This window comes from Maridesulfovibrio ferrireducens, assembly GCF_900101105.1.
Classification (GTDB): domain Bacteria; phylum Desulfobacterota; class Desulfovibrionia; order Desulfovibrionales; family Desulfovibrionaceae; genus Maridesulfovibrio; species Maridesulfovibrio ferrireducens.
Genome location: NZ_FNGA01000003.1, coordinates 288,358 through 519,043, shown reverse-complemented (window position 1 = coordinate 519,043; position 230,686 = coordinate 288,358). Strand labels below are relative to the sequence as shown.

Sequence of the window (230,686 nt, the reverse complement as noted above, 5' to 3'; positions counted from 1 at the left end):
AAGTAATCGCGGCATGACTGGTGTCACCACCGACATCGGCCATAATACCTGCGGCAATACGCATTCCCGGCACCATGTCCGGGTCGGTACGAGCTGCGGCCAGAATATCACCTTTATTAATCTTATTAAGCTCAAGGGCTGAACGCAGATATTTAACAGTACCCTGACCGGCTCCGCGAGAAGCTCCGTTACCTTCGAGAAGAACTTCTGCTGAAACCAGAGCCTTGGGATCAACTTCAAGTCTGCGCATGAAGATTGTATCCGGATGCTGTTCAAAATCTTCATTCCAGCGAGTTTCAGGGCGAGCCTGCACAAACCATAAACGATCCGATGCGTCGAGACAGAATTCAGTATCCATAATCATACCACCATAGGCATGACTTATTGAGCGGACACCTTTGGCTACTTCTTCAGCCTGTGCAAGTGATAAAGCCCAGCGGAAAATTTCATTAGGCTGAACTTTTACAACTTTAGTACCGCCCTTCTCACTGTAGACAATTTTTTTGTCTTTGTTTCCCATATTACGAACAACGACTTCAGAACCGTCATCACGCTGGAAAACATAAAATTTATCAGGAGTAACCATTCCACCGACAACAGCTTCTCCGAGACCGTAACTTGCATCAATGGAAACAAGATCTTTTCGATCTGTTCCACGGCACCCTGTCGCAGTATCAGCACTGAACGCTGTTCCGGATATGACAGGATTAATCATACGCATAATGCAAACCGACAGGGATGTGTTTTCAATAGCCCATTCTTTCTTGGCTATTTCTGCGATAGAAGCATCTCCGGTATTTTCAGCAAGAGTAACTGCGTCAAGAATTGCTTCACGACGATAAGTCATACTGCGGAGGTTGTATGCGGAAGCACAATCCCAATGATAAGCTTCGGAGCAGTTATCTTCTCCGACTATATTTAAGTAAGTATCCTGAAGTCCGGCAAAAGCCTTTTTACGACTATCTTCCCCTGCCGCTGAAGATCTTACAGCCACAGGCTCATTCTCAAGCCCGGCATCTTTACAAATAGATAAATAAGCGAACTTGACGGCTTCATCTACTTCTTTAGGCAGCTCAACTGAAAGAATCGCACTTTGAACCAGAACAGACCTTTTACGCAATTGATCAATGCCTTCAGGAGAAGTGGCAAACCCTTCAACTACGTTATTAATGAAAGTTCTTAATTGAATTAAAGTTTCGGAATGTTTTTGAGCTTCCTCTTTAATTACAAAGGCAATCGAACGAACAAAATTCTGTATAAATTCGGAATCACTGTTAACGCTTTCGCTATTCCAATCAACAGCATTATATTGACTGTCTACAACAGCCCTTACAACACTTGCGTGAACCTTGGTTTCATCCAGTAATTGATGAAAAGCCAGAGAAGAAATTGCCCGGAACTGCGGAGATCTAATACCGTCAACCTGACTGATCAGAGCAGTATTATAGTTTTTACCGCCAACTAAAAGTTCCGCATCTTCTCCTATTTTTACAATATCAGAGCCTGCTAAAACCATCTTTTTTTCAAGTTGTTTTACAGCCTGACTTTTTTTAGGAGTTTCGGTCTCTACTTTCTTAGCAGTACCAGCTTCTTCCGTTTTACCAGCCATCATTTACTCCTTACACAACTAGATATAGGTTGTGCCCGCGAAATAGTTATCTAAAAAATTCCGCTTAATATAAGGTGTTTAATTTTAAGAATTATATTTTTAAATTGCAACTTTTTCATATATACACTCTATTTTAACCAAAAAACAGAGGTATAATAATAAAAACTAGATAGGCATTACACTTCCGGAATAAACCTCATGTTTAATTCCATCCTTCTCAATAATCAGACCACCATCAGGACAAAGTCCACATATGCGTCCTACTGAAACTTCTTTCGGACCATCCACAATTCTTACTTCTTCACCGAACCAAACCAGTTGATCAGCCAGTGTTTTGAGAAAATCTTCAGGATCCTGTGTTGAAACAATCGCATCAAACTGGTTTTTAAAATAATCTATCAGCTGAATCCAAGTTTCCAAAGGTCCGAGCTGCATATCGTCAGTATTAATTTTTGTAGCAGTAACAGCATGATCAGGACGAAGCTTGTCTCTTTGCGGAGCAGACGATGTATTTAAGCCTATGCCGACCATAATAACTGAGCCACGCTCTTCAATAAGAATTCCGCCGATTTTCTTGCCGTCTTTCAGAATATCATTGGGCCATTTAAGCTGCGTTTCAATTCCGATATCTTTAAGAGCACGACAAACAAGATAACCAACAACAAGAGGTAAAATTCTGGTCCATACAGGCCGGACTTCTCCCGGAGCGCCAGTAGGAAGGGACGGCCATTTAATAGTACCATAAATATTGCCGGGAGGGGATATCCATTCTCTTCTGACTTGGCCCCGTCCTGTATTCTGCTCAACAGCCAGAACACTTCCCCATTCTGGCAGATCTTCAAGAGCATTAAGACGCCAAGCGACATCGATACTTGAAATACAGGAACCACAAATAGCTATAGGTCTACCGGCTCTAGCCCCGGATAACCAAGTGGAATAAGTTCTATATTCAGCATCTTCACTATTCCATGGACTGAAGTGCTCGATATCTCTTGCCCAAAGAGGGTGAGCCTGAAAAAGCTGCTCAGGAGTTACTTTAGGAATAGGACTGTCTTTTTTTCCGCTGATAATGGTAATTCTTTTAATCATAGCTTGTTATCTCATGTACTAAGGTTTTTTGGCAAGAGTTGACACTGTTGTTTTTAACTTACTATAAGAAATGTTTCGCCATTTCAAAACTATTCCTTTTTACCTAATTTAACTTCTCTGATCATATCAAGCAATTCTTCTTCCACTTCATCAGCTTCGTTCTGATCAATAGCGTCTAAACCTTTTGATTCTTTAGTAATAGCGTTTGCAATCTTTGAAGAAATCGCTGCTAATATCCTGTCTCTGCCTTCTTCCGCGGCAATTGCCAATAATATACCCAGCTTATAATAACCAAGCCTGCTGAAAATTTGCTTTAAAGTTCCAATATCAACAAAAACGATATCATTAACATTTTCTAACTCTTCAATGGACTTACGTTTACGTTTGGTTTCCAGAAAATATTCATCTCCCTTCTTTTTAGCCCATTTGTATGTTGCGCCTTTGTGTAAGACACAAATATCTTCAGGAAAATCACCAACACCTATTTTTTTATAAATCAACTCTGGAAGAGAATCGAACAGCTCAGAAAAGTCATGAATATCAACGTACTCAGTGTAACAAATCTTCCCTCTGAACTTATTAACATCATTAGACAAACTTTCTGCCACTTCCAAAAAGTGTTCAGGATCATTGATAGCAAGATAAACTCTGCTTACCATTTTACTTTTTGTTATAAGATTAAAAGAACAAGCAGCAGTAATCATCCTTTCTATTTCTGATTCTGAAATATTTATTATACTGCTAAGTTCATAACAAAAATCTTTATAATTAACTCCAACCTCTTTATCTTGTTCCGGAGAATTCGTAAATATTCTAAATTTAAGATTAAGAAGACGGCACAGGGTCATCCAGATATTGCCACTTCTGTTTTCAATTATATTTTTATTAGCGGTAGCAAGTCTTGAGGCCAGTACCCGAGTGAGATGAAATACAGTTGGATGGCTCTTTTTAAGCAAGGTCATAATAAGGTTGGCAGTTAAAACCATCAAAGTACAACTTGTTTCAGCTTCCGCCCCGGCAACTCGAGGACTCCTTGATATTATGGCCATTTCGCCAAAAATTTCACCAGAACCAAGAGTTGCTAAAACATTATTAACACCATGAATTTGTTTAACAATATTAACAGTACCCTTGGTAATAATATAGGCAACATTTCCCATGTCGCCTTCACGGAAAATAACATCACCCTTAGAAAAGGTTATTGACTTAGGTTTTAAGGAACTCACTCTATAACCCTTTTAATTTTTTAATAATATCTATCACTTCATCTGAACATTCTAGGACATCTAAATCGCTTACATCACGAGCGGCAGGCGGTTCAGACTGAAGAATACCAGCTTGTTTTCTATTTATATTCAGCAAAATTTTCTTTTTATTTTGTTCGTCGGCAGCAGAATAAAGAACAGATATTTTATAATAATTAAAATCTTTCAACGCTATTTGTAACGTAGGATTATCAATAAAAACAAAATCATCAACATTATCAATTTCATTCAAGGATTTTTTAGGCCGTTTAAACTTTTTAAAAAAATCAGGTTCTTTATCCTTACTCCAGTTTATTGCTTTTGCTCTATTAAAAAACAATAAATTTTCAGGGAACTCTTCTTTCATAACTTTGTTATAAATAAATTCAGGTCGACTTCCTGTTCGCACTGCAAGATCGGAAAAAGTCATAAAATTCATCTTGTATTCAACATCAGCCCCAAGTTCTTTGACCTCTGAATACAATTTTCTTAAAGATAACATAAATTCATTAAAATCTGGTATCTTGATATATCTTTCAACAAAAGCACTTTTACCGCTTTTCTGCTTCGATTTAATGTCAATCAGTCTAAATTTAAAAATTGTATGAAGAAAAGAATCAATTTCTATTGTAGAAAACACAGCGAGACCTTTCACTGTTTCCGTAAAAGACTTTACTGAAAGACCCATCTCATAATTTTCTATTTCGCGCTTCTTATCTCGCGGAATATACGCATAATCCTTATAAGCAAGGTCTAATATTGTAGCCAATGAAAGAAACGGTCCACCTTCATCAACGGTAACAGCTTCATTATCTACACGTAAAACCCGCTCAGCAAGCAATTCAACTATTTTTTTAACAGTTACAGGAGAGGCATCAAGCAGCCTGTTCATGATATCCTCAGTCAAAGGAACTAATTCACAATAGCTTGCAGCCTCAACACTTACAGAACGTTTTTCGTTCGCAAGTAATGACATTTCTCCAAAAATATCACCACGATGAAGAGTCATTAATACTGTTTTTTTATTATCAATATTTTTAAAAACATTAACTGAACCGGATTTAATCATATAAGCAACTTTACTTTCCTGTCCTTCATGGAAAATAACCTTACCTTTATGATAATTCCGGATAGTAGGAGACGTCTTTGTCGTTATAGACGTTAAGGGAGATCTAGCCATATTTTAATAAATATCCTTATTAAAATTAAGTTATTTTATTAATATTTCGTTCTTTTACGAAACTAACTGCTTTTCTGACAAAAAGTGGAAACAAACCTAATATAATAAAAGAAATTATTAAACTCGGTTGAAGAATACCGGATACAGACGAAATTTGACCAAGCTCCTTTCCGGCGTTCACAAAAACCATTGTTCCGGGCAGCATTCCGATCTGGGAGACCCAATAAAAAGTCCGAAGTCTCATGGGAGTAAGTCCCATCACGAGATTAATTACAACAAAAGGAATAGCCGGAATAAGGCGCATTGTGAATAGATAGAATGCTCCTTCGTTTTTTATTCCGTTGTTGACTTTTTCCAGCTTATCTCCAAACCTACGCTGAACATAGTCCCGAAATAAATAGCGCGAAAAAAAACAGGCAATTGTCGCCCCGATAGAACTGGCAAAAGAGATGGTAACCACGCCAACGGTAAAACCGAAAAGAGCTCCTCCGGCAAGGCCAAGTACTGCGGCCCCCGGCAAATTAAGCCCTACAATGACAACGTAAATAACAAAAAAACTAAAGATTGATCCAAATGGATGCAACTCATAAAAAACTTGAAATTCCTGCCTTGAACTTTTCAAATAATCCAAGGTTAAGAACCTATCAAAATCAAGGGCAAAAAAGAGAAAAACTCCTGCCAACAACAATATGAATATTAATATTTTGTTTTTCATTCCCCATAAGATATCATCTCTATTGATTTTGGCAAGTTTTCTTAATCTTTTATTACATATAGAATAGAATTAACAACAATATGAAAAATAAGAAAAAAACATTATCCATTTTAATGGTCGGAGGTTCAATCCGAGACTTACTCCTAGGAAAAACACCGAATGATTTTGATTTCTTAGTTGCGTCCGGTTCTGTTGAGGACTTTAAAAAAGAATTCCCATATGCCAAGCCAGTCGGCAAATCCTATGAAATATTTTTCCAGAAAGGATTTGAATTCTCCTTTCCCAGAATAACAGGACAAACGGTCGAAGAAACAATAGATCTCGACCTGTCTGCAAGAGATTTCACCATAAACGGCTTCGCTCTGGATGAGGATGGAGAACTGTATGCACATCCTAACGGACTCGAAGATTTATATTCTAAAACCCTGCGGCCTGCATTCGCAGAAACATTTAAATCAGACCCGTTAAGAGTTTTTCGCGCCGCAACATTTCTTGCCAGATTTCCAGACTTTACAGCTCACCCGGACCTGATCACCAGCATGCGGGAAGCTTTTGAAAAAGGATGGCTGACAAACATAGCTCCTGACAGAATAGGAGTAGAATTAATTAAAGCCCTCAAAAGTGACAAACCGGGCAATTTTGTGAGAACTCTTCAGGCCGCGAATTGCTTTGAACCTTGGTTTACTGAATTCTCCGGTTCAGACGGAATCACAGCTGGACCTCCGAAATTTCATGACAAATCTGTACTAGGACATATCTCCGAAATTATGGACAAAGTAGCCGGAAATCCGATCACCTGCTGGATGGCCACGTGTCACGATCTCGGCAAAATTTTAACTCCAACAGAACTTTTGCCGGCTCACCACGGACACGATATAAAAGGAATCGCCCTTGCATCTAAACTCAGCAAGAGGCTGCTGCTTCCTAACAAGTATATAAAAGCCGGAGAGTTAGCGGCAGAACTACATATGAAAGCAGGAAACTATAAAGAGCTACGGCCGGCCACAAAAGTAGACCTGCTTATGAAACTCCACAAGAATGATTTGGTGAAAAACATGAGAGATCTTTGCCGCGCAGACAAAAATGAAGATACAATGGCAACCGCAATGACCGATCTGGCCAAGATATTAAAAGTCAGCCTACCGGAACAAGATAGAAACTTAGGCAAAGAGTCAGGAAAAAAGCTTAGAAGTTTGCGTGCTCAAAAAATTTCATCCAAGCTTACTACCTGATCATATTGAAATACTATTCAAATAGAAATTTATATTGAGTCGCAATTTTATCGGTTGTGTTCATTAATTTAGCCGCAGTAGTTTCAACGTTTAAAACATTCACTGTGCCGATACGCTTATCAAGATAAAATGGAACAACATCTTCACTTGCTGCAAAAGTCCAAATCACAGCATAAATCGACCCTATTTCAGGACGTTCGCTAAATTCACTACTTGAAACGACTTTAATTCTTACTGATTTTTGCTTTTTATCAGCCAGTCTGAACAACACTGATTTCCTAAAGTTTTCCTTTAACTTTAAAGCCAAAGTGCCACCAACTTCATCATTTCCAAAATGTTCTACAATTATAGCAAATCCATCTTTTTTATTAAGATTTTCAGCCTTATCACTCACAGGTACCGGCTTTGATTTAACATCAGGAACAGCCATTTCCGACTCTGCAAAAGCGGATAGGGACAAGCAAGATATCGCCAGAGCGAAAACAAATAGAGTAAATACTTTTTTCATCTGAAATCTCCTGAATTAAATGCTTTTCTGTAATTGCTCTAGCAAGACTTTCACTTGCGACTTATTCTTTGAATACATTTGTGAACAAAAGTCCTGAATAAAAGGAGGTGTGTGTTTACCGTCAGGCAAATCAGGAAACTCCGGTAAACCCAGTTCTTCAATCACAATAGGCTTAAAAGCCATTTGACTGTCTATGGCGGAACAATCCGGCCCCACACATCCGGTGATATTTTCTTTTACTACTGTTTCCGGATCAAGCGATTTTGTAAATTTCAGTACATCAGAAGGTGATATATTTTTATTAACTTTATCAATTTTACGATTAATATCCTCAGCAAAAAGATAAAAATCCATGCGGTTTAAGGATCTCATTTTACGACCGTGATTCGCTTCATTATCAGTAATTAATCCGTTCATATAAGCTTCTATACGACGGGCAAGCTGATGATAAGCAATGCTTACCCACTTAGTATATTCAGTTTTATTTGTCAGTGAAAATGAAGGAGTGTCGTCAAAAGAAGAACATTCTGTCTGCTCAGGAAAATTATAAAGCTCAGGATTAATTCCTGCTAAATCCCAAAATTCTTTGTACCCAACTTCACCAAGGCAAACCTTTTGAAGCAAAGCACATGATTCAAAGATCTCATCCACATTTTCAAAAAGCTGCTTTGACAAAGATTCAAAATACTCCATGGTATCATCGATATCTTTTCTTGCCCCGAAAAAGTTATCTGCCATGTCGTTTAAGACTTCATCTGCCAGAGCATTTGATAAATCTTTAAAAGCTGCCATTTTTTATCCTTGAACTCTTTTCGCAATAAAATTTAATCATCACAAATTAATTAATTAGAGCCTGAACCTGCATAATATATACATCGTTACCTGTTTAGTAAAAAAAAACAGAATAGTATTTATCAATTAAACTTGAGAGTGCCATATATTTGCATTATACGCTATTGGCATTAGTCTCATCTGAAAAATGTTTCAGAGCAAACACATTGATATTCTAGCAGATTTACTTTTTTAACCATCTTCGTTCTGCTTTAATGTCTTTTGCCTGAGATTATAAATTTAAATTAACTCTTGAAGTTATAACCGTAGCCGTGCTGGAGGGATTATGCTGCTCAATGAACATCTCAGCAAGACACTACTTAAAGAGGCCGCCAGAATTCCTGTTCCGACAGGTGTTAAAATAACCCTGAAAGATCTCCCCGCATTAGAACCCTACTTTCCTTTGCCTTGGATTCTAAAAGCACAGGTCCCGGTCGGGGGACGTGGAAAAGCTGGCGGAATTCAAAAAGTAGATTCGCGGGAAGAGTATGAAAAAACTGCTCGTCAAATTTTATCAATGGAGATCAAAGGAAATAAAGTTCCCTTTATCAGAGCAGAACCGGCAGTTGATATCCGTCAAGAATTTTATCTTTCACTCACCCTTTCAAGACAGCGCCGCAAAGTTATAATGACTGTAGGACGTGAAGGTGGTGTTGAAATTGAAACCATGGGGCCGGAAAACCTTCTGGTCCAAGAAATAAGCCTGCCCGGTGGATTGCAGCCGAATCAAATCAGAGCTGCATTTTTTCACATCGGACTGGCCAAAGAGCTTTTTGGTGATTTCAGCACCATAGTTACCAACTTATATAAAACAATGATTGATTACGGCTTACTACTTGCCGAAATCAATCCTCTGGCATTAACCGGATACGGCAAACTACTCGCTCTCGATGGTAAAATTGAAATGGACGATAATATCGTTGATATCAATCCGGCCTTCGAACGTTTTTACCAGCCTGAGCATTCAACCCGCGAAGAAAACATCGCCCGAGATGCGGGAATGAGCTTTGTTTCGCTGAAAGGATGGGTAGGATTAATTGCCAACGGTGCAGGCCTTGCTATGGCATCAATGGATGCTCTCAACTTCTCTAAGCTACCGGCAGCCAACTTTTTAGACCTTGGCGGAGCAGCGGATCAAAAACGTATTGAAACCGCTTTAGGGCTGCTGTTTAAGGATGAACAGGTTGAAGCAATTTTCATTAACCTGTTCGGAGGAATACTTTCCTGCGAATTAGTTGCCAAGGCACTGGTCGCCGCCCTTGGAGGAAAAGCACCGGAAAAACCTATAGTGGTCCGCATGTCCGGCAACAGCGCGGATAAAGGGCTTAAAATTCTTAAAGATCTCAACAGTGACAAACTGCATCGTGCCCATAATATGAATGAAGCTGTCGAAATATTGCGGACACTTAAACCCGCAAACGCTCCCGTAATAAAATTTGCAGAACCGATTTCAGCAATGCCGGAATCAACACCTGTAGATGTTGGATACAAATCTTCAAGTATTTTCGATATTGACAAAGACACTCCCATACTTGTGCAGGGAATCACCGGACAGGAAGGACGTCTGCACACACGGCTCATGCTCGAATACGGAAGCAACATTGTTGCCGGAGTAACTCCGTTTAAAGGCGGCCAGGAAGTTTTGGGTGTGCCGGTTTATAACAGCATAAAAGAAGCACAGCTCCATCACAAAATAGGTGCGAGCATCATTTTCGTGCCGCCAAAGCTTGCGACAGATGCAATCTTGGAAGCTGCGTCATGTGAAATTCCTTGGGTTGTGTGCATCACCGAAGGCATTGTTCAGAGTTCAATGCTGAATGTTCTTGAACAGATAAAAGGCGGCAAAACCCGTGTAGTCGGCCCCAATACTCCCGGACTGATCGTTCCCGGTCAGACAAAAATAGGAATATTACCGACAACACCATTCTCACCCGGGCCTGTCGCTGTCCTTTCTCGAAGCGGAACCCTTACCTATGAAGTTGCCGACCGCTTAAACCAAGTTGGAATCGGGCAATCACTTAGTGTCGGAATCGGCGGGGATTCTTATATCGGAACCACTTTCGCAGATATGTTCGAAATGCTGCGTAACCACGATGAAACCAAGGCTGTCATGGTTCTCGGTGAAATCGGCGGAACTGCTGAGCAGGATCTAGCTGACTATGTAATCAAAACAGGGTTTGACAAACCCGTACTTTCCTTTATTGCTGGGCAGACCGCACCTCCCGGGAAACGGCTCGGTCATGCAGGTGCAATTTTGCAGGAAGGTACCGGAGTTCAAGGCAAACTGGAAAAAATGCGTTCAGCAGGTTTCACGGTCTGCCCAAGCCTTGAATCAATTCCACAGCTCACAGCGGACGCTCTCGGAATAAAATTATAGTGAATCAAAACGTTTGTTTTTTTAATAGTAATAAAGCGTGGGGCGGCGGGGAAAAATGGAATCACCATTTTTCCCTGCTCCTGCGGGACAAAGGATATCGAGTTTTTGTTGTCACAAATCACAACTCAGAACTCAAAAAAAGATTAGAAAACGAACCAGGAATCACTCTTCACAGTGAATCCATCGGCAATCTTTCGTTTTTAAATCCAGCCATAATGCTACGCCTTAAATCTTTTTTTCAGCAAAACGACATAAAAACAGTTATCACCGCCCTACCGTCTGACGTTAAAAGCGGTGGTTTTGCAGCCAAATGCGCAGGTGTTTCCAAGGTTATTTATCGCCGTGGAATTGCAGTTCCGGTCAAAAACAGTTTCCTCAACAGACAGATATTCTCAAAAGTTGTTGACCGTTTAATCGTTAATTCGCTTGAAACCAAACGCACAGTTCTTATCAACAATAAGAACCTTATAAACGAATCAAAAATAAGATTAATCCATAACGGCTTCGATGTTGTAGAATTTGACAATCAGCCAAGTGAACAGATTTATACTCGGTTAGGTGATGAAGTAATCATTGGTAATGCAGCTAGACTGACAGCTCAAAAAGGACAAAAATTTCTGATTGAAGCGGCTGAAATTCTTAAAAAGAAAGGGCTTAATTTCCGAATCCTAATCGCCGGAAAAGGTGAAATGGAAGAAGAGCTTAAAGACTACTCTACAAAACACGGAGTATCTGATGTTGTTGACTTTATAGGCTTTGTTGAAGACATGAAATCGTTCTACGCATCTCAAGATATATTCTGCCTGCCATCATTATGGGAAGGATTCGGTTACGCACTTGTTGAAGCCATGACTCTTGAAAAACCAGTTGTCGGTTTTGAAATCAGCTCCAATCCGGAAGTAGTAAAGAACGGTAAAACCGGAATTCTTGTTCCATCTGAAGATTCATCACAGCTGGCATCTGCCCTTGAAAAACTAATTTTAGATGCTGGATTACGCAATAAAATGGGTAAAGCGGGTAGAGAAAGAGTGTTAAATAAATTCAACACTCCACTCGTTCTTGGAAAATTAATTGACCTGATTGAAGAATAAAGCTTCCAATAAGTTTGCTTAAAACTCTTTATCCAGCAGCAGATGAGAGAAATATCCTGTTACAAACGCTACATAATATGGAAGTAAAGTCGGAAACTGCTGACCATAAACATAATATGGTAACACCAGCATAGGCATGGGAACTAACAGCATCGCCCACCAAGTATGTGTCCACCCGCGATGAGCACTTACCCCCGGCAGTATGGCCAAAACCCCAAGATATGCCGCCCACCTAAATTCTTCAAAATAAATCAACGCAAGCGACAGAATCAGCATCCCCGAATAAAAAATCCGTTTCCCCTTTGAATCTGTATCAATATCAGGGAAAAGCGCGCCGAGAACACACAGCACTATCAAAATAGCAACCTGCTGCGGATCAATAATATACATTCCGATGTTAACCAACAGTAAAAGAACCAATAGTCCAGCGACAATCGCTCCGCTGATATGTACTCTATATCCGGGCATTTTAATTCCTAATAGTATGTTTACTTTTCAATAAATTTAAGCAGTTAGAATAACGTTTAATTTTTATATGGAAAACTTTTGATCTTGTCTATTCCTGCTCTTGTTGCATTTTACACTTTAATTATTAAACCATAAAAAAAGTGCCTCTCCCTAAGGAAAGACACTTTAATAAAAACAATATTAAATGATAAATTACATAGCGTTACTTGAATCAAGTTCTGCAATCTGTTTGTCAATTTCAATCTGAAGCTTTTTAGGCAACTTCATATCATCAACATTCAGGAACCCACGCACAATGGTTGAAGTCGCTTCGTCCTCATCCATCCCGCGTGCCATCAGATATTCAATCTCTTCCTGAGCAATCTTACCCACAGCAGCCTCATGAGAGAGCTCAACGCCTTCCACAGTCGCTTCCAGCTCTGGAACAGCATGAATTATCCCGCCACCGAGAAGCAGTCCCTGACACTCAAGATGACCGCGTGCCGGAGCATTATTCCCCTGAATATGACCGCGGGAAATAATTGTTCCACCTGTTGTGATGGTACGGGAAATAATTTCGCCTCTTGTATTTGGCGCATTCTGAATAATGCGGGTACCTGAATCAAGGTGAGAACCTTCAGGTGCAACCAAAACGGAGTTAAAACGAGCAACAGCACCTTCACCATTAAGGTAAATGGTCGGATAGGATTGCATATCTTTAACTTTTTTGAGCAGTACGTAATTATTAATAAAAACTCCGCCCTCTTCAACAACTCCTGCGGTTCTAGGACGAACTGTGACGTTTTCGCCCCAGTTATGAACCATGGTGAAGGTAAGCTTGCCGCCCTTCTTCACGTAAATTTCAGAGATACCGAAATGAGCGCCGGTAAATTTGCTATGTGCCGCAGCGCAACCGGTAAGAATCTGAATCTCTGAATCTTCTTCTACAACAATGATGTTATGAATATTCTGACCGGATTGCTCAGCCTTCAAGAACAAACAAGATTGTACAGGAGCTTTAATTTTTGCACCTTTTTTAGTGCGTATAAAATATCCACCGTGAAGATTATCAGCGGCTGACTTTGTAAATTCATCTTTATCTTGATCAATCAGCTTAAAATAATAATCTGGAAGACCATCATACTTTTCCAGAGCTTTTTTGATATCCATAACTTCAACGTCTTTATTGGTTGAATCGCAATGGACATTTGAGTGGTCAACTTGCAAAAAAGTTCCACTAGTTTCTTCAGAATCTACATCAACACCTGCCATGAGTAACTGTTCTTTATCTTCATTATTTAAAGTAGATAGATCAGCTACGGCATCGTGCTCAAGGCCATCAAATTTATATAAATTGAGATCGACTTTTTTCATAATGTTCCTCCGTGGAGTTTATGCTTCTACTTCAAGCACTTAACGCATTCTTGATAACCATATTTGCGGATATGTTCCAGAATGTCGCGAGGTCTGGCTTCACAGCAGAGGTGTCCGTTGTAAAGGACCTGTCCACGGTCAGCGTTAATATAGTCGAGAATATGACCAGTATGCGTGATAATAAGTCCGCAAGTTCTGGGGCTTCTTTCTTTCTGCTCTTTCATGCTCAGATCCACGCCCGGGCGAATTTCGCCGTCAAGGAGAGTACGGACCATCTTGCCGATAAGGTGCATGTTTTCAAGATCAACACCGGATTCAGGTTCATCAAAAAGAAGCATATCAGGGTTTTGAGCCATCAACTGGAGCAACTCGGACCGCTTTATCTCACCACCGGAAAATCCCGAGTTGATATCACGGTCAAGAAAGGTTTCCATATTTACTTTTTCAGCCAGCCTTTCAACATCAACTTTAGAACCGTTTCCACACATTTCAACTAAATGTCTGGTTTTAAGGCCGTGGATGGTGGGAGGACGCTGAAAAGACATGCCTACTCCGAGGCGGGCACGTTCATAAATGGGAGCGTATGTAATATCTTCGCCCTTGAAAACAATTTTACCTTTAGTCACTTCGTAATTACTGAACCCCATAAGAGTCATTAATAATGAAGTCTTTCCAGATCCGTTAGGTCCGAAAAGGATAAAGGTTTCCCCTTCTTTTATATGTAAGTTGAGGCCTGTGATGACCTCCTTGTCGCCAATCTTGACGTGCAAGTCTTCTATCTTAAGCATTGAGTTCCCTCACTTTACAAGCGAAATGTCAAAAGCATTATCATTTGAGTAAATTAAAAACGCTTTCAAGAGCTAATAAAATAAACTTTTCAAGTCCAGAATTAAAAAGGCTTTTCCCGCAATAACAATCAACTGGAAAACTTATATTAAAAAGATATATTTATCACACGACTTAGACATGAAATCTAATTAGAATAAAATCTTCAAATATTTTTCACAATGAACAAAAAATGGACACGAGAATAAAAAAGTCAAGTTTAGAAGTAATAAAAACTTATATTTTAAGCATAGATTGATTTACTTAACCTGAAATTATGACTAATTTAAACATTCAATTTTTCAGGAGAAACAATATGGCTGACAACAGAATGAAATCGTTCACAGATTTAAAATCTATGAAATTTAAAGACAATAATAAAGATAAAGAAGAAGATCTCAAGATGCCGAAGTCTGTTCGGAAGGTTCTTGAATCACTAAAGAAAAAACCTAAACCGGAAATAGTTCAAGAACAGGAAGAAGCTCCGGTTGAAGAGGAAATGGCTTTCTTAAACGCCATGTCCGGAGTGAAAAAGATGGATAGCTCTACTGTAAAAGTTGAGCGGATTAAACCGGTAATTCCCGTTCCACCTCCCAAAGAGGATGGAAATGAATATTTAAGCAGTCTGGTTTCAGGAAATATAGAATTTGAAATCGAATACTCAGAAGAATTCATGTACGGACATGTTTGCGGTATTGATTCAAAGATATTTCAAAAGCTGAAAGCCGGATCTTTCAACCATGAAGCTCAAATTGACCTTCATGGCATGAATTCCGAACAGGCTTTCGACAACCTTATGTTTTTCATTAGAGAATCATTTCTCGAAGGACACAGATGCTTACTTGCTGTTACCGGCAAAGGCAAAAACTCTCCCGGAGGTCAATCTGTTCTCAAACGAGAGATTCAGGAATGGCTTACCCGCGATCCTTTCCGCCGTGTTGTTTTGGCTTTTTGTTCAGCACAACCCAAAGATGGCGGAACCGGGGCGATCTATATTCTATTGCGCAGACAAAAAAAAGTTAAAGGAAAGGTAAAGTGGGACAAAGGAATCAATTGGGATGAATAATTTCATTGAATCCCGTCAAATCAGGATTGCTTTTGGAATCCCTTTTGACAGTCTGGACTTCCATGAACTTTTAGTTGCTGTAGGGGAACTTGCTGCGTCCGGTAATAAGCATTTTATTTTTGCAGCATCCACCCCGTGGCTTTTAGAATACGGTAGAAACCCTCTTAACAGACTTGATGAAACAGACATGTTTCTCGCGGCGGATTCTACCCTAACAAAAATGGCCGAAAAAATTGGGCGAACCATTAAAATGCCCATGGAATATTTTGAATTTCCAGAACAGGTGGCACTCATTTGTGCGCATTATGGGCTCAGTCTTCTTCATATTTCAACCACCGCTTTAAAAACCGATATTCTTGTTCGCGATGGCTATGTCCCTCTTTCATGGGACTTATTTACTAACTTTAAAATTTCCGACAGTCTTGATGAAAAGCATAAAGAATCAATTATTTCCAGCGCCATCAGTTTAAAGCCGGATATCATTTTAATCTCTGCTTCGCCTGATGATTTAAGAGAATTTATCCCTGAAATTTATAAAAAAATACCCAATTGTTTATTGATTTGCACTCCAAAAGATGAAAAAAACTCAAATTTTAAAGATAAGATTAGGAATATTGTTTCATCTTTCATTCTGGTCCAGCAAGAAGCTCTTTTACTAAAGCGCATTAATGAAGCCTGTTCAAGTTCAACTCCCAGTTCCATAAGTTACGATGACAAAAAGGAACAGGCTATAATCAAAATTTCAGGGGTCTTAAATTCCAGAATAGTTCCCGAACTTAGAAGAATGGGAAAAAAGATGCTTCACAAGAACAAAGACCTTGGGCTGGATTTATCCAAAACAACGGCTCTATCTATCAACGGACTGGAATCAATAGTTTATCTGAACCGGATATTTACATGCGCAGGTCAAAAATTATTCATTAAGGCTATCTCACCGGAAGCCTTGATGCTTTTTCATCAATCAGGAATAGCATCTTTTTTTGAGAATTTTCCCGGCATAACAGATGAGACGAGTATTGAGCCTTGACCACAATTAAAGCATATTAACAGGATCAAGATCGAGAGTAATTCGTATATTCTTTTTATCTGGATTCTTTCTCATCATTTCAGCATACAGGTCACGGGTTTTAACCCAGTCTTCCGACTTAATCAGACAATTAAAACGCCTGCGCCCTTTAAGCTGAGACAACGGTGCAGGAACCGGCCCCATAGCCATCAGGCCGATTTTAGTAGCCGCCTCTCTAGTCTGATTAAAAAATGGAGGACACAAATCCTCTCCATCCCAATTAAGCGGATGACTGATTCTGATCAATGCTAATTTCGTGAACGGCGGATATCTGAATTTTCGCCTCTTCTCAATTTCCCGCTCAAAAAAAGTATTATAATCAGCTGAAGTAACAGAACTCCAAATCGGATTTTCAGGATTTCTGGTTTGAATAATTACTTCACCGGGTTTATCACCTCTACCCGCCCTGCCAGAAACCTGAACCAACAACTGAAATGTCCGCTCAGCAGATCTATAGTCCGGTAGATTAAGACCAAGATCTCCCTCAGAAACAACAACAAGAGTGACCCCTGGAAAGTTATGTCCTTTCGACAGCATCTGCGTTCCAACCAGAACCTGAGCATCACCTCTGGCAAAGCTCTTGAGAATCTCCTCAAGCCGCTCCTTTCTGCGAGTACTATCCCTGTCCATTCGTAAAATTTTAGTTTCCGGCGGCAAAGCTTTTGCGACCTGTTCTTCAAGTCTTTCTGTTCCACCACCCAAAGGGAGTAGATGACTACCTCCGCACATAGGACAAGGAAGCGGAAAACGATGAACATTTCCGCAATAATGACAGATAAGTTTTTCTCTGCCCTTATGATATGTCATGCTGACATTACAATGAGGACATTTGATTGGTTCTTCACAATCTGTGCAATAAATCAGAGGCGAAAAACCACGACGATTAAGCATAATTACAGCTTGTTCGCCTCTTTCCACAACTTCCTTTAAACGAGTTTCCGTTTCTAAAGCGAATGGTTGTTCCGGATTCTTAATCGCGCTGGTGTCAACAACCCGCACTTCCGGCAGCACACTTTTCCCAACCCGGCTCTCCATAGAAATCATCTTAAATGCGCCCTGCCGGGCTGCATAAAAAGTCTTTAAGTCTGGAGTTGCTGAACCTAATATCAGTAAGCTTTTTGTTTTTTGGGCAAGGAAATATGCAACTTCTTTAGCTTGATACGGAAGACGCTCTTCTTGTTTATAGGATTCGTCATGCTCTTCATCCACGATAAACAAACCGGGATTCTGAACGGGCAAGAACAACGACGATCTTGTGCCTATTATTAAAACAGGATTCTGCGATCCAGAAACAGCACGAAAAATAGCCTCTTTGCGCACAGGGGTCTGATATCCGTGATACAAATATTTTTCTACATCTGGAAATAAAGGACAAATACTATTCCAAAGCGAATAGGCAAGTGCAATTTCGGGCACCAGAACTACAGCAGAACGCCCCTGTTCCAGACATTTACGAGCGGCAGTCATATACACAAGTGTTTTACCACTTCCGGTGATTCCATGCAGAAGCTTAACTTCAAGCTTGTCACTATCCAGTGCAGATTCAATCTCTTCAATAGCTGACTTCTGCTGTTCGGTAGGAATAAACGCCCAATCTGCAGAAGTAACCGTACATTTTTCAGCAGGATTACGTTCCTCTTCGGGAGGCGGTCCCACTTTCAAAAGCAAATCTGACTGAAGTTTATTGATAACTCCTGTCGTCCAATCGCCCATAACTATTTTTAAAAAACCTTTTTCACGAGGTCCATTTTCATAAATATATTCTAAAACCTGCAACTGTCGTGCGGCATTAGGACGGACAGGCCACGGAGGATCGGTAGTCAGACTTACATATTCTTCCTTTTCAAGAGACGACGGCAGACAAACTTTCATCCTTCCATCATTATAGATGTGAACAAGTTTCATTCTGGATTCGAATGGCATGCTCGCGAGATCTACACCCTTCAAACGTGTGGGAAAATCTCGGTCTGCTATTTTGAACGACAACTTAGCACTTCTAAATCGTTTAGGAACAACGTTTTCTAAAACTTTACCAAGTGGCTGCAATTGTCTGGAAGCAATATTTCTGTATAATAGAAAATGAGTTAAATTTAGAAGAGGCTTCTTTTCAAGAGGCCAAATTATTGATTTAAGTTCAATATTTTCAGGAGGAATAGGCTGTATTTCGATTAGAAAAGCAACTCTGATTGATTTTCCAAGCGGAACAAGCACACGCTGACCTTCATGAAGTTCAGGAAGATCCGCGGGCGCTGAATAAGTATAAATTGAATAAGGCGGACTGGCGAGGCAGGCCTGCCAGAGTATAGACATTTCTGTTCCGACTACGGTTTAAGGCTGAGACATTTTTTCAAAACATCAAAAACAAAACCACTTGGTTTACCACAACTCGCATCTTTTTTAATCGCGGCGACGGAAAAAACAGCCGGAGAAATTTTTCTTCGAACTCCACGCCATTCAATTTTAAAGTCAACGGTTTCTTCTCCAGCTATCAGTGAACCTGAGTGAGGAAGTATAAAACCGGCAAATTTTGTATATGTGCCGAAGGTAATTGCTTTTGAAGAACCAAGTACAATCTTCAAAGGAGCGAAATTTTCATTATTAAGAAAGACTTGTGGAGAAGAATCATCTCCCGGCTCTGCTCCGAAAACAAAAGAAGGAGAGTCATCGGTAAAACCATAACTTCTGGAAGAATTGGTCACGCCGAGACTTATCCACTCACTTGTCGGATCATCTGGAATCCATAGCTGTAAAAGTGAAACCGGAAGATTACCTTCAACAGGACACTGAGCTTCTGTCTTAAAATATTGACCGACAGACTTTGCGGTAATAGTTCCATTCCCGTCAGAATTACATTCGAAAGTCTGTTTCCAATGATTATCCCCGCGAAGGATCGTAAGCGTTGTTCCCGGCTCAGATGGGAAAGTAATAACAGCCTCGTAAGATGTTAACGCACCGTATTTTTTATACAATGCCTCATCTATAGCTGTGTCGGACGGAAAAAAAGCCCTTGCCGAACTGCACCAAAGCAGGCTTACGGCAAGGACCAATGTAAACATTAAAACTGATATTTTTTTTACGAACAAGACAAAAGCTCCCGCAAGCTCTTTACTAAATCATCACGCAAACTTTCGTCCTGAAGAGCAAAATAGATATTAGCAGTAAGATAATCGACCCAGTCGCCGGCGTCAAATCTTTGTCCCCGCAACTTCACGGCCAAAAGTTTATTATCCTGAGCAAGGCACTGCAAAGCATCGGTAAGCTGAATTTCTCCGCCTACACCCGGTTCAAGATTTTCAAGATGATCAAAAATCTCAGGCAGCAAGACATAACGCCCAACTATTGCCAATCGAGACGGAGCTTGACCGAGAGGAGGCTTTTCAACAAGACTGCGAACTCTGTACATCCCCGGAGCAAACTCTTCACCCTGAATAATACCATAACGATTGACTTTATTTTCAGGGACTTCGATAACCCCGACAACAGCCATATTTTCAGTTCTTGCGGCATCAATAAGCTGCTTAATGCCCGGTTCCATACCGAACATAAGGTCATCACCAACCATTACGGCAAACGGATCATTCTTGCAGACTTCTTTTGCGCAAAGAACGGCATGTCCAAGCCCAAGCTGTTTTTTCTGACGAACGGAAATGATATTAACCATTTCAGCAACTTTTCGACACTCAGCTAAAATCTCAGTTTTACCGGCCCGCTTAAGCACGTCTTCAAGGCTTAAGTTATAATCAAAATGATCTTCGATGATTTTTTTATTCTGGTTGGTAATAAATACAACATCAGTGAGTCCGCTGGTCATAGCTTCTTCAACAACATGCTGTATAACTGGCTTCCTGAAAATCGGGAGCATTTCCTTAGGAATATTTTTAGTGGCAGGCAATGATCTTGTGCCCCAACCAGCAACCGGAATAATAACTTTTTTGATGACCATTGATCGGACTCCTTGAATATATTCAGTGTAATATTTTTACACCAAACAAATAAATTAACGTAAATGCTTTTCTAAAACTTCTGCAAGTTCAGAAGTATAAAGTTCAACCTTAGAACTGTCTTCTGCTTCAACCATAACTCTGGCTACAGATTCCGTCCCTGAATAACGCAAGAGGACACGCCCTCTATCACCGAGTTCTTTTTCAACTTTTTTCAGAGCTTCTTGCACAGCAGGAACCTCTTCAAAAGGGACCTTACGATTAACATGCACATTTTTCAAAGCTTGAGGATACAATTTCAACAACCCGGAAAGTTCAGATAGCGGCCTGTTCTTTTCGCAGAGTATACGTAATAACTGAAGAGCCGCAAGTAAACCATCACCGGTGGTGCTGTATTCTCTAAAAATAAGATGACCTGACTGTTCGCCTCCGAGAATTGCTCCTTCACGCCGCATCGCTTCCATAACGTAACGATCCCCGACAGGAGTTCTAAGAAGAGTGCCGCCATGATCCTTCATGAAATTTTCAAGAGCCATATTGCTCATAACAGTCGCAACAAGCATGTTTTTAGCAAGTTTTCCGCGCTCCATAAGATCCGCAGCGCACATTGCCATCAACTGATCACCGTCAAGAACCTGCCCTTTTTCATCGACAACGATCAAACGATCACCGTCTCCATCAATGGCAAGTCCGATATCTGCATTCTCTTCAATAACCCTTTGCCCTACGACTTCGGGATATAATGAGCCACATTTATCATTAATATTAAGACCATTAGGCTTATCGCCAATGGTGACGACTTCAGCTCCAAGCTCTTCAAACATATTGCCAAGACTATAAGTAGCTCCATTGGCACAATCAAGAACAAGTTTAATACCTTTAAGTGTCATTTCCTGCGGAAAACTATACTTCAAGTAAACAATGTAGCGGCCTCTGGCGTCTTCAATCTTAAAAGCTCTGCCTACCTTTTCAGACTGAGGATAATCCCAGTTAGGATTATCAGAAAGCACCATTTCTGAAATTTGATCTTCAAGCTCATCAGGCAATTTAAAACCATTTTTATCAAACAGCTTAATTCCATTATCCATGAACGGATTATGGGAAGCAGATATGACAATTCCGAGATCCGCACGCATGTTACGTGTCAGAAAAGATATGGCTGGAGTAGGCATCGGCCCTACCTGAAAAACATCCATTCCCATGGCGCAAAGACCTGCTGTCAGAGCTGATTCAAAAACATACCCTGAAAGCCTTGTATCTTTACCTATAATAACTTTGTGACGCTGCTTACCATTTCTAAAAAAATGGCCGCACGCAAGCCCTAGTTTCAATGCAATATCAGGTGTCATCGGGAAAATATTAACCTGACCACGCAGGCCGTCAGTTCCGAATAAACGTTTACTCATCCAAGATCTCCCAAGAAAGACAAAATCATACGTTAATGATCAGTTGGTGTCTGTCTCGATATTGTTACAGTTATTTCTTCAGGATTTTTCTTACTTACTATGCACCCTGAAGGGACGCTTACATCATAAGGTACGATGTTTTTACCATTTGGAATTGTTCCATTAATATCTATAGAAGCGGTAATTTCATTTCTAAAACCGCTCTTTCTAAAGAACGGCTTCGGCCCTTGCACATACAGCCTGACAAAGTTCTGGCTGGCAGTGAATTCAACTTCTTCAGGCCCAAGTATATATAGTGGAACTTTGACCCACATTTTTGCACTTCTTACTTTAAAATCCAAAGCAACTGAAACCATTCCAGGGTTGGATTCAACTTCCTCAGGAAGGTTCAAAGGAATATCTCCCCTCCAATTCTGAGGAGAATCAGTATCAAGCATTATAGTCTGAGTGCGAACCTGAGCAACCTTTTTAAGAATAGATGCCGGTCCACGTAAAGTGACTTCTGACGGATCAGATGATTTTTCTGTCAGTGTATAATCACGATCCAGTTTTCCCTTCCATGTGGGAATTACCGAAACTTTCTTTTTCACATACATATCAACATCAAGATTGATAGTAGAAGGATTCATTTCTATGACTTCCAAAGCACTGCCGAGTCCCAGCTTATCAGCAACAATAGCAATTGGATTCGCGCCTAATACCAGCTGTCCGGTATCAAGGGAATAGGCCATTTTTTTAGTATCAAGATTACGAATTAACCCCTTTGGCCCCCTAACTCGCGCCGAGACTTTAGAAATCATACCACTGCGTATAATCATACCCTGTGGAGGATTGACAATTTCCAAAGGAAATTCAACCCAAGTTTCGACAAGGTCACGTCCTGTTACCAGATACCATGTCAAAATGGACATCATCAATGCCAATACGGCTATTTTCCAGCGCTCATTTACCATAATACTAACTCAAAGTATTTTTGAGTACACGTTTAAGTCTGACTATATCCAAACTTGTAGTAAGCTTGCCGCCTATTGCAACAGAGATAGAGCCTCTTTCCTCCGAAACCACGATTGCAACAACATCTGTTTCTTCACTGATCCCTAAAGCGGCTCTATGCCGTGTGCCTATTGAGCTCTGCTGAGTCGAAACCTGTGCAAGAGGCAAAATGCAAGAAGCTGCAACAATCCTGTTTGAGTTAATAACAACCGCCCCGTCATGCAACGGAGTGTCAGGCCAAAAAATATTTATAAGAAGCTGTTTAGTTATTTTTGAATCTACTTCGACGCCTTTTTCAATAATATCCCCAAGAGGAACATTCTTTTGAATAACGACAAGCGCGCCTATTTTACGTCGAGCCATAGAATCCATGGCTGAACAGATTTCATCAATGACTGCAATTTTAAAATCGTTTTTCCGCCAAAAACGTCCGGCCCCCATCTGAGCTAGGCCTTTACGGATATCACGTTGAAATAAAATAATAATAATAAGAAAAATTGAGCTAAGAAAATTGGTAAGAAGCCAGTTCAGGGTATAAAGACCGAAAACATCGGAAGTGTAATAAACGAGCAATATAAAAAATAAACCCCAGATTATTGCAGCAGCACGCGTTCCACGCACCAAAAGAATCACATAGAAATAGACCACCGCGACGAGGCCGATATCCAGCAATTCCTTCCATGAAATCTGAAATCCTAAAAATTCAAACATTAACTACCCTCGGTAATCGCCTTCACAACCTTCAAGGTCTGAAAAGTCAACGCAACATCATGAACCCGATGAATCGGCACTCCGCGAGCCGCTAGAATAGCCGTGGCTGCCTGTGTTGCATTTTGACGTTCGTGCGTTTCAAGCCCCAATAACTTGCCCCATAAGGACTTATTTGAAAGTCCCATGTAAACCGGAAAACCTAAATCCATCAACACATCAATATTCTTTAGTATCGCAAGATTATGCTCAAGAGTTTTACCAAAACCTATGCCTGGATCAATTACTATGTTTTTTTCGGGTAATCCAGCCTTTAAGAGTTTTTCAAGACTTTTTTTAAAAAAAGATAAAACATCTTCAATCACATCATCATATTGTGGAGATAATTGCATCTTTTCAGGAGAACCTTGACTATGCATTAACACATAACCGGGCTTCTTGTCCGCTACAATTTCAAGCAAAGCCGGATCTGAGCTAAAGGCTGAAACATCGTTTACAATTGAAGCTCCAGCTTCAATTGCTGCCAAAGCAACTTCATGCTTCACCGTATCAATTGAGACAACATGATCTTTGGCAAGTTCCTCAATCACAGGAACAACCCTGCGAAGTTCTGCTTCCACAGAAACAGGTTCTGCAAAAGGTCTGGTGCTTTCTCCGCCCACATCTAAAATATCAGCCCCCTGTGCAGCTAACATTCTTCCATTGGCAATAGCTTTCTGAGGATCGTAGTTTGTGCCTCCGTCATAAAAAGAATCAGGAGTAACATTCACGATTCCGGCAATAAAAAAAGGGGCAGGGCCTAAAACCCTGCCCCCTTTAATGGTCCATGTATAGGTCCGATTCATTTCACTCTTCCGACTACTCAGAGCCTTTTTTATCTTCAGAAGGTTTCGCTTCTTCAGATTTATTTTCGGATTCTTCGCTGTCAATTGATCCGTCAAAAGAAAAATCTTTCTTTTCTTCTTCAGAATCATTTTTTGAATCAGTTACAGTGTCATCTTCAACTTTTTCTTCAACGGTTTCTTCAACAGGAGTATATCCTGTTTTTGCTGTGGAGGCATACGCCTTTGCACCAGTTGAAGGCTTTACGGTAGAATTAACTTTTTCAAGCGGAGGTAATACGCCGCCGTCCATAAGAATATCAATTTCACTACCGGAGATAGTTTCACGCTCAAGCAATGCTTCAGCCAGCTTGTGAAGAAACTCTTTCTTCTCGCTCAGCAAAGTCCTAGCGGTCTCTTGAGCGGTATCAATAATTCTTCTGACTTCTGAATCTATAAGACGCGATGTGTCTTCACTGAAGTCTTTGCCGTGACCGAATTCCTTGCCTAAGAAAACCTGATCATTAGTCTCACCGAAGGTCATAGGTCCGAGCTTCTCACTCATACCCCATTGGCAAACCATACTGCGGGCCATCTTAGTTGCGCGCTCAATATCGTTGCTGGCACCGGTTGTCATCTGATCAAGAATCAACTCCTCTGCTACACGGCCGCCAAGCAGCATAACCAGAGTATCTTCAAGGTATTTTTTAGAATAGTTATGACGATCATCAACAGGAAGCTGCTGAGTTACCCCAAGCGCTCTTCCTCGAGGAATAATCGTAACTTTATGCACAGGATCAGTATTTTCAAGAAGTCTAGCTACAAGAGCATGTCCGGCTTCATGATAAGCAGTAGTTTCTTTTTCCTTGTCGTTAAGGATAAGACTACGGCGTTCTCTGCCCATAAGGACTTTGTCTTTAGCTTCTTCAAAATCAATCATATTAACGTAATCTTGATTATTTTTAGCAGCGTACAATGCAGCTTCATTCACAAGATTTTCAAGATCAGCACCGGAAAATCCGGGTGTTCCGCGAGCAATAACATCAAGATCAACTTCTTCTGCAAGAGGAGTCTTGCGAGTGTGGACCTTAAGAATATGAGCTCTACCCCTTACGTCAGGAGTCGGAACAACAACTTGTCTGTCGAAACGCCCGGGTCTAAGTAGTGCGGGGTCCAAAACGTCAGGTCTGTTGGTAGCGGCAATAAGAATAACGCCTTCGTTAGACTCAAAACCATCCATCTCAACGAGCAACTGGTTAAGAGTCTGCTCGCGTTCGTCATGTCCACCGCCGAGACCAGCTCCACGCTGACGTCCAACTGCATCGATTTCATCAATAAAAATCAAGCAAGGTGCATTCTTTTTACCCTGAGCAAAAAGATCACGAACACGGGATGCACCGACACCGACAAACATTTCAACAAAATCTGAACCGGAAATGGAAAAGAAAGGAACACCTGCTTCACCGGCAACTGCACGGGCAAGTAATGTTTTACCTGTTCCCGGAGAACCGACGAGAAGCACGCCTTTCGGAATACGTCCACCCAAACGGGTAAACTTTTTAGGTTCACTTAAAAATTGTACTATTTCAGAAAGTTCCTCTTTAGCTTCATCTACGCCGGCAACATCTTGAAATGTTACTTTAGCACTTTCTTCATTAAGCATGCGAGCTTTGGACCGCCCGAAAGACATGGCTCCGCCACGACCTCCGCCGCCGCCTCCACCCTGCATTTGACGCATGAAGAAAATCCACACACCGACCAATAACAACATAGGGAACCAAGAAATAAACAGGGTCATATACCAAGGAGCATCTTCTTCCGGCTCCGCGACCACTTCAATTTTATTTTTAATCAGACTCGGAACAAGACTTGGATCATTTGGGCTGTAGGTAACAAAGCGCTTGTCTCCGACCATTACTCCACTGATTTTATGTCCCTGAATCTTGACCTGTATGACTTCTCCCTGATCAACTTTCATAAGAAAATCAGTATAGGATACCTTGAGCTGGGGAGCTACAGGCTGGTTAAAAAGATTGAACAAAACAATCATCACCAACATGATGGTTACCCAGACCAAGAGATTCTTGGCAAAACTGTTCAAAATTCATCTCCTTCATATTTGTCCGGCTTATTGCCTGCAAGACGCAGACTGTCGGCATTCGGACTAAAATCAGTTCTTAGTTTAGTTTCAATCAGTATTAATAAGACTAATTCTAAAAAAGGCAAGGGGAATAGGAAAGATTATTAATGCTTGCCCTTACCTTATAAAATTGGTAGCTGATTTTCTTCACGAACGGAAGTGTTTCGTCACCGGTGTGGCGCCTGGACTTCAAATCCAGTGGACGGGCTAACCCTCGTCGGTAGGTTCGACTCCTATACACTTCCGCCATTCTAAAAAACAGACATTCCCTCTACCTTCACACCATCTCTTTTATAATACACTTGCAGTCAGTTTATAAACATGTATTTTATAAAAAATACTAATCAATATTTAGTTTTTCAACACACACAGGTAAGGAGCTTTTTATGGATTCCAAATGTATAAATGGAAACTCTTTATGCACTGGCGTTGGAATTATAGACGGCCAACATCATAACTTATTTAAATTGCTTAAAAAAGTCCGTGCACATGCGACCTTATTAGATACAGATGAAATAGACACCATCATAGATGAACTCTTTCTATACAGTCTATATCACTTTGAAACGGAAGAAAACCTGCTAAAAAAATACAACTTAGACAGCTTTCCCAAACACCTTGATCAGCATAGAGAATTTACTGAAAAAATTGAGCAATTTAAAATAGATTATATGCTTCAAAAAACTGAACTCAGCAACGAAATTATAGATTTTTTAGAGCAATGGATCATAAATCATATTGAAAAAACAGATCTTGCTGATTTCAAATCAGCCAAGAAAATTGATGCAGATAAGTTATAAAAAAGCTCCATTCAATTTGTATAGAGCTTTTTTATAACTATTCGTAAAAACAAAATAATTCTTTATTTGAGCCAGCTCTTTAATTCCGAAATCTGAGATTTGACAGATTCAGGTCCCGTTCCACCGGGTGAAACTCTACGCCTGACTGCAGCTTCATACGAAAGTACTTCAAAGACATCTTCCTCTATTTTCTCAGAAAAAGATTTCAATTCAGCAAGTGTCATATCTTCTAGACCCTTAGCTGCTTTTTCAGCATAAGCAACAGCCGCTCCGGTGATGTGATGCGCTTCACGGAAAGGAATGCCTTTACCTACAAGATAATCTGCAAGTTCAGTCGCATTTAAAAAGCCTTTTTTAAGCGCCTTTTCCATGTTTTCAGCGTTAAAGCCCATTGCTTCCATCATGTCTCCCATTATGGAAACAGATGCGTAAACTGTTTTATGTGCGTCAAAAAAAGGTTCTTTGTCTTCCTGCATGTCCCTATTATACGCAAGAGGAAGCCCTTTAACGGTGGTAAGCAGTGACATTAAATCACCGAAAACTCTTCCCGTTTTACCGCGCATAAGCTCGCAGACATCGGGATTCTTTTTTTGCGGCATTATGGATGAACCGGTCGAAAAAGCATCCGGCAATTTTATAAAACCGAAACATGGATTCGCCCAGATAATAAGCTCTTCACAGATTCTGCTAAGATGAGTCATAACAAGACTGCCGGTAAAAATAGCTTCTAATACAAAATCCCGATCAGAAACAGCATCCAGGCTGTTGCGGAACGTATCATCCATACCAAGCTTTTCTGCCGAAGAAGCCGGTTTTAAAGGATAGGTTGTCCCAGCAAGAGCAGCAGCTCCGAGCGGACATACATTCGCTCTTTTTATGCAGTCACATACGCGGCTGTGATCTCTTTTAAACATCCACGCATAAGCAAGCATATGATGAGCAAGACTTACAGGTTGAGCAGGCTGTAAATGGGTATATCCAGGAAGGAGAACTTCACGATTAGCTTCAGCTTTTTCGGTGAATACGAAAATCAGCTTTTCAAGTGCTGTTTTCCACTCTTCAAGGCTACGTACAACATACAGACGAAAATCAAGGGCAACCTGATCATTACGACTGCGGCCTGTATGAAGTTTTCCGCCGACGGCTCCGACTATTTCAGTCAGCCTGCTTTCAATATTCATATGGAGATCTTCCATCTCCTTTTTCCATTCGAACTTGCCTGATTCAATTTCTTTGAGGACGGTATCCAAGCCTTTGACTAAAGTCTGGGCTTCCTGAGCGGTCAATACGCCCTGCTCTGCGAGCATCAGCGCATGTGCTTTGGAACCTTCGATATCTTCGCGATAAAGAGTTTTATCAAAGCTGACAGACTGTGTGTAGTCTTCTACTGACGCAGCTGTTTTTTGAGCAAATCTACCGCCCCATAATTTTGCTTCAGCCATAAGTAATACCTCGCAATCTCAATGTTTGCTAAAAAATAAAATTTTATAAAGAAAAATCCTGCCATGGATCAAATATCAGTCCAAAGAATTGAAATGACTCGACACTGGCAGGATTTAAAAACTCAGGCAGAAAAAAATCCACCTGAGCAATATTATTTAACTATTTATCGCAGTTTTCGCCGTCTTTCAGCCAGTTGCTTCCAGATTCAGCAGTTTTACCCTTCAATCTTAAACCGATAAGCTTAATGAAGCCTTCAGCATCTTTCTGATCATATACATCATCTTCTTCAAATGTTGCGAGATCAGAACGATAGAGAGAATAAGGAGACTTACGTCCTTCCGGAATAACATTACCTTTGTAGAGTTTTACTCTGACTGTTCCGGTAATTTTTTCCTGTGTCTTATCAATCATAGCCTGAAGAGCTATACGTTCAGGAGCATACCAGTATCCATTGTATACCATTTCGGCATATTTAGGAATAAGGCTGTCACGAAGATGCATAACTTCGCGGTCCATACAAAGTCCTTCAAGATCACGATGAGCAATATGAATGATTGTTCCACCCGGAGTTTCATAAACACCGCGAGACTTCATTCCTACGAATCTGTTCTCAACCATATCGACTCTTCCGATACCATGCTTTCCACCGAGTTCATTGAGTTTTTCAACGAGAGCGGCAGGAGAATGACTGACACCATTAATAGCGACAGGATCCCCACGTTCGAAATCAATAGTGATGATTTCTGGTTCATCAGGAGTCTGTTCAATAGGAGTACAATATCTGTATGATTCAGGAGATGGAGCATTCCAAGGATCTTCAAGTTCGGAACCTTCAAAACTTACATGAAGAAGGTTAGCGTCCATTGACCAAGGTTTGCGGCGAGTAACAGGAATATCTATTCCGTTTTTCTCAGCAAACTTAATAAGGTCAGTACGAGATTTAAGATCCCATTCACGCCAAGGTGCAATTGTTTTAAGTCTGGGATTCATACCCATTGCACCAAGTTCAAAGCGAACCTGATCATTCCCTTTACCAGTAGCGCCATGTGAAACAGCCTGAGCGCCTTCGCTTTCAGCAATTTCAACCATTCTTTTAGCAATCAAAGGACGGGCAATGGCTGTACCTAAAAGGTAGCGTCCTTCATAAATTGCTCCGGCACGAAAGCAAGGGAAAATAAAATCACGCGCAAATTCTTCACGCAGATCTTCAACAAATGCTTTGGTGGCACCCGTTGAAAGCGCTTTCTCTTCGATTCCGTCAAGTTCTTCTCCCTGACCAAGATCCGCGGTGAGAGTTATAACTTCACAATCATATTCTTGCTTGATCCATTTCAATATAATTGAGGTATCAAGACCTCCGGAATAGGCCAAAACAACTTTTTCAACTTTACTCATTATTAATTCCTTCCAATTCTTATTCTATTGCATGAACGTTCGGAAGAACTTGAACAGGTCCGAGAATTTTCTCAACTGCTTCAAGGTCAACTTCAATTCCATTTACTGCCCATTCCAAAATAGCTTTCTGCATATGCAGTCTGTTTTCAGCCTGATCAAAAATAATAGATCTAGGACCATCAAGAACATCGGCTGTAACTTCCTCTTCCCTGTGTGCTGGCAGACAATGCATAACTTTACAATCAGGAGCTGCGTGAGCAAGGAGTTCTTCGTTAACCTGATAAGGAAGGAAAGCCTTCATACGCTCTTCCTGTTCCTCTTCCTGCCCCATGGAGGCAAAAACATCGGTGTTAACATAATTAGCACCCTCAACAGCTTCAATAGGATCATAGCTCATATTGATTTTCGCACCCATAGCAAGAGCGCGGGCAAGAACGTCAGAATTCGGCTCATACCCTTCAGGAAACGACAATGTGAGATAAATAGGGAAATATATTGCTGCATTAATCCATGAATGCGCCATATTGTTACCATCGCCAACCCATGCGACATGGACATTTTCAAGATCAGGAGTTCTTTCGTAAATAGTCAACATATCACTCAAAACCTGACAGGGATGATATCTGTCAGTAAGAGCATTAATAACCGGGACAGTTGAATATTCTGAAAGAGTACGAACCTTCTGCTGCTCAAAAGTTCTCACAACAAGCGCATCAGCATAACGGGATAATACGCGTGCGGTGTCTTCAAGAGGTTCACTTCTTCCGAGCTGAGATTCAGCGGGGGTCATAAAAATTGAATGACCGCCGAGCTGCTCAATCGCAACATCGAAGGATACTCTGGTTCTTGTAGAAGCTTTTTCAAAAATCAGAATAACAGTTTTACCTTCAAGGCTTTTGTTTCTGATTTTATTATCTTTAAGCTCTTTTGCCCTGAGTACGAGCTGGCCGAGTTCTGAACGTGGAACATCATTTATTTTAAGCAGATGTCTGATCATTTTTAAACTCCAAATAGTATGTGAATAAGCTCTAAAAACAATAACGGAAAATTATTGCTCATAAGAGCAGCTATTGTAAACCATAATTTATAGTGAAATTTAAGCGGATAGCATTAAATAGGCAAAAATAAACGAAAAACAGTATTAGCCGAATCAAAATTCAGTTCACTAATACAAACGGGCTGGCGCGCTATCAGTGCCAACCCACTATTCGCTGTCGGAAAATAGGGGCAACGGTCTCAACGGCAACATCTGTAAGCGAGTACATCTCCTGCCCGTGATCATATCCAGCCAAATGCAGCAAAGCATGAGCCAGAAGCCTGACAAGGTGATCTTCGGGGACTTGGCCGTAAAGCCTTGTCTCACGAGCTAATGTATCAACAGACAGAACAATTTCACCCAAATATTTATTTTTAGTAATATCTGGCGTTTCAGAAAAAGGAAAACTCAAAACATTGGTAGGCCCGACGCAACCTAAAAAATCATGATTGATCACGGCAATAGCCGAATCGTCAGTTATTTTTAAATCAAAGTCGAAACCGTCTATCTTTAAGGCGTTAAGCAGAAGTTCAGCCATATGTGTCACTTCTCTTTTGCTCAACGGAAAATTAGAATCAGGTCTACACTCATATGTTAATGATAGGGTCATATTTTGCCGCCACTGCATTCATAAGAATCATAGGCCCTTACTATTTTTGAAACAAGAGGATGCCTGACAACATCCGTGTCTTCAAATTTCACAAAACTGATCCCTTCAACATTTCTAAGAATATTTTTTGCAACAACCAGACCCGATGAAATATTTGTCGGCAGATCAACCTGAGTAATATCACCGGTAATTACTGCTTTGGAACCGAATCCAAGACGGGTAATAAACATTTTCATCTGTTCAGGAGTGGTATTCTGCGCTTCATCAAGAATAACGAATGCGTTACTCAACGTTCTACCGCGCATAAAGGCTAAGGGAGCTATTTCAATGATGTTTTCTTCAATCATGTCCTGAACTTTTGCATAATCCAGCATATCATAAAGAGCATCATAAAGCGGACGCATATAAGGATTGACCTTATCCACAAGATCACCGGGCAGAAAACCGAGCTTTTCTCCAGCTTCAACAGCCGGCCTAGTCAGAATAATTTTTTTAACTTCTTTCCGGGTATAGGCGTAAATAGCCATTGCAACAGCAAGATATGTCTTTCCTGTTCCGGCCGGACCAATGGAAAAAACCATATCATTTTCACGAATAGCAGAAAAATAAGCACGTTGAGTAAGTGTGCGAGGAGAAATTGTTTTTTTTGAAGAAACTGAAAACAGTTCGTCTCTGAAAATTTTTACAAGGTCCGCGGCGGGATTGCGGCATAAAATTTTATACGCAGCTTCCACGTCTTCCGGAAAAACTTTTTTTCCAGACTTAAGCACGGAATAAAGTTGACTGAAAGACTTCGCGACAGGATCAATAAGCTCATGACTATCCGCTATCAGATGTAACGAATTGCCCCTGCTATTAATCTGCACGCCCGAAAGCTTTGAAATTGCATCAAGATTTGAATTCTGAGCGCCAAAAAGCGTACTCGATAACCCAACATCATCGAATTCCAATTTTACCCGTATTTTTTCTTGTTCAGACATTTAGATACTACTCTTCTAAGATTTGTCAGGAAGAAATACGGCAGGTTTAAATAATATGCAACTGAATGCTTTAATAAGATTTAGTGCAGAATTATTATTCAGAGAGCAATTCATCTATCGCCGATATAATTGCTTTTGAATCAAACGGTTTGGTAAAGGTATACTTCACACCAAACATCTTAATCCAATCCAAAGAATCATAATTTGCTGAAGAACTTCCGCCTGAAACTGCAATAATCTTAACATCAGGGTTTTCTTTAATAAGTTCCCTTACAGTTTGCACACCTTCTTTTTCAGGCATAAAAATATCAGTTATAACAAGATCAATAGAGCTTTTATCGTAATTATTAACAGCTTTTACACCATCTTCTGCTTCCGAAACAACATGACCTTCTTTCTCCAGCATTGCACGAAGAATTTGACGAGATATGGGATCATCATCAACGACGAGAATCCGAGGCATAACCAAACTCCTTAACAATTATATTGTATGCTACTTAGATATCCTTTCAACAAGTAAATATCTAAGTAGCATACCGGAAAACAAAATCAAATTAATATTTTCGTTTGCCGCTACCGGCGAAAACTTCATATTCGAGCAGTCTGCATTCAATTTTAGCATTATAAAAAAGCAGTCTACGGGAAGTTCTAAGCCCTATACATTTGGCTAAATCTGAATTTCCGGTAAAAACGAACCCTTTATAGCCCTGACATTTATTTTTCAAAAAATCGCCGATGGCTGTATAAATCTTCTCAAGCAGAGTAGAAGTTCCCATTCTTTCGCCGTATTCAGGATTAAAAAAGATAATGCCCTTACCTTCCGGTATAACCGTATCCCGAAAATCACAAACTTCAAATTCTATGTGATGTTCAACCCCTGCTGCACGCGCATTTTTACGGGCAGCCTCGATAGCTTCAGGATCAAGATCAGTTGCAATAATTTTTCCATCAAATGAAGTAAGTTCTCTATCTTCAGCCTCCATACACAAATTATCCCAATACGCCTCATTGTAACCAGGCAGTCTCATGAAAGCATATGTATCGCGGATAAGGCCCGGAGCACCGGAAAGAGCAATAAGAGCAGCCTCAATTGCAAGAGTACCACTACCGCACATAGGTGAAATAAAGTTTCCGCGTCCGGTCCACCCTGTAGCTTTAACCAAAGTTGCAGCCAGTGTTTCCTGCAAAGGAGCTTTATGAGGAAGCTTTCTATATCCTCTTTTAGAAAGAGGCACACCGGAAGTATCAAGATAAATAGTACAGTCGTCGCCTCTCCAATGGAGAAAAACGATAATTCCTGTCATTTCAGGACCGGAAGAAGGTCTTCTGCCCAGTTTTTCGCGCACCTTGTCAACGATGGCGTCTTTAACTCTGACGTTGGCAAACCGTGTATCTGTAATAGTTTCAGTTATAACTGAGGAAGTAATCGTGAGATAATCGTCCGGAGAAATAATTCTTTCCCATTCCATTTCTTTAACTTCTTCGTACATCTGATCAGGAGTGGCAGCCTTAAATTTCTTAAGCTGGTACAACACTCTATGCCCGCAACGAGTCCACAGGTTGAGGCGCATACACTCATTAAGAGAAGCCTTGGTTTCAACCCCGGCATAAAATTCGTTTCTTACCTTAAAGCCCATCTTCGTAATTTCTTCCACAAGATAAGGCGAGAAACCTTTAGGACAAGTGACCATAACTACACTTTTGCGTTCAAAATCGAGCATTATATCCTCATTTGGCGTGAATTTAAAAATATACCATCAAATCTGTTTGTAACGGATATACAGAAAAGTTGAAATCCACAAATCATTTTATGAAACACAAAAAACCAGAACAGGGGATTTTTGTTAAGGAACGGTTGTGATACGATTCTGCACATGATATCAACAATAACTAGAATCTGATAATTCGCATTTATCTTAACCGCGGAGGTTCATCATGACCAAAGAGTTGTTTAAAAAAATAATTTTCAAGTTCTATCATTACTCTGGAATACGTTTTATATCAGAAATGATAAACCCTCCCAGCAATGCCGAAATGAATAAAAGCGAATACCGCAAACCTAGTAATTTTATTCCTTGGATTTTTAGTATTTACATAATCATTTTTGGCATTGCATCTAGTCGCTATGAAGGGGATATTAATTCTTATAAGATGCTAATTTCAACATTTCAATCGCATATGGGAGCCAATAATATAACTGATGTTTGTGCAGAATTAGCTCCTCTTCAAAAAGTAAAAGTTTCGGTAGAACCGGATTTTATTTATTTTTGGGAAACAATTTCATCTTTTTATAAAAATGAACCATATGAAATTGGCAAGCAAGTGCTTATTCAAACAGTCTCAACACATAACAAAAATTTACAAAATGCGACTCTATATATGGCAGACCTTAGAGAAGCTAATCTCTATGAAGCCGACCTCAGAGAAGCCAATCTCAGAGAAGCAGATTTACGTGGAGTCGACTTCTATAATGCCAAATTAGATAAGACCGACTTCAGTAAGGCCAAACTTTTAAACGCTAAATTTGGTGAGGCTAACCTCAGAAGTGCCAAATTCCAAAATGCTACACTTCATAACGCTATGTTCATTTCAGCCGACTTACAATCAACTTATTTCAATGGAGCTGACCTTTATAATGCCACATTTAAATGTGCAAAACACCTTAGAGCCGGACAGCTTAACACAGCTAAAACACTTTACAAAGTAACATTACCTGAAAAGTTGGAAGACCGCGAAACTCTCAACAGCACACTCTTCGAAAAACCTGACTGGCTCGAAGAAGCTTTGAAAGCAGATAAAGAGTAAACAAGATAAACAGCAAAACTAGAGATATCCACTATGCCAGTAGAAACCGGATCAGAAAATGTATTTGCAGATCTTAGCTTAGAACAACCGGAAGAATTAACCTACAAGTAGATAAAGAATGACTAAGCCATGATAAAACCGAAAACAAAAAAGCCAAAAAAAGATACGGAAGATATAGCTGACGCGCTCAAGCAATTCATGCAGCTTGCACAATATGAAGTACCGGAAGTAAATGAGGATAGCGATGAATTGTTGCCTTTCGACGAAGCCTTTCCTGAACCTACTCCTGCTCAACTTCTACGCGGAGCCAGAACCCGCGAAAATATGACTCAAGCGAAACTTGCTACAGCTGTCGGAATTCATAGAAACAGCATTTCTGAAATGGAAAGAGGCGTACGCAATATCAGCGTTGATATGGCTAAACGTTTAGGAAAAGTTCTCAACACTTCGTACAAACGCTTTATATAATAAGATAACGGAAACCCACAAAAAAAGCCCCGAAGACTGATGTACTAGACATCTATCTAAGGGGCTGTTTTTATTCTGGTTGGTGCGAAAGGAGAGACTCGAACTCTCACGGATTAACCGCTGGATCCTAAATCCAGTGCGTCTACCAATTCCGCCACTCTCGCAACCAGTTATGTCTATCGTTGTTCGCCGATTTCGACTTAATCTAAAAGATTAAATACGGAACCACCGCGACAGAAGATGCTTAATATAGGGACCATTAAAGATTGTCAACCAAAATTGCTAATTATATCGATAATTACTATATTTTTTATTATTACTTTTTCAAAACAGCAATCAAAAGCTTAAGTTTTGCTTCAAGATCCTGAAAATCCTTACCTAGAACTCGAACAATCGGTTCTATACCTATTTCACCCGGATCACAGACAACATCAACTTTTGTTGCATCATCATGATGCGCAAGAGCTTCACAGGTTCCCCACTCGAGAGAACTGCCGACTTCTATATTTAAGTCTTTCGGTTTATCCGCAAGATCAAACCATGCTTCAACAAATCCGCACTTGGCTACAGCTGCCATAATTTGGTCATTATACCTTATACCGACAGCGCAATTGATTTCAGGATTATATTTGCGGGCGCACAGTACAGCCTTCGCCATAAATGAAGATGCTCCGAAATCAGGATGGCCACCTATAATAATTTCACCCTTGCGAGTACAGGTAATGCGTCCGGTAAAAGCCGCCACATCATTTATTTCAGTAGCGTGCGGAAGGGCCGCGGCTACGTTCATTCTGCTCTCGGGAATTAAGTTACTGAGTCCGTCCATATGAGTCAGACGCAATCCGCATTCATGCAAATCAGAAAGAAGTCCTTCTTTCATGCCTGTAATCAACATAGGAGCAAGATGATTCGGAGGTCCGCCCCCCTCGCCGACTTCAAATCCAGCACGAAGCGCAAGGTTCAGATATTTTTGAGCATCAAGGATTGCGGTGACAAGATTTTTCCCTTTTGCCATCCCGGAAGCAATTGCAGCAGAAAGAGTACATCCTGTGCCATGCATATTTCTAGTCTTCACACGTTGCTGCATCATCGGAATAGGTTTCTCACCTTTGATTCCTAGCCAATCCGTTGAAGCAACAGAATCAAAATGACCGCCTTTGATCAAAACAGCCTTTGGTCCCATTTCAAGGAGAATATCAATTGCCTTGAAAATATCCTCGCGGGTCTTTATTTCCATATCTGCAAAAAGCTCTGCTTCCGGCACATTGGGAGTAAGTAGATCAGCTAATGGAAACAGCTCTTTCATTGCTTCCACAGCATCCTCTTTAAGAAGCCTTGCCCCGCTCGAAGCGACACAAACAGGATCGACTATAAGCGGAAAAGATTTATCAACAAGAGCCGCGGCAACAGATCTAATTATAGGCGCAGAAAACAGCATTCCAGTTTTCGCAGCTTTAATATTAATATCAGCACAAACCGTCTCAATCTGTAATGCTACAAATTCAGGTGAAACAGGTTCTATTCCAGACACTGTAACAGTATTCTGAGCGGTCAGAGCAGTGATAGCACTTGCGCCGTAACATCCCATTATTGACATGGTCTTAAGATCAGCTTGAATACCGGCACCACCGCCGGAATCTGATCCGGCTATGGTCAAAACACATGGAAGCGAATTCATTTTGCCTCCTTAGGCAGACTATATTGTTCACACAGCTTTTAACCATGCCCCTCGTTCGGGTCAACAAGTCTCGTCTAAAAAATTTGGGACTATCGTGGACCTTGCCAGCGCCACAGGTCCCCTATATGATTAGCGGATGACAAAAACACTTATCGCATCAAAAATAAAACAACCAACTTTTTTGCCCATGACGAGAGAAGAAATGGACTGGCTCGGCTGGGATAGACCAGATATCCTTCTCGTGTCCGGCGATAGCTATATAGATCACCCGAGTTTCGGAATCCCCTTGCTAGGCAGAGTACTGACCGCACACGGATATAAAGTAGCTCTTGTCTGCCAGCCTGACTGGAAAGATACAAAAGATATAGAGGCCCTCGGCCGCCCCCGCTTATATGCAGGAGTCTCTGCCGGAGCGCTGGACTCCATGCTTTCTCACTATACTTCTTTCCGCAAAAAAAGAAGCGATGATGCTTACACTCCCGGCGGCAAAGCCGGAGCACGTCCGAACCGTGCGTGCATCATTTATACTAACCTTATAAAAAAAGCCTTCAAAGGTTTACCTGTAGTCATGGGAGGAATTGAAGCTTCCCTGCGCCGAATTTCTCATTATGATTTCTGGACAGAAAAAATACGCAAAACAATCCTCATGGACAGCAAAGCTGACCTTTTGATTTACGGCATGGGCGAACGAGCCATGCTTGAAGCAGCGGACAGGCTTTCAGAAGCGGATGAACCTTCCGGCGCAACTCTTCGAGGAATAAACGGCACTGCCTTTATGGGCAAAATTGAAGACATCCCTGCTGACGCGGAAGTTATAGAACTCCCTTCACATCAGGATATTCTCGATGACCCGCAAATGCTCATGAAAGCCACTCTTTTACTTGAAGAGCAGGTTCACTATGGCAAAGCATGGGCTATTCAAAAAACCGACAGCAGGTATGTTGTAATAACACCACCTGCAATCTACCTTAATACCAATGAACTTGACTGGTTATACACACTGCCCTTTGCAAGGCTACCGCACCCATCCTATGATGAGAAAGGTCGAATCCCTGCGGCGGAAATGATTGAATTCAGCATAACCTCCCATCGCGGATGCGGCGGCGGGTGCTCGTTCTGCTCAATAGCCATGCACCAAGGAAGACACATCCGTTCCCGCAGTAAAAAATCAATCTTAAGTGAAGCCGCAGGAATGAATTCACATAGTCATTTCAGAGGATCTATCTCAGACATAGGCGGTCCAAGTGCCAATATGTGGAACGCGAAATGTTCCGTTGAAAGAGAAAAGTGCAAACGCAAAAGCTGCCTTGTTCCAAATATCTGTCCGAATTTTAAATATGACCAGAAAGCGAACCTTGATCTGTTGAAACAGACCAGAAATCTGGACGGAATAAAACATGTCCGGGTTGCCAGCGGTGTAAGATTTGATCTGGGCCTTAAAGACCGCACAAGTTTACGCGAAATTTTTAAAGAATTTGTCGGTGGACAATTAAAGGTTGCTCCTGAGCATATTTCACCTGAAGTTCTTAAACATATGCGTAAACCGGATCTGCCGGTATTTGAAAGCTTTCTCGAGCTATTCGAAGTTGAAACAAAAAACGCGGGAAAAAATCAATACGTCATTCCTTACCTGATGAGCGCATTTCCAGGATGTACTGATGCAGACATGCGTATGCTCGCAGACTGGCTGAAAGCAAAAGGCTGGTCCCCTAAACAGGTACAGTGCTTTATACCCACGCCCGGAACTGTTGCCACCGCAATGTATTACACAGGCACTACCCCGGACGGAGAACGGATCTTTGTTGCAAAGACGGATGCCCAGCGTTTGAAACAACATGGCATACTTATCCCTGACGCAACCCGTGACCCTAGAAGCATAAGATATAAAGACAAACAAACTAAACCTGAAAAAAACACCAAAAAAGACATTTCAAAAGACTTTAAAGGAAATAAAAAATTTAAAGGAAAAAGCAAAACTGAACCGTTTTCAAAAAAGAATAAAAAAAGGTAATCCTTAACCTTGGAAATAGTTAATAAATCATATAATTAAAAAGATATGGATTAAACAACAACTCTCAATGCGGGTATAACCAAATGAGCTCAGAATCTTTCGCAAATCTGTGCATCTTTCATATAATGGATGGACTGCGTGACGGACTTTCACACTTCTCCCAGATAAGCCGGACGGCTCTGCTATACGCAATAAATCCGGGAGACCCTTTACGCATTTATGATCCGCAAGGATTATTAAGGGACCACGAACCCAAATTGAAGGAAGTCTATCTGGATTCGGATGCCTGGAAAGCCGGAAGCAATCATGATGACAACACGCGACTCATTGAAGTTATCAAATCAAAAGATCTGGCTCTTGCAGGATTAATCACCTGCGGAGCCCGTTCCAGCAGTATCTTTTACCAGCGCTGGTTTACTGAGCAACATCCGAATATGTGCTCAACAGGCCCCACTGAAAGCTGGATGGAATATGCGGCCCTGATGTTGTCTCAAGATTTTGCGGCACAGAATATTTTGCGGCTCGACAGTTCAGGACACCTTTTGCGCGAGTATTCAACCCATGCTGTCAGAGATTACATTGTAGATCAGCGAAACCGAATCATGGGCTGGGACACACAATTAAGAGTTTACCCAATTCTAGATGCTATTCTCGGGATATCCAAAACAAAAGAGGAAGGAGCATGGGCTCGAGGCGACCTTATTTTCATAGAGCCTTCGGAACTTGATTCCTTAGAATATCTGGCCAAATTCCCAGAAAATGAAAGACCGGCTCTTAAAAACCACAAGCACGTCAGAAAGCTTCTGCAATCTGTTGAAAATTCCAGTAGGAAACTTGTCTCTGACGGAAAATGCGTTGTCGGAATATCATCCTGCTGGCCGACAAACACCTCTATTTCAGCGGACTTCAAAGGAGAATGGGGAATCCTGCAACGAGGGACCGAACCCGTATGCAGCTTTGCGGATGCGACTTTTTCATCCACTAATTACAGGCCAAACCTTGTCCAACTCGAAGAAAACCTTCTTGAAATTAAACTTGATGCCAATAACAGGCACGATCTGTTTCAACTGGCAAACAAAATGGTAGCCAGCGCGACCCATCAAAGCCACGGCTGTACTCTTGTTTTAGATTTTAACGACACACCTGTAAAAATTGCAGGCCAAACTCTTGAAGAACCGCTTGATTTGCGTGATCCTGAAATACGTGGATTAGCGAGATCTCTGACCAAACTGGATGGAGCTATCCATATCGGGAAAGATGTAAAAGTTTACGGTTTTGCTTGCCTGCTGGACGGAAAAGCTGTTTCCGGTGAAAACAGAGCAAGAGGGGCAAGGTTTAATTCAGCCTTGCGCTTCACGGCAAAACATCCCAATATAATCGTAATTGTTGTTTCTTCCGATAAGCCTGTTTCAATCATACAGCGAGGAGTTGAACTGACTGCCCGCTGCGACTGGACACAACACTTTGCATGCGTCAGCACTCCCCCAACTCTCGCAGAGTGGATTGAAGGACAAATATAAGGATAAATATTATGAATAAAATTTTATATTTATTTGCTATTTCAACTTTTTCACTGCTGCTTTGTGCTTCTTCTGCATCAGCAGAGAATTGTCCATTCAAAAGTTTTTCATTTGAAAAAAAGAAAGCTTCCTCTGATTGGTCGGCAAAAAAAACATATGTAGTATCCGGCAACAGAACTCTTGGCCTTTTCAACAATCGAAACAAGCGATATCCTTCTCAAACAGTTCTCACCATAAAGGATATTCCTAAAAATTCATCCATCACAGTTAAATTTGATATGCTTTATATCGGAAGCTGGGATTCAGAGGGAAAGCTGGCTGACCGCTTCACTATTACAGTTGGCGGAGGACCGGAAATAATGAACATCACCAAGTTCCCCTGTCTTCTTGAAGACGGAGATGACACGAAACCTGTTAACAATACCGGATTTGTAAAGGTTGGAGAAAGAGACAGGGCCTACTGGGTGACACCACTTTCATTTACAGTTGAGCCTTCAGTAATTACAAACAGTGAACTTAAACTTGAATTCAAAGGTTATTTGACTGGCCGCAAAACTGAGTTCTGGGCTTTGGATAATGTTGAAATTTTTATAAATTAGAACTTTATTAATCTAAATTTTTAATAAGCCTGCAAGCTGTCATAACATGACGACTTGCAGGCTTATTTTTTCCATATTCAAACTTTAAAGTTGTTCTAAAACTTTTGTAATCGGATGATCTTCGACTCTTTTAACCTCAAGCACGTCATAAAGCTTTTCAAGTTGCAATACTATTTGCTCGAGCTTGCTGTCATCTGCAACGGTCAACACCATCCGGCTTTCATCTCCGCTCCCGACCGGGCCACAGATAATTCCTTCAAGATTGAAATTTCTCCGGGAAAAAAGTCCGGTAATCTGACTCATCACCCCGGCATGATTTCTAACCAGTAAATCTATTCCATAATTGTGCATATCTCAGCCTCCTATCATTTCTCTGTTAGCGCATTCAGGCGGAACCATGGGAAGAACTTTGTTGTCTAAGTCTATGGGAATATTTATTACGCAAGGCCCGTCCTGCCCAAGTATTTTGCGTAAGAACAAAGACGGATTCTCCTCTTCTCCAAGATCAAAGGCCGGAACTCCGAACCCTTTTGCAATGGCCGTAAAATCCGGACTGCTCTCAAAGCTGGAGGCATAATATCTTTCCCCGAAGAAAAGCTCCTGCTGTTGCCGTACAAGTCCGAGCCTATTGTTATTCATGATCAGGACTTTAACATTAAGACGATGCTCAGCCAGTGTTGCAAGCTCCTGAATATTCATCAAAAAGGAACCGTCTCCACTAACACACACAACCCGTCTTTCGGGATTAGCAAACGCTGCGCCGATTGCAGTAGGTAAACCGAACCCCATTGTACCAAGTCCGCCGGAAGTTAACAGAGTGCGGGGTTTTCTAAAGGGATACCCTTTGGCCACCCACATCTGATGCTGTCCAACATCTGTTGTAATAATAGATTGATCAGAAAGAGATTCACTAACAACACGCAGCAGGTTCATTGGATGAAAGGTATCTTCTTTATCCGGCAAGATTTCAGGGTACAATAACCGCAATGAGGCAATATGTGCACTCCACCCTATTCTGATAGCAGGGTCCACACACTCAGCAAAAACATTAAGTGCATGTCCTACATCACCTACAATCGCGAGATTGGAAGATTTTATTTTATCAATTTCAGACCTGTCGATATCAACATGTAAAATGTCAGCATGTTTGCAGAACTCACAGGCTTTACCGACAGCTCTATCATCAAAGCGAACTCCAAGAGCTATGATAAGATCTGCTTCTTCCATTATCATGTTCGTTGCACGCTCTCCGTGCATACCGAGCATACCGAGATAATGCGGATCTCCGTGCGGATAAGCTCCAAGCCCCATCAAAGTAGTTACGACCGGAATTGAATTTTTATGAGCCAGCCGGATCAAGTCTTTTGAACCTTCAGCAGCAACAACTCCCCCTCCCGCATAAATTACGGGTTTCCGTGAATTGTTGATCATATTAACAGCCCGACTCAACAACTTATCATCACACAAAGCAATATTGCTCTTAGTCCCTATCTCGGGAAAATCTTTAAATTCTACAATCTCATTCTGAACATCCTTAGGAACATCGATTACGACAGGGCCGGGTCTGCCGGACTCAGCAAGACGGAAAGCTTCTGGAATAACATTAAGCAACTCTTTAGCGGACTGAACAAGGAAATTATGTTTGGTAATTGGAATTGTAAGCCCATAAGTATCAACTTCCTGAAAAGCATCAGTTCCGATTAATGAACTTGATACCTGTCCGGTTATTGCAACCATTGGAATTGAATCAAGACTGGCATCAGCTATTGCTGTGAGCAAATTTGTGACTCCCGGCCCGGATGTTGCCATACAAACGGCAGCTTTACCGGTTGTCCGGGCCATACCTTGCGACATAAACCCCGCGCCTTGTTCATGTCTGGCTAAAATATGTCTGATCGAGCTGTCTCTGAGCGCGTCATAAATAGGCAGATTGGAACCGCCGGGTATTCCGCATATGATATCAATACCTTGCCGCTCCAGAAGTCTGATAACTAATTGTGCTCCACTGATTTCCATTTCCTCACCCTCGCCTTGTCATAATGTCAAAAAAAAACCCCTGCTGGCTGAGCCGGCAGGGGTTAGAACAACATGTTGTGTAAACTGAATTTACAACCTTCCCTCCGGCTTATTTATGCCTGTCACCATCACCACAGAAATCACCACCATCACCACTAGGGTGAGGGCTGTAACGGCTGCAAGATTGTGATTTAGGGAGAACAAGTTCATTTCAGTTTTTTCTCAAATTTTCTCGGAAATTTATAAGTACTGCAAAACTCTTAAGCCAGCAGATTATCATAATCAAGTCTTTTTTTAAATAATTGTAAATTATGACTTTAACCTAAACAACCCCACCCACCCTGTTTTATAACCAAGTACATAAAAAGAAAATTTGAAAAGAGCTGCACAAAACAAATTGACCAAAAGCATAGGGAGATCATTTTTCTTAAGAAGCAGGTTACGATCATTTTTAACCTTGAACGGGCTTTTTCTGAACCTGATATCTTTCAGCTTCAACTCATATTCAGAACTGAAACCGACCTGCTCAGAACTACCGCTATAAAAATTCTTTATCCCTTGCGGATAATACGGTTTTTCATGATCCAGATCGAGCCAGAAATGAGGATGAAGCATGGGGGTTGCAATCAGTATCAACCCTCCCGGTTTTAAATACTTTAAATATCCATCTACAAACGAAATCAAATCTTCAAACTTAAAATGCTCAATTATATGAGACAAAACTAAAAAATCAAACTTAGTCTCTGAATATTCAGCATCAAAATCTTCTAAAGAAACAACATTTAACCCTCGTTTATTGCACTCTTCAACTTGATAAATATTTTTTTCAACTCCAAGAATATTCTTAAACCCTTGCGACTTCAAAAAATCAGTCTTTCCGCCACGACCGCACCCGACTTCAAGAATACTCATTTCACGATCCAGATCACACAGAATAGATTTCCACTGTGTCATTTCGTGACGAGACAAATCCTTTGCAGTTTTCCGAATGGATTTTCGCATCTCGGGACTAGCCGTTAGCATCACGCACTCCCGCAAGTTCAGCCAGATATCTCGCTGCGTTTGCAGCTCCGTTAAGAACCATATTGGAAGGCTCAACTTTTGTTTTCAAACACTTTTCAAGAGAATTGCGCAGAGCTTCAACGGTTACTTCATCCTCTGGAAAAACATTCACTATAGCCGAAGAGGACTTACTTAAAATCGCGGCATGCTCTTCCTGTTCTCCATCTTTCATTCCCCGAAGCAACACAACAGAAGGAACACCTGCTCCCATCACATCTGTAAGACTATTGTATCCTCCGTAAATAATGGCGGATCTTGAATTTGCGAGATCAGTAAGAAAGGACGGACCAAGCTGTTCCAGATAAACATTAGGATGACACTCAAAAGACTTTTTCACACCACACACACGCGGGTCGCGGTGATTCATATAAACTTTCCATATCCCTTCGGATATGTCGAAACCACCCAAAACTTCCGCAACCTTTTCAAGTAGTACAGAAGTCCCCTCACCTGACCATGGGATAGAAACAACTCCTGCCAGCTTCTTGTGAGTGCAAACGTCAGTTACAATATTTCGTAATTCCTTAAATCGTGAAACATAACCGGTTTCAAACGGAATTTTCTGAAAATGTTTCGAAAGCTTATCAAGCTCTGAACTACCTGTTACGGAAGAATCTCCGTACCATAAAATATCTGAATACCTTGAAGTAAAAGTATCCGCCGACAGTTCAGACCAAACCTTATCAACGTCGCCGACAACCGCACGGACACCAAGCACCCATTTGCTGTCGGTTGAACCTTCAACAGCGCGCAACAATTCTTTATGCTTTCCTTGTGGGGTATGGTCTGCCAGAATGACTTTTGGTTTATACACATCGACCAAATCACTGAGACTTTCAGCTCTGACGGTTCCCAAAACTTTATCATCAATATTTGAAGGCCCAAGGTCTCCACAGGATTTTCCGCATGAAATTTTTGTTTTATATGATGGAAGCTTAATCCAATCCAGTTCTCCTTCACCGATAAGCTCGGCAGTAGCGCCGCATCCGGTTACCAGCAAAACTGACAAATGCGGAAAAAGTCTACGGACAGCAAGCCCAATTGCAACACTTCGGCTTACATGTCCTAGTCCTCTTCCGTCATGAGCATAAATAAGTATATCTATTATTGATTTCATCATCACACCCTGTATTAATAAGTAAAAGACAGCTAACAGACCTTAATATATACAAAAAAAACAAACAATAAAAGAAAAGAAAAGGGATTGCATACAACAGGAAAACATACTAGAAAATATCAAACACTTGGTTAATCGATTTTAAGGATTTACAGAAGTACCCCTTTTCGTTAGATATTCCAACGGTCATGGTTATGCAACGGCAAATAAACTTAGTGGCTATAAGCCACGTACAATTGGTATAATAAATGAGTAAGACCTACAATATCTTGATGTACTCCCACGACACATATGGTCTTGGGCACATTCGTCGTACTATGGCTATTGCTTCGCAATTAAAATGCCATGGGGTCAATATCCTTATTATTACAGGATCACCCATCGTCGGAAGATTTGAATTTCCAGAACAAATCGATTTTGTTCGTATTCCGGGAATGATAAAACAATCAAACGACAATTATATACCTCACTCCATCAAAATCGACCCGATTCATGCCATGTCCATCCGGCAGTCAATCATCGATGCCACAGCAAAAAGTTTTCAACCTGACCTTTTCATCGTTGACAAAGCCCCTCGCGGCCTCAAGCACGAAATCATGCCAACTTTGGAGTGGATGAAACAATACGGCAAAACCCGCACCATCCTCGGCCTCAGAGATATCATGGATGACTCTGAAAGCACGACCAGAGACTGGAAGGAAAAAGGCATCTATGATGTTCTTGAAAATCTTTATTCCGAAATATGGGTTTACGGCCACAAAGAGTACTACAATCCTATTAAAGAGTACTCTATTCCTGAATCTATCAGTAAAAAGATGATTTTTACAGGTTATATCCCTAGAAAAACACATTCAAGATCCTGCCCTGAAGTACGCAAAAACGGCAAAAAACTTGTGGTTATCACCGCAGGCGGCGGCGGTGATGGATACCCAATGATGGACGCGTATTTAAAAGCCCTTGAAAAATACAATCCGCAAAATTTCCGCACAGTTATGGTAACCGGTCCCTTTATGCCCACCGAACAAAGGCGCGACCTTTCTGAACGTGCGAAAAAGCTTTCAGTTACCTTTTACCACTTTTACCGAAGAATGGAAAAGTTATTCAGCAATGCTGATCTTATTGTCAGCATGGGCGGCTACAATACTGTGTGTGAAATACTCTCACATAAACAGGTAGGACTGATTGTTCCCCGTGAAACTCCACGTCTGGAACAGACTATCCGGGCACAAGTTCTAAAAGAACAAAATCTTGCAGACTATATCCCCTGGCACAAGTTAGGACCGGATACTATGATGGATAAAATCAATCATCTGCTTAACGATTCCAATTCAATCAAAGAAACTGTTTCAAATTTTAAATTCACTGGCCTTGATGTTATGCATCAGCGTGTCAACCTATTCAAAGAGATATGCTAATGATAAATGAAAATCAGCCTGTCCTTGCTATGATACTCAAGGGATATCCCCGTATTTCAGAAACATTTATTTCCAACGAAATAAGACTTCTCGAAAAACGAGGCGTTAAAATTCACATTATCTCCATGCGTAAACCGCGGGAAGATTTTACACATAAATCAATTTCAGAGATTAAAGCTAAAGTCTCATACCTGCCTTCAACACTTGAAGGCTGTCTTGAAGAACTTTTCGGTTCAACTAACCATGACGCAGGTTTAAAAGATCCCCGTTATGGCTCAGACCAAGAATTTACACAGCGAATCGATAAGATATGGGAAAACTTCCGTGAAACAGGAAGTGAAGCATCCTTTAAACACATGCTTCAAGCTGAATATATTGTTGAAAAAATACTGCCCGGCTCAGATATTTTTCACATTCACGCACACTTTGCGCATTCCCCTACTTCAGTAGCAAGAAATGCAAGCAAGCTTTCAGGCCTTCCGTTCAGTTTTACAGCTCATGCTAAAGATATCTATACTCAGGCTCCTGAAAAAATAACCGCAAAAATTTCCGAAGCCAAATTTGCTGTCACCTGCACTGGTTACAACTGCAAATATCTTGAAGAAATAGCTCCCGAAGGTAAACCTATCCATAAGGTTTACCACGGCATAGATCTGCGCCTTTTCACTTCAGATAAAGAGTATTCAACATCTGCTCCATACGAAATTTTCACAGTTGCGCGGTTTACTCCTAAAAAGGGACTGCCAACAGTATTCAAAGCACTAAAAACCCTTGCAGATAGAGGGATAGATTTTGCCTATAAAATAGTAGGAGACGGAGATGACAGGGATTCGACCCTCGCTCTGATCGAAGAACTTGGATTATCTGACCGCTGTACATGGGTAGGAACCAAACCCCACGAAGAAGTGCTTGAGCTATACAGAACTGCTGATTTATTCGCACTGGGTTGCGAAATTGCCGAGAACGGAGACAGGGACGGAATCCCCAATGTTCTGGCTGAAAGCATGGCAATGTCTGTTCCAGTTGTTGCAACCACTGTATCCGGTATTCCGGAACTCGTTGAAAACGGAAAAACAGGTATACTTGTTGAACCGGGCGATTACTTAGCAATGGCCGATGCAATGGAAAAGATATTAACCGATCAAGACCTCAGACAAGTTATGATTCCTGCGGCTAAAAAGAAAGTTCACGATATTTTTGATAACCGCTACTGGATTAATATACTGGCTGACGTTTATGAATTATATGGGATAAAAGCCAGCGACTAGCATCTACCTTACAAGGACAAGTCTATATGCGAATCGCTTTTTTCGCCCCGCATAAACCTATCGATCATGAAACTCCTTCCGGAGATTTAATGATTGGTAAAAGTCTACATGACTATCTATGCGCACATGGACATGAAGTTGTAATCGCCAGTCGTATGAGACTGCGCAACGTCACTACCACCCCCTGTAAGTGGCCTTTATTGTACTTCGAATACAATAAGGCTTTAAAGCGGGTTAAAGACTTTGCTCCAGACCTATGGCTAACATACCATAGTTATTACAAATCTCCTGATTTATTAGGCCCGCTGATTACAAAAAAGCTGGGCATCCCCTATCTAATATATCAAGGTGTATTTTCCACAAAGCACAGGCGAAACGTCAAAACGTGGCTAGGCTTTATGGCTAATAAAAATGCGCTGCTTCATGCCGATCATGTTTTTGCCAACAAAGAAATCGACCACAAAAATCTTTCCCGTATAATTCTTCCAGAAAAATTAACCAGAACCCGTCCGGGCATAAATCCTGACGATTTTAAATTCTGCCCAAAAAGCAGGACTGAAATCCGTAAATCCCTAAAGATAAGGGATACCCCCGTGCTCATGAGTACCGCGATGCTACGCAGCGGAGTTAAAGAGCAGAGTTTAACCGACCTGATCAATGCTTTTGCAATAGTTCTTAAAACATTCCCCGAAACCAAATTGCTTATAGCAGGTGACGGAGAAGCCCGCGAACGACTGACCTCTCTTGCAAAGCAAAAAACCGGAGATCAGGTAATTTTTCTCGGCAAAATTAATCGAGACGAACTCTTTAAGTATTACAGCGCGGCAGATATTTTTGCATACCCCGGTATCCACGAGGCTCTGGGAATGGTTTATCTGGAAGCTCAAAGTGCCGGATTGCCGGTTGTAGCCTACTCAACAAGAGGCCCTAAAGAAGCTGTCGCCCATGGTGAAACCGGACTTTTATCGCCTGAGGGTGATCTTGATTGTCTAGCCGAAAATATTCTCTATCTATTTCAAAATAATTATATACGCCAAGCAATGAGAGAATTAGCCCCGAAACGAATTAAAGAAGTTTTTGATCAGAATTTAAATCTGCAACATGTAGAAAAAAAAATCAGTCTCTCAATTTCAAGGAGGAACCATTGAAACCAGTAAGAATCGCGTTAATCAGACATTCAGTTACAGTCTGGAATGAAGAAAACAGAATTCAAGGCCACATGGACTCCCCTCTGACTAAATACGGAAGAGAACTTGCCGAGGAATGGAAAAAACAGCTGTCTCCAGAATCTTTTGATGCAGTAATCACAAGTGATTTGGGACGAACAATTGAGACTGCTGAAATTATTACACGAGGCCTTGATATTCCATTTTTAAAAATTCCCGGACTGCGTGAGCAGGATTGGGGTGAATGGTCGGGGTTAACATACAGCGAACTTGATCAAAAATGGCCCGGACAACTTTCTGCCGAAGAAGCTAAAGGATGGAATTTTCGCCCTACCGGAGGAGAAAGCCGCGCTGAAACATCCGCAAGAGCTATAAAAGCCCTTGAAGAAGGTATTTCAAAGATAATCGAAATAATTGACAATGATGCACCCAAAGTGCTTGCTATTATCCACGAAGGGACCTTGAAATCAATCGCGTACAAACTCGCTGAACATGACTATATGCCGGGTACTTCGAAGCTGATTAAACGCCGCAGACTGCACTGGATCAAATGGGATGGAACTTTGTCTATAGATAGGCTGAACGACCTTTTATGAAAATAATTCATTACTGCCAACATGTCTTGGGCATGGGGCACTTCTTTCGAAGCCTTGAAATTTCGAGGGCTCTAAAAAATGAACAAGTAATTTTCGTTGCAGGCGGAACCCGCCCTGAACAGGAATTACCTGATCATGTTGAATATTTTCAACTTCCCGGACTTTGCATGAACGAAAACTTCGGCGGACTCATGCCCACCGACGAAGGACGTCTTTTAAACGAAGTTAAAGAAGAAAGAATTGAAAAAATTAAGGCTATCTTTGAACAGGAAAGACCAGATGTTTTTTTAATTGAACTCTTTCCCTTCGGACGAAAAGCATTCAGATTTGAACTTCTTCCCATTCTTGATTCAATTAAAGCCGGACTCTACGGAGATGTTAAGGTAATCTGCTCTCTCCGGGATATTCTTGTCGAAAAAGACGATGGCGGAAAACACGAAAAACGGTGCGTCGAAACCCTCAATAAATATTTCGACATGCTGCTTATTCACTCTGATCCACAGATAGCAAAGCTTGATGAAACCTTCCAATCACTGAATAACATTTCCATTCCATATTCTTACACAGGATTTGCCGCCCGCAAACCCCGTAAAAACGTACGCTCTAAAGTTAGAAAAAAACTTGGAATAGGCAGTGACGAAAATTTATTAGTAGCCAGTGCAGGCGGTGGAAAAGTCGGCAATTCCTTGCTGAAAGCTGTTTTTGACAGCTTTGCTGAACTTGGTCTTGAAAAAACAAAACTGCTAATACTGACCGGTCCCTTTTTAGATCAGAATAAATATGACGCTTTAAAAACTGATTCATTAAATTTCTCTAATATTACTGTAGAAAAATTCGCACCGGACTTCACAGACTTATTAACGGGAGCGGATGCCATGATTTCAATGGCTGGATACAACACATGTATGGATATACTTACTACAAATATCCCAAGCGCGGTGCTCCCGTTTGCACAGAACAGAGAACAACGCATGAGAGCGGAAAAACTAGCTGAACATACTTCTCTCAAGGTTCTGAATGATAATGACCTCAGCATATCCAGAATGAAAAATATAATTAACGAGCTTCTTACTTGCGAACGATCTTCATCAGATCACAACATTAATCTGGAAGGCGCAACTGAATCCGCGCGAGCAATAAGAATGGTTGGAACAAGATAATGTCATACCGCCCTATTTCTTCAATCTGGAAAAATGATATTTCCGAATTAATCGAATCATTTGAATCTTGGTGGATAAAACTGGAGCAGCTTATCCCGGAAAAAGGTTGCAATGTTTTCTTTAGAGCGGACGACATAGGTTATCCGGGAAAACAATTTTCAACCATGATTGATGTTTTCAAGAACAAGAAAGTACCGCTCGCGCTCGCTGTTGTACCTGCATGGGTTAATCAAGACAGAATCCAAAAGTTATTTGAAAAACTCGGGCCTGACATGTCGCTCTGGTGCATGCACCAACATGGCTACAGACATATGAATCAGGAGAAATCCGGTAAAAAATTTGAATTCGGGCCATCGCGTGACCACAATAAAATGACCGCGGAACTTACCAAAGGAAAACAAAAACTTAATAAACTCCTCGGCAGCAGTATGTGCCCTATATTTACCCCTCCGTGGAATCGCTGCTCGACTGAAACCATGACTTGTCTTATAGAATTAGGTTTCGTTGCAATTTCGAGATGTATCAATGTCTCCCCGTATCCTCCAAAAGGATTGCCCGATCTTCCAATTAATATCGACCTTCATACTATCAAAGAAAAAGATCCCAAGGCCGGCATTAAAACTCTGATGAATCAAATCGAACATGCAGTGCAGTCAGATTATGCAGGATTTATGCTGCATCACCAACGTATGAATAAAACATCCGTTAAATTTTTAGATTTTCTTTTGGCAAAAATAGCCGAAACGCCTTCGCTTCGAATTCAAGATATAAGAGATATACTGCCGAAATAATTTCTCCCTCTTTCTTTTTCTTTCTAAAATTATATTTAGCTGGCGGCCGTAACAGACTCAGTATTTTTTCATTTTTCAAAGTAAAAATTCATGAGTGACTACTTCTTAAAAATGCATTTTTGCTTTGCATTTCATGGAGTTTAAGGTACGAAATGATAATAGAAATTTTAAAAAATGGCCCTAACAAAAATTTAAACTGAATATAATAGAAATATTAAAATATAGTTTTTATGCTCTAAGCAGCAACAGCATATTTACACAGGTTCACCAGAGAGCAAAAAAAATGTCACAGCGAAAACGAATACCTTTCCAACATCCTGATTCACCGACAGATATTGCTGCTCAGGTAGTTCTTCCCTTTGATAAATCACTGGAAATCAGCCTTAAAAGTATAAAATCTAGATTTCTAAGAAATATGGTGACAGTAACAAGCCTTATACTTGCTGTTTCCTTTTTCGCATATGTTCTCATCGGCAGTGATATTTCAAACGGGATATACAACTCCGGTCAGCATGACCTGATTAAAATCCTTGATAAAACAGGCTATCAGCCCGGTGGAAGTGCAAAAGAGCGATGGATTGTAATTCTTTCACTTCTGGTCTGCACAGTTGGTATTATTAACGCTCAGCTCATGGCTGTAACCGAAAGATTCCGCGAAATCGGCACCATGAAATGCCTCGGAGCGCTCGATAGTTTCGTTCTGAGACTATTTGTCCTTGAAGCGTCAATGCAAGGAGTTGTGGGTTCATTGTTAGGAGCAATCTTCGGAGGTTTAATAGCCATCCTGCTGGCAATGACAAGTTTTGGGTGGGGTGCCATCACCTTTCTGCCAGTCGCAGAAGTAGGTATTTCAATTCTTTATTCCATAGGTGTAGGCTTTGGATTAAGCCTGATTGGAGTTCTCTACCCGGCTATGATTGCCGCACGCATGCGTCCCATTGAGGCTATGCGGGTTGAAGAATAAACAATTTTTGATTTGATTTTAGATAACTAATTAAGACAAAGGCGAGACAGAATGCCCGAATCACATACCATAGTCAGGGTTACCGGAGTTACTAAAAACTTCAAACTCGGAAACGTAAATGTGCAAGCCCTTAAGGGGGTTGATCTCGAAATTTACGCCGGAGAATACCTCTCTATTATGGGCCCGTCAGGATCAGGAAAATCGACTCTTTTCAACATGATCGGAGGTCTTGATAAGCCTACGGAAGGGAAAGTTTTTATTGATGAAGTCGACATTGCACAGCTGGATGCCTTCGAACTGGCATGGCTTCGTAACCGGAAAATAGGATATATCTTTCAGACTTTTAACCTGATTCAAGTAATGACCGCTTTAGAAAACATCACTTTACCGATGATTTTCGCAGGAGTTCATAACGACGCAGCTGTCGCCAAAGGTATCGAACTGCTCGATCTGGTAGGACTACACAAGCGATATAATCACAAACCGCAGGAACTTTCCGGCGGACAGCAGCAGCGTGTGGCAATAGCAAGATCCCTTGCCAATGACCCCGCTATTATCCTTGCAGATGAACCGACCGGCAACCTTGACCTTTCAACCGGCGAAGAAATTATCAAGCTGATGAGCGACCTAAGTAAAGACCGCGGAGTGACGATTATCACCGCAACGCATGACTATAAAATGCTTAATGCTTCTGACAGGGTCGTCTGGATTGAAGACGGTTTGATCAAGAAAATTGAAAACAGAGATCAGCTCAACATTGATGTTGGCTGTATCCGCATGGCTTGATTTTCGGAGACTTTAATTAATGTCCACCATTTGCTTTAAAAAAAATTCCTCACTTTGGTCAGCCGGAAAACTACTGGTTGCTATAGTTACGTTATTCACTCTTTCTGCGCTCGCACTCCCGCAGACCGCTTATAGTGCATATGAACCGCTGAAACAAACGATTTCCGACTTATCTTCTTTGGGTGACCGCTCTTTCGGTTCCGAAGGTGAAAAGAAAGCTGCGGATTATATTGAAGCAAAATTTAAAGAATTAGGTAATGTTAAGGTCGGCAAGCATCTCTTTCTTGCCCCTACCATGGTTAATTCAGAAGCTGAATTAACAGTCGGTAAAATCGGTAGAAAAATTCCGATACGTTCTGCTAAATTCAACGCAGTTTCTCCTCCTGCTACTCCTGAAAAAGGTCTTTCAGGACCGATCATCTATGTAGGTAAAGGAAAGCTTGTTGATTTCAACGGACTTCCCATCAAGAATGCCATCGTTCTTATGGACATCGATTCAGGTAAAAACTGGCTGAATGCTGCAAGTCTGGGGGCATCTGCTCTTATTTATATAGATTCAGGCCCTACGATGAAAGGGTTCTTCGAAGAAAAGCTTGAACTTTCTCCTCTTGATTTCCCGCGCTATTACATGACCGCTGCCGATGCTAAAAAAAATCTCGGAATAAGCACAGATGCTCCGCAAAAACTTATTGCGGATTATGCAACTGTAAAATCGTCAGCTAAATGGAAGCGCATCACCGCCGAAAACATCTATTGCATGATAGAAGGTACTGATCCAAAGCTTGCGGAAGAACTGGTCATTATCGAATCATTCTACGACAGTTCTTCCTATATTATGGGAAATTCTCCGGGCGCAGATGAAGCACTTTCAATCGCATCACTTTTTGAAATCGGAAAAAAATTAGCTGCCAATCCGCCAAAACGTTCCATACTTCTCCTTGCGACAACCGGTCACGGTCAGTCTCTGCATGGTATGCGTGAATTTATCAAAGCTATTTCCGGGAAAAGCATCAGCCTGAAAAGAATTAAAGCTAAGCTGAGCACCAAAAAGAATAATGCCGCTCAGATTTTGGAAGGGCTTGAAATGGATAATCCTCTTGCCACAGAGATGGCAGTCGAAAACCCTGAGCTTTTCGATCTGATGTATAATGCATTAAAAAATCAGATAAAAGACGAAGTTGATATTATCAGCAAAAGACTCATGCAGATGCGCATGCAGCACGACACAAAAAAAGAAGACATCGAAACGGTTGATCAGAAGCGTAAGCTGCTGCGTAGAATTTCATGGAAAACAGACTACTCAACTTTACCGGCTGGCGAAATGGCCGCCCTGCGTGATTTATTCCCAAAGGTAAAAGATAAAGTTTACGCAGTAAAACAGGATATAAAGCAGCAGCTTGATTCAATACGAAGCGCACGTAAGCTTCGTACTACAGTCAGATCAAAAGATCCTGTCTGTTTAATTTCTCTTCATCTTTCCAGTCGAGGTGAAGGTGTCGGCGCATTTGGCCGCGGATGGTTTTACGATCTCAGGCCTAGAGTCAATCTTTCCAGAACCTTCGCGCAAATTAATGATATTTTAAACGATGCCGCCCCTATTGTTGAAAAAAACATAGGTACCAGCGGATTGTTTACAGACACACTGCGCCCTAACCTTTCAAGACCATGGCAGACATGGCTGCTTGATAAGCCTCAATTTGGAAGTGAAGTTGCTACGATGGCGGGTCTGTTAAGCTTTACTTTCGCCACGGTTAACGATGGCCGACCTTACTGGGGAACACCTTTTGATACCATAGAAAATATCAACTGGGATGGAGTCGGTAAACAGGCTGAACTTGTTGAAGGGCTTATCAGAAGTGTTTCAGAATCTTCAGAAGTTTTGACCACCAAGTCACCCCGTAAAGGATTCGCTCTTGTTAACGGAAAAGCCCGTTTTGTTAGGCAGGGAGAGCTTTTTGCAGACCAGCCTGCGCCAGATACCATTTTTATGGCTTTTCAAGGCAACACAAGATTTTATTCTCTCGCCGACACTGAAGGTGATTTTAAATTCACAGGAGTCGCGTCAAGTAAACTGGTTCAATCAAAGCTAATTATCGAGGGATATAAATATAATCCGAACGGACGAATTGTATGGGCTATCGACAAGAAACAAACCGGAAAAAGTGCATATCGACTTAAAATGATTCGTCTGGATATGGAGACAAAGGTTGTCATGTTCGGTTGCAGACAAACAACCCTGTTTGATCTGCTGACACCTAGAACTTTCAAATACATGACAAAAGTTGAAGTACTCGACGGCGCCCGCGATGCAGACCCTATGCACTATTGGTACAGTCGCATCGACACTCGTTCTTCAACAATTGCCAGTGTTTTTCTTGAACCTAATGTTCCGTTAAAAATGACACTGTCCGATTCTGTGCTCAACAGAAAAATGATTCTGATTCATTCAACTCCTGCCGACTCTGCGGGAAATGGATACAACCTCAAAGAATGGCCCATTATTCCCGCAACCAACCATAGAGCTGCTATGGATATGTGGAATCTTCTTAAACCCAGAATCGAGAATCTGGAATCACATGGAATTATAAATCAAAGAATCAGAACTCTGGAAAAACAGGGAACCGAGGCTCTTTCAAAAGCCACAACTGCCTGGAAAGATCGCCGTTATGATGACTTCATGGAAAACTCACGCACAGCGTGGGCTTTAGCTTCAAGAGTCTATCTGGACGTTGACCAGACTCAAAAAGACGTTTTGGTCGGTGTCCTTTTCTATATAGCCCTGTTCATACCATTTGCTTATTGCATGGAGCGGGTACTCTTTTCCTTTGCCGACATCCATAAAAGGATTTTAGGATTTCTGGGAATTCTTATGGCTGTCATTGCTGTCATCTATATGGTCCATCCGGCGTTCCAGCTCACGTATAGTCCTATGGTGGTAATTCTGGCCTTTTTCATTTTGGGCTTATCTGTAATGGTCTCATTAATTATCTTTTTCAGATTTGAAAAAGAAATGATCATGCTCCAGCAACGAGCGCACAAAACAAGCACGTCCGAAATTAGTAAATGGAAAGCTTTTACAGCCGCATTCGTAATTGGTGTCAGCAACTTAAGACGCAGGAAAATCAGAACATTTCTGACCTGTCTCACTCTTACAATTCTGACCTTCACAATTATGAGTTTTACTGCTGTAAAATCTCTCCGAGAGCACACATATGTGCTTTTCAGTGATAACCAGCCTTATTCCGGCATCTTCATGAAGAATATCGGCTGGAAAGATTTACCTAGAGAAACTCTCGGAATTGTAGGTAATGACTTTGAAGAAAATGGCATCGTAGCGCCCAGAGGGTGGCTCGAGCTGGTTGATAAAACTATTTCAGCATCAACCCCAGTAAGCTTAGGTTCAAAACACGAAGAAGTTAAAGGATTGGTTGGACTCAGTTATATTGAACCGAAAGTAAGCGGAATCGACGAAATTCTAATTTCCGGTAAATGGCTTGAACCAAATCAGACCAGACAAATTATACTTTCCAAAAAAATGGCTGACAGACTCGGTGCTAAAGCCGGAGATGAGCTTGATGTATGGGGCAGCCAATTTATATTAGTCGGTATTTTTGACGGTAAAAAATTCACCGAACACACAGACCTCGACGGCGAACCGATGACTCCGGTTATTTTCCCTTCCGCAGCTGCGCAGGAATTAAGCGAAGTTGAAGCGGACGCAATTGAATCCGGTGAAGATATTGATACCTTCCAAGGACGCTATACTCACATTCCCGGCGAAGTTACTGCTATCATTCCTTATGAGACACTGATGGCAATGGGCGGAAGTTTAAAAGCTATCGCCATTACACCTGCTAAAGGTGTTTTCTCCAAAGAAACCATAAACAGTCTGGTTGACCGTTACGGCCTCCCTATTTTCAGCTGTGATACAACTGGAACTTATATATGTCAGGCTGCCGACACTATGAATTATTCAGGGGTTTCGAATATTTTAATCCCGCTAATAATCTCCGCTCTAATCGTACTTAATACTATGATTACGAGTGTCTACGAACGCAAAAAAGAAATAGCTGTATACACTTCAATCGGTATGGCTCCAACTCATGTATCATATCTATTTATTGCAGAAGCTGTTGCTTTTGCCGTAATCAGCGTGGTTGCCGGATATCTCATTGCCCAAACAGCCTCGGGTCTTTTTGCGGGCACTCCTCTATGGGCTGGTATGACCGCAAACTACTCTTCTATGGCCGGAGTTGCCGCAATGATCTTAGTTATTGCTGTAACTTTGATATCGGTTATCTACCCTTCAAGAGTTGCCGCAAACATCGCAATACCTGACGTTAACCGCTCATGGAAAATGCCTGAGTCCGAATCAGATTCCATTGAAGCAACACTTCCTTTCCTGCTCAAACACTCAGAGCAAAAAGATGCCGGTGGTTTTTTACTTGAGTATCTTGAATCTCATACTGAAGTTTCTCACGGACTGTTTTCAACCTCGGAAATTGAAGTAAACTTCAGCAACCGTGAACTTCCTGAGTCGCTGAAAGAAATTTCGGAAGACTTTCCCGACAGTATAGCTTGTTTTCAGTTTGATGTTCGTATTTGGCTTGCTCCCTTTGACTTTGGAGTAAAGCAAATGATCAGACTTGAATTCAGACCTGCTAAAGAATATCCGCAATTCCTTGAGGCTGCGCTCATTATCAATCGTGAATCAGGAGAAATCGGAGCATGGAAAAGGTTAAATAAAGACTTCATTAATGCCATCAGAAAGCAATTCCTCGTATGGCGCTCTCTTGACCCAGAAAGACAAAAAACTTTCCGCGAAAAGATTCCAGAGTTGATGGCCTACGGATTCACAGGGCTAGACTTAAAAAAGACTCTTGAAGATATCTAAATAATTTAGGAATTTATCAAATGCATGGAAACATAAGAATACGGGCTATTGCACTGGGAATTTTCTTTGGATTATTAATTTGTGCTTTTACGCCCTTCAATAATGCCTATTTGAATGCGACACCGCTGGCAGGAGGACATTTTCCGCTGGCTCCGTTCTTTATACTGGCATGGCTTACAGCAATTTCAGCATTACACCATAGAATATTCCGCTCTACTCCGCTTTTAACGGGTCTGGAATTGATGACTATGTGGATACTGACCGTTGTTGTTTCCGGCATAGCTTTTACCGGACTTGCAAGAACATTCTTCATCAACCTGACAGCTCCGTTCCACTTTGCGAGCATCGGTAACAGATGGAAAGAAATACTCCAGCCCCTGCTCCCCGAAGCATTGCATCCGACAGACCCGAAAGCCGTAGAAACTCTTTATAACGGCATTAAGGGTGGCTCGTTCATGAGCGACGGAGAACTTATCCGTGCTATCCCTTGGTCCGCATGGGTTACACCGCTTCTATGGTGGGCGGCTTTTATCCTTCTTTGCTATTTTATGATGCTCTGTCTGACCAATATTTTCAGCAGACAATGGGTTGAAAACGAGCGCATCAACTTTCCACTTCTACAATTACCAAGATTTATGGAAGAAGCGCTTGATCAAGGATTGTATGGATCATTTCTAACTAATAAATTTTTTCTATGTGGATTATTATTTTGTGTTGCTTTGCACACACTGAACGGCCTCCATTTTTATATCCCGGCCGTACCGGAAGTTCCGACTCTGGTTCTTGCCGGAAAATACTTTGCTAAAACCGGCTTATTTTCCGGATTCGGTAAACTGAAAATATATTTTTATCCGGCTTTCGTCGGCTTCGCATTCCTTGCCTCACGCCAGATTTCTTTCAGCTTCTGGTTCTTTTTCCTGACAGGCGGACTTTTCTACGGAGTGCTCAATGTAGCGGGACTGAATATTCCTGCTTCATCGCTAGGTGTAACTTTCGGACCAACACTGACCAGACCGGAAGAAACACAAATGATCGGAGCATATCTAGTCTTCTTTTTCTTTATCGTATGGCTTGCACGACAACATCTACAACAAGTTTTACGTGAAGCGTTTGGCGGTAAACAAACTAAAGGAGAATCCGAATGGATGTCCTTACGTTTTTCATTTTGGGGACTGATTATTTCCGGATGCCTGTTAGTAGCATGGTGCGTTAACTTTGGTGTTCCAATGCTTATGGCGCTTCTTGTCTTAACGGCTTTCTTCATCTTCACAGTGGTAGCTTCAAAAGCCATCTGTCAGGGTGGTATCGCATATTTCACTTTGACCGCCGCCCCCCTTGACGGTGTAACAGCTATGTTTGGAACCAAGTTTTTCGGGGCTGTAGGAATCGCAATTACAGCCATGTGCCAAAAGATTCTTTTTGTAGACCTCAGAGAATCATTAATGCCTTCACTTGTTCACGGGTCAAAAGTAAATGAATGGATCAAAAATAAAAAACTCTTTCTTTCAGGTATAATAATCGTCCTGCTTGCAGGTGTTGTGGTCTCTTTCGCTGCCATGCTTTTTGTCTGTTATAAATACGGAATTCGCGAACTTCATCTGGACTGGGCCACAAGAACCTCAATGACTGTTTATGATAACGTTGTCAGAGTTATTCAGGAACCAGCCGTTGCATCTGAGTGGGTAACAACCTTCTCTACAGTCGGTGCGGTTATTATGTTTACACTGGTTCTGGCCTACAACAGGCTTCCATGGTGGCCTCTCCATCCAATCGGATATCTCACAGCATACAGTTCAGCCATGAAAATACTCTGGTTCAGCTTTTTTCTGGGCTGGATGTTTAACCAGCTCACTCTTCGCTACGGCGGGGTCGGACTGTTTAAAAGAATTAGATACTTATTTTTCGGATTAATAATGGGTGATTTTTTAATGGGCGGAGCATGGGCTTTATATGGGTTATGGGCCGGACAAAGCTATCAGGTTCTTCCCGGCTAAAGAAATCTCCTAATTTTACGCAAATAACTGTACCGGAAACGAAATATGAATAACGATAAAGAATTACAAGAATATCGGGACCTACTCAAGCCACCGGATCATTTTGAAGAGGGGTTTGACTGGAAAACGGTTGTCGGCGCGGTTTTCATCGGCTTTCTGATGATGCCCGGCAGTATGTATCTGCAACTTGTCATCGGACAGGGAATAGGCCCTGCCGCGCGCTGGGTTACAATCATTCTTTTTGCCGAAATCGCCAAGCGCTCTTACACCGAGCTCAAACAGCAGGAAATTTTTCTGCTCTACTATATGGCGGGGGCGGCATTAGCCTCACCGTTCTCAGGGTTGCTGTGGCAGCAATACCTTGTGCAATCTGACGCCGCACGAATGCTGGGGTTAACAGAGTTCATTCCTGCGTGGGTAGCTCCGCAGCCCGGTTCTGAATCATTACTCGAAAGAACTTTTTTTCATCGAGACTGGATGATTCCGATATTGCTGCTGGTCGGCTCGCAAATAGTTCAACGAATTGACCACTTCGGACTTGGTTACGCCTTGTATCGAATTACATCAGATGTTGAAAAACTGCCTTTCCCTATGGCTCCGGTAGGAGCACTCGGAACAATGGCTCTCGCAGAATCGACTGAAGAAAAAGAAACCAGTTGGAAATGGCGAGTCTTCTCGATAGGAGGTGTGATCGGTCTTGCTTTCGGCTCGATTTATGTACTCCTGCCGGCTGTATCAGGACTAATTTTTACAGAACCGATAAGATTAATCCCTATTCCGTGGATCGAACTTACGCCGTACACAGAAAACATTCTGCCTGCGGTTGCAACCGGTATTCAGTTTGATCTAGGACTATTTTTCATCGGAATGGTTCTCCCCTTCTGGGCGGTAATCGGTGGATTGATAGGAATTATCGTTACATTTATTGCTAACCCGATTCTTTTTGAGCATGGAATTCTACATAGATGGCATCCCGGCATGGCAACTGTCGAAACTGTTTTTGCAAACAACTTTGACTTTTACATGAGTTTTTCCATCGGACTCGGGCTGGCTATCGCTTTCATCGGTATATGGTCGGTTGTACAGTCCTTCCGTGGGGAACATGCCAAAAACCGTTCATCATGGAGCAATTTATTTGAACCACCTGAAGGCAGAGGTGACATAAATTTCTGGTTTTCAATCGGAATTTATTTCTTTTCAACACTTGCCTATGTCGGCATGTGTTTATTTCTTGTTCCTAATTTTCCGTGGATATTTTTCCTGCTGTACGGTTTCATTTATACACCGATAATTTCATATATTTCGGCTCGAATGGAAGGTATCGCCGGGCAGTTTGTCAGCTTGCCACTGGTTCGAGAGGCAAGCTTCATAGCAGGAGCCAAATTCTTTGGTTATCAAGGCATTGAAATATGGTATGCTCCGATCCCTATTCATAATTACGGTGAAGCAACCGTTCATTTCCGTGAAATCGAGCTGACAGGAACATCTATCCGGGGAATCATCAAAGCAGAGCTTGTAGTCTTTCCTGTGGTTATGATTGCCAGTCTGCTGTTTTCACAGTTCATATGGCAATTAGCACCTATTCCTTCATCCAATTATCCTTATGCTCAAGAACTATGGCATCTGCAAGCGTTGAACAGTCTGCTCATGCAAACATCCACACTTGATGGAAACTCGCTGTTTTTCCAAGCTCTAAGCGGTCCTGTTATCTTTTCTGGTATAGGGCTTGGCTTAATCCTCTACACCGTATTAAACACTCTAGGACTTCCGGTTCTACTGGTTTATGGTGTTGTCAGAGGACTTGGTCAAAGCACACCTCATGCCTTCGTTCTGGAAGTCAGCGGAGCCCTTATAGGACGTTACTTCTTTCAAAAGAAATACGGAGCCATGTGGAGACAATATGCACCTGTTTTGCTTGCAGGATTCTCATGTGGAATGGGTCTGACTGGAATGTTTGCAATGGGATGCACTTTAATTTTAAAATCTCTGGGAAAAATGGCCTATTGACGAAATTTAAAACCTATGCTGTTTTGACACCCCTGTGTTATAAAGATTGATCGCCATAAAAGATTGCAAGACTTTAGTAGATTATCTGCTACTATCAGAGCCTGAAAGGATCAACATGTCCTTCAGCTCCATGATTATAATAAATACTATTTACATACGACCTAAGATTCTCAAAAGGAATATATAATGCCTAAGAAAAATATAGCGTGGGACGGTATCAGTTTTGAAATACCATCCAAATTTGAAGTCAGTGGTATTGATAAGAGTTTCATACAACTCGACAATGGAGAACACCCCTGCGTTGAAATCAGGTGGTACGACTCTGGAAAAACATATAAACAGCAAAACTATTTCAGACAGTTAGCTAAAAAAATAGAAGTATCTTCCGGGATTAAAATAGAATCATCAGTCTTGCCTTCATCGTGGAAAAAACCACTGGAAAGATTCCATTCCACAGCATTCTATTGGCAATCAGACCTTTCTACTGGACGTGGAGTAATGTTCTATTGCCCTAAATCAGCTCAGGTTATGCTGATTCAATTTATAGGCAAAGGCGGAGAACAGCTCGAAGACGCGGCAATTTCATTATTCAGCAGTATTAAATTTTATAACAACGAAGAATTCACTCCTTGGCGTATATACGACATGGAAGCAACCCTGCCAGTTGCTTACAAACTTGATTCGTTTGAGTTCAAACCTGGACGATTTAAAATTATTTTATGCAGTGAAAATGAATCCATTTCTCTTTACAGAATAAGCCCGGCAGACATTCTTTTAAAAGAACGTTCTCTCGGAGATTTTTCACAAGAATTTTTTAAAGATGACATTAATAGACTTGATCTCTCTATTGCGGAACTCCAGTTTGACTCAGGCGCAACCTGCATGTTCGGGCAAGACAAAAAGCCCTCTGCTGCTAAAATAACCATGTCAAAATTAAGTTCCAAACGTCGTCCATTCGGCCAAATCGAAGCAAGATACACAAAGACTGCTAACCGCATTCAAGCAGTACTTATCAGCTCGCGTACAGCTATCCCGGACAACAGAATGCAAAACATCTTTGAGAATTATTCAATTGTTCAATAGAAAAAAGAAAAAGATACTTCCAGAAATGACAAGAGGTGAAGCTCTTGCTTGTAAGCCTGTGAAAAATTTGGATATCGAAGAGACACGGACGGATCACAATAAAATAATACTGTCTTACCCTTTGCGCCTGAAACCTATTTTTTCCGATGTAGCAAAAAAATATGGTCTATGGAAAGAGGGACGTCCACCCATGAAAAGATTAGAACTGGATGATATGGGTACTATGGTATGGAACATGATTGACGGGAAAAACAGCGTAAGAAAAATATCTGCAGCTTTTGCTGAAAAGTATACAGTGCTACCACGCGAAGCAGAAGTTGCAACAGCATCTTTTCTAAAAGACTTAGGTAAACGAGGACTCATTGCGTTCAGCATGAAATAAATAATTCATAGCAATGACTTGAGACCGACTGACAAGATTTAACTATAAATCAGCTACACGTAAGTTTAATATACTCTTCAAAACTGACACCATTCCAAACTTTACTTACCCAATAAGCAGTAGCCCAAATCATCAATGCGGTACACTGCACATCTGACAATCTTTTCAGCTTAGCTTCAAGATTACCGCGACTAACACCGTGGGTAACATGAATATTGTCAATTTCACATGCTTCTTCGACACGCAGGAATAAATAAGCTCCCTTGCATTGATTGGGCAGAATTTTCACACCACTATACGCTTCTAAAACAGTCCTTAGCTCAGCAACGTTAAGTTCCCTTGCTGTATCCCGCATAGATTTAAAAAACATATCCACGGCCCATGGAAGAATAAATTCAGCACCGGCACTTTTCGTTTTGAAATAATTCTTAAGCCATTGTTCATGGTCATGTGTAATTCTAGCTGCAACTTGCGGCATTTCGACCTCCTGATACTTCTCCAGACCTTATAATAATTATCTAAATATATTCATTTCAAGCTAATATCAAGACTTTTTCTAGAAAAATAAAAAGAGCGAGCCGTTAACGAACAAAACTATCTCGTATCTGTTTAAAAAGACTGAACAAAAGAGCGTCAGGGACATTCTTGTTATTGATATCCATACTTACAATACGAACAACAGTATTGTTATTAGGAGTCACATTCTCTTCGGTCACCAGAACAATTGCTTTTTCATCGCCGGAAACATCTTCATTCGCAGCAATTACCAAAACCCAATTTGAATCTTTATTCTCCCATTTTAAATCCACACTACGATGTGAATTAACACTGTTTTCAAGAAGCTTTACAAAATCTTCCAAGGAAAAGTGTTTGCGCCCTTTCCCCGACACACCAAGGTATTCCCCTTCTGAATTCTGAATAACCAATGGACGCTCAAGATATGCAGCAGAAGGAAATGAAGATTCATCAGGCCCGGAAGAAACTCCGCCTTTCCTGAGTAATCTGAAAAGCTCCACTCTATCACGCTTTAGTTGGCCAATCTCCATGGCAAGATCCATTACGCGCTCATTAGTTTGTGCTTCCAGTTTACGCTTTTCGCTTTTGAGTATTGAGACCTCATCACGCAAATCTCTAATTTCTGACTGAAACAACATCTGATTTGAAAGAAGATCGGATACTTTTTCTATTACAGAAGCAAGCCCCTGAACAACCGTCTGAACATCACCATCAGACTTAATTCCGGCATCGTTGATCAACTGTTGTTCATTTTTTATACTATCAACTAACATTCCAAATTTTATTGATAATTCATTTTCAATCTGTTCAGTTGACCAATTCATACCATACATTTCGCGTATCCTCCTAAAAATTTCTAACACTTCAACAGAATACCTCTGCCTACGAGATCCACCACCAGAAGACGGTATGAACCTTGAATATTTATCTTTATAATAAACAATAGTAGACGGAGGAATTCCAAGCCTTCTCCCCACTTCCCTGAGACTCAAAGTTTGATCAAACATAACACTTGCACACCTGTTGTTTATTTACACTTTGAACAACCGATATAACACATACAAACATACGTCAACCCCATTTTAAACAATTAAACAATCAAATGATCAAACAAAATTTGTTCATAACTTACTATATAAACATAGACAAAGAACAAAAGATGATTACTATATTAATAGAAGGTATTGGATAAACATGAACGGAGGGTAAGAGAAAATAGAATCGGAACTAAAAAAAATATGCGAATTGAGTCGCAACAACAAAAAAGTAAGTGCGTGAACAGGGGGAGTATCCCCACCGCCGCATAGTGTGGCAATACGCACTTTTCTCTTGCCTAATCGCATTAGGAGAGTATATCAAAAAAAAGGGATTAGACACAATCTAACTGTTTATATCTGTTACTCTTATTAAACCCCAAAACGGGGCTATACACCAACTTCATTCTGATAACAAAAAAATACTCTTTATAATGTTAGAAAAAATCCAAACAAAAAATCTTCAGGAAGGAATGTACATCGTTTGTTCAGCAAACGGATACCCCGGTATTCCGCATGATCTTGCAAACAAATATATATTAACTAAAGATAGTATTTTAACCTTACTTCGTTGTGACATTCGAGAAGTGCTTATAGACTCTTCTAAAAGCACTGTCGCAGACTCTTTCCCGCAAACGTCCTACTCTGAAGAAATACTGTTCGCCCGCGAAACGTACACGAAAACTTTAAAACTCATTCAAAATATATTTGAAACAATTGAAAACGGCGGAGATCTTGATATTGAACAATACGGGAATAATATTAACCCGTTATTAGACTCACTTGAAAGAAACAGCAGTGCAACAGCAAGTCTGACTATTCTAGCTCGAACCAACAAATATATATTCACACACAGCCTGAACACTGCAATTTTAAGCGCAATCCTCGGAAGGTTCATGGGGCTTTCCCGCGAGTCAATCAAGGATCTTACTATCTCCGCGATGCTGATGAATGTCGGTACGATATGGATCCCCGGCGATATTTTAAATAAGAAAGGAAAGCTTACACAGCAAGAATTTTCGGAAATAAAAAAACACCCTGTAGTTGCTTGTAACTATTTAAAAAAACAAGAAAATATTTCAATAGACATAATACGAGCTGTTCTTTCTCATCATGAGCGAGATGACTGCTCCGGATATCCTGAAGGATTATCTGGAAATGAAATTCCACAATATTCCAGAATTATTTCAATTTGTGACTCCTATGATGCCATGACATCTGAGCGTCCCTATAGAGACGCCATGGACCCCAACATGGCAATAAAACATCTCTATTCTATGAAAAACACAGCTTTTCATCCACGTTATTTGGAAAGTTTCATCAAATGTATAGGAATTTATCCTGTAGGATGTTTTGTAAAACTGTCAGACGGGCGTTATGGGGTAGTAATGAATAACACTCCGCAAGCTCCCCTGTTACCTCAAATAAAAATTGTATTCGACAGCAGGTTCAGAGCAACTCACCCTGAGTATGTAGATCTCTCCCAAAGAACATCTGGAAGCAAAGGATCAAACTTAGAAATAGTTGAATGCATTCACCCGAAAAGTTTCAAACTCGAATTAAATCGTTTTCTCTGGTAGAAAATACTTATTTTTTTTCAAACATTATCTCTACACGGGCAACATAGTCTTTAAGCTGAATCAGCAACTGATCTATTTTTATAACATCCTCATCCAATGCAGCTCTTTCAATACTCCTGCCAAGCTCAGCAAGGATGATAAAACCATAGTTGAGCGCAGAGCCTTTCATATTATGCCCGAGCCTATTTATTGTTGCTAAATCGGACTTCTTAAAAGCTACTTCCAAGGCTGCTATCTCCAAATCAGTATTTATCATAAAATTACTCACGAGCTCTTTTAACTCACTATCAATAATTTCCGTAATCTTTTTTGACATACTTCCTCACCTCTTCTCTTAACTTTTAATTTCATGAAAGCATAAAATATATTATTTTTTCCAATCAAAGCATTAATCAATTTGCATATAATACAAAGAACAAAAAGCCTCAGACTACACAAAAAAGGGCATTGTCTCAAATGACAATGCCCTAAATAGACTGACTCTATAAAGATTTTTATTTACTAATCTTCAAGTTGCTGCAAACCGTCGAGCTTCCACATTGCAGAGTCGTTATTTTCTTTAACAAAATTCCAAACTTCACGAACCTGAGAAGGCTGAGATTGATTGGCTTCTTCTCTGAGAAGTACATCATAATAAACTGTTGCCAGAATATTAGAACCCTCTTCTTTAACTTCAAGAAGTCTGGCGTTAATAAGCATAATATCAGTTTTAGAAGGAGTAGGATCTTCAGCGGCCTGCTGCTTTATTTCATCTACAACAGTTTTATTCGCGAATTGCTCAATATCAGCAATATCACGTTTATCCCAAGATGCTTGAAGACGAGTATAAATAGCCTTAGCACCTTCAAGAAAATCTTCCGAATCAAAACCGGCCGGAACACCTATTTCAGGACTGACTTGCTCAGTATCTACAGAAGCGGCACTCGGCGCTGAAGCTGGTTTGGAAGAAAGGTGATCCCACGCATTCTGAGAATTTTGCTCTCTACGCGCGAAGAGATCGTTGTCATTTGTCTGCCTTGGAGGCGCTTGTTGCTGTTGGGATTTATTCTGACCAAAGAGAGAACTGGAACCGCCATTTCGCGATTTGAAAAACTTAAATCCGAGATAAATTAACAGTCCGATAATCAAAATATTAAAAAATCCACCGCCGCCGCCACCCATTCCACCACCAAGCATAGAACCTAGGAATGTTCCTGCCAACAGACCACCCATAAGTCCCATTCCAGGACGGGCAAAGCCACTCTGCTTATTAGTCCCTGCTGCTTTGCTTTGTGTAGAAGTTGCTGTGGTAGGCTTTTTAAACGACTTTGAAAAAGATGGCTTACTGCCGAAGGATCTACCACCACCGAATCTCCTTGCATCTGCATCACCGGCCATAATAGCAAGCAGACAAATCATTGTAAGCGGGAGAACCAAGTACCCGAGTAGTTTCATCTAAAACCTCATAGTATTTAAATTAAAAAATCTGCGGCAAAAGCCGCAGATTAAATACTAATACACAATTCATATCTGTCCAGCATAATCGTATCACTATTTAAAGAATCATACACCTAAGCCGATTTCAGACATAATACTATTTAGTTTTTCTAAAGTAATAGGCTTTACAAGGTAGTGCGTAGCTCCTCCCTTGTAATAAGCCTCGATAACCGTTTTCGGATCGGATAAAGCTGTTGTCATTATCACGCGAGATTCATCCTTAGGAAGTATTGAATGTTTGTTTTCAATTTCACGAATCTTTTTAAGCGCTTCTTGACCATCCATTTCCGGCATCATGATATCCATACAAATCAAGTCATATTTTTCGCCTTTGATTATGGACTCTTCAAACATCGTTACAGCCTCTATTCCGTTAATAGCGCTATCACACTGTCCATAACTCTCCATCATATGCGAAAGAAATTTTCTGCTTGCAAGCTCATCTTCTACTACCAGTATTCTTATCATGAAAACTCCATCGCTTAAATTTCAGTCACAACGATTCAACTTAATAACCTAATATTATAAAGTTGAGTCGTTGCCTGCAAAAATTGACTTCCATTATTTTTTTCCGATTTTAATCATCTTGCAGATAGTTAAAATCAAAGGTACTTACACAGCAAAACTTAATAGGAACCTAACATGATCAATACGATTCTATCCATACCTTTTTTTATAAACGGAAAGCTCGGCACCGGCCCTCATTGGGATCACTGGCCATTTGGCCCCGGATACGGAGATTTAAACGCATCACTGTTAAAACTGGCTTTTGTTGCCGTAATATTGGGAGCTATCATTCTCTTTTTAAGAGTACTATTCGGACCTAAAGGTTTTTTCAGAGATAAAGAACTTGATAGAGAAGCTGCAGAAATGCGTGAAAAAGCTCTCAAAGATCTGGAAGCTGATTTAGAATCAGGTGCTATATCAGAACTTGACTATAAATTTAAAAAGAAAAGACTATTACTCTAACCGAATTAGATATGATTACTTTCAAAAAGATATTTTCAAACTTCAGCCTCCCTTATATCGAAAATGCTGAAGAATGTGAATTGCCGGATTATCAGCTGAAATATGACCATTCTTTAAGAGTGCTCGATAATTGTCAGGGGATTTGTGATTCTTTAAATATTGATGAAAAATATGCTTCAACCTACAAAATTGCAGCACTTTTCCATGATACAGGACGCTTTCCGCAATATCTGAAATATAAAACATTCAGTGATGCCAAGTCTTGCAACCACGCAACTTTAGGAGTGAAATATATTCTTCGCAAAAAGTTGCTTGCAGATTTGCCAAAATCACAACTTCGTATCATACTTGGAGCAGTCGCCCTGCATAATAGGAATATACTTCCGTCGAATATATCCAAAGAACTCAAATTCACGACTGAAATAGTGCGGGATTCAGATAAAATAGATATTATGGGCGTTTTGCTTAAACATATGAAAGGGGTTGAGCCGTTAAGTTCAGTCCCTCTATTAGGATTAAAAGAAAAACCTGATGAGTTGACTGAATCTGTTTTATTATCTCTCGAAGCTTGTAAACAGGCCGCATATCGAGAAATGAATTGCTTAAACGATTTTCGCTTGTTGCTACTAAGCTGGTCGTATGACCTTAATTTCAAATGGACCAAAAAACAGATGATAGAACGAGGAATTGTGGAAAGGATCTTTTCACAACTTCCCAAAAACCAGCGGATTAAAAAGCTATACGTCCCGATAATGAAGCAACTAAACTCTTAATCACCTATACTTTTTATAACTCAGTACCTGTTCTTGCCTTTTGCACTTTAATACTTATTTTTATACAGAAACGTTTTTAATAAACTGTTAACCCACTAATAAATGGACACTTAAACATGAGCGAAACGATCCAAGATATCGTCATATTAGGAACTGGCCCCGCAGGCTTGCAAGCAGCAATTCATTCTGCCAGAAAAGGGCTTAAAGTTCTGGTTCTCGGCAAAAATGACAAAAGCAGCCTCTGGTGGGCACACATCGAAAATTTCTGCTGTACTCTTGAGATTTCAGGGGAACAGATTCTGAAAACAGGACAGATACAGGCTGAAAGTTTCGGAGCTGTCTTTTTTAATGAAGATGTTCTCAGCATAGTTCCACCTGACCTTATGTCTCCTGATGGAAACGTATTCACCATCAACACCGAGACAAAAGTTTTTAAAACAAAATCTATCATTATATGCACAGGAACTACACGCAACAAGCTCGGAGTTCCCGGAGAAAAAGAACTTTTCGGAAAAGGTGTCAGCTACTGCGTTGAATGCGACGGTAACTTTTTCAGAGGAGAAGAAGTTGCAGTTGTAGGCGGTGAAAGTGCAGCAGCAGGCGGAGCTCTCCACCTGACTCATCTCGCATCCAAAACACATCTGGTTGCAAAAAAATTCTCAATAGCACCTGAGCTTATGCAGCGCCTCAAAGACGCAGGCATCATAATCCATGAAGGTGTCGATGTTAAAGAAATCACTGGCGGAATCGGTGTAGACGGACTGGTGCTGGACGATGGCAGTAAACTTGATGTTACTGGCGTATTCATCGAGCTTGGAGCCAAAGGCGTTATGTCACTCGCAGCAGAACTCGGAACCTCGCTCGATGAATCCATGAAATTCATCGAAACAGACAAGCAACAGCGTACAAATGTTCCGGGCATTTTCGCAGCCGGTGATATTTGCGGACCTCCGCTTCAGATGGCAAAAGCTGTCGGTGAAGGATGTGTTGCAGGACTTGCCGCTGCAAAATTCGTAAATAGATCTAAATAATTTATTTGACACGGCATAATTAATCACTCTGCCGAATCATAGTTTATAAGAATAAACCCCATACTTAAAAAGTCGAATCAGACCTTTTGAGTATGGGGTTTTTAAATTTTAAAATCAGCGTAATGAATAAATATAATTGGGATATAAAATCGGAGTTCCTGTCTGCTCGCCCGCAATGTCGGAGGGAATAGCGCCAACCGTTGCAACTATATTAATTCCGGTCCTATGCAGTCCTTTACGGACTTCTTCATAGAAACCACTTGAATCATCTTGATGGTTCGGAGGTAACAAATAAAGACCGGACCAACCGGAATACCCCGCTCCTGCAAGATTTTCCAATATAGAAACTCTTAAATTTTCCGGCCTATGCGAAATTATAAAAACTGGAATTCCGCGTGACAATAAGGATTCAAAAACTTTTACTGAAGGTTTAATAACAGGTAAAATTCCAAGAATAACACTATAATCAAGAGCCTTACGGGCACAGCTATTATCAGCAAACCCCTGCTTTTTTCTAATATTGTAAGTTGATACCAAAACATCTTCCACCGACATAATTACAGCCGGATATTTCACACCGTCAGCGATGGCTTTCTTTACTACCTCTTCAATTTTGCGAGTCTTAGCCTCAACATCTCGATCATATTGACCACTCTCATGATATTCAAGAATACGAAGACGAGCATCAGGAATTGATATCATCAGATGAGAATTATTCACACGCTTTGCGGATGTTGATACGCAACCTGCTGCGCTGAAAAGAAATAAAACAAGTATAAAACGTACAAACAAAATTATTACCCCTGAAAATAAGCTGTAAATTAAATAAACCTATCAAAACCTTTCAGGTATTTATCATAAGAAACTTGCGAACGACAAGAGCTTCGATTCAGTGCTTATTTTTTGGATTTTGAAAAGACAAATGCTCCCACAACCGCCGTAAAAGGAGCAACAGTTACCAGACCAAAACTACCCACAAGTGTCTTTAAAACTTCTGCTGAGACATAAACAAAATTGAAAGTATTAATAAGCGGAACGCCCTGAGCCATAAAAGCCATCAAAAGAGTCACAAATCCACCAGAATAAGCGAGAAGTAACGTTGTAGTCATTGTACCTACAACCGCTCTTCCGACTCGCAGACCTGATGCTAAAACTTCTAATCGTGTAATTTCAGGATTGATCCTGACAACCTCGTCTAGGCTGACTGATACGTCCATAGCCAGATCCATAACAGCTCCCGAACAAGCAAGAAAAACAGCAGCCACATAGATCTTTGTCAAATCAAGATGACCGAATCCCGAGTATAACAAAGTTTCGGCAAATGGCATTACCGCACCGTGCAAATGCAAATCCCCTGTAAAATAGACAGCTAAAAGACAACTGGTAAATATTCCTAAAAATGATCCTATAAAAGCTACAATCCCTTTCTTATTAAGCCCTGCAACCATAAAAATTATTACGGCGCAGAGAGCTGTAACGAGTGCAAGTGTAATTAGTACAGGATCAACCCCCATAAGTAATCCCGGAATCAAAAGTTTCCATATAGCTAAAGCGGTAAACAGAAAAGAAAACAAAGCCTTGGCACCCGTCCAGCCGCCGAATACAATTAAAAGAAATGCAAATAATCCTACCAGAGCAAATTCAGTCCCTATCCGGTAATGATCTTGAGGATTTACATATATTACCTCACCCTCAGAATTCAAAGAAAGAACAGTCAGTGCATAGTCACCGACTTCAAAGATTTTATCTTTGTCCATCTGCCCCAGCATTTCGTTAGTCCCCTTCATCACCTGATCTTTAAATTTTCCTTCCAGAATTTTCAAAGTAACAGATTGAGGTCCGGTCTTAACCATTCCGAATTGCTGAATTTCAACATTATCAACCGCAATAACTTCTGCTTTGCAACGAACGGCATTGTCCGCAACGCGATCATCAAAATTAGTAGGAATGAAACAGAGAATAGCTGTAAGCAAAGCAAACACAACAACGAGAATAAACTCACGATTTTTTATTAATTTTGGCATCTTATGACCGGTTATTAAAAGTATTTTTATTACTGAGATATAAATCTAAGGGCGGAAACGATTCATAAATCGCCCCGCCCTGTAAGACATACAAACGATCAATAACCGCTAGTTAGATGCAATTTTTTTATTTTTATTTTTTGTATAAACACGAGGAGAAACGCCCATTACAGACATAATTTTAAAAGCAATATCAGTATTATCGTAATAGCCGTTAAAAGAAGAGGCTCCGACTCCCATAGCCGAGGTCGCAACAGGAACTCCGGTATGCTTGAAAGAAGTCCAGCCAAGCCCGGCATTGTTATTCAAAACATGGGTAATCGTGGTAGTTAATGGATCATACCCACCATACATATTGTATAGTTCAGGCGACTTACATTCATCGCCTTTCATGGTGCGAATGTAGGCATCTTTAAGCATTGCAACCTGATAATTCTTCACAACCATAGGGTCTTTTTTAGGATCACCTTCAAACTTCAGTCCGAAGAAATGAGTAATCGTAGGCTTAAAGTCATCAAAGTTCATATCGCCCTTATGCTCATCTTTCCACAGCTTAACGACTTCATCGGTAAACTTTTGAAATGAAACATCCTGCGGCTTAAGCGCACTATAGTAAGAACCGTATTTTGTTCCCGCAAATCCGAGAGTAAGCCCTCCGCATTCATGGTCACCAGTGACAACAATAAGAGTCTCGGATGGATGTTTTTTCGCAAATTCGACAGCTTCAGCAATTGAGTTATCAAAAGAAACAGTGTTGTGAATAAATGCGGCAGCATCATTAGCATGACATGCCCAGTCGATTTTTCCACCTTCAACCATGAGGAAAAAACCTTTAGGATTGTCCAGCATTTCAATAGCTTTCTTTGTAAAATCTGGAAGAGTGATATCCTGCGGACGCATATCCATTGAATAAGGAAGAGCCTTTGAATCCTGCAACCATTCATTCCATGAAATCACCTTTCCATCAGACGGCTTAAGAGACATGAACTCATCTTTATCAGTTACAACTTTATATCCGGCATTTTTAATCAACTCGAGAGCATTTCCTTTAAAATTCTTAGTATTCTTCTTTTTATTTGCAGGATCTTTCAACCCTCCGCCTCCAAAAAAATCAAAGTTACTTTCGGAAAGAGCTACATCAATATCGTAATATTGACCGCGAGTCGGCACATGTGCATAAAAAGCAGCTGGTGTCGCATGGTCGATTGAAACACTTGAGACAATTCCAACCTTCTTTCCATTATCGCGCGCCATTTCTGCAAGAGACTTAACATTTCGCTGCTGTGGGCCCATGCCAAGCATTCCGATATTCGTCTTCTGTCCACATGCAATAGAAGTTGCAGCGGCGGCTGAACCGGTAATAAATCTATCTGCTGCATATGTGGTAGTCATCCCCTGAGCTTGAAAGGAATTCATTACTAACTGTTCACCTGTAAAACTTTCCACTGCAATTCTTTGCGGCATTCCCATACCATCACCAATGAAAAGAAACACGTATTTAGCAGGTGTACCCTTATAAACCTGCACCTTTTTGGCTTTAGCATGTGCCGGTATAGCGGTAAAAAGTACAACGCAAACAATAAGCAGTATAAACTGTCTGACGTTACGATAAAAAGTCATCAGATCCTCCGATTTTAAAGAAATTAAATTTTAAAAATCAAATTCATCTTAATCTGAGACTTATTTACCAGTAAAAAAAGACTGTTGTGTCACGAATATGTATCAATATGGAAAACTAAAAAGACTATGACACTTTTTGCACACACTAAAGTTTAAACTGGACAAAAATATAGCATTTACCTATATATTTTAAAGTTAAAATTCCCTACAAAATGAGGAAAGAGTCGGTGCATAAAAAGTTTTTACCTATCTCAATCATTCTTATACTACTGCTAGGATTAGCAGTAGCCGGATACATGACCCCTCCTGAAAAACAAAAAGTGCCGGTGCGTATTTTGTTTAAAAATAGTGGAGGAAAAGTAATCTTCACACATATCAAACACCACAGAGATTATGAAATCCCCTGCGACAAATGCCATCATGAGCGTGAGGGGCAAAGCAACGAACCTCTTCCCTGCGGTTCATGCCATCCGCAAACTTTTGACCGCGACTATGTTCGCGATCACATCAATTCATTCCCGGACAAGACATACTGCGTAAAATGTCATCATGCAGAACTTGGTCAACTTAATTTTGATCACGAAGCTCACGAAGAATATGCTGAAGAAAATTGTCTTGCGTGTCATCATGGACCGGAAATAGAAGAAGAACCGCAAAAATGCTCTAACTGTCACTCAAATGCCGGAACAAAAGAAGTCCCGAGTGTTCGAGATGCAGCTCATGACCGTTGTGTCACCTGTCATGAAGATCAGTTCAAAGACGGTCTTAAGGGCTGTAATCCGTGTCATAAAATGAAAAACATGAAGCAGTATAAAGGCGACAGCACTCCTTGTGAGCAATGTCATCAGAAAGCGGGCAAAGATTTAGTTCTGGATCGCCTGAATGCATTCCATGATCAGTGTATGGTCTGCCACAAAGAACTTAAGAAAGGCCCTTACAAAGATAATGATTGTGACAAGTGTCATTTAAGATAAGGCGGATACATTTATAATGAACCCTATTTTTTCACTTACCCCATCAGACCGTGGTCCGGTACTGAAAATAAGAGAACAGAACCTGAGTTCCGCGCTATTGATTTCTTTGGAAATTACAGAGCTGACACCGCTTGTCGGGAAAGAAGAACTTGTTGCTAAAGGACAGAAGGTTGCCAGCGATCCTCAAAACAGGCTTCCAAGCGTACATTCTTCTGTTTCAGGAAAAGTGCTGGATATAAAAAAAGATTTTATCCTCATTGAAGAAGAAGGTGAACGGGTTGCAGCGCCGTTAACACTCGACAATTCGGACAGCTCTTCTATGCTCAGCTACCTGAGAGATGCAGGAATTGATGTTAGCGGACTCAAGCAAGGATGCACCCTGATCATCAACACTGTTCCGGCAGAAGCCGGAATTGATGGACATAGATTTTTAATCGAAGAATTTAATCATATAATGAGTGAAGGGTTGGATTTCCTTAAAGAAGCCCTTTCACCGAAAGCATCAGCCATAGCCGTGCCGCAAGGCATGCCATGGACTCTGCCCGGATGCACAGGATATGAAATAAAACCTGTATATCCTAACGGCTTAGCACCTATGGTTGTTAAAGCTGTGACAGGTAAAGAGATGCCTTCCGGCGTTTCCGTAATTGATGCTGCGACTCTATATAGAATCGGCCGGACGGTTCACGGTAAACAGCCTGTCACTGAAATTATGGTCAAAGTCGGAAACACACTTTTTCAAACTCCTGTCGGCACAACGGTAAAACTGCTCACCAGCAAAGCAGGATTCAAGTTATCTGACGGCGACAGAGTTGTTCTGGGTGGACCTTTATCAGGAAGAGCTGTTTATTCATTGAACCACGGAATCCCTGCCGACACACAGGGAGTAACCGTCATTGCCGGAAGCAATACCCCTGTAGCAAAAGATTCCCCCTGCCTCGGATGCGGCGAATGTGTCATTAAATGTCCGGCAAGACTGATGCCGAACATGATCTCACGTCACGCGGAATTCGGCCTTTTTGAAAATACTCAGGCATACTTCATTGCCTCATGTTTTGAATGCGGACTTTGCGCTTATTGGTGCACGGCTCAGCGGCCCTTGCTACAATATATACGATTGGCCAAAAAAGAACTTTTCAGCAAACCGATACTTGAAGACCTTCGGAAATAAATATGAAACCGATAAGCGGATCTCCAGTTTTAACTGTTTCCAGTGCTCCCCACATTCATTGCGGGCGAACCATTAAAGGAACATCTCTTGAAATGTTGCTGGCTTTATTGCCGGCAGCAGCCTTTGCTATTTGGCATAGCAACATACTTGCATTCAGGGTTCTCGCCCTGTCGTGCGTGGTTGCGGTAATAACAGAAGCAATCTGCCTGCATCTCATGAAGCGTGAAATTGAATCTGACAACTACACAGCTCTACTGTGCGGGCTGATGTTCGGTTTTCTCATGTCGCCATGCAGTCCATGGTGGCTAATAGCCGCCGGCAGCTCCTTTTCTATCATATTAGGAAGGATGGTATTCGGAGGATTAGGCGGAGGACCTCTCTGCGCCCCGCTTGTGGGCTGGGCAATCTGCAAAGTGTCATGGCCTGAGCTTATGGACTTTGACATGACAATGCTGGGATCAGAACTGACCTACCCGCTAAGTCAGCTTAAAAACTTCGGACCGGAAACACTGAGTCAATATTCCTTAAAATCATTACTTCTGGGTTTTCAACTTGGTGGATCAGGGGCAGCACAATCTGGAGCAATACTTCTTGGTGGCCTATATCTGCTAAGCCGGAAAATTATCCGTCCCGATATCCCGCTCGCGTTTGTAGCAGGGGTAACTCTCACCGCCGCTACTTTTTATGCAATTTCACCCCTTGATTACGCTTCACCGATTTATCACCTGTTATGCGGATCCACTCTGTTCGGCGCATTCTTCCTTGCAACCGACAGCTCTTCTTCCCCCGTTGGTCATATCCCTATGATCGCATACGGGTTTACTGCCGGAATACTGGTCATAATCATAAGGGTTTACGGAGTTTATCCTGATGGGGTTCCGTTTGCCATACTTCTGGCAAACCTTGCATCGCCACTATTTGAAAAAATCAGGCCCACCCCTTTCGGCGGAATAACCAATATCCATTTGCAGAGATAAAATATGAATGAAACCTTAAAAATGATCGTGGTTCTTTCACTCATATGCGGCTTGTCCGGGTTTACCCTTGCAAGCCTGAAAGATGCCACCAACGACAAAATCGAAGAACAGGTAATGACCTACGTTCAAGGCCCTGCTATAAGTAATGTTCTAATCGGATTTGACAATTCTCCGGTTAAAGATCGTAAAAAATTTGATATTCCGGGTACGGATAAACAAGTTACTGTTTTCCCTGCCATTAAAGACGGTAAACTCTTCGGAGTCGCTCTTGAATCCGCAGCAAAAGGCTACGGCGGAAATGTCGGTGTAATGGTCGGCTTCAATATTGACGGAGTTAATCTTTCAGGCATCGGTATCACCACCATGAAAGAAACGCCCGGTATCGGAGCAAGAGTTGCCAAACACGGATTCACGAAACAATTCAGAGGCCACCCTGCATCCGTAGAACTGTCATCTAAAGGCGGAGACATTGACGGCATTGCCGGAGCAACGATTTCATCAACGGCATCAGTTGAAGCCGTAAAAAAAGCAATTAATATTTTTGCTCAAATAAAACCGCAAATTACTGCGGCTTGGATAAAGGGATCTTAATCATGAGTAGATTATGGAAAGAATTTTCTAAAGGATTATGGAAAGACCTACCGCCTTTTAAAATAGTATTAGGCCTGTGTCCGGTATTGGCTGTTACTAAAACGGCGGATAATGGATTCGGCATGGGGCTGGCGGTAATTTTCGTACTGACCCTTTCAAATGTTTTTGTTTCGGCTGTCAGAAAAATTATTCCGCCCAAAGTGCGTATTGCCTGTTTCATTGTTATAGCAGCATCACTCGTTGTTGTGGTTGAGCTGCTGATGCAGGCATATGCCTACCCGCTCTATCAACAACTAGGTATTTTCGTGCCGCTCATTGTTGTTAACTGTATCATCCTCGGGCGCGCGGAAGCTTTTGCCTCAAAAAACACAATACTTCTTTCCGCTGCGGATGGATTAGGAATGGGACTCGGGTTCACCATGTCCCTGACTCTTCTCGGCGGTCTGCGCGAACTTTTCGGATATGGTACTCTTTTCGGCAGTCAAATAATGCCCGAATCATTTAAGCCCTTCAGCTTTATGATCGAAGCTCCGGGTGCATTTGTCTGCCTCGGGCTCGTTCTAGCCGGAATGAATGGATTCACAAACAGCCAGAGACGTAAAAAGGGAGAGGCTGTGCTTGATAACCCAACCCACGACTGCAAAACTTGCGGTATGTGCGGACACTAAATTTCTAATTCATCCTTAAAAGGACAAAGCATATGCAAGAATATTTTCTCCTTTTTATATCAGCCATATTTGTAAACAACATTGTTCTGGCTCAATATCTCGGCAACTGCCCGTTTATCGGAACATCTAAAAAGATATCGGTTGCAATAGGTATGGGCAGCGCAGTTGTTTTTGTAGCAACAATGGCTGCTTCCATAACATGGGCAGTTCAGCAGTATCTGCTCAACCCGTTTGGTCTGCAATATCTGCAAACTCTGACTTTCATTCTGGTCATTGCCGCACTCGTTCAGTTTGTTGAAATGTTTTTGAAAAAAGTAGTCCCGCCGCTGTATAAAGCTCTCGGAATATTTTTACCGCTGATCACAACAAACTGCGCAGTCATGGGTATTGCCATCATCTGTCAGCGCGAAGAATTTACATTTGTAAAAACCGTTGCCTTTTCGTTCGCGTCAGGGCTGGGTTTCATGCTCGCGCTGATTGTTCTATCCGCAATCCGAGAAAAAATAGAAGTTTCCAGAGTTCCAAAGGCACTGCAAGGAACTCCCATAGCCCTGATAATGGCCGGTCTCATGTCTTTGGCGTTTTTTGCGTTCAAAGGGATGATAGCCTGATACCAAAAGCTTACACAGGCATAATAAAATGATAACATCATCAATACTTGTTCTTTTCGGATTAGGCTTTGTCGCTGCTGCGATTCTCGCTATGGCTTCAAAAGTTTTATACGTTAAAGAAGACCCCCGAATAGCTCAACTCGAAGATGCCCTTCCCGGCGTTAACTGCGGTGGTTGCGGCTATGCTGGTTGCGGCGGAGCTGCCCACGCTGTTGTCGAAGGCAAATCCGGATCTAATGTCTGCGTAATAGGCGGACTTGAAACAGCTCAAGCGGTCGCGGCCGTTATGGGACTTGAAGTGCTTGAAATGGAGCCGGAACTCGCCTTTAGAGACTGCACCGGAGGCAAGCGCGCCGAAGAACTGTATCATTACGAAGGAGCTGGAGATTGCCGCGCACAGGCTCTTCTTTATAAAGGAAGTAAAACATGCCCTGAAGGCTGCCTCGGACTGGGCACATGCGTAGCTGTCTGCCCGTTTGACGCAATTCATATGGGACCGGAAGGATTACCTGTCGTTGATCCGCTTGCCTGCCGATCATGCAGGAAATGTGTTGATGCCTGTCCCCGGGATGTTCTTTCCATAGTATCAATGAGCGAAAGACTCCTTCATCAAGAAGAAGTTAACGACTGCCTCGCGCCCTGTCGTCAAAAATGCCCTGGACAAATTAATATTCCGAAATATATCGAACAAGCGGGAAAAGGTGATTACGCCGGAGCAATACATACTCTGCGTGAACGCAACCCGCTCCTTCTTGTATGTGGGCGTGTCTGCCCGCGCCCCTGCGAAGCTGACTGCCGCAGAACCCATGTTGATGAACCTGTCGGAATCAATATGATCAAAAGATTTGTTGCTGACTGGGAAATGAAAAACAACCTTCGACTTGAAATTCCCTGCGCTAAAGAAACGGGACATAAAATTGCGGTTATTGGTGGCGGTCCAGCCGGACTTTCATGTGCATTCTTTTTGCGCAGACTGGGACACAGCCCGACAATTTTTGATTCCATGCCCGCTCTGGGCGGACAGCTCCGCTACGGCATCCCTGAATATAGACTTCCTAAGAAAGATTTAGATTGGGAGATTCAGGGTATTCTGGATTTAGGTATTGAAGTCCGTACAGAAATGAAATTCGGAGTAGATTTCACAACACAGAGTCTCGAAAAAGAAGGATTTGAAGCCTTCTTCATGGGACTGGGAGCATGGGCGAGCGGTAACCTCAGAATTGAAGGTGAAGAAGCCCCGGGGGTCATTAGCGGAACAGAACTCCTTACCTCGGTCGGGCTTGATAAGGCTCCCGATATCGGGAATAAAATTTTAGTTGTCGGCGGAGGTAACACTGCGATTGATACGGCACGAACGAGCATCAGACTAGGTTGTGACGTTACCATTCTGTACCGTCGTACGCGCAACGAAATGCCGGCTAATCTTGAAGAAATTGAAGGAGCCGAAGATGAAGGTGTCAAATTTTTATTTCTCACCGCTCCTACCAAAGTTATTACCGGAGAAGACGGTCACGCAACTCATCTTGAATGCATACAAATGGAGCTTGGAGAGCCTGATGAGTCAGGTCGACGCCGCCCTATACCTATTGAAGGCACGGAAACCCGCTACCCTGCCGACACCATTATCGCGGCAATCGGTCAAAAACCGGCACTTTCCTGTTTTTACTCGGAAGGTTCGGATCAATGCGATCTGGACTTCACTCGCTGGAGAACAATAAACGCCGACCCGGATACTCTGCAAACATCCGTCCCCAATGTTTTTACAGGGGGAGACCTGTTTACCGGACCGGACCTAGTTATTTCTGCAGTAGGAGCTGGACGCAGAGCTGCCCGGTCTATCCACTTTTTATTAACAACAGGCGAAATACCCGTCGCAGACAACATTATACGAAAATTAATTCCGTACACACTATTCAAAGACGTTGACGGAGTTAACCATAAAGACCGCTCAACTATGCCGTATCTTTGCGATGGCTCTCACCGGACATCAACATTCAGTGAAGTGGAAGGGGCTTTATCTGAAGAAGAACTTAAGCACGAAGCTTCACGATGTTTGAGATGCGGTCTGATATGTTATGATAGAGATATTCCACTCGCTGAGGTCGTCACTGTGAGAGTAGGAGAAAAGGTAGAATAAGAAAAAATAGATTCACGGGCGGAACAAACAAAGCATAAAAAAAGGCGCGAAGAGCAAAAGCTCTTCGCGCCTAAACTTTGAAATATCAAAGTCGTTATTTCTGGAGACCTGACTGAACGTCTTTGAGTAATTCCTGAACCTGTGCAAGTTTAGCCTGCTCTTCAGGAGTAAGCTGCTGGCTGATGTAGCCTGCTTTCTGGTTCATTTCTTCGATCATGCCGTCCATAATAATATGTCTTGTCTTCAAAGGAAGTTTTTCTAGTTCAACAATTCTGCTGTCGACAGTTGCCATCTGAGTATTCAGAGTTTCAACCTGTCCGCGAACACCCTGAAGGTCTTTAACTTCAGTGGTCAAATTGCTAAGGTTCTGATTTAAACCGTAGAAAAAGACTACGAGAAGTACAATCGCCATAAAAGATATGATGACTGCTACTTTACCCATGTCTTTCTGAGCTTTTTCGCCGATTCCAGCTGCGAAATCCTGCTCTGTTGTGTCTTCTTTTTTCTGATAATCATCAATCTGATGTACTTTTTCAGCGCTCATTTCTATTTCCTCCTGAAAGGTAATGTTAAAAACGAATGAATAATATAAGTGAAGGATTATTTCAAATCAAGAATGTATCCATATTAAAAAGATCCTTACAACCCCAAATTCGATTTATAAATCGCACAAAAGATCAAGTTCTGCAACTCCTTAACCCCATCAATTTGTTTTTACCCTCAATTTTATAATAATCTCACAGTTCATGAACATGACCTTCTTTTGACTGAATATGTTTTATTAAAAAATCTTAATTTAAACATAAATTGTCTAAACATTTGGTTCATGAATTGCAAAGGAATAGCCATACAATTAAATGCGGCAAATATTTCTCGATTAATAATTTCAGGAGCAAAACATGTTGACCTCTACAAATTCGCTGATTAGCGGAAGCGGAACAGCAGGAAGCTATTTTTCTAATATCTCGAACGACTCTTCCAAGACTGAAACTCCTCATATTTCTAAAGATTTAAGTCGAGGTCAAATCCGCAGACAACTTCAGATGCAGTTTGCGTCTCAAAGTTTTGGACTTACTTCCGACGAACAACAGCAAGTCGGTTCATATTTCTCACAGATAAACAATATCTATGGAGTGAATGACAGTGCCATGCGTGCTGGACAGGAAAAAAAATTCGGCGAACTTAAATCACAACTGGACGATCTTTACGGTCTCTCCGGTGAACCTAAAAAACTAACGGACGAAGAAAAAACCAAACTTGATGACATTCAAACTAAGTTGGATGAACTTTACGATATTCTTCCCACTAAAGACCCGCAGGGAGCAGACCGCAACAGGGCTGAAAGCCTCAAATGGGAACTCCGCAAGCTATATTATCCCGAAGGAAAAGTTTTGACATCAGCTGAAAAGAAAATGGAAACATCTATCCAGGCTGAGCTTAAAGAATTATTCGGCATCGAAGGACCTAAAACTCTGACCAGTGAAGAGCAGGTAACAGCGGATGACCTTAGAAAACAAATGGACGAAATTCTAGGTACGACTAAAAAAGAATTAACTGATGAAGAAAAAATTAAAGCTGATGGAATAATCAAAGAAATGGAAGAAATTGCCGGTAAACTTGTTACTCACGGTCTGAGTAATATAGAAAAGACTCTCTACTTCCGATTTGATGAACGCGCAGACGAACTGAACAAATTATCAAAAGAAAGACCTTTGACTGAAAAAGAACAAGAAGAGCTTAAAAAAACAAATACTAATATCAACACACTCCTTGATAAGGCAGCTAAAATACAAGAACAGCAGGATGCACAGGCTAAGCAAGTCCATTCTCAGATGAACGGTTTTTTCTCACAGATGGGATATAAAGGCGGCGGAAGTTTGCTTTCTACTCGAGTTTAAATACGAGCGGCCTTTCAATATTTTTACTTGATAAGCTTCGATTTTTTTCTTACCCATATGCCTGTTGAACAAAACAGGAGTTAATGCTCCCTTATATAAATTTTCAGGTACTAAAGGAGCGCAAATGCCCATTTTCGAATTCAAATGTAAAAAATGTGGAAAAGAATTTGATGAGTTGGTCATGCCCGGCAAAGATGTAAAAGCTGATTGTCCGGAATGCGGCAACAGTGATTGCGAAAAATTGCTTTCCAAAGGGAATGTAAGGCCTAACGGCATTCCAAAAGGTAACGGCGGATATAAACTATCTCCCTGCCATGAGTGCCAATCTAAAAATAAATAATATTTCCAAACCGATTAAGAACAAAAAAAGCCCTCTGCTGAATAAAAAGCAGAGGGCTTTCTTACAAACTAAGCACCGGACAACAAAATATCAAACGAGGCAACATCTCCGGCTCTGCGATAACTGAAACACTTGTGCGATTCTATTCCAAGCCGCTCATGAACACCTTCAAGCCACTCTGTTCGACCTAAAGCGTGAGTCGGTATAAAAAACTGAGGCTTAACTGCTTCTATTAAAAAAGGTCCTCCAGCCAAACTCTCGAGCCTTCTATCAACATTAGAAAAAACAATATGAGATCCAAACCCTGCGATTCTATCTGCCGCTTTATCAAAAAAATCTCTTGTAAACTTTTGATCTGCTTCTGACGAACTTTCCCAGTCCCAACAAGCTAAATCTCCGCCATTATAGATTTTTACACCTTCAACAGTCTCAATCATAAAAGCCACGCCTAAATCATTCGACATAAGCGTTTCAATTTTCAAATTTTCAAAAACATACTTTTGATCAGGTTCAACAACCAGAGCATTCTCAAAAAAAATATCAGGATACATTTCTTCAATGTCATCAGACAGCACAGCTTTCACGGAATTTGCGCCGCCGCACACGTCCATATAATCAGGAGCAAAATGATCCAGATGGCTGTGTGAAAAAAAAATGACAACATCACGACCGCAGACAGCCTCTTCTAAAGCTGACCGAGCACGGCTCATGCGAAATCTTTGCGCCGGAATATCAAAAACAATACTCAATTTACCGACATCAAGAACAAAACAATTATGAAAAATATATGTAATCTTAATTTTCATCTTTACTAAAAATTATTGTTCACTTTCCTCAGTCTGTCGGTTTAGAGATTCACGACTGATCGGAAGATAAAGATGGGACCACGATTTCAAGTGCCCGGCTAAAAATTCCGCATCCGGTCCTGACCCGCAAAACAGATCCACTCTGGTCCCTTTAATCGCACCGCCCCTATCTTGCGCCATCACCATTTTTGTAAAAGGCTTTTTCTTGTCAGTGCCCTCTTGTGGAAGCTTTGTCGTGAGTATAGCCAAAGACCCTAACGGTAGCACGCGACTGTCCACAGCCACACTTGCCATAGAAGTAAGGGGTGCATTCATCGCCCCGAATGGACCGACATCATCCACTCTGAAAAAGACATAGCTTGGATTGGTAATAAGCAATTCTTCAATAAGCTCCGGGTTACCCTTAAGAAAAGACCGTATGCCCTGCATACTCATTCCCTCTTTAGCCATAAGCCCTCTATTAATTAAAACTTTTCCTAATGACACATACTTTTGCCCGTTTTTTCCAGCATAAAGAATATGTTTAACACTGCCGTCAGCAAGCAATAATCGTCCCGACCCTTGAATCTGCAGAATAAAAACATCAACAAGGTCACGAACCCAAGCAACTTCCAATCCCTTATTCTGTAAAGATCCTTCAAAATCTATCGATTTTCTATCGTCGTAAGGAACAACCGAGTCTCCTTCCATTTTATAAATCAACTGTTGACCTTTCCAGCGATAATGAAATTTACCAAGGTCTAAAATCTTAAGATCCCCGGGCACTCTGTAAAGAGGATATGGATAGGCAGGATCAGGTGTCAACGAAGCTTCAAGATTCGGTTCATAATAACCAGTCAACAAAGTACGCGGAGAGAGAGCAAACCATGCAAATTTATCTCGTAAAAGCTCAGGAGAAATTTCAAGTTCAGGTAATATTTCTAACAATTCTGAATTAGTACGAGCCAACATCCCCCATGTTATTTCCATGTTGCCATATTTCACAGCAACACCGTCAGCCGGTTTTCGAGAAAGATATTTAATGTTTTCTTTAATTCCTTTTTCTAAATTAATCCAAGAATTTTCACCATCTTCTTGCGAATTCAGACGACTAAGAATAGAGTTCAGCTGTTTTTTATCAACTTCATAAAAACCCTTAACTGCTATGGGTTGTAAATCTTTTGTTGCACATCCCGCGAACAAAAAGAATACAAGTAAAACAAAAAACAATAATGCAGATCTTTTAAGAGGCATATAAAAACCCATATTCAGTTTGCTCCTGACATGATTTATTATCTAAAAGAAGAGTGGAAAATAATCTAGAAGTAACCTAGAACGAACTATAAAAAAACATTCGAAAACAAGAGGGATCATATATGCGTCCGTTAATGACACTAATATCTCTGATCACATTTATACTTCTATCGACCCCGTGCCTTGCATCAAGATGGAACCTTGTTCTCCTTACGACGTCCGGTCTGAACGGTCAGTTAATTCCGGCTTCTGAAAAAGAAGAACTTAACAATGGCAACATGCTACGTACTTTCGGAGGATTTGCAAGAATTCAAACGGTATTCGAATCTTATCGTGAAAAGTTCCCTGGCGAAACCATCACAATTGCAACAGGTGACGATTTGTTAGGTGAATCAATTCAGGAAGATCAAGGTAAAATAGTTTTCGGTGCAATGAATCTGATGGGATTTGATGTTTCGACTCTCGGCAACCATGAATTCGATCGCGGATCAAACTTTCTTGCAAAATGCCTGACAAACAAAAAATTTCCCACAGTTGTAAGCAATCTTGAAATTAATCCCAGCAACCGCCTTCTAAAACATGTAAAACCATATACAGTAATTGAACGAAATCTCGTCCGTGTCGGGTTTATGGGATTAATATTACCAAATTTAAAAATGATTTCAAATCCCGGAACAGCTACGGCAGTAAAATCTAATCTAATTGAAATCGCCCGGAGCACCGCTCTTAAATTAAAAAAAGAAGAACAAGCAAACATTATAGTTTTACTTAGCCACCTTTCTATTGAAGACCAGAAAACAATCTTGGAAGCGGTTCCTGAAATTGATATCATATGCGGCGGACAAAGCCACAAGGACATTCTACCGGGACAAGAACTTATCGCACGCGATGCTCCTACTCCCGGAATTATGGTTCAGTGTGGAGCGCGAGGCCGCTTTGTGGGTGTATTAAAGTTACAAATTGAAGATGGTTATATAAATAAACACGATTGGACAATCATTCCGGTTACCGCCAGCATTTCACCAAACAAAAAAACTTTTGACTTCATTCAAGCAAATATAAACGGACTGCAATCACCAACAGTGCTAGCGACATCCACACAGCCTCTCAATACAGAAGTTAAAGTTATCAGAATCCAAGATGTTCCTGTCGGTAAATTGGTCAGCAGCATTCTACAGGATAAATTTAAAACAGATGTTGCTTTCCAAAACAGCGGAGGAATCAGAGGTGATAAAATCATCCCTGCCGGCCCGATAAAAGCCAATGATGTCGACACGATGTTCCCGTTCGGCAACACTGTAACAATTATAAAAGTAACCGGAGAAACGCTTAAACAAGTACTTGAACGCTCCGTTCATAAGCTTCCTGAATCATCAGGAGGATATCTGCAAACCTCAGGTGTAAAGTATACTCTAGACCTAAAAGGAACTCCGCAGGAAATCACTGTCACCGAACAAGGGAAACCAATCGGGATTAGGACTAAAGGTTCAAGAATTTCAAATATTAAAATAACCGATAAATCAGGTAAATATATTCCTGTTGAGAAAGACAAAATGTACTCTGTCGCCACCAATTCATTCTTAGCAAGAGGCGGAGACGGCTACATAATGCTCAAAAACTCTAAAGATAAAGTAGAAACTTTTATAAAAATTTCAAAAGTAATTAAATCCGGACTCACAATTATGAAAAAAATTCCGGTTAATAATGAAATTACCACCCTGAATTTGGATAGAAAGCCTTTCTTCCCTACCCTGAAAACGGCAAAATAAATAAATTACTAAGTGTTTAAATGTCGCGCTGGTTTATTTTTTATTCTTTAAAACATCTTGAAATTCAAGACCATAGATATCCAGCATAACCATCAAAAAGGTAAGAATCATGGGGCCGTATAATATACCCAGCGCACCAAACGCATTAATGCCGCCAAGAATAGCAAGAAAGACATAAATAGTTGAAACCCTTGAAGCTTCTCTGACTATAATAGGTCTTAAGATTGTGTCTATTCCTGTTACAAGTATTCCGCACCAGAGCCCCAAAAAAATCGCCATATTAATTTTGCCGACAAGCAAAAGATAAACAAGTGCCGGAACCCATATCAAGCCAGTTCCAAGAACCGGAATAAGTGATGTAAAGCCCATCATAGCACCCCAGAAAAGGGCCGGAATACCCACAATGGCAAGGCCGATGCCACCGACAACACCTTGAAGAATCGCGATAAACAAACTGCCTAAAAGAACAGACTTTGAAACTTTACGCAGACTTGTGAAGATAAAATCTTCCTGTTCGGCTCTTAACGGCGAAAGATATTTAACTCTGGTGATAAACCTTACTCCGTCTTTTAAAAACGAAAAAACCAGAAAAGTCATAATAAAAAATTGAGCTACAAGTCCTGCCATGTTCCCTGCGAGCCAAGTGCCGGAAGTAAACATGGATTGCCCGAAAGTTTTTGAGTATTCAATGGCTTTAGTTTTTATATCATTCGAATTTAAATCAAGAAAAGGAAGTTTATCTTCAATCCATTTCAAATAAAAATCATATTTATCGGTATCCATGAGCTTTGACAGATCTGCATGCTTCAACCAGTTATTGATGCCTGAAATTGAATCCACCCCCTGCCCGATCAAACCCAAAAAGAAAATCAAAGCAGGTATAATAATGGCAAAAACAATAATACACACTGTCAAAAACGCGGCTAAAGAAGTACGCCCCTTCACCATTGTGCGGATTCGTTGACTTATTGGATAAAAAAGTACTGAAAGAGTAATTGAAATAATAATTGTATTAAAAAAGGGCTTTGCAACAGAATACCCCAAAGAAATTGCTGTTGCTAAGAGCAAAACCAGAAACAATGTATAAATGATAGGAGATTTTGATGCTTCTTTCTCAGAAGGAGCCATAGAGTAATCCTTGTAACAATTATTAACGCTTATAGATAATTAGGAAAAATTAAGAATATTTTAGCAAGTTAAAATAAAATTTAAACTGATCTTAAAACATAATCCGACATAACATTAAGAGTGGTATCTGTTTCGCGTTTCATACGGGAGATCATCCCTGAAAGACACTCAAAACTGCCACTGTGAGAAATCTTTTCTATTTCTCTTGCTAACTGACAAATTTTTTCAGCTCCGACATCAAGAGCCATCTCTCGCAATACCATTACTTCCTTAACAACACCTTCAAAATCAGAACGCGCAGCAAATTGATCTATACTTGATATCTGCTCGGGAACAAGCCTCAGAAAATGACCAAAAACATCTTTCACAAGAGAATCATCACCCTCAAAACGAGCAATCGTACCTTTTAAATCAAGATAAGACGGACCGTCATCACAATCAACCAGTTCATTAGCGCTATGATCTCTATCTCGGGTCATATCAAAAACAGCAGCCATGCCCTCCAATAGTCGAGCTGAACGGACAGGCTTTGAAAGATATCCATCCATTCCTGCACGTAAACACCTTTCCTTATCCCCTTTCATGGCATGAGCCGTAAGCGCCAAAATAGGCAGATCAGAATCAACATTATCAAGCGAACCTGAACGAATTAATTTAGTCGCTTCAAATCCATCCATCACGGGCATTTGAACATCCATGATTACCATATCAAACGTCTTTAACTTTAATATATCAATAGCTTCTTGTCCGTTTTCGACAACATCAAGTTCACAATTAGCGTTCTCTAAAAAAGAAGAAACAACCCGGCGAGTAATTATATTGTCATCCACAAATAAGATTTTTTTGGTTTCAGTAAATGAAATTGTCCCGCAATCAGTTCTGGGCCCCAACTGTGCATCAGGTTCTGGAATTTTAAACACTGCAGTAAAAAGAAAACTACTTCCCGCAGACGGGCGGGTTTCAAGCCACATTGTACCTTTAAGCATATTAACTAAATTATATGAAATAGTTAGACCAAGACCTATTCCGCCATGTTTGCGGGTCATATAATCTTCAAGCTGGGTAAAGCTGTTAAAGATACAGTCTGCCTTCTCACGGGAAATACCTTGCCCTGTATCACTGACCACAAAAAGTAATCTAGCAGATCCTGCAGGATATGGCTCTTCTTCAATACTGTCCGGCATAATCTCAACAAGCAGACCACCTACATCAGTATACTTAATAGCATTACTCACAAGGTTATTTAAAATCTGGGTAAGGCGGCCAGAATCTCCCTGCAATTCATAAGGTACATCGGGGTGAACAAAACACTCAATACAAAGCTTTTTTTTCTCAGCTGCGGGTTTATGAACACTAACAACTCCATTCAACGCCTTTCTCAAATTGAACCGCCCTTCTCTTAGTTCCAGAATACGGCTTTCAATTTTTGAATAATCCAGAAGTTCATTCAAAACGCGAAGAAGAGAGACTGCGGAACCTTTAATCAGCTCTATATATTCCTGCTGTTCAGAATCAAGATCAGTACTGAGTAAAATCTCACTGAGCCCCATAATACCATTCATCGGAGTTCTAAGTTCGTGGCTTATTGTTGCTAAAAAAGAACTTTTGGCTTCATTAGCAGCTTCGGCATCGTGAAGAGCCCGTCTGAATTCCTGTTCCATTCCATGCTTGTATAGCGCTACCTCAATGGCAGAACGAAGATCCCTCTCTTCAAAAGGTTTTAAAAGATAACCATACGGCCCGGAAAGTTTGGCCCTATTAAGAGTTGTCTCATCTGAATAAGCGGTAAGGAATATAATAGGAATATCATAAGTTTTAATAATTATATTTGCTGCTTCAACTCCGTCCATTTTACCGTGAAGCTTGATATCCATTAAGACAAGGTCGGGGTTCAATTTTTCAACTTTAGAAATAGCTTCAAGTCCGGAAACAGCCTCTCCGACAACACCGTACCCTAGGCGCTTTAAAGTTCCCTGAATATCTAGATTTACTATCCTTTCGTCATCAACGACGAGAATTTTTTTGCCAGAAACCATTAAAACTCCATTTAACGAGTACGTTGCATAATTATCATATCAATATACAAACATTATAAATTTTACGCAAACTAAGGTGTACTCATTTTGTACAAAAAAACCGGTTCCGAAAAATATCAGAACCGGTCAGGAATATCCAACTCACATTGTGGAAATTATGTGGATCTTGCTTTACAGTATTTGACTGAGAAATTGCTTCAAACGAGGATGATCAGTACTGTTAAAAAACTCCTTAGGAGGAGCACAGGCTATAATCCTTCCATCTTCCATAAAAACAATTCTATCGGCAACTTCTCTGGCGAATCCCATCTCGTGAGTAACGACAACCATAGTCATGCCTTCAACTGCAAGTTTTTTCATTACATCAAGAACCTCACCGATCATTTCAGGATCAAGAGCGGAGGTAGGTTCATCAAAAAGCATAATTTTGGGATTCATAGCCAGCGCTCGGGCTATGGCAACCCTTTGCTGCTGGCCGCCGGAAAGCTTCGAAGGATAAACATTCGCCTTCTCACGAATGCCTACTTTTTTCAACAAATCTACTGCAACCGCCTTTGCTTCCTCTTTATCAAGCCCTTTAAGCTTAATAGGAGCCATGATCAGGTTTTCAAGAACTGTTTTATGTGGAAAAAGATTAAAAGACTGGAAAACCATTCCCAGTTCCTGACGTATATTGTTAATATTGTTATTTGTGTCGTGAACATCCTGTCCATCAACAACGATAGATCCACGGCTGATCTCTTCAAGGCGGTTTATCGACCTTAAAAGAGTACTTTTCCCCGAACCGGATGGACCGATAATTACGACTTTTTCTCCAGATTTAATATCAAGCGATACATCGCTGAGAGCAGCAAGGTCTCCGAAGAATTTATACACATTCTTTATTTCGATAATGGAATTAACGGTCATAATGAGTCAACCTCTCTTCCATATGACTTACACCTTTTGAAAGAATCAAAGTTATCAGAAGATATAAAAGTGCAATCATTGTATAGGTTTCAAAATATTGAAAGCTTTCCGCAGCAAACTCGCGTCCGCGCCTTAAAATATCTGCAACCGCTATAATTGAGACCAGCGAAGAATCTTTAAGGAGAGCAATAAATTCGTTACCGACAGGGGGTAGAATCGTTCTCAATGCCTGAGGAAGAATAACTAAGAACATAGTCTGATTTTTATTAAACCCGAGAGATCTCGCAGCCTCAGTCTGTCCGCTGTCAACCGATTCAATCCCGGCACGAAAAACTTCCCCCATGTATGCACCATAGCAAACACTCATTGCTATTACGGCAGAAAGCAGGTCGGGCACCTGAACAACTCTTCCAAGAGCGAAGTAAATATAAAAAAGCTGAACAAGAAGGGGAATACCTCTAACAACTTCTACATAAGTTGAAGCTATGAGGTTTATAACCTTATTTTTAGAAATTCTGCCCAGACCGGTAAATAAACCAATTACTAAAGCACCCATAATAGAAAAAATGGTTACTTGAAAAGTAACCAGAATCCCATCAGGCACGAATAGCAAAATATCTTTATATGGATCAGGTTTTGTGACTACAAGATAAATAATAGTCGATATAGCGCCGATAAATGACACCCACCATGCATTCAGCAACCCTTTATCCTTACTATCAGGTATACTGGCGCCATCCGTAACTTCAATTTTGACTGGTTTATCTTTCATATTATTTTACCCGACTACATGTAAAAAGCCAGGATCGGCTTAAGCATTTCCGATCCCGGCTCTACGTTTAATTCTCAAGCCTGATGGTTGATCTTTTTTAGTTAGATCCGAACCATTTTGCTTTAATTTTGTCATAAGAACCATTTTTAACAGCTGCTGCGAGGCCTTTGTTAATCAGATCAACGACTTCTTTATTTCCTTTCTGAACAGCTACACCGAGATATTCAGGAGTATCACTCTTTACAACAAAAGCAATCTTGAGTCTCTTTGCATATTCTTCCTGCTGCAAAGCAAAGTCAGCGGCAATTGGATCATCGCAAACAACTGCAGAAATACGACCATTATACAGGTCTTCCATAGCAAGGCCTACTTCGTCGTAAGATTTAGCAACAACACCATCTGTTTTTTTAACAGCAAAATATCCTGTTGTTCCAATCTGAGCGCCAAGTTTTTTACCTTTAAAATCTGCTAAAGTTTTAGCATTTGAATCTTTGTTGGTAACAACAGACTGCTGAACTTCAAAATAAGGATCAGAAAAATCCATACCTTTCTTACGTTGCTTATTAATAGTAACAGAAGAACAGATACAATCGTATTTTCCTGAAGCAAGACCAGCAAAAATACCGTCCCATGCAACGTTCTTGATTTCTACTACGTAACCACCGGCTTCAGCCGCGGCTTTCATCAGATCAACGGAAAAGCCTACGATCTGTTTATCTTTATTAATAAATTCCATGGGAGGCCATGTACAATCAGATGCGACGGAAACAACCGGTTTTCCATCACTATTAACCTGCATACCTGCTTCAGCGGAGAAACCAACAAGCATGGTAAGCATCAAAATCATGATAATCTTCTTAGACATCTTATCCCCTCCAAAAAATGTTAAAATACACAAAAATAACAAACATGAAAATTATACAATTTACAACCCATGTCAATGAGGTCGACAACAACAACATTGTTTATTTTGATTTTAAATGGAAAACCAAGAATCAATTCTTGAATTTTTTCCGCAAAGAGGTTAACTTACCAAATTCTTTTTAAGGGGCAATATCATGAAAAAAAAGGCTAAAGAAGTTAGACAAGAAGCTGTTGAAGTTATCTGTCCCAAATGCAGGGAGACAAACATTGTTTATTTCCCAAAGGAATCCATGCCAACTTGTCCTTATTGCAAGGTCGAGATGATTATCAAAGAAGTTCTCACCGAAGGAAAATACGGTTGATCAGCCCGACAGGCTTGATACTCTATTTCAATCTTACCAAACTGAATTATTACCGAAAGGAGAAAACTATGAAAAAAGTTTGCCTACTGCTGACTTTGGTTCTTGCACTTGGATTCGCTTTCAGTGCGAACGCATCAGACATTGACCTTGCTAAAAAATCCACACTCAACTCTATCATGAAAAGAGGCGAACTCCGTTGTGGTATCGATTCAGGGTACATGCCTTTTGAAATGACTGATAAGAATGGTCAGTTTATTGGATTTGAAATTGACCTCGCGCGTGAAATGGCAAAAGCGATGGGCGTTAAATTTGTCCCTGTCAACATGGCATTTGACGGCATTATACCAGCTCTCCTCACTGACAAAATTGATATTATCACTGCGGGCATGACTGTTAATTCAAAACGTAACCTTCAGATTAACTTTGCAGATCCTATCATTATTGTTGGACAGACTGCGATAGTAAACAAAAAACTTGAAGGAAAAATTAAATCTTATAAAGATCTTAACAGCCCTGAATACACAATTGTTTCCAAACTCGGAACAACCGGTGAACAAGCTGCTAAACGCCTTCTCCCTAAAGCAAATTACAAATCATTCGACACTGAAACTGATGCGGCTCTTGAAGTTCTCAACGGTAAAGCGGCTGCAATGGTTTATGACCTCCCTTTCAACGCAATTTTCATGGCCGAACAAGGTAATGGTAAACTCTTTTTCCTTGAAAAGCCCTTCACATACGAGCCTCTTGGATGGGGAATCCGTAAAGGTGATCCTGACTTCATCAACTTCCTGAACAACTTCCTCCGTCAGCTTAAAAACGACGGTCGCTATGACAAACTCTACGCCAAATGGTTCAAAAGCACCGATTGGCGTAAAAAAATGCAGTAAAACTGCATTATTGTTAATATCCAGGGGGCAAATCTTTGCCCCCTGTTTTTTATTATAATCACAACCTTTTTTATAAAATCGGCTTAATATATTATGAGTGGATACTCTCTAAGAACTCCCGGCAAAGGCCGCAGCTATAATCTGTTTTGGAAAACATTCTTTTTTATCGGCCTGTTTGCCACTATTGCAGGACTTTATTGGACAACTCAGCAGGTCGACTATGTATGGCGCTGGGAACGCATTCCAAATTATTTTTACTATGAAGCTGATCTGGATATTACAACCGGCATTGAAGGACAGATCTCTTCAATTAAAAAGACCGGTCAAAACTCCCTTGTTTTAGTTAGGGGCGAAGACAACGAATCTTTTCAATATGAAGTCCCTAGCGACAGCCTTATGGTTTATCAGGGCGACTCGGTATTTGTCGGCGATACAATCGGCACTAAAAAAGAATGGAAAATGGGCCTTCTGCTGAAGGGATTGCTTATAACTTTAAAAGTAAGTGCTATTTCTATCGTTTTCGGTATTGCTCTAGGCTTAATGACCGGTCTGGCCAGGATCTCAGCCAACCCGGCTCTCAGAATGACAGCCATTACATATATCGAATTAATTCGAGGTTCCCCTCTTCTTGTCCAGATTTTCATTTGGTATTTTGTACTTGGGACCCTTATCAACAGCCTGCTTTCAAAATATGACATTCCGCAAGTTCCACCTTTATGGTTTGGAGTAGCATCTCTTGCCATTTTTGCAGGCGCCTATGTTGCTGAAATTGTTCGCGCAGGTATTCAGTCTGTCAATCGCGGCCAGATGGAAGCAGCTCGCTCACTGGGGATGTCTAAATTTTATGCGATGAAACACATTATTCTGCCTCAAGCATTCAGAAGAATACTTCCACCTCTTGCAGGGCAGTTTATTAGCATGATCAAAGACTCTTCACTACTTGGAGTAATTGCAATCAGAGACCTTACCAAGGCAACACGAGAAGCTGTTGCTACAAGCCTGCAACCTTTTGAATTATGGTTTCTATGTGCGGTGCTTTATCTCATTCTTACTTTTGCTTTCTCCATGTTCGTTCAATATCTTGAAAAAAGAATGGTGCAGAGATAATGATTGAAGTAAATAATATATACAAAACTTTTTTTGTAACACATGAAATACAAGCTCTTTCAAATGTTTCACATACAGTTAAACAGGGTGAAGTTGTTGTTGTGATCGGGCCTTCCGGGTCTGGTAAAAGTACTTTTTTGAGATGCCTTAACAGGCTCGAGTACGCTGACTCCGGTCATATATTTATAGACGGTGTAGATATCCTTTCACCCAAAACAAATATCAATAAAATCAGAGAAGAAGTTGGTATGGTTTTCCAATCATTCAACCTGTTTCCTCATAAGACAGTGCTTGAAAACCTAACCATAGCTCAAACAGTTGTCCGCAATCGTTCTAAAAGTGAAGCTACAGAAAAAGCGATGCTCCTTCTTAAAAAAGTCGGCATTCACGAGAAAGCAGGAGTCTATCCGGCACAGCTTTCCGGAGGCCAGCAACAAAGAGTAGCTATTGCCCGCTCACTTGCTATGGAGCCGAAGGTTCTTCTTTTTGACGAACCAACCTCAGCTCTCGATCCCGAAATGATCGGCGAAGTTCTTGATGTAATGAAAACAGTTGCAAGAGAAGGTATGACAATGGTCGTGGTAACTCATGAAATGGGATTTGCACGCGAAGTAGCAGATGAAGTCCTTTTTATGGACCATGGAATGATTATAGAAAAAGGCACTCCGGAACACTTTTTCACAACCCCGGAATCAGACAGAACAAAAATGTTTTTGAATCAGATTTTATAACTTTAGAATCATAACTAAAATCAAAAGCCGCCTTGTATTAATACAAGGCGGCTTTTGATTTTAGCAGGTCAAACCATTATTTAGATTTTGAATCTGAATCTGAATCTGAATCCTTGCTGTCTTTAACGTTTTTCATTGTCACACCGGCAAGGCAGCCAATCAACATTCCAAGCATTAAAGCTCGCTGAATATCCATAAAAAACCAGCCCGCAATAGCTCCGAGTGATCCACCCACAAGTATTCCTCGAGCCATACACTCAAGCCATCTCTCAAAATTTTTGTCTGTTTTCAATTCGCCCATATTTTTCCACCTTTTAACCTACATTAATTCTTCAATTTGATCAGCCTGAGCTTCCGTAAGATTTAAAAATCTTACTTCAATACCCGGCAACCGGTCTGTCTCACCCCAAACCTGTACCTTTCTAACAATAGATAAAATTGGCGTTCTATCAGCCAATTCCTTTACAACTACTGAAAGAGGATCGCCTTCTTCCCATTTTTTAACAGAAAAAAAGAAGCCCCCTTCTTCAGAAATATCAAAAGTTACACTCTTCTCAATACTGATAAAACCGGAACTATATTCTTTGCGAAGCAAAACATTCAAAACTCTGGACGAAGTCCTGCTCCCGCGTAACGATCTGGCAGGAAATACCGAACAAACCTTGCGGACAAAATCTTCCAACAATTTACTTTCGCCAGAAAATTTACCCACAGGAATACCGCGAATAACTTCATCAGAAGCTCGATAATTAACTCTTAAAACCGGAAAACGTTCAATAAAAAGATTTGCTTCTGCTTTATCCTTAGCTTTTGCCCTGACGACTGTAGCCACATCAAAAAGAAAACCATTGTAACTAATTTTATTAAATTTTTTAAAAGTATCACCAAAATTATCAACAACATCATACTCGACATTAAGTTCATCCAGAGCCTTAATGTAAGCTTCACGACTTTGCCCCTGCATGCAAACAATAAGAATCCTAACAGCACTCAAATTAGAGAACCTCCAAACCAGTGAAACTTAGTTTACGCTAAGCTGATTATACCGTAAGTATAATAAGAAAATATACACATATAAGCAAACTTAAAATATTGAATATATTATTCCAAATCATATAGAAGAACACTTCAATTAACTCAAGACCTTCCTTTTCGACTCAAACTTTATATGTTAATCATCATCAACTCATTAACTTTAACGGAAAAAACAACTAATGCATGACCTTCCCCGAGTACTAACGATTGATGACGATGAAGCTGTCAGACTCTCTATTACACACTATCTTGAAGATAGTGGATATAAAGTCTTACAAGCTGCAAACGGCTCAGATGGACTTGATATTTTTAGATCAGAAACTCCGGATATTGTTCTTCTAGACTTAAGAATGCCTGAAATGGACGGCCTTTCCGTTCTTAAAGAACTGGGACAGGAAGCTCCGCAAACTCCTGTTATCGTTGTTTCCGGAACCGGTTCATTTGATGATGCGGTAGCAACAATCCGCCTTGGAGCGTGGGATTACATAGCAAAACCTATTACCGACTTAAAAGATCTTGAATCCTCAATTTTGCGAACACGAGAGCGAGCCAGACTTCTTGTTGAAAATGAAAAATACAAAGAAGAACTGGAAATTAAAATCCGGGAACGCACAGAAGAACTCCAAAGAACCAACATGATTCTTTCAGAAGAAATTTCAGCTCGAAAGACTTCTGAAAAATTAGTCCGGGCATCACTTGCAGAAAAAGAAGTTATGCTGAAAGAAATTCACCATCGCGTAAAAAACAACCTTCAAGTTATTTCCAGCTTGCTCAGCCTTCAAAGCGGTTACACTGACGATGATAAAGCCAGCAACCTTTTGCGGGAGTGTCAGCATAGAGTTCGTTCAATGTCCATGCTCCACGAAAGACTTTACCGTTCCGACGACCTTTCACGAATAGATATGCGCGAATATGCGTTTACACTTATGAACTTCCTACTAAGATCATATTCTATCGACGACAAGGTGCAGCCCAAATTTGACATCAATGATATTCATCTTGGTATAGACTCCGCAATACCATGCGGGTTAATTATCAATGAACTGCTTTCAAATTCCCTCAGACACGCTTTTCCAGACAATCGAGAAGGTATTCTATTTGTTTCCATGTCCCGGGAAGGCGACAATATAAATCTGACTGTTTCAGATAACGGGATAGGCTTGCCCGAAGATTTCAAAATAGGAAACACAAAGACACTGGGTATGACGCTCGTCGAAACTCTCGCACAACAACTCTGTGGCGAATTAATAATTAAGAAAACAAATGGAACATCTTTCCAAATAATTTTTCCCGTTAAAACTCATGCTTGCTAGATTTTAAAAGGCGGTGTAGATTTCACCACGTGATCCTTTTATTAGAACCACACAATCAGAAGGAATAAAAATGGAACTTAAATTCAAACATGTCGATGAAATAACCGTTGTTGAACTGGACTCTCCTGAACTTAATCATGTCGTCAGCCATGATTTTCAGCGTCAGATTGCTCCTCTTTTTGATGAAAAGAAATTTAACATTGCACTTGATATGGGCAATGTTGACTTCATGGACAGCATGGGAATCGGAACTTTGATTACCCTGCGCAATAAGCTCATGAAGGAAAAAGGAAGCATTGCAATGTTCAACCTAAGTGATCGAGTTAAAAAGATCATTGATATTGCTGCACTGCACAAGATATTTTCCCTCTATGATTCAGAAGATGAAGCCGTAGAAGGATTGAAACAACAACTTTTAGCTTAGTTTTTGTGAAAATTAGCCGGGTATACTCTTAGAGGATACCCGGCTATTTTTTTTGAAAACACAACCTCCACGCCCCTCCCCATTATGAATAAAATATCATCAGTTCTTACTTCAAGTTACGACATTCTTAAAAATGCTGTAAGCATATCACTGAATCTTTTTAAAATAATGATTCCGGTTGTTATTGCTGTAAAAATTCTTCAAGAATTTAATCTGATCGGCTATCTTGCCGCACCGCTTGCCCCGATAATGAAACTTGTCGGCCTTCCCGGTGAGATGGGGCTTGTATGGGCGACAGCAATGATCAACAACATCTACAGCGGTCTCATCGTATTTCTCAGCCTTGCTCAAGATTCGCCTCTTTCGGCAGCACAAGCCACCATACTCGGCACAATGATTCTAGTGGCACACTCTATGCCTATAGAACTTAGAGTTGTACAAAGCTCAGGCCCGAGATTATTTTTTCAGGCTGTCATAAGATTCACAGGAGCATTACTAATTGGTATACTTCTTAATTTTATTTACAGCTATTATGACCTGTTACAAGGTCCAGCTCACATCATTTTAACATCAGACTCTTCCGTCGTTGATAAAACTTTACCAATGTGGGCTTTGGGAGAAATTAAAAACTTTATTTCCATTTTCCTGATTATTCTCTCACTGCTGATAATAATGAAGATTCTCACAAAACTGAGAATTATTGCCGCCATTGACTTCCTTCTTCGCCCGCTGCTTAAATTGATGGGTATCGGGCCAAAGGCTTCAGCCCTTACAGTTGTCGGCCTTACCATGGGCCTTTCATATGGTGGCGGCATGATTATTCATGAGACTAAGTCGGGTAAAATTGACAAAAAAGACGTTTTCTATTCGCTAACACTGATGGGACTATGTCATAGTGTTGTCGAAGATACATTTCTATTAATGATGATTGGTGGGCATATTTCAGGATTACTTTGGGGAAGACTGATCTTCGCAATTGTAGTTGTAGCAATACTTGTGCAGTTAACCAAAATTCTACCTGAAAGTTTCTGTGATAAATACTTATGGAGTATTCCAAAAAACTTTAACATACAGAAGGGATAAGCAATGAATGTAACCACTGTTAATACCGAAAAAGCACCGGCTGCAATCGGCCCTTACTCACAGGCAACCGTGTATAATGGACAGGCTTATGTCAGTGGACAGCTTGGCCTTTCCCCGCAAACAGGAGAGTTCGTATCAGACGGACTTGAAGCACAGACCAGACAAGCTCTCGAAAACCTGAAAGCAATTCTGGAAGCATGCGGCAGTTCTCTGAACAAAGTAATCGCCGTTGATATTTTTCTAACGGACATGTCCGGCTTCGCAACACTTAATTCAGTATATTCAGAGTATTTTACAGACCACAAACCTGCCAGAGCCGCAATTGAAGTCAGTGCTCTTCCCAAAGGCGGAATTGTCGAAATTAAGTGCATCGCTGCAGTATAATATTTAGCGTCGTTTTTCCGACACCTTTGACCTCCTTTTCTGTGGTTCACTAAGACTACAGAGAAGGAGGTCTTTTATTTAGAACACTTACGCATTTAAAAACATATTCGGCACGCTTAATGCTATATATAATAAAACATGACAGCTGATTAATAAGTGAAGATTAACAAACAAAAAAATTAGGCTAACGCCATTAAAAAAAGAATCTTCCTTCACACAGCTGACTGTGAAAAGAAAAATGTTCTGGATAATATGCGAGTGCAGGCTCCGGTGGAACCGAACAGCTTAAGAATAAATTATACTAAAGCGATTCCGCCTCCCTCCCGCGATTATTTCGGACATTTTCTTTTGCGTTATTTTCTCGATTACAAATTTTAAACCTTTTCTGAAATTATACTGCAAACAAACATTGCCCTTGCCCGCTTCTCTTGATAACGATTCCTTTCCAGAAAGGAGGAAACGTTTTATGAACCCTTTCAGTATAGTTCTTTTTGAACCTGAAATTCCACCCAATACTGGCAATATCGCCAGACTTTGCGCAGGCACAGATACTAAACTGCACCTTATTGAGCCACTGGGCTTTTCAATATCAGATAAGCACTTAAAGCGTGCCGGCCTTGATTACTGGCCGAACGTTAAACTTTCTGTATGGAAAAACTGGCAGGATTTCAGGGATAACACTGAAGTCGGCAGACTGATAACAACAAGTGCAAAACGAGGGGCCCCTTTATTCAATTTTGAATTTAAACCGGGCGACCACTTTGTATTCGGACCTGAGACTCGAGGCTTGCCCGAGTGGATGTTTGAAGATATTACGCACGCTATAAATATCCCTACAAACAAAAAGATAAGAAGTTTAAACCTTTCAACTTCAGCCGGAATCATTTTATATCAAGCCCTTGCAAGTCTTAACGATAATGCACTGTTTGAATAAACTTAAGTTACTTCATTAAATACAACATACCGATTTAACACTTATTAATTAAAATAAAGACTTTATACCTTTTGTTCGAACGGCTTCGCTTCTTGCATAACATGACTGCAAGAGTTACATTGTCGTTCCAAATCAATATCTGGACGGAGAACTTATGAGACTTCTTGTTACTGGCGGATGCGGTTTTATCGGAACCAATTTTATATACCTGATGCAGGAACGCCACCCGGACTGGAAGATCGTCAATCTAGACAAGCTTACCTATGCCGGAAACAGAAAGAATCTGCTCGCAATTGAAAATAACGCTGATGCTAATTACAGCTTCATTCATGGTGACATCTGTGACAAGACCCTTGTTACGAACATCATTGAAGAATATCAAATTGAAGCTGTAGTCAATTTCGCTGCTGAATCTCATGTAGACAGATCCATAAATGATCCAGCTCCGTTTTTAACAACCAATATTCAAGGTGCGCAAAATCTGATGGAGTGTGCCCGTCAAGCCGGGCTTGAAAAATTCGTCCACGTCTCGACAGATGAAGTATACGGAACTCTCGCTAAAAACGAGCCGGCTTTTACTGAAGACAACCCTCTGATTCCAAACAGCCCCTACTCCGCATCAAAAGCCGGCGCAGACCTTATGGCTCGTGCTTACTTTGAAACATATAATTTTCCAATATCCATAACAAGATGCTCGAATAATTACGGGCCGTATCAATTCCCGGAAAAATTAATCCCGCTGATGTATACAAAAGCCGTTGCCGGTGAACAACTCCCCATTTACGGAGATGGTTCCAATATAAGGGACTGGATTTATGTAGACGATCATTGCACCGGCGTTGAACTGACTCTTTTAAAAGGTCAGCCAGGGCGGGCATACAATTTCGGCGGAGCTGCTGAAAAAACTAATCTTGAACTGGTTCGCGAACTTCTTTCAATACTCGGAAAAGATGAATCTTCGATTACTTTTGTAAAGGACAGACCCGGACATGACCAGAGATATGCCATGGACTTCACTGTTGCTCAGAATGAACTGGGGTTCAGCCCAAGTGTCACCTTTGCTGAAGGAATCCGTAAAACGATCCAATGGTATCAAGATAATGAACTGTGGCTGGAAGAAGTCAAAAGCGGATCTTACCGGGACTTTATGGCAGAATGGTATGGAGAGCGAAAATGATTGAATTAAAAGGCAAAAAGGCTGTTATACTAGGCGGTAGAACAGGTCTTTTAGGACAAACACTCACTGAAACACTACGCAAAAACGGGGTTATAACCATTCCGCTTTCGCGAAATGACTTTGATCCCCTAGAGGAACAGTCTCTTACAGCTTTTTTTGAACGGGAAGAACCTGACTTCATATTCAATACAATTGCCTATACAATGGTAGATCAGGCTGAAGATGATAAAAACAAAGCTCACCTCCTCAATACAACTCTTCCTGTAATTCTCGGTAGAATCGCAAAAAAACACGAAGCAAAGCTTATACATTTCAGCACAGATTTTATCTTTGATGGTAAAAACGATTCACCATACACAGAAAAAGACAAAACAAACCCAAAATCCGTATACGGTGCAACCAAACTTGCCGGTGAAGAAAAACTTTTAGCTATCGGCTATGAAAACATATTAATAATTAGAACAGCATGGCTTTTCGGACCTTATAAAACTAATTTCGTTCAGAAAATTTTGAAATTTGCCCGCGAACGTGATTCTTTAAGTATCGTCCATGATCAAACCGGCTCCCCGACGTATACTCCCGATCTTTCTGAATACACAGTTGAGCTTTTGAAAAGTGATGCCAATGGCATATTCAACATTGTCAACTCAGGCAAAGCAAGCTGGTGCGAACTGGCAACAGAAGCCATCAACTGCGCTGGTATCAACTGTCTTGTAAACCCGGTACCAACAAGCTCCTATCCTACAAAGGCCGCAAGACCTTCTTACTCTGTCCTCGACACATCAAAATTCACTGAAACAACAGGAGTAAATCCACGCCCGTGGGTTCAAGCGCTGAGAGACTATCTCTACAACGACCTTAATAACGACTTATAAATAAAACCGACTAAGACCACTTTTTATGCCTAAAATATCCCCTGCTTTATTGCGAAATTCTATCCAGTGCCTGATGACTCTATTCTGCGTATGGACAGGATATCGTTTCTACCTTTTCTATCAATGGATGATTGGTAATTCCAGCATTGCCGTTGCAAAGCCCGGTGCTGTCGAAGGTTTTCTACCTATCAGTGCCCTGCTTTCGTTTAAGCAATTACTTACAGAAGGTATTTACGACGAAGTTCATCCTGCAGGACTGACAATCTTTATTGCAGTACTAGTTATGTCGCTAATCCTTCGTAAAGGCTTTTGCGGATACATTTGCCCAGTGGGCTTCATAAGCAACCTGCTGAACCGCTTAGGGTTAAAAACAAAACGCACAATTACAGTTAAGGGTAAACTAGAATTTATTTTGCTGCTCCCCAAATACATCGCCATGACATTTTTTGTTTATGCGATTTTTTTCAAAATGGGTTCCAGAGAAATTTCATCGTTTATTCATTCAGGATATAATTTCACGGCAGAAGCAAAGATGCTTAATTTTTTCACTAATCTTGGATTAATCCCTTCCATCAGCATAGCGACAATTATTCTGCTCAGTATTTTTATACCTTACTTCTGGTGCCGTTTTTTATGCCCATACGGAGCTCTGCTTGGAATACTTTCTAAGCTATCCCCGGTTGCAGTAAAAAGAGATCAGGATTTATGTATAGACTGCGGAAAATGCACAAAAGTATGCCCCGGTGGAATTCAAGTTGATACAATGACAACCGTTAACTCCGCTGAATGCGTAGGATGCACACAGTGCATCGGAAGTTGCCCTGTGCCTGATTGTCTAACCCTGACTGACAGACTTAGTCATAAAAGAGTCCCTTGGGCGAGCATAGCAATTGGAAGCTTATTTATACTTATGCTCTACTACGCGACAGCAGTCTTCACTAATCATTGGAATTCTCCGATGCCATTTGAAATGCTTCGCGGATATTATTTGAATATGTAAACCGCTTTTACATAGTTTTTATTCCACTGGCACTGACATCCATTTCAATAAAGGTTATACAATTAATAGTCATATTTTTTGTTAAAAATTATAACTTTATTTTAACGGAGGACGGCATGCCTATTAAGACTATCTTATGGCCGACAGACTTATCTACCCACTCCAAAAAAGCACTCGTACAAGTTGTTTCACTTTCCCAAAAGTATAATGCCAAAGTTATAGTGCTATACACATCTGTTGACCTGTGCTCCTACTTTCCAGCTTATGGTAATTATCCTAGCCAAGACCGTCTTAACAACTTCCGCGATTGGGAAGTTGAAAAAGCCAGAGCGACATTAAATGATATATGTGACAATGAACTTAAAAGCTGTCCGGCTCTGGTGATCAGATTAGCGCAAGGTGATCCGGCTGAGACTATCCTTGAATTTGCAAATAAAGAAAAAGCGGATTTAATTATCATGTCCAGCCATGGGCTCGGATTTGAAAAACGCGGCGGCACGCCAAAATCCATTGGTAGTGTAACAGATAAAGTTATCAAAAATTCATCTGTCCCCGTACAAATAGTTCCCTTAGATTAATTATATAAATATAAAAAGAAAACCCCCTCAGAGAAATTCTCTGAGGGGGTTTTAAATACATTAATTTGAAAGAACTTTAAACTTTAGCAGCCTGAAGTTCTTCTACTGAGTAATCCCAGATAGTGTTGTGTGGCTCAAGAGTTTCTTCGCTGAAGAAGCGAGGAAGCTGATCGTCAAACTTTGTGAATCCTGCGTTAGCGTTGAATTCAAGCTCATTTTTAAGAGTGTTTACACCCAAAGCAATAAAGTCATCAGTAGTAAAATCAATACCGTGAGAAGCTGAAACCATGTCACAAATACACTGAACAGCATCTTCTGTATCAAGAACTGCAAAAGCAACAAAGAGGCAAAGTCCTAAAGCATCAATTGCCGCAGTAGCAATCTGGAGATTCTTGGAAAGCTCAATCTGACCTTCTCTGGAAAGAGGATCAACATCGCCACCAATTTTAAGAATATTGGTAGCAACTGCGTATCCTGCAGTATGGTCACCACCCATAGGGGTTGTGGCATAAGTAACGCCGATACCCTTTACGGAGCGAGGGTCATAAGCTGGAAGGCTCTGTCCTTTAACAGTAGGAATACGGTCAACACCGAAAGCCTTACCTGCGAAAACAGTTCCGTTACCGATAATGCGGCCCATAGGATCAGCAGAACCGACCTTTTTAAGAAGTGCAAGAGCTCCTTCGCCATCACCCCATTCAAGAATGCCACCATCCATTGCAACGCCCATGGTACAACCCATTTCAATGGTATCAATACCCTTTTCGTCACAAACACGGTCCATAGTCGCAATAAGGTCAATATCTTTAACTAAACAGTTAGCGCCGAAGCCCCAGACTGTTTCATATTCAAAACCTGAAGTCAGGTAATCACCATTTTTATCGTTGTAACGCTGTGAACACTGAATAACACAACCGGTGTGACAGCCTTCTTTTGTCTTACCGTTACGGGATTCAATAATTTCAGCAATTTTTTCACCTGAAATTTCAGCAACATCGTCAAAACGACCATTACGGAAGTTCTTTGTAGGAAGAGCGCCTGCTTCGTTAATGATATTAACGAGAATACAAGTACCATACGCAGCAAGGCCTTCACCTGTTACTGGATGACCTGTCAGAATTTCAGTCCAGCGTTTACGAGCTACCTTAAACTTATCAGGATCAACGGCTTTACCGCGGCCTGAAGCTGCAGGATCAAGAACAACAGCCTTGATCTTTTTAGAGCCCATAACTGCACCCAAACCACCACGTCCAGCAGATCTGGCTGGATGATTATGCGGGTCAGAGAACTGAATGGTTGAAGCTGTAAGGCACTGTTCACCGGCAGGTCCGGCCAAAGCAGTAACAGCCTTTTCGCCATACACTTTTTTTAATTCTTCATGTGCAGGGTAGTTATCTTTTCCAACTATGGCTGAAGCGTCTTTAAACACAACTTTGTCAGCGTAAATTTCAAGAATTGAAAACGGTGCATCTTGAGCTGGTTTATCTTCAAAAACAATTGCCAGAATATCAAGCTTAGGCAAAACCTGAGCAAACTGACCACCGGAGTTACTTTCTTTAATACCACCAGTCAGAGGAGATTTGGCTCCGCAGGAAAGTCTGCCGGAGTTAGCTGCACCGGAATGAGCAAGGATACCAGCAGCAAAAACCAATTTATTTGATGCGGAAAGCGGATGGCTGTCAGCTGGAACTTCTTTATTTACAAGTCTAGAAGTAAGTCCGCGACCACCAAGTCCAGCGTATTCGCCAAGTTCTTCAAAATTAAATTCTTTAGTGCGAGTATTGATTCTAAGGATTCTGGGCATATGACCCCCTTAAATTAAAGTTAATTCCAACCAACCTTCTCTTAATGATAAAAGGCAATAAATAATTAATAAGCAAAATAATTATATATGTGTAGCGTCAGTTGTCAAAACAATTAAATTATATCTTTTCAAGCACAACTGATATTTTATTATATCTTTTATGACATAATAAAAACTAATAAAGAAATTTCATGTAAAACAACAACTAAAAAGAAAAACAACATACATTAATATCAATTTTTAACATCACTACTACAGATTTATGATCAAAATCAAATTTTGACAGTAAAACATTCACAATATCAATGTTACAAACATTTATTAAACAAAAAAAGCGGGGATGGTTTTGCAACCATCCCCGCTTATCAAAGCAGAATCTAAGAAGTTAACGACTATGCAGCGTCAGCTTCTGCGATATCTTCATCAATTTTGCTGGCTCCAACTCCAAGAAGAATCGGGCTTGCAACAAAGATTGAGGAATAAGTACCGACACCAACACCTATTAACAGTGCTAGAGCAAAGTCATGAATAACTCCGCCACCAAGAACAAACAAAGCAATAACAACAAGCAATGTTGTGCCTGAAGTCAGAATTGTTCTGCTAAGTGTCTGGTTAATACTAATATTGATAGTATCTGCAAAGGTCTTGCCCACTTTTCCATAAATATTTTCACGGATGCGGTCAAAAACAATGATAGTATCGTTCAGTGAATAACCGATAATAGTCAACAAAGCGGCTATAATGGTAAGATCAAACTCTTTACCCATTAATGAGAATATCCCGACAGTTATAAGCACATCATGAATAAGGGCGACAATTGCCCCGAGTGCATAATTAAGCTTCAAGTACCAGCATAGTCCCACAGTAATTATCAATGCGGCAAAAATGAGTACAGATGTAGACATTCCTGCCAGTTCCAGCACGCTGATTCCGCCGAAGAGTCCACCGGCCATAATAGCCGCTGCAAACCAGCGTTTCTCAAAACGTCCCGAGATATAAATTGCAATCAGAAGCACCGCAAAATAAAGAGCTTCAATCGCCTTGGTTCTTAAATCGGCACCAACTTTGGGACCGACCATCTCAAGACGTTGAATCTCAAATTGAGTACCTTTCAGATTCGCTTTAAACTCGCTATTAATTCTTTCACGAATATCGTGAGAAGTAATTGTTGAAGTAGAGGTTCTGATGAGAATTTCATCATCATCAACATGCCCGAAACGTTGAACTACAAGCCCGGGAAGTTCTGTGCCTTTAAGGGCTTGTTTAACTTCTTTAACTTCAACAAACTTATCAAACTTAACCTGAACCACGATACCGCCGGCAAAATCGATTCCGTACTTAGGGCCACCCTTTATTACTAAAGAACATATTCCAAGTAGAATCAAAATAGCGGAAATCATGAATGCTTTACGTTTGAATCCGATAAAATCAATACGAGTATCGGGTTTAATTATTTGCAATCCCATGTATTCACTCTCCCTAAATGCTCAGCGGCGCATCAGCGTCACGCTTGGAGGTGTAAAGATCGAACATGATGCGGGTGACAAAAATTGCAGTAAACATCGAGGTAAGAATACCAAGAGTCAGTGTTACCGCAAATCCCCGGATCGGCCCGGTACCGAATTGGTAAAGAATAATAGCTGCAATCACAGTTGTGATGTTGGCATCAAGAATAGTAAGGGTAGCTCTGCTGTAACCTTCAACAATTGCAGCCTTTGCTGTAAGCCCTCTTCTTAATTCCTCACGAATGCGTTCAAAGATGATTACATTCGCATCAACAGCCATACCGATGGTAAGAATAATACCTGCTATACCCGGAAGAGTCAGAGTAGCTCCGAAAGCAGCCAGTCCAGCAAGAATCAGGATAACATTAAGAACAAGTACGACGTCCGCAACAAGTCCTGCAAAGCTGTAGTATACAAGCATGAAAATCAGTACAAGAATACTACCTACAACTGCAGCGGTTATGCCCTTATCAATAGACTCCTGTCCAAGAGAAGGTCCGACTGTCCTTTGTTCCAGAATATTAACCGGAGCAGGAAGTGATCCGGCTCTGAGCACGATAGCGAGGTCATGTGCTTCTTCAGTAGAGTAACTTCCGGTAATACTTGCTTTACCGCCGCTGATACGATCCTGAATCGTAGGAGCGGAATAAACCTTACCGTCAAGAACAATAGCCATGCGCTTTTTAATGTTCTCGCCTGTAATACGTTCAAAAATCCTTGCCCCTCTATTATTAAAATTGAGAGTTACGTAAGGTTTGTTGAACTGGTCAAAACGGGTCTGCGCATCATTAATAAATTCACCGGTAAGCATTGCTTCTTTTTTAAGAACAATCGGTTTTTCAATATAAGAACCGTCAGGCAGTCTGTGTCTGATAACAGTCACTTCACGCCCTGGAGCAACAATACCTTTTGCGGCTTTTTCAATATCAGCAGTATCATCAACAAGCTTGAATTCAAGATGAGCTGTTTTACCGATAATTTTGATAGCTCTCTCAGGGTCCTGCATACCGGGCAGCTGAATCTGAATACGATTCCCCTGCTGCTTACGGATGTCAGGCTCTGCAACACCGAACTGATCAATACGGTTGCGGATAGTTTTAATAGCCTGATCCATTGTGAGCTTAGTTAGATACTTCTTAAATTCCGAAGTTGGAGCAAAGATGTAAGTGACTTTGCCGTCAGGTTTTACAACCGTGCTGACGACACTCAAGTTATTGAAATCTTTTTCAACCAAAGATTCCAATTTTTCCTGCTGCTCTTTTTTGAGCAAAACAGCTTCAATTTTTTCGCCTGCAAGCACATGGGGCTGTAGAACAATCATTCCCTCTTCTCTGGCAACGGCTCTAAGGTCGTCACCGAGGCGGGAAAGAGTATTGTCCATAGCTTTATCCATATCTACCCCTAGGGTAAGATGGATACCACCCTTGAGATCAAGGCCTAAACTGATTTTGTCATTCGGCAGGAAACGAGCCATGGCCGAATTCTGAACCGCAGGCATTGTAGGCAGAAGGTAAATACCTCCAAGCACAATAACCAACAGAGTCAGAGCAATTCTCCAACGAAGACTCCCGTTCATCTCCTCTCCCTTTATAAATCCAAATAGGAAATGTTACGACACACTTAAAAAGGCAAGCACCGTCGGAATGAACCGAACAAGGTGACTTGCCTTTGCAAGGCTGCATTACAAAAAGGCTTATTTACCTTTTTCTTCCTTAGCAGTGGTTGCCAAACCGGCGACGTATCCTCTGTCAACTTTAACCTGAAAACCTTCAGCAAGTTCAACAGTCAATTCATCACCACTAACAGCAACAATTCTGCCGTAGAGTCCGCCACCAGTCAGGATGCGATCACCCTTCTGGAGACCTGCAAGCATTGCTTTATGCTGCTTAGCCTTTTTCTGCTGCGGTCTGATAAGCAAGAAATAGAAAATTGCAAACATAAGAATGAGAGGCAGAAAGGAGCCAAGAGCACCAGCTGGTCCAGCCTGTCCCTGCCCTCCTCCGAAAGAACCCATCGCGTGTGCGATATTGTCAAAAAACATCATGTCCTCCTGAAAAGACTGTGTACGAGATAAATAATCCGCCTATTACGCGGGAACACACATGTTCCCGTAAGGGCGGTGAAAGCGATCAACGCTCACACCGATTTCCTCAAATTAATCCTTGATAACACCTCGGGGATACCGAGATAGCCATCATTAACAGGATTTACCGAAATATAAGTTTCAAACGCACTGTTAAAAATCAAAAAACACATGTGCGCCGGAAGTAACTGGTTTAGCAGAAAACACACCTATAAGTAAAACAGCTGACTAAACCACAAAAAGCTTTAACTTATCAACCTGTTACGACTACTGGCGACAGATCCATACAATGGTTAATATGAATATATACTCGATAACCGACATCGCAACGAACGTAAATAGTAAACAGGCCACCAAAGCTTGCACTTGCCTAAGTGGTTCGTAATAGGGTGTAAAGGTTTTTTTGCTTGTTATCTAGCTTTTTTAAGGATTCCACTCTTTAATAAAAAGCTCATCCGGCCACATAAGGATATCCGGACTGCCTTCACACAGCTTGTTTTTAGTTTCAGCATCCAATTTACATTTAAACTTTATAAATGAAGTAAATATACCCGCAAAATCAATGTCTCCGACCAGAACATAGCCTACGAGGCTGAATTCTTTAAAAATCAATTTGCGGTAACTCTGCTTAATTTCGTCATAAAAAAGATGAACATCATAACCGGGATTGTTCTCCGGCGCAAAGAACTCACCTACAGAAGCCATTGGTTTCCCACAAAAAATGAATGAATTTATTAAGATATTCTCAGGAGAACCGGACATATCCCCAGTTACACTGCCTTGCGTAAAGTGGCTGACAATAAGTCCTCCCCGGACCTCTGCACCAATTTTACGAGTAAAATCCAGATTTGAGAGAACATTATCATCAACTACAATCAGGCCTGCCTCAAGAAAGGACTTATCCGAGAAAAGCACACCTCTAACATTGCCGTCTTTGCCGCAAATTATTTCATCAACCGAAACTCCGCATTTCAAACGAAGTCCAACTTCTTCAATTCTGCGAGCCATGATGTCAGAAGCTTTGCGATCAAAACTCCGGGAAAGAATTCGTTCCCCTTCTTCAACAATCGCGACTTCAAGTCCCAGATTAAACAGGCTTTCTGAAATTTTTAATCCGCCAACATCTCCGCCGATGACTACTGCCCGTTTAATATCTTTTGAAATTTTAAGAAGCTCATGAATATCGTTTAAAACGTTGTTTATTTCTTCTCTTTCAATATTCGAAGAAATAGAAGGGTGCAATTCTACCGAGGCTGGAGGACTTTCATAAAATTTTAAAGCGCGGTTAGGACACACCTGCACGCAGGCCGGACCTTCATCTCTACCGGAACACAAGTCGCATTTGATAATCTTATTCGTAAGCTTATTGCGCTGTATTGCCCCGTAGGAACAACTTACAATACACGACCAGCACCCCACGCACTTTTCAGAGTTATACTCAACCACGCCCGAATCACGATTCTTTGACAATGCCCCGGCAGCACATACGGCAACACAAGCAGGTTCATCACAATGTCTGCAACTAAGCGCAACGCATGTCCCGCTGTTTTCGACAACCTGTATTGAAGAAACAAGTCCGGCGACCCGCTCTTCGGTATAAGCAAGAATCAAATCTTTAGTTTTTGAATGAACGGTAAGGCACGCAAGCTCACACAGTTTGCACCCTATGCAATATTCTTTATCTGGATATACTCGTTTCACGAATGATTCCTATTGCCCTGAGTGCTTGACGTCCAAAATCGTCATTTCTGTATCAGATAAGCCCACTGCTCTGAGTTTGTCTCTATTTCCACGCAACTCATCAAGTGAACTGAGTCCCATCGCGCTTAACATCAGCTTAATTTCACAATTCCATGCACTGACCAGATTCACCAGTTTTTCTGCTGCAATTTCAGGATTCTGACGTTTGGAAAGAATTGGATCGGTGGTTGCGATTCCCCATGGACATTTACCAGTATGACACTGACCGCAGCAGGTGCATCCTACCGCCGCCATTGCAGCATTACCGATGCAAACAGCATTTGCTCCAAGAGCGATTGCTTTAACAACATCAGCGCTGCAACGAAAGTTACCCTCTGCGACAACTGACACTTTATCTCGCAATCCCTCGTCTCTTAACTTCTGATCTACCACGGCAATTGCAAGTTCAATAGGCATGCCTGCATTATGTATCCTCGTAGAGAACGGGCCTCTACCTAATTGCTGTGCCTCAATGAAAACAATATCCGCCCCGGACCGCACAGCATCAACGGACATATCAGCGACATTATGGCCCGCAGCAACGAATTCACCATGTTGCTTATCAGCAACATCAAAATCCATACCGAGCTTTCCTGCAGCACTTTTCATGGCAGCAAACAGATTTGAATTAATTGGATTAGATGATCTAGTACCGAATAAAATAGGATTTTCGATTGTAAACTGAGTGGACAATGAAAGATCATTTAAAAAATTATCTGGTAAACAAGTATCAAGCAGCAATTTATCCCAATAACAAGGGACAACTGCATTTGCACCCAAACCTGACGACAAAACCTCGCCGGTTTCTGCCTGTTTATAAATATTGCGCAAAAAAACCGCCTGCCCTAATTCATTCTGGCAAGAAGATGAGTCGTAATTTTTAGTTATGAGAGCCCCGGTAGGACAAAAAACTGAACAGCGCTGACAACCGACGCACTTACTATTGTCATGATCAACTATGTTTCGAACAGCATCTCTAAAATGAACACCATATGAACACTGCCGAATACAAACATCGCAATCAATACAAAGATTCTTATCCCGCTCAATTACAAACTCATGATAAAAATCGGTTAATTTATGAAAAAGCAAAATAACCTCAAAAAACTACTGGGTGACGTTGGGCCAGAACTTTGAAGCCCTTGCGGGAGTATATCCTTCCATAAAAGCTTCACCGAGAGTACTGAACCGAACTTTATTTCTATTCATAATCGTAACCGAAAAGTTACTGCCGACACGAAAACATCTGCGGCTTCTCATATTTCCGACCCATTTTATATTAAAATCTTTGAGACTGGAAATTTTGCGCCAGAAACCTTTCACTTCCGACATAGCTTTTCTTTGAGCCTGTAATAATAAATCCTGCTTTGCAGAATCATTATAAGGGTGAAAATAGAAAAAAGCCGCGCCCTTTTCGACCATAATCTCATTCACAAAAGAATTATCCAGATATACCCATCCGATAGTTCTTCCGTAATTGTCTTTCCCCTTCTTAACAGGCTCAACTCTTACAACTTTATTTAGAAGCAACTCCTTAAGAATTTCAGAGGATTCTTTAGCGTAATACTGATCAGGCTTCCCCTCACGTCCTACTTCCGGAGTATCAATGGAAGCAATACGAATTGTTTCATTATTTTCAAGAACAAATGTATCCCCATCAATAACATGCTTAACTTTCCCTTCAAATGCTTCACAATTCAAAGCGGAGAAAAGACATATACATACCACGACGCAAAAAAACAAAACGGAGCTTCTATTAGCCCCGTTTTGTTTATCATGATTTTTATAAAATCGAATCAGCACATTATTTTCCTGTTTATTGAGCCCAATGAATAAGTCCAAGGGAATGCGGATCAAGCAGCAGTTCATGATGAGGAAGAATTCTTACAGTGTAACCGAACCTTCCGGCTTCACTGGGAAGCACTTCTCCCTGATAAAGATGCCAGCCAGCTCCCAGACTTTCCTCAGGAGTCATTATGATCGTTTTACGACCTATAAACTCCCGATCCTGACTGACTGGACCTGCATAAATTTCTACTTGAACATCCTCAGTATTTAAACCGTTAAGAAAAACCTCGGCACTGATAATAATCGGTTCCTGAACATATATATCCGTATGCACTTCAGAAACAATATTTCTGATTTTAAGACTGGACCACTTCGTCATAAGTTCCATTCTCCAGGCAGCTAAATCTTTAGCTCCCTTGAACTCATCTTTCGCCATAGTCTTATAATTATTAAAAGCAGGTAGATACGCCTTTTCGGTGTAATCTTCAACCATACGGTTCGCATTAAACTCAGGTCCGAGTTTGCACAGAGCGGCTTTCACCTTCGTTACCCAGCTTCTTGGAAGACTTCCATGTCCGCGATCATAAAAATCCGGGATAATGTCATTCTCCAGCACCTTATAAAGGGTCTGACTTTCAACAAAATCCTGATACTCATGATCGTTATAATCTTCGCGTCTGCCAATCGCCCATCCGAGACTGTTATCTGGCAAATAAGCTTCGTCCCACCAGCCGTCAGGAGTACTGAACTGCAACACACCATTAGCCATTGCTTTCATACCGCTTGTTCCGCAAGCTTCAAGGGGACGTCGGGGAGTATTGAGCCATACATCACAGCCCTGAACAAGATAATTCGCCATCTTCATGTCATAATCTTCAAGAAAAACCATACTCATACGGCATTCTTCACGACGGCAAAACTGAATCAGTTCCTGAATCAATTTTTTACCTTCATTATCCTGAGGATGTGCCTTGCCTGCAAAAATAAACTGAACAGGATATCTGGTATCAGAAATTAGTTTAACTAATCTTTCCTTATCCTTAAGCAACAGTCCTGCTCTCTTATAAGTAGCAAACCTGCGGGCAAAACCGATGGTCAGTGCTCTTGGATCAAGCGCTTCCTCTGCAAGTTCAATCTCTTTTCTGCGAGCACCTATATTAAGCAATTGTTTACGAAGCCTTTTGCGAACAAAGTCCACAAGCTGTTCTCTTAACCGCTCATGAGTTCTCCAAAGTTCCGCATCAGGAATATTATCAACCTGTCTCCATGTACGAACACAATCCGGATCTTCACGCCAGTTCGTACCGAGATAGCGGTCAAAAAGGAGAGAAATATCGTTAGCGACCCAAGTAGGCATATGAACACCGTTGGTGATCGCCCCGATGGGAACATCTTCAACAGGATACTGAGGCCAGACTTTCTGCCACATATTTCTGGAAACCTGCCCGTGAAGCTTGGAAACTCCGTTATTAAAACGAGAAAGCTTAAGTGCAAGGACTGTCATACAGAACAATTCACTGTCATCACGGGGATCTTCCCTGCCGAGCGCCAGAAATACTTTATAAGCCAGCCCCATAGTCTGAGCGTACGGCTCAAAATACGGGCGCATCAAATCAGCCGGAAAGCGATCGTTCCCCGCAGGAACCGGAGTATGTGTCGTAAAGATACTTGAAGACGCGACCATTTCCATAGCAGCTTCAAACGACAAACCGTGATCGGTCATGAACACTCTGATACGTTCAAGCCCGGCAAAAGCAGAATGACCTTCATTCATATGAATTACACTAGGCTCAAGTCCCAATGCGGCAAGAGCTTTAACTCCACCCACACCGAGAAGAATTTCCTGCCACAGCCTCATTTCGAGATTGCCTCCGTAAAGACGGGCTGTAATAGCTTTAAACTGAGCAGTATTCTCTGAAATATTGGTATCAAGAAGATATAATGTAACACGCCCGGCATCGACTTTCCAAATTTTTACATGAAGCGGCTCACCTTTCATTTCCAAAGTAAATTTAAGATCTTCACCTTTCTCATTCTTAGCAGGCTTAATCGGCATTTCTTCAAAGTCATGACTGGGATAACGTTCCTGCTGCCAACCGTCCTGAGTCATATACTGGCGAAAATACCCATGCTGATAACACAGACCTATACCCACAAGTGGAATATTTAAATCACTTGAGGACTTAAGGTGATCACCGGCGAGAATACCAAGTCCTCCAGAATAAATCGGTAAACTGAGACCTATTCCATATTCAAGGCTGAAGTAGGCAACTACAGGTTCTCCCTGTTTTGCTCCCTCAAATTTATATGAACAGCTTGCTCTGGAAAGATATTTGCTCTGTATTCTCACGGCTTCATTAAGACGTTGAATAAAGAAAACATCAGTTGCAAGCTCTTCCAACTGTTTTTGAGGCATGTTGTTCAAAAACGCAACGGGGTTCTGCTGGCAATCCCGCCACAGAACCTGATCAATTGAAGAAAAAATGCTGGAAATATCGTTATTCCAAACAAACAAAAAATTATATGCTAAGTCCCACAATTTTTCCAACTGCTTAGGCAAACGAGGGACAACACTGTATACGCGAAGCGGCTGCATATGTATCTCCTTAGTAATATACAATTTTGACTGTACTAAACTCAATCTATCAGAAAAGCCTAACGTTTTACACTTATATTTATTATTTGCCTTATTCAGATGTTTTTTTCAAGACAGTTTAATATTAATAATTTTATGTAGAAAGTTGACACCCACAACATGTAGGAGCACTCTCTGTGATTGAAATATTTCTAAAAGGATAAGATTTATGACGACCTCAAGCACACACCTCATAGATGTAAAGGTGAAATACCTTAATGAGATAGCCAGAAAAAGCGGCATGGAGTATTCAACTCCCAATTCTGCCGGAATTGATCTGCGCGCCTGTATAGACAACGATTTTATAGAAATAAACCCCGGTGAAAGATATCCATTTCCTGCCGGAATAGCGATTGAAATTACAGCCAAGGGTATTGCCGGCTTTGTGTATTCACGAAGCGGACTGGGAACAAAGGATGGCCTTACCGTCAGTCAGGGTGTCGGGGTTATTGATCCGGACTACCGCGGAGAGATTAAAGTTTCGCTCCTGAATACCTCCGGCGAAAAGCGACGAATTGAGCGCGGGCAGCGCATAGCACAATTAGTTTTTATGCCCTATTATCACGCGTCGATTATCCCTTGCGAAGAACTGTCCTCAACTGAGCGCGGTTCCGGCGGATTCGGTCACACTGGTAAGAAATAATAACCTCTCAGTAAATATAAGTGAAAGTGAAATTGTCATGACTAAATATGAATCTCTTGTTGAAAACACAAAAAAATCCATCTGCAACACTTACGGCAGATATCCAGTTGATGTAACCAAAGCCAAAGGTAGCAGACTCTGGGATCTCGAAGGGCGTGAATACATAGATCTGCTTTCCGGCATATCCGTTGTAAACCTAGGACATTGCCGTGAAGATATTGCTGACGTAATGGCCGAGCAGGCTCGCAAGCTGGTACATGTCAGCAATCTTTTCTATCAGGAAGAGCAAGTCGAATGTGCTGAAAAACTTCTTGCAACATGCGATGCGGACAAAGTGTTCTTCTCCAACTCAGGAGCTGAAGCCAACGAAGCCGCAATCAAACTTGCCAGAAAATATATGCGCACTGTTAAAAACAGAGATGCTTATGAGATTATCACTCTCGAAGGATCTTTTCACGGCAGAACTCTGGCAACATTGACGGCCACCGGTCAGACAGGTCCGATCAAAGACGGCTTCTCGCCTCTTCCTGAAGGGTTTTCCTCTGTACCTGTGGGCGATATTGAAGCCATGTCCGCGGCAGTATCAGACAAGACTGCTGCTATCATGGTTGAAATGGTTCAGGGAGAAGGCGGTATCAAACCTCTCGCTCACGACTATGTACAAGCAATTGTAGCCTTGGTTAAAGAAAAAGATATTTTACTTATAGTTGATGAAGTTCAGTCCGGACTATGCCGGACCGGTAAATGGTGGGCTCATCAGCACTATGCAATTACACCCGACATTTTCACTTCCGCAAAAGCTCTCGCCAATGGACTCCCCATGGGCGCAATGCTTGCCACTGATGAAGTTGCAAAAGGATTTACCCCCGGAAGCCACGCAACAACATTCGGCGGCAGCGCACTTGTTTCCAAAGTTTCTTCCAAGGTTCTCGACATAATGACCGAAGAAAAACTAGCTGACAGGGCCGCAGAAATGGGTGATTTTTTTATCGGTGAAGCTCTTAAACTCAAAGACAAGTATCCCGGAAAGATTGTATCTGTCAGAGGTCTTGGTTTAATGCTTGGAATTGAACTCGGATTTGACGGCAATGAAGTGTTTTCAAAACTTCGTGATAAAGGATTTATACTTAACCTCACAAAGGGAATCATCTTAAGGCTTCTGCCCGCACTTACTATTGAGCGTGCAGATCTCGTATCTTTCCTTAATACTCTTGATGAAATATTAGCTGAAATGGATTAATGCGACTTGACCATCATTCTACCCAAACTTATCTTTATAGTATAAGATAAGAAAAACTGGAGAGACAGAAATGGATACAATCGCCCTTTCCATCCCTGTAGAGGGAGGCGTTCAAGATACCTCCTTTATACCTGCGACCAATACAGAGCGGACTGACGTTGCTAATGATATGCACGGCCCTGCACTCAGGGCTCATGAAGCAGATCTTGCAAAAGAGGCTTCCTCAGTTATGAACAGAGTGACCGGAAAAGGAACTATAATAGACCAGATGATATAAATCTTAATCCTGAAAAACAAAAAGCCCAAGGACAAAACGTATGTTTCATACGTGAGTATTTGGGCTTTTTTGCAGCACAAAATATATCTTAATAACAAAATAAGGCGATTAAATGTCCACACTTCTTAAAATTCAATTCACACTGCCTGAAATAGAAAATGCCGAGTGTCAGGTATATCTTTCCGGAAAAGTTGCTCATGGATGGGAAGAAAAACCGCTTGATGATGACAGTATCTTTTACACCATGCATCTTGAAGATCACTCTCTGGGAACAGAGATAATTGATGAGATAAAAAAAAGGTGGCCCGAAGCAGGATGTATCCACGAAGAAATTGAAGAGGAAAACTGGGGACTTGCCTGGAAAGAATTTTTTGTACCAATCGTTTGCGGAGACATGTTTGAAATTTTGCCTCCGTGGTTGATGGACACCAAAACCGAAGGGTTGATGCATATCGTCATTGAACCTAAAATGGCTTTCGGTACAGGTAATCACCCGACGACAGCTCTTTGCCTTGAATTAATCAGTAAACTATTCCGTGAAGGTAAACTTGATCCGAAGATGTCTTTTTTTGATCTCGGGACAGGTTCCGCCATCCTCGCAATTGCCCTTGCAAAGCTGGGACTTAAAGGAACAGGCGTCGATATTGATCCGCAATCTATTATCTGCGCTCTGGAAAACATGGAAAACAACGGAGTTGAATCCGACATAACCCTTGCCGTCGGAAGCGCTGACTGCATTGATCAAAATCTGAAATATGATCTTGTGGTTGCTAATATATTATCAGGCCCCCTCATTGAATTGTCTCCTGCTGTTATTGCAAGATTGAAAGAGAACTCAATCCTGATTCTTTCAGGAATATTGAACGAACAGGCCGAAAGTGTCGCCAAGGCATATATCACAAAAGGACTGCCTGCTCCTGAAATATTCATAGACGGTGAATGGGCTGCCCTGCTCTGGAAAAATACCGGCGCAACTGACAATTAAGAAAGAAAAACAATGGACAGAGAATCTTTACTCATGGGCTACTACGAGGCCTTATCAAAGACCTTAGGCCCAAGTCATTGGTGGCCCGGTGAAACTCCGTTTGAAATAGCGGTCGGAGCGATACTCGTACAGAATACAAACTGGAAGAATGTCGAAAAAGCAATTCATAACCTTAAAGAAAATGATGCGCTGACCCTTCAGGGAATCCGTAAACTATCTTTAGAAGAATTACAGGAACTGATCCGCCCTTCCGGATTTTTTAGAATAAAATCTGTAAGACTGATCAATTTTCTGGATTTTCTAGATGATAATTCTGCTGAGTGCATTACAGATTTAGCCGCTTTCGACACCTTTACGCTGAGAGAAAAACTTCTTTCTGTAAAAGGTATCGGACCGGAAACAGCTGATTCAATCCTGCTCTATGCACTGAAAAAGCCTATATTTGTTGTTGATGCCTACACTCGAAGAATTTTCAATAGACATATGTTAATCCACGAGGATATTGAATACCATGAACTTCAAGATTTTTTCATGGACGTTTTAAGAGATGATGTACAACTATTCAACGAATATCATGCTCTTCTGGTTAAAACGGCGAAAGAATGGTGTAAAAAAACTGACCCCGATTGTGACAACTGCCCACTGGGAAAATTTCTCAACAACTGAACCATTATGAAATATGCTTAAAGTGTCCTTTAGACATATACTGATCGTTACAGCAGCTTTGTTTGCTTTTTCCCTGCTATCGACTTCTTATGCGATGGCGGAGGGTTCTGCTGCGAACAGAATCCGTGAAGAAATCAAAGATCAAAAGCAACACATTCAACAACAAAAACAAGTTTTATTAAAACTAACCCGCGAAGAAAGGGATATGTTTGGTGAACTTGCATCAATTGAAGACAGAATAACTGACATTGAACGAAAACTTTTCAGAAGCGAAGACGAGCTGAGCAAAATTATTGCTGATGAAAATGCGGCTAAAAAGGAACATGCCGTCCTACAGGATGATCTGGAAAAGATCGTAGGCAACTTAAAGCTGATGCTTGCAAAGCTATGGCCTATTCATTCCCGAAAGCTCGAAAACAAATTCGGTTCTCTTGAAGACTGGGAAAGCTCTGATCGTAATTTTGTATGGCTTGCCTCAATCTATAAAGATGCAAAAACTGAACTTACCAAAGCTGAAAATAAAGCTAAAATGATTTCAGAAAATCTTGAAGTTCAAAAGGATCTTCATTTAAAAGCCCAAAAAAAACTGACGAAAATCAATAAGACAAAAGACCTTTTACTAAAAGACAAACTAAGCCTTCTTTCCGGAATCAGACAGATCAGATCCATGAAAATGAGTAGGGAGCAGGAATTAAAAGCTCTTCTTGATACAATTAACAAACTGAATTACAAACTTAAAAGTCTGACCAGCAAAAAGATTCTTAATTTTCAGGGATCACTGCCGGCCCCTTGTGACGGTAAGGTTAAAATTAACTTTAAACCTTCGGCAAAACCTCCTGTGCGGGGAGAAGGTTACGCAACCAATGGCAATATTGATGTCAAATCCATTTTCTGGGGAAAAGTCGTTCATAATGACACCCTTAGAGGATTCGGGCGCGTTGTTATCATTTACCACGGATACAATTACTACTCCCTGTATGCTTACCTTTCGGAAAGCTTCGTAAAAACAGGGCAGGAAGTTGAAAAGGATGAAGTTATCGGAAAAACAGGATATTATCCTACACTTAAAGGTACCGGACTCTATTTTGAATTGCGTTTTCACCAGAAACCCGTTAACCCGCAAAAATGGCTTTCCCGATAATAATGAGTAATAACTTTCAAATGAATAATAACTTTCGCAAGATACAGCACCCACCCAGCTGGAGGAACAAATGAGAAAAACTTTGTGGATGATAGCTATCGTCTGTCTTTTCGTAATTTCTGCTGCCCCGCAGAATTCTGAAGCCGTTGATGAAGACCGCTTTCAGCCTTTACGCAGATTCAGTCAGGTACTGGATTTAGTTGAGCATAACTACGTAGAAGACATTTCCCGCAAAGAACTGGTCAACGATGCTGTAAAAGGCATGCTTGAGCAGCTTGATCCTCATTCTACTTTTCTTTCTAAAGATGATTTCAAAGAAATGCAGGAAGCTACCAGTGGAGCATTCAGCGGCATCGGTATTGAAATCAGTCTTGATAAAGGTCGTTTGACTGTAATTTCACCTATTGAAGATACTCCTGCTTACAAAGCTGGACTTCAATCCGGTGACATAATCCTTGAAATTGACGGAACTTCAACACAGTCAATTTCTCTTATGGAAGCAGTAGGCAAAATCAGAGGTAAGCGTGGAACAGATGTAGTGCTTACTATTCTCCATAAAAACGAAAATAAGCCTGTCAAAGTGACTATTACCCGTGGATCAATCCAGATTCAAAGCGTAAAAAGTCAGGAACTTGAAAAAGGCTATTTATACCTGAGACTTACCCGCTTCAGTGAAAACACTACAAGCGACATGCACAAGGCTCTTAAAAAATACAAGAAATCAAATGAACTTAAAGGAATCGTTCTGGATTTACGCAACAATCCCGGCGGACTCCTCACTCAGGCTGCATCAGTCGCAGACACTTTCATAGCTGAAGGACTCCTCGTCTATATTGAAGGCCGCGACAAAAACAGCAGAAAAGATTTTATGGCTGAAGGAAATGCAAGCTATGCGGATGTGCCCATAGTCACACTTATTAATTCAGGTTCTGCATCGGCTTCCGAGATCGTTGCCGGAGCATTGAAAGATCACGACAGAGCTTTGCTTGTCGGTGAACGCACATTCGGTAAAGGCTCTGTACAAACCATCATCCCCATGGCTGACGGATCAGGAATCAAGCTGACTACAGCGCTTTACTACACACCTAGCGGACGCTCCATTCAGGCTGAAGGAATTGATCCTGACATCGTATATCCTTTCATCCCGCCATCCAAAGATGATGATAAAAATGACCGCTTCATAGTAAGAGAAAAAGATCTGAGCAGACATCTGGAAAATAACGGTGGATCTAAATCCGACAAAGAAAAACTTCAAGATGATAAGGCTCTTAAAATGCTTGAAAAAGATAACCAGCTCAGACTCAGTCTGCAACTGGTGAAGCAGCTTCCCCGCTTAAAGGAAATTAAGTAGCGTAGGAGTTAATTGAAGTGGTAAATAATACTACGGACCAAAATGATAAGCCCGAAACCCCGGTAGAAAATCCGGGGATTCGGGCTTATCTTTCAAAACCACTTGGAATTGCAATCGCCACGATTGCAACAGCCACGTTCATATGCCTGATCATTGCTTTAATGGTCTACAGCGGTTCTGATACAGTTGCAGATCATAAGCAATCTATCCCTCACGAACAGCAAGGATTCACATCGGCAAATTCTACAAATCCCTACGAGGAAATTGAAAAAGATGACCTCGAAGATTTAGTCAAGATTGCTGATTTATCCCTTATTAATACTCTTAAATCAGCTGACGTCTCAATGTCTGACCTGAAATTGGAAGATGTAACCCTGAAAAAACATCAGGGCCGCTATTTTCATTTTCAGCAACTTAGATTTCCTCTTAACGGAAACAAGCTGAATTTCGTTGAAAACATAAAAAAAAGGCTTAGCGCAGCAGGACTGGCGGCCAATATTCACAAAGTATCCGAAGGATGCTGGCTGCTCAGTATCAACGAAGTTCCGACCCATAAGTTCTTCATAGACACTGCGATTCAACAAGAAAAACCTGTTGCTGTCGTAATTGATCCCAACGCTCCTAAAATGGCCATTGTTATTGACGACATGGGAGAAGACGTAAACTTCGCGCGTGGACTGGCCGCTCTCGATATTAAAGTAACTTTTTCTATTTGGCCCAATAGTTCTCACGTAAATAAAGTGGCCAAAATAGCGAAGAATAGCGGAAATGAGATAATGATCCATCTCCCGATGCAACCCAAAGGATACCCGAAAGTAAACCCGGGAGCAGACTCACTGCTCGTTGGTATGGATTCAAAAACAATTCAGCAGCGCGTCGTCACTGCAATGAATAAAGTACCTTATGCGACAGGATTGAATAATCATATGGGGTCAAGATTCACTGAGAATCTTGCAGGAATGTCGGAAGTAATGATTCCTCTACACCAAAAAAAGATATTCTTTCTGGACAGCCGCACAACAGCAAAGAGCACGGCACGCAAAGCAGCTAAAAAAGCTAAGGTAACTCTGTACGAAAGAAATATCTTTCTTGATAATGTAAAAGATGTAGCCGCAATTAAGTTTCAATTAGCCAAAGCGGCTAAAATTGCACGCAAAACGGGTCAATCCATTGCAATTGGTCACCCGAACCGCGAAACACTTGAAGCAATTAAGCAATGGTCAGTAGAAATAAACGGCAAAATAAAAGTAGTCCCCGTTAAGGATCTGGTTCCAAAGAGCTAAAAAATCTGATTGTCAGGCTTTTTCATAAACATAAACAACAAATAAGTAGATTTGTCCTTTAATTTATGTTTTTTTTAGTCCATTAAATTCATGCAGTGACTAAACTGGAATAGTTTTTTTAAGGTCCGATAGTTATATTAATATTTTCAACACAAAGGTATATGACGGATGAAAAAAATCCTACTTTTTATGGTTTTAATTTTCATGATTGCGGTACCAGTCATCCATTCAGCCCAGAGCTACACAGTATCCATAACCCAGATAGTTGAGCACCCTTCCCTTGACTCCATGCGCGAAGGATTTAAAGACCGCATGAAAGAAGCTGGAATTAATGTTCAGTATAATGTTCATATAGCGCAAGGAAATCAGGCTAATAATGTTCAAATCGCTAACCAGATTAAAGGTGAAAATCCCGATCTCATCTTAGCCATCACAACTCCTTCCGCGCAAGCAGTTGCTCAGAAAATTAAAGAAACCCCTATCCTTTTCACCGGCGTTACCGACCCTGTTGCGGCAGGACTTGTTAAAAGCCTGATGATCCCCGGTAAGAATATTACCGGCATGACGGATATGAGCCCCATACTGCGCCAAGTTGAGCTTATTAAAGAATTTCTGCCAGAGGTCAAAACCATCGGAACGATCTATAATGCAGGAGAATCCAACTCAGTCGTACTGATTAAAGTTCTTAAAGAAGTATGCAAAAGCTTTGACATCAAAGTGGAAGAAGCTTCGATAGCCAACTCCAGCGGAGTATATCAGGCCGCAAAATCTCTTGTCGGTAAATGTGACGCCATATACATTCCCCTCGACAACACCGTTGTTTCAGGACTCGAAGCCGCTATAAAAGTATGCAGACAAAACAAACTGCCTATATTCTCAGCTGACACTGATTCTGTAAAACGCGGCACAGTGGCTGCTTTGGCTTTAGATTATTATCGCATGGGACTTCAAACAGCAGACATGGCGGTTCGCATCCTGTCTAAAAACGCTAAGCCTGCAAATACGCCTGTCGAATCATTGCAGAACCTTCAATTGTTCATCAATCCTGCCGCTGCATCTCAAATGGGAATCGCAATTCCAAAACAGGTTTTGGACAGAGCAGACGAAATCGTCAAATAATTGCTATTTGCCAAATTCACGCAATCGAGTTAAAGGCGCGGTAGAAACCGCGCCTTTATTTTTTATAAAACAAAACGCTATTACCCCTATTTAAAAAATGATCAGCTTATATGCTTTCATGGGTGCTCTTGAACAAGGATTTGCCTTCGGGCTGATGGTTCTTGGAGTATACCTTACATTCAGAGTTTTAGACTTTCCCGACCTGACTGTTGACGGCAGTCTGCCACTTGGTGCTGCGGTTTCAGCCGTTGCAATAACAAACGGATATCATCCTTTTTTAGCCATGGGCATGGCTGTCTGTGCAGGCTTTATTGCCGGCGCTGTCACGGGAATACTTAATACCAAATTCAAGATATTGCATTTGCTCGCGTCTATTCTGACCATGATCTCATTATATTCTATAAATATCCGTATCATGGGCAGACCGAATATAACATTACTCGGACAAGACACTTTAATTGACAAATTTATGGAAATGACCGGACTTGCCCCGTATATTTCCACCCCGATACTTTTCGCGATTATATCCATTACCGGACTTATCGCTTTTATCTGGTTCCTCAAGACATCTTTCGGGCTTGCTATGCTGGCAACCGGAGACAACCCAAAAATGATCACCAGTCTAGGTGTAAACCGCGACATGATGATAATATTCGGAGTTGGTTTATCAAACGGGATGGTCGCCCTGTCCGGCGCACTGGTGGCACAGAATCAAGGTTCTGCCGACGTTAATATGGGAATCGGTACGATTATCGCCGGACTGGCTTCTGTTATCATCGGCGAAACAATTTTCGGCACAAAAACAATCACCTGCGCCATGATTTCCGCAGTGCTCGGCTCTGTACTTTACAGGATAGCAATTGCTCTGGCTCTAGGCATGAGGTTCGGTGATTTTGCATTCACCCCCAGTGACCTCAATCTAGTCACAGCGGTTCTGGTTATCGCAGCACTAGTCTCTCCGCAGATCAAAGCTAATGTTCTCGGAAGGAGGCTTCGCGCATAATGCTTACCATTCAAAAAGCCGTCAAAACTTTCAATCCTAACAGTGTAAATGAAGTTCAGGCATTACGCGAAATTGATCTTAAAGTTGATAAAGGCGATTTCATAACCATTATCGGCTCAAACGGAGCAGGCAAGTCTACTTTCCTGAACTCTATTGCCGGATCATTTATCCTTTCCAGCGGCAAAATTCTTATTAATAATCAAGACGTAACCTCGTGGCCTGAACATAAACGCGCGGCAAATCTGGGAAGAGTTTTCCAAGATCCACTACTCGGAACCTGCACCTCTCTGACCATTGAGCAGAACATGGCTCTTGCGCTCAAAAGAGGCAAAAGACGCGGACTTGGATTCGGAGTACGTACGAAAGATAAAATTCTTTTTAGAGAACAACTTTCTACACTGGGGCTAGGCCTCGAAGACCGCCTCACAGATCAAGTCGGACTGCTTTCCGGCGGGCAAAGACAAGCCCTGACCATGATAATGGCAACAATGACAAGACCTGACATACTTCTTTTAGATGAACATACGGCAGCTCTTGACCCCAAGACCGGTAAAAAAATTCTTGAAATAACAGAAACCGTTGTCAGCAGAGACAACCTGACAACATTAATGGTGACTCATAATATGAATCAGGCCATTAACATGGGTAACAGATTAATAATGTTCCATCAGGGAGCGATTATTTTAGATATTTCCGGACAGGAAAAGACGGGATTAAAAGTTGAGGACCTTCTTGAAAGGTTTTACTCCCTTCGTGGCGAGAGTATGGCAACTGACAGGATGCTTTTTTCTTAAAGCAGTCAATCATGCTTCCTTTCCGGACAGGGCTACAGCCCTGAATTATGCGAAAAACCGCAGAAAACAATACACTTTGGAGGATTTTACAATGGGCGAACTTACTTTTTCTATCATCAAACCAGATGCAGTTGCGAACAACAAAATCGGTGACATCTTGAAAATGATCTCTGATAGCGGTCTTACCATCAAAGCTACCAAAATGATCCAGATGACTAAAGTTCAGGCTGAAGGATTCTACGCTGTTCACAAAGAGCGTCCTTTCTTCGGTGAACTCGTAGAATACATGATTTCCGGTCCTTGTGTTGTTTCCGTTCTTGAAGGTGACAATGCTATCAAGCGTTACCGTGACCTCATGGGCGCAACCAATCCTGCTGAAGCAGCAGAAGGAACAATCCGTAAAGCTTTCGGTGCAAGCATTGAAGCTAACGCATCACACGGATCTGACGGACCTGACACTGCTAAAGTTGAAGTTTCCTACTTCTTCAGCAGCCTCGAGTTGGTGAACTAGCATGACTAAAAAAGTCGGATTCATAGGCACTGGCAATATGGGGGCCGCCATCATCAAAGGCATGGCGGGAGATAAAAATATCAATCTACTTGGCTTTGATTTGAATAAAACGGCGCTTGGCCTTCTTGCGGAAGAAACCGGTCTGATTCAGACCGATACTGCCCGCGACCTTGCCAAAGAATCCGACTTTATTGTGCTGTGCGTCAAACCGCAGCACGCTGTCGCAGTTCTCGAAGAAATTGCGCCCGAACTTGATGAGTCCAAATGCATTGTTTCAATAGCAGCAGGACTGACAGTGACCACACTTAAAGATTCCAGCGAAAACAGGTGCCCTGTTGTTAGGGTTATGCCTAACACACCTGCTCTGGTTAATGCCGGAGTATTCGCTGTGTGTCTTGATGATTCACACATCAACAAGGACCAGGCTTCTTTTGCGCGTGAAATGTTCAAACCGCTCGGCGATGTATACGTACTTACCGAAAACCAGTTTGATTCTTTCACAGGCGTCATAGGTTCCGGCCCCGCTTATATCTTCTATTTTATGGAAGCGATGATCGAATCCGCCGTAGAACTCGGACTTCCCAGAGAACAGGCTACCGCAATGGTGGGGAAACTCTTTGAAGGCTCTACGAAACTTGCGCAGGAAAGCAAGCAACACGTCAGCCAGTTGCGCGAAATGGTAACCTCCCCCGGAGGAACAACCGTTCAAGCATTGGTTCACTTGGATCGCACCGCCACCCGCGCTAATATCATAGACGCAGTCCGCAAAAGCTATGAACGCAGCATAGAACTCGGCAAAAAATAGTTTAAGACCAAAGGGGGAAAACCCTTTTTGAAAAAAGTGTTTTCCCCCTTTGGACTCCCCCTTTCCCCAAAACTTTTAGTTGGGTAAACGGGGAGTTTTTTTATATGTAAGAAATAAAATAATCTTTTAAACAAAGTATGTTATATAGACAGTACTTGCCCACACTGCCAAAAATCCGCACGTTACCGCTTTCATAATTTTATTTTTCAAAAACGGCTCTGCGCCCACTGTTGCCAGAATTCCGAAGCATGGCAAAAGTCCAAGTGTATAGCTGGCCTTGGCTGTGCTGTAGATTGGAAGATTCAAGTAAAGGTAAGTCACTGCTGTGAAATATACGACCAGACATCCCACAAGAAACATTCTGCCATTCAAAACAGATTTTACGGGTGTAAAGAATGTTCTGGCGATTCCGATTAGAATCCATATCGATGGAATTAAAGCCAAGAGCGCAGATGCCACCATCAAATCATCATTCCACGGCGGTCTACTGGCAAACTTACTAACCCCGCTTAAATTTCCATCAAGCCATAACGTTGCATAAAGACCGTCCCATATACCGTTGGTAGTCGAATAAACGGGACGTAAGAGCGAACTACCGAAAGTCACAAAGTGCTCCCAAATACGATAGCCGTGATCCTGCCACCATACAATCTCCCGCATAGCGTCCCAGCCGCCTATAAAGGGCTTGCCATACGCATACCAGTTGTAAAAGTAGTACCAGCCTCCGACAACGGCTGTAATCACAGCAGACAGCCCTATACCGGCAAACGTAACTAACGGGCTGACACTTGAATCTTTTCTGGATGACAATATCGCGAACAGTACAAAAAAGACACTAAGCGGTATGAGCAGACAGGCTGTAGCTTTACTGAGAATAGCCAATCCCATGAAAAGGCCTAGATATGCGTAAGATTTTAAGTTTCGACTTTCCTGCTTAATAATTAGGGTCAAGACCATCAGGATTGTAAGCCCCGAAAAGACTGCGGCCAGAGGCTCGTTTGACCAGAATTGCGACATCACAAAATTCATAGGCATAAAACCGCCGAGCAATGTCGCGATGATCTGCAAAGTTTTATTTTTGCCAAAAACCAGCTTTGCACTTCTATAGCAGATTTCGATCATTGCCGCGCCGCAAGCCAACGGAATAAGCCGGAGCCAGTACAACGCGGATTCAATCCCCATAAGCGCGGACAAAACCTTATATGCAGCGGCTGAAATTATATAATAAAGAGGAGGCTGGAACATCTGCCAACCTTCTACCGGGCTGGGTAATCTTAGATTATCTGCAATGTATTGAATGTAGGTGTAGTGACCAGTTGAATCCATGCCTAGCTTAAGCGGCAATTTATGAAAATTATTCAATGCCATCACTACCCACAAAAAGATCAGAACAAATCTGAACAATTCAGGACTTATGCTCGCTTGATTCAGCTGAGGTGAAAGTTTTTTATGATCGCGCATCCACACCAAAACTGCTGTGAAGATAAACAGGATGAGCATGTAAGGAAGTGATTGCAGAAGAGCTTTATCACTCCTTTTAAATTTATTACTGATAAAAACCGACCCGGATTTTCCGGCATCTAAAACAGGATTCCAGACATAATTATCCCTACTTGCTTCCCACCCTTCTCCTGTTGAAAGGCCTAATTCGTCAGACCATGCCAAAAGTGCCGGATGGGCATTCTCATTAACAACTGCAATTTTTAATTGATGGGTTCCTGAACTGAGTTGAGGCAGATCTAAAGAGACTTCTTCACGCCAGTTACTTAAATCACCATCAGATTTAAGCAACGGATTACCATCAAGCCAAACGCCGGCACTGCGAAAAGCTTTAAAATGAAGCTTTGCACTTTTACTTTCTGATAAATCAAATGAAGTTCGAAACAGCGTCATTTCCGAACCATTATTCCGCGCATTCAATCGAAACGGAACATCAAGTCTGATCCATTTGCCCTTTGAATGGGCTGTCAGATAGGAATTCTCCGTCTTTGCCAACGAACTATCCACAGCAAACCAGACAGCAGACACAAACAATAGAATCGACAATGAAAGCAGAATAACGATAACTCTGTTCCGGCTTGAATTCTCAGACATAAAAAACGCTCCGTAAATATTTTTTTCTACTGAGGAAGTACCGTTATTGCCCGTTTTTGAACAGTTTTTTTTAAGGTAACGTTTAAAGCTGTTTACCAAAAAAAAGGAGGCCGTAAACGACCTCCTTTTACAAAACGGGCTGAATTAAATTCCTACATTTCTGAAAGCCAGACTAGGAGGAAATACGTATTTAAAAGAATAGCACTCAGGATTCCGCTAAAGAGCATGAGTGTTCCAAGTTTTTTAAGTTTCAGAGAAGTCCATTCACCGACAGGCCCCATAACAGGCTTTTCTTTTTCTTCACCGAAATAAACAGCCTTGCCGCCCATCTGAGCGCCGAGAAGCCATGCGGCAGCGGCCATAGGCCAACCAGCATTAGGACTTTCACTTTTGCCTGCATCTTCAATCAGATTTTCATAGGTGCGTTCCCAGTCAAGCTTAAGAAAACGCCCTGCGGCAAGCATCATAAATGCGGTAATACGAGCAGGAATAAAAGCCAGAACATCATCAGCTTTTGCTGCGTAATATCCGAATTCTTTATACTGCTCATTTTTATATCCCCACATTGAATCCATAGTGCTCACAGTCTTATACACCCACATTCCGGCAGGACCGGTCACTACCAGATAGAAAAACGGAGCAACGAAACCGTCATTCAGGTTTTCACTGGTTGTTTCAGCGAGAGCCTTGCGAAGGCCAGCCTCATCAAGATTAGAAACATCACGGCTGACAAGCTGGGAAATAGCTTTCCGCGCTGCTTCAATATTTCCCTGATCAAGAAGAGTTGCCCCTTTGCGGCATTCAGAAAGAAGTCCACCAAGAGCAAGTCCTGCATACGCAAGATAAAGGGCAATAATCACACCTATAAACGGAATTGCGAGAAAGATTTTTAACACGCTGAATATTACTAAGCAGAATCCGACAACTCCGACTCCTCCCATAATTTTAGGAGAGAGTGTAAGCGATCTGACCCATTTGTCATACCAGTCAAGAGCCATACCCAGATAGCGTACGGGATGTGGAAACCAGCTTGGATCTCCGAGATAGTAATCTAAAATCATGGCGAAAACAGGTATCAGGAATACTACAGTAGAATTATCCATTAAATTTCATCCTCACATTTGTGTTAGTTAAGGGTGATCAATTTTTAAATATAGAAAAACACCGCGCCTATCACGTTTAAGGAGAAGCGTTGCTATTTCTATATCATACAAAAAAGGCGGCACGGAAGTGATTCCGTGCCGCCTAAAAGACTAATTTTCGTAATATGAACGAAGAAGTGCACTGCGGACAGGATGCCTAAGCTTTCTAAGAGCCTTGGCTTCAATCTGACGAATACGCTCACGAGTAACGTTGAAAAGCTTACCGACCTCTTCAAGAGTGTGGTCAGATTTTTCTCCGATACCGAATCTTTTGCGAAGAACCTGCTCTTCGCGGGGAGTAAGATCAGAAAGAACCGTTGCTATCTGCTCACCGAGTTTAGTACTAACGACTTCTTCAGCGGGAGCAGTTGCTTTTTTATCTTCAATAAAATCACCGAGACTGGAATCTTCTTCATCACCGATAGGTGTTTCAAGAGATATTGGCTCTTTGGCGATCTTAAGAACTTTTTTAACTTTTTCGAGCGGATAATCCATACGTTCAGCAATTTCTTCTGGCGCAGGGTCACGTCCGAGTTCCTGAACGAGATAGCGGGAAGTTCTGATCAGCTTATTAATAGTTTCAATCATATGAACAGGAATACGGATAGTACGGGCCTGATCCGCAATAGCGCGGGTAATAGCCTGTCTGATCCACCATGTTGCATATGTTGAGAACTTGTATCCGCGCTGATATTCAAACTTATCAACGGCCTTCATCAGACCGATGTTACCTTCCTGAATAAGATCAAGGAACTGCAAACCGCGGTTGGTGTATTTCTTGGCAATAGAAACAACCAGTCTAAGGTTAGCTCTGATGAGCTCCTGCTTAGCCTGCATTGCAGATCTGTTACCGTGCTTGATACGCCAGAGAACTTCTTCAAGATCATAAACATTATGACAACATTTATCTTGCAGACGAACCAGAATTTCCATCTTACCTAAAATCATTTCCTTAAAGGAAAACAATTCATCCACGGTCAGATTCAATTCATCGGCAGCAGCAACAGGATTGATTTCTCTGTCATCAATCTTTTTGAAAAGATCTTTGACTTCCTGCTGAGTTTTACCAGTAGAAAGGATATATGCTGAAAGGTCGCGCTGACAGTTATGCATCTGTCTGACATAGTCACCGACAGTCTCAATAATCTGATCGATCAAAGTCTTTTCGATTTTAATGTCACGCAGGCGGTCGACAACTTCCTGCTTATAAATCATGATTTCATTTTGCACGCCGAAAACCCTGCGATCGAGCTGTGCGCAATAATCAAGTTTTTCGTATATTTTTTTCTTTTTCTTATAAATCTTTTTAACTTCATCAAGCAGGAAAATAACGCGCTGACGCTGATTCATCTCGTCTTCGCTAGGATCATCTTCCTCGATGGTTTTTACAACATCTTTCAGCTTGATACGGGATTCATCGAGATGTTCACCGACACTGATAAGTTCTTCAATTGCAACTGGAATTTCAACCAGAGCATAAAGAACTTCCATTTCGCCGTTTTCAATCTTTTTGGCGATAACAACTTCGCCTTCACGATCAAGCAAACCAACAGCGCCCATCTCACGTAAATACATACGGACAGGGTCAGTACTGCGGGAAACGTAATCAATTGCATCTTCAGCACTTTCAGTAAGATTAATCTCACTCTCAGTCTCGACATCGTCATCCGTTAATTTTTTACCGTCTTCTTCAGTATTAACAATGGCAATATTGAGTTGATCAAAAATCTTAATTACATCTTCAAGCTGCTTAGTTTGGTTAAACTCGGCAGGCAAAGCCTTGCTAAGCTGTTCAAAAGTAAGAAAACCTTGTTTCTTACCTTCTGAAATTAGAACCTTAATCGCCTGAATATCTTTAATGTTGCTCATCATCCCTCCATACAGAGTCGTTCAGAACTTTGAGGTATGCATTAACACGGTCTGAGTCGCCTTCCGCCTGAGCGCGGCGCAAAGCGTCTGTGAGCTGTTTTCTGCCCAATTCATACCGCCGCCTGGCAATAACCTTACAAACATGTCGCCATTCTTCTTCTAGATCTTCGCCGACGAATGGTTCTTCCATTCTACAGCATGCCCAGAATTTTTTTTCTGAGTCATCTAGAAGCGGAATTATGTCCTGCCCGCTGTGAGCCGTCAGTATTGACCACAGTTTTTTGCCCCAGTGCGAGGTCAGGACTTGCGCAACTCCCCTTTCAGAGAGTTCCACGACATGTTCAGGATGCTGTACGGCATACCTCAAGAAATATTTATCATCTTTTTCCTGTCCTCCGACCGAAACAGCAGCACGTGGCTCTCTTTTTCGGACGACAGGAGTCGAAGATTTACCCAAAACACCGGAAAAAGCTGATCTTAATTCTGCTTCAGCTACCCCGAGGCCGGTTGCGACCTTAGGAATATAAAAAGCTTTAAGTGAAGCACTGGACATGTTCTTAAGAAAACCCTGTGCCCAGTCCATAATTTCACGGGGAGAATACCCCGCTTTGAGAGTAGCAAGACAAAAGTCCAACCCTTCTCTAGCTTCATCCAGAAAAACCTGAAAACCTTCAGCCCCGCGAGTCTGAAGGAGACTATCTACGTCCTCCCCGTCGGGAAGTACTATAACTCCACAGGAAACACCCTGTGTTAAAATCATTTCTGCACTGCGAAGAGCTGCTTTAAACCCGGCGCTGTCTCCATCAAAAACTAAATTCACTTTTGAACAAAACCCTGAAAGTCTTTTGACTTGTTCAGGAGTTAAAGCTGTTCCCAGTACTCCGCAAGAATTTGCATAACCAAATTGATGCAGGGAAATAACATCCATATACCCTTCAGTCAGAAGAGCCTGCTTAATCCGGGCTATTGATGTCCTTGCCTGAGAAAGTCCATACAGGTGCTCTCCCTTTTTATAAATGGGAGTATCACTGCTGTTTAAATACTTTGGTTCTCCATCAATAATTATTCTTCCGCCAAAAGCAATAACCCGGCCCGATAAATTTTTAATAGGAAATATTAATCTCCCGCGAAATCTATCATAGGTACGGCCCTTAGCATTTTGGGAAAGCAAGCCTGCCCGCACTCCCTGCTCGGCGGAATAACCATTTGAAACCAGGAATTTCTCAAGCCCCTGCCAATCTTCGGAACTGCAACCAAGACCGAAACTTTCGATAGTAGCGGACTCAACTCCTCTTTTTTTGAGGTAGTCCCTTGCAGTACGTCCTTCGGGAAGTTTAAGAAGCCGGGAATAATATTCTGCGGCTTTCTCATGCATCTCGAGAAATGTTTTCTTTTCAGAGCTCCTTTGAGCTGCTCCGGGGTCTACTTTTCCAGGGGTAAGTTCCACTCCGGCTTCAGCAGCTAACTGCTCCAGAGCATCCTTAAATTCAAGCCCGTTGATATTGGCATAAAAATCAAAAATATCGCCCGAAGCCTGACATCCGAAACAATAAAAAAAACCTTCTTCACTATTAACACTCATAGAAGGAGATTTTTCTTGATGGAACGGGCACAATCCCATCCATCTACCGGAAACAGGTTTCAGCTCTACATACCGTCTAATAATATCAACTATGTCTAGGCGTTCCTTGATAGCTTCAATTGCTCTTCTGTCCAAAAAAAGCCTCCGCTTGCCAATAAAAAAAACTTTTCCAAAATTTGCATAGCATGGCAGGAAAGGTTTTGCACTAAACCAATTCGACCAAAGTCATACCGTCCCCGCCCTGATCCTCAGGAGCGAGAGCATAACTTGCAACCGTCGGATTATTATCCAGAAAAATATGAACTTCGCGTCTTAAAGCCCCTGTTCCACGCCCGTGAACAACTTCAATAGTTGTTGCTCCGCGCAGTAACGCCTGATCAAAAAATTTACCAAGTTCGCTTATTGCTATATCAGCACGTTTTCCACGTAGGTCAACCTTAAGAGCCATATCTCCATGCGAAGAAGCTTCAACCGGAGATATCTGAGGACGGAATGTCTGCCCGTCTTTTTTTACAGGTCCGAGTTGATCAGCAGGCATCCACATTGCGACACCGTCCATATCAACCTTCACCCTTTTCTTTCGGTCATCTTTTTCAAGAACAATACCCTTGCGGTCCCAATTGATATTTAAAATATCTGTACCAACTTCGATATCATCATATGAAAAAGCCTTAGCTTCGACTTTAGGCTTGCTGTCACCGCCGATTTTTCCGCGGGCATCAGCGAGTTTTTTCAGAGCTACTTTGCGTCCTATTTTCCCGTCCTGCCACTCTTTTAAAACAGCCTGAGCTTGAGCTTTAACATCGTTTAAAACGGCAACACGTTCTTTTTCGAACCTTTCTTCAAGCTTTGCACGCTTAATACGAAGTTTTTCACGTTCCCTGTCCAGTTCCTCGAGTTCCAACTCACGGCTGACAGCAAGTTCATTTAAGCGAGACATAACCGAACCGGTCTCTGAACCTTCCATAAGCAGATATTGTTCCGCCTTAGTAATCAAACACTCAGGGAAACCATGCTCACGCGCAACATCAAGTGCAATGGATGCACCGACCTGATCATACGCAATTCTGAACAAAGGTTTTTTAGTGCCCGGATCAAAAAGAACACTCGCGGCTCTTACTCCCTCGGTTACAAGGGCATAAGTTTTAAGCGCAGGAAAATGAGTTGCAGCGAAACAAGTAACTTTATTCTCGAGCAAACCGTCAATAACAGCCTGAGCAAGAGCAGCACCCTGAGCAGGGTCTGTACCGGACCCAAACTCATCAAGAATAAAAAGTGTCGATGAATCCATTGAGTCCCAAATTCTACTGATAGACTGAATTTGCGCCGAAAATGTACTTACATTTTCCTCAAGAGACTGTTCATCACCAATACTAACAAAAATATTTTTAAAAAGCGGAAGTATTGAACCCTTATCAACAGTGACAGGAATTCCGCTGAACGCCATGACTGCAAGAAGTCCCACGGTTTTAAGACAGACTGTTTTACCACCTGCATTACCACCACTGAGAATAAGCACACGCTGCTCAGAGGGAAGTTCAATATTTAAAGGATGCACACCCATATCAGCTGCAACCAGCAGAGGATGGCGAGCTCCCTTAAAATTAAATCCGGCACCGGCTTCAACATCAACAGCAACAGCGCCGAGAGACTCAGCAAAACTGATTTTTGCTTGAAGCACATCGTAATCGACAAGAAAACCGTATGCCGCTTCACATTCTACATGTTCAGCGCGGACAAGCCCTGTGAGATAAGTCAAAACCTTAAGCTCTTCCAGTCTTTCCTTCTGCTTAAGCTCCTGCATGGTGTTGTTAAGTTCCACCAGAAACAGCGGCTCGAAATAACAGGTTTCACCAGTATTTGAATAACTGTGAATAATTCCCTGCAACCGGCCTTTGAAATTTGATTTGAGCGGCAGAACATAACGATCAGATGAGATAGTCATGAAATCGTCCTGCATGAAACGACTGATGTCCTCACCGTGAATGTAATCTCGAACTTTTTTTGAACAGCGCTGGTGAAGACCTCTGAGTGACTGCCTGACATCATAAAGTTCAGGAGAACTTTCATCACGGATATGTCCATCAGGATCAATACAGCGTTTCAAACCGGAAAAAGTTTTTTCAGGCCAGATTATACCCTCTAAAAATTCAACAATACAATCCCATTCTCTTTTTTCAGCAATAGAAAGAGCTTCTTTAAGCAAACGGGCCTGCCCGAGAGTCTGCACAAGAGCAAAAAGAGCATCAGTATCGAGAATATTCGAAGGCTTAATCAGAAACTCAAAAAGTCCCTCAAGCGGAGGAAATATGCTGAGTCTGAATCCGGTTTCCTTAGAAAAATTATGTCCTTGTCTAAAAAAACGGGACACGGAATTGATAGTATCTGCTTCCCGCATTGGAGAAAGGTCAAGACATGCCTGTGCTCCGGAAGAAGACACAGCAAAATTTGAGAGTACTTTGAGAACCTTAGGAAACTCAAGTAATTGAAGAGATCTCGGCTCCATTAGGATTCCAGTGGGGTTGAAAGGTGATCAACATAATCCTGAAATCTCAGGGACCAATACAGAAAAAACGGCAGAACAGCCCCGGAATGAATCCGGGGCCTGCCGTTAAATACTAGCTAACGCTGATCTGGATCAGGAAAGACGTGAACGAACAAGTCCGCTAAGAACTTTTCCGTCAAACTGTCCCTTATGAGCAGCCGTGATGGCTTGCATCACTTTACCCATATCCTTGATAGAAGATGCTCCGAGTTCGGCAATTGCCTTTTCTACAGCGGCCTCGAGTTCCTCGGAAGAAAGCTCGGGTGGCATGTAACCTGAAAGGGCAACAATTTCTACAGCCTCTTTCTCGGCAAGTTCAGGACGTCCAGCACTTTCGTACTGCTCAATGGCGTCCTTACGCTGCTTAATCTGCTTTGCAACAAGATCAAGCACATCTTCGTCGGTGACTTCGCCACCGCCGTCGACCATGCGATTTTTTATAGCTGTCTTGAGATGTCTCAAAACAGCCTTTTTTACATCGTCTTTGGCTTTATAAGCCGCGATATAGTCTTTATCAATCTGCTCAATAAGACTCATATATTAACCCATTGACATTTTGCGCATTTTTTTAATCAACCTTTTGCGTGCGGCAGCTTTTTTCTTCTTACGCTGTACGCTAGGTTTCTCATAGTGCTGACGTTTTTTGAGTTCAGAAAGAACTCCAGCTTTTTCAACCTGTTTTTTAAAACGGCGAAGAGCTATTTCGAAATTATCAGAATCTTCAAGGTATACACCGGGCAATCAAATCACCCCCCGTAAATAAATCTCGCACCTGAAAAAACAAATGCGGAAGAGGAATCTTGTACATCCATAAGAGCAGTAAAGTCAAGCAATACTGCAATAAAAAATGTTCAGCACCTAAAAGAAGATGCTGAACATAAAACACAAAATCTGAAAGGACTAGTGATTAGCTGCTTGATCTTTTGAATCCATCCAAGCTTTCAATGCACAGTACGCAAGGCCTGCACCGAGAACAGCGAGAACAGCGTAAAGAACACCGAAGAAAATAAAGTGATCAGGCTGCCACCAAGGAAGATCCATAGGAAGAGGACTTTGTACGGTTTCACCATGCAACATTATTAATCTCCTTTATTATTTTACAGCGTCTTTGAGCAACTTGCCGGGACGGAATTTAACAACTTTACAAGCGGGAATTTTAATTTCATCGCCAGTACGAGGATTGCGACCAACGCGCTCTTTTCTTTCATCTACCTGAAAAGTTCCGAAACCTGTAAGGGTCAGCTTGCCTTCGTTTACAAGAGTTTCTTCAACTGTGTCGAGAAAATAGTTGAGGCAACGCTCTGCGTCAGCTTTAGTCATACCTGCTTTCTCAGCAATCTTTACTACTAGTTCAGCCTTAGTCATCTGTCCTTCCTCCTTAAAACTGGAAATTAATTATTGCGACGCACTCATCGACGTCTGCCATTGACCTCGCGTAAGTGCGAGAGTTTGGTTCTAATCTAAGCCGAACGATACATAGAGACCTTAAGCCTCAAATCAATCTTTCAAGTCCGGACACTACAAATAACCTACCCCCCCAAAATACAGAATCACTCCGAGGAAATTTTATCCTGTCGAACCTTGATGAAAATCTAAAACAAAATTTTTGCCAACAAGTCAAGAGGGAAAATCTTTTTTAATGCAATTATACAACCCTTGAAACTGCAGAGGAGACAAGGCTTCGGGCCGATCTTTGAGTGTAAGACCCTCTTCCTCCATCCACTGTAACAAAGAATCAGAAACGAATGATTTCAGTGTGTTACCTAACTGTTTCCTCCTATACTGGAAACAGAATTTTATGAGGTTAGCAAGCCCCTCGGGATCACTGGGTTTTTCACTATTCGGCAATGAATAAAATTTTATGACTGCGGAGTCCACTTTCGGTTTTGGCTTAAAAACTGTCGGAGGAACTTGAAAAAGATACTGAGTTTGACAAAAACTTTGTATCCATGCGCTGATCCCGCCATATTTTCGTGAACCCTGCTTAGCAGTGATTCTGAGTCCCACTTCATGCTGCACCATAAAAACACAATTTACAGCTGGACTCTTGGAAGCAATATCCCACATAATTTTTGACGCGACATTATATGGCAAGTTACCGATAATTTTCCAATTTTCACCAGAATCAAGCTCTTCCCATAAAAATTTCAAAGCATCTTCCTGAACAACTTCTGCGGTCGGATACTCTTCCGCAAGCGCAGGCGCAAGATACCTGTCCATCTCAATCAGCATCAGCTTTTTAGGAGAGGCTTCCAGTATATGCTTGGTCAAAGCACCCCGACCGGGACCGATCTCAATAACAGAATCACCTTCTGAAATCTTAAGACTGTCCACAATTTTACGAGCTATATTATCATCTTGTAAAAAATTCTGACCTAAACTCTTCTTCGCCTTATGTCTGACTTCCACAAAAACTCCATTTAAAAATAATTACTTCTGATCACTTAAAAAAAGCACCTTACCTTCATGCGTCTACATTTCGCAAGCTTAAGGTTGCCCTCCTTTCAGCCCAGTCTTGTCCTGTCACCTTTTATGCTGTTATACAAAATATAAATATCTTTATCAGGAGATCATGCATGATAAATTATCTCAATAAATATTTTAAAATAAACGAATACGGTTCAACAATCAGCCGTGAAATAATTGCCGGAATGACCACATTTGCCACGATGGCTTATATAATTGTCGTCAATCCAAAGATTCTGGAGGCGGCCGGTATTCCCTTCGGCCCGAGCATGGTTGCAACGATTATCAGTGCTTTTTTCGGAACAATGGCCATGGGACTATATGCAAAACGCCCCTTTGCTGTCGCCCCGTATATGGGAGAAAATGCCTTCATTGCCTTCACTGTCGTAAAAGTTATGGGCTACAGCTGGCAAACAGCAATCGGTGCCATTTTTATCGGCGGCGTCCTTTTTGTTATTTTCACAACTACAGGCATCAGATCCTGGATGATTTCAGCGATTCCTAAAAATTTAAAAAACGCGTTCGTAGTAGGCATAGGGCTTTTTCTAACTTTTATCGGCCTTAATACCACCGGAATTGTAACTATAGGCGTGCCCGGAGCCCCCATACATCTGGGAAACCTCTCAAATCCGTCCACACTTCTTGCCATAGGATGCTTTTTCCTCATGGCCATGCTCATGGCTAAAAAAATCAGCGGGGCCATAATTATCGGCATTATCGCAACAACTATTGGAGCCTTCTATTTAGAAATTGCGAAACCACCAACGGAATATTTCAGCATGCCTCCCTCACTGGAACCGACATTTTTACAACTTGATATTACAGGCTCTTTCACATGGGGATTTATTTCAGTAATTCTGACAGTTTTTATTCTCGATTTTCTGGACACAATGGGGACCCTCTATGCTGTATCATATCGCGCTGGACTTCTTGATAAAAACGGAGATCTACCTGAAATCGAAAAACCACTTTTAGTTGACGCGCTTACTACGGTTTTAGCCTCTCTTTTAGGCACAACAACGACCGGAGTTTTCGTTGAATCCGCAACAGGAATAGAGGCTGGCGGAAGGACCGGTTTAACGGCTGTTACAACCGCCCTGCTGTTTCTAGCCGCACTTTTCCTAGAGCCTGTTCTAACTACCATTCCTCCTTGTGCATACGGTCCAAGCCTGATTATCGTAGGTATGCTCATGATAGCCCCTTGCAAAAACCTTGAAGTCGATGACATTTCGGAACTTGTTCCCGCATTTTTAGTTATCGCCTTGATGAGTTTCACCTATAATCTCGGAACCGGAATGACCGCCGGGTTCATCGCATATCCGTTTATGAAAGCTGTTACCGGGAAAATACGCGAGATATCCGCAGGACTCTGGATGCTATGCTTTTTATCAGTGTTATTCTTCCTAACCTGCCCGCACTGATTATTTTATTTTAAACTAAAGTTATCTAAAGAAATATTAATTCCTACCGATCATACGACCACAATATCTCATATAATTACAAGGAAGGTATATAATGGGATTCAATGTTAATATTACTGGTAATTATCAACCACAACTGGCTACCTCTATTTCACCAGTAGATAAAAAGCAGGATGATAAAACGTCAGACACGGTCGCTGAAGAAAAGGACGGAGATTCCGTCAATATATCTGAAGAAGGAAAATCCAAGCTTGATCAGATGAATGCTCAAAAATCTGAAGAAAAAGACGATTCATCACCAATTGAAAAAATGATTAAGGAGCTTCAAAAAAAGATTCAACAACTCAAAAAAGAAATTGATGAGTTAAAGCAGAGCGATACCCCTGATGATCAAAAAAAAGAGCAGATATCCGCTAAAGAAAATCAAATGGCTATGCTCCAATCTCAACTTTCCGAAGCCATAACTCAAAAACAAAAAGGTGAAGAATCAGCCTTACACGCAAAGGGTTTCAAAAATTCATTGACGTAAGAAAGCAATCTAGCTTTGACAACTCCTATGAAAGCATCTAATTCCATTCTATAAAAATTAATTTTGATAGGATGGAGGAACTTCATGGACTTGAGGAAATATATTCGCGATGTACCTAATTTTCCTAAAGAAGGCATCGTATACTTTGACATCACCCCCCTGTTGGCAGATCCAGCAGCTTTTCAGTATACTATAGACATGATGGCTGAAAAGTTCAGTGACTACAAAGCTGATAAAATTGCTGCAGCTGAAGCACGGGGATTTATATTCGGCGCACCTTTGGCATATAAACTCGGAATCGGGTTTGTACCCATCCGCAAGCCCGGAAAACTGCCTTACGATACTGTTTCCGTAAGCTATGATCTGGAATATGGGTCAGACAGCCTGAGCATGCACGTTGATGCTGTCAGCGCCGGCGAAGATGTTCTGCTTATCGATGATGTTCTAGCTACAGGCGGAACAGCAGAAGGCATGATCAAACTCGTTGAAAAAGCTGGCGGTATCGTATCTGGAATAGGATTCCTTACTGAGCTTGGATTTCTGAACGGACAAAGCAAACTAAACGGTGTTCCTAACTGCCACCTTGTTACGCTTTAAATTCAGTTTTTTTAGAATCTCCTTTTTGCAGTTAATGCAGCAAAAAGGAGATTTTTTGTTTTAACTATTTCAAACTTTATATTTGCTAAACAGGACAGAAATAAAATGGCAGTAATCGGAATAATCGGCGGCAGTGGACTGGACAATCCCGACATTATTAAAAATGCAAAAGATTCCATTATCACCAACAAATGGGGTGAGCCGAGTTCTCCCGTAAAATCCGGAACAATTTCAGGAACCGAGGTTCATATTATCGGGCGCCACGGAAGAGAGCACACTATTCCGCCTACTTATGTAAATAACAGAGCAAATATTCAGGCTCTTAAAGACCTTGGCTGTGACTACATTCTTGCCACCACAGCAGTAGGTTCACTGAAAGAAGAAATTGACCGTGGACATCTGGTCATTATCGATCAATTCATAGATTTTACCCGCAGACGTGATCTCACTTTTCATGAAACATTTGAGCCGCATACACCGGCGCATACTCCGATGGCTGAGCCTTTCGACAATTTTCTGCGTGATAAAATGAGTGAATCCTGCCGGGATCTCGGAATTACAACTCACGACAAAGGAACAGTTGTCACTATTGAAGGCCCACGTTTTTCAACTCGGGCAGAATCCCACATGTTCCGTGCTTGGGGAGCTGATATCATCAACATGAGCACAGCACCGGAAGCTATTTTGGCGAATGAAGCCGGGATTCCATACGCAGCGGTTGCCATGTCTACGGATTATGACTGCTGGAAGACCGATGAAGAGCCTGTCACATGGGACGACATCCTCAAAAATTTTCAGGAAAATGCACAGAAAGTTACTTCAATGCTGATTAAAACCATTGAAAAAATAGGCTGACACCTAATTTAATGCAGCAGATGCCAACATGGATAATCTGCAAGAATCTAAGGAAACATGTTGTATGTCTCTTCTTGAATGTGACCTGATCATTTACGGCTCCAGTGTTATTACACAGGATGAAAACCGATCCATTATCAACGACGGTGCAATAGCAGTTACGGGGAACAAGATTTCCGATGTGGGGCCGAAGTCTGAAATAAACCGAAAATGGACCGCATCAAAAACACTGGACAGTGGAAAATCGATTCTAATGCCCGGAATGATCAATTCGCACACTCATGTTCCCATGACCCTGATGCGAGGCGTAGCGGACGACCTACCGCTGCTTACATGGCTGCATGATTATATCTTCCCTATTGAAGCCGGACTGAATAAAGAACTGGTCGAATTGGGAGCGCATCTTGGTTGCGCAGAAATGATAGCAGGAGGGACTACAGCTTTTCTTGACGGTTACATGCACGAAGATGCTGTCGGCAAAGCAGTTGACGAATCAGGTATCAAAGCTGTTTTAGGTGAAGGTTTTTTTGAATTCCCATCTCCTTTTTTTAAAACAGCAGAACAGGCATGGGAAGTCATGGAAGGTTTGCACGAACGCTTTTCAAAACATGACAGAATCAGTATTTCCATAACCCCGCATGCAGTTTTTACAACCAACCCTGATCAACTGGTTGAAAGCATGGAACTGGCTGAAAAACTGGATGTGCCCTGGCAGATACATTGTGCGGAGTCTATTCCCGAAACAGAACTTACTTTAAAAAAATTCGGCAAAAGACCTCTTGAAGTTCTACGCGATAACGGTCTATTAACAGCCCGAACCAGAATTCATCACTGCGTTGACGTGACGGAACAAGAAATATCGCTGCTAAGTTCATCAGGAACAATGGTTTCGCACAACCCGCAGAGCAATCTTAAGCTTGGGTCAGGCATTTGTCCTCTGACGAAGTTACTTGACGCAGGAATTACAGTAGGCCTCGGGACTGACGGAGCCGCCAGCAATAACGACCTGAATATGTTTGAAGAAATGCGGACAGCGGCACTGTTGCAAAAAGGAATCCTTCAAGATCCTACAGCAATCCCCGCTCAGACTGCACTCGATCTGGCAACGGTCAACAGTGCTGATTTTCTAGGCTTAACCGACACTGGAAGCATAAAGCCGGGAATGAAAGCTGATATTATTGCTATAAATATGAACAAAATGCACCTAAAACCAGTATACAATCCCCTATCTCACGTTGTATACTGCGTCGGCGCTCAGGATGTAAGCCTCACAATTTGTGATGGAAAGGTTCTTTATCACGACGGTAAACATTTTACTGTTGATATCGAAACGGTCTCACATGAAGCAGAAAAGGCCGTAAAATGGGCGCTCAGTAGACTTAAAAATCATTAACCAAAAAAAATGCAACTATTTTCAAGCAGTTTTTTTCTTGACAATATAGGTCAACACTGCATAGGGAATTGTGCTTTTCGATATAAATATTACATAAAACGCTTGCTCGCAAGCGACTTGCCAAACAGGAGGCGCTACATGTCTAAAAAGAATGCTAAATTACACGCACTTGACGGTGCTGAAATGACTGCAGAAGGTCTGTCTTTCAAAGGAACCATCTTGGAACCTGTTGTTGAACAGTGTGAAGGATGCGAACGTGCTATTGAATTCGATAGCAAAAACTACTGCCCAAGCTACGCTCAGCCTGCCAAAAAATGGAGTCACGGCGTATGTAACTTCGCAACTCACGCACGTGCAGGAGTTGACAAAGAAGGTAAAGTCAAGGTTAACCCATTGAAAGCTTCCAAGCGTGCAGCACGCGGCCGGTAGTAATCAGCCTGCTCTGCCTTTCTAGGCAAGTCGTTAATCTTACTTACCTGAAAAACAGTCTAAAACTGTTTTTCGACAAGGTATATTCGTGTATTAAAGGAGCCGGACTAGTTCCGGCTCTTTTCGTTAGAATGTCCGTATATAATTATCCGGACTTTTTCACTTTTTAAAACAACAATAAATTCAGATTAAAAACTGGAGAGATTAATGCCCGGTCAGCTTCTGTCTAAAATCGATGCACTGAAAGATACCGCCCTTGAACTCCATTCTAAATTGGTTTCAATACCTGCAATCGGCCCGACTAATAACGGCGGAGGAGAAAAGGATAAGGCTGATTTTCTTACTTCCTATCTCAAAGAGCACGGTTTCGGAGAAGTTAAATCTTACAATGCCCCGGACGACAGGGTTGAATGCGGCTACAGACCGAATCTTGTAACGATTCTCCCCGGACAGGACAGATCTAAGACTCTCTGGATTATTTCACACATGGACGTTGTACCGGTCGGTGACTTAAGTCTTTGGGACAATGATCCCTTTACTCTTGTTCAGGACGGCGATGACATCTACGGACGTGGAACAGAAGATAATCACCAAGGCATCGTCAGCTCCATTTTAGCAGCACGCGCTTTAAAAGAATGCGGCATGACTCCGGGTTGCAACGTCGGTCTGATCTTTGTTTCCGACGAAGAAACAGGCAGCGAATACGGTCTCGAATACATGCTTAAAGAGCATGAAAATTTATTTAAAAAGAATGATCTTTTTCTTGTTCCTGATTCCGGCTCTGCGGATTCAAGCATGGTGGAAGTTGCAGAAAAAAGTACCATATGGCTGAAAGTTACAGTTGAAGGTAAGCAGTGTCATGCCTCAACACCTGAACACGGTGTGAACTCACTTGTTGCAGCAGCTGCCCTGATTGTTGAAATTCCTGAACTTCATTTCCACTTTGACGAACAGGATGAACTTTTCTCCCCTCCCTACTCTACTTTTACCCCGACTAAAAAAGAAGCAAACGTCGAAAACATTAATACCATGCCGGGCAAAGATGTTTTCTACATTGATTGCAGAGTGCTCCCTAATTACGACCTTAAAGAAGTTATTGAACAGGTCGAAGGGATGGGAAATTATGTAGCTGAAGAATTCGGTGTAAAGGTTACAGTTGAAATAGACACCAAAAATCAGGCCGCCCCCCAGACCTCAATCGATGCTGAAATTGTTGAAAAAACAATATTCGCAATCAAAGAAATTTACGGTGTGGATGCTAAAGCCTGCGGAATCGGCGGTGGCACTGTTGCCGCTCATCTGCGTGAACGCGGTTATCAGGCCGTTGTATGGTCAACTCTCCTTAATCAGGCTCATCAGCCTAATGAAAAAGGATCTCTGGCTAACACTCTCGGCGACGCAAAAGTTATGGTTCTTCTCCCCTTTTAATAGCATTAAGCAGTAGACACTAGAATGATTAGAAAACAGCCTCCACCGGAAGTATTTGACCTTATAGTCGCAGGAGCCGGGCATGCCGGTTGTGAAGCAGCCATGGCAGCTTCCACTCTCGGCCTGAAAACCCTTTTGCTCACTATCAACGTTGATAGAATCGGGCACCTATCCTGTAATCCGGCTATCGGCGGACTTGCTAAAGGGCATATGGTCAAAGAAATTGATGCCCTCGGTGGATATATGGGGCTGTGGTCAGATAAAGCCGGAATTCAGTTTCGCACCCTGAATACCCGGAAAGGACCAGCCGTACGAGCCAGCCGTGCCCAGATGGACCGCAATGAATATATGCGTGTTGTTCAAAAAGATATTTTTGAGCAGGAAAACCTGTGGGTAAAACAGGACACAGCTGAGACCTTGATCGTTGAAGACGGCAAGGCCGGCGGAATCGTGACTAAAATTGGTGAAAGATTCAGATCCAAAACAGTCATGCTTACCACTGGAACATTTTTGCAGGGACTTATCCATATTGGTCTTGAAAATTTCAGCGGCGGCAGAATGGGCGACCCGGCTTCCGTCGGCATGTCGGCATCACTTAAGAAAATCGGTCTGACACTCGGCAGACTCAAAACGGGAACAACTCCCCGATTGCTCAAAGATTCAATCGATTTTGACATGCTGGAAGCGCAACATGGAGATAATCCTCCAGTTCCGTTCAGCTTTAGAACCGACAAGATCCGTCTTCCGCAGGTTCCCTGCCACATAACTTACACCAACGAACAGACTCACGAGGCAATTCGCAGCGGCTTTGAAAGATCCCCTATGTTCACGGGAGTTATCAAAGGAACCGGAGCCCGCTATTGTCCTTCAATTGAAGATAAAGTTGCCAGATTTCCTGAAAAGGGAAGACATCAGATATTTCTTGAACCGGAAGGACTCGAAAGTCCCGAAGTATATCCAAGCGGTATTCCTACCAGCTTACCTCTGGATGTGCAGAAGAGGATGATCAACTCCATTGTCGGCCTTGAACAGGCTCAGATAGTCAGACCGGGCTATGCAATCGAATACGATTTTGTTCCTCCGACACAGTTACTGCCCACCCTTGAAACAAAGGCTCTGCCCGGACTGTTTCTAGCAGGTCAGATCAACGGAACATCCGGTTACGAAGAAGCTGCAGCGCAGGGAATATGGGCTGCCATCAACGCCTTCTGCTCACTGACAGACCGACCTCCTTTCGTGCTTTCACGGGATCAGGCTTACATCGCAGTGCTGGTTGACGATTTAGTCACTAAGGGAACTCAAGAACCATATCGCATGTTCACCTCCCGTGCAGAATACAGACTTCTCCTGCGGGAAGGGAATGCGGATCAAAGACTCACTGGAATAGGCAGAGAACTAGGCCTTGTGGGTGACGCACAATGGGAAATGTACAGTGCTAAAAAGAAAGGACTTGATGAAGTAATCAAGGGATTAAACTCAATCCGCATAAAACCTGACACGGCGACATGTGAAATCATCAAAAATATAGGCGGAACGGCACCCGGTAAATCTGTGCCCCTTGCGGCTTTGCTTCGTCAGCCCGAGCTGAACATTAACGACATGAAAGGTCTTTGGTCCGACATAGACACTTTCCCGGAAAACATTCTTCTTGAAGCTGAAACTCAAGTTAAATATGAAGGCTACCTTGTCAGACAACAAGAACTGGTGAATAAATTCCGCCAAAAAGAGTCTGTAACAATTCCAAGTGATATAAATTATTCAGAAGTTTCCGGCCTGACAAGAGAAGGTGTTGAAAAACTGACCGAAGTACGTCCCTTAACATTAGGGCAAGCAAGCAGAATTTCAGGAATAACACCGGCAGCAATCTCGTCCATTGAAATCCATCTTAAAAAAATTGGAGCCATCTAAAAAGTTCAATTTTATACTTTGAGATAATCAAAACCTGCGACTTTCCAAAAGATTAAAAAAAAAGTATAAGAGAATGTATAGTTCTAATCTTCTAAAATCTGAAGGCAAAGAATGCAAGCCGCAGTAGATCAGGCATATTTATACAAGGTTCTTCGAGGGTTCGGAGAAACCGGCCTTCCGCAGCAAACAATTAACATGCTCATTGTTATGGGTTTTTGTATGGCCGTGCTTGCCGGAGCAGTACTTTGGTATAATAATCAAGAACTAAAAAAAAGACTGAACCCCGTCCCTCCAAGCTGGATGATTGGCAAAGCCAAAATATCTAAAGTATTTGAGACTGCACTGGTATATCGCTCTAAAATAGAGATCAGCTTCCATTCCTCATCTGAAAAAAGAAAAACTATACCATGCTCAATTTCTGATCTTACTCATGAAATACTGCTGGAAATGCCAACGAGAGAAGGGATTGGAAAATCTTGGATAGGACGTCAAATAGACGGTTTTTTCCATGTTCCCACCAAGCAGGCCGGTTTGGTTATTTTTTACCACTTTACCTCAGTGATCACCGACATCAGTTCAAAAGGTTCTTCGTACACTTATATTCATACTGAATACCCTAAATACCTCGAGCAGACTCAAAAACGAGAATTTTTACGGGTCTCTCCTCCTTCCAGATTTTATGACTATGTAAATATTATCCCCGATTCAACTCAGGGCATGAAGGCCGGACTTAAATTTATTACCACAAGTGGTGAATATTCTCCCGGATTCATGGGTGGAAAAGACTCTAGAACGAACCTTATTGATATTTCCGGAGGCGGAGTATCTTTAGAGGTTACTCACATGAGCTCCAAACGTGCCGCAAACCTGAAATTGAGCAAAGGACAAAGTTTCCTTCTTCTTTTGGGATTGGTAGATACCGGAAACAAAGGAATAGTTCGTTACTTGTTCACAACCCGCATCAGACGTATTTTTATTGACCCGACTCAAGGAAAAGCCCAGATTGGACTTTCATTTGAAAATCAATTTCTCGGATTTGATGACATAACTCAAAAACCCAAATGGGCCACGCTTAAAAATAAAGGCAGCACCGAAATGGATGACTGGTCTTACAACCTGCATTTAGAGTTATATAGAGAAGGTACAGAATAATTGTAACAATTGCATATGATTGTTGACACAGACCCCACATAATAATTACTTACTATATGAAATAGTTCTAAACACTTTAATACTAAATATTTTTAAACTGCAAACAGGAGAATTCACTTGGACGATGGCTCTGAGGGCCGATTATGGGCCAAATTAATTAATCTCTTTAGAAAAACAGACTCACCTCTCGAAGAACATATTCTCGAAGCTCGGGAAGAAGGCGAAATAAAGAGCGAAGTTGTTTCGATGCTACTCAATGTTCTTGAACTCAAAGACACAACTGCAAATGAAATAATGATTCCCCGTACCGATATAATCGGTGCTGAAATAAGCGGGGGACTTGCTGAAGTTGCCGAACAGATAATCGAGCACGGGCATTCCAGAATTCCCGTTTATATGGACACCAAAGATCATATTGTTGGAATTGTTCATGCCAAAGACATTATAGCTCCTCTTTTGGCAGGCCAAACATATGAATCACTGGAAAAAATATTGCGTGATCCTTTTATTGTTTCCGAGAATATACAAATCAAAACCCTGCTGAAAGAATTTCAATCAGGCAGAAACCACATGGCAATTCTGCAGGATGAGTATGGCGGAACATCCGGCTTGATAACCATGGAAGATGTTCTGGAGGAAATCGTCGGCGACATTTCCGACGAACATGATGTTGTGCGCCCCTCGGATTTCTATGAAAGAGAGGATGGCAACTTCATGGTTTCCGGCAGAGTTTCTTTATGTGAAGTCTCTGAAAAATTTGACCTTGATCTGGAATCTGAACACGTGGATTCAATCGGTGGATATCTATCCGAACTAATGGGAAGAATACCGCATATAGGTGAATTCATTGATCTATCTGGATACAGATTCACTGTACATGAAAGTGACGCAAAGCAGATCACTTCCATTCTTGTAGAACCTCCCAAAGGCAGCTAGATGAACTTAGTCCTCCCGATTTTAATTGCTACGATTTGTGCCGGAATCGGCTATGCAAACCCTGCTGTACACTTTCCAGCGGCCGCTTTGGGATTCCCCTTGGCTCTGGGTTTGGTTGCTTTTTCAGCACGCTCGCCGCGCGAAGCTCTTAAAAGAGGATGGATCGTCGGTTCTTTTGCCTGTCTTGCATGCCTGTACTGGCTTGCCTACCCAGTCGGAGTTTACGGCGGAATCTCTTGGTTTCTTGCTGTCCCCTGCCCGATTCTGATGGCTATGGCGGTAGGAGGTTACTATGGACTTTATACGTTCGTATTAAACATTGCCGCCCGCAAGCTACATCCTTTCATGCTTTGCATTTTCAGCGGACTTCTTTGGACAACCATGGAGTTTGCACAGGGATATTTTTTTACAGGCTTTCCGTGGATGACTCTTTCATCCGCATTCTCTTTCTGGCCTGAATCAATTCAAGGTGCAGCTTTTGTAGGAGCATATGGACTTTCCGGCCTTTTAGCCTCCATCACAACAGGCATATTGACGTGGAAAACCTCAAACCTTGCAAAAATCTGGAGTGTTGGCATTTTGACGGCTATTGTCCTACTCGGAGTTCTGAGAACTCAGCCGGAAACATTTTCAACACTCCGCAGCATCGGAAATGCTACAATCGGAGTTGTGCAAGGCAACATTGATCAAGGATCAAAATGGGATTCTAAATACCAGATTGCCACGCTTGATAAATATATAAAACTGAGCAAAAATTTCGCTGTAAAACCTGATTTGATAGTCTGGCCGGAAACAGCAATGCCCTTCCAGATACAAGATCCGAGCGACATGCGTGCAACTCTGTTAAACTTCAGCAAAGATTCCGGCACACCTCTCTTAACAGGGGCACCGGGTTATGTTCTGCACCCGCAGTCCAAATCTTACTCATTATACAACAGAGCTCTCCTCATTGATCCACACAAAACAACCCTTGACTGGTACGAAAAATCACATCTGGTACCCTTCGGAGAGTATGTACCTCTTAAAGAATATTTACCTATTGATAAGTTAGTTCAGGGCATCGGAGATTTTATTCCGGGCAAAGATGCCAGTCCTCTTCAAAGCGGTAACCTTGCTATGGGGATACTCATCTGCTATGAAGGAATCTTCCCGGAACTTGCTCAGGAACGAGTCGAAAAAGGTGCAAACCTGCTGATTAACATCAGTAATGACGCATGGTACGGGAAAACTTCCGCACCGTTTCAACACCTCGGACTGGTCTCACTCAGAGCAGTGGAACAGGGACGTTATCTGATTAGAGGCACTAACACCGGAATTTCCGCGTGCATTGATCCACTCGGCAACATATCTGATTCAACCGGATTATTTGTTGATGCAGCTATTTTGACAACCCCCGAACTGATGACAGGAATGACCTTTTTCAGTTCCAACTATGAATTAATGACATACGGCCCGTTATTTCTGACATTATTGTTCGTCATATGGATAGCAATTGCCCACCTCGTATCAGGCAATAAAAGAAAATACTAAAAGGATTATACAGAAAAACAATGCTTCAATTTTCGGATTTAAAATCCAAAGCAGCAAACTGCAACAAAAAATTTATCAGCCTCTGGGGGCGACTTTGACCACGCTCAATGTAAAGAGCGCCTCGAAGAAATAGAACACGACCTGAGCAAGCCCGGAGCTTGGGACAAGCCGGATGAGCTTACCCCTGTTCTCAGAGAAAAAAGCATACTTGAAGAAAAAGTAGCCTCCTACGAAGCACTTTCTTCGACCAAAAGCGATGTGAAAGAATGGCTGATTCTTGCCGCAGAAGATCAGGATCAGGAAATTCTGGAAACCCTTTCAGAGATTCTCACAAAGCTTTCTAATCTAATTGAGCAAACTGAACTTGCGACTCTTCTCTCCAACCCTGAAGATAAAAGCACCGCCATCTTGGAAATTCATCCGGGAGCAGGCGGAGTTGAAGCTCAGGACTGGGCAGAAATGCTTCTTAGAATGTACATGCGATGGTGCGAAAAAAGAAATTGGCAAGCCAGTTATCTTGATCTGCAACCAGGTGATGAAGCCGGTATTAAGAGTGTAACTATTCAAGTCAAAGGACTTTACGCTTACGGTTTTATGAAAGGAGAAGCCGGAATTCACAGACTTATCCGCATATCTCCGTATGATGCATCAGGTAGAAGACATACCTCATTTGCCTCTGTCGATGTTTATCCTGAAATATCTCACGATATTGAAATAGAAGTTAAAGATGATGATATCCGTCTGGACGTATTCCGCGCAAGCGGTCCCGGCGGGCAGCACGTCAACAAAACAAATTCAGCGGTGCGTATTACACATCTGCCGACAAATATTGTTGTGCAATGCCAGAATGAAAAATCTCAGCTCAAGAATAAAGAAACGGCGATGAAAGTTTTAAAATCCCGTCTTTACGAGCAAGAGCTGAAAAGACAGGAAGAAAGTAAAAAAGCCGACTACTCCTCCAAAGATTCAATTGCGTGGGGAAGTCAGATTAAAACATATACCCTACAGCCTTACAGACTGGTTAAGGACCATCGTTGCGGCGCAGAAGACGGAAATGTTGACGCGGTTCTTGACGGTGAACTTGATGATTTGGTCAGAAACTACCTGCTTCATGCATACGGCGGATAAAATGAACGCTGAATATATTGCTGAGAATGAAGCCTATCTGCTGGATGAACTCCTTTCAGTAAGAGAACGCTTCTGCGATGAAAAAAATGTTTGCTTCGGTAAAAACTGTTTGGATGGTCTTGCCATTCTCAGACTCTGCCCCGGCATGACTCTCAGTGCGTGGAAAATTCTTGCAGAACGTCACGGTCTCAACGACTGGATGACAATTCCACTTGAAGAGAACATTACGCCGCACCTTAAACACGTCCAAAGTGTATTGCAGACACTTTCTTACAAAACCGAACACGACCCCCTGACAGGACTGTCAAACCGAAGAGCGTTTGAAAGAACTCTCGATCAGGAAATTGAGCGCTCAAGAAGAAACAAAACCTCTGTCAGCCTCGCCATACTGGACCTTGATAACTTCAAAGCTGTCAACGATACATATGGGCATCTTAAAGGGGATGAAGTTCTGATAGACCTTGCAGACATGATATCCAACAGTTCTCGCAGGTATGACCTTGTCGCCAGAATCGGCGGAGAGGAATTTGCAATTATTCTTTCCGGGGCCGGACAATTTAAAGCTGAACAATTACTTGAGCGCCTTCTTGAAAAAACAAGAACACTGACGTTTAAAAAGCCGCACGGCAAAGAGACTTTTTCTATAACCTGTTCTATCGGATTAGCCACTTACAAGGGGTTGATAGATATACAAATGCACGACTTCATTGAAAAGGCAGATAAATCTCTATATGAGGCTAAAAATACTGGTAAAAACCGTATTTGCACCGCAAAAATATTAGATTTTGAATCAGTAACAAGGGAAACTCTTGTTCATGCCAACGAAAAGAAATTTTTATTCACGGGAAAATAAAGGGGCGGAATTAATAATGATCAACGCGAATAAAACACTTAGCCTGGCAGTAATGAGCGGAAAAGGCGGAGTCGGAAAAACGAACCTTTCCCTGAATTTATCGTATGCTCTTAATGCCGGTGGAAACAGCCTGCTCCTTATGGATTGCGATCTCGGTCTGGCCAACCTTGATGTTCTTTTAGGAATTTCTCCCGAAAGCAACATGCAGGATCTTCTTATCAGCGGAACCAAACCTTCAGACATCGTCATTCCCATTGAAGAAGGTAAAAAATTTGATATTCTGCCTGCGGCATCCGGTGTCCCTGAGCTTGTTGAAATGGATGAAGATATGCAGGAAATGCTTTTCAGCAAAATTTCTAAACTGGTAGGACGTTACCAGTATTTAGTCATGGACCTTGGAGCTGGGATTAACAGCACAGTTCTTTCTTTTGCAACAATAGCTCAAATGAGATTTGTTGTGATAACACCTGAACCCACCTCTCTGACTGACAGTTACGCTCTGATCAAAGTTCTTCATACTCGGCATAATGTCAGTGATTTCAATATAATAGTAAATCAGGCAACAACTTCCAAGGAAGCTAAAGAGACTTTTGACAGACTGAATATGGCCTGTGAAAAATTTCTTAATATTAAGTTGAAAAATATAGGCTTTGTGCGCTATGATCCTGCGGTAACTGAAGCAGTTAGACGACAAATACCCTTTCTTAAATATGCTCCGAAATCCGAGGCAAGCCGCGATATTCTAAATATCGCTGTTAAGATTCAAAAGATTAGGATGGAGAATATGGGTAAATTAGGTGATAGACCTGTTATTAAAAAATTTCCGGATCTATCCACCTAATAAAACACTTGACGAAAAGGACAACTTTTCGGCATAGTTGTGTTAATAATATTTAAAACTGCTTGTCACACTCAACACGACTTGGGAGAGGACAATGAACAAAAGCGAACTGATCAAGAATCTTGCTGAAGAAAAAGGACTCCATGTAGACGAGTCTTCCGAAATTGTTGATGCATTTGTCGATGCCATAAAAGAAGCTCTTGTCCGTGGTGACAGAGTTGAAATTAGAGGTTTCGGCAGTTTCAAAATGAAAGAATACCAAGGCTATACCGGCAGAAATCCGAAAACCGGTTCTGTTGTTAGTGTAACCCCTAAAAAATTACCGTTCTTCCGTCCAGGTAAAGAGCTTAAAGAATTTTTGAACGGTTAATGCGCCTATACATATTTATTCTTTTCATCCTTGCCGGCATTGGACTTCCGTTTCAAGCTCATGCCGGCAAGGATGTGGCATTATCTATTGTATACACTGCCAACACCTTCGGGACAGTTAACCCCTGTCCTACATGAGGCGGAAAAACACTTGGAGGACTGGCCCGGCGGGCTGGTTATTTTCTAGATCTTCGAGACTCTAAAAGTCCCGAGAGTTTTTTTGTTGGCGGAGCGTTCGAATTTTTACCTACATCCGGCGAATCAGTCCCTGCTCTTAAAAGAGATGCTCTCTCTAAATCGTTCCAGTTTATGGATTATGATTTAGGGATTCTCAGTCCTGCTGAAGCAGATTTTTTAAAGGATTCGCCAAACGGAATTCCTGAAAACTGGATCAACTGCAACAAAGCTTCTGTCAAAATTATCCCTTTAGCTCACGGCAAAAAAGCCGGGTTCATAATATTGCCTTACCTTGAAAAAGGATCTAAAGGTTTATCTCAAGAGTTAATTGCTGAATTAACAGAACTTTTTAAGAAGTTTAAAAACAAGACAGATATCCTGATCGGAATTAGTTCCTGGGGATATTTTAAAGAGAAAACACTTCTTGCTTCACCAGTTTTTGCAGAAGCTCCCCTCGATATTCTTCTTGGAAGTGGGGACGGACCGGGAATGACCGGAGCTGTTGATGACAACGGCAAAACTTTATGGGTCCGCAGCTACCCAACCGGAAAAGCCGTCAATAGGATTGATATTTTTCAGTGGCCGTCCCGGGATGCTGATTTCAAATGGACTTCAGGACAGAATATTCGATGGTTTCTACAAAGCCTACGTAAAAATATTCGTCAAGAACCAACTGTGCTGAAGATCATTGAAGGCATTTCAGACGATAAATAGGTTGACCTTCAGGAGGCAAAAATGACTTTCCAAGGAGCATTCACTGCTCTGGTTACTCCGTTCAAGGACGGAGCAATTGATCAGGATGCGTATCGTGAACTGATCGAATGGCAGATTGAACAAGGCATCGACGGTTTAGTTCCATGCGGAACAACCGGCGAAGCGGCAACTATGACTCACGAAGAACAGGGTGAGGCTATAAGAATCTGTGTCGAGCAGGCCAAGGGACGTGTCCCGGTCATCGCTGGCGCGGGTTCTAACAATACTAAAGAAGCCGTATACCTTACAGACCTTGCTAAAAAAGCAGGAGCTGATGCCACCCTCCAGATCACTCCTTATTACAATAAACCGACCCCGCAGGGACTCCTTGAACACTTCAAGGCTCTTTCTAAAGAAGCGTCTATGCCCTTCTTTCTTTACAATGTGCCGGGAAGAACTGGTCTTAATGCCCAGCCCGAAACAATTGCAAGAATAGCAAGAGAAGTTCCCGATGTTATCGGTGTAAAAGAAGCTACAGGCAACCTCGAACAATGTTCAAATCTTATTGAACAATGCCCCGAAGGTTTCATAGTTTTCTCAGGTGATGACTTTACAGTACTTCCGTTACTTTCCATCGGCGGACATGGTGCGATTTCAGTAGTATCAAACATCGCTCCAAAGCTGATGAGTGAAATGTGTGCGGCATACCGCGCAGGAAATACCGCAAAAGCAAAGGAAATTCATTATAAACTACAGCCTCTTAACAGAGCTATGTTTATTGAAACTAATCCTATTCCCGTTAAAACATCCCTTGGCATGATGGGTAAGCTCGAAACTTCATTCAGACTTCCCATTGTTCCACTGCTTCCTGAAAACGAATTGAAGCTGAAAAATATTCTGAAAGAAAATGGAATAATCTAAAAGCTTACAAATAAGTTTTACCACAAAAAAAAAGCCCCCGAATCGAGATATTCTCAATTCGGGGGCTTTTTTAATAAACTTTTTGTCTTCGGATAAATACCTATTCACCCAAATTTTCATTAAACCAGTTTTCAAACATTTCCATAGCCCGTTTAGCGTAAAGCTCTTTACGCACTCTTTTGGGTGCCCGCTTATTAAGTGCCGGCATTAAACCGAACTGAACGTTTGAAGGTTGAAAATTCTTCTTATGTTCACGCAGATGACCAAGCAATGCGCCCATTGAAGTTTCAGCAGGAGGAGCAGGAAGAGTTCGCCCTTTTGCCTGTTGAGCTAAGAAAAGGCCTACCCACAGCCCACAAGCCGCGGATTCCAGATACCCTTCTACACCTGTGATCTGCCCGGCAAGATGAATGCGCGAATCAGCTTTCAAAGCTAGATTTTCGTCAAGGACATCCGGCGCGTTTACATATGTATTGCGGTGAATACTTCCAAGCCTTAAAAACTCCACATTTTCAAGACCGGGAATCATTCTGAAAATTCTTTTCTGTTCAGGATATTTTAACTTGGTCTGGAAACCGACCATATTAAATGAAGTCTTTTCTTTATTTTCAGCCCGCAGCTGCACAACGGCATAGGCCATTTCTTCGTTACGGGGATCAATCAACCCGACAGGCTTAAGCGGTCCGAAAGTTAACGTCTGATCTCCGCGATCAGCCATTTCTTCGATTGGCAAACATCCTTCGAAATGAATTTCTTTTTCAAACTCACGCGGAACAACTCTTTCCCCCTGCTTAAGTTCAGCAAGAAAAGCAGCATACTGCTCCTCAGTCATGGGGCAATTCAAATAGTCGTCATCTTCAGGCTTGTATCGTGAACCGAAAAACGCAATATCCATATTAACTGAATCTTTGCTGACTATCGGTGCAATCGCGTCGTAAAAATAAAGACGCCCACCACCAATCTTTGCAATTAAACTTTCAGTTAATGCTTCGGAAGCCAAAGGGCCCGCTGAAACTACAATTTTAGAAAAATCCGCAAGTTCAGGATCATCAAGTGAAGTGATTTCTTTGCGGACAATTGTAATAAGCTCTTCTGCTTCCAAAGCTTCCGTAACCAAATTTGAAAAGATATCACGGTCTACTGCAACAGCAGAGCCCGCAGGAACTCTGGACTGCATAGCAGCCTTCATGACCACTGAGTCTAAAGACTCCATCTCTTTTTTAAGTACGCCGACAGCAGTGCTTAGATCTCCCGAGCGGAGCGAATTAGAACAAACCAGCTCTGCCAGTCCAGGAATATGATGAGCTTCGGAATAACGATCCGGCTTCATTTCAAAAAGAACAACGGGAATTTCCGCCTTTGCAAGTTGCATTGCACACTCACACCCGGCCAAACCGCCACCGATAACTGCTATTTTTTCCACGTAGCCTACTCCAAAGTCGATTGAATTTTTTAGATATCTCAATTAGTACTATGCTAGTAAATAAATTTCACAAGCATACGGACTAGATCTGACTTATGACTGCACCAATTTTAAAAATCAAGAATTTAACAACATCTTTTGCAACTCCTAACGGAATCATCAGGGCTGTGGATAATGCCAGTCTTGAGTTAGGGCAAGGAGAAACTTTAGCAGTCGTAGGTGAGTCCGGCTGCGGCAAAACGGTTCTATCCCTATCCATAATGGGTCTTATACCAGATCCTCCGGGAAGAATCACTGAAGGACAGGTCGTTTATCAAAATCAGGATTTAGTCCAGATGACTGATAAACAGATGCAAAAGATTCGTGGAAATCATCTTTCCATGATTTTTCAGGAACCCATGACTTCGCTCAACCCGGTTTTTAAGATCGGCGATCAAATCGGCGAAACGCTTAGGCTCCACAAAGGACTTGATCAGCACGAAGCAGAACAAGCCGCCATAGAAGCCCTTATCCTTGTGGGCATTCCCAATCCTCAGAAACGAGTTAACAGCTTTCCACATGAGCTGAGCGGTGGAATGAGGCAGCGTGTAATGATTGCTATGGCTCTTGCCTGTAATCCTGAAATACTCATTGCAGATGAACCAACCACAGCTTTAGACGTGACAATTCAGGCACAGATACTGCGGCTGCTTGATGACATGAAAAAGAAAATGAACGGCTCGATAATGCTCATCACTCATGATCTGGGAGTTGTTGCCAGAGTCGCCTCACGCGTTGCGGTCATGTACGCGGGACAACTTGTCGAGTGCTCAAACATTTATGACTTATTCAAAGAACCGCTGCATCCTTATACTCAAGGCTTACTTGCATCAGTACCTATACTTGGCAGCCGTTTGGAACTCACGCCGATTCCGGGTAATGTTCCAGCCCTGAATAATCTGCCCGAAGGGTGCAGATTTCATCCCAGATGTAAATTTGCCTTTGATAAATGTAAACAACAAGAACCACAGTTGATTAGTAAAGAAGGAAGAGAAATTCGCTGCTGGCTGCATGCGTAATTTTTTTATGGTAAAAAAATGACAACTAATATTCTTGAAATAAAAAATATCAAACGACACTACCCGGTCAGCAGTGGGATTCTTTCGTTATCAAAAGCGACCATCAAAGCCGTCAATGATATATCTCTGGAAGTAAGAAACGGCGAAACGCTCGGCCTTGTAGGAGAATCAGGGTGCGGTAAATCAACACTTGCACGGCTACTCACCGGACTGGAGTCTCCAGACTCAGGCACAATATTTTTCAAAGGAAAAGCTTTTAAAGATTGGGATTCTTCGAAAATCGGCACCATGATGCAGATGGTTTTTCAAGACCCGTACTCTTCGCTTAATCCGCGACAGAAAGTCGGGAATATCATTTCGGAAGGAATGAGAATCAACAAAACCGGCACACGTCTGGAAATTTCTAAACGAGTTGAAGAGTTACTTGTTCAGGTTGGAATGCGCCCGGAACATGCCAAAAGATATCCTCATGAATTTTCAGGAGGACAAAGACAGCGTATTGCGATAGCACGAGCGATTGCAATGAATCCAGACCTCATAATCTGTGATGAACCGGTTTCCGCGCTAGATGTTTCAGTGCAGGCACAGGTGCTTAATTTACTCAAAAAAATTCAAACAGAATTTGCTCTAAGCTACGTTTTTATTTCACATGACTTATCGGTAGTGAGTCATATAAGCGACCGCGTAGCAGTGATGTATCTGGGCAAACTCATGGAGATTTCCCCTACCGAAGAACTTTACCACAATCCACTTCATCCATATACTCAGATACTACTTGAAGCGGTTCCAATTCCGGACCCGACCATTCAAACGGCTGATGTTTCAATTCCGGGCGATATGCCCAGCCCAATATCTCCGCCTCCGGGTTGTCCTTTTCACCCACGCTGCCCGAAGGCTATGGATATATGCAAAGAAACTCCGCCCATGCGTAAAGAAATAAAAAAAGACCATACAGTCTTCTGCCACCTATACTAAAAGAAAAGGAGCTCAACATGATATCCAGAGATGATGCTTTTGAACTGCTGAAAAACAATACCCCTGAAGAGAATCTCATTCATCACGCACTTGAATCTGAAGCTGTGCTTAAAGCTCTTGCTGAAAAACTTGGTAAAAATCAGGATAAATGGGCTCTTACAGGTCTTCTGCATGACCTTGATTACAGCAAAACATGCAACGTTCCTGAGAATCACGGACTGGTTTCAGCCAAAATACTTGAAGAACACCTGCCTCAGGATTCGATCAAAGCGATTAGAGCACACAATTCAGAACTAAACGGGGTAAAGCCGGATACTGATCTTGATTTTGCACTGCGCTGCGGAGAAACCGTCACAGGTCTCATACACGCCAACGCTCTTATACGCCCTGAAGGCATGAAAGGCATGACACCGAAAAGCCTCAAAAAGAAAATGAAAGCAAAGGCTTTTGCTGCAAGTGTAAATCGGGATATTATAAACGAATGCGAACATATCGGTCTTGATTTGGGAGAATTTTTTACAATTTCAATTGCTGCAATTGAAAAAATTGCTCCAGAAGTAGGGCTTGAATAAATCACATCAAAAATAGACTCACGAAAAAAGGGGAAGCTTTTAAGCTTCCCCTTTTTATATGTTATCGAAATAGTAAAAAACTATTCACTTGATTCTTCCTTTTTTCTTTCAACATCTTCATCAAAAGAAGAAATTTTCCACGGAAACGATTTCCTTGCAGTCATAACGGCAAAATTTTCAACTTCTTTTGCCCACTGGCGATATTCTTCAAGCACACGTTCTCCAAGCGGTGTCAGACTGCATCCGCCACGACCTCTGGTTTTAAGTACCAGTGAGTCTCCAAGAACTTCTTCCGTGTTTTTAATCCTTCCCCACGCAGCTCTATACGACATACCAAGTGCTTTTGACGCCTTGTTAAGTGATCCCAACTCTTCAATTTTTTCAAGGAGCTGAGCTCGTCCTAGGCCGAAAAGCATACCTTCGTCCGTTTCCAGCCAAAGGTTAAGCCTGACTCTAGGGCAAAATTCATCATCACCGGACATGTCTTTTCCTCCTAAAAAATTACAATTCATAGCCATTTAGTTTTTTTTAACATAAAGTGTGACGACTGAAAACAACCCCTTGCTTTTCCTAAAACTATAACTAAGTTTAATCTCTTGGCAAAATTAAAACATCGTCTACAAATTTAAGATAGATAATTAAAATGCATATTTATATTAATATTGCACGACGACGGAGCTTCTTTACTTGATGGAAATGAACACCACGAACATGACCCACTCTCCATATAAAACTATATGGAGCCTCTCATGGCCTCAAATCTTGATGATGATTTTTCATCTGATGATCGGACTTGTTGATGTGTGGGTTGCCGGTAAGCTTGGCCGCGAAATTCAAGCTTCAATGGGCATGGTCAGCCAATCACTATTCTTTTTTCTCGTCATCGGCATGGCTGTCGCGAACGGTTCTGTTGCAGCAATCAGCCAGTCCATCGGAGCAGGGCTTCTGCTCAGAGCCAAACGGTATGTCGGACTTTGCTTTCAACTCGGCGCAGTACTCGGGTCGATAATTTTTCTTATCGGTTTTCCATTTAGAAATGGAATGTTGAGCATTCTACGAGTCCCTGAAGAAATGCGCTATGTTATGGAATATTTTATAGAAATATTTCTATACCTGCTTCCTCTTTACTACCTTCTCATCATCACAAACGCAATTTTCAGAGCACAAAAGCAGGTTTTTCTACCACTCTACAGCATGATCATTGTAACGGTCCTTAATACAATTTTAGACCTTGGACTCGGCCTTGGAATGTGGGGCTTTCCTGATCTGGGATATAAAGGTATTGCTCTGGCAACCTTCTACTCAGTTTCAGCCGGAGCAGTCTTTAATCTCTTTCTGCTCTATAAATCAGGCTCGCTTCGTAGAAAATCATTTGCCCCGTATAGATGGGTTCGCAACGCTTTCCCTTATTTGCTGAAAGTTGCATGGCCCAGCGGACTTATGCAGCTTGTCTGGCATTCCGGATATCTGGTTCTTTATTCAATTACAGCCAGTCTGCCCTTTGAAAATGTTGTAGCCCTTGCGGGAATGACTGCCGGAATTAAAATTGAGTCTATTCTTTTCCTTCCCGCGTTTGCTTTTAACATGACCGCCTCAATTATCATCGGACATTACCTCGGTGACGGCAAACCCGAAGAAGCTAAAAAATTCGGTTATCGCATACTCTTTCTGGCAATAGCCTTTTTGAGCCTTACTGCTCTGGGATTATGGCAGTTCATCAGACCCATAACGGCAATCATTGCGCCTGAAATGGTTGTTCTTGATGAAGCTGTAAACTATCTGTTCTTTAATATGCTGGCCATCCCGTTCACTCTCACCTCCATGATTATGGCGGGAGCACTTAACGGAGCAGGTGCGACTCTCTACAACCTCTTTATTTTTACTTTTACAATATGGGGATTCAGACTGCCGCTTGCATACTATCTCGGACATGAAGTCTTTCATTCAGCAACCGGGATCTGGATAGCTATGCTGCTTTCGCAAATTGTTCAGGCCTCAATAATGTTTTATGCTTTCTCATGCCTTAACTGGCAGAAATTCAGTATGACTAGTAATAAGAAAAGGAATAATCATGAATAAACAATTCAGCCCGATAACTCTCTGTTGCCAAGATAAATTTGATAAAGTTTTAAAGACATGCGGTCAGCTCACATCAGATTATACTTTCGCAAATATTTGGGGATGGACAGATTACTACGGCCTTGAGCTTAACTGCTCAGACAACCTTGTGTGGGTAAGACAGACCAAGCCGGACCTTATACATTGGGCTCCTATCGGCGATTGGGAAAGTATCAATTGGGAAAAGTGTGAGATGATGAACACACCCGGAACCAGATTTACCCGCATCCCTGAAAAACTAGCTTTACAACTGCAAGACATCTTCGGAGACAAACTTATACTGGAAGAGAATCGTGATCACTTCGACTATGTTTATTCAGTCGAAGAATTAATAGAACTTCGTGGCAAAAAATTTCACAAAAAAAAGAACCTGTTTCATCAATTTATCAAAAAATATGACTTCGAATATAGAGAAATTACCCCTGACTGCGTAGAAGAAGTGCTTGAAATGCAATTTGACTGGTACCGCTGGCAAGAAGAAAACAATAATTCAGCAGCACTTGTTGCGGAAAATGAAGCCATTTCAAAAGTACTTAAAGAGATGGACACCATTACACATCTCACAGGCGGAACTCTGCGCATTGACGGGCGCATAATAGCCTACACAATAGCTGAACCACTGGGTAAAGATACAATTGTAATTCATTTTGAAAAAGGAAACACCTATTTTAAAGGTGTATATCAGGCGATCAACCAGATGTTCCTTGAAAACTCTGCAAGTAATAAAAAATTTGTAAACCGTGAACAGGATCTTGGCGAACCGGGTCTGCGAAAAGCTAAACTTTCATACAACCCTGTTGATTTTATGAAAAAATATGAAATCACTGTCCGCTAGTTTTTTCAGGTAATTTAAATGATTCTGACATCGACAAAACGCAAAAGGTTCGTAGTTCTCGGACTTGACGGACTTCCTGCGTCTCTTGCTGTTAAAATGGCCGCAAGATTACCTAATCTTAATAGAATTGCGGGTAAAAACAAACCACTGACTGCTGAAACACCGGAACTATCTCCTGTAAACTGGACTTCTTTTTTCACAGCAGCCGGGCCTGAAACACATGGAGTTTACGGCTTTACGAAATTAGATAGAAGTTCTTACACGCTATCCATAAACAATTTCGACAACGTTTATGGATCTACTCTTTTCGACCGCATAGGAGAAAAAGGGCTAGTCAGCAAAGTGATTAACCTTCCAAACACCTACCCTGCGCGCCCGTTAAGAGGAATGCTCATTTCCGGTTTTGTAGCGGATTCACTTGAAAAAGCTGTTTACCCGCCGTTTCTATTAGCACCGCTTAAAAAGTCAGGATTTATCTTAGAGGCAGACACAAGCAAGGGTTTAATGGACCCGCAGTATCTGATAGATCAAGTGAGCAAAACACTCGAATGCCGACTTAACGCATTCGAAATGCTCTGGAATGACCTTGCGTGGGATCTGTTTGTAATAGTCTTTACAGAAACGGACAGACTCTTTCATTTCCTCTACCCTGCGTTTGAAGACACTAATCACCCTTTGCACAATGTTTGTATGAATTTCATGATTAAATGGGACGCAGCAATCGGACGGGTTCTTGATAAGTTTGATGCTCTTCCCGGCGATAAAAAGCTCATCTCTTTTGCCGACCACGGATTCACATCTCTTGAAACCGAGGTTGACCTCAATGCGTTCCTCATTCAAAAGGGACTTCTAAGCCTTAAGCACATTCCGTCTGACCAATGGGATTCAACCGCCATCAGTGATGAGAGTAAAGCTTTTGCACTTGATCCCGGCAGAATTTATATCCATACAGCTGAGAGATTCGACAGAGGGCAAGTGAGCAAAGACGAGATTCAATCCATAACTGAAACTATCGCTTTTGATCTTATGGAATTGAAGTTTAACGGTCAGCAGGTTATGGAATCAGTTCAAACAACCGCTGAACTTTACGGCGAAACAGCAATCGGCAATCCACCGGATTTAATTTGCACAGCAAAGCCCGGATTTGACCTTAAAGCTAAATTCGACCGTAAAGACATTTTCGGATTCTTCGGAAGAACCGGTACTCACACCCGCGAGGATGCTTTTTTTTACAGCTCAGACGGAGAACAAGCCGACCTAATGCGCGACACAGGTAAGATGATCCTAAACTGGTTCAATATTTCCCCTCTGAAAAATTAGCCTAACCAGTACAATATATCTTGCCACTTTTCTTTAATACCCCCTTCCCCCTAATAGGGTTTCCAAAGGGGATTATCCCCTTTGGTGAGGGTGCAGGGGGCAAAGCCTCATGCCCGTCGGAGACAAAAAAATGATCGATTTCAAAAAAGAACTGAATCCAGCGCAATATGAAGCCGCCACAAACCCTCAAGGCCCGGTACTTGTTATCGCCGGAGCAGGCAGCGGAAAGACCAGAACGATTGTCTACAGACTTGCATGGCTTGTCGAACAAGGCATCCCTCCTGAATCAATCCTGCTGATGACCTTCACCCGCAAAGCAGCACAGGAAATGCTGACCAGAACGGAACAAATTCTGGGTAGACCTCTGCATGGAACCAATGGCGGAACTTTTCACTCATTTGCTTTTTCTATTCTGCGACAGAACAGTGCGGAGATAGGCTTTCCAAACGGCTTTACACTCATGGACCGTGGCGACTGCGAAGATGTCATACGGGAAGTTAAAAGCAATTTCGGATTCGGCCAGAAAGATCGTTCTTATCCTAAAAAAGCCACTCTGCTGGATATGGTGACCAAATCCAGAAACAAAGAAGTCTCCATAGATTTCCTGCTCAATTCTGAAGCATTTCACCTCGCTTGCTACGGACAGGAGATGGAACAGATTTCAGACGGCTATGCCATCTATAAAAAACAGCACGGCTTGATGGATTATGACGATCTCCTTTTTTATCTTGAAGAACTGCTTTCAAAAGATGAATTCCTCAGAAATTCATTACGCAGCCGCTTCCAATATATCATGGTGGACGAATATCAGGACACCAACCTTGTGCAGGCTCGTATTGTACAACATCTGGCCGGTAAAAACGGTAATATAATGGCTGTCGGCGATGATGCGCAGTCTATCTATTCTTTCAGAGGCGCTGATGTCACCAACATCCTGAAATTTCCTGAAATTTTTAATGACGTAAAAATAGTTCGCCTTGAACAAAATTACCGTTCAACGCAACCGATACTCGATATTACCAATGCAATTCTGGACGGTGCTGCAAATAAATTTGATAAGAAGCTATTCACTGAAAAAACATGGGGCAAAAAGCCACAGTTGATGATTCCGCTAAGTGACTTCAGCCAGTCTACAAGAATTCTGGACCGTATTATCGAATTACAGAAAAGACACGGTCCCGAAGAGGTCGCTGTTCTTTTCAGAGCGGGATATCAGAGTTACGGGCTGGAAGTTGCCCTCAAAAGATTAGGCGTAGGTTATAAAAAATATGGCGGTCTTAAATTTAATGAAGCCGCACATATTAAAGATGTTCTATCCTTTTTGCGTCTTGTTTCTAATCCTGCTGATATTATTGCTTGGCAACGCTGCCTGGGACACATCAAAGGGGTCGGTCCTAAAACAGCTCAAAAAATTGCGAACACCGTCATTTCCGGTGATATAAACGCTATCAACAAATACACTCAAAAATATTCCCTGCTTAAAGATATTCTTGCTGATATCGACGGATTGCGAGAAAAAAGATCATCCCCAGCAACTTCCCTTGAAGTTGTTATTCCTCTTTATACACCGATACTTGTTGCAACTTATCCTGACGACTACCCCAGACGTGAAGCGGGACTTGATCAGCTTTTACAAATTGCAAACAACTACACCGATCTCGATAGTTTTCTTGCTGACATGTGCCTCGATCCTGATCAGCACCGTGAAGAGGCTGCACAGGAAAATGTTCTTACGCTTTCAACCATTCACTCGGCAAAAGGGCTTGAATGGAACGCTGTAATCATTATCGATCTGGTGGAAGACAGATTTCCTTCCCGCAAATCAATGCACAAACCTCTTGAATATGAAGAGGAACGCAGACTGCTGTACGTTGCCTGCACCCGCGCGAAAGAAGAACTTATTCTTTCGGCTCCGGCATCACTTTACCGTAAAAACTCTGATTTCAACGAACCAGCGGTCCCGAGTCCTTTTATACGGGAACTGGATAATTACTTATTTGACGAATTGCATGAATCTTATTCCGGCGGAATGAATAAACAGCAGATTGCGGCTGTGCCATCTTTTGACACAACTCCCCGTAATGCGGATTCTACTCCAAACAAAAAAAACAGTTCCGCACAGAAATTAGGACATTGCACACATAAGATTTTCGGACGCGGTAAAATAATCGATAAAGTTGATCCCAATAAACTTAAAATTAATTTCCCGGGATTCGGGGTTAAAGTAATCGTAGAAGACTTCGTTGAGCTATTGTAGGTAAAAAAATGAAAAATTTAAACTCCGAACAAGACTTTCTAGCACTCATAGACACCTACTTTCCGTCCATAAACGGGCACGTAACTTTAGGCAGAGGCGACGACTGCTCCATTTTACGGACAAACGAAGAACTCTGTATAAGTAAGGATCTTTTTCTTGAAGATGTACATTTCCGACGCTCATACTTTTCACCCGCAGATATCGGATACAAATCGCTTGCCGTAAACATCAGTGACATTGCAGCAATGGGCGGGGTTCCAAAAGGTTTTGCCCTTGGCCTTATCGTTCCGCCGGAACTGGATGAAAGTTACTGGGATTCACTCCTGAAAGAAATGGCTGAACTTGCAAACCGACACGGACTTATCCTTGCCGGAGGGGACTTGTGCAAAGGTGCCTCGCTTGGCATATCCGTAACGGTCTGGGGTGAACCATTTCAGAACCCGAAACAAAATTCAGGCTCTAAAGGTAAATTTTTAACCCGTGGCAATGCCAAACCGGGCGACATACTTTTCATACACGGCTCATTAGGGCTTGCGCGCACCGGTATGCTTATGCTGGAAAAAGATGAACCGTCTGAGTGCAAGACTTACCCAGCGAGCGTACAGGCTCATTTACGGCCTCAAATACGAATAGAAACAGGTAACGCTCTTTCGACATTCCCCTCCGTAACAGGACTGATGGATTTATCTGACGGTCTGGCACGGGATCTGCCACGTTTTATTAATTGCTGCGAAACAGCATTCGGAGCTGAAATATCTTTATCCGAAGCTCTTCTTCACAGCGAAGTTATACGATTTGCCGAAACAAACGGAATTTTACCCGAAGAGCACGCTTTTCAAGGCGGTGAAGATTACGCTCTTTTCGGAGCCGCTTCCGCTGATGGATTTGATGAGCTGATGAATACAGTAAAAGGAATTGTCCCAATCGGAGTGCTTACTGATAGACCTGAAATTTTACTCAACGGCAAAAAGTATTCAGAAAAAGGATTTGATCATTTTTCAGGTTAGTTGCAAGATTTGAAATTGGGGATTCTTAAACAACTTTTTTCAAAAAGGGATTTAAGCCACCGGAAACTCTTAAGGAGAGAAAATGGATACTGATCTAAAAATAATAGGCTATATAAAGTCAGAATTCACCAAAAGAGAAGATACACCTAAACAAGGCGATGAAGGTGGCGTTGAAGCTGTCCTTCACATCAAAGAAGAATTTTCCGAAGCTATGGACGGACTGAAACCGGGCATGGAAATTTTATTGCTTTCATGGCTGCATGAAGGCGATCGAAGCTATTTGAGAGTACATCCGCGAGGAAACAAAGCAACCCCTATGCGGGGAGTTTTCTCTACTCGCTCCCCTGACCGTCCAAATCCGATAGGACTGCATCCTGTCACCATAAAAAGCGTAAATGGACTTGAAATCAGAGTTTATCCGCTTGAAGCCATAGACGGAACGCCTCTTCTGGATATCAAGAACGCATAAGAAGCTGTCGAAAAAAGCACGCAAAAAAAAGGAAGAGAAATTTTCACTACTCTTCCCACGGGGTCGTCAATAAAGACTGACCCCGCGTGGGGAATATTTCAGCGATAAAATAACCGCTAAAACCAACCTACTATAATTTAGCGGGGACGATAAGTAATTCTACCGCGAGTCAAATCGTATGGAGAAAGTTCAACTGTAACTTTATCGCCGGGCATTACTCTAATACGGAATTTGCGCATTTTTCCAGAAATATGAGCCAAGACTACGTGGCCGTTTTCAAGCTCAACTCTGAACATAGCATTAGGGAGAGCTTCCTCAACGGTTCCATTAACTGCAATTCCTTCTTCTTTTGCCAAAATAATTTCTCGATTTTTTAAATTTAAATTAGAAAAGCCTACTAACGCTTAAGCGACAGCAGGCTTTATTTTTGATATTCCCGATGATCGGAAATTTTGTAACAAGACTGTCTTCAGGTATAATTTTGAATTGATGAAACTAAAAAATCTCACCAGCCCAAAGGGGCTTTATACCAAAACGGAACGAATTACCAGCGTTTTGGACGCTCCTCCCGTGGGCGGGCCTCATTTACTTTAAGATTACGTCCACCAAAATCGTTTCCATCAAGTGATTCTATTGCCTGCAAAGCACCCTGATCATCCATTTCAACAAAACCGAACCCACGCGGGCGTCCTGTTTCGCGATCTGTTATCAAGTTGACAGAAATAACTTCACCAAACTCTTCAAAAGCTGATTTAACGGCTTCTTCGGAAGCACTCCAAGGAAGATTACCCACGTAAATGTTTTTAGACATTTCTCAAAACTCCATAAAACGTTGCATCTTTTAACACTAGACCAGACAGCCGTTCCCGATTAAATTTGCTCGATCCGACCCTTAGATTTTGGCTTTGGAACCTACCAAGCCATGAAATCAATTCAACTAAATACCTATAAAAACGATCTATGATATTACGCTGATATCTGGCGTCCTAATTAGCCCCTTATAATCTTCTACAAAAAAAAGCAATAGCCCGCACAAAAAAGATGAACACGTCATCCTTTCCATGCAGGCTATATATAGATAGACTTAAATAACTAAGCTATTTTTTTGAGCCAGCTCATCATCTTACGAAGATCAGTACCTACTGTTTCAACCTGATGCTCTGCGTTAATGCGACGCATTGCATTGAAATGAGCTTTTCCAGACATATTTTCAACAATAAACTCTTTAGCAAATTCACCCTGCTGAATTTCTGTGAGAATTTTCTTCATTTCTTTACGGCTTTCAGCGTTAATAACTCTAGGTCCGCGAGTTAAATCACCGTATTCAGCGGTATCACTGATTGAATAGCGCATGTTAGAAAGACCTCCTTCATAAATAAGGTCAACGGTCAATTTCAGTTCATGCAAACATTCGAAGTATGCCATTTCAGGCTGATAACCAGCTTCAACCAAAGTTTCAAAACCAGCCTTGATAAGCTCACTTACACCACCGCAAAGAACAGCCTGCTCACCGAAAAGGTCAGTTTCAGTTTCTTCACGGAAGTTTGTTTCAATAACACCTGAGCGAGTTGCACCGATACCTTTTGCATAAGCAAGAGCGATATCAAGAGCTTTGCCAGAAACATTCTGATGAACTGCAACCAAAGAAGGAACAGCTCCACCTTCAGTGAAAGTACGACGAACGAGGTGACCTGGTCCCTTTGGAGCGATCATGATTACATCATTATCTGCATTAGGAACAATCTGGTCAAAGTGAATATTGAAACCATGACCGAAAGCAAGAATATCACCGGACTTGAGGTTCGGAAGAATATCATTTGTATAAACTGCTGCCTGAACCTGATCAGGTAGAAGAATCATAATTAAGTCGGCTGCGGCTGTGGCTTCTGCTGCGCTTACAGGCTCAAAACCGTGTTCTTTAGCGAGGTCATAGTTACGTCCTCCGGGACGCTGACCGACAACAACCTTAACACCTGAATCACGTAGATTCTGAGCGTGAGCATGGCCCTGGCTACCATAACCGATGATGGCTACAGTTTTGTCTTTCAAAAGTCCTAAATCTGCATCATTTTCGTAATAAACTTTCATTGAATTCTCCTGATTTTCACTTTCAATCGGACACGAAACCATAACAGTTTCCCGGCAGATTTAATCACACGATTAGAATCTGTCAGAGATCTTTTCTATGCCGAAATATTGATTGAAATTTAATTATACTTGCAAAGCACGCTTCATTGCGACCGTACCGGTACGGGCAACTTCCTTAATACCAAATCTGGATAGCAGATTAATCAATGCATCGATTTTACCGTGATCTCCGGTAACCTCAAGCGTCAGCTCGTCCACGCTGACATCAACAACTTTACATCTGAATATATCTACTATTCGAAGAATTTCAGCCCGTTTAGCATCTTCAGCATTAACCTTAAGCAGAACCATTTCTCTCTCAACAGATTTAAGCTCTGTGAGATCGACAACTTTAATAACCGTAACGAGCTTTCTCAGCTGTTTAACGATTTGTTCAATGATCTGCTCATCACCTACAGTGGTTATGGTCATCAGCGAAACGCCTTCTTCCAGAGTAGGCGCAACGTTAAGGGATTCAATATTGAATCCGCGTCCGCTGAACAATCCTACAACTCTGGAAAGAACTCCGGGTTCATTTTCAACCATGACGGACAGAGTATGTCTCATTATTCTATCCTCCTAAACGAGCAACATGTCGGCTAGTGATGCTCCGGCAGGAACCATAGGATAAACATTCTCCTCTGGATCAACCCGGACATCGATAATACAAACCTTAGGGAGAGCAAACGCCTCCGTAAGCACAGGCACGACATCTTTCTCTTCGGTTACTCTGAACCCGACAGCTCCGTAGGCTTCAGCTAGTTTTACAAAATCCGGCTGAGCATCCATACAGGTTTCACAGTAATTACGATTGTAAAAAAGTTCCTGCCACTGACGAACCATACCAAGATAACCATTATTTAAAATAACAATCTTGACCGGAAGATCATTGCAGACAGCAGTCATCAATTCCTGAATATTCATCTGAATAGAACCGTCTCCGGCAATATCCACGACAAGCCGGTCAGGAAACGCCATTTGCGCGCCGATGGCAGCAGGAAGTCCATACCCCATCGTTCCTAAACCGCCCGAAGACAGAAAAGATTTTGACTTTTTAAACTTATAAAATTGTGCGGCCCACATCTGATTCTGACCGACCTCAGTAGCGACAATAGCGTCACCGTTGCTGATTTCGTAAACCTTTTCAACAACATACTGAGGCTTAATGAACGACCCACCTTTATTATACCGCAAAGGATGAGTTTCAGACCATTGCTGAACCTGACGAACCCATACAGCATGAGAATCTTCGGAATAAGTCTGGTCGAGAGTAGGCTCAATTACTGATTTAAGTGAAGACAATGCACTTTTGCAGTCAGCAACAAGAGGCACATGAACAGCAACATTTTTTTGAATTGAAGTAGGATCAATATCTATATGAACGAGTGTGGCTTTAGGGGCAAAAGTATCAACCTTTCCAGTCACACGGTCATCGAACCTCGCTCCGATTGCCAGAACGAGGTCCGAATTATTGATTGCCATGTTTGCGGCATAGGTGCCATGCATTCCCAGCATCCCGAGCCATAAGGGATCATTTCCGGGAAAGGCGCCAAGCCCCATGAGAGTGGCTGTCACTGGAATATTCAGACTCTTGGCAAGCCATGTCAATTCATCCTCAGCTCCGGAACTTATAACCCCGCCGCCAGCGTAAATAACCGGCCTTTCGGCCTTTTCAATAAGCTTGGCAACTTTTTTAATCTGCCCGATATGAGGGGCAAGATTCGGATTATAGCTTCGTAGCGACACATCTTCAGGCCAGACAAATTCAGCCTTAGCCTGCATAATATCTTTAGGAAGATCGACCAATACAGGACCGGGTCTTCCTGAGCGTGCGAGATAAAACGCCTGCCTTACAGTGAAGGCTAAATCGTTAATATCTTTGACCAAGTAGTTATGTTTTGTACAAGGACGGGTAATTCCGACAATATCAACCTCTTGAAAGGCATCATTCCCGATTAAAGGAGTCGGAACCTGTCCTGTAAAAATTACTACCGGAATTGAATCCATGTATGCAGTTGCAATACCGGTAACAGCATTTGTTGCTCCGGGACCGGATGTAACCAGGCATACGCCTGCTTCACCTGTTGCCCGGGCATAACCATCAGCCGCATGGACCGCACCCTGCTCGTGTCTGACCAGTATATGCTTAAAAGGATAATTCGGGAGTTGATCATATATATCGATTATCGCGCCGCCGGGATAGCCGAAAACAACTTCAACTCCCTCTTTTTTCAGACATTCAAGAAATATCTGAGCTCCGGTGAGCTCCATGGCTCTCTCCCTATTATTTGTATTTTTCAATCAACAAATGCAATTTCGTTTTTCCGGACAACTTCTTTTTTTTCAGTTCTTTCAATTCAAGAACTTCTGTCTCGTTTAGGAGACCTTTCTTTTCAAATCTATCAATAATCTTTTTTAGATCTAAGTGCTGATCCCATAGCCCTTTAATTTCCGCATCCTGACCAACTAGGGTTCTAATCAAATCGACGTCTTTAGCTTCCATTTGAAACTCCTTTGCAGAGGTTTGCATATTCAAGCGTCAGTGGAAAATATTCCATCCTAACGCGGTACAACTTTTAAATCTTCTCTCGGAATTTATTTGGCTTTTTTGAAAAATTTAAGTTTGGCTTCAATGGCTTCAACTTTTTCAAGTTCAGGATTACTGATCTCAAGTGTCTTTAAATGAGACTCAAGAACAGCTTTAAGCTCAACTTCAAACCTTGTTCTTTGGCGTTTGAGTTCGTTAATGTCTTCATGAATTTGAGCCAAACGGTTGTGTGCCTGCTGCAAAATAACTTCAGCCCTTGAATGGGCCTCATTAATTATGAGCTCAGCTTCCTTTCTGGCAGTTGCTTTGAGGTCATCGATCATTCTTTGAGTTGTCATCAAAGTGTCACGAAGTGTTTCTTCGCGCTGACGAAACTCTCGAATAGAGGAATCGCGGCGTTCAATCTTCTTCATAAGCTGCTTCTTGTCATCGGCGGTTGCACCGAGAACTTCAGCAAGCTCAATCATAAGCTGATCCACTTCACTTTTAGAATACCCGAAAAGAGATTTTGAAAACTTTTTATTAAGTAAATCAATCTTCGAAAGGGTCATCCACTACCTCCAGAGGCTACATTCCATATGCAAGTCTTGTAAGATTGCCCACCAAGGCAATATCAAGCATCTGAATAATCAAAATAACAACTATCGGAGACAGGTCGAAACCACCGATATTAACGAATGGAATATACTGCCTGACCTTTGCAAAAACAGGCTCGGTTGCTTTACGCAGAAAGCGAACAACGGGATTGTAAGGATCAGGGTTTACCCAGGTAATAAGAGCGGAAATAATAACCACCCACATATAAAGATTGAGGACAATCTGAAGAACTTTAGCTACGGCAAGAATCACATAATCCATTTAATATACTCCTGACAGGCATAGAATTGAAAAAGCAGTATACGCTTCCATTCTTGTTTACAAATTGTCACAGCAAGCCCTAAGAATCAACACTTTTTAGGGCATATTAACAAAATGAACTTATTATTAAAAATCAAAGACTAAAACCATGACTTATTCCGACTTGCGCCAAACATTATTTTTGGCTTTTTCAAACAAACTACGAAGAACCCAATAATCTGAAATATACAGCGAAGCACTAAGCAGCGGACTGCAATAAGCCCAGAACTCAACACCTGCGCGGGAAGCGCATGATTCATCTATCCAAGTATCTCCAATATAGACGACGTCTTCCGGCTTCATAGACCACTTATCCAGAATATAATGAACACCTTCAGGATGGGGCTTTGAATTAGGTAAAAGCGTGGACGTAACGGTTGGAGAAAAGAAACCTTCTATATCAAGATTTTCCAAAACAGTAGGCAGTGAATCAGTTCTATTCGTATTAATGGCCATACGGATATTATTATCTCTAAGCCACACTAGGACTTCGCGGAGTCCCTCTTCTATTTGAATATAGGACAACGCTTCACTAAGCTCAGGCAACTTTCTGAGTTCAAGAGCTTCTTCGTAGTTTTTTTCAGGAAGAACATGCGCCAAGGACTCAAAAACAGTATGCGCATGAGCAAACTTTTCTTCTTCCTTATCCATAGGCGGAAGATTAAATTTATTTTTGAACCAGTTGTAATACCACCTGTTTGCGTCAAATGAACTGATCAAAACCCCGTCACAATCAAAAATAATTCCCTTAATTTCTTTAAGAGCTTCAGGCGGAGTTATATCGCTTAAATGTATTCCTTCCATTAATGAAACCTCATTTATTCTGTTTCGGGGACGGCCAGAGCGACAAGAAACTCCCGGTCCAACCACGGCTTTTCTTCAGGTGCACTTGAAAGCCCTAAAAGCTTCCATGCCTTATCTCTTACTACAGTTGCCTTCTCAGGCAAAACGCCTTCTTTTTCATAAAAATCCAGTTCCAGATCACGCCAGAATGAAACTGCGTCAACATCACTTGTGACAAGTGCAGAGTTTTCAGGCAAAAGAGCAGCAAAACCCTCAAGAACTTTCTGCCATGGCAGAACAACTCTTGAACCAGTCTGAACCGGAGCATTGGAAAACAATCCCCCAAGCGCTCTAGCCTGCTGATCTGCTATATCTTCATCATCAAGCCCGAGACTTGTACCGAAACCGGACCACTTATCATTCAATTTATGCTCAATTTCTGCAAGCTCAAGATGCTTCTCTTCGTAAGCGTATACCAAAGCCAATACAACCTGATTCTGAACGCGATCAGTATCAGATTTTTTCTCAGCAGGAGTGTCACGAATAAGCGCATTCAGCTCATTTTCAATTGCAGAAGTTCTTTCACCGAATTGATCTTTCTGGTTTGAAGTAGGCATGGACAACATTTTAAGCATTTTGCCAAGACTTTCACCATAACTAATAAAGTCTGCTATCATCCGGCGACACATCTCAGGCTCCACAGGCAAGTTTTCAGGCCTAAAAACAAGAACATCTTCTGTCTGTGCCCTGTCAACTCCGGGATCAAAAAGCAATGCACCTTCAACCTTTTCAGCTATCAACTCTTCGTGCAACTGCGGGAAGTATATCAACATGGCAATTCTCCATCGGTTAAAGATGTCGCTTTAAAATTTAGAACAACCGTACATAATTTAAAATCATTCTGCGAATAAAATCTAATCCTCAGTAGGCATAAATTTATCGCAAATACCTTCACAGCGAGGAAACTCCAATAAACATATATCTTCGTAACCATCGGAACACAAAGGATATGTGTCCTCTCCCTGCATGGTATTTTTATGGCATCCGCCCGTAGAAGCCCGATGCTCTGCAATCCGGAGATCCCATAACTCGGAAACAACCTCTGCGCTAAGCTTGAAAGCTTCAGCCTGCCTGAGTAGTTTATCATACTCATCCTCAAGGCCAACTAAAATTTTACACCGCAATTCCGCATTGTACCCGGGATTTAATAATTCATCGTAAAGACATTTGCCTTTTTTATAAAAACGACACATATGTCCCGGCATTTTGGAAATAGTTGCCAAAAAAAATCTCCTGAACAGTGATTAGATTTACAGTTTAAAACAACAAACAGACTTCACTGAAGACCTATTTACGCATTTAAACTTTGTAAAGACCAAAAAGATAGTTTTTACAAGCGTTTTTAAGAGGAAAAGTCATTCTTGACCTTAATGCCCGGCCCGTGTAAAAGTTCCCTACCGTCTAGCATTGGAGGAAAAAATGTTTGGATTAGGAATAACAGAAATTCTTTTGATTTTGGGTATTATTATCCTGATATTCGGTGCCAAAAAACTTCCTGAAGTGGGAAGTGGGCTAGGCCGTGCAATTCAAAATTTCAAAAGGGCCAGTAGTGAGTCTGATGAAATTGACGTAACTCCCTCAAAAGACAAAGACAAGGATAAGGAAGCTTAACAGTTTTCTTTGATTTGCCTGTAAAAACCCCGGTTTACTTAATGTGAGCCGGGGTTTTTACATTCTTGCTTTTTAGCAAAAAACATAGCGAATCCCTGTTTTATATATACAACTCCAGAAATAAACGTAAACAAAGCAGTTGCCCATTCAAGGACGTACTCTATCTCAAAGAAATCAAGATCGAAAGAAAGTCTGCTTAAAACAGAGAATATAAGTAGTAATTGCAAAGCAGTGGTTAACTTGCTGATTATCAGAGGATTAATTTTCTTCTGAACATCTACTCCGTAGGATTTCAAAAAGAATAAGCCTCCGACAATTATTGTATCCCTTAAGACCACAAGTAACGCCAGCCAGCTTGGAATTAGCCCTTGAATTGCGAGACACAGGAAAGATGTAATAATAAGGAATTTATCAGCAAGCGGGTCGAGCATCGCCCCTAGCGACGTACGCTGATTGAGAATTCGCGCTAGAAAGCCATCAAGAGCATCTGAAAATCCTGCCACCAAAAAAAGAATCCATGCCCATAAGAAGTTGTGATCAAGGTATAAGAACACAAATCCCAGAGTTAACAGAATCCTGAAAATGGTTATCAGGTTAGGAATATTCCAGTTTTTTTGCCTCGTCACTCTTTATCCTATTTTATTTATCTCCGCTAAGCCCGTCAATATTGAATGATAACCCCCGTGAAGGCAGATAATCATTAAGATAGCTTTTTAAAACCCACTGATCAGAGACTTCTAGAGACCAGCTTGCGGAAACAGCAGTCGGTTTCATTTCTACATCAAGCAGTTGAACTTCCTGTACAGCTGAATCCCAAGATTTCAACAACCTGTCGAACTCTCTGACTCCATCAGGATTGAACCAGCCATTCACAACTAGAACGGCCTTCGGATTCATCATACTTTCAACATTTTCAGAATCAAAAAATTTAGCCCACAAATTCTGCCAGACTCTTTCGACTGTACGGCCGGAGGCTTTCCAGTTGCCGTGGGCAGAAGTGAGTTCACCCGCCCACCTATTCTTTCCGATTTTAGTAATACTTAATTTAGGAGCAGATAAATCTGTCGAAGCAGCTTTTTGCACTCCATAAAGAACCATCAGATTCTGCACTTCCGTATCAAGGTCCAACTGCTGTGTTTCATTCAGTTTGGTTTTACCGCTTGAAACTGAAATATCTGCTTTAACGCTTATCTCTGCATTTGAAAAAAGCCCCATCTTCTTCAGAACAGCACGTAATGCGCTTCGATTAACATTAACATCAATACGGACAGCAACGCCATCCTCCTGAAATTTAACATCCATATCGCGGTAACCAGTTATAAATTCCTCATAATGATTACCAAACATATCTTTTAAAGCATTACTGCGCTCAGCAGACAACGTTGAAGGCATCATACGTACGGATTCAGCAAAAAGAGCTTGTGCGAAAGCCTGCGAAACAGCTTCACCTCGTAAATCTTTACTTGAAACGTTCTCTTCGGTTGGCTTAAAAATCTGAACTTTGACAGCAAAAGCAGGCACAGCCGCGGCTGTTGCGATCATCAACACACAAAAGACAAAAAAACTTTTTTTAATATATTCTGAAAAGATCAAGTGATTACTCCGATCTATAAATTACTGCTGCAAGGCAGGGGATGCGCCTTCATCAACTATTGTTTCTTCCTGCAATCTGGAATCCTTTACAGGAGAATCATTTTTCACAGGAACCAAACCAATACCAACGGTTCCGTTATCATTCGAAATCTGTACAGATCCTTCGCCTGCCGGAACATCCATCATTATAACTACTGCGCAATTATCAATAACAGATTTTCTTTTGAGTGCCGCCCTGAATTTAGCAGATTCTTCAAGTGTCAAAATCAGATTCCCACGCACGGTTCCATGAGAACTTACAGGTTTAACAACAAGAGGAGAATTACCAACCCGCTCTCTGAAATTTCCTATAGAAGAACCCACTACATAAGAAACCAAACCGTTTTTAATAACAGACTCTCTGCTCACGATGAAAGGTCCGTACACTCCCACGCCTTTGCCGTCATAAATAACCGGCAGCAATATTGGAGTCAAAGTAAGTCCCCGGGCATCTATGACAACTCCACTGTATGAAGCTTCAACACCGTTTTCATCTGTAAATAATGGAGCCTGAACAACAGCCTCGCCCCTGCCCTCAGACAGCATCGGCGCAATTCCTGAAAGAAATGGTAATGTTGGCGGGATAATAATCGAAGCAAGTTCTCCCATAATATTCATAGAAGCCGTAACTTTAACTTTTCCGTCAAGTGTATCTTCAGTGCGTAAAAGCGAATTCTGAACAAGCCCCCGAAGCATCGTCGCGGTTTTGATATCATCACTAAATACTTGTTCTACAGTCTCTCGGCTGCTTAAAGACAACCCGAGAATTGAGTCCAGTAAATTTTTACGGGCCTTAATCCCGCTTTGCCTAACGGCAAGAGCTTTTGTCCGCATGGGATCAATAGTATCCTGCATTGGAAGAATTTCAGCAGAAGCAGAAATTAACCCGCGGCCCCAATTGATCTTGCTATCTGGAGTATCAACAACATACCCAAGGTCGTTACCGAATCCTCCGGCATAAATCGCTGACGGAGCGGCAAGCAAAAAAACAAAAGCTAAAAATGAATATAATCTCATATTTTTTCCAATTTTTATATTAAGGATCACCGTTTAATCTGTATCAAAAGGACTTATCCTTCCACATCACTTTTCGCAAGCCACGCTGCGGCAAACTCCACGATTTGACTTGGCTCATCAGGAGAAAACCAATGGATATCTTTTTCCCGGTTAAACCAGGTCAACTGCCGTTTTGCGTAAGCTCTGGTATTTTTTGCCCAAAGAAGCTTGGCTTCATCTATATCAATATCACCCTTAATAAATGCCAGAAGCTCACTGCACCCTATTCCGGTCCACCCCGGAGCACTCTCATCAGGACAAATATCCCATGCCCGGCGAGCTTCATCAATTGCCCCGGCTGCAATCATCTGATCGATCCGGCGATTAAGTAAAGGAGTTAAATCATCAAGATTTACCTTTATACCAATCTTAAGAAAGCGGTAAGGTGACGGTGGAACTTCTCTATTATGCCACCACGTAAAATTTTTACCGGTTCCTTCATAGACTTCTATGGCGCGGGAATTACGCTGTTTATTATTAGGATGCGTACATTTGGCATATTCAGGGTCAACCCTCTGAAGTTCCTCAAATAGAGCGGCCGAACCTTCTTCTTCAGCTCTTTTTCGAACTCTGGCACGAATTTCATCTGGAATATCCGGAATCGGAGCAAGCCCCGAAGTGAGAGCTTTTAAATAAAGACCTGTACCACCCACAAGTATCGGCAGCTCATCAACTGACTGCTCTATTTTTTCATGAGCAAATTCGATAAAATCCGCGACAGTAATAATTCCGGTAGTCGGCATAAATCCATAAAGTTCATGTGGACAAACCGCCCTTTCTTCCGGACTGGGCTGAGCGGTAATAATTGGAAAATCTTTATAAACCTGACGAGAATCAAAGTTAAGGATACGGGCAGGAAAACGTTTCGCCATTCCCAAAGAAGTTGCAGTCTTTCCTGCGCCTGTAGGGCCTAATATGCAAACAACCGGTTTACGCTTATCCATAACTTATTTACCGGCCGGAGCAAGCCTTTCCAAAACTTCTTCATAAATCTGTTTTGGAATCAATCCTTTAATATCTCCGCCATTTACAGCTACATCTTTTATAATAGTAGAGCTGAGATACATCCACTTATAGTCAGTCATAAGAAAGACAGTCTGGATATCATTATCAAGACGGCGATTCATCAGAGCCATCTGGAATTCGTACTCAAAATCAGAAACCGCCCGCAGTCCACGCATAATAACATTTGCCGGACTTCTCTGCACATAATGCACAAGCAAACCGTCAAATGGTTCTACGTGAACCCGTGGCTCTCCTCCAAAAATTCTGGTTGCCATATCGACCCGCTCATCCAATGAAAAGCGGCAATTTTTTGAGGTACTCCCTGCAACAGCTACAATAACTTTATGAAAGGTTTTAAGTCCCCGAGTCACAAGACTGAAATGTCCGCGAGTAAACGGATCAAATGTTCCGGGAAAAACTGCAGTAAGTTGTTTTACTTCCGCCATAACAATATCCTCGTCTGACCGTAGAGCTTATCTGAAAGCAGAGTAAGCTCATCAATTAATTCTGAATGCGGCGGCTCAGCTTGAGCCTCAACCTCTGCAAGAACAAATCCTCCGTCAGCCAGCCACCCTTTTTTCAAGGCAGAATCAAGAGCTTTAGGCAAGAGGTCATAACCATAAGGAGGATCGATAAAAATTAAATCAAAAGTTTTTTCAGGCGGCCGTAAAAGCACTTTAAATAAATCGGTCGCTAAAACTTTATATTCTGATGCGGACACGCCTAGTTCTTTTAAGTTTGTCTTAATAAGAGCCGCAGCGCGTCCATTTTTCTCAACAAAAAGAGAGAATTCCGCCCCCCGGCTGAGAGCTTCTATAGCCAAGCTTCCGCTTCCGGCAAACATATCCGCAACACGCAAACCGTCCCATTCAATGCCTCGCGATTCCAGCATTGAAAAAACAGCCTGCCGAACTTTTGATGTAGCCGGACGATAGCCGGGTCCGCTGGCAGTTTTTATAACTCTACCGCCATATTTACCACTGGTTAATCTCATTACCCTATAATTCCGATATCAGTTCAATGACCTGACGATTAATTTCAAGCAGTTTATCTCTAAGTTCAGTCTGTCCAATAAAAGGCTGAGACCTAACCTTGTCCAGTCTGGTTCTGAATTCTCCAACCAACTTTTCAGAATCCTGTAAAAGGAATTCCCAATCAATTTCCTGAAGAGCCTTACCTTTAAGAATGGGCTGCATTTCACCACGGGGAGTAAGCATCAATTCTTCACGGTAGTCCGCAATATGTACTTCATAACCCAATTCCTGAGTAATTCTACTCGAAAAAACCTTCTGACTTTTTATTTCACCGTGAGTCAGAATTATTTTCATGGATGGACTATCAAAATGTTTAAGCCAATCAATCATTTCATCCTGACCGGCATGCCCGGAAAAACCATTGATAGTGAAAATTTTAGCTTCAACTTTAAGCTTTTCACCAAAAATGGTAATATCATCTGCGCCGTTTACAATCCTGCGGCCGGGAGTTCCAACGCCTTGATATCCGACAAAAACAATACTGGCACCCTTTTTCCAGATATTATGTCTGAGGTGATGCTTGATACGCCCGGCATTTGCCATACCACTTGCAGAAATAACAACAGCAGGGCCGGAAGTATTATTGATAGCTTGAGATGCTTCAGTATCAAGTGTGAATTTTAAATTCGGCAAAGAGAGGGGATTATCCCCGTTATGAAGAAGTTCTTTTGTATCAAGATCAAAATACTCAGGATGATTTCTAAAAATTTCAGTAGCCCGGATAGCAAGAGGACTATCAAGGTAAACCGGCATATCTTCAGGAAGCTTGCCAGCTTTATATAGTAGAAAAAGTGAATAAATTAATTGCTGTGAACGCTCTACGGCAAAAGAAGGTATAACCACTTTTTCACCGTTGGAATAACTCCAGGCAATTGCCTCAGCAAGTTCATCTAAACTGTTCGTGGAGTCCTTGTGATTACGATCACCATAAGTGGATTCCATCAAAAGATAATCAGCTTTTTCAATAATAGATGGATTCCGAACAATCAACTGATCCTTATGTCCAATATCTCCGGAGAAAACAACTTTTGTAGTATCATCACCTTCTTTAATCCAAATCTCAATAAAGGCAGAGCCCAGAATATGCCCTGCGTCTTTAAAGTTAACTGTAATTCCAGAGGCTGGTTCAAAAGAAGAACCATATTGAATAGTTCTCATTAGTGGAGTTGTCGCCACAGCATCAGTTTGGTCATAAAGAGGATTTATCGGAGCAATACCCTTACGAAGTCTCTTTCTATTTTCCCATTCAGCTTCCATTTCCTGAATATGAGCACTGTCGAGCAGCATGATATCAAGAAGGTCACGGGTGGGCTGAGTCATATAAATCGGGCCGTCAAAACCTGCCCTGACTGCCGCAGGCAATAGTCCGGTATGATCAATATGAGCATGTGTAATCAATATAAAATCTAGATCCTTAGCTCTATAGTCACTTATTGCGCGATTACGTTTTTCTATTTCAGCATTACCCTGATGCAACCCGCAATCAACTGCAAATCTGACACTTTCAGTCTCAACAATATAACAAGAACCGGTAACTGTTCTTGCTGCGCCCATAAAAGTAATTTTCATCAATCCTCCAGTATGAACCAACCGTTAAGTTTCAACTTTTCTTACTATCATTATCATTCTTTTTTTGGTAATTCGGATGCACTGTTACATGCACCAATATTGGATTTCAGGCAATAGTTAGCAACTCTCTACCTATATTTAATAACATCGCTACGAGGGCACCATGCACAAATCAAAACAATACGTTATCGACGATCTCTCCATGCAGGAATCTTGGAGACTTTTTAAAATAATGGCTGAACTGGTTGATGGATTTGAAACCATGAGCGAAATAGGTCCTGCGGTTTCAATCTTCGGTTCAGCCCGCGTGGCTAACGACCACCCTTTATATGCACAAACTGAACAACTATCCAAACTTCTCTGCGAAGCCGGATATTCAGTTATCACAGGCGGCGGACCCGGACTGATGGAAGCAGGAAACAAGGGCTGCTTTGAATCCGGCGGAGAATCAGTAGGCCTGCATATTCATCTGCCTTTTGAACAGCATTCAAACCCATACCTATCTATAAAAAGCGACTATAATTACTTTTTCGTCCGTAAAGTTATGTTTATCAAATATGCAATGGCCTACATCGCCATGCCCGGCGGTTATGGAACCCTTGACGAACTAAGTGAAGCTCTGGTCCTTATCCAGACAAAACGAATCAAACCTTTCCCGATCATCCTTATAGGAACTGAATTCTGGGGAGGACTCATAGACTGGTTTAAAACAAGATTAGTAGCTGACGGCTTCTGCAGCGAAGAAAATCTTGATCTTTTTCACGTAACAGATTCACCTGAAGAAGCTGTTGCTTATATCAAAAAACATGTAATAATCTAGCTGAGTAATCTGCAAGGAATGCGCGTCCATTGGAAAGCAAAGATCAGAAAAAAGCATATATTTACGGACTTGCCGCAGTACTGATCTGGTCTACGGTTGCATCCGCTTTTAAAATTGCTCTTTCATACATGGACCCGTTGCAACTGCTTTTTTACGCAGTTGTATTTTCCACATTGACCTTGCTGATTCTGCTGATAGTACAAGGAAAAATCGGGCAGGTCGCACAGATGAGTATGCCAAACATACTTAAATGTGCTCTGCCCGGAATATTAAATCCGTTCCTTTATTATATAGTCCTCTTCAAAGCTTACGATCTGCTTCCCGCTCAGGAGGCACAGCCCCTCAACTACACTTGGGCTATTACCTTATCTCTGCTTTCTATCCCTTTACTTGGTCAAAAACTTAATGCCCGTGAACTTATCGCCATCTTCACAAGCTATCTGGGTGTTGTCGTCATATCTACTCACGGAAACCTGCTGGACATTCAGTTCAGTAACGGATTCGGTGTATTTCTAGCTCTTTTCAGCACCATCATCTGGGCTTTATATTGGATTTACAACACTAAGAGTAAAACCGATCCTCTAATTGAGCTTTTCCTAAATTTTTGCCTCGGATTACCACTTGTAACAATTGCGATGCTGATATTTTCCGGACCACCGCCCTTTGAGCTGCCTGCCGTACTTTCTGCCGCCTATGTTGGACTCTTTGAAATGGGAATTACTTTCGCGCTATGGCTCAAGGCTCTCAAGCTTACTGAAAAAACGGCCAAAATCAGCAACTTGATATTCCTCTCCCCTTTTCTCTCTCTAGTACTTATTCATTTTATTTTGGGCGAAGAAATTTTGCCTTCCACTCTGGTGGGACTTCTTTTTATAGTTGGCGGAAATATTATTCAACAAACCGGGAAAAAATAATTAAAACACTATCTGGGCTTCGCACATGAGGCTTTGGCTTGCGGCATGTTTCTCGATATCGCCCTGATAGCGCAGGGTGAAGCTCATGCCTTTGTTATTGATAGCTCGGATGCCCAAGCCGAAGCGACAGGAATCTTTTGCGGTCTTTGCTGAGGTCTGTGAAAGGGCCGTGCCCGGCATGCCGGTCATGGAAACAGTAAGATTTCGGTCCTGTGTCAGCCACTCGTGCATCCACATGGCCGAGATTTCAGGAATAATCTGGCCGAATTCCGTTTCCCATGAACGATCAATCTTGACCCCAAGACCGCTCGCTAAAAAGTTGCTGTTGATGTCTTCCACCGAAAGATTGGCAGCACCGGCACCGGATTCGATGTACCCGTCCTGATGAAAGCGAGTGTATTCCATGGAAAGCATCGGTGTCAGTCCGTAATCGCCAGTCTCGAATCTGTATCCACCGGCAGTTTTGGCAGACATCGTGTACCCTATTGAGTCCGCTGTAGCCGTCCTGTTCACAAAGGGAATCGGCCTGTTCATGTCATATTCGTTGTATGCACCGGCAAAGATCGTATCCACGTACCAATTGTCCTTGAACCACGATCCATACAGCCCCAGAGAGTAGCTACCGAGTTGAGAATCACTGCCGCCAGTGTCCTTATAATCTGCATCAGTCTGAGCATAGCCGCCGCTGATACCGGCCAGAAAACCGTCCATGATCACCCTGTCATAACCGCCGGAGAAAATGATGCTCTCGTAATCATATCCATCATAGCCTCCGTGAGTATCCATGCCGCCTGTACGCCCCAAAACACGCATATGGACACCGTTGGGCTTCACCTCGGCATCACGCTTCATGAGACCGGCCAGATCACCAGCGGAAGCAACCATGGGCCAAGATTCCGGTTCATCTGGATCTAAATAATTATTTTTTTCGGCCATCATGATCTGATAACTGCGCAATTCAGCCATGCGCGTCTGAGTGGCAAGTGAAACAAGATAAGCCGTGTCAATGCTCATGGAGATGATCCCGGAAGTAGGCAGCCCTCCGAGTTGATTCAGGGAGTTGTTAAACTCACTTTTCGAGGACGAACTTTCCAACTTGACAAGGATGTCTGCAAGATCGCCAGTCGCCGTTGCTATAAGCGGGTCAAGATAAGCCGCTCTGGCCTGACTGTTGGAGTTGCTCCCATCCGTCATATCCATATAACTCTTCTTGGTAAGGTTCACATTGTTGCCGACGACATCGGCAGCCATAAATATGGAATCGGATGAATACGATCCGAGCCCTGAAAGATTTTTGCTGGACAGGGCCGTAAAAGTTGAACCGCTTGCAACAAGTCCATCCAGTGAGAATAACACTTCGCCATTGTTGATAAAATTGTTATCGACTACAATGGTAGGCGTGGTTCTTTGTAGGATGTTGACGTTCAAAGTACCGGCCTGAACTGTCAGATCATTGGTGTGGATTCCGCCACTGGTCGCCCATGTGCCGGAACCGGTCTTAGTCATGGTGGTGACACTGTTCACCGCTCCATTCAAGGTTCCTGCACCGTCCAGAGTCAATAGATTGGTCCCGCCTCCAAGTTCTATTCGACCTAGAACATTGGCACCATTTCCCAGCATTATGGAGTCATTGGCTCCGCCATCAATCCAGTCACCGGTCTTCCAGTCAATACACCCTGCCCTTACGGCGTAGGCTTCACCAAGCCCTGATGAATCGGAGGCCAGAAGTGTTCCTGTCACATTGAGGTTGAGTCCACCATTTCCTCCCACTGCCACAGCCAAACCATTTGCATTTGCCGAGACAGAGCCGGAGATATTAGCAGCCCCTCCGACTCCATTATTTATAGCTCCGAAATGGGAATTTAACCCCATGGAGGTGTGTCCGCCTGCATTAGCTAAGACGGTTCCCGAGAGATCTCCCGCAATGGAAATATCATTTTGGTAAGAATACATGCCATACACAATATTCTCATCCGCAGTGGCAGTAATGGTTCCGGACATGTTCTGGAGAGATATTCCACCAAAAGTAACCTTTACCCCATACGCCTCGCCCACACCAGAAAAGGCAGAAACAGAACCAGACAAGTCATCTGTCATGATAAAACTATTATGCCCCCAGACTCCATAAGCATCCCCACCAGCAGCCGTGGCAGCAACCGAACCGGATAGTTTCCCATTGAACCTCAGTACATCATCCGAGCTTATCCCAAAAGCTGAATGCCCACCGGACACAGCACGGACCGAGCCGGTCAAGTCTCCGTTGAAGATCAAATCCTGCAGTGCGAACAGCCCTCTGGCTTTGGCCACTCCCGCGGTTGCTGCAACCGAACCAGACAGATCACCGTTGAAGATCATATCCCCCCACGCGAACAATCCCATGGCATCTTCTCCACCAGCCGAAGCACTAACCACCCCGGACAGGCCTCCGCCAAAGATCATATTACCCTCTGATTTTAAGGCAAAAGCAATGTCCCTCTCCGCGGTGGCTTCAACCGAACCGGACAAATCGCTGCCGAGAGATATAGACTCTCTTGCAAAAAGACCATAAGCGGAATCCTGAGCCGATCTGGCTGCAACGGAACCGGTCAACCCCTGAATGGCGATTCCTTTATCAAGACTCTTCAACCCATAAGCCAATCCTGAATTCGCAATGGCTACAACGGAGCCGGACAGATCTCCGTTGAGGATGAGAGACCCATCTGTTTGCAAGCCAATAGCATTTGCCCCCTCGGCTAAAACCGAACCGGACAGGTCTTCATTGAAAATAATATGCTTGCTCGAATACATTCCTGCGGCAGCACTTTCTGACGAAAAGGCAGAGATTGAGCCAGACAAGCCTTTGTTGAGCGTCAACCCATATGTAAACAGACCAAATGCGAACTTGTCATTGGTGGTAGCAATGGAGCCGGACAGATCCTCATCGAGGGTTAAAGAGCCCAAAGCCGTGATGCCCGCTGGATAGGACCCGCCGCTGGCTTGTATCGATCTCGGCAGGAAGCCACTGATTGTTTTTCCAGAAGCAACATTCAACGCGCCGCTGTCCACCCCTGTACTGACATAAGAAAGCGTGACGTATCGAGCTTTCTCAAATGTGACGGACTTAAGGTCAGGCAAAGGTGATTTCAATGAAATGACACCGACCATTCCTGGGCCAAAAACAATGCTGTCCGTGTCGCTGGCATCACTGATGGCCTGCCGGAGAGACCCCGCACCGGAATCATTGAGATTGGTGACCATATAATCCATAGCCTCGGCAGGTGCGGGGCAAAGCACAATACCGACAAACAGAAGCAACGGAAGAACAGCCGCCCATATCCGATAGCAGCATGAACATGCGAAAAATTTTTGTTTCACAACAGACACGACAGCAATGTGATGAAGCATGAGTAAGCCCTGTAAATATTATATCATGAGAATCGAGCCAGCCAAGCTGCACGATCCGGTTCCATATTAAATGAATATAGGGATATGCATCACTGCACGCATACGAAATGTCAAAACAATCTCACGTGAATTAACGTGAAAACGACCTCATTAACTTGATTTAAAAGGATTTTTAAGAAGAATACTTAAAAATAACAAGGTCACTTCTGCGCATAGTCATTCGCACGTCAGCATGGTCTAACAATTGGCATAATGTTCTGTTCAATCACATCTTTCGAAATATCATTGAGTAAAACAACCCGATTTCTAGATGACTTTGTATCAATCACGTGGACATGATTAACTCGCTTTCTGATGAACCAAAAATAATTATACCCCACGTATTTTAAGCTCATTTGAATTATTAAAGTTAAAAAGCTCTAAACGCACGAAAGACCGGGATGGAGGAATCCCGGTCTTACGTGCTTAAGGAGTGATGATAAGGAATGAAGACTGTATATTATCGAGCTTGAGGCAAACAACTTGGGGGATGCAGGCTGCCTCGCTCAGGTTACTAAGCATATAGCATCAAGCGTGCCAAACAATATACCTCGTTAATTAAGCAGGTTACAAAGACGCTCAATTATGTGCACACATGATTTGCACACAAAGTTTGCACTTATGTGCAAAAGACGTCAAAATGGACTGCACAACCGTTCAGTTTTTTATCCTCTCAAAAAAATACTTTTGTGACAAAAGAGTTAAAATCGTGATCTTCCCTGTACTTTTTACAACTTATGTATTATATAATAGTTATAAATTAAATTAATTTGTTTGAACGGTTAATCAAGATCATAAAGACAATTACAAAAAACTAATAACTAATTATTAGGAGAAAAATGCATAAAATACTTTCAAACGTTTACTTACATCCGGAAATAATAGAACAAATCTAAACTGCATGTGGAAGACTTGATGTCAACAAAAGCTTGTTTCTTAATGTTCTTCTCAAAGAACTATTTGAAAAAGCACAGCCTGAAGACTTATTCTATAACCGTGTAAAGGTTACTGACTTAAATAATAAAATTGATAGAGTGTTAAAGAAAGCCGATAGAATCACTCAGTAGACAATCATTTATTAAAAGCAAGAATTCTTCGCTTACTTTAATGCAGCAGATCTCTGCTGCTTTTTTTATTCTTTTTTTAAAGAAAATACCTAAATCTTACCCGTCAACTATATCTGTGCACTTCAAAAGTAACATTTTTCTTTTTGACCTAACATTACCCTCTAAATATATGGCTATCTGCTTCGCAAGCTTGTCGAAGTAAAAGAAATTCGTACGCCTGCAAAAAATAAACAATTGCATTCAAGCTGATTCAATATAAAAAAGCCGGAAGATTAAAATCTTCCGGCTCAAAAAAAACATCTCACATTTCATTAAACAGTCTGGCTACTCTTCACCTAGTTAACATCAAGGCTTTCTTTGCCTGTTTTATTCAAAACAACCCCGACAACATTACGTCCTTCTAAAAGAGTCATGGACTTTTGAATCTGCTCACGAGAGGTTTTTCCCGCCTCGACCACAAAAATAATCCCGTCAACATAACTCGATAAGACAAGAGCATCCTGAGCATTCAGTAAGTCCGGACAATCTAAAATAATATATCGGTCAGGATAACGTTCTTTCATTTCAACAATCAGTTCCTGAAGTCTGGAAGCACCAAGAACCTCAGCAGGATCGCTGAGAGGCTCACCTGCTGGAAGAAACGACAATTTATTAACCCCCGGCTTAATCAAAAGATCAGGAATTGGGACATCATGTAAAAGATAATCTGTCAGACCACGCTCTACTTCTATTCCTAAATATTTATGAATAGAAGGATTTCTCATATCTATATCTACCAAAAGTGCAAACTGATCAATTTTACGAGCTATACTGATTGCTAAATTGATTGAAGTAATCGTTTTCCCTTCTCCGGGCATAGCGCTGGTCACCATCAGCACGTTATGTCCTTTTTCCTTTGTCCTTTGTAAAATCTGAGTTCGTAGAAGGTTATAAACATCAGTAAACAAAGGACTGCTGTTTCTAGTTAAAACTCTATTTTTAGCAAGATTAAGATCATCAAGGACTAGGTCATCTTTAAAAAATGAAGGAGGAGGAACTGAACAAGGTAAATCATCCTTTTCGGAGCCTCCGGCAGCAACGCACCCCGCCCCGGCGATATTCGAATCTATTACCGGTTCAAAAAGTTCTATATGAGAATCACCTTTTGCAATCCAACTCTGCTCTTCTTCAATTCTTCTATTCCGCTTGGCTTTCTCAACAGCCTTGAGCAACTTGCTCATGGTGACTCCGTATTTCAATTAAAAATTCGAGACTATCTTACGAACAAATTCTACTGCAATGACATCCAGTGGCTTATACAAAAAATGAATCATCACAATTCCAAGCACAACAAATGCAAGAATAACAAGTAATGATAAAAACTTACGGTGCTCAACTGCTTTTGCCTCGGCTGATGTTTCCCAATATGGAACACTCGCAAGAATAGGTAGTTTAATAATTTTCGATAACTGTTCAGGACGTCGAATAGAACGATCCAGAACTTCAAGAACAATTACAACTACGCCCCCTACTCCAAGCGCAACAACAAAAGTCACCAAAATATAAACTGCGGACTTATACACCGGAGTACAGAAAACAGCTAAAAGAACTGCCATCAAAAACACAATCGCAGCCGATGCAATAAAATGATTTTTTCTGCGCCGAAATACTTCTATATAATATGCAATATCTGAACGTTGTTGCATTCTACCTTTGACCCTTTAATTTATATCAGTCGGAAACCAACCACATATACTAATCTGTTCCTAAAATTCACCTACATTAAACAGAGTTAACACTCCAGCGACTTCTTTTAAGAAATAGCTCAAACATTTCTTAAACAAAATGTAACCTAACAGTAACAACCTAATCCATTATAGATGTAATGTCCGTTCATCCACTGCGATGAATTAAATTAATAATATATAATGGAGCTTATGTTGCCATGCTACGACTTATCAAAAAAAGAACTAACGCATTCAACTTCCCATCCGACCAAAATAATAATTTTTTTGAAGGGCCGGGGATTGGAAGTTTGATTCAGAATGTCGGCAGACTTAATATTTTATATTTCGCAATTCAAGACTTTCCAACTTTAACGGAAATGTATGGCAACGAATGGTCCGAAAATCTTGAAGCTCAAATCCGTACAGGAATTGAAAGTGAAGGGTATGAACATTTACAACATAATGAATTTCACATTTTTTCATTCAATGGAGGAGAATTTTTCTTACTTGATCCCACGGAATGTAAAGCGGGCTTATCTCTTGAAGAATTAGCCTATCAATTCAAGGTCAACATAGAAAACTTAGTAAAAAGCGACCAGATCAGCCGGACAGGTAATACAATTACCATAAACAGCGGCCATTCATCTTTTCATGCGTCCCAGACCAATAATAAATTATGGTCAGGATTTCTCTCAGCAATTGGTAAAGCAAGGCTTGAAGCGCAAAACAATGCTGACATTTCCAACATGGAACTGAGTAAAGAATTTTGTGATATCATTGCTCAAAGCAAAGTAAACAGCCACTACCAGCCAATCGTAAATCTGGCTGAAAAAAAAATACACGGCTGGGAAGCTCTTGCAAGAGGACCGCAAAACTCACCCTTCCGATCTCCTCTGACCTTGTTTGATATGGCCGAAAAGCTCGGTAAACTTTTCCAGTTGGAAAGAATTTGCCGCGAGGCCGCAATCAGCTCCTTCGGTGAAATTAATCCCCATCAAAAATTATTTCTCAACATTCATCCCCGCACAATTGTTGATCCTAATTTTTCATCAGGTGAAACAAAAATTCTACTTGATAGATGGGGTCTTAGACCGGAAAATATTGTCTTTGAAATAACAGAACGCCACAGCGTAAAAGATTTCATAACATTCCGTAAGACTCTGGATCACTACAGAAATCAAGGATACATGGTCGCGATTGATGACGCGGGGACGGGCTATTCCGGTCTTTCGTCAATTGCTGAAATTAAGCCGGACTATATCAAACTGGATAAATCCTTTGTCGACAACATTGAAACGAGCCGGGTCAATCGGGCAATAGTAGAAACTTTCACAGATTTCGCTGAAAAAATAGGTGGTAAACTTATCGTAGAAGGAATCGAAACCCAATCTCAAGCTGTAGCAATGATGGACATGGGTGTTCACCTCGGACAGGGCTACTTTTTCGCAAAACCTGCCAAAATCAAACCTAAGTTAAGTTTAGAAGCTCTTAATGTTAAAAAAACACCTGATCTAAAAAATGATCATAATATCTGCGGAATACCCGTAAAAAATCTGGCAACTCCAGTTGATTCAGTGGAAATAAATACCCCTGTTCCTGTCATCCAAGATTTTTTTGAACAAGAACAATCACTCAGTAGCGTTACAGTTGTCAAAAACGGAGCGCCATGCGGACTGATTATGGAATACAATCTAAACAAACATCTGTCTGGTAAATTCGGAGTAGCACTCTACACCAACAAACCGATCACTTCAGTTATGGATGATTCTCCGCTTTTAGTAGATCTGGAAACCACCGTGGAAAACGTTTCCACGCAGGCCATGGCAAGAGAAAGAAACAAAGCCTATGATGATATTATAATAACAAAAAACGGTAAATTATTCGGCGTTGTATCTGTCCGGAAGCTGTTAGATACTCTTGCACATGCTCAGGTTGAAATGGCGAAAGGGACAAACCCGCTGACAGGTTTACCGGGTAATCTGGGGATTGAACAAGAGATCGAGCGCCGCATGAAAGCATCTCAACAATACAGCATTATTTATGCGGACCTCGACAACTTCAAAGTCTACAACGATACATACGGCTTTAAAAGCGGTGACAAAATAATACTGCTCATCAGTCGAATTATAACATGGGCAACAGCGCGGCACGGATCTGACACTGATTTTATCGGCCATATCGGCGGTGATGACTTTGTTCAGGTTATCTCACCGGATAAAGCGGAAAGAATCTGTCTGGCGATAACCCGATGCTTCAAAAGATTAGTCAAAACCAGTTACAACGCAAAAGATAATACAAACGGCTGGATGGAAGGAAAAGGACGAGACGGAACCGTTTCAAGATTCCCTCTGGTTTCAGTTTCACTAGCAATACTTGATTGCACCCCAGAACAGTCTCTTTTCGAAATAGGTGAACAAGCCGCATCTCTCAAGAAATGGGCTAAGTCCATTGAAGGAAACTGCTGGGTGCGCGAAAGACGCCAGCTATAATAAATTCTCGTCAAAGATTTGTTTGATCCGGTAACGCAGATTAGTAAACCTTTTGCCGGCTGTGATGTTGTTTAGACCGATGTGGAAAGCTCTTTTACTGCCTACTAAAACAGCCAGAGTACGAGCTCTGGTTAAGGCGGTATAGAGTAAATTCCGCTGTAGCAAAAGATAATGCTGCGAGACTATCGGCATAACAATAGCTGGATATTCACTACCCTGAGATTTATGCACGCTCACAGCGTATGCCAGAGACAATTCATCTAGTTCTGACAGTTCATAATGAACGATGTTTCCGTCAAATTCAGCTGTAAGTTCGTTTGCCTCGGCATCAATATACATGACTCGCCCGAGATCACCGTTGAAGACTTCTTTTTCATAATTATTGCGTAACTGTAAAATTCTGTCGCCAACCCTGTATTCTACAAATCCTCTTTTGATAGCTTTACCCTTTGAAGGATTGAGTCTTTCCTGCAACAGCGCATTAAGTTTTTGAGTCCCGACATCACCTTTGTGCATAGGCGTAAGCACCTGAATGTCAGTCATCGGATCGAGATCGTATCTTTCAGGGATTCTCTCACAAACAGTTTGCGCTATCATTTCCTGCACTTTGAGTGGAGAGTCCTGCGGAATCCAGAAAAAATCTGCCTCAGGAGCATCTGCCGGATGTCCAAGAGGAAACAACCCATCATTAATTCTATGAGCATTTACGACGATGTAACTCTCTTGTGCCTGTCTGAAAATATGGTTCAGAACCGCGCTCGGCACTTCTCCGCTTTGCAACAAATCAGAAAGAACATTACCAGGACCGACTGACGGAAGCTGATTCACGTCACCAACAAAAATTACTCTGCAAGTTAACGGAACGGCCCTCAAAACGGAAAGACATAACTGCGAATCCAGCATTGAAGCTTCATCGACAACCAGAACATCAGCCTTGAGCTTTTGATCTTCATTGTAATAAAAACCGCCATTATCCGGGGTATATTGCAGCATTCTATGAATAGTGGATGCGGATCTTCCTGTCGCTTCAGAAAGTCTTTTTGCGGCTCTTCCGGTCGGAGCTGCAAGCTTAACTTTAAGTCCGAGTTCACTGAGAGTCAGAACAACAGCGCGGGTAATTGTAGTTTTACCTGTTCCCGGTCCGCCTGTGATAATGAAAAATTTATTTACGCACGCGTCAAAGACTGCCTGTCTTTGTTCGTCTGAAAGGTTGAACCCAAGTTCTTTTTCAACTTCCGGCAGAGTTTTTTCGACCTTTTCTTTACTTACAGGGGACGGATGACTGACCAGTCCGTGCAACCTTTTACAAATTTCACTTTCAAATCTGTAAAAGTGCATCAAGAAAATTGCCTGATCGATATTCTGCTCAGGAAGGCTTTCCACCCTGATTCTTTTTCTCTCTTCAAGCGCACTGATTCCGTCAGAAATCAAAGAAAGATCCACCCCGCCGAGCATTTTGGAAACATCTTCAACCAGCTTCTCACGAGGACTGAACATATGCCCGCCCCGCTCGCTCACAGAAAAAAGTGAATAAACAATAGCGGCTTCTATTCTTTGAGGAGAATCCGGGGCAAACCCCAGCTTAAGGGCCATGGTATCTGCTGTTTTAAAACCGATGCCGCGAATGTCGTAAGCCAGCTCATAAGGATTATCACTGATTCTTTTGACAGACTGTGCGCCATAAAGATTAAATATACGCGTGGCATAGGTAGGCGGAACTTCATGAGTATGCAGAAAAATAATCAGATTTTTAATTTCACGCTGGGACTGCCACGATTCAACAATACCTTCCAGCTTCTTCTTGGATATACCCTTAATCTTCAAAAGCTTATCAGGATCTTCGTCTAAAACATCCAGCACTTCTACACCGAACTTGGCAACCATATCTGTTGCAATGGCTTCCCCGATCCCTTTAATAGATGAAGACTTGAGAAACCTGATAACTCCAGCTTCAGTAGCCGGACGAATGCGTTCATGAAAATCAGCTTCAAACTGGCGGCCAAATTTAGCATGCTGCTTCCAGCGTCCCTGAAATTCTGCGGATTCACCGGGAGTAAGTTGTCCTAAACAGCCGACAACAGTAATCTGTGAAGGCTCATCTTTTGAAGAAATGCGCGCAACAATATAACCGTTCTCTTCATTATGATAGACAACTGTTCGAACTTCACCAATCAAAATGTCCGACATCAGATTTCCTTATCAAGATTATTCTTATCAAGATTATTCATATTAATTTATGCTGATCACCGGGATTATTATCAGGGTGAATAGTATCAAAACTATTAGTTTAGTAGCTTGGAGAAAAATATTTAAATAAAAAGCTATAATTTCTGGCGGTATTCAAGAGACTGCCGAAGAGTTTCTTTGTCCGTGTGTTTAACTTCAGACCCGATGGGAATACCCTGAGCAAGGCGACTCAGTGTTATATGAGGGAAACGATTCTGAACCATATTTTTTATATATGACGCAGTTCCTTCAGCTTCCACAGTGGCTCCCAGAGCGAGAATCAACTCTTTAACTTCACCCTTTGCAAGACGCGCTTCAAGCTTATTAAATTCGAGATTCTGCGGAGTAATTCCATCAAGAGGCGAAAGAAGACCGCCGAGAACTAAATAATATCCTCTGTAAAGCCCCATTTCTTCTATAACCAGCAAAGAATCCCATTCGGAAACAAGACAAAGCTTATCGCTCTCTCTGCCTGGATCAGAACAAATACGACAGGGACTGGACTCGGTAATACTTGCACAATGCTCGCAAACGCAGAGTTTCTCGCGCAAATCAATTATGCTCTGCCCTATTCCTGCAACTTTTTCCCGCGGCATTTTGAGCATAGTCAAAGCAATTCGCAAAGCAGATTTAGGACCAAGCCCCGGAAGTTTAGCCAACTCCTGAGCCACAACCCGCAAGGGGGCCGGCAAATTATCCACATAAACCTCTATGATTAAAACCGTGCCCTTCTAAAAAAGAAAGACACGGTTGTTTTATACTCGACTAAAAAAAGCGCTGGATTACATCATGCCGGGGATATTCATTCCGCCGGTAATCTTAGCCATTTCAGAATCCATCATTGCTTTTGCTTTTTTGTTAGCATCATTTACTGCAGACAAAACGAGATCCTGAATCATTTCAACATCACCGGATTCTACAACAGTAGGATCAATAGTAATGGACAATACTTCAGAAGAACCGTTGACTTTAACTGTCACCATTCCGCCACCGGCAGAACTTTCAACTTCACTTTCTTTAAGTTCTTCCTGAAGCTGAGTCATTTTGCGCTGCATAACCTGAGCCTGACGTACTAAATCATTCATACCTTTCATTATATTCTCCTTAATCTAAACATCTCTACGAGGGTCCACAGAAATAATTGATGCGCCAAATGCATCTACCACACGTACAACAACAGGATGAACTTCAACTTCAGCACGAAGTTGTTGTCTGCTTTTACGCACACCCTTGCTGTTTACTACAATTTCAACTTCCATATCCGAACCGAAATATTCCGCTGCCAGCCTGTTAATGACCACCTTGCACTCACGTGATCCGACCTGACTATGATGAAATGGATTCGCACAGGTAAGCACGAGCTTATTGCCATTTATCAGACCTTTACAATTGGCAAGACCTGTAACGGAACCATTTGCACCGCTTTCGCTCACGTACTTTAGAAATCCTTCAAAGTCACGCGGCCCGTTCACAGCAGGAGAGGCAGTAATTTCAATCTCACCGTGAGCCGGATTTTCAGACTCTGTCTCAATATGAGAATCAGATACTACGTCTGAATTAACTTCGAATTCCGGTTCATGAAAATTATTAGCATCAGGTTGATGAACATCGTCAGGAAGAGAGGAATCTTCTGATCCCATTTCACTTGAAGCTCCATGCCCTGCAGGGCTGCCGGATTCACTGCGCCCCATAGGTCTGCTGGACGCAGGAACAGGATTACCCTGTACCGCGCCTCTACCCTGCGTACCATTTTGCTGATGAGGTGGAGGACCACCCTGCAATGTTCCCTGAGACTGTCTAGGCTGAGCAGCTTGTACAGGTTGCTGCGGTGCGTTCTGCCAAGGAGGAACTTCACCTACTGGCTGAACTGTTTTGGGGGCCGGAGCTGTCATCTGACTGGATGCGGAACCGGCAGAAGCCAAAGCTCCCGCTCTTTCAACCGAAATAAGATCAGACAGGCTCGCCATGTTAAGCAATAAAAGTTCAAGCGCCATTGCAGGCTCAAGACTGGTCATAACTTTACGCTGACCGTCCACAGTCATCTGCCAGCAGGCATGAACAAAAGAACGGTCAAAAGTTGTAGCCCAGTGCATAAATTCTTTAGCTTCCTCAGAAGAAAGATCGAGAAGAGGAATAGCCCTTTCGCCGGACTGTCCGAGCAGAAACATATTGCGCCAGCAAGAACCCAGTTCGCGAATAAAAAATCCTAAGTCCAGCCCGCGGTCAAGCACCTGCTTAACAACTTCACCGACTGAAACAAGATCACGGGAATGGATAGCCTGCATCAGCGAGAAAAAGACATCCCGTCCAGCAAGTCCGAGTATTGATCGAACATCAGACTCAAGCAGTTTCTCACTGCCGAGAGCAAGAACCTGTCCGAGCAGAGACATGGAGTCACGAACACTGCCTGCCCCTCTTTTAGCGATAAGATCAACCGCACCGCTTTCAAATTCGATGTTTTCTTTCTGCAAAATTTTCGAAAGATGCGCAGTAAGTTCTGAGCTTGTAAGCATTTTAAAAACATAATGCTGACAACGGCTTATAATGGTTGCAGGAAACTTATGAGTTTCCGTTGTCGCCATGATGAAGGTCGCATGGCCCGGAGGTTCTTCCAAAGTTTTAAGCAACGCATTGAATGCCTGAGTAGTAAGCATATGCGCTTCATCTATTATGAAAACTTTATAACGAAACTCGATTGGAGCATAACCGATATCTTCTTTAAGACGGCGGGCATCATCAACTTTACCATGAGAAGCGGCATCTATCTCAATAACATCAACACCGATGCCCGCTGTAATCTGGCGGCAGTTCTCACAGACGTTGCAAGGCTCTGCTGTTGGTGCATTGACGCAATTAAGCGCCTTTGCAAAAATTCGGGCAATAGTAGTCTTGCCGACCCCGCGCGTTCCACTTAAAAGATAAGCAGGGGCAATTTTATCCTGTGCCGCGGCACGGGAAAGAATAGTTTTGACGGCGTTCTGCCCCGCAACCTCCGCAAAGGTTTGAGGGCGATATTTTGCTGTCAGATTAGATGTACTCATTATGCAGGCAAGTCCGTATGTGGTCCCTATAGATTATCAGATGTCCGGGACTCGGGACCGACAGTCCCGGACATCTAATATATACTAAATTTCGTAGTAATTAAGCCAGTCAGCGTACTTTTCGTTTCCGCCTTTAACGACATTGAAATATTCTTTTTGAAGCAACTTAGCCACTTCACCGCATTTGCCTTCGCCGATAACTCTATTATCCACTTCGCGGATAGGAGTTACTTCAGCAGCCGTGCCGCAGAAGAAAGCCTCGTCAGCAATATATAATTCATCGCGGGTGAATAGCTGTTCCACGACTTCATAGCCGAGATCGCGAGCGACCTGCATCAGACTTGCGCGGGTTATACCCGGAAGCACAGAAGTAAGGGGAGTTGTTTTAATGATACTATCTTTAACTATAAAAATATTTTCACCGGTAGCTTCAGAAACATAGCCCTGAGTATCAAGCATAAGAGCTTCATCATACCCATCGGTAACAGCTTCGACCTTAGCAAGAATAGAATTAACGTAATTACCGCAGGTTTTAGCCTTGGTCATCATTACATTAACATGGTGCCGGCTAAACGAAGAAGTTTTTACCCTGATACCCTTTTCAAGAGCGTCATCACCGAGATAAGCTCCCCAAGGCCAAGTCGCAATGGCAACTCTGATGGGATTTGAACCGGGATGCACTCCCATGACTCCGTCTCCGATAAACACCAGAGGGCGGATATATCCTTCCTTGAGACCGTTAACTTTCAAAGTCTCAATAATAGCATCAGTAATTTCTTCAATAGTAAAAGGAATCTTGATACCGATAATTTTAGCGGAATCAAAAAGTCTTACCACATGGGCTTTAAGTCTGAAGACAGCGGATTTTCCGTCAACGCAAACATAGGACCGAATGCCTTCAAAAACGCCTGCACCGTAATGCAAAGTATGAGTCAGCACATGGACCTGAGCATCATCCCAGTTGACCAGTTCGCCATCAAACCAAATCTTCTCAGCTTTCTGTACCATGTGTCCCCCTTTTTTTACTTCACGATAGATCCCGGCAGTAGACTTAAATCCCCTGAAGCAATAATAATCACTTTTGGAATGCCGGAAAGAGTGAAGCTAAAAAAAAGAGGGTCCAAGGTCAAGAAGGATCAATCAAATCCCCTCCGGAAAAACTAAAAAAAAGTTTAAAGACTGACTATTGAATTTTCTCCATCTCCATAAGGAGTAGCTTCAAATCCATCAGCTTCTGAATCATTAAACCAAATACTCTCGCCGGCCAAATAGCGGAATTTATAATCGTGTCCTACTTCCAAATCAACTGTCACAGCATAATTGCCGCTCTTAAGCCTCTTCATGGGCATTGAGCTTATATCCCAGTCGTTAAAATCGCCCACCAGATAAATGGTCTCACCATTTTCAATCTGAGTCTTAGGAACTTCGAATCGAACCTTGCAGACAGGCTTACTTTTCAAAAACTTCTTTGAAATTGCCACCGAGACCTCCTTGGACATACTTTGATGCCAGATAATAATACCATAAAATTATTTTTTTTAATAAATTTATTTATAATGTAATTAATCCTGATTTTTTTTCTATGTCAACACTCTCACTAAAAAATACATTTAAATATCACTTTTTACTCCTAGGTACCCCCTTGTGCCACAATCAAAAGTTCAACCAAATAACAGTTTTACCAATTTATCTTCGTAAATTATCGCTTTTAACGAAAATATACCTCCATAAATTTAGAAAAAATTAATAATCACAACATAATCAGCTCAATAACTATGTGCACATATTAGCTTTGACAGTAGTAAGTGGCACGGTTACAAATGCTTTTCGAGTATTATATATTATTTTCAGGAGTAATGACCATGGATAAATTTCCAAGAGTTCACAGGCTGCCCCCTTATGTCTTTGCCAAAGTGAACGAATTAAAGATGCAGCTACGCCACCAAGGCGAAGATATCATTGATCTGGGTATGGGGAACCCGGACCTTCCTACCCCCCAACACATTGTCGATAAATTAGTTGAGGCGGCGCAGAAGCCGGTCAACCATAGATATAGTGCGTCAAAGGGAATCAAAGGTCTTCGTAATGAAATGGGCAAATGGTACAAGAGAAGATTCGACGTTGAACTGGATGTCGATCAGGAAATCGTCGTTACCATGGGCGCCAAAGAAGGGCTGGCGCATTTAGCACTGGTCATGCTTTCCCCTGGTGATGTTGTATTCGCCCCGGATCCATCATATCCTATTCATCCTTACGCCAGTATTATAGCAGGCGCAGATGTTAGAACTATACCAATGGCTCACGACAGGGACTTCTTTGAAGACCTTGAAATGGCAATGCGCCAGACATGGCCTAAGCCGAAAGTTTTAATAATCAATTTCCCGCACAACCCGACAGGTATCACGGCAGACATTCCGTTCTTTGAAAAAATTGTTGATTTTGCCAAAGAAAATGATCTGCTTGTTATACATGATTTTGCATATGCGGACTTTACTTTTGACGGATACGAAGCTCCGAGTTTTCTTCAGGCCAGAGGCGCAAGAGATGTTGGAGTTGAATTCTTCTCCCTGTCCAAAAGCTATTCAATGCCCGGCTGGCGCGTTGGATTCTGCTGCGGTAACAGAGAAATGGTACAGGCCCTGACCCGCATTAAAAGTTATCTGGATTACGGACTTTTTCAGCCTATCCAGATTGCTGCTTGCGCCGCTTTAAGCGGACCGCAGGAATGTGTCAGAGAAATGATGGACATCTATCAAGATCGCCGTGATGCACTCTGCGAAGGGATGCAGCGCATCGGTTGGGATGTCACTCCTCCGAAGGCTACACAGTTCATTTGGGCCAAGATTCCTGAACAGTTTAAACACTTAGGTTCAGTTGAATTCTCAAAACTGCTTCTGCGTGAGTGTAAAGTTGCTGTAGCTCCGGGCCTTGGTTTCGGCAGCTATGGAGACGACCATGTGCGCATGGCTTTAGTAGAAAACAGACAGAGAATTAATCAGGCAGTTCGTGGCATGAAAGATTTATTCGGCTGTTCTTCCTAATTAAATAGTAAATCACAATATTTCCGGTTATTTTAACAATAGCCGGAAGTATTGTTTATAATTCCAGAGAACTTCATGAAGAGGTATTAATGCAGACAGTCAAGCTAGCCATTGCAGGATTCGGTACAGTCGGAACCGGGCTTGCCCGGATTATCGAAGAGAACGAAGATGTCATTCTCGCCCGTTGCGGGAAAAAATTCAAAATAGCGTCAGTTCTCGTTCGAGATCTCAAAAAACAAAGAGATTTCCTTCTCGGCCCCGGAGCACAACTCACGGACAACATCGAAGAATTCACTTCATGTCCTGATGTTGACATCGTCGTAGAACTTATGGGCGGGATTACTGCGGCCTTCGACATTGTCAAAAAATCTCTTAAATCCGGCAAGCATGTAGTTACTGCCAACAAGCACCTCTTAGCTGAACACGGAATTGAATTATTTGAAATAGCGCGCGAAAACGGTGTGGGCTTATATTATGAAGCAAGCGTGGCCGGAGGAATTCCTATTATCCAAGCGATAAAAGAAAGCCTTGCCGCCAACCGCATTAAGTCCATAGTCGGAATCATGAACGGAACAGCCAACTACATCCTCTCAGAGATGAGCACTAACGGGCTGGAATTCGACACTGCCCTTTCGCAGGCAAAAGACCTTGGATACGCCGAAGCCGATCCCACTTTTGATATTGAAGGCATTGATACTGCTCACAAACTTGTCGTGCTTATCCGCCTCGCATATGGGAAAGACTATCCCCTTGCAAAGCTTCCGGTAGAAGGTATCACCCGCATCGAAGGGCAGGATATTCTTTTCGCCAGAGATTTAGGCTATCGAATCAAACTGATCGGACAGGTTCGTGATGTAGGCGGTAAACTGGAAGCGGGAGTATTTCCGGCACTGGTTAAATACACTCTGCTGCTGGCAAGGGTCGGCGGAAACTACAATGCCGTCAGAGTTGAAGGAAATGCAGTAGGACCATCATTTTTTCACGGACAGGGCGCAGGCTCCCTTCCAACCGGCAGCGCCGTAATGGCCGACATTATGGCTCTTTCAGGATCTAAAACTCCTGACAATACCGGATTTAACAACAGCCCCATTACAAAAGCAGAAATACTTGCTCCCGAGTTGGCAACATCTGAATACTATTTCAGATTCACTGTTGCAGACAAAGCAGGGGTAATGGCTTCGCTTTCAAAAATTCTTGCGGAACACAATATATCAATCGCTCAGGCTGTCCAGAAAGGCGCAGCTTCTGAAACGAATGTTCCCATTGTTTTTACGACCCACAAAGCCAGCACTAAAAACGTTAATGCAGCGCTGCGTGAAATAGACCGTATGTCTTTCATTACAAGACCAACCGTAAGCATGAGAATTCTTTAAGGTTGATGGAGAACAGGATGAAACTGCTTTTTCTGATTGCTGATGGCATGGGCGGATGGCCCATTAAGGAACTTGGTAATAAAACAACCATGGAAGCCGCATTTACTCCGAATATGGATATGCTGGCAAACAAAGGAATTGTTGGCCGTTGCAGAACTGTTCCGTCCAATATGCCTCCGGGATCAGACATTGCAAATATGTCTCTGCTCGGGTTCGATCCGACTAAGTACCACACTGGCCGAGGCCCCATTGAAGCGGCTGCGCAAGGGCTGAAACTAGACCCGGATGATCTGGTTTGGCGTATGAATCTGGTTAACCTTTCAGAATTATCCAGTGACGGAATTATGCACGACTATTCGTCAGGGCATATTTCCACCGATAAATCTGTACCGTTGATTGAATTGCTTCAAAAAGAACTTGGAAATGATGAGTTCACCTTCTACCCCGGCATTCAATACAGACATCTGCTGGTTCATAAAGGCGGAGCAAAAAAGCTTGAGAGCAAACTTGCGATCAGACCTCCTCATGATCTTACAGATAAGTCCATTGCTGATGATATCGAAGAATTCGCCAAAAGCCCTTTAATGGATAAGCTTTTACGCGACGCAGCTAAAGTGCTTAAAGACAACGGAACCAAAGTTGTCAGCATCTGGCCGTGGGGACAGGGTAATCCGCTTATTCTACCGGATTTTCGTGAAAAATATTCAATGAAAGGTGCAGTCATTTCGGCTGTTGACCTGATTAAAGGGCTCGGCAGAGCTTCTGGACTGGAAGTAATTGATATTGAGGGAGCTACCGGACTTGTTGATACCAACTATGCCGGTAAGGTTGACGCGACACTTAAATTTCTGGAACATGGTGACTTCGCATTCGTTCACCTCGAAGGACCGGATGAGTCAGGCCACATGGGCAGCATTAAAGATAAAATCGCTTCCATCGAGAGATTTGATGCTCAGATCATCGGACCTTTAATGGAAAAATATCCTTTGGGCACAGCATCTTATCTGGTCACATGTGATCACTTTACACCCATTGAAACCAAAACTCATGATGCGGCACCCGTTCCCTTTATTTTAGTAAGTGATAAATGCGACGGGTCCGGTTTAAAATCTTTTTCTGAAAAGAATGCAAAATCCACAGGCCTGATTCTGGAAAAAGGACATGAACTTATGCAATGGGTGCTTAACCTTACCAATTAAATTATATGACTATTAATAAAGATTTTCCAACTCCTGACGCATGGTTCAACCACAGTGTTTCTTATGGTGAAACAGACGCAATGGGAGTCGTTTACTACGCTGAGTACCTTCACTTTTTCGAAAGGTCACGCAGTCACATTATTCGTGAAAGAGGAATGAGCTATTCCTTAGTTGAAGAAAAAGGCATCTTTTTACCTGTCAGGGAAGCCTCTTGCAGATATCGCACGCCGGCCCATTACGATGACATGTTGAATATACATGTCGGTATAGGTGAATGGAAAAGAGCCTCTGTTATTTTTGTCTACGACATATACAAAAACGACCGAACCATACATGTCGCCAACGGTTTTACAGAACATGCCTGCGTAAATCCGGAAGGTCGTCCAGTCAGAATCCCTGAATGGCTTAGAGAAATATTCTAAATAATAGTTAATTCTGCCTGATCTCAGCAAAAAGAGAATACGCCCTCTGAGAAGAGAGGCCTACTCAGTATGAATGGAACTCCCATTTATGCAGGTACTTCTTTTCAAAAACAGATAAACAACCTTATTATACTTAAAATACAAAAGACAACATCAAATGTACTACGACGTTCACACTCACGCTTTTCATCCCAAAATATCTCAAAAAGTTCTATCACAACTGAACAGCCATTACGGTATAAATGCCGTCGGCACAGGTTTAGTTGAAGACCTGCTCATGCGGGCCGATAGGGCTGGACTGGATAAAGTAATAATCCATACAGCTGCAACTGAACCGGCACAGGTTGTTCCCGCCAACAACTGGTCTTTAGAACTGCAAAAGAGCGACCCGCGCATAATATCTTTCGGAACTATGCACCCTGATTATGATGATCCTGAAAAGGAATTTGCACGCCTTGAAAGGAATGGAATCAAGGGACTTAAGTTTCACCCCGACTTTCAGTCCTTTTTCATGGATGACCCTAAATTTTATCGATTGCTTGAAATGATTGAAGGCAGATTTATTGCCATGTTTCATATCGGAGATAAACTTCCTCCTGAACAGAATCCTTCATGCCCCGTTAAGCTCAAAAAGATTCTGCAAAACTTCCCGAAATTGACAGCCATTGCGGCCCACATGGGGGGATTATATCACTGGAAATGGGTGGTGGATTATTTAGCCGGAAGCGATGTTTATATGGACACTTCAAGCGCACTGCCCTTTATGGATAAGAGCCTGCTTCAAGAAATAATGAGAAAACACCCGCGCGAAAAAATCCTTTTCGGCAGTGACTATCCTCTTTACGATCCAGGTGAATCGATGAAAGAATTGCAATATAAACTTAAATTGAAAGACAGCGAACTTGAAATTCACCTAAGCGCTGCCGACAATCTGTTAAACGGTTAACTACATAAATTATCAGCTTAACCTTTTGCTGCATATTTCCCCATGCAATGCACCACAATATGATGAAAAGGGCGAATTAAGTTAAAATATATCGGCCCCGTCCAATGGCGAAAATTGACCACAGTAAAAGAATGGAACCGAACTTCTCCGGATTCAAGAGGTTCTGCGACAACTCCTATATAACCGTTTAAGTGCTTGTCGCTTGCTTCACCGACCCAGTATTGATCAGGTTTAAAATCTACCGAGGTAAAGAAATCCACTTTGCCTCCGGCAGCAAAATCTAATTTTTCTTTTTTATTATCATAAGCAACCACGTCATGCTTAAGCCCCATTAATTTAGCAACAACTCCCCTTACTCTATAAAGCATGCGTAACCATGCTGGCTGATACGTAATCATACGCACCAGAAAGTCATTCATTGAACATGCGCCCATGAATGCTTTTGAATCCACATAATCAGCACCGTCCACCAACTCTCTTAAAACAGGGATAGAGCGAACGATTTTCATTTCATCTTTCATGGGTTCATCGTCCCCAATTCAACAGGCTCAACACGAATTACTTTGAATTCGCGCAAATCGCTCATATCCTTCCAAAGCATATCATGCCCTTTAAAGAACCGGAAAGGACGTACTTTAGTAAGCCAAGCGTTGCGCTCTTCCTGCGTAGCCTTGCGGCGCTCGCCAGCCTCACAAACCAGACGAATTGCAGACTGAGCTTTAAACCGCCCCCGCCACAATGCGCCTACCCAAAATCCAATTCCCGGATGCACAGCCATAATGCTCATCCTTGGATCACGATCAAGATTAGACCTCATACTTTTAGGAAATTTCTCGAAATAATATCCGCACCCTTCTTCGCTGAAAAGAACAGACCCGATCGGAGAAACCCTTGGAGTTCCGTCCGCGTCAACGGTTGCAATTGAAACATGCTGAACTTTACCAAAAAGAGCGGTCACTTCATCCCATGAAACTTCAGACTGCATAATTTTCTCCCTTAATCTTTTTTAGCTTCCTACATGCCGTACAATTCATTTTTCATCAATTTTATTATAGCATCACGCTCTTCACCCAAAATTGCGGGTGCAACCATTCTTGTCCCCACAAAAAGGGAATAACTGATCCGTGACAAAAGCAACGCGCGATCATGATCTCCTGAGACTTCATTAAACATTTCATACAAATAATTCATACGAGTTGAATCAACCTTTTCGAGATAACTCCGCGCTAATGGATCAATTTGAGCCCAAGCCCGAATACTTGTTTCAGGCCCGTGCGGCAGATCATTGGATTTATCTACAATTGCATCAAAACGCTCTGCGGCACTGACAGAAGTTGCGGAAACATGTTGCATACTTCCGATTGTCCATTCCTCCACCCAATGTTCAAGCATCCGCTCAAGATAATCATCTCGCCCTTTAAAGTGGTGATAAAAGGAGCCCTTAGTTACATCCAGTTGCTTACATAAAGCATCAATAGTTAACTGCTGAATACTATGCTCAGCTAACAAATGCAGCCCCGCATCAAGCAAATCAACTGCGCTGCGGCGAACCTTTTTATTTTCTTCAACTTTTAATCGAGTCAATGACCTGCACCTCACTTTTAATACCATACGGTATGGTATGTTTAGAAAATATAAAGAACTGAGTCAAGCATAAGAAATAAATACTGCGACAAATAAGAAAACGCCTGCCGGATTATCCGACAGGCGTTTTCTTATTGTAAATCAATTTCGATTAGTGAATCGAAGATCTCCTAATTCGTAGCAGCAACTCTTGGCACGATTACATGGCAAGCATTGTTGGCACAAGGAGCAAGCTTCAACTCTGTCTTACCGGCTTTGTTCATCTCAGCATGACATCCGCGGCAACTGCGGTCGCTATGCAGAGTATGGAACGCCTTGAAGTAGGACTCAGTTTCACCCTTAGCTTTTAACTCATTATGACAACCATCAGTGGCACAACTCTTAACAGGAGCTTTGCCATCCCAAGTGTGATGACATTTCACACAGGAAACATCCTGATGATTAAAGTGAGAGAATTTAACCTGAGAAAAACGTGTTTTGTTCAACTCAGCAGGGCGTTTAAACTCAAATGTTACAGGGAAGCTGACAGTCAACACAGGGTTGGTGATATCGGCTTTATCGGAAGAGATACTGGCGATCTCTTCACTTAAATGACTAGTGGTGGTCGCATAAATAATAACTAGAACGGCAAATACAACTGCCACTCCTACATACAAAAAATTACTCTTCATTCTATTCCTCCTCAAGAAAGTCGTAACTTCCTACTTAAAATCAACGATTATTTCAATAAAAATGAGGGGATGTATAAACCATGCAACATGCTCAGATGACATCAAAGCAGACTACACAAAGACATTGAGAAAAAATTCACACACCTTAACGGGGTAAAACGCCACAAAGTTAATATGTAATATTAATGCAATAAAAAAAATATCGATAATTATTTGATACTCAACACTGCAAAGTTATATGAAGGCATAGTAAAATTTGAAATTTCATCATAGAATTTAAGAATAAATATACACAAACAACATTTAATTAATTTCTATTTAATGCTTTTTATTTACATAAAATTTTCTAAAAAGACTCAAGAAAAACTCAATTACTTATAAAAAACAAAAAGCCTCTCCTTACAATGTAAAAAGAGGCTTTTATGAAATTATTATACGGAGTTATTCCCTGACACCTGCCATCAACAACCCAATTTTATCAAGCTTAGCAGTATCAGACACATGGAATTCATCCATAATTTGCCCACAATACATCACAGCTATACGATCGGCCAACTGAATAGCTTCACCCAAATCTCCGGTTATAAGCAGTATTCCGGCCATCTTACGGGCTTCCAGAAGCTTATTCCAAACTTCCTCAGTGGCAGAAATATCAAGTCCCTGAGTAGGCTGTTCAGCTACTATAAGATGAGGCTGACGATAAAGCTCGCGAGCCAATACCATCTTTTGCAAGTTTCCTCCTGAAAGCTGCCAGGCCAGAGCCTGAATTCTGCCGGGACGAACGTCATATTCTTTGACAAGTGCTTCTGCGACTTTTGCTGCTTTATCGCGTTGGAGTATGGGCCCGGCAGAGAAACCCTGACGGGTTGTTAAGAGCAAATTATCTACCAGATCCAAATTTCGGGCAGTAGCAAGATCAAGCCGGTCCTCGGGGATATATGACATAGAATTATTCCACGTCATTTCCGCAAAAAACTTACGCCAAGGCTTGTTCATTATAAAAATTGTATCTTTGGGAGGCTTACGAAGTCCGCTTACGCCCTCTACGAGCTCTTGCTGACCATTTCCAGCAACACCGACTATGGCGACAATTTCGCCCTTATGTACATCAAGACTGATGTCGCGAAGCCCTATTCCGGTCATGTTCTTTACTTCAAGAACCTTATCACCTATCTCAACTTCTTCTTTATTTACTTCAAGCAAAATCTCTTTACCGACCATCCGGCAAGCGAGATCCGCTTTTGATGTAATTTTATCTCTTGGCACTTCCGCATCAATTTTTCCGCGGCGCAAAATAGCTACGTCATCAGCGATTGCCATAACCTCTTCAAGCTTATGACTGATGAAAACAACTGATTTGCCGAGTCTAGTCATAGCCCAGAGAGCCTCGAAAAGACGGAATGCTTCGCGAGGAGTGAGCACAGCCGTAGGTTCATCAAAAATAAGAACCCGACTTTCTCTATAGAGTAACTTTAAAATTTCAACGCGCTGTTTCTCTCCCATGGAGAGATCAGAAATTCTGGCAGTAGGATCAATTTCAAGCTCGTAATCTTCTGCGAGTTTACGGACTCTATCATTCATTTCACGAGGATTAACAAAAAAAGATCCTTCCTGACCGAGAAGTACATTCTCAGCAACCGTCATGGTATCGACCAGCATAAAATGCTGATAAACCATACCTATTCCGGCTTTAATAGCATCCTTTGAAGATGTAAAATCTGCGCGCACACCATCGACTTCAATATAACCTTCGTCAGGCTTAAAGCGTCCGGCGAGCATACTCATCAAAGTACTTTTACCTGCTCCGTTTTCACCAAGTAATGCCTTGATACGACCGGGATACAGATCAAGTGAAATATTATCATTCGCAACGACTTTACCGAACCGCTTGGTGAGACCTTTTAAGGATATCAACGGAGAAGCGTCAGCAAATCCTGTTGCTTTTTGAGAGTCCGGACGGGTTAAATCCTGTTGTCCATTCATGTCGATCCTACCTACCCTTCCGGTTCAATGTTAATTCCGAGATGTGCAGGAGAATTTCCTCCGCGCCCTCTGATAGCGGAAAAAACCAACACCAGAATAGTAAGAGCATACGGCAGCATCAACAGAAGTGAAGAAGGAATATGTGTACCTATAGCTTGAAGTCTAAGCTGAAAAGCCATTACGCCGCCGAAAAGATACGCTCCGAAAACAGCTCTTCCCGGACGCCAGAATGCAAAAATAACCAGAGCAACCGCAATCCATCCTCTACCGCCTGCAAGGCCATTCGCCCATAGATGAGTATATGCAAGTGAAAGATATGCTCCGCCAAGACCAATCAGAAAACCACCACCAAGCAGTGCCATCCAGCGCAGTCTTACGGCTTTAAGTCCGGCAGCGGCGGCAGCAGCAGGCTTTTCTCCGACAGCTGTTATGGCTAACCCCATACTTGTTCTGTTAATAAACAGCATTAAAAGAAGTGGAATAAAGTAGGACACATAGACAAGAGTATCCTGTCTAAAAAAGATTTTTCCTATGTAAGGAATAGAGGAAATAAACGGGATAGAAAATTTATGGAATCCGGCTGCTGACATCCCTATATAAGGAGTCCCGAGAAAATGACAAAGACCTACGCCGAGTATAGTTAAGGCAAGGCCTGAAACAACCTGATTACCAAGACAGGTAATACAAACGAAACCATGCAGCATTGCCATCATAGATCCGGCAAGACCTCCGCACACAAATCCCAGCCATGGATTTCCGGTTGTATAGCTGACAAAGAATGCAACAAAAGCCGCCATACTCATCATCCCCTCAACTCCGAGATTAAGCACGCCGCCCTTCTCAGTGAGAATCTCACCAAGAGTTGCGTACAAAATAGGGGTACCGGACTGAACTGTCGCAGCCAGTAGAGGAACAATAAAACTTTCCAGCATTTATATCACCCGATTAGATTTCAAACTGAGCTGATGCACAGCCGTCTATTTCTTCCGTGTTATCTTGTATGTAACCAGCATTTGTCCAGCAAGCACCGACATAAGAATAAGTCCTTCCATGATCGACCCGAAGGCGGCAGGCACTTGAAGTTCAAGCTGCAAATTTTCCACTCCAACCCTGAGAGCCGCAAGCAAATAAGCAGAAATAGCAATATAAAGAGGATGCAGTCTGGCAAGCCACGCCACAACAATTGCGGTATAACCGTACCCGACCATGATACTCGGCTGAAGCCTGTTGACGACAGCGGAAGTTTCAATACACCCGGCCCATCCGGCAAGTCCGCCGGAAACAGCCATAACAAGAATAGTGAGCATCCCGTAAGGAAGGCGTGAATACATAGAAACGCGTTCACCTTCCCCCGCAACCTTTATCTCAAAGCCTAAACGGGTATACCGCATAAAGGCCCACATACCAATCCCGGCCGCCACACAGACAGCGAACCCCCAATGCAGTCGACTGGTTCCAATCTGACCGATAATCGCATTCGAGGTAAACTCGGGCGTAATCGGAAAACCGAAACTTTTAGGATCTTTCCAGACTCCGAAAACCAGATATTCCAGAAGGAGTATGGCGATATAATTGAGCATCAAGGTTGAAATGATTTCATTAACCTTTAACTTAAGACGCAAAATGGCAGGGATATAAGCCCAGAATCCACCAAAAATTGCAGCCATGATAAACATTAAAGGCATGAGCAGGTAACCCGGAAGATCAGGAAAATTCAAGGCCGCCCAAGTCGCACCGATGGCTCCCAAGGCAAACTGTCCTTCTGCTCCGATATTCCAGACCTGCATTCTGAATGCAGTTGCAACACCAAGTGCGCAAAGAAAAATAGGGATAGATTTTAAAAGGGCATCTTCCAAAGCCCAAGACGCACCAAAAGACCCTTGCCAAAGCACAAAAAGTCCTTCCACAGCTGATTTTCCCTGCAATTCAAGTAGAAGCGCACTCGCTCCTAAAGAAAGAACCAGAGCGCCCACGACAATAAACGGGGCGCCCCAGTTCCAGGGTTCATCGCGCTTTTGTAACCGATAACCCAACATAAATTATATTACTCTGTGTTTCCGACGACACCTTCGACAAACCAAGACATGCCGAGAAGTTTAGGATCGTCAAGAGTCTGACCGGCAGGAATAATTACTTTGCCAGCCTGATTTTTAAGAGGACCGACAAAGATTGCATTGTTGCCTGCAACAATTTCAGCTTTGGCAGCATTAACTTTGTCCTGAACATTCTGCGGAACCATGGAACCGAAAGGAGCGATATCAACTACGCCCTGATCCATGCCCCACCACAGAGACTCATTACCCTGCCAAACACCGTCACGAACCTGCTCAACAACATTTGTGAAGAGAGGTGCCCAGTTCCAGACTGCGGCAGTAAGGTGAGATTTAGGAGCAAGTCTAGCCATATCGGAGTTGTAACCGATGGAGTATTTTCCGCGTTCCTGTGCAGCTTCCTGAGGACCGGGGGAATCCTGATGCTGAGTAATAACATCAGCACCCATATCGAGAAGGCTGATAGCTGCGTCTTTTTCAAGAGCAGGATCATACCAAGTCTTTGTCCATACAACACGAACAGTCGCTTTAGGATTCACAGCGCGAGCACCAAGGGTGAATGCGTTGATTCCGCGGATTACTTCGGGAATCGGGAAAGCAGCAACATAACCGATGATGTTGCTTTTGCTCATCATACCGGCAACCATACCTGTGAGGTAACGAGCCTGATACATACGGCCGAAATAGTTGGTCATATTAGGAGTAGTCTTGAATCCTGAGCAATGCATGAATGCAACGTTAGGGAACTTCTTGGAAACTTTGACCATAGGGTCCATGTAACCGAAGCTTGTTCCGAAAATGACGTCGTATCCTTTGCGTGCGAAGTTAAGAACTACGCGCTCGGAGTCTGTTCCTTCAGCAACGGACTCAACAAAAGAAGATTCAACATAAGGAAGTTTATCAATAGCAAGACGGCCCTGATCCTGAGCATATGAATAGCCGGCATCAGCAACAGGAGAAATGTAGACAAAGCCAACTTTGACTTTTTTCTTGGCATCGGCAAAAGCAACAGTTGCCATCATTACAGACATTGCCGCAACGATGACCATGATCATTAACTTACGCATTATCCACTCCTTAAAAATACAAAACGATTTTTGATCCTGAAAGCCCGTGTTTAACGGCTCCTTCCCTTCAACAACAAAAAAACAACCAAAAAAGAAAATACTAAAGCAACTCCCCGGCATTACATACCCGGCAGTTGACCAGTATTATTTAATCGGCTTGTTACAACCTTTAAATATAATTAAGATTTATTAAAAATAAATCTTAATAGATTTTATTCACCCTGCGAACTCTTTACAATAGGCTGTACAAACTGAGTTTCGCTGTCCCATGGAAATAAAATCCATGTATCCTGACTGACCTCAGTTATAAAAGTATCAACCAGAGCTCTACCTTCAGGCTTGGCATAAACGGTGGCGAAATGAGCTTTAGGCACCATTTCTCTGACCAGTTTGGCAGTCTTGCCGGTATCAACAAGATCATCAACCAGAAGCCAGCCTTCGCCGTCCCCTTCAAAACCTTTGAGTACAGTAGATTTCTTTTCCTGCACTTTCCAGTCATAAGTTGAAATGCAAACCGTGTCGATAAGTCTTATGTCCATTTCGCGGGCTAAAATTGCAGCAGGAACAAGCCCGCCACGGGTAATAGCTAAAATGCCTTTAAAAGGACCAAGTTCCAGAAGCCGTCTCGACAATTCTCTGGAATCTCTATGCAACTTATCCCATGAAATCAGAAAAGTTTTTCTATAATTATCTGCCACGGCAGTTCACCCTTAAATTTTCGATATAAACATACTGAAATTAATATCCGCCAATCGGCCCAATAGATTTTTCCATCAGCCACGCGGTTTTCCCTAGCCCATGGAAGGGTTCAGGGCAACATAAAAAAATTACCGACTTACTTTATTATCTCAATCCTTCAACCAATACGCCTCACCCTGAACAACGTTAACATGCTATAAATAGCAATATTTTAATTTTACATAAAGCGTCTGCAAGGTTAATAGAATTGCTGAGAATCAAATATATCATCCTTAAAAGTCACACCAAGGTACTGTTAACAAATGAAAAATAATTCATCCATAGGTTTCCCTCGTCTCGTGATTTTACCCATTATTTTCATATTGACTGTTTCAGCAATATTCCTTTTTCATACTATTATAGTTGAGCAGCAACGACTGAACAATGTGAAGCAATGCCTCGAAGACATCCGCTCCGATGCGTACAGAATAGCAGGGAAAAATATTACAACACGCACATCCTATGAGGCTGAACGATTATCAAATCTTATCAAAAAGCTTAAAGATATTAAAAAAGACAATTCTTTTTACACTGTCATAAATGCCAACAACCAAAACCTGATAAACTTGGCTGAAAATTTTTTGAAAGCTTCTATAAATCCACAGGATATCCAACCTGAGCAATCAATTTTATACCTAACAAATTCCTTGGACGAAGTAATAATCAACACTCTGGTAAATATCGATAAAGAATACAAAGCTTCACTTCGTGATACAATCAAAATGGAATACAGCATTATTATTTTGATATGTATCTTTATCGTTCTTCAATATTTTATAGCTGACGCCTACATGAAACGAAGATTAATTCAGCAGGAATTGGAACATCAAGAATCTGAAAGCATTATCAAAAAGCTGTCCGAAAGAGACACTCTTACTAATCTTCCCGGCAGGAAAAAATTCTATGAGGAAGCTGACAGAGAAATTGCAACCGCTACCAGATACAGCTCAGATCTGGTACTCATCAAAATGGATATTCATGACTTTAAAGGAATAAATCAAAAATACGGACAGAAAGCCGGTGATAAAATCTTAGCCAGATTTGCTAGAATGGTTCGCAAAAATTTAAGACGACCTGACAGTTTTTTCCGCGTAGGCGGCGATAAATTTGTAATACTTGCACCACACACCTCAAGTGAAAACGCTGAAAAGCTTGCTGACAAAATCAACCAACTGGTTAAAAAAGATAAGACAACAAGTTCCATTTCACTTAAAATAAATACTGGCATTGCATCATGCGTCAAAGGCTGTTCATCCGAAACACTAATGAAAGAAGTTTCCTCCGCATTAAAATCATCTAAAATACGAGGAGCCGGTAAAGTTGCTGTTTATGAAAAACCAGCCGACTAACCGAAGAAATATTCCATCATGATCAAATACAAATCATTATTCACCATTCTCGCAATAACCGCCCTGCTCTTAAATTTTACTGCGTGTGCAAAAACTACGATTGAAGTTAAGTCGAAAATTGAAGGCAGTGGCGGAAGGGTCGACAAAACCGAGCTGATTCCGCTGCGGGATTTCTTTAAAAATCCTATTGCGAGCGAGTTCAGCATCTCTCCGGACGGAAATAAAGTTGCGTGGAAGGCTCCTTGGCAAAACCGCATGAATATTTTTGTAAAAGACCTGTCCTCCGGAGAAGTGACCCGCATAACAGCAAGTATAAACCGCGATATTTCCGGTTATTACTGGGTTGGAAATGAACGCATCATTTATGGTCAGGATCTCGGCGGAGATGAAAATTTTCACGCCTACTCAGCCCCTGTAGACGGAAGCGGCGCTGTAGATTTGACTCCTTTTGAAAACACCAGAACCGGCCTCGTTGACGATCTTGAAAACGACGATGACAATATTTTAATCACGATGAATAAGCGAGACGCCCGTTTTTTTGACGTCTTTAAACTAAACGTCATTACGGGAGAACTGACCCTTGTTGCGCAAAATCCCGGAAATATTACAGGCTGGCTGACTGACAATGCCGGAAATCTGAGAGTCGCCATTGCAACTCAAGGCGGTAATGATATAATTCTCTACCGTAACAACATTCAAGATGAATTTACCCCCATCAAAACGCTAAATTTCCGCACCTCATTTTCACCGCTGTTTTTCAGTTTTGATGACAACAATATTTATGTCGCCACAAATATTGATCGCGACAAATCCGCAATCTATCTATTCAACCCCGAAAGCACAAAACTTGAACAAATGATCTTCGAACATCCCGATGTTGATGCCGAAAATCTTATAAGATCCAAGAAACGCAAAGTCATAACAGGTGCAGGGTACTACTCTGATAAACATCACTATGTGTTCTTTGATGACGATAGAGAAGAAGTTCAGAACGAGCTTGAAGCCCTGCTGCCCGGCTATGAAGTCGTCGTTACCGGTCTCAATAAAGATGAAACCAAGATGGTAGTCAGGACTTATTCCGACCGAAGCCTCGGAGCAGGATACATTTACGACATTCCAAATAAAAAACTTGAGAAAATTGCAGATGTCAGCCCCTGGTTTGATGAATCCCGCATGGCGGAAACTAAGCCTATCACCTTCACGTCGCGTGACGGACTTACTATTAACGGCTACCTGAGCCTTCCCGTCGGAATCCCTGCCACGAATCTACCGATGGTACTTAACCCGCATGGCGGTCCGTGGGCCAGAGATCATTGGGGATTTAATCCTGAAACACAATTCCTGAACAATAGAGGAATCGCTGTTCTGCAAGTTAATTTTCGAGGTTCTACAGGATACGGCAGAGAATTCTGGGAAAAAGGGTTCAAACAATGGGGCCGCACAATGCAGAATGATCTGACAGATGCAGTAAAATGGGCTGTAGATCAGGGCATTGCTGACCCTGAAAAAGTGGCTATATACGGCGCATCATATGGTGGGTACGCAACACTTGCAGGTTTGACTTATACACCCGACCTGTATGCTTGTGGTATTGATTATGTAGGGCCGTCAAATCTTTTTACTTTAATGAATTCCTTCCCCCCTTACTGGGAATCAGAAAAAGACCGTTTTTATACTATGGTCGGCGATCCTGTTCGAGATAAAAAACTGCTTGAAGAAGTATCACCTGCTTTCCATGTGGACCAAATAACCGCCCCCCTTTTTGTAGCCCAAGGAGCGAATGATCCACGCGTAAAAAAAGCTGAATCAGACCAGATTGTTGAAGCCCTTCAAAAGCGCGGTGTTGCCGTAGAATACATGGTGAAAGATAACGAAGGGCATGGTTTTATGAATCAGGAAAACAAATTTGAATTCTATGAAGCAATGGAAACGTTTTTGAATAAACATTTGTTGCAATAACAATCACCCTCGATATGAAAAAAACATCCGCAGAATCTTCCTGACTTTATCGGAAAATATTTTTTCACCGAGAAGCTTACCTGCTACCCGCTTGTTAATTTCCATAAGTGTCGGATATGGATGAATTGCTCCAGCAAGGGTTGCCAGTCCTACACTACCGTTGACTGTCGCCACCCACTCTCCGAGCAATTCTCCGGCATGTACTGCCGCAATCTGAACGCCTAGGGGCTTGCCTTTAGTATCAAGCAACAATTTGATACGTCCGCGCCCTTCACCTTCCGCCAAAGCACGGTCATTTCCTGAAAATTCCTCAACAACAGTGCTGTACTTAATACCCAGAGCTTTAGCCCTCGCTTCATTAAGTCCCACGCTGGCAAGTTCTGGATCGGAATATGTACACCACGGCAGCCATTTGTAATTTGCTTTGCGCGGCAGATGCATAACGGCATTGGCAACTATTATCCCGCCTTCGTATCCTGCGGCATGAGTAAAACGATGGTTGCCTGTAACATCCCCTGCCGCATAAATATTTTTAACCGAAGTACGCATTCTGAAATCAACATCTATACCATTCGAATTATGGTTTATACCGATCTCATCAAGTTCCAAACCGGAAATATTGGCTTTGCGGCCTAATGCAACAAGAAGCTTCTGCCCGCTTATAACCTTCCGCGGAACGGTCCCTTCAAAGGAATCTTCCAGAATAACTTCGACTCCGCCTGAACCTTTTCTGACCTGTTCAACCTTCGCACCTAAAATAAATTTTACGCCGTCCTGTATCATGCCATCCATTACATACTGAGCCATATCTGCATCTTCTTTGCTCAAAATATGATTACTGCGCTGAATAACCGTCACCGCGCATCCCAACCTCTGGAAGGCCTGAGCCATCTCAATTGCAATGGGACCACCCCCAAGTACCAAAAGTGATGCAGGAAGTTCCTGCAACGAAAAGAGATCCATATTAGTAAGATAAGGCACATCTTTCAGGCCGGGAATAGGCGGTACGGCAGGAGACGATCCTGTAGCTATTACCCATGAACGGGCAGAAACGCTTTTACCTTCCAGCAATACGGAATGTTTTTCAACAAACGAAGGAGAGCCGAACTTTACCTCGGCCCCCAGCGAATTAAAACGTTCTACAGAATCATGTTTTTGAATCTCAGATACAACCGATGAAATACGATCAGCAACTTTGGAATAATCAACAGGAGGAAGGTCGACAGAGGGCAGGCCGAAGTCCTGCGCTTTCCCCATCAAGTGACGCACTCTGGCTGTTCGAATTAACGTTTTACTTGGAACACAGCCATAATGAAGACAATCACCGCCTAAACGGTTTTCTTTTTCAATCAGTAAAACCTTAACTCCAAGCTGCGCAGCTCCCGCAGCCACAGTAAGCCCGGCAGCGCCGCCGCCGATTATTCCTAAATCGTAATCACAAATCGGCATATAAACCTTCCTGTCAACTTTTACAGTTACATGGCAAGCGCACCGAACAAGGCAGAACCGTAAAGACCACTATTTTGATTGTCGTTCAGAAAAACGGGAATACGGCTAAGCACTTCAACCATTGAGCTTGATCTCCTAAATTCTTCCATAAAATCAGGATGCTCAACAACAAAAGGATTTTTCGCCAGAATTCCCCCAGAAATATATAAGCCACCCGTAGCCAGAACACTTAAAGCATAATTACGACAGCATCTGGCTGTAAACTTTCTGTACCAGTCAAGAGTAAGCCCGCCGTCAGCCATTTTCTTAGCCACTTCATAAGGTTTTAAATCTTCACCCGTCAGATATAAATGCAAATGGTTAAGCCCCTTACCAGTAAGAACTTCATCACCGTAACAATATGAAATTCCGACTCTGTCCTTCACGAAAGCACAAAAATCAAGTTCTTCAGACGTTTCAAACGGAAAAGTAATATGACCGGCTTCAGACGGAACAGGAACAAATCCTACAGATGGAACCGGAACTAAAGCGCAATGACCAAAACCCGTTCCTGCACCTAATACTCCAACAGTACCCTGCGGAGAAAAAGTTCCCTGTTGCAAAACTTTGCACTCTGCAACCGCCGGAGTTCTACAAGCGTAAGCCTGAGCTACAAAGTCATTTATTAAGGATGCTTTTTTAAAACCGTAAACGGAAGGACCTTTCGAAATATCTACCGCCCATTTCAAATTGGTGGGATGGCAATAATTCCCTCCGACAACAGGCCCCGCTAAAGCAATCACTGCCATATCAAAATCCTGCGGTAAATATGGAAAGTCACTTTCCTGCACCAACTCAAGAAGATGCTCGAAACTTTCCGCGTCCGTGCTAGGAATCCAGACTTTCTCTTTCATGACAAGACTGCTTTCCGAACGAACCTGAAACGCAGCAAATCTACTATTTGTTCCACCTATATCAATGGCAAGAATCAACCCCATTCTGATACACCTTCTTCTTATTTTTATCCTGTGAATTCCTTATTATCTGTAAACACGATGCCTGACTCTAATACAGTCAGTTAAAAAAAGTAAATCAAGATAATAGCTTTTTTAAAATTCAACCTAAATATGTCAAAATTCGGACGTAAAAAAGCCCGGAACAGAAACTCAATGCGAGCTAGATTCCGGGCTTTTAATATTCAATGCCGTTTGAAATAATCAGGAAGCTTTCACTAAGGGAATTTCGTGCAAAATTTTGGTCTTGCCGTCCTTCTCTTCTTTGCGCATCTTGATATACTTTCTGGTAATATTTCTAAGAGCTTCGGTCTTACCTTCTCTGTTGTTGGGGCAGAGAAAAGCAACCAGCTTTCTTTCAAGTTTATACGGATTTTGCTCATTCTTAATGGCAATAATACCGTCCATAATCATTTTCTGATTAATCAATTCATTTCTAGTTCTGCAACGCACAGTTTCGGCCATAGGAGCAAATATCATGTTACTGAGAACTACCCCGTAAAGAGTTGAAATAAATGCTACCGGAATATGTTTCAGAATCATAGCCGGGTTATCAATACCCATGAGAAGACCAATCAAACCGATGACAGACCCTGCAACACCGAATGCCGGTGCAAAACGTGCCATTGACTGAAAAACGCGCTCAGATTCATTTCTACGCATATTAAAGAAAGACATTTCAGTCTTGAGACAATCTTTAATCTCTTCTTCATTAAAATTATCAACAAGAAGCATCAATCCGTTTTTCAAAAAAGACATGGTTGTCTGCTCGCCCGCTTTTTCAAGAGAAAGCATTCCGTCCATGCGTGAACGGACACTTAGATCAAGCAAGGTATCCACTATTTCTTCATGTGTGGTGAGCCTGCTGGAGTAAGTATTGCGAACGACTCGGAAAGCTTCAACCAGTTGTTCAACAGGATAACTGAGCATGACAGCAACAGCTAAACCGGACATGACAATAGCAAATGCAGCAGCATTCCAATAAAGCCCTAACCCACCGCTGAGCCAGAAACTTGCTATAAAAATTAATGCGGCAAATGAAACACCTACAAGGTTCTTTCTGTTCATGACATTACCTCCTTACTCGGCATTGAAGTCAGTGTTGATGACAACGATCTCAACACGGCGATTGTTCCCCGAAACCTTTTCCATGGAATCAGGAAGTTCAGGAACCGTTCCACCGCGTCCGCTTACAAGAATACGAGCGGGATCGATAGACTTTTCACTGATAAAATATTGTGCAACCTGCGCAGCACGGCGGGCAGATAGTTCAAAGGCGGAAATCTTTCCGGATTTAGCGACATCACTATGATCGGTATGTCCTACGATATGTATGGCATGATTGCTGGTTCGCAAAATTTCAGCGACCTCAGCAAGATATTGCAAAGTTTTCGGCTCAAAACTACTTCTACCCGGAGCAAAAAAAGCATCGCCGCGCATAATAATTTTAAGCTGCCCGTCATCCTCGCTTGCCATACTTATTGCACCGTCATTGCTGCGATAAAGGACATCTTGAGGAGTCAAAACAACTTTAGTGCTTCCGCTCATTGCTTCGCGATGAACTGAAAGCATATCAATCAGATCGTCGACAGGATTGGGGGATACTTGTGACTGAGCATTGCCGCTGAAAATAACTTTAATATTTTCTTTGGACTGACTGTAAATAAACAGCACGACGAAAAGGACAAACATTACCATCATAAGGTCAGCCCACGGAACCGACCACCCGCCCATACCGGATGTATCAGAATCCGAAGAACCGAATTCCATCAGATCTAAATCACATTTGAATTCATCGTTTTTCATACCATTGCTCCATGATCAAAAATACGGGCCACGCCCGAACGTTTCACCATCTCTACAGCAAGGGTAATGCCAAACAAATTAATGCAATAGTTTTAGCATGTTATGAATCATAAAAAAGGAATTAAAGAAGAGAGAAACAAGAAGTGTCAAAAAAAGAACAACTGTTAAATTACAAAAAAGACCTAAAGATCAATACAAAGACCATCCTGAGCCATAATTATTTTATCAGGTTTACGCTCAGCAAGCTCGGCGTAAGATCTTGTATCTTCGAGAAATTTTTCCAATTCAAAATCATCAAGAACAGGTTCCTGATGGAACAGGCATAAAGTCTTAACTCCGGCATAACCTGAGAGTTCAACAGCTATAATGTTGTTTGAATGGCCCCAATCCTCTTTAATGGAATTGGCCTCGGCAAAAGAATACTGAGCATCCATAATCAAAAGATCAGCGTCTTTAAAAAATTCTACAAATTCTATATCAGACAAAGCTGTCGCGCTTTTATGTTCACAATCAGTAGAATATACAACCACTTTCCCATTTTTTTCGAAACGATAACCGAAAGATCCGCCCGGATGATATTGAGCTTTGACCTTAACATTAATACCGGCAATTTCTAATTCCTGTCCGGTAGAAAGACGCATAAATTCAAATTCAGCTGCAAGGTTATCAAATTTTACAGGGAAAAACGGCTCACTTTGCTGGGTACGGAAGACATTCTCAATACCTGGATGCCCGCCATAGAAAGAAATTTTATTACCCTTCACATATGCTGGAATAAAAAAAGGAAAACCTTGCAAATGATCCCAGTGAAGATGAGAAATGAGAATATGAAAATGCGCCCCGGGTTTGCCAAGTCGCTCCGCCATGATTACATTTCCTAAATCACGAAGACCTGTGCCGCAATCGCAGATCAAATAGTCATCACCCGTTGTTCCGATCTGGATACACGGAGTATTGGTTCCGTAAGACCCGCGAACAGGAAAAGGAAGTTCATTATCAATAAATGAATCTAAATCAGTCGTGGAATCAATTCCACGCGCAACCGCAATTTCCAAAGCAGCTTTTACCTTTGCTCTGGCCCTATCGGCATTATATGTAGCAGGTAGAGAACCTCTTGCTCCCCAGATGCAAACTTTCATTCAACAACTCCTAATCTAATATTCTTCAACCCATTACCTTTAGACTAAAGAAAGAGCAACAGGCACAACTCAAAAATTAGTATTCTATTAAATCAATATTTTTCATATTATTTTTATGATTATTAAAGCTGCCCCTTGACAGACGGGGTTTATTAAAGAACAAATTTATTTTTTGGTTCAATATAGTTTCTTACTTAACACAAACAAGATTTCACTTACATGAAGATATATAATACATTAAAATCATTAGTACTCGGTTCCGGGTCACCTCGGAGAGAGGAACTGCTATCATCTATTGGACTCAAATTTAAAATTGATCCTGCAACTTGTGATGAACCGCCTGCCCGTGCAGGACAACTGCCGGAAGATTATGCTATTGAAATGGCTTTGATGAAAGCAAGAAACGTGGCAGCTTCAAACCCGCAAACTATAGTTATAGGGGCGGATACTATTGTTGCATGCGATATGAATATCCTCGGCAAACCGTCCGACAAAACAAACGCCATTGAAACACTGAAAAGCCTATGTGGACGATCTCATAAAGTAATTACAGGTTGCGCTATAATTTCTGAGAACGGCGAAGAAACAAGTTATGCCGTTACAACCGAAGTTGAATTTATCAATTGTGACGAAGCTGCAATAAAAGCCTACGTTGCAACCGGAGAACCGGATGATAAAGCTGGATCTTATGCGATTCAGGGACAGGGGGCCTTTTTAGTCAAAGGAATATGCGGTTCATACACAAACGTTGTAGGATTACCTCTGGCACGTATAATGGAATCGTTAATTTCAATTGGTGCTGTATCCCCTGTTATAAGCGAATAGTATTTATAGTCGGCTAAAAAATTAATAGCAGACTAAACTTTTTTCAAATTATATTGCAATTGCCGTCTCATAATAGATTTTATTAACCAGAGCTAACACTTTATCTAAAGAAATCATGTCGCAAAATAATAACGTTACAAATTTACCCAGCGAACAAAACGAAGCTATAAAACTCGCTGATAATATTTCTAAAAGTTCTGAAATTCTTGAATCTTTTTTGGATTGTGCTGGACATGCTGCAATTATCAAAGACTCTTCACTCAAATATCTGGCTGTAAACAACGCCTTTATGAATCAAATCAGCCACAAAAGCAGTAAAGATATCATTGGTAAGATAGATCAAGAGATACTTAAACACCTGACCACAAAAGATCAGATTGCACAGATCGAAAAATATGACCGGATTGCGCTTAATCTCCCCAAAGGCGAACATGTCACGTTAGAAGTATCCTTCTACGATCAAAATGGTATTGAATCCACTTTTCGCGCTAAAAAATTCCCCATATGGGACCACAACAATGATTTGATGGGAGTAGGAACGCTTACTGCCGACATAACTGAAATAAAGACCACAGAAAAAGAACTTCTGACAATCCGTCAAAAACTCAATAACCACATTAAAACCCAAGAACAAACACTGCATGAGGCCAATGAAAATCTTCAGTTTATGAATAACGTTTTTAAAAATACGCTGGACGGAATTATAATCACAGATGTCGCCGGTCACGCTTTGCAGATCAACCCGGCTTTCACTGAAATTACGGGCTACACCCTTGATGATATTAAAGGTAAAAATCCACGGATATTAAAATCGGACAACCATAACGCAGAATTCTACAAAGAGATGTGGGCTTCTTTAAAAACCATCGGAAAATGGGATGGAGAATTGTGGAATCGTCGTAAAAACGGTGAAATATACCCTCAACGACTCAGTATCAGCGCTATTTATGACTCCAATCATAACGTAACTCACTATTTAGGCGTTAACAATGATATGAGCGAACTTAAGCGTAAAGAAGAAAAAATTAACTTTTACGCCTATCACGATGTACTGACCAATCTCCCGAATTTCAGACTGTTCTCTGATCGGTTACGAACAGAAATAAAAAAATGCTCAATAAAAAAATGTCAAATTGCCTTACTTTATATAGACTTTGACGATTTTAAAAAAGTTAATGATTCTCTAGGGTATCGTGTTGGAGATAAACTTCTGAAAGCTTTCGCTGAAAAAGTTAAAGAACTCATAAAAGGTTCTGACCTTTTCGCTAGAATTGGAAGTGATGAGTTCGCCATTGCTTTAGTAGACTTTAAAAATATCAATTCACTCATGGTTTTTTCTAGAAAAATCAGAAGCTTGCTTCGAGATCCATTTGAAATTGAAGGATATGAAATTTTCATAACAGTAAGCATCGGAATTTCTACCTACCCGGATGATTCTGAAACAGCAGAAAAGCTTCTGCAACATGCCGCTACAGCAATGCATCAGATAAAAAGCGGTAATGGAACTGGAAGCGAAGTAAGATTTTATACATCTCAAATGCTGATACGCGCGCAAAATAAAATTGATATGGAATCTGCTATTCGAAAGGGATTGTCATCCAATGAATTTGTTCCTTTCTATCAAGCCAAAATCAATTCCAAAACAGGAAAAGTAGTTGGAATGGAAGCTCTTGCCCGCTGGGTAAAAGATGACGGCACAATTATACCTCCCGGACAATTTATTGAAATTGCAGAAGCACTTAATCTGATCGGAAACATAGACAGTCAGATTATGGAAATTTCTGTCAGAGACATGGCTGACTGGGAAAAGGCAGGCCATAAAAACCTAGTAGTTTCCGTAAATGTCTCATCAAAGGAACTTGAAGATCCATCTTTTTCAAAAAATGTTATCTGCATCTTAGATAAATATGAATTAGATAATGAACAGTTGGAGATTGAAATTACTGAATCTCTGATCATGAAAAATGTTGAAGAGAAAATTAACCTTTTAAAAACCTTGAGTGCAACCGGAATTAGAATTTCTATTGACGATTTCGGAACAGGATATTCCTCACTCAGCTACCTTAAAAAGCTCCCCATCAACACACTTAAAATCGACATATCATTTATAAAAGACATTTTAACAGATCTAAATGATATGGCTATTGTTTCAGCGATAATCAGCATGGCCGGAAAAATGGGACTTGATGTTATTGCAGAAGGGGTAGAACATGCTGAACAAATAGAACTACTTAGAAATGAAGGATGTAACCTGATACAAGGGTTCTACTACTCAAAACCATTACCGAAGGTAGATTTTATAAAGTTTTTGGAAGGACACGCGTAATCCATTTTGGTTACCCCGGCATAAACCCCACCACGCCCCCTACCTATTTTAAAAACCCTACCATTAAATACTACCTGATACATTTAAAATACACATTTTCAAACGTTTACAGACCCTCTCCTTCTGATATTAATAAATCTAACGGCTTATGATTTTATAGCTTTTGGATTTGCATTTAATGAAGGAGAGTTACAATGACTGAATCTATCACCAAGATGACACAAGACGTAGTACTTGAAGGTAACAGTCCTGCTAAGGAAGTTGCTCAAAAGATTGGCAAACCATATTCAACGCTCCTGAGAGAAATTAATCCTTTTGATCAGAACGCCAAACTTGGAGCCGGAACATTACTTGATATTCTAAAAGCAACGAATGAAGTAAGGCTACTTGAACATATGGCAAAATGCATTGGGTACACAGTTAAGCCGAATAACGTCCATCCAGCTTAACTACATTTCAAAATAGTTAGTATGAGCCTGAACAGTGTCTGCTGTTCAGGCTTTTGCCATTCTGGACTTTTAGCAATTTTAGGTTGATACTTCCTTTTATGAAAAAAATGTATAGTAAAATACTCGTCAATGCTGCCACCCTCGGTCCTGTAGGCTACCTGCCAAAAGCTCCCGGAACGTGGGGATCTGCTGCGGCGGCGATTGCGGCGCCGTTCTGTTTTTATCCATTTCCCATTTCAATCAAAATCTTCATCTTGATTTTACTTTTCGTATTTGGGGCAATAGCCAGCTCTGAAGCAGAAATTCAGCTGGGCAAGAAAGATCCAGGATGCGTTGTAATTGATGAGGTTCTTGGACAGTGGGTAACATATCTGCCCTTCGGACTAATGACGGGATCGCAGATTATCGCAGGATTTATTTTTTTCAGATTTTTCGACATCCTCAAACCATGGCCCATTAAGCAATCTGAAAAATGGTTAAAATCCGGCTGGGGCGTAATGATTGATGACCTGTTTGCAGGTGTCTACGCAGCTATAGCTCTCTGGCTTTTCAGAATGATCTAAATTCAAAACTCATACTCAAAAAATTAACCCCCGCTTTCTTTCGAAAGCGGGGGTATTTAATTATCAAATTCTTGAAACTTATAATTTTAAATTCTAGTAAGCCAATCTGAATTGAGCCCTGCGGTTCATTTCCCAAGCTGTCTCATTATGAGCAGGATCAATGGGATTTTCTTCTCCGAAACTTACAATGCTAAGTCTTTCGGGAGCTACTCCAAGCAAAATCAAAAATTCATAAGCAGCGCGCGCACGACGCTCACCCAATGCAAGATTGTATTCTGCCGTTCCGCGTTCATCGCAGAACCCTTCAATAACAATTGTTACATTGGAAAATTTCTTTAGCAATTCAGCCTTAGACTGTAGTAAAGGACGATATTCTTGTTTGATTTCAAAAGAATCAAAATCAAAATGAACTATATTTCCCAACTCAACAACCGCGACTTCAAATTCTTTTTTAACTTCAGCAGCCTGACGCTCATCTTCAAGAGCCTGCTCCTGAAGTTCTTTTTCTCTTTCCTGCCTAGCCGCCTCTTCCTGTCTGAGTCTTTCGTTTTCCTGCTGGTCATTCATTCTTTCCTCAACAGCAGGAGATGCAGTTGAAGACTCAACACGCTTCTTAGAACACCCGGCACCCAAACTGACGATCAACATGAACGCCATACACAAAATTATAGCTCTAGCTTTCATTTGCCCTCCTGATAAGGAACTTTAAAGGACAGGAGATTGCCCACGCAAAGTGGAAAACGCACTCTTATTTTAACTTCCAATATTTAGACACTAAAGTGTTTTGTAAAAAAATCAAGTCATCACGGAAACAGAAGTGTTAAAATCTATAACAAAACTATGATTTATCAGCCTTACCCCATGCAGGAGCAGTAGCAATGCCGACTCCAGTCGGAACCTCCATAGCAGAATCACCATGACGGGTGGTCAAATAGATTTTATAATCTCCACTCCTGCTTGATGAAAAAGCTAAGAAATATCCATCAGGACCAAATGCAGGATCTTCATCATTACCGGGCCCGAATGTTAACTGTCTCTCCTGCCCGGAATTCATATCATGAACAAAAATCCTGTGTCCCAAAGGAGTCTGACGCGAAAAAGCTACAAACCGTCCATCAGGACTGATTGTCGGATTAGTGTTGTACTTTCCTTTACGCGTTACGCGGTCAACCTGCCCTGTCGCCATATCCAAAATGAAAATATGCGGATTACCGAATCTTCCCGAAGTAAAAACCATCTTACTTCCAGTTCGGTCAAAATCGGGAGAAACTTCAATCGCCCAGCTTTTTGCTAAAGCTTTTTGAGGCTTATAATTGCCGTTGACCAGAAAAATATCCGAATCCCCGTTCATGGTCAGAGTTACCGCCAAATTTCCATCAGGCAAAAAAGCCGGCCCGATAACTGTATTTCCGGGAAAAGCTTTTTGATCAATCTTTCCAGTACTCTTATCCCATATACAAAGTAAGTGCTGCCTTGAACCAAGCCTTGTGAATACAAGTTTCTTGCCGTCCGGCGCCCAGTTGGGACTAAGGTTTACACCTCCCAAGGAACTGAGCTGGCGAAGATTTCTACCTTGCGGACTTACCGTAAAAATTTCTTTATTTTTTCCAGTCTTCCTCACAAAAGCTATCTTCGAATCAAAAAAGCCATCACGTCCGGTCAGTATTTTCATCAAATAAGAACTGAACTTATCCGCAATCAGCGGAAGCATCTCTTCAGTCACTCTTGAATACTGCTTCCCTAAAATTGTACGCCCATTATACGTTCCGATAACTCTAATTTTAAGGACTTTTTCATCATTAGGCTGAATTTCCCATCCTGTTGTCAAAACAAGATCCACCTTTGAAAGACGAAGAGGTTTTAGATCAACGTCTCCGGGAGTTACTCCGTGAGCAGGATTACCTCCCAAAATACTGGAAAGCGGTACAAAATTTAAAAAAGGGAGATATGACAGATTCTTCTGAATATCTCCCTC

General features: G+C 41.8%; 216 protein-coding genes and 2 tRNA genes (2 of these 218 running past the window's edge). 106 read left to right on the top strand and 112 right to left on the bottom strand.

Going from position 1 to position 230,686, the window contains the following annotated elements; translation table 11 throughout:
• The 5 genes from BLT41_RS11650 to BLT41_RS11630 form a co-directional block, all read right to left on the bottom strand.
• A protein-coding gene (locus BLT41_RS11650) for a PEP/pyruvate-binding domain-containing protein (RefSeq protein ID WP_092161313.1) crosses the window boundary here: on the bottom strand, nt 1-1,609 show its 5' end (the start). It extends 1,976 nt beyond the left edge of the window; the window shows 1,609 of its 3,585 coding nt (coding positions 1-1,609); its start codon is at nt 1,607-1,609; the stop codon falls past the left edge of the window.
• Nucleotides 1,610-1,774: 165 nt separating this feature from the next.
• The gene (locus BLT41_RS11645; protein ID WP_092161312.1) at nt 1,775-2,698 is read right to left on the bottom strand and encodes a biotin--[acetyl-CoA-carboxylase] ligase; all 924 of its coding nucleotides are present in this window, start codon (nt 2,696-2,698) and stop codon (nt 1,775-1,777) included.
• Nucleotides 2,699-2,787: 89 nt separating this feature from the next.
• Nucleotides 2,788-3,924, bottom strand: coding sequence for a Crp/Fnr family transcriptional regulator (locus BLT41_RS11640; RefSeq protein ID WP_092161311.1), 1,137 nt, complete (start codon nt 3,922-3,924; stop codon nt 2,788-2,790).
• Between the two features lies 1 nt (nt 3,925).
• A complete protein-coding gene (locus BLT41_RS11635; RefSeq protein WP_244512260.1) occupies nt 3,926-5,122 on the bottom strand; it encodes a Crp/Fnr family transcriptional regulator in 1,197 nt (398 codons plus the stop codon).
• A gap of 25 nt (nt 5,123-5,147) precedes the next feature.
• Nucleotides 5,148-5,837 (bottom strand): TVP38/TMEM64 family protein, encoded by a 690-nt coding sequence (locus tag BLT41_RS11630; RefSeq protein WP_092161310.1) that lies wholly within the window; start codon nt 5,835-5,837, stop codon nt 5,148-5,150.
• A gap of 80 nt (nt 5,838-5,917) precedes the next feature.
• On the opposite strand from BLT41_RS11630, the gene BLT41_RS11625 reads away from it, so the two are divergent.
• Complete coding sequence (locus tag BLT41_RS11625) at nt 5,918-7,069, top strand: tRNA nucleotidyltransferase/poly(A) polymerase-related protein (RefSeq protein ID WP_092161309.1); 1,152 nt, start codon at nt 5,918-5,920, stop codon at nt 7,067-7,069.
• Nucleotides 7,070-7,082: 13 nt separating this feature from the next.
• Here the strand turns inward: BLT41_RS11625 and BLT41_RS11620 are convergent, their stop codons facing one another.
• Both BLT41_RS11620 and BLT41_RS11615 read right to left on the bottom strand, forming a co-directional pair.
• A complete protein-coding gene (locus BLT41_RS11620; protein ID WP_092161308.1) occupies nt 7,083-7,577 on the bottom strand; it encodes a hypothetical protein in 495 nt (164 codons plus the stop codon).
• Between the two features lie 15 nt (nt 7,578-7,592).
• On the bottom strand, nt 7,593-8,369 hold the full coding sequence (locus tag BLT41_RS11615) for a hypothetical protein (RefSeq protein ID WP_092161307.1): 777 nt from the start codon (nt 8,367-8,369) through the stop codon (nt 7,593-7,595).
• Nucleotides 8,370-8,694: 325 nt separating this feature from the next.
• Between BLT41_RS11615 and sucD the strand changes: the two genes are divergently transcribed.
• Complete coding sequence (gene sucD / locus BLT41_RS11610) at nt 8,695-10,785, top strand: succinate--CoA ligase subunit alpha (protein ID WP_092161306.1); 2,091 nt, start codon at nt 8,695-8,697, stop codon at nt 10,783-10,785.
• A complete protein-coding gene (locus tag BLT41_RS11605) occupies nt 10,785-11,876 on the top strand; it encodes a glycosyltransferase (protein WP_092161304.1) in 1,092 nt (363 codons plus the stop codon). The genes sucD and BLT41_RS11605 overlap by 1 nt, the downstream gene beginning before the upstream one ends.
• Nucleotides 11,877-11,894: 18 nt before the next feature.
• Here the strand turns inward: BLT41_RS11605 and BLT41_RS11600 are convergent, their stop codons facing one another.
• From BLT41_RS11600 to BLT41_RS11590, 3 genes are all read right to left on the bottom strand, one after another.
• The gene (locus BLT41_RS11600; RefSeq protein WP_092161302.1) at nt 11,895-12,344 is read right to left on the bottom strand and encodes a metal-dependent hydrolase; all 450 of its coding nucleotides are present in this window, start codon (nt 12,342-12,344) and stop codon (nt 11,895-11,897) included.
• A 192-nt stretch (nt 12,345-12,536) separates the two neighbouring features.
• Entirely contained in the window at nt 12,537-13,697 is a 1,161-nt protein-coding gene (locus tag BLT41_RS11595) for a SufB/SufD family protein (RefSeq protein WP_092161301.1), read from the bottom strand.
• Nucleotides 13,698-13,723: 26 nt separating this feature from the next.
• Entirely contained in the window at nt 13,724-14,485 is a 762-nt protein-coding gene (locus tag BLT41_RS11590) for an ABC transporter ATP-binding protein (protein WP_092161299.1), read from the bottom strand.
• Between the two features lie 353 nt (nt 14,486-14,838).
• On the opposite strand from BLT41_RS11590, the gene BLT41_RS11585 reads away from it, so the two are divergent.
• Nucleotides 14,839-15,588, top strand: coding sequence for a Smr/MutS family protein (locus BLT41_RS11585; protein ID WP_092161297.1), 750 nt, complete (start codon nt 14,839-14,841; stop codon nt 15,586-15,588).
• A complete protein-coding gene (locus BLT41_RS11580; RefSeq protein WP_092161295.1) occupies nt 15,581-16,615 on the top strand; it encodes an STAS domain-containing protein in 1,035 nt (344 codons plus the stop codon). The genes BLT41_RS11585 and BLT41_RS11580 overlap by 8 nt, the downstream gene beginning before the upstream one ends.
• Before the next feature lie 6 nt (nt 16,616-16,621).
• On the opposite strand, the gene priA is transcribed toward BLT41_RS11580, so the two are convergent.
• Genes priA through ftsH form a run of 8 tightly spaced genes read right to left on the bottom strand, consistent with a single transcriptional unit; the run spans nt 16,622 to nt 26,624 of the window.
• Nucleotides 16,622-18,964, bottom strand: a complete 2,343-nt coding sequence (priA, locus tag BLT41_RS11575) for a replication restart helicase PriA (protein WP_092161293.1) — start codon at nt 18,962-18,964, stop codon at nt 16,622-16,624.
• 11 nt (nt 18,965-18,975) lie between these two features.
• Complete coding sequence (locus BLT41_RS11570; protein ID WP_092161292.1) at nt 18,976-19,737, bottom strand: hypothetical protein; 762 nt, start codon at nt 19,735-19,737, stop codon at nt 18,976-18,978.
• The gene (gene galU, locus BLT41_RS11565) at nt 19,728-20,597 is read right to left on the bottom strand and encodes a UTP--glucose-1-phosphate uridylyltransferase GalU (protein ID WP_092161289.1); all 870 of its coding nucleotides are present in this window, start codon (nt 20,595-20,597) and stop codon (nt 19,728-19,730) included. Before galU ends, BLT41_RS11570 begins: the two co-directional genes overlap by 10 nt.
• A 54-nt stretch (nt 20,598-20,651) precedes the next feature.
• The gene (gene glmM / locus BLT41_RS11560) at nt 20,652-22,001 is read right to left on the bottom strand and encodes a phosphoglucosamine mutase (protein WP_092161287.1); all 1,350 of its coding nucleotides are present in this window, start codon (nt 21,999-22,001) and stop codon (nt 20,652-20,654) included.
• A gap of 32 nt (nt 22,002-22,033) precedes the next feature.
• Nucleotides 22,034-22,954 (bottom strand): CdaR family protein, encoded by a 921-nt coding sequence (locus BLT41_RS11555; protein WP_092161285.1) that lies wholly within the window; start codon nt 22,952-22,954, stop codon nt 22,034-22,036.
• A gap of 4 nt (nt 22,955-22,958) precedes the next feature.
• Entirely contained in the window at nt 22,959-23,705 is a 747-nt protein-coding gene (cdaA, locus tag BLT41_RS11550) for a diadenylate cyclase CdaA (RefSeq protein WP_092161277.1), read from the bottom strand.
• Nucleotides 23,705-24,547, bottom strand: coding sequence for a dihydropteroate synthase (gene folP, locus BLT41_RS11545; RefSeq protein ID WP_092161270.1), 843 nt, complete (start codon nt 24,545-24,547; stop codon nt 23,705-23,707). The genes cdaA and folP overlap by 1 nt, the downstream gene beginning before the upstream one ends.
• Nucleotides 24,548-24,560: 13 nt before the next feature.
• A complete protein-coding gene (gene ftsH, locus BLT41_RS11540; protein WP_092161260.1) occupies nt 24,561-26,624 on the bottom strand; it encodes an ATP-dependent zinc metalloprotease FtsH in 2,064 nt (687 codons plus the stop codon).
• Between the two features lie 194 nt (nt 26,625-26,818).
• On the opposite strand from ftsH, the gene BLT41_RS11535 reads away from it, so the two are divergent.
• Nucleotides 26,819-26,912: transfer RNA gene (locus BLT41_RS11535), tRNA-Sec, on the top strand.
• 137 nt (nt 26,913-27,049) lie between these two features.
• A complete protein-coding gene (locus tag BLT41_RS11530) occupies nt 27,050-27,463 on the top strand; it encodes a bacteriohemerythrin (RefSeq protein ID WP_092161258.1) in 414 nt (137 codons plus the stop codon).
• A gap of 62 nt (nt 27,464-27,525) precedes the next feature.
• Here the strand turns inward: BLT41_RS11530 and argH are convergent, their stop codons facing one another.
• From argH to BLT41_RS11495, 7 genes are all read right to left on the bottom strand, one after another.
• Nucleotides 27,526-28,905, bottom strand: a complete 1,380-nt coding sequence (gene argH / locus BLT41_RS11525) for an argininosuccinate lyase (protein WP_092161257.1) — start codon at nt 28,903-28,905, stop codon at nt 27,526-27,528.
• A gap of 160 nt (nt 28,906-29,065) precedes the next feature.
• Complete coding sequence (locus tag BLT41_RS11520; RefSeq protein ID WP_092161256.1) at nt 29,066-30,301, bottom strand: argininosuccinate synthase; 1,236 nt, start codon at nt 30,299-30,301, stop codon at nt 29,066-29,068.
• Nucleotides 30,302-30,320: 19 nt separating this feature from the next.
• A complete protein-coding gene (argF, locus tag BLT41_RS11515; RefSeq protein ID WP_092161255.1) occupies nt 30,321-31,298 on the bottom strand; it encodes an ornithine carbamoyltransferase in 978 nt (325 codons plus the stop codon).
• A gap of 193 nt (nt 31,299-31,491) precedes the next feature.
• Nucleotides 31,492-31,947 carry an rRNA maturation RNase YbeY gene (gene ybeY / locus BLT41_RS11510; RefSeq protein ID WP_170830364.1) on the bottom strand — a complete coding sequence of 152 codons (456 nt, stop codon included), beginning with the start codon at nt 31,945-31,947 and terminating at the stop codon, nt 31,492-31,494.
• Nucleotides 31,944-32,927, bottom strand: a complete 984-nt coding sequence (locus BLT41_RS11505; RefSeq protein WP_092161253.1) for a PhoH family protein — start codon at nt 32,925-32,927, stop codon at nt 31,944-31,946. The genes ybeY and BLT41_RS11505 overlap by 4 nt, the downstream gene beginning before the upstream one ends.
• A 94-nt stretch (nt 32,928-33,021) precedes the next feature.
• Nucleotides 33,022-33,390 carry a response regulator gene (locus BLT41_RS11500; RefSeq protein ID WP_092161252.1) on the bottom strand — a complete coding sequence of 123 codons (369 nt, stop codon included), beginning with the start codon at nt 33,388-33,390 and terminating at the stop codon, nt 33,022-33,024.
• A 91-nt stretch (nt 33,391-33,481) separates the two neighbouring features.
• Complete coding sequence (locus BLT41_RS11495) at nt 33,482-34,648, bottom strand: THUMP domain-containing class I SAM-dependent RNA methyltransferase (protein WP_092161251.1); 1,167 nt, start codon at nt 34,646-34,648, stop codon at nt 33,482-33,484.
• Nucleotides 34,649-34,862: 214 nt separating this feature from the next.
• Between BLT41_RS11495 and BLT41_RS11490 the strand changes: the two genes are divergently transcribed.
• Together BLT41_RS11490 and BLT41_RS11485 are read left to right on the top strand one after the other, a co-directional pair.
• A complete protein-coding gene (locus BLT41_RS11490) occupies nt 34,863-35,732 on the top strand; it encodes a pentapeptide repeat-containing protein (RefSeq protein WP_092161250.1) in 870 nt (289 codons plus the stop codon).
• Between the two features lie 129 nt (nt 35,733-35,861).
• Nucleotides 35,862-36,200: a helix-turn-helix domain-containing protein gene (locus BLT41_RS11485; RefSeq protein ID WP_244512259.1), complete on the top strand. Its 339-nt coding sequence runs from the start codon at nt 35,862-35,864 to the stop codon at nt 36,198-36,200.
• Between the two features lie 80 nt (nt 36,201-36,280).
• Here the strand turns inward: BLT41_RS11485 and BLT41_RS11480 are convergent.
• Nucleotides 36,281-36,364 (bottom strand) — tRNA-Leu (locus BLT41_RS11480).
• Nucleotides 36,365-36,516: 152 nt separating this feature from the next.
• Entirely contained in the window at nt 36,517-37,878 is a 1,362-nt protein-coding gene (gene thiD, locus BLT41_RS11475) for a bifunctional hydroxymethylpyrimidine kinase/phosphomethylpyrimidine kinase (RefSeq protein WP_092161249.1), read from the bottom strand.
• A 136-nt stretch (nt 37,879-38,014) separates the two neighbouring features.
• Between thiD and BLT41_RS11470 the strand changes: the two genes are divergently transcribed.
• The 3 genes from BLT41_RS11470 to BLT41_RS11460 all read left to right on the top strand — a co-directional run bounded on the left by BLT41_RS11470 (nt 38,015) and on the right by BLT41_RS11460 (nt 42,008).
• Nucleotides 38,015-39,889, top strand: coding sequence for a YgiQ family radical SAM protein (locus tag BLT41_RS11470; RefSeq protein ID WP_092161248.1), 1,875 nt, complete (start codon nt 38,015-38,017; stop codon nt 39,887-39,889).
• A gap of 83 nt (nt 39,890-39,972) precedes the next feature.
• The gene (locus BLT41_RS11465) at nt 39,973-41,409 is read left to right on the top strand and encodes a DNA integrity scanning protein DisA nucleotide-binding domain protein (protein ID WP_092161246.1); all 1,437 of its coding nucleotides are present in this window, start codon (nt 39,973-39,975) and stop codon (nt 41,407-41,409) included.
• A gap of 11 nt (nt 41,410-41,420) precedes the next feature.
• On the top strand, nt 41,421-42,008 hold the full coding sequence (locus BLT41_RS11460; protein ID WP_092161245.1) for a hypothetical protein: 588 nt from the start codon (nt 41,421-41,423) through the stop codon (nt 42,006-42,008).
• A gap of 84 nt (nt 42,009-42,092) precedes the next feature.
• Here BLT41_RS11460 and ilvN (BLT41_RS11455) read toward each other — a convergent pair whose 3' ends face one another.
• The 4 genes from ilvN (BLT41_RS11455) to BLT41_RS11440 all read right to left on the bottom strand — a co-directional run bounded on the left by ilvN (BLT41_RS11455) (nt 42,093) and on the right by BLT41_RS11440 (nt 46,203).
• The gene (ilvN, locus tag BLT41_RS11455) at nt 42,093-42,359 is read right to left on the bottom strand and encodes an acetolactate synthase small subunit (RefSeq protein ID WP_092161244.1); all 267 of its coding nucleotides are present in this window, start codon (nt 42,357-42,359) and stop codon (nt 42,093-42,095) included.
• A 3-nt stretch (nt 42,360-42,362) separates the two neighbouring features.
• Nucleotides 42,363-44,024 (bottom strand): biosynthetic-type acetolactate synthase large subunit, encoded by a 1,662-nt coding sequence (gene ilvB, locus BLT41_RS11450; protein WP_092161243.1) that lies wholly within the window; start codon nt 44,022-44,024, stop codon nt 42,363-42,365.
• A 309-nt stretch (nt 44,025-44,333) separates the two neighbouring features.
• Nucleotides 44,334-45,047 (bottom strand): class I SAM-dependent methyltransferase, encoded by a 714-nt coding sequence (locus BLT41_RS11445; protein WP_092161235.1) that lies wholly within the window; start codon nt 45,045-45,047, stop codon nt 44,334-44,336.
• A complete protein-coding gene (locus BLT41_RS11440; protein WP_092161226.1) occupies nt 45,034-46,203 on the bottom strand; it encodes a hypothetical protein in 1,170 nt (389 codons plus the stop codon). The genes BLT41_RS11445 and BLT41_RS11440 overlap by 14 nt, the downstream gene beginning before the upstream one ends.
• A gap of 248 nt (nt 46,204-46,451) precedes the next feature.
• Here BLT41_RS11440 and BLT41_RS11435 point away from each other — a divergent pair, with 248 nt between their 5' ends.
• From BLT41_RS11435 to BLT41_RS11375, 13 genes are all read left to right on the top strand, one after another.
• Complete coding sequence (locus tag BLT41_RS11435) at nt 46,452-47,618, top strand: glycosyltransferase family protein (protein ID WP_092161223.1); 1,167 nt, start codon at nt 46,452-46,454, stop codon at nt 47,616-47,618.
• Nucleotides 47,618-48,886, top strand: a complete 1,269-nt coding sequence (locus BLT41_RS11430; protein WP_092161221.1) for a glycosyltransferase — start codon at nt 47,618-47,620, stop codon at nt 48,884-48,886. The genes BLT41_RS11435 and BLT41_RS11430 overlap by 1 nt, the downstream gene beginning before the upstream one ends.
• A 26-nt stretch (nt 48,887-48,912) precedes the next feature.
• The gene (locus BLT41_RS11425) at nt 48,913-50,034 is read left to right on the top strand and encodes a glycosyltransferase family 4 protein (RefSeq protein ID WP_092161219.1); all 1,122 of its coding nucleotides are present in this window, start codon (nt 48,913-48,915) and stop codon (nt 50,032-50,034) included.
• Nucleotides 50,031-50,648 carry a histidine phosphatase family protein gene (locus BLT41_RS11420; protein WP_092161212.1) on the top strand — a complete coding sequence of 206 codons (618 nt, stop codon included), beginning with the start codon at nt 50,031-50,033 and terminating at the stop codon, nt 50,646-50,648. Before BLT41_RS11425 ends, BLT41_RS11420 begins: the two co-directional genes overlap by 4 nt.
• The gene (locus tag BLT41_RS11415; RefSeq protein ID WP_092161210.1) at nt 50,645-51,808 is read left to right on the top strand and encodes a glycosyltransferase family protein; all 1,164 of its coding nucleotides are present in this window, start codon (nt 50,645-50,647) and stop codon (nt 51,806-51,808) included. Before BLT41_RS11420 ends, BLT41_RS11415 begins: the two co-directional genes overlap by 4 nt.
• Nucleotides 51,808-52,599 carry a polysaccharide deacetylase family protein gene (locus tag BLT41_RS11410; protein WP_092161208.1) on the top strand — a complete coding sequence of 264 codons (792 nt, stop codon included), beginning with the start codon at nt 51,808-51,810 and terminating at the stop codon, nt 52,597-52,599. Before BLT41_RS11415 ends, BLT41_RS11410 begins: the two co-directional genes overlap by 1 nt.
• A gap of 283 nt (nt 52,600-52,882) precedes the next feature.
• Nucleotides 52,883-53,563 carry an ABC transporter permease gene (locus BLT41_RS11405; protein WP_092161207.1) on the top strand — a complete coding sequence of 227 codons (681 nt, stop codon included), beginning with the start codon at nt 52,883-52,885 and terminating at the stop codon, nt 53,561-53,563.
• 51 nt (nt 53,564-53,614) lie between these two features.
• The gene (locus tag BLT41_RS11400; protein ID WP_092161206.1) at nt 53,615-54,349 is read left to right on the top strand and encodes an ABC transporter ATP-binding protein; all 735 of its coding nucleotides are present in this window, start codon (nt 53,615-53,617) and stop codon (nt 54,347-54,349) included.
• Nucleotides 54,350-54,368: 19 nt separating this feature from the next.
• Entirely contained in the window at nt 54,369-59,243 is a 4,875-nt protein-coding gene (locus BLT41_RS11395) for an FtsX-like permease family protein (RefSeq protein ID WP_092161205.1), read from the top strand.
• 20 nt (nt 59,244-59,263) lie between these two features.
• Complete coding sequence (locus tag BLT41_RS11390; RefSeq protein WP_092161204.1) at nt 59,264-61,237, top strand: DUF6785 family protein; 1,974 nt, start codon at nt 59,264-59,266, stop codon at nt 61,235-61,237.
• Nucleotides 61,238-61,282: 45 nt separating this feature from the next.
• Nucleotides 61,283-63,244 carry an OPT family oligopeptide transporter gene (locus tag BLT41_RS11385; RefSeq protein WP_092161203.1) on the top strand — a complete coding sequence of 654 codons (1,962 nt, stop codon included), beginning with the start codon at nt 61,283-61,285 and terminating at the stop codon, nt 63,242-63,244.
• 186 nt (nt 63,245-63,430) lie between these two features.
• On the top strand, nt 63,431-64,327 hold the full coding sequence (locus tag BLT41_RS11380; protein WP_092161202.1) for a hypothetical protein: 897 nt from the start codon (nt 63,431-63,433) through the stop codon (nt 64,325-64,327).
• A 25-nt stretch (nt 64,328-64,352) separates the two neighbouring features.
• On the top strand, nt 64,353-64,709 hold the full coding sequence (locus BLT41_RS11375; RefSeq protein ID WP_244512258.1) for a PqqD family protein: 357 nt from the start codon (nt 64,353-64,355) through the stop codon (nt 64,707-64,709).
• 49 nt (nt 64,710-64,758) lie between these two features.
• On the opposite strand, the gene BLT41_RS11370 is transcribed toward BLT41_RS11375, so the two are convergent.
• Together BLT41_RS11370 and BLT41_RS11365 are read right to left on the bottom strand one after the other, a co-directional pair.
• Nucleotides 64,759-65,187: a hypothetical protein gene (locus BLT41_RS11370; RefSeq protein WP_092161201.1), complete on the bottom strand. Its 429-nt coding sequence runs from the start codon at nt 65,185-65,187 to the stop codon at nt 64,759-64,761.
• A gap of 103 nt (nt 65,188-65,290) precedes the next feature.
• Nucleotides 65,291-66,232: a MerR family transcriptional regulator gene (locus BLT41_RS11365; RefSeq protein ID WP_092161200.1), complete on the bottom strand. Its 942-nt coding sequence runs from the start codon at nt 66,230-66,232 to the stop codon at nt 65,291-65,293.
• 461 nt (nt 66,233-66,693) lie between these two features.
• Between BLT41_RS11365 and BLT41_RS11360 the strand changes: the two genes are divergently transcribed.
• Nucleotides 66,694-67,839: an HD-GYP domain-containing protein gene (locus BLT41_RS11360; RefSeq protein ID WP_092161199.1), complete on the top strand. Its 1,146-nt coding sequence runs from the start codon at nt 66,694-66,696 to the stop codon at nt 67,837-67,839.
• A 7-nt stretch (nt 67,840-67,846) separates the two neighbouring features.
• On the opposite strand, the gene BLT41_RS11355 is transcribed toward BLT41_RS11360, so the two are convergent.
• From BLT41_RS11355 to BLT41_RS11345, 3 genes are all read right to left on the bottom strand, one after another.
• Nucleotides 67,847-68,155, bottom strand: coding sequence for an Hpt domain-containing protein (locus tag BLT41_RS11355; RefSeq protein ID WP_092161198.1), 309 nt, complete (start codon nt 68,153-68,155; stop codon nt 67,847-67,849).
• A gap of 185 nt (nt 68,156-68,340) precedes the next feature.
• The gene (locus BLT41_RS11350; protein ID WP_092161197.1) at nt 68,341-69,273 is read right to left on the bottom strand and encodes a Tim44 domain-containing protein; all 933 of its coding nucleotides are present in this window, start codon (nt 69,271-69,273) and stop codon (nt 68,341-68,343) included.
• A 108-nt stretch (nt 69,274-69,381) separates the two neighbouring features.
• On the bottom strand, nt 69,382-69,780 hold the full coding sequence (locus BLT41_RS11345; protein WP_092161637.1) for a response regulator: 399 nt from the start codon (nt 69,778-69,780) through the stop codon (nt 69,382-69,384).
• 177 nt (nt 69,781-69,957) lie between these two features.
• Between BLT41_RS11345 and BLT41_RS11340 the strand changes: the two genes are divergently transcribed.
• From BLT41_RS11340 to BLT41_RS11330, 3 genes are all read left to right on the top strand, one after another.
• Nucleotides 69,958-70,284 (top strand): hypothetical protein, encoded by a 327-nt coding sequence (locus BLT41_RS11340; RefSeq protein WP_092161196.1) that lies wholly within the window; start codon nt 69,958-69,960, stop codon nt 70,282-70,284.
• A gap of 11 nt (nt 70,285-70,295) precedes the next feature.
• Complete coding sequence (locus tag BLT41_RS11335; protein ID WP_092161195.1) at nt 70,296-71,057, top strand: HD domain-containing protein; 762 nt, start codon at nt 70,296-70,298, stop codon at nt 71,055-71,057.
• Between the two features lie 116 nt (nt 71,058-71,173).
• Nucleotides 71,174-72,088: an NAD(P)/FAD-dependent oxidoreductase gene (locus BLT41_RS11330; protein WP_092161192.1), complete on the top strand. Its 915-nt coding sequence runs from the start codon at nt 71,174-71,176 to the stop codon at nt 72,086-72,088.
• Between the two features lie 114 nt (nt 72,089-72,202).
• Here the strand turns inward: BLT41_RS11330 and BLT41_RS11325 are convergent, their stop codons facing one another.
• The 3 genes from BLT41_RS11325 to BLT41_RS11315 form a co-directional block, all read right to left on the bottom strand.
• Nucleotides 72,203-72,880, bottom strand: a complete 678-nt coding sequence (locus BLT41_RS11325) for an HAD family acid phosphatase (protein ID WP_244512256.1) — start codon at nt 72,878-72,880, stop codon at nt 72,203-72,205.
• A gap of 104 nt (nt 72,881-72,984) precedes the next feature.
• Nucleotides 72,985-74,112 carry a YibE/F family protein gene (locus BLT41_RS11320; RefSeq protein WP_092161188.1) on the bottom strand — a complete coding sequence of 376 codons (1,128 nt, stop codon included), beginning with the start codon at nt 74,110-74,112 and terminating at the stop codon, nt 72,985-72,987.
• A 108-nt stretch (nt 74,113-74,220) separates the two neighbouring features.
• Nucleotides 74,221-75,732, bottom strand: coding sequence for an alkaline phosphatase (locus BLT41_RS11315; RefSeq protein ID WP_092161186.1), 1,512 nt, complete (start codon nt 75,730-75,732; stop codon nt 74,221-74,223).
• A 227-nt stretch (nt 75,733-75,959) separates the two neighbouring features.
• On the opposite strand from BLT41_RS11315, the gene BLT41_RS11310 reads away from it, so the two are divergent.
• The 7 genes from BLT41_RS11310 to BLT41_RS11280 are packed head-to-tail and all read left to right on the top strand — an operon-like array spanning nt 75,960 to nt 82,861.
• The gene (locus tag BLT41_RS11310) at nt 75,960-76,706 is read left to right on the top strand and encodes a cytochrome c3 family protein (protein WP_170830363.1); all 747 of its coding nucleotides are present in this window, start codon (nt 75,960-75,962) and stop codon (nt 76,704-76,706) included.
• Between the two features lie 16 nt (nt 76,707-76,722).
• A complete protein-coding gene (locus BLT41_RS11305; RefSeq protein ID WP_092161182.1) occupies nt 76,723-77,877 on the top strand; it encodes a 4Fe-4S dicluster domain-containing protein in 1,155 nt (384 codons plus the stop codon).
• Nucleotides 77,878-77,879: 2 nt separating this feature from the next.
• Entirely contained in the window at nt 77,880-78,854 is a 975-nt protein-coding gene (locus BLT41_RS11300) for an RnfABCDGE type electron transport complex subunit D (protein ID WP_092161180.1), read from the top strand.
• A gap of 3 nt (nt 78,855-78,857) precedes the next feature.
• Entirely contained in the window at nt 78,858-79,445 is a 588-nt protein-coding gene (rnfG, locus tag BLT41_RS11295) for an RnfABCDGE type electron transport complex subunit G (RefSeq protein WP_092161178.1), read from the top strand.
• Nucleotides 79,446-79,447: 2 nt separating this feature from the next.
• The gene (gene rsxE / locus BLT41_RS11290) at nt 79,448-80,113 is read left to right on the top strand and encodes an electron transport complex subunit RsxE (protein ID WP_092161177.1); all 666 of its coding nucleotides are present in this window, start codon (nt 79,448-79,450) and stop codon (nt 80,111-80,113) included.
• A 32-nt stretch (nt 80,114-80,145) separates the two neighbouring features.
• Nucleotides 80,146-80,724, top strand: a complete 579-nt coding sequence (locus BLT41_RS11285) for an electron transport complex protein RnfA (protein ID WP_092161175.1) — start codon at nt 80,146-80,148, stop codon at nt 80,722-80,724.
• Between the two features lie 28 nt (nt 80,725-80,752).
• The gene (locus BLT41_RS11280; RefSeq protein ID WP_092161173.1) at nt 80,753-82,861 is read left to right on the top strand and encodes an FAD-dependent oxidoreductase; all 2,109 of its coding nucleotides are present in this window, start codon (nt 80,753-80,755) and stop codon (nt 82,859-82,861) included.
• 94 nt (nt 82,862-82,955) lie between these two features.
• On the opposite strand, the gene BLT41_RS11275 is transcribed toward BLT41_RS11280, so the two are convergent.
• On the bottom strand, nt 82,956-83,405 hold the full coding sequence (locus tag BLT41_RS11275; protein ID WP_244512255.1) for a hypothetical protein: 450 nt from the start codon (nt 83,403-83,405) through the stop codon (nt 82,956-82,958).
• A 355-nt stretch (nt 83,406-83,760) separates the two neighbouring features.
• Between BLT41_RS11275 and BLT41_RS11270 the strand changes: the two genes are divergently transcribed.
• Nucleotides 83,761-84,759 carry a hypothetical protein gene (locus tag BLT41_RS11270; RefSeq protein ID WP_092161169.1) on the top strand — a complete coding sequence of 333 codons (999 nt, stop codon included), beginning with the start codon at nt 83,761-83,763 and terminating at the stop codon, nt 84,757-84,759.
• A gap of 124 nt (nt 84,760-84,883) precedes the next feature.
• Complete coding sequence (locus BLT41_RS11265; RefSeq protein ID WP_092161167.1) at nt 84,884-85,099, top strand: FmdB family zinc ribbon protein; 216 nt, start codon at nt 84,884-84,886, stop codon at nt 85,097-85,099.
• Between the two features lie 68 nt (nt 85,100-85,167).
• Here BLT41_RS11265 and BLT41_RS11260 read toward each other — a convergent pair whose 3' ends face one another.
• Nucleotides 85,168-85,905, bottom strand: coding sequence for an MBL fold metallo-hydrolase (locus BLT41_RS11260; protein WP_092161165.1), 738 nt, complete (start codon nt 85,903-85,905; stop codon nt 85,168-85,170).
• Between the two features lie 12 nt (nt 85,906-85,917).
• Nucleotides 85,918-87,150, bottom strand: coding sequence for a murein transglycosylase A (gene mltA, locus BLT41_RS11255; protein WP_092161163.1), 1,233 nt, complete (start codon nt 87,148-87,150; stop codon nt 85,918-85,920).
• A 110-nt stretch (nt 87,151-87,260) separates the two neighbouring features.
• Here mltA and BLT41_RS11250 point away from each other — a divergent pair, with 110 nt between their 5' ends.
• Nucleotides 87,261-88,907 carry a bifunctional metallophosphatase/5'-nucleotidase gene (locus BLT41_RS11250; RefSeq protein ID WP_092161161.1) on the top strand — a complete coding sequence of 549 codons (1,647 nt, stop codon included), beginning with the start codon at nt 87,261-87,263 and terminating at the stop codon, nt 88,905-88,907.
• A gap of 33 nt (nt 88,908-88,940) precedes the next feature.
• On the opposite strand, the gene BLT41_RS11245 is transcribed toward BLT41_RS11250, so the two are convergent.
• The 5 genes from BLT41_RS11245 to BLT41_RS11225 form a co-directional block, all read right to left on the bottom strand.
• A complete protein-coding gene (locus BLT41_RS11245; protein WP_092161159.1) occupies nt 88,941-90,035 on the bottom strand; it encodes an AI-2E family transporter in 1,095 nt (364 codons plus the stop codon).
• 80 nt (nt 90,036-90,115) lie between these two features.
• The gene (locus tag BLT41_RS11240) at nt 90,116-92,071 is read right to left on the bottom strand and encodes a hybrid sensor histidine kinase/response regulator (RefSeq protein ID WP_092161157.1); all 1,956 of its coding nucleotides are present in this window, start codon (nt 92,069-92,071) and stop codon (nt 90,116-90,118) included.
• Between the two features lie 171 nt (nt 92,072-92,242).
• On the bottom strand, nt 92,243-92,980 hold the full coding sequence (locus tag BLT41_RS11235) for an amino acid ABC transporter ATP-binding protein (protein ID WP_092161156.1): 738 nt from the start codon (nt 92,978-92,980) through the stop codon (nt 92,243-92,245).
• Complete coding sequence (locus BLT41_RS11230) at nt 92,970-93,752, bottom strand: amino acid ABC transporter permease (RefSeq protein ID WP_092161154.1); 783 nt, start codon at nt 93,750-93,752, stop codon at nt 92,970-92,972. The genes BLT41_RS11235 and BLT41_RS11230 overlap by 11 nt, the downstream gene beginning before the upstream one ends.
• A gap of 97 nt (nt 93,753-93,849) precedes the next feature.
• Nucleotides 93,850-94,617, bottom strand: a complete 768-nt coding sequence (locus BLT41_RS11225) for a basic amino acid ABC transporter substrate-binding protein (RefSeq protein WP_092161152.1) — start codon at nt 94,615-94,617, stop codon at nt 93,850-93,852.
• 193 nt (nt 94,618-94,810) lie between these two features.
• Here BLT41_RS11225 and BLT41_RS17475 point away from each other — a divergent pair, with 193 nt between their 5' ends.
• The 4 genes from BLT41_RS17475 (at nt 94,811) to BLT41_RS11205 (ending at nt 97,703) form a co-directional block, all read left to right on the top strand.
• Nucleotides 94,811-94,978: a hypothetical protein gene (locus BLT41_RS17475; RefSeq protein WP_092161150.1), complete on the top strand. Its 168-nt coding sequence runs from the start codon at nt 94,811-94,813 to the stop codon at nt 94,976-94,978.
• Between the two features lie 68 nt (nt 94,979-95,046).
• Complete coding sequence (locus BLT41_RS11215) at nt 95,047-95,865, top strand: transporter substrate-binding domain-containing protein (RefSeq protein WP_092161148.1); 819 nt, start codon at nt 95,047-95,049, stop codon at nt 95,863-95,865.
• A gap of 93 nt (nt 95,866-95,958) precedes the next feature.
• Complete coding sequence (locus BLT41_RS11210; protein WP_092161146.1) at nt 95,959-96,972, top strand: amino acid ABC transporter permease; 1,014 nt, start codon at nt 95,959-95,961, stop codon at nt 96,970-96,972.
• Nucleotides 96,972-97,703: an amino acid ABC transporter ATP-binding protein gene (locus tag BLT41_RS11205; RefSeq protein ID WP_092161144.1), complete on the top strand. Its 732-nt coding sequence runs from the start codon at nt 96,972-96,974 to the stop codon at nt 97,701-97,703. Before BLT41_RS11210 ends, BLT41_RS11205 begins: the two co-directional genes overlap by 1 nt.
• 76 nt (nt 97,704-97,779) lie before the next feature.
• Here the strand turns inward: BLT41_RS11205 and BLT41_RS11200 are convergent, their stop codons facing one another.
• Together BLT41_RS11200 and BLT41_RS11195 are read right to left on the bottom strand one after the other, a co-directional pair.
• Complete coding sequence (locus BLT41_RS11200) at nt 97,780-98,004, bottom strand: hypothetical protein (RefSeq protein ID WP_092161143.1); 225 nt, start codon at nt 98,002-98,004, stop codon at nt 97,780-97,782.
• A gap of 18 nt (nt 98,005-98,022) precedes the next feature.
• Nucleotides 98,023-98,697, bottom strand: coding sequence for a PilZ domain-containing protein (locus BLT41_RS11195; RefSeq protein WP_092161141.1), 675 nt, complete (start codon nt 98,695-98,697; stop codon nt 98,023-98,025).
• A 220-nt stretch (nt 98,698-98,917) separates the two neighbouring features.
• Here BLT41_RS11195 and BLT41_RS11190 point away from each other — a divergent pair, with 220 nt between their 5' ends.
• The 9 genes from BLT41_RS11190 (at nt 98,918) to BLT41_RS11150 (ending at nt 106,506) form a co-directional block, all read left to right on the top strand.
• Nucleotides 98,918-100,051 carry a response regulator gene (locus tag BLT41_RS11190; RefSeq protein ID WP_092161139.1) on the top strand — a complete coding sequence of 378 codons (1,134 nt, stop codon included), beginning with the start codon at nt 98,918-98,920 and terminating at the stop codon, nt 100,049-100,051.
• Between the two features lie 70 nt (nt 100,052-100,121).
• Entirely contained in the window at nt 100,122-100,475 is a 354-nt protein-coding gene (locus BLT41_RS11185; RefSeq protein ID WP_092161137.1) for an STAS domain-containing protein, read from the top strand.
• 84 nt (nt 100,476-100,559) lie between these two features.
• Nucleotides 100,560-101,558, top strand: coding sequence for a nucleoside recognition domain-containing protein (locus BLT41_RS11180; protein WP_092161135.1), 999 nt, complete (start codon nt 100,560-100,562; stop codon nt 101,556-101,558).
• A 3-nt stretch (nt 101,559-101,561) separates the two neighbouring features.
• Nucleotides 101,562-101,942 (top strand): RidA family protein, encoded by a 381-nt coding sequence (locus BLT41_RS11175; protein ID WP_092161133.1) that lies wholly within the window; start codon nt 101,562-101,564, stop codon nt 101,940-101,942.
• Nucleotides 101,943-102,408: 466 nt separating this feature from the next.
• On the top strand, nt 102,409-102,876 hold the full coding sequence (locus BLT41_RS11170; protein ID WP_092161132.1) for a tRNA (cytidine(34)-2'-O)-methyltransferase: 468 nt from the start codon (nt 102,409-102,411) through the stop codon (nt 102,874-102,876).
• 154 nt (nt 102,877-103,030) lie between these two features.
• A complete protein-coding gene (rfbB, locus tag BLT41_RS11165; protein WP_092161130.1) occupies nt 103,031-104,053 on the top strand; it encodes a dTDP-glucose 4,6-dehydratase in 1,023 nt (340 codons plus the stop codon).
• Entirely contained in the window at nt 104,050-104,928 is an 879-nt protein-coding gene (gene rfbD / locus BLT41_RS11160) for a dTDP-4-dehydrorhamnose reductase (protein WP_092161128.1), read from the top strand. Before rfbB ends, rfbD begins: the two co-directional genes overlap by 4 nt.
• A 25-nt stretch (nt 104,929-104,953) precedes the next feature.
• On the top strand, nt 104,954-105,928 hold the full coding sequence (locus BLT41_RS11155; protein WP_092161126.1) for a 4Fe-4S binding protein: 975 nt from the start codon (nt 104,954-104,956) through the stop codon (nt 105,926-105,928).
• A 116-nt stretch (nt 105,929-106,044) separates the two neighbouring features.
• Nucleotides 106,045-106,506, top strand: coding sequence for a universal stress protein (locus BLT41_RS11150; RefSeq protein WP_092161124.1), 462 nt, complete (start codon nt 106,045-106,047; stop codon nt 106,504-106,506).
• A gap of 76 nt (nt 106,507-106,582) precedes the next feature.
• Here BLT41_RS11150 and BLT41_RS11145 read toward each other — a convergent pair whose 3' ends face one another.
• The 8 genes from BLT41_RS11145 to glgP form a co-directional block, all read right to left on the bottom strand.
• On the bottom strand, nt 106,583-108,310 hold the full coding sequence (locus tag BLT41_RS11145) for an aldehyde ferredoxin oxidoreductase family protein (RefSeq protein WP_092161122.1): 1,728 nt from the start codon (nt 108,308-108,310) through the stop codon (nt 106,583-106,585).
• Nucleotides 108,311-108,702: 392 nt separating this feature from the next.
• On the bottom strand, nt 108,703-109,776 hold the full coding sequence (gene secF, locus BLT41_RS11140) for a protein translocase subunit SecF (protein ID WP_092161120.1): 1,074 nt from the start codon (nt 109,774-109,776) through the stop codon (nt 108,703-108,705).
• 13 nt (nt 109,777-109,789) lie between these two features.
• Nucleotides 109,790-111,391, bottom strand: a complete 1,602-nt coding sequence (gene secD, locus BLT41_RS11135; protein WP_092161118.1) for a protein translocase subunit SecD — start codon at nt 111,389-111,391, stop codon at nt 109,790-109,792.
• A gap of 117 nt (nt 111,392-111,508) precedes the next feature.
• Nucleotides 111,509-111,856 carry a preprotein translocase subunit YajC gene (gene yajC, locus BLT41_RS11130; protein ID WP_092161116.1) on the bottom strand — a complete coding sequence of 116 codons (348 nt, stop codon included), beginning with the start codon at nt 111,854-111,856 and terminating at the stop codon, nt 111,509-111,511.
• A 465-nt stretch (nt 111,857-112,321) separates the two neighbouring features.
• Complete coding sequence (locus BLT41_RS17780; protein ID WP_170830362.1) at nt 112,322-113,599, bottom strand: 4Fe-4S dicluster domain-containing protein; 1,278 nt, start codon at nt 113,597-113,599, stop codon at nt 112,322-112,324.
• Between the two features lie 9 nt (nt 113,600-113,608).
• Nucleotides 113,609-114,730, bottom strand: a complete 1,122-nt coding sequence (locus BLT41_RS17775; protein ID WP_092161114.1) for a glutamate synthase-related protein — start codon at nt 114,728-114,730, stop codon at nt 113,609-113,611.
• 15 nt (nt 114,731-114,745) lie between these two features.
• Nucleotides 114,746-115,441: a thermonuclease family protein gene (locus BLT41_RS11115; protein WP_244512254.1), complete on the bottom strand. Its 696-nt coding sequence runs from the start codon at nt 115,439-115,441 to the stop codon at nt 114,746-114,748.
• 13 nt (nt 115,442-115,454) lie between these two features.
• A complete protein-coding gene (gene glgP, locus BLT41_RS11110) occupies nt 115,455-118,022 on the bottom strand; it encodes an alpha-glucan family phosphorylase (RefSeq protein ID WP_092161110.1) in 2,568 nt (855 codons plus the stop codon).
• 208 nt (nt 118,023-118,230) lie between these two features.
• Between glgP and dut the strand changes: the two genes are divergently transcribed.
• The 13 genes from dut to proC all read left to right on the top strand — a co-directional run bounded on the left by dut (nt 118,231) and on the right by proC (nt 129,879).
• On the top strand, nt 118,231-118,704 hold the full coding sequence (dut, locus tag BLT41_RS11105; protein ID WP_092161108.1) for a dUTP diphosphatase: 474 nt from the start codon (nt 118,231-118,233) through the stop codon (nt 118,702-118,704).
• A gap of 37 nt (nt 118,705-118,741) precedes the next feature.
• On the top strand, nt 118,742-119,944 hold the full coding sequence (locus tag BLT41_RS11100; protein WP_092161107.1) for an aspartate aminotransferase family protein: 1,203 nt from the start codon (nt 118,742-118,744) through the stop codon (nt 119,942-119,944).
• A gap of 70 nt (nt 119,945-120,014) precedes the next feature.
• Nucleotides 120,015-120,221: a hypothetical protein gene (locus BLT41_RS11095; protein WP_092161106.1), complete on the top strand. Its 207-nt coding sequence runs from the start codon at nt 120,015-120,017 to the stop codon at nt 120,219-120,221.
• Nucleotides 120,222-120,333: 112 nt separating this feature from the next.
• Complete coding sequence (locus tag BLT41_RS11090; RefSeq protein ID WP_092161105.1) at nt 120,334-121,206, top strand: 50S ribosomal protein L11 methyltransferase; 873 nt, start codon at nt 120,334-120,336, stop codon at nt 121,204-121,206.
• A 12-nt stretch (nt 121,207-121,218) separates the two neighbouring features.
• Nucleotides 121,219-121,872: an endonuclease III domain-containing protein gene (locus tag BLT41_RS11085; protein WP_092161104.1), complete on the top strand. Its 654-nt coding sequence runs from the start codon at nt 121,219-121,221 to the stop codon at nt 121,870-121,872.
• A 22-nt stretch (nt 121,873-121,894) separates the two neighbouring features.
• Nucleotides 121,895-123,013 carry a murein hydrolase activator EnvC family protein gene (locus tag BLT41_RS11080; protein WP_425283313.1) on the top strand — a complete coding sequence of 373 codons (1,119 nt, stop codon included), beginning with the start codon at nt 121,895-121,897 and terminating at the stop codon, nt 123,011-123,013.
• 70 nt (nt 123,014-123,083) lie between these two features.
• A complete protein-coding gene (locus BLT41_RS11075; RefSeq protein ID WP_092161102.1) occupies nt 123,084-124,364 on the top strand; it encodes a S41 family peptidase in 1,281 nt (426 codons plus the stop codon).
• Between the two features lie 17 nt (nt 124,365-124,381).
• Nucleotides 124,382-125,647, top strand: a complete 1,266-nt coding sequence (locus BLT41_RS11070) for a divergent polysaccharide deacetylase family protein (RefSeq protein WP_092161101.1) — start codon at nt 124,382-124,384, stop codon at nt 125,645-125,647.
• A 168-nt stretch (nt 125,648-125,815) separates the two neighbouring features.
• Nucleotides 125,816-126,766: an ABC transporter substrate-binding protein gene (locus BLT41_RS11065; RefSeq protein WP_092161100.1), complete on the top strand. Its 951-nt coding sequence runs from the start codon at nt 125,816-125,818 to the stop codon at nt 126,764-126,766.
• Between the two features lie 97 nt (nt 126,767-126,863).
• Nucleotides 126,864-127,769 carry an ABC transporter permease gene (locus BLT41_RS11060; RefSeq protein ID WP_170830361.1) on the top strand — a complete coding sequence of 302 codons (906 nt, stop codon included), beginning with the start codon at nt 126,864-126,866 and terminating at the stop codon, nt 127,767-127,769.
• The gene (locus BLT41_RS11055) at nt 127,769-128,563 is read left to right on the top strand and encodes an ABC transporter ATP-binding protein (protein ID WP_092161099.1); all 795 of its coding nucleotides are present in this window, start codon (nt 127,769-127,771) and stop codon (nt 128,561-128,563) included. The genes BLT41_RS11060 and BLT41_RS11055 overlap by 1 nt, the downstream gene beginning before the upstream one ends.
• A gap of 91 nt (nt 128,564-128,654) precedes the next feature.
• Nucleotides 128,655-129,074 (top strand): nucleoside-diphosphate kinase, encoded by a 420-nt coding sequence (gene ndk, locus BLT41_RS11050; protein WP_092161098.1) that lies wholly within the window; start codon nt 128,655-128,657, stop codon nt 129,072-129,074.
• Nucleotide 129,075: 1 nt separating this feature from the next.
• Nucleotides 129,076-129,879: a pyrroline-5-carboxylate reductase gene (gene proC / locus BLT41_RS11045; RefSeq protein WP_092161097.1), complete on the top strand. Its 804-nt coding sequence runs from the start codon at nt 129,076-129,078 to the stop codon at nt 129,877-129,879.
• Nucleotides 129,880-130,005: 126 nt separating this feature from the next.
• Here the strand turns inward: proC and BLT41_RS11040 are convergent, their stop codons facing one another.
• The 10 genes from BLT41_RS11040 to rsmA all read right to left on the bottom strand — a co-directional run bounded on the left by BLT41_RS11040 (nt 130,006) and on the right by rsmA (nt 141,520).
• Complete coding sequence (locus tag BLT41_RS11040) at nt 130,006-131,973, bottom strand: ArnT family glycosyltransferase (protein ID WP_092161635.1); 1,968 nt, start codon at nt 131,971-131,973, stop codon at nt 130,006-130,008.
• Nucleotides 131,974-132,125: 152 nt separating this feature from the next.
• Entirely contained in the window at nt 132,126-133,076 is a 951-nt protein-coding gene (gene cbiB / locus BLT41_RS11035; protein WP_092161095.1) for an adenosylcobinamide-phosphate synthase CbiB, read from the bottom strand.
• Between the two features lie 150 nt (nt 133,077-133,226).
• Nucleotides 133,227-134,984, bottom strand: coding sequence for an RNA polymerase sigma factor RpoD (gene rpoD / locus BLT41_RS11030; RefSeq protein WP_092161093.1), 1,758 nt, complete (start codon nt 134,982-134,984; stop codon nt 133,227-133,229).
• On the bottom strand, nt 134,971-136,701 hold the full coding sequence (dnaG, locus tag BLT41_RS11025; RefSeq protein WP_092161091.1) for a DNA primase: 1,731 nt from the start codon (nt 136,699-136,701) through the stop codon (nt 134,971-134,973). The genes rpoD and dnaG overlap by 14 nt, the downstream gene beginning before the upstream one ends.
• Before the next feature lie 70 nt (nt 136,702-136,771).
• Nucleotides 136,772-139,072: an endonuclease MutS2 gene (locus tag BLT41_RS11020; RefSeq protein ID WP_092161089.1), complete on the bottom strand. Its 2,301-nt coding sequence runs from the start codon at nt 139,070-139,072 to the stop codon at nt 136,772-136,774.
• 132 nt (nt 139,073-139,204) lie between these two features.
• A complete protein-coding gene (locus tag BLT41_RS11015; protein WP_092161087.1) occupies nt 139,205-139,648 on the bottom strand; it encodes a GatB/YqeY domain-containing protein in 444 nt (147 codons plus the stop codon).
• Between the two features lie 3 nt (nt 139,649-139,651).
• Nucleotides 139,652-139,852 carry a 30S ribosomal protein S21 gene (gene rpsU / locus BLT41_RS11010; protein WP_015336888.1) on the bottom strand — a complete coding sequence of 67 codons (201 nt, stop codon included), beginning with the start codon at nt 139,850-139,852 and terminating at the stop codon, nt 139,652-139,654.
• Between the two features lie 159 nt (nt 139,853-140,011).
• Nucleotides 140,012-140,188 carry a hypothetical protein gene (locus tag BLT41_RS17465; RefSeq protein ID WP_092161085.1) on the bottom strand — a complete coding sequence of 59 codons (177 nt, stop codon included), beginning with the start codon at nt 140,186-140,188 and terminating at the stop codon, nt 140,012-140,014.
• A gap of 15 nt (nt 140,189-140,203) precedes the next feature.
• Entirely contained in the window at nt 140,204-140,503 is a 300-nt protein-coding gene (locus BLT41_RS11000) for an HU family DNA-binding protein (RefSeq protein ID WP_280141310.1), read from the bottom strand.
• 225 nt (nt 140,504-140,728) lie between these two features.
• A complete protein-coding gene (gene rsmA, locus BLT41_RS10995) occupies nt 140,729-141,520 on the bottom strand; it encodes a 16S rRNA (adenine(1518)-N(6)/adenine(1519)-N(6))-dimethyltransferase RsmA (RefSeq protein WP_092161080.1) in 792 nt (263 codons plus the stop codon).
• A 167-nt stretch (nt 141,521-141,687) separates the two neighbouring features.
• Here rsmA and BLT41_RS10990 point away from each other — a divergent pair, with 167 nt between their 5' ends.
• The 17 genes from BLT41_RS10990 (at nt 141,688) to dapA (ending at nt 158,737) form a co-directional block, all read left to right on the top strand.
• Nucleotides 141,688-142,998, top strand: coding sequence for an NCS2 family permease (locus BLT41_RS10990; RefSeq protein WP_092161078.1), 1,311 nt, complete (start codon nt 141,688-141,690; stop codon nt 142,996-142,998).
• A gap of 94 nt (nt 142,999-143,092) precedes the next feature.
• Complete coding sequence (locus tag BLT41_RS10985; protein WP_092161076.1) at nt 143,093-143,527, top strand: hypothetical protein; 435 nt, start codon at nt 143,093-143,095, stop codon at nt 143,525-143,527.
• 84 nt (nt 143,528-143,611) lie between these two features.
• The gene (locus BLT41_RS10980) at nt 143,612-144,124 is read left to right on the top strand and encodes an adenine phosphoribosyltransferase (protein ID WP_092161075.1); all 513 of its coding nucleotides are present in this window, start codon (nt 143,612-143,614) and stop codon (nt 144,122-144,124) included.
• Nucleotides 144,125-144,229: 105 nt separating this feature from the next.
• Nucleotides 144,230-144,979: an S-methyl-5'-thioadenosine phosphorylase gene (mtnP, locus tag BLT41_RS10975; protein ID WP_092161073.1), complete on the top strand. Its 750-nt coding sequence runs from the start codon at nt 144,230-144,232 to the stop codon at nt 144,977-144,979.
• Between the two features lie 28 nt (nt 144,980-145,007).
• Nucleotides 145,008-146,372: an amidohydrolase family protein gene (locus BLT41_RS10970; protein WP_244512253.1), complete on the top strand. Its 1,365-nt coding sequence runs from the start codon at nt 145,008-145,010 to the stop codon at nt 146,370-146,372.
• Between the two features lie 138 nt (nt 146,373-146,510).
• A complete protein-coding gene (locus tag BLT41_RS10965; protein ID WP_092161069.1) occupies nt 146,511-146,801 on the top strand; it encodes a PxxKW family cysteine-rich protein in 291 nt (96 codons plus the stop codon).
• Between the two features lie 207 nt (nt 146,802-147,008).
• Nucleotides 147,009-148,229, top strand: a complete 1,221-nt coding sequence (locus BLT41_RS10960) for a M20 family metallo-hydrolase (RefSeq protein ID WP_092161067.1) — start codon at nt 147,009-147,011, stop codon at nt 148,227-148,229.
• Between the two features lie 24 nt (nt 148,230-148,253).
• Nucleotides 148,254-150,137 (top strand): tRNA uridine-5-carboxymethylaminomethyl(34) synthesis enzyme MnmG, encoded by a 1,884-nt coding sequence (gene mnmG / locus BLT41_RS10955; protein ID WP_092161065.1) that lies wholly within the window; start codon nt 148,254-148,256, stop codon nt 150,135-150,137.
• Nucleotides 150,138-150,248: 111 nt separating this feature from the next.
• The gene (locus BLT41_RS10950; RefSeq protein WP_092161063.1) at nt 150,249-151,289 is read left to right on the top strand and encodes a PilZ domain-containing protein; all 1,041 of its coding nucleotides are present in this window, start codon (nt 150,249-150,251) and stop codon (nt 151,287-151,289) included.
• 117 nt (nt 151,290-151,406) lie between these two features.
• Entirely contained in the window at nt 151,407-152,225 is an 819-nt protein-coding gene (locus BLT41_RS10945) for a hemolysin family protein (RefSeq protein WP_092161061.1), read from the top strand.
• Nucleotides 152,226-153,755 (top strand): apolipoprotein N-acyltransferase, encoded by a 1,530-nt coding sequence (gene lnt / locus BLT41_RS10940; RefSeq protein WP_092161059.1) that lies wholly within the window; start codon nt 152,226-152,228, stop codon nt 153,753-153,755.
• 20 nt (nt 153,756-153,775) lie between these two features.
• Nucleotides 153,776-154,883 (top strand): peptide chain release factor 2 gene (gene prfB / locus BLT41_RS10935; protein WP_211477661.1). Its coding sequence is split into 2 segments (ribosomal slippage): nt 153,776-153,850 and nt 153,852-154,883, totalling 1,107 coding nucleotides; the frame shifts between segments, so codons are not numbered across the junction.
• Nucleotide 154,884: 1 nt separating this feature from the next.
• Entirely contained in the window at nt 154,885-155,736 is an 852-nt protein-coding gene (locus BLT41_RS10930) for a GGDEF domain-containing protein (RefSeq protein ID WP_092161057.1), read from the top strand.
• A gap of 16 nt (nt 155,737-155,752) precedes the next feature.
• Nucleotides 155,753-156,577 carry a MinD/ParA family protein gene (locus BLT41_RS10925; protein ID WP_092161055.1) on the top strand — a complete coding sequence of 275 codons (825 nt, stop codon included), beginning with the start codon at nt 155,753-155,755 and terminating at the stop codon, nt 156,575-156,577.
• A 94-nt stretch (nt 156,578-156,671) separates the two neighbouring features.
• Nucleotides 156,672-156,947, top strand: coding sequence for an HU family DNA-binding protein (locus BLT41_RS10920; RefSeq protein WP_031483609.1), 276 nt, complete (start codon nt 156,672-156,674; stop codon nt 156,945-156,947).
• Nucleotides 156,947-157,837: a UshA-like (seleno)protein family 2 gene (locus tag BLT41_RS10915; protein WP_420705249.1), complete on the top strand. Its 891-nt coding sequence runs from the start codon at nt 156,947-156,949 to the stop codon at nt 157,835-157,837. Before BLT41_RS10920 ends, BLT41_RS10915 begins: the two co-directional genes overlap by 1 nt.
• 21 nt (nt 157,838-157,858) lie before the next feature.
• Entirely contained in the window at nt 157,859-158,737 is an 879-nt protein-coding gene (dapA, locus tag BLT41_RS10910) for a 4-hydroxy-tetrahydrodipicolinate synthase (protein ID WP_092161051.1), read from the top strand.
• A gap of 100 nt (nt 158,738-158,837) precedes the next feature.
• Here the strand turns inward: dapA and trmFO are convergent, their stop codons facing one another.
• Complete coding sequence (trmFO, locus tag BLT41_RS10905; RefSeq protein WP_092161049.1) at nt 158,838-160,160, bottom strand: methylenetetrahydrofolate--tRNA-(uracil(54)-C(5))-methyltransferase (FADH(2)-oxidizing) TrmFO; 1,323 nt, start codon at nt 160,158-160,160, stop codon at nt 158,838-158,840.
• A gap of 95 nt (nt 160,161-160,255) precedes the next feature.
• Between trmFO and BLT41_RS10900 the strand changes: the two genes are divergently transcribed.
• Genes BLT41_RS10900 through BLT41_RS10890 form a run of 3 tightly spaced genes read left to right on the top strand, consistent with a single transcriptional unit; the run spans nt 160,256 to nt 162,765 of the window.
• A complete protein-coding gene (locus BLT41_RS10900; RefSeq protein WP_092161047.1) occupies nt 160,256-161,218 on the top strand; it encodes an ABC transporter ATP-binding protein in 963 nt (320 codons plus the stop codon).
• Nucleotides 161,219-161,236: 18 nt separating this feature from the next.
• Nucleotides 161,237-162,193, top strand: a complete 957-nt coding sequence (locus BLT41_RS10895; protein ID WP_092161045.1) for an ABC transporter ATP-binding protein — start codon at nt 161,237-161,239, stop codon at nt 162,191-162,193.
• Nucleotides 162,194-162,210: 17 nt separating this feature from the next.
• Complete coding sequence (locus BLT41_RS10890) at nt 162,211-162,765, top strand: HDIG domain-containing metalloprotein (protein ID WP_092161044.1); 555 nt, start codon at nt 162,211-162,213, stop codon at nt 162,763-162,765.
• Between the two features lie 80 nt (nt 162,766-162,845).
• Here BLT41_RS10890 and BLT41_RS10885 read toward each other — a convergent pair whose 3' ends face one another.
• On the bottom strand, nt 162,846-163,247 hold the full coding sequence (locus tag BLT41_RS10885; protein ID WP_092161042.1) for a winged helix-turn-helix domain-containing protein: 402 nt from the start codon (nt 163,245-163,247) through the stop codon (nt 162,846-162,848).
• Between the two features lie 208 nt (nt 163,248-163,455).
• Here BLT41_RS10885 and BLT41_RS10880 point away from each other — a divergent pair, with 208 nt between their 5' ends.
• The 6 genes from BLT41_RS10880 to tsaA all read left to right on the top strand — a co-directional run bounded on the left by BLT41_RS10880 (nt 163,456) and on the right by tsaA (nt 170,771).
• Nucleotides 163,456-164,844, top strand: a complete 1,389-nt coding sequence (locus tag BLT41_RS10880; protein WP_092161040.1) for an MATE family efflux transporter — start codon at nt 163,456-163,458, stop codon at nt 164,842-164,844.
• Nucleotides 164,837-165,718 carry a DUF2156 domain-containing protein gene (locus tag BLT41_RS10875; RefSeq protein ID WP_092161038.1) on the top strand — a complete coding sequence of 294 codons (882 nt, stop codon included), beginning with the start codon at nt 164,837-164,839 and terminating at the stop codon, nt 165,716-165,718. The genes BLT41_RS10880 and BLT41_RS10875 overlap by 8 nt, the downstream gene beginning before the upstream one ends.
• An 18-nt stretch (nt 165,719-165,736) precedes the next feature.
• Nucleotides 165,737-167,038, top strand: a complete 1,302-nt coding sequence (locus tag BLT41_RS10870; RefSeq protein ID WP_092161036.1) for an alkaline phosphatase family protein — start codon at nt 165,737-165,739, stop codon at nt 167,036-167,038.
• 130 nt (nt 167,039-167,168) lie between these two features.
• Nucleotides 167,169-169,295 (top strand): ATP-dependent helicase, encoded by a 2,127-nt coding sequence (locus BLT41_RS10865; protein ID WP_092161634.1) that lies wholly within the window; start codon nt 167,169-167,171, stop codon nt 169,293-169,295.
• Between the two features lie 8 nt (nt 169,296-169,303).
• Nucleotides 169,304-170,302: a thiamine-phosphate kinase gene (gene thiL / locus BLT41_RS10860; RefSeq protein WP_092161034.1), complete on the top strand. Its 999-nt coding sequence runs from the start codon at nt 169,304-169,306 to the stop codon at nt 170,300-170,302.
• Between the two features lie 82 nt (nt 170,303-170,384).
• Nucleotides 170,385-170,771 carry a tRNA (N6-threonylcarbamoyladenosine(37)-N6)-methyltransferase TrmO gene (tsaA, locus tag BLT41_RS10855; RefSeq protein WP_092161032.1) on the top strand — a complete coding sequence of 129 codons (387 nt, stop codon included), beginning with the start codon at nt 170,385-170,387 and terminating at the stop codon, nt 170,769-170,771.
• Nucleotides 170,772-170,908: 137 nt separating this feature from the next.
• Here the strand turns inward: tsaA and infA are convergent, their stop codons facing one another.
• The 11 genes from infA to BLT41_RS10800 form a co-directional block, all read right to left on the bottom strand.
• On the bottom strand, nt 170,909-171,127 hold the full coding sequence (gene infA, locus BLT41_RS10850) for a translation initiation factor IF-1 (RefSeq protein WP_015337399.1): 219 nt from the start codon (nt 171,125-171,127) through the stop codon (nt 170,909-170,911).
• Between the two features lie 188 nt (nt 171,128-171,315).
• Nucleotides 171,316-171,582: an RNA recognition motif domain-containing protein gene (locus BLT41_RS10845; RefSeq protein ID WP_092161031.1), complete on the bottom strand. Its 267-nt coding sequence runs from the start codon at nt 171,580-171,582 to the stop codon at nt 171,316-171,318.
• Nucleotides 171,583-171,863: 281 nt separating this feature from the next.
• Complete coding sequence (ilvC, locus tag BLT41_RS10840) at nt 171,864-172,859, bottom strand: ketol-acid reductoisomerase (RefSeq protein WP_092161029.1); 996 nt, start codon at nt 172,857-172,859, stop codon at nt 171,864-171,866.
• Between the two features lie 123 nt (nt 172,860-172,982).
• Nucleotides 172,983-173,465 carry an acetolactate synthase small subunit gene (gene ilvN, locus BLT41_RS10835; protein ID WP_092161028.1) on the bottom strand — a complete coding sequence of 161 codons (483 nt, stop codon included), beginning with the start codon at nt 173,463-173,465 and terminating at the stop codon, nt 172,983-172,985.
• A 12-nt stretch (nt 173,466-173,477) separates the two neighbouring features.
• A complete protein-coding gene (ilvB, locus tag BLT41_RS10830) occupies nt 173,478-175,169 on the bottom strand; it encodes a biosynthetic-type acetolactate synthase large subunit (RefSeq protein ID WP_092161026.1) in 1,692 nt (563 codons plus the stop codon).
• Nucleotides 175,170-175,182: 13 nt separating this feature from the next.
• Nucleotides 175,183-175,401: a DUF465 domain-containing protein gene (locus tag BLT41_RS10825; RefSeq protein ID WP_092161025.1), complete on the bottom strand. Its 219-nt coding sequence runs from the start codon at nt 175,399-175,401 to the stop codon at nt 175,183-175,185.
• Nucleotides 175,402-175,493: 92 nt separating this feature from the next.
• Complete coding sequence (locus tag BLT41_RS10820; protein ID WP_092161024.1) at nt 175,494-175,997, bottom strand: DivIVA domain-containing protein; 504 nt, start codon at nt 175,995-175,997, stop codon at nt 175,494-175,496.
• Between the two features lie 16 nt (nt 175,998-176,013).
• A complete protein-coding gene (locus BLT41_RS10815; RefSeq protein ID WP_092161023.1) occupies nt 176,014-176,304 on the bottom strand; it encodes a YggT family protein in 291 nt (96 codons plus the stop codon).
• 153 nt (nt 176,305-176,457) lie between these two features.
• Nucleotides 176,458-177,147 carry an HAD family hydrolase gene (locus tag BLT41_RS10810; protein ID WP_092161022.1) on the bottom strand — a complete coding sequence of 230 codons (690 nt, stop codon included), beginning with the start codon at nt 177,145-177,147 and terminating at the stop codon, nt 176,458-176,460.
• Nucleotides 177,148-177,161: 14 nt separating this feature from the next.
• Nucleotides 177,162-177,959, bottom strand: coding sequence for a hypothetical protein (locus BLT41_RS10805; RefSeq protein ID WP_092161021.1), 798 nt, complete (start codon nt 177,957-177,959; stop codon nt 177,162-177,164).
• Nucleotides 177,960-178,040: 81 nt separating this feature from the next.
• Nucleotides 178,041-178,409 (bottom strand): hypothetical protein, encoded by a 369-nt coding sequence (locus tag BLT41_RS10800; RefSeq protein WP_244512251.1) that lies wholly within the window; start codon nt 178,407-178,409, stop codon nt 178,041-178,043.
• Nucleotides 178,410-178,605: 196 nt separating this feature from the next.
• Between BLT41_RS10800 and BLT41_RS10795 the strand changes: the two genes are divergently transcribed.
• The gene (locus tag BLT41_RS10795) at nt 178,606-178,797 is read left to right on the top strand and encodes a twin-arginine translocase TatA/TatE family subunit (RefSeq protein ID WP_092161020.1); all 192 of its coding nucleotides are present in this window, start codon (nt 178,606-178,608) and stop codon (nt 178,795-178,797) included.
• Nucleotides 178,798-178,835: 38 nt separating this feature from the next.
• On the opposite strand, the gene BLT41_RS10790 is transcribed toward BLT41_RS10795, so the two are convergent.
• From BLT41_RS10790 to BLT41_RS10760, 7 genes are read right to left on the bottom strand one after another with little or no spacing between them, the layout of a single operon-like run.
• Complete coding sequence (locus BLT41_RS10790; protein WP_092161019.1) at nt 178,836-179,423, bottom strand: CDP-alcohol phosphatidyltransferase family protein; 588 nt, start codon at nt 179,421-179,423, stop codon at nt 178,836-178,838.
• Between the two features lie 13 nt (nt 179,424-179,436).
• Nucleotides 179,437-180,390 carry a hypothetical protein gene (locus BLT41_RS10785; protein ID WP_244512250.1) on the bottom strand — a complete coding sequence of 318 codons (954 nt, stop codon included), beginning with the start codon at nt 180,388-180,390 and terminating at the stop codon, nt 179,437-179,439.
• 21 nt (nt 180,391-180,411) lie between these two features.
• A complete protein-coding gene (locus tag BLT41_RS10780) occupies nt 180,412-181,446 on the bottom strand; it encodes a hypothetical protein (protein ID WP_139167352.1) in 1,035 nt (344 codons plus the stop codon).
• 53 nt (nt 181,447-181,499) lie between these two features.
• Nucleotides 181,500-182,429, bottom strand: coding sequence for a tRNA (adenosine(37)-N6)-dimethylallyltransferase MiaA (miaA, locus tag BLT41_RS10775; RefSeq protein WP_092161016.1), 930 nt, complete (start codon nt 182,427-182,429; stop codon nt 181,500-181,502).
• Nucleotides 182,430-182,432: 3 nt separating this feature from the next.
• Nucleotides 182,433-182,936, bottom strand: a complete 504-nt coding sequence (gene coaD / locus BLT41_RS10770) for a pantetheine-phosphate adenylyltransferase (protein WP_092161015.1) — start codon at nt 182,934-182,936, stop codon at nt 182,433-182,435.
• Nucleotides 182,924-183,484 carry a 16S rRNA (guanine(966)-N(2))-methyltransferase RsmD gene (gene rsmD / locus BLT41_RS10765; protein WP_092161013.1) on the bottom strand — a complete coding sequence of 187 codons (561 nt, stop codon included), beginning with the start codon at nt 183,482-183,484 and terminating at the stop codon, nt 182,924-182,926. Before rsmD ends, coaD begins: the two co-directional genes overlap by 13 nt.
• Before the next feature lie 4 nt (nt 183,485-183,488).
• Entirely contained in the window at nt 183,489-185,093 is a 1,605-nt protein-coding gene (locus BLT41_RS10760) for an MBL fold metallo-hydrolase RNA specificity domain-containing protein (protein ID WP_092161012.1), read from the bottom strand.
• 163 nt (nt 185,094-185,256) lie between these two features.
• Here BLT41_RS10760 and BLT41_RS10755 point away from each other — a divergent pair, with 163 nt between their 5' ends.
• Nucleotides 185,257-185,913: an LOG family protein gene (locus tag BLT41_RS10755; RefSeq protein WP_092161010.1), complete on the top strand. Its 657-nt coding sequence runs from the start codon at nt 185,257-185,259 to the stop codon at nt 185,911-185,913.
• A gap of 29 nt (nt 185,914-185,942) precedes the next feature.
• Nucleotides 185,943-186,827: a DMT family transporter gene (locus tag BLT41_RS10750; RefSeq protein ID WP_092161009.1), complete on the top strand. Its 885-nt coding sequence runs from the start codon at nt 185,943-185,945 to the stop codon at nt 186,825-186,827.
• Here BLT41_RS10750 and BLT41_RS10745 read toward each other — a convergent pair whose 3' ends face one another.
• The 3 genes from BLT41_RS10745 to BLT41_RS10730 form a co-directional block, all read right to left on the bottom strand.
• Nucleotides 186,828-190,211: an autotransporter family protein gene (locus BLT41_RS10745; protein WP_092161007.1), complete on the bottom strand. Its 3,384-nt coding sequence runs from the start codon at nt 190,209-190,211 to the stop codon at nt 186,828-186,830.
• A gap of 1,441 nt (nt 190,212-191,652) precedes the next feature.
• A complete protein-coding gene (locus BLT41_RS10735) occupies nt 191,653-192,537 on the bottom strand; it encodes a polysaccharide biosynthesis tyrosine autokinase (RefSeq protein ID WP_092161006.1) in 885 nt (294 codons plus the stop codon).
• A gap of 18 nt (nt 192,538-192,555) precedes the next feature.
• Complete coding sequence (locus BLT41_RS10730; RefSeq protein WP_092161004.1) at nt 192,556-193,002, bottom strand: hypothetical protein; 447 nt, start codon at nt 193,000-193,002, stop codon at nt 192,556-192,558.
• 239 nt (nt 193,003-193,241) lie between these two features.
• On the opposite strand from BLT41_RS10730, the gene BLT41_RS10725 reads away from it, so the two are divergent.
• Complete coding sequence (locus BLT41_RS10725; protein WP_092161002.1) at nt 193,242-195,512, top strand: GGDEF domain-containing protein; 2,271 nt, start codon at nt 193,242-193,244, stop codon at nt 195,510-195,512.
• On the opposite strand, the gene recD2 is transcribed toward BLT41_RS10725, so the two are convergent.
• The 6 genes from recD2 to BLT41_RS10695 form a co-directional block, all read right to left on the bottom strand.
• Nucleotides 195,507-197,699 (bottom strand): SF1B family DNA helicase RecD2, encoded by a 2,193-nt coding sequence (gene recD2, locus BLT41_RS10720; RefSeq protein WP_092160999.1) that lies wholly within the window; start codon nt 197,697-197,699, stop codon nt 195,507-195,509. The two genes, BLT41_RS10725 and recD2, sit on opposite strands and share 6 nt — an antisense overlap.
• 134 nt (nt 197,700-197,833) lie before the next feature.
• Nucleotides 197,834-198,439 (bottom strand): recombination mediator RecR, encoded by a 606-nt coding sequence (gene recR / locus BLT41_RS10715; RefSeq protein WP_092160998.1) that lies wholly within the window; start codon nt 198,437-198,439, stop codon nt 197,834-197,836.
• Between the two features lie 81 nt (nt 198,440-198,520).
• The gene (locus BLT41_RS10710; protein ID WP_092160996.1) at nt 198,521-198,832 is read right to left on the bottom strand and encodes a YbaB/EbfC family nucleoid-associated protein; all 312 of its coding nucleotides are present in this window, start codon (nt 198,830-198,832) and stop codon (nt 198,521-198,523) included.
• Between the two features lie 15 nt (nt 198,833-198,847).
• On the bottom strand, nt 198,848-200,779 hold the full coding sequence (dnaX, locus tag BLT41_RS10705; RefSeq protein ID WP_092160994.1) for a DNA polymerase III subunit gamma/tau: 1,932 nt from the start codon (nt 200,777-200,779) through the stop codon (nt 198,848-198,850).
• An 84-nt stretch (nt 200,780-200,863) separates the two neighbouring features.
• Nucleotides 200,864-201,787 (bottom strand): branched-chain amino acid transaminase, encoded by a 924-nt coding sequence (locus BLT41_RS10700; protein WP_092160992.1) that lies wholly within the window; start codon nt 201,785-201,787, stop codon nt 200,864-200,866.
• A 164-nt stretch (nt 201,788-201,951) separates the two neighbouring features.
• Nucleotides 201,952-202,260 (bottom strand): isoamylase early set domain-containing protein, encoded by a 309-nt coding sequence (locus tag BLT41_RS10695; RefSeq protein ID WP_092160990.1) that lies wholly within the window; start codon nt 202,258-202,260, stop codon nt 201,952-201,954.
• 381 nt (nt 202,261-202,641) lie between these two features.
• Here BLT41_RS10695 and BLT41_RS10690 point away from each other — a divergent pair, with 381 nt between their 5' ends.
• The 5 genes from BLT41_RS10690 to BLT41_RS10670 all read left to right on the top strand — a co-directional run bounded on the left by BLT41_RS10690 (nt 202,642) and on the right by BLT41_RS10670 (nt 207,760).
• Nucleotides 202,642-203,820, top strand: coding sequence for an aminotransferase class I/II-fold pyridoxal phosphate-dependent enzyme (locus BLT41_RS10690; RefSeq protein ID WP_092160988.1), 1,179 nt, complete (start codon nt 202,642-202,644; stop codon nt 203,818-203,820).
• A gap of 89 nt (nt 203,821-203,909) precedes the next feature.
• Nucleotides 203,910-205,193, top strand: a complete 1,284-nt coding sequence (locus tag BLT41_RS10685; RefSeq protein WP_092160986.1) for a homoserine dehydrogenase — start codon at nt 203,910-203,912, stop codon at nt 205,191-205,193.
• 17 nt (nt 205,194-205,210) lie between these two features.
• The gene (locus BLT41_RS10680) at nt 205,211-206,392 is read left to right on the top strand and encodes a cofactor-independent phosphoglycerate mutase (RefSeq protein ID WP_092160984.1); all 1,182 of its coding nucleotides are present in this window, start codon (nt 205,211-205,213) and stop codon (nt 206,390-206,392) included.
• Between the two features lie 5 nt (nt 206,393-206,397).
• Entirely contained in the window at nt 206,398-206,814 is a 417-nt protein-coding gene (locus BLT41_RS10675; RefSeq protein ID WP_092160982.1) for an acyl-CoA thioesterase, read from the top strand.
• A gap of 157 nt (nt 206,815-206,971) precedes the next feature.
• Nucleotides 206,972-207,760 (top strand): amidohydrolase family protein, encoded by a 789-nt coding sequence (locus tag BLT41_RS10670; RefSeq protein WP_092160980.1) that lies wholly within the window; start codon nt 206,972-206,974, stop codon nt 207,758-207,760.
• A gap of 17 nt (nt 207,761-207,777) precedes the next feature.
• Here the strand turns inward: BLT41_RS10670 and BLT41_RS10665 are convergent, their stop codons facing one another.
• From BLT41_RS10665 to gpt, 9 genes are all read right to left on the bottom strand, one after another.
• Nucleotides 207,778-208,281, bottom strand: a complete 504-nt coding sequence (locus BLT41_RS10665) for a DUF2867 domain-containing protein (protein WP_092160978.1) — start codon at nt 208,279-208,281, stop codon at nt 207,778-207,780.
• On the bottom strand, nt 208,278-208,745 hold the full coding sequence (locus BLT41_RS10660; protein ID WP_092160976.1) for a pyridoxamine 5'-phosphate oxidase family protein: 468 nt from the start codon (nt 208,743-208,745) through the stop codon (nt 208,278-208,280). The genes BLT41_RS10665 and BLT41_RS10660 overlap by 4 nt, the downstream gene beginning before the upstream one ends.
• A gap of 29 nt (nt 208,746-208,774) precedes the next feature.
• Entirely contained in the window at nt 208,775-209,344 is a 570-nt protein-coding gene (locus tag BLT41_RS10655) for a TetR/AcrR family transcriptional regulator (RefSeq protein WP_170830360.1), read from the bottom strand.
• Nucleotides 209,345-209,514: 170 nt separating this feature from the next.
• Nucleotides 209,515-210,015 (bottom strand): cytochrome c3 family protein, encoded by a 501-nt coding sequence (locus BLT41_RS10650; RefSeq protein WP_092160972.1) that lies wholly within the window; start codon nt 210,013-210,015, stop codon nt 209,515-209,517.
• A 441-nt stretch (nt 210,016-210,456) separates the two neighbouring features.
• Nucleotides 210,457-211,998: an ABC transporter ATP-binding protein gene (locus BLT41_RS10645; protein WP_092160970.1), complete on the bottom strand. Its 1,542-nt coding sequence runs from the start codon at nt 211,996-211,998 to the stop codon at nt 210,457-210,459.
• An 11-nt stretch (nt 211,999-212,009) separates the two neighbouring features.
• A complete protein-coding gene (locus BLT41_RS10640) occupies nt 212,010-212,930 on the bottom strand; it encodes an ABC transporter permease (RefSeq protein WP_092160968.1) in 921 nt (306 codons plus the stop codon).
• 45 nt (nt 212,931-212,975) lie between these two features.
• Entirely contained in the window at nt 212,976-214,034 is a 1,059-nt protein-coding gene (locus BLT41_RS10635) for an ABC transporter permease (RefSeq protein ID WP_092160961.1), read from the bottom strand.
• Nucleotides 214,035-214,042: 8 nt separating this feature from the next.
• On the bottom strand, nt 214,043-215,116 hold the full coding sequence (locus BLT41_RS10630; RefSeq protein ID WP_092160959.1) for a BMP family ABC transporter substrate-binding protein: 1,074 nt from the start codon (nt 215,114-215,116) through the stop codon (nt 214,043-214,045).
• A gap of 212 nt (nt 215,117-215,328) precedes the next feature.
• Entirely contained in the window at nt 215,329-215,814 is a 486-nt protein-coding gene (gpt, locus tag BLT41_RS10625) for a xanthine phosphoribosyltransferase (protein WP_092160956.1), read from the bottom strand.
• A 303-nt stretch (nt 215,815-216,117) separates the two neighbouring features.
• Here gpt and BLT41_RS10620 point away from each other — a divergent pair, with 303 nt between their 5' ends.
• Both BLT41_RS10620 and BLT41_RS10615 read left to right on the top strand, forming a co-directional pair.
• Nucleotides 216,118-217,203 (top strand): GGDEF domain-containing protein, encoded by a 1,086-nt coding sequence (locus BLT41_RS10620; protein WP_092160954.1) that lies wholly within the window; start codon nt 216,118-216,120, stop codon nt 217,201-217,203.
• 18 nt (nt 217,204-217,221) lie between these two features.
• Nucleotides 217,222-219,162 (top strand): S9 family peptidase, encoded by a 1,941-nt coding sequence (locus BLT41_RS10615; RefSeq protein ID WP_092160952.1) that lies wholly within the window; start codon nt 217,222-217,224, stop codon nt 219,160-219,162.
• A 3-nt stretch (nt 219,163-219,165) separates the two neighbouring features.
• Here BLT41_RS10615 and BLT41_RS10610 read toward each other — a convergent pair whose 3' ends face one another.
• The 5 genes from BLT41_RS10610 to BLT41_RS10590 all read right to left on the bottom strand — a co-directional run bounded on the left by BLT41_RS10610 (nt 219,166) and on the right by BLT41_RS10590 (nt 224,548).
• Nucleotides 219,166-220,611 (bottom strand): dihydrolipoyl dehydrogenase family protein, encoded by a 1,446-nt coding sequence (locus tag BLT41_RS10610; protein WP_092160950.1) that lies wholly within the window; start codon nt 220,609-220,611, stop codon nt 219,166-219,168.
• A gap of 26 nt (nt 220,612-220,637) precedes the next feature.
• Nucleotides 220,638-221,588 (bottom strand): glucokinase, encoded by a 951-nt coding sequence (locus BLT41_RS10605; protein ID WP_092160948.1) that lies wholly within the window; start codon nt 221,586-221,588, stop codon nt 220,638-220,640.
• A gap of 219 nt (nt 221,589-221,807) precedes the next feature.
• Nucleotides 221,808-222,671 (bottom strand): motility protein A, encoded by an 864-nt coding sequence (locus BLT41_RS10600; protein ID WP_092160946.1) that lies wholly within the window; start codon nt 222,669-222,671, stop codon nt 221,808-221,810.
• Nucleotides 222,672-222,683: 12 nt separating this feature from the next.
• On the bottom strand, nt 222,684-223,409 hold the full coding sequence (locus BLT41_RS10595; protein WP_092160944.1) for an OmpA/MotB family protein: 726 nt from the start codon (nt 223,407-223,409) through the stop codon (nt 222,684-222,686).
• 182 nt (nt 223,410-223,591) lie between these two features.
• Nucleotides 223,592-224,548, bottom strand: coding sequence for an MBL fold metallo-hydrolase (locus tag BLT41_RS10590; RefSeq protein ID WP_092160942.1), 957 nt, complete (start codon nt 224,546-224,548; stop codon nt 223,592-223,594).
• Nucleotides 224,549-224,767: 219 nt separating this feature from the next.
• Between BLT41_RS10590 and BLT41_RS10585 the strand changes: the two genes are divergently transcribed.
• From BLT41_RS10585 to BLT41_RS10570, 4 genes are all read left to right on the top strand, one after another.
• Nucleotides 224,768-225,373, top strand: coding sequence for a Maf family protein (locus tag BLT41_RS10585; RefSeq protein ID WP_092160940.1), 606 nt, complete (start codon nt 224,768-224,770; stop codon nt 225,371-225,373).
• A gap of 115 nt (nt 225,374-225,488) precedes the next feature.
• A complete protein-coding gene (locus BLT41_RS10580) occupies nt 225,489-227,699 on the top strand; it encodes a sensor domain-containing protein (protein ID WP_092160938.1) in 2,211 nt (736 codons plus the stop codon).
• A 194-nt stretch (nt 227,700-227,893) separates the two neighbouring features.
• Nucleotides 227,894-228,148, top strand: coding sequence for a phage regulatory CII family protein (locus BLT41_RS10575; protein WP_092160937.1), 255 nt, complete (start codon nt 227,894-227,896; stop codon nt 228,146-228,148).
• Nucleotides 228,149-228,246: 98 nt separating this feature from the next.
• Nucleotides 228,247-228,711: a phosphatidylglycerophosphatase A family protein gene (locus BLT41_RS10570; protein ID WP_092160936.1), complete on the top strand. Its 465-nt coding sequence runs from the start codon at nt 228,247-228,249 to the stop codon at nt 228,709-228,711.
• Nucleotides 228,712-228,804: 93 nt separating this feature from the next.
• On the opposite strand, the gene pal is transcribed toward BLT41_RS10570, so the two are convergent.
• Both pal and BLT41_RS10560 read right to left on the bottom strand, forming a co-directional pair.
• The gene (gene pal / locus BLT41_RS10565) at nt 228,805-229,395 is read right to left on the bottom strand and encodes a peptidoglycan-associated lipoprotein Pal (RefSeq protein ID WP_092160935.1); all 591 of its coding nucleotides are present in this window, start codon (nt 229,393-229,395) and stop codon (nt 228,805-228,807) included.
• A gap of 154 nt (nt 229,396-229,549) precedes the next feature.
• Nucleotides 229,550-230,686, bottom strand: the 3' portion of a protein-coding gene (locus BLT41_RS10560; RefSeq protein ID WP_092160934.1) for a PD40 domain-containing protein. 240 nt of this gene lie beyond the right edge of the window; 1,137 of the gene's 1,377 nt are visible here — the last part of the coding sequence; the start codon falls outside the window, past its right edge — the gene reads right to left on this strand; it ends in the stop codon at nt 229,550-229,552.

Bases quoted from the DNA above. Each gene is read 5' to 3' on its own strand.
- BLT41_RS11645 (WP_092161312.1), bottom strand. From the start codon at position 2,698: ATGATTAAAAGAATTACCATTATCAGCGGAAAAAAAGACAGTCCTATT.
- BLT41_RS11635 (WP_244512260.1), bottom strand. From the start codon at position 5,122: ATGGCTAGATCTCCCTTAACGTCTATAACGACAAAGACGTCTCCTACT.
- BLT41_RS11630 (WP_092161310.1), bottom strand. From the start codon at position 5,837: ATGAAAAACAAAATATTAATATTCATATTGTTGTTGGCAGGAGTTTTT.
- BLT41_RS11625 (WP_092161309.1), top strand. From the start codon at position 5,918: ATGAAAAATAAGAAAAAAACATTATCCATTTTAATGGTCGGAGGTTCA.
- BLT41_RS11620 (WP_092161308.1), bottom strand. From the start codon at position 7,577: ATGAAAAAAGTATTTACTCTATTTGTTTTCGCTCTGGCGATATCTTGC.
- BLT41_RS11615 (WP_092161307.1), bottom strand. From the start codon at position 8,369: ATGGCAGCTTTTAAAGATTTATCAAATGCTCTGGCAGATGAAGTCTTA.
- sucD (WP_092161306.1), top strand. From the start codon at position 8,695: ATGCTGCTCAATGAACATCTCAGCAAGACACTACTTAAAGAGGCCGCC.
- BLT41_RS11600 (WP_092161302.1), bottom strand. From the start codon at position 12,344: ATGCCCGGATATAGAGTACATATCAGCGGAGCGATTGTCGCTGGACTA.
- BLT41_RS11595 (WP_092161301.1), bottom strand. From the start codon at position 13,697: ATGAAAAAAGTCGATCTCAATTTATATAAATTTGATGGCCTTGAGCAC.
- BLT41_RS11590 (WP_092161299.1), bottom strand. From the start codon at position 14,485: ATGCTTAAGATAGAAGACTTGCACGTCAAGATTGGCGACAAGGAGGTC.
- BLT41_RS11585 (WP_092161297.1), top strand. From the start codon at position 14,839: ATGGCTGACAACAGAATGAAATCGTTCACAGATTTAAAATCTATGAAA.
- BLT41_RS11580 (WP_092161295.1), top strand. From the start codon at position 15,581: ATGAATAATTTCATTGAATCCCGTCAAATCAGGATTGCTTTTGGAATC.
- priA (WP_092161293.1), bottom strand. From the start codon at position 18,964: ATGTCTATACTCTGGCAGGCCTGCCTCGCCAGTCCGCCTTATTCAATT.
- galU (WP_092161289.1), bottom strand. From the start codon at position 20,597: ATGGTCATCAAAAAAGTTATTATTCCGGTTGCTGGTTGGGGCACAAGA.
- glmM (WP_092161287.1), bottom strand. From the start codon at position 22,001: ATGAGTAAACGTTTATTCGGAACTGACGGCCTGCGTGGTCAGGTTAAT.
- BLT41_RS11555 (WP_092161285.1), bottom strand. From the start codon at position 22,954: ATGGTAAATGAGCGCTGGAAAATAGCCGTATTGGCATTGATGATGTCC.
- cdaA (WP_092161277.1), bottom strand. From the start codon at position 23,705: ATGTTTGAATTTTTAGGATTTCAGATTTCATGGAAGGAATTGCTGGAT.
- folP (WP_092161270.1), bottom strand. From the start codon at position 24,547: ATGAATCGGACCTATACATGGACCATTAAAGGGGGCAGGGTTTTAGGC.
- BLT41_RS11530 (WP_092161258.1), top strand. From the start codon at position 27,050: ATGGATTCCAAATGTATAAATGGAAACTCTTTATGCACTGGCGTTGGA.
- argH (WP_092161257.1), bottom strand. From the start codon at position 28,905: ATGGCTGAAGCAAAATTATGGGGCGGTAGATTTGCTCAAAAAACAGCT.
- BLT41_RS11520 (WP_092161256.1), bottom strand. From the start codon at position 30,301: ATGAGTAAAGTTGAAAAAGTTGTTTTGGCCTATTCCGGAGGTCTTGAT.
- argF (WP_092161255.1), bottom strand. From the start codon at position 31,298: ATGATCAGACATCTGCTTAAAATAAATGATGTTCCACGTTCAGAACTC.
- ybeY (WP_170830364.1), bottom strand. From the start codon at position 31,947: ATGACCCTATCATTAACATATGAGTGTAGACCTGATTCTAATTTTCCG.
- BLT41_RS11505 (WP_092161253.1), bottom strand. From the start codon at position 32,927: ATGTCTGAACAAGAAAAAATACGGGTAAAATTGGAATTCGATGATGTT.
- BLT41_RS11500 (WP_092161252.1), bottom strand. From the start codon at position 33,390: ATGCCTCGGATTCTCGTCGTTGATGATGATCCCATATCTCGTCAAATT.
- BLT41_RS11495 (WP_092161251.1), bottom strand. From the start codon at position 34,648: ATGCTCGATTTTGAACGCAAAAGTGTAGTTATGGTCACTTGTCCTAAA.
- BLT41_RS11490 (WP_092161250.1), top strand. From the start codon at position 34,863: ATGACCAAAGAGTTGTTTAAAAAAATAATTTTCAAGTTCTATCATTAC.
- BLT41_RS11485 (WP_244512259.1), top strand. From the start codon at position 35,862: ATGATAAAACCGAAAACAAAAAAGCCAAAAAAAGATACGGAAGATATA.
- thiD (WP_092161249.1), bottom strand. From the start codon at position 37,878: ATGAATTCGCTTCCATGTGTTTTGACCATAGCCGGATCAGATTCCGGC.
- BLT41_RS11470 (WP_092161248.1), top strand. From the start codon at position 38,015: ATGACAAAAACACTTATCGCATCAAAAATAAAACAACCAACTTTTTTG.
- BLT41_RS11465 (WP_092161246.1), top strand. From the start codon at position 39,973: ATGAGCTCAGAATCTTTCGCAAATCTGTGCATCTTTCATATAATGGAT.
- BLT41_RS11460 (WP_092161245.1), top strand. From the start codon at position 41,421: ATGAATAAAATTTTATATTTATTTGCTATTTCAACTTTTTCACTGCTG.
- ilvN (WP_092161244.1), bottom strand. From the start codon at position 42,359: ATGCACAATTATGGAATAGATTTACTGGTTAGAAATCATGCCGGGGTG.
- ilvB (WP_092161243.1), bottom strand. From the start codon at position 44,024: ATGGAAATCAGTGGAGCACAATTAGTTATCAGACTTCTGGAGCGGCAA.
- BLT41_RS11445 (WP_092161235.1), bottom strand. From the start codon at position 45,047: ATGCTAACGGCTAGTCCCGAGATGCGAAAATCCATTCGGAAAACTGCA.
- BLT41_RS11440 (WP_092161226.1), bottom strand. From the start codon at position 46,203: ATGAAATCAATAATAGATATACTTATTTATGCTCATGACGGAAGAGGA.
- BLT41_RS11435 (WP_092161223.1), top strand. From the start codon at position 46,452: ATGAGTAAGACCTACAATATCTTGATGTACTCCCACGACACATATGGT.
- BLT41_RS11430 (WP_092161221.1), top strand. From the start codon at position 47,618: ATGATAAATGAAAATCAGCCTGTCCTTGCTATGATACTCAAGGGATAT.
- BLT41_RS11425 (WP_092161219.1), top strand. From the start codon at position 48,913: ATGCGAATCGCTTTTTTCGCCCCGCATAAACCTATCGATCATGAAACT.
- BLT41_RS11415 (WP_092161210.1), top strand. From the start codon at position 50,645: ATGAAAATAATTCATTACTGCCAACATGTCTTGGGCATGGGGCACTTC.
- BLT41_RS11410 (WP_092161208.1), top strand. From the start codon at position 51,808: ATGTCATACCGCCCTATTTCTTCAATCTGGAAAAATGATATTTCCGAA.
- BLT41_RS11405 (WP_092161207.1), top strand. From the start codon at position 52,883: ATGTCACAGCGAAAACGAATACCTTTCCAACATCCTGATTCACCGACA.
- BLT41_RS11400 (WP_092161206.1), top strand. From the start codon at position 53,615: ATGCCCGAATCACATACCATAGTCAGGGTTACCGGAGTTACTAAAAAC.
- BLT41_RS11395 (WP_092161205.1), top strand. From the start codon at position 54,369: ATGTCCACCATTTGCTTTAAAAAAAATTCCTCACTTTGGTCAGCCGGA.
- BLT41_RS11390 (WP_092161204.1), top strand. From the start codon at position 59,264: ATGCATGGAAACATAAGAATACGGGCTATTGCACTGGGAATTTTCTTT.
- BLT41_RS11385 (WP_092161203.1), top strand. From the start codon at position 61,283: ATGAATAACGATAAAGAATTACAAGAATATCGGGACCTACTCAAGCCA.
- BLT41_RS11380 (WP_092161202.1), top strand. From the start codon at position 63,431: ATGCCTAAGAAAAATATAGCGTGGGACGGTATCAGTTTTGAAATACCA.
- BLT41_RS11375 (WP_244512258.1), top strand. From the start codon at position 64,353: ATGACAAGAGGTGAAGCTCTTGCTTGTAAGCCTGTGAAAAATTTGGAT.
- BLT41_RS11370 (WP_092161201.1), bottom strand. From the start codon at position 65,187: ATGCCGCAAGTTGCAGCTAGAATTACACATGACCATGAACAATGGCTT.
- BLT41_RS11365 (WP_092161200.1), bottom strand. From the start codon at position 66,232: ATGTTTGATCAAACTTTGAGTCTCAGGGAAGTGGGGAGAAGGCTTGGA.
- BLT41_RS11360 (WP_092161199.1), top strand. From the start codon at position 66,694: ATGTTAGAAAAAATCCAAACAAAAAATCTTCAGGAAGGAATGTACATC.
- BLT41_RS11355 (WP_092161198.1), bottom strand. From the start codon at position 68,155: ATGTCAAAAAAGATTACGGAAATTATTGATAGTGAGTTAAAAGAGCTC.
- BLT41_RS11350 (WP_092161197.1), bottom strand. From the start codon at position 69,273: ATGAAACTACTCGGGTACTTGGTTCTCCCGCTTACAATGATTTGTCTG.
- BLT41_RS11340 (WP_092161196.1), top strand. From the start codon at position 69,958: ATGATCAATACGATTCTATCCATACCTTTTTTTATAAACGGAAAGCTC.
- BLT41_RS11335 (WP_092161195.1), top strand. From the start codon at position 70,296: ATGATTACTTTCAAAAAGATATTTTCAAACTTCAGCCTCCCTTATATC.
- BLT41_RS11330 (WP_092161192.1), top strand. From the start codon at position 71,174: ATGAGCGAAACGATCCAAGATATCGTCATATTAGGAACTGGCCCCGCA.
- BLT41_RS11320 (WP_092161188.1), bottom strand. From the start codon at position 74,112: ATGCCAAAATTAATAAAAAATCGTGAGTTTATTCTCGTTGTTGTGTTT.
- BLT41_RS11315 (WP_092161186.1), bottom strand. From the start codon at position 75,732: ATGACTTTTTATCGTAACGTCAGACAGTTTATACTGCTTATTGTTTGC.
- BLT41_RS11305 (WP_092161182.1), top strand. From the start codon at position 76,723: ATGAACCCTATTTTTTCACTTACCCCATCAGACCGTGGTCCGGTACTG.
- BLT41_RS11300 (WP_092161180.1), top strand. From the start codon at position 77,880: ATGAAACCGATAAGCGGATCTCCAGTTTTAACTGTTTCCAGTGCTCCC.
- rnfG (WP_092161178.1), top strand. From the start codon at position 78,858: ATGAATGAAACCTTAAAAATGATCGTGGTTCTTTCACTCATATGCGGC.
- rsxE (WP_092161177.1), top strand. From the start codon at position 79,448: ATGAGTAGATTATGGAAAGAATTTTCTAAAGGATTATGGAAAGACCTA.
- BLT41_RS11285 (WP_092161175.1), top strand. From the start codon at position 80,146: ATGCAAGAATATTTTCTCCTTTTTATATCAGCCATATTTGTAAACAAC.
- BLT41_RS11280 (WP_092161173.1), top strand. From the start codon at position 80,753: ATGATAACATCATCAATACTTGTTCTTTTCGGATTAGGCTTTGTCGCT.
- BLT41_RS11275 (WP_244512255.1), bottom strand. From the start codon at position 83,405: ATGAGCGCTGAAAAAGTACATCAGATTGATGATTATCAGAAAAAAGAA.
- BLT41_RS11270 (WP_092161169.1), top strand. From the start codon at position 83,761: ATGTTGACCTCTACAAATTCGCTGATTAGCGGAAGCGGAACAGCAGGA.
- BLT41_RS11265 (WP_092161167.1), top strand. From the start codon at position 84,884: ATGCCCATTTTCGAATTCAAATGTAAAAAATGTGGAAAAGAATTTGAT.
- BLT41_RS11260 (WP_092161165.1), bottom strand. From the start codon at position 85,905: ATGAAAATTAAGATTACATATATTTTTCATAATTGTTTTGTTCTTGAT.
- mltA (WP_092161163.1), bottom strand. From the start codon at position 87,150: ATGGGTTTTTATATGCCTCTTAAAAGATCTGCATTATTGTTTTTTGTT.
- BLT41_RS11250 (WP_092161161.1), top strand. From the start codon at position 87,261: ATGCGTCCGTTAATGACACTAATATCTCTGATCACATTTATACTTCTA.
- BLT41_RS11245 (WP_092161159.1), bottom strand. From the start codon at position 90,035: ATGGCTCCTTCTGAGAAAGAAGCATCAAAATCTCCTATCATTTATACA.
- BLT41_RS11240 (WP_092161157.1), bottom strand. From the start codon at position 92,071: ATGGTTTCTGGCAAAAAAATTCTCGTCGTTGATGACGAAAGGATAGTA.
- BLT41_RS11235 (WP_092161156.1), bottom strand. From the start codon at position 92,980: ATGACCGTTAATTCCATTATCGAAATAAAGAATGTGTATAAATTCTTC.
- BLT41_RS11230 (WP_092161154.1), bottom strand. From the start codon at position 93,752: ATGAAAGATAAACCAGTCAAAATTGAAGTTACGGATGGCGCCAGTATA.
- BLT41_RS11225 (WP_092161152.1), bottom strand. From the start codon at position 94,617: ATGTCTAAGAAGATTATCATGATTTTGATGCTTACCATGCTTGTTGGT.
- BLT41_RS17475 (WP_092161150.1), top strand. From the start codon at position 94,811: ATGAAAAAAAAGGCTAAAGAAGTTAGACAAGAAGCTGTTGAAGTTATC.
- BLT41_RS11215 (WP_092161148.1), top strand. From the start codon at position 95,047: ATGAAAAAAGTTTGCCTACTGCTGACTTTGGTTCTTGCACTTGGATTC.
- BLT41_RS11210 (WP_092161146.1), top strand. From the start codon at position 95,959: ATGAGTGGATACTCTCTAAGAACTCCCGGCAAAGGCCGCAGCTATAAT.
- BLT41_RS11205 (WP_092161144.1), top strand. From the start codon at position 96,972: ATGATTGAAGTAAATAATATATACAAAACTTTTTTTGTAACACATGAA.
- BLT41_RS11200 (WP_092161143.1), bottom strand. From the start codon at position 98,004: ATGGGCGAATTGAAAACAGACAAAAATTTTGAGAGATGGCTTGAGTGT.
- BLT41_RS11190 (WP_092161139.1), top strand. From the start codon at position 98,918: ATGCATGACCTTCCCCGAGTACTAACGATTGATGACGATGAAGCTGTC.
- BLT41_RS11185 (WP_092161137.1), top strand. From the start codon at position 100,122: ATGGAACTTAAATTCAAACATGTCGATGAAATAACCGTTGTTGAACTG.
- BLT41_RS11180 (WP_092161135.1), top strand. From the start codon at position 100,560: ATGAATAAAATATCATCAGTTCTTACTTCAAGTTACGACATTCTTAAA.
- BLT41_RS11175 (WP_092161133.1), top strand. From the start codon at position 101,562: ATGAATGTAACCACTGTTAATACCGAAAAAGCACCGGCTGCAATCGGC.
- BLT41_RS11170 (WP_092161132.1), top strand. From the start codon at position 102,409: ATGAACCCTTTCAGTATAGTTCTTTTTGAACCTGAAATTCCACCCAAT.
- rfbB (WP_092161130.1), top strand. From the start codon at position 103,031: ATGAGACTTCTTGTTACTGGCGGATGCGGTTTTATCGGAACCAATTTT.
- rfbD (WP_092161128.1), top strand. From the start codon at position 104,050: ATGATTGAATTAAAAGGCAAAAAGGCTGTTATACTAGGCGGTAGAACA.
- BLT41_RS11155 (WP_092161126.1), top strand. From the start codon at position 104,954: ATGCCTAAAATATCCCCTGCTTTATTGCGAAATTCTATCCAGTGCCTG.
- BLT41_RS11150 (WP_092161124.1), top strand. From the start codon at position 106,045: ATGCCTATTAAGACTATCTTATGGCCGACAGACTTATCTACCCACTCC.
- BLT41_RS11145 (WP_092161122.1), bottom strand. From the start codon at position 108,310: ATGCCCAGAATCCTTAGAATCAATACTCGCACTAAAGAATTTAATTTT.
- secF (WP_092161120.1), bottom strand. From the start codon at position 109,776: ATGGGATTGCAAATAATTAAACCCGATACTCGTATTGATTTTATCGGA.
- secD (WP_092161118.1), bottom strand. From the start codon at position 111,391: ATGAACGGGAGTCTTCGTTGGAGAATTGCTCTGACTCTGTTGGTTATT.
- yajC (WP_092161116.1), bottom strand. From the start codon at position 111,856: ATGTTTTTTGACAATATCGCACACGCGATGGGTTCTTTCGGAGGAGGG.
- glgP (WP_092161110.1), bottom strand. From the start codon at position 118,022: ATGCAGCCGCTTCGCGTATACAGTGTTGTCCCTCGTTTGCCTAAGCAG.
- dut (WP_092161108.1), top strand. From the start codon at position 118,231: ATGACGACCTCAAGCACACACCTCATAGATGTAAAGGTGAAATACCTT.
- BLT41_RS11100 (WP_092161107.1), top strand. From the start codon at position 118,742: ATGACTAAATATGAATCTCTTGTTGAAAACACAAAAAAATCCATCTGC.
- BLT41_RS11095 (WP_092161106.1), top strand. From the start codon at position 120,015: ATGGATACAATCGCCCTTTCCATCCCTGTAGAGGGAGGCGTTCAAGAT.
- BLT41_RS11090 (WP_092161105.1), top strand. From the start codon at position 120,334: ATGTCCACACTTCTTAAAATTCAATTCACACTGCCTGAAATAGAAAAT.
- BLT41_RS11085 (WP_092161104.1), top strand. From the start codon at position 121,219: ATGGACAGAGAATCTTTACTCATGGGCTACTACGAGGCCTTATCAAAG.
- BLT41_RS11075 (WP_092161102.1), top strand. From the start codon at position 123,084: ATGAGAAAAACTTTGTGGATGATAGCTATCGTCTGTCTTTTCGTAATT.
- BLT41_RS11065 (WP_092161100.1), top strand. From the start codon at position 125,816: ATGAAAAAAATCCTACTTTTTATGGTTTTAATTTTCATGATTGCGGTA.
- BLT41_RS11060 (WP_170830361.1), top strand. From the start codon at position 126,864: ATGATCAGCTTATATGCTTTCATGGGTGCTCTTGAACAAGGATTTGCC.
- BLT41_RS11055 (WP_092161099.1), top strand. From the start codon at position 127,769: ATGCTTACCATTCAAAAAGCCGTCAAAACTTTCAATCCTAACAGTGTA.
- ndk (WP_092161098.1), top strand. From the start codon at position 128,655: ATGGGCGAACTTACTTTTTCTATCATCAAACCAGATGCAGTTGCGAAC.
- proC (WP_092161097.1), top strand. From the start codon at position 129,076: ATGACTAAAAAAGTCGGATTCATAGGCACTGGCAATATGGGGGCCGCC.
- BLT41_RS11040 (WP_092161635.1), bottom strand. From the start codon at position 131,973: ATGTCTGAGAATTCAAGCCGGAACAGAGTTATCGTTATTCTGCTTTCA.
- cbiB (WP_092161095.1), bottom strand. From the start codon at position 133,076: ATGGATAATTCTACTGTAGTATTCCTGATACCTGTTTTCGCCATGATT.
- rpoD (WP_092161093.1), bottom strand. From the start codon at position 134,984: ATGAGCAACATTAAAGATATTCAGGCGATTAAGGTTCTAATTTCAGAA.
- BLT41_RS11020 (WP_092161089.1), bottom strand. From the start codon at position 139,072: ATGGAGCCGAGATCTCTTCAATTACTTGAGTTTCCTAAGGTTCTCAAA.
- BLT41_RS11015 (WP_092161087.1), bottom strand. From the start codon at position 139,648: ATGAGTCTTATTGAGCAGATTGATAAAGACTATATCGCGGCTTATAAA.
- BLT41_RS17465 (WP_092161085.1), bottom strand. From the start codon at position 140,188: ATGTTGCATGGTGAAACCGTACAAAGTCCTCTTCCTATGGATCTTCCT.
- BLT41_RS10990 (WP_092161078.1), top strand. From the start codon at position 141,688: ATGATAAATTATCTCAATAAATATTTTAAAATAAACGAATACGGTTCA.
- BLT41_RS10985 (WP_092161076.1), top strand. From the start codon at position 143,093: ATGGGATTCAATGTTAATATTACTGGTAATTATCAACCACAACTGGCT.
- BLT41_RS10980 (WP_092161075.1), top strand. From the start codon at position 143,612: ATGGACTTGAGGAAATATATTCGCGATGTACCTAATTTTCCTAAAGAA.
- mtnP (WP_092161073.1), top strand. From the start codon at position 144,230: ATGGCAGTAATCGGAATAATCGGCGGCAGTGGACTGGACAATCCCGAC.
- BLT41_RS10970 (WP_244512253.1), top strand. From the start codon at position 145,008: ATGGATAATCTGCAAGAATCTAAGGAAACATGTTGTATGTCTCTTCTT.
- BLT41_RS10965 (WP_092161069.1), top strand. From the start codon at position 146,511: ATGTCTAAAAAGAATGCTAAATTACACGCACTTGACGGTGCTGAAATG.
- BLT41_RS10960 (WP_092161067.1), top strand. From the start codon at position 147,009: ATGCCCGGTCAGCTTCTGTCTAAAATCGATGCACTGAAAGATACCGCC.
- mnmG (WP_092161065.1), top strand. From the start codon at position 148,254: ATGATTAGAAAACAGCCTCCACCGGAAGTATTTGACCTTATAGTCGCA.
- BLT41_RS10950 (WP_092161063.1), top strand. From the start codon at position 150,249: ATGCAAGCCGCAGTAGATCAGGCATATTTATACAAGGTTCTTCGAGGG.
- lnt (WP_092161059.1), top strand. From the start codon at position 152,226: ATGAACTTAGTCCTCCCGATTTTAATTGCTACGATTTGTGCCGGAATC.
- BLT41_RS10930 (WP_092161057.1), top strand. From the start codon at position 154,885: ATGAACGCTGAATATATTGCTGAGAATGAAGCCTATCTGCTGGATGAA.
- BLT41_RS10925 (WP_092161055.1), top strand. From the start codon at position 155,753: ATGATCAACGCGAATAAAACACTTAGCCTGGCAGTAATGAGCGGAAAA.
- BLT41_RS10920 (WP_031483609.1), top strand. From the start codon at position 156,672: ATGAACAAAAGCGAACTGATCAAGAATCTTGCTGAAGAAAAAGGACTC.
- dapA (WP_092161051.1), top strand. From the start codon at position 157,859: ATGACTTTCCAAGGAGCATTCACTGCTCTGGTTACTCCGTTCAAGGAC.
- BLT41_RS10900 (WP_092161047.1), top strand. From the start codon at position 160,256: ATGACTGCACCAATTTTAAAAATCAAGAATTTAACAACATCTTTTGCA.
- BLT41_RS10895 (WP_092161045.1), top strand. From the start codon at position 161,237: ATGACAACTAATATTCTTGAAATAAAAAATATCAAACGACACTACCCG.
- BLT41_RS10890 (WP_092161044.1), top strand. From the start codon at position 162,211: ATGATATCCAGAGATGATGCTTTTGAACTGCTGAAAAACAATACCCCT.
- BLT41_RS10885 (WP_092161042.1), bottom strand. From the start codon at position 163,247: ATGTCCGGTGATGATGAATTTTGCCCTAGAGTCAGGCTTAACCTTTGG.
- BLT41_RS10880 (WP_092161040.1), top strand. From the start codon at position 163,456: ATGGAAATGAACACCACGAACATGACCCACTCTCCATATAAAACTATA.
- BLT41_RS10875 (WP_092161038.1), top strand. From the start codon at position 164,837: ATGAATAAACAATTCAGCCCGATAACTCTCTGTTGCCAAGATAAATTT.
- BLT41_RS10870 (WP_092161036.1), top strand. From the start codon at position 165,737: ATGATTCTGACATCGACAAAACGCAAAAGGTTCGTAGTTCTCGGACTT.
- BLT41_RS10865 (WP_092161634.1), top strand. From the start codon at position 167,169: ATGATCGATTTCAAAAAAGAACTGAATCCAGCGCAATATGAAGCCGCC.
- thiL (WP_092161034.1), top strand. From the start codon at position 169,304: ATGAAAAATTTAAACTCCGAACAAGACTTTCTAGCACTCATAGACACC.
- tsaA (WP_092161032.1), top strand. From the start codon at position 170,385: ATGGATACTGATCTAAAAATAATAGGCTATATAAAGTCAGAATTCACC.
- BLT41_RS10845 (WP_092161031.1), bottom strand. From the start codon at position 171,582: ATGTCTAAAAACATTTACGTGGGTAATCTTCCTTGGAGTGCTTCCGAA.
- ilvC (WP_092161029.1), bottom strand. From the start codon at position 172,859: ATGAAAGTTTATTACGAAAATGATGCAGATTTAGGACTTTTGAAAGAC.
- ilvN (WP_092161028.1), bottom strand. From the start codon at position 173,465: ATGAGACATACTCTGTCCGTCATGGTTGAAAATGAACCCGGAGTTCTT.
- ilvB (WP_092161026.1), bottom strand. From the start codon at position 175,169: ATGGAGCTCACCGGAGCTCAGATATTTCTTGAATGTCTGAAAAAAGAG.
- BLT41_RS10825 (WP_092161025.1), bottom strand. From the start codon at position 175,401: ATGGAAGCTAAAGACGTCGATTTGATTAGAACCCTAGTTGGTCAGGAT.
- BLT41_RS10820 (WP_092161024.1), bottom strand. From the start codon at position 175,997: ATGACCCTTTCGAAGATTGATTTACTTAATAAAAAGTTTTCAAAATCT.
- BLT41_RS10815 (WP_092161023.1), bottom strand. From the start codon at position 176,304: ATGGATTATGTGATTCTTGCCGTAGCTAAAGTTCTTCAGATTGTCCTC.
- BLT41_RS10810 (WP_092161022.1), bottom strand. From the start codon at position 177,147: ATGGAAGGAATACATTTAAGCGATATAACTCCGCCTGAAGCTCTTAAA.
- BLT41_RS10805 (WP_092161021.1), bottom strand. From the start codon at position 177,959: ATGTTGATATACTTCCCGCAGTTGCACGAAGAGTTGATAGCTGAAAAG.
- BLT41_RS10795 (WP_092161020.1), top strand. From the start codon at position 178,606: ATGTTTGGATTAGGAATAACAGAAATTCTTTTGATTTTGGGTATTATT.
- BLT41_RS10780 (WP_139167352.1), bottom strand. From the start codon at position 181,446: ATGAGATTATATTCATTTTTAGCTTTTGTTTTTTTGCTTGCCGCTCCG.
- miaA (WP_092161016.1), bottom strand. From the start codon at position 182,429: ATGGATAAGCGTAAACCGGTTGTTTGCATATTAGGCCCTACAGGCGCA.
- coaD (WP_092161015.1), bottom strand. From the start codon at position 182,936: ATGGCGGAAGTAAAACAACTTACTGCAGTTTTTCCCGGAACATTTGAT.
- rsmD (WP_092161013.1), bottom strand. From the start codon at position 183,484: ATGAGATTAACCAGTGGTAAATATGGCGGTAGAGTTATAAAAACTGCC.
- BLT41_RS10760 (WP_092161012.1), bottom strand. From the start codon at position 185,093: ATGAAAATTACTTTTATGGGCGCAGCAAGAACAGTTACCGGTTCTTGT.
- BLT41_RS10755 (WP_092161010.1), top strand. From the start codon at position 185,257: ATGCACAAATCAAAACAATACGTTATCGACGATCTCTCCATGCAGGAA.
- BLT41_RS10745 (WP_092161007.1), bottom strand. From the start codon at position 190,211: ATGCTTCATCACATTGCTGTCGTGTCTGTTGTGAAACAAAAATTTTTC.
- BLT41_RS10735 (WP_092161006.1), bottom strand. From the start codon at position 192,537: ATGAGCAAGTTGCTCAAGGCTGTTGAGAAAGCCAAGCGGAATAGAAGA.
- BLT41_RS10730 (WP_092161004.1), bottom strand. From the start codon at position 193,002: ATGCAACAACGTTCAGATATTGCATATTATATAGAAGTATTTCGGCGC.
- BLT41_RS10725 (WP_092161002.1), top strand. From the start codon at position 193,242: ATGCTACGACTTATCAAAAAAAGAACTAACGCATTCAACTTCCCATCC.
- recD2 (WP_092160999.1), bottom strand. From the start codon at position 197,699: ATGTCGGACATTTTGATTGGTGAAGTTCGAACAGTTGTCTATCATAAT.
- BLT41_RS10710 (WP_092160996.1), bottom strand. From the start codon at position 198,832: ATGAAAGGTATGAATGATTTAGTACGTCAGGCTCAGGTTATGCAGCGC.
- dnaX (WP_092160994.1), bottom strand. From the start codon at position 200,779: ATGAGTACATCTAATCTGACAGCAAAATATCGCCCTCAAACCTTTGCG.
- BLT41_RS10700 (WP_092160992.1), bottom strand. From the start codon at position 201,787: ATGGTACAGAAAGCTGAGAAGATTTGGTTTGATGGCGAACTGGTCAAC.
- BLT41_RS10690 (WP_092160988.1), top strand. From the start codon at position 202,642: ATGGATAAATTTCCAAGAGTTCACAGGCTGCCCCCTTATGTCTTTGCC.
- BLT41_RS10685 (WP_092160986.1), top strand. From the start codon at position 203,910: ATGCAGACAGTCAAGCTAGCCATTGCAGGATTCGGTACAGTCGGAACC.
- BLT41_RS10680 (WP_092160984.1), top strand. From the start codon at position 205,211: ATGAAACTGCTTTTTCTGATTGCTGATGGCATGGGCGGATGGCCCATT.
- BLT41_RS10675 (WP_092160982.1), top strand. From the start codon at position 206,398: ATGACTATTAATAAAGATTTTCCAACTCCTGACGCATGGTTCAACCAC.
- BLT41_RS10670 (WP_092160980.1), top strand. From the start codon at position 206,972: ATGTACTACGACGTTCACACTCACGCTTTTCATCCCAAAATATCTCAA.
- BLT41_RS10665 (WP_092160978.1), bottom strand. From the start codon at position 208,281: ATGAAAGATGAAATGAAAATCGTTCGCTCTATCCCTGTTTTAAGAGAG.
- BLT41_RS10660 (WP_092160976.1), bottom strand. From the start codon at position 208,745: ATGCAGTCTGAAGTTTCATGGGATGAAGTGACCGCTCTTTTTGGTAAA.
- BLT41_RS10650 (WP_092160972.1), bottom strand. From the start codon at position 210,015: ATGAAGAGTAATTTTTTGTATGTAGGAGTGGCAGTTGTATTTGCCGTT.
- BLT41_RS10645 (WP_092160970.1), bottom strand. From the start codon at position 211,998: ATGAATGGACAACAGGATTTAACCCGTCCGGACTCTCAAAAAGCAACA.
- BLT41_RS10640 (WP_092160968.1), bottom strand. From the start codon at position 212,930: ATGCTGGAAAGTTTTATTGTTCCTCTACTGGCTGCGACAGTTCAGTCC.
- BLT41_RS10635 (WP_092160961.1), bottom strand. From the start codon at position 214,034: ATGTTGGGTTATCGGTTACAAAAGCGCGATGAACCCTGGAACTGGGGC.
- BLT41_RS10630 (WP_092160959.1), bottom strand. From the start codon at position 215,116: ATGCGTAAGTTAATGATCATGGTCATCGTTGCGGCAATGTCTGTAATG.
- BLT41_RS10620 (WP_092160954.1), top strand. From the start codon at position 216,118: ATGAAAAATAATTCATCCATAGGTTTCCCTCGTCTCGTGATTTTACCC.
- BLT41_RS10615 (WP_092160952.1), top strand. From the start codon at position 217,222: ATGATCAAATACAAATCATTATTCACCATTCTCGCAATAACCGCCCTG.
- BLT41_RS10610 (WP_092160950.1), bottom strand. From the start codon at position 220,611: ATGCCGATTTGTGATTACGATTTAGGAATAATCGGCGGCGGCGCTGCC.
- BLT41_RS10605 (WP_092160948.1), bottom strand. From the start codon at position 221,588: ATGGGGTTGATTCTTGCCATTGATATAGGTGGAACAAATAGTAGATTT.
- BLT41_RS10600 (WP_092160946.1), bottom strand. From the start codon at position 222,671: ATGAACAGAAAGAACCTTGTAGGTGTTTCATTTGCCGCATTAATTTTT.
- BLT41_RS10595 (WP_092160944.1), bottom strand. From the start codon at position 223,409: ATGAAAAACGATGAATTCAAATGTGATTTAGATCTGATGGAATTCGGT.
- BLT41_RS10590 (WP_092160942.1), bottom strand. From the start codon at position 224,548: ATGAAAGTTTGCATCTGGGGAGCAAGAGGTTCTCTACCTGCTACATAT.
- BLT41_RS10585 (WP_092160940.1), top strand. From the start codon at position 224,768: ATGAAGATATATAATACATTAAAATCATTAGTACTCGGTTCCGGGTCA.
- BLT41_RS10580 (WP_092160938.1), top strand. From the start codon at position 225,489: ATGTCGCAAAATAATAACGTTACAAATTTACCCAGCGAACAAAACGAA.
- BLT41_RS10575 (WP_092160937.1), top strand. From the start codon at position 227,894: ATGACTGAATCTATCACCAAGATGACACAAGACGTAGTACTTGAAGGT.
- BLT41_RS10570 (WP_092160936.1), top strand. From the start codon at position 228,247: ATGAAAAAAATGTATAGTAAAATACTCGTCAATGCTGCCACCCTCGGT.
- pal (WP_092160935.1), bottom strand. From the start codon at position 229,395: ATGAAAGCTAGAGCTATAATTTTGTGTATGGCGTTCATGTTGATCGTC.